Below are 171697 nucleotides of genomic sequence, written 5' to 3'. Positions count from 1 at the left end.
CCTACTGCGGCGGCATCCCCGAGCCGAAGGCGATGGCCAAGCCGCTGTGCTACAAGGTGAGCTGGAACTTCGACATGGTCCTGGTCAGCCAGAACCGCGACAGCGTGCTGATCGAGGACGGCAAGCGGGTCGAGGTGCCGGCCAGCCGTCAGCACGACAACCGCTTCATCCACCAGATCGAGGTCGCCGGGTTGGGCCAATTGGAAGCCTTCCCCAATGGCGATGCGCCGCACTATGTCGAGATGCTTGCCGCCGCCAGGGGGCTGCAGCGCTCAGGCCGCTTTTCGCTGCGCTGGCCGGGATGGTCGGCGTTCTGGGCGCCGCTGAAGGAACTGGGCTTCCTCTCGGAGGACAAGGTGCCCGGCACCGGCTCAAGCCCACGCGAATTTCTCGGCCGCCTGCTCGGCCCGCAACTGCAATATGGCGCCGACGAGAAGGACCTGTGCGTGATGCGCAATGTCTTTGCCGGCACGCTAGGCGGCCGCCGCAAGACGGTGACCTCGGACCTGATCATCGAACGCGACCTCGCTTCCGGCCTGTTCGGCATGAGCCTCGGCGTCGGCTATCCCGCAAGCATCGTCGCGCAGATGCTGGCGCGCGGCGAGATCGCCACGCCCGGCCTGCTCAACCCGTTGCTGCACGTGCCCGACGGCCGCTTCCTCAACGAACTGGCCAGGCGCGGTATACGGGTATCCGAAACGGTCGGCTGGGACTGAGGAGACCGATTTTCGAACGGTGGTTGCCGCCGGCAACGGCGCTGCCGCTCAAAAAGCACCCCCAAATGGGTGAAACAACAAAGTGGAACAACAACGACAAGGAGGAATGCCCAAATGAAGATTGCCAAGCTTTTCATCGCCGGCCTCGCGCTCGCCGGCCTCACCACCGCTGCCAGCGCCGGAACGCTCGACGACATCACCAAGCGCGGCGAACTGCGCGTCGCCGTGCAGACGCAAGGACCGCCCTTCTCGCTGGTTGGCGCGGCCGGCGAACGCACCGGCAGTTCGGTCGAACTCGCCGAACTGATGGCCAAGGAAATGGGCGTCAAGATCACCTTCCTCGATTTCGACTGGGACGGGCTGATCCCGGCGCTGTTGTCGGGCAAGGCCGATCTTCTGGTCGCCGACATGACGCCGACGCTGGCGCGCGGCATGAAGGTCGCCTTCACCAAACCATACATGTATACGGGCAGCACCGTCTTCACCAAGGCTGACAGCAAGTTCAAGACCACCGAGGACTGCAAGGCCAAGGGCACCAAGATTGCCGTGCTGCTCGGCGCCACCGGCGAGAAGGAAGCCAAGAACGCCTTCCCGGACGCCGACATCAAGAGCTACAAGGGCGGCGGCCCGCTGCTGCTCGACGCCGTCAACAACGGCCAGGCCGATTGCGGCGTCAATGACGTCTCGGCGGTCAAGGGCCAGTCGACCGCCTATCCGGCCGGCAGCTTCACCATCATGCCGGACCTGCTGTCGAAGGAGCCGCTGGCCTTCGCCACCCGCTATGACGAGCCGGACCTGCTGGTTTGGATGAACCTGTTCCTCGACCAGGTCAGCATCGACGGCCGCTTGCAGAAGAATCTCGACTACTGGGTCAATTCCGACGCTTGGAAGAAGGATCACTGACAAATAGGAAGTAGGCAGTAGGGAGCATCGAATGGCTGATGGCCATTCCTGAAACCTTCACTACTGCCTACTCACTACCGCCCATTCCCCATTCACCATGCTCGAAAACTTCAGCTTCCGCACCATCGTCGAGTATCTGCCGCTGTTCGGGCAGGGCCTCGTCACGACTGTGTGGTTGTCCCTGATTTCCTTTGCCGGGGCACTCGCCGTCGGCATCGTACTCAGCGCCATGAACCTGCAGCGCGGCTGGCTGTTCCGCGTCCCGGCCAAGGCCTATATCGACGCGGTGCGCGCCACGCCGCTGTTGGCGCAGCTCTATTTCCTCTATTTCGGCCTGCCCCGCCTCGGCTTCGTCCTGCCCGAGCTTGTCGTCGGCATCCTCGCTTTGTCGCTGAACAGCGGCGCCTATGTCGCCGAGATCATCCGCGCCGGCATCCTGTCGATCCCGCGCGGCCAGGTGGAGGCCGGCGTCGCCTCGGGAATGACCTATGTCCAGCGCATGCGGCTGGTCATCCTGCCGCAGGCGTTCAAGGTGACGATCCCGCCGCTGCTCGGCCAGGCGATCGTGCTGGTCAAGGATTCCGCCCTTTTGTCGCTGATCTCGGTCGCCGAACTGACGCGCGCCGGCCAGTTGCTCGCCTCCGACCGCTTCATGCCGGCGGAAGGCTTCATCACCATCGCGGCCTTTTATCTCCTGCTCTACTACTGCCTCAAGGGATTGGCGGCGCTGTCCGGCCGCTGGCTCGGCTTGCAGCCGGCAAGGAGCAGCACATGATCTGGCAGCAAGTGCAAAGCCTCGCCGGCAGCTACCCCCTCGCCTTGCGCGGCCTTGGCATGACCGTGGTGCTGTCGCTGATCAGCCTGGTGCTGGGCACGCTGCTCGGCTTTGGCCTCGGCATATTGCGAACCGGCGGCAACCGGCTGATCAGCGCGGCGATCGGCGCCTGGGTCGACCTCATCCGCGGCACGCCGTTCCTGGTGCAGATCTTCCTGATCTTCTTCATCCTGCCGGAACTCGGCATAGAGCTCGACGCCTTCACCGCCGGCATCATCGCGCTGACCAATCTGGCCGCCTGCTTCATCTGCGAAATCGTCGCCGCCGGCATCCGCTCGGTGCCGACCGGCCAGGTGGAGGCCGCACTTGCGTCCGGCCTGTCGCGCTCGCAGCGCATGCGCCAGGTGGTGCTGCCGCAGGCGATGCGCATCGTGCTGCCGCCGCTGGTCGGGCAATATGTGCTGCTCATCAAGGATTCCTCGGTGGTTTCGGCCATCGGGCTGACCGACCTCACACGCGTCGGCTGGCTGGTGGTGCAGCGTGTGCCGAACGGGCTGCTGGTCTTCTTCCTCGTCGGCCTCGGCTATTTCATCGTCTGCTATCCCTTGATCATGCTGGCGAGACGGCTGGAGCAGCGCATGGGCGCGGCGCATGGCGAGGTGCAGTTGTGACATCGAACCCGAAGGGTCCGGCAATATGACCAAAACCGGAATGATCGATTTTCGCGGCGTCAACAAATGGTTCGGCGCTCTCAATGTGCTCAGGGATATCACGCTCAGCGTCGAGCCGCGCGAAGTGGTCGTCGTCTGCGGCCCGAGCGGCTCGGGCAAGAGCACCTTGATCCGCTGCATCAACGGGCTGGAGACGATCCGCGACGGCGACCTGGTGGTCGACGGCCAGCGCCTCGGCGACCCCGCCACCAACATGACGCGGCTGCGCACCGAGATCGGCTTCGTCTTCCAGTCGTTCAACCTCTATCCGCACAAGACAGCGCTGGAGAACGTCACGCTCGCTCCCATCCATGTGCGCAAGATCCCGCGCGCTGAAGCCGAGCAGGCCGGGCGCGAACTGCTGGCCAAGGTCGGGCTGGCTGACAAGGTCGACGCTTATCCGGCGCAACTGTCAGGCGGCCAGCAGCAGCGCGTGGCGATCGCGCGCTGCCTCGGCATGCGCCCCAAGATCATGCTGTTCGACGAGCCGACCTCGGCGCTCGACCCCGAGATGATCTCGGAAGTGCTCGACGTGATGGTCGCGGTCGCCGAGGAAGGCATGACCATGATGGTGGTGACCCACGAAATGGGCTTCGCCCGCAAGGTCGCGCAGCGCGTCGTGTTCATGGATGCCGGCGCCATCGTCGAGAGCGGCACGCCGGACGAGTTCTTCTCGCATCCCAAGACCGACCGCAGCCGCGCTTTTCTGAGCAAGATTCTGCGGCATTAGGGCAGAGTCAAAATCAACTATCAGGCTGCGGCCGATAGCCAGAGCCGGTCGTCCGAAGGTCCATTGCACGCCAACTGCCGACGCTCGGCGCCAGACAATGAGCGTCTTGTTTTGGGGCCGAAAGCGGACTGCCCACTACTAGACTAGATGGCAGCCTCGCGAAAGCAGTCGTCGCCTGTGATCAAGCCAAAACTCGAAGACAGTTCGAGTCTCTCCCGGTGCGCCATTTGTGAACAAACTGAGCACTCCTGTCGGAGCCGCCCCGCCGCCCGTTGCCACACCTTCCAGATGCCAGCTTGGTTGAGGTCAATCGGCGACTTCTTCTTCCAGAACGCCCCCTTGCCTTAGGCCGCCGTCAGACCGACGAACTGCTCGATAACGGCCAGGCGAGAGGCCATGATGTCGATGGAACAGCTTCGAAAACGCGGCCGGGGTCTCGTAGCCGACACGGGTCGCAATCCGTGCAATCCCCTCGTCGCTTGTTTCGAGCAGAAATGCGGCCTCCGACATCCGGCGTGCGATCAGATAACGGTACATGGACTCGCCAACGAGCTTGGTGAAGCGAGCCGAAAACGCCGAACGACCAAGTCCCACGCTTTGCCCGAGTTCGCCAAGCGTCCAGGGCCGATCCGGTCGTTCGTGGATCAACTGAAGGGCCGGCCCTATGTGCGGGTCCGCCATCGCCCCCAGCCAACCGCCTTCCCCGGGGCCGAGCGACTTGATCCAGCTTCGCAACACCTCGACGAAGAGCACTTCAGTCAGACGTGAGAGCGCGACGCCTTGTCCGGGACGCTCGAACGCTGCCTCGCTCACCATGCGTTGCAGAATCGCCTCGAGCCATCCTCCGTCTTCCGCCGGCTTCAGGAGAAGCAGGGGCGGAAGCAATTCCAAAACGCTACCGCGCGAGGGTCGTGCCACAGTGAAATTACCACAGATCATCGTCGCGAGCGGCTGCTCGCCGCCTCCATGACGAACGAGGCCAAGACGACCGGCTAATCGATCGATGTCGACAACCTGTACCGGCTCCGTCTGGCTATCCGAATAGATCACATGGGGCTCGCCACGCGTGACGACAACAAAGTCGCCCTCGGTCATGTGGAGCTCTCGTCCCTGTTCGAGCGCGAGGGTAGCCGAACCACGGCTGAGATAGTGGAACAGGGCGTAGGGGCGCTTTGGCAACGCGAGATTCCAGGGATGGCCGAGCTCGAAGTGGAACAGCAAGGTTCCGCCAAGGCGAACGCGATCGAGCACTTCAGCGAGGATGTCCATCCTCCGATGTTAATACGACGGACGGTAAGACACAATATTCGGACGATTGATGCCTAACGTCCGAATACTCCATGTACTACCTCATCTCAAGTCGAGCCAACAGGTCGGGCGGCAAACCATTGCGCAAACGGCAGATGGGAGAACAGCGACTTTTGCCGACACACCTGCCTTATCCCCGGACTCGCGTCGTCCGTCATCTCAACAGGAGCAATCAATGCGATATCTTCTACTCTCAGTAGCCACCGTCCTCATGGCCGGAGCAACAGTTGCCGCCCCCGCCCAATCAGCTCAACTGCCCAAGGGGGCGGCTCACAATATCGTGCTCGTCCATGGCGCTTTCGTCGACCAGACGAGCTGGAAGCCGGTTGCCGATATCCTCACGAAGAAGGGCTACAACGTAACGCTCGTCGAAAACCCGCTCACCTCCCTCGCAGCGGACGTCGATGCCACCAAACAGGCGCTCGCGAAACAGAACGGCAAGACCGTCCTCGTTGGCCACTCCTGGGGCGGTGTGGTCATCACGCAGGCAGGTGACGATCCGAACGTCTCGGCGCTCGTCTACGTCTCTGCATTCGCGCCCGAAGTGGGAGAATCTCTGGCGAGCTTAGCCAAGAGCGGTCCGGCAACCGAAGGCGCAGCGGCGATTCATCCCGACGAAAAGGGCAACCTCTACATCGATCCCAAAGTGTTTCCTTCAGCAGTTGCGGCTGACCTTCCTCCGGAGATCGCCGAATCCTTGGCAAACCATCAGCTCCCGTTAAACCACACGGCGTTCGAGGCTCCCGTCGACAAGGCAGCTTGGCACGACAAGCCGACGTTCTATGTGATCAGCACGAAGGACAAGGTCATAGCGCCAGAGGTCCAGAAGATCTTCGCCAACAGGATGAAGGCACAGACGACTGAGGTCGCCGGCAGCCATGCCTCCCTGGTCGTCCACGCCAAGGAAGTCGCCGCGGTGATTGAAAAGGCCGCACTCGTAAAGTGACGATACCGCTCCCGGCACTTTCGTGCCGGGAGCACCGCGCGTGCTCGGCGGACTACGGAATGCCTTGGACCGCCAGCGGCTCAGACGTAGCCAAACCGCACCAGCTACTCTCACTCAATTATTTTATGCCAAGCATCCGGAGGATGACATGACTGAGTTCGACACCGCGAGCCAAGACGATGCCACGCTAGAAACGGCGCCCACCCGTTACATCGAAGGTAGCGGAATCCGCTTTGCCTATCGCCGCCTCGGCCCATCGATCGGAACGCCGCTGGTTCTCCTGCAGCATTTTTCGGGCAACATCGATGCATGGGATCCCGCCGTCGTCAATGTCCTGGCCGCCGATCGCCCGGTGATCGCTTTTGACAACGCCGGGGTCGGCCGCTCGACAGGACAAACGCCGGACAGTATCGAGGCGATGGCCCGAGACGCGGTCGCCTTTATCAACCTGCTCGGCCTCTCCCAAGTCGACCTGCTGGGCTTTTCCCTCGGCGGCTGCATCGCGCAGCAGATCGCCGCCGAGCACGGAACGCTGGTCCGCAAGCTCATCCTCGTCGGCACCGCTGCGAAGGGCGGAGAGGAACACCTATTGGCGGTTCTGCAGGACGCGTTTTCCCAAACCGAGGCGCCGGACCCCCGCCTGCCGCTGTTCTTCACGAAGTCGTCCGCCAGCCAGTCGGCCGGCCGAGCGTTTCTGAAGCGGGCGAAGGTGCGTGAGGAAGATCGGGATACCGATAACGGCGGTGCGGTGACCGATCCGCAGGCCAAGGCGCTTATTACCTGGTGCGCCACTCCTGATCCCGAGCACGCCACTCTGCGCGCCATCCACCAGCCCGCCCTTGTGGTCAGCGGCAGCCACGACACCATGCTGCCGGCGGACAACGCCTACGCAATGTTCAAGGCTCTAAGCAACGCCCAGCTCGTCCTCTATCCCGATTCCGGCCACGGCGCCCTGTTTCAGTACCACGAATTGTTTGCCAGCCACGTCCGGACTTTCCTGGAAGCTTAACCGGCGTTGCCTAATCCTGGCGCAATCGGCCGCGCCTTTATTCATGAAAGCTGTTGCGGAGAGAGAAATGACAATCGCCAAGGTCGAGGTTGAGCGTTTCAGCCTGACGTGTTCCAAATCATTCGACGCCGTTGTGGCCGCGCTCAAGTCAGCGGTCGAGCAACCTGACATGGTCGAGTTTTTCAAGGCGACGGGGGCTGCAAATTCCTTCTCGGATTTGGAGCGCGTTGTGCAAAGCAACCTCGGCCGCACAGGTCTCATGCTCTTCGCGGAATTCGACTTAGGCGCCATTCTGCGCCGCGAAACTGGAACCGAGACTCCCAAGAGCATGCGGTTTCTGGTGGGCAATCCACTCATTATGAAAGAAATGGTCAAGCACGTTCCCGATGCAGGATCTTACGCCCCAGTCACAGTCCTTCTTGATCAACGTCCCGATGGCGTGCATGTCTCCTATGACAAAATGGAGAGCTATCTGCTCTCCTATGGTAGTTTGGAGGCTCTTGCTGTCGCCCGCACTCTTGATGCGAAAATCACAACCTTGCTATGCGAATGCGCAAGCTAAACTCTTCTGATGACGCTCCAGACGGATGGAAGTGAGAGCCCCTACCGAATACGCATGATGCGGCAGCGACGGCTTTGAGGAAAGCGGTCGCCGAAGCGATTGTGGGCTCGGCATCCGCGAATACCTGATCCCGCACGAGGAGTTGATCACTCAAGGGTGATCACGGGTCATTCAGCGGTGATGCTGTCCGGCTTTCGGTGCTCATGAATCTCACTAACACCGAAGGGCAAATCAATCGCATTCGTGTGCTACCGCAATGGCCAGACCAGCATCAGCATCGGAACGGCGACCAGGATGACCAGGATCGACAGCGGCAGGCCGAGCCGCGGATAGTCGCTGAAACGGTAGCCGCCGGGGCCCATGACCAGCGTGTTGCACTGGTGGCCGATCGGAGTGAGGAAATCGCAGCCGGCACCGATCGCCACCGCCATCAGGAAAGCTTCAGGCCGATAGCCCAGCGTTGCGGCGAAGCTGGCGGCGATCGGCGCGACGACCAGAACGGTCGCCGCGTTGTTGAGGAACGGCGTCACGGCCATGGCGACGACCAGGATCAGCGCCAGCGCTCCGGCCGGCGGCAACGCGGCGCCGATTTCGGCGAGCCACATGGCGATGACGTCGGTCGCACCGCTGCGGCGCAGCGAATTCGAGACCGGGATCAGCGTGGCGAGCATGACCAGGATCGGCCCGTCGATGGCGCTGTAGATATCGCGTGCCGGAATGACGCGGAACAGCACCATGGCGACGGCGGCGGTGAAGAAGGCGATCGGCACCGGCAGCAGGTCGCCGGCAGTGGAGCCCATCGCCGCCGCCAGGATGAGGACCGGGACGATGCCGTGCCGCACGCTGCCGAGCAGGATCGGGCGCTCGGCGAGCGGCAGCGCGCCGAGTTCGCGCAGAATGTCCGGCAAACGTAGCGGATTGCCTTGCAGCACGACCACGTCGCCCATCCGCAGCGTCACTGCGCCAAGGCGTTCGCTGATGCGCTCGCCTTTGCGGCTGACGGCCAGCAGATTGACGTTGAAACGGTCGTAGAGCGCCAGCTGTTGCGCGGACCAGCCGATGAGCGGCGAATGTTCGCCCACGACGGCTTCGATGGCGGTGGACGATTCGTTGCCGCCTCCCCCGGCCGCCTCACGGCTGCCGGTGACGCTGAGCTTCGCCTGGGCGACGACGCGGTCGAGCGCCTCCGGCCGGCCTTCGACCAGCATGATGTCACCCTCGCGCAGGACTGCGTCGGGCAGCGGCATGATACGCTGAGCGCGAGCGCGCAGGATCGACGTGACCACCACCTCTCCTCGGGCATATTTCAGGAGGTCGGCCACGCTCTTGCCGTTGACCACCGAGTCGGCAACGACGCGCGCCTCGGTGACATAGCTGTGGCTGTCGAGTGCCTCGTGGATGGAACTGGACTCGCGGGTTCGCACCGGCACCAGCCAGTAGAACAGCGCCAGGAAGACGATACCAGCCGCCGCCAATGCCGCACCGACCGGAGTAAAGTCGAACATGGTGAAGGCGGTGCCCGTGATTTCCTCGCGGATGCGCGAGACGACGATGTTGGGCGAAGTGCCGATCTGCGTCATCAGCCCGCCGAGCAGCGAGCCGAACGCCATCGGCATCAGGAACACCGAGGGCGAGGTCTTGGACCTGCGGGCGAACTGGAAGGCGATCGGGATCATGATCGCCAGCGCGCCGATATTCTTGATGAAGGCCGACAGTATGGTCACGACCGCGACCAGCAAGACGAGCTGGGCCCGGACACCCGTCACGTTTGGTGCGCAGCGCTGGAGGGCGAATTCCATGATGCCGGAGCGCGCGACGCCAGCGCTGACCAGCAGCGCGCTGCCGACGATGATGACGATGTCATCGCTGAAGCCGGAAAACGCCTCGTCATATGGGACGACCCCGGTGGCGAGCGCGGCGATCAGCGCGCCGCATGCAACGAGATCATAGCGGAAGCGGCCCCAGACGAACGCCGCCATCATGAGCGCTATGATGGCAAAGGCGAGAACCTGATTGATCAGCATCGACCGGACGTTCCCTCACTGCGGCTCAGCCTGTCAACACCGCCTGAAGCGGTTGGTTGCAAGTGGAAAGCGCGAGGACGGATGACTTGCGCCGCCCCGCGCTACTTCAGTCACTGACCGGCGTCCGTGATCTCGGCGGGCTGCTGGCGGGATATCCCGGTCGAATGAGCGAAGGCTCGCGTCCTGCCCGCGTGCCCTCACAGCGTCGCCAGCCGGGAATTTGTCATGGTCTTCCCATAGGCTTGCCGCAGCATCCGCTTCTCTTCCAGCGCCACGATGACATTTGTAGAAAAGTCCGTTTTGTACATCGCGGCGAGCCGTCCCAGCCCGCCTGGTGTGAACACGTTGATCTCCAGAAGTTTGTCGCCGACGATGTCGAGCCCAACCAGAAACATGCCGTCGCCGATCAATTTGGGCCGCACCATCTCGGCAATGCCCAACATCGTGTCTGTCACCTTGACCTTGCGGGCTGTTCCGGCGGCATGGATATTGGACCGGACGTCGCCCTTGGCTGGAACCCGGCGAAAGGCTGCATAACTGCCGTCGCGCGCCAGCGGCAGGCCGTTCATCAGGAAAAGACGCACGTCACCAGCCTTGGCCTCTGGAAGGTAGGCCTGCGCGATGAGATAGCCGGCGCCGCTGGCCGCTTCGAAAATCTGGTTGAGGTTGGAATCAGTAGGCTTTGCAATATGGAAGACGTTCTTGCCACCCGACCCTTGCAGTGGTTTGACGATGCAGCCCTTCGAGTTTTTGTCGATGAAGGCGCGGATCTCGGTGATGCTGCGCGATATCAGGGTCGCCGGCCTGACCGCCTCGGGAAAGGACTGAAGATAGAGCTTGCTCTGCGCCTGCCCCAAGCCGTCCGGATCGTTGACGACAATTGCGCCGCGTTCCGCTGCGAGCCGCCCGAACATAATGCCTGCGTTGGCGGCCCATGGTCGATCGGTGGCGTCCAGCGACGGGTCGTTGCGCAGAAAGACAATGTCGATATCGCTGATCGCGAAGGTCTTTTTCTGCTTCGCGGCGTCCTTCAGGGCGGCATGCAGCCTGTCGGATGTCTTGTAGGGAGCGTCCGGCAGAACCGCGACGCTGACAGCTAGACTGTCGTCCGGCCGCAATATGAAGTCGCCAGGTTCAACATAGACAACGGAATGGCCGCGCTGGACCGCAGCCAACGCCAACGCTGTCGTCGTGTAGGCAGGCGTCTCGCTCTCAATGGAATTGACAAAGAACGCAATGCGCATCGAGGAGACTCCGCTCAGGCTTCAACCATATCGATCGGATCGATTCCCGCCATCGCTTTCTTGAGGCGCGGACGCGCCGCATCGGAAGAGAGAAACGCAGGTTCGAGGCGGGGCGCCCGCAGCAAGCCGCGCGCGTTGAGTTCCTGGATCGCTCCGAAATGCGCGGCGGATATCTTGCCGATCCAGAACGGCGTGAGGCTGCCACCGTGCCTCAGGTGATCGAGGACCTGCACAATGCCGCGCAGATAGATGGCGTCTTTTGCCAGGCCCCCGCCTCGATAGACACGCAGCACAACGTTGAAGGCGCTGCGCTCGTCGAGACCGAAATCCCTGTGGAGAATACCGAAGGTTTCCTCGAATGTCGCGCCGTTGAGCATCGCCTGACAGGCGACGACCCTGGCCGCGATCAGCCTCAGCCGCGCCGCGGTCATGCCGCCGACCAGATATTCCGCCAGGACGGCCAGTCCCTCCTGCATGCCCTCATAGCCGGCGAGCCCGTTGCGGAAAATGGCGAGCCCCTGCGCATCGCCGTTGAAGTAGGTCAGCAGGTGGACACCGATCTCGTGGCTAAGCAGCGCGGTAAGACGCTCCGGTGGCAGGTTGGTATCGCGCGAAACCAGCAGCCGGTTTCGCGAAACCAGGAGGCCGGCCGGCAGGTCGCCGCGGATCTCCACCGAAGCATCGAAGTCGGGATAGGCTGCCCGATAGCCGGCGATCATGTCTCGCGCGGCCGCGGCGACAGCGTCGGCGCCCAGGCCCTCTTGCCGGGCCGCCGCAACGCCAGGCGCCTTTTCGAGAATGGCGCGTGCGCGCGCCGCCAGCCCCGGCTCGACGCTGCCATAGAGTGCGCGTCCGAGTTCGGCGAAGCCGGGCGTTTCGCGTGCCGCGAGCATCGACAGCTGGAGATCGAGTTCCTGCCGCTTTTCGGAGAGCAGCCTGGTCAGCAGCGGATCCTCCAGATGGTCGAGCGAGACCGAATAGAGCTTCCGTTTCTGGGCGGCGACCTCAAACTCGAGCGGCCTGTAGAGCAGTGTCGGCACACGCTCGAAGGCGCCTGCCTGGAATTCCAGCCAGGCTGGTTCGGCATTGATCGGTGTGACGGCAAGCAGAAAATCGAACGTCGACGCGACCTCGTCGATCGCCCGGTCGGCGCGCACGACCGCATCGATATAGACCCGGCGCCCTAGGGAACGATGGGTCGCCGGCGGTTCCAGCCTTGATGCCTTCAGGAAGGCGCTGACGGCCTGAAGCGCGGAATCGACCATGTTGGCGACGACGAGGTCGCGCAGTTCAGGATAGACGCGGTTGGTGCCCGGCGCCCTGTAGATCGGCGCGAAACGTACCGTCAGGCACGCCGCATCACCGGGATCATCCCAGAGCCGCGCTTCGGCGCGTGTCGTGGGGTTGAGTTCGTCCACGCGGGGCGTGCGGTATTTTGCTTCGCGTGCGGACGCAGCCGCGGCGAAGCGCTTGAGAGCCTCCTTCTCCGCCGCCGTGTCGCCGCAGGCCAGCGCAATCTCGAAAGGCGGCAGGAACGGCACATCCTCGGTCAGGAACCGGTCTTCGGCCAGTTCGCCGATGTCCAGCATGAGGAATGCGCCGCAGTGATCGCGCATCCTTCGCGCCACCAGCCGCGCGACCTCGCCGGCGAGGCCAATGTCGGCCGCGATCAGATAGGAGGCGTTGGCGGAGACGGCATGGAGAGCCGCATCCTGATGCGACCCGACATGGACACACAGAAACGGCAGCGGCCGATCCATGTGCAAACGGTTGCCATTGCCGAAGTCGCGGCGGATTGGCTTGCCGTCCCGCAAAAGCGCGTCCAGGTCCGCTTCGATTTGCGCCAATGGAAGTGCGGGCTCGACGAGCTTGGGCTTCATCGCATGGCTCACAGCGCCGACTCCAGAACGGGCACCGTGGAGGCCAGCATGGCGCGCAGCTGCTCGATTGCCGCCCAGTCGGGCTCGCCGCTCCATTCGTCCATGAATATCTTCTTGAACTCAACCGCGATGGCGCAGCCGTTTTCGGGAAAATTGGCATGGACGAAACGGGTCTGTTCGCCCTTGCCCTGGAAGGACACATTCTCGCGCACGTCGATCGGCTCGCCATTGAGCTGGTGGCCGCGAAGCGCCTCGATGAAGGCGTCTACAACCGGTGCCCAGCGTTCACGGTCCATGGAGGACGTACCAATGTTGATGTCGGGCGCGGCGTCGCGAGATGTAGGCATGGCCTCCGGTCCGCCGCGCCGGTGATTATAGCTGTGGACGTCGATAAGCACGAACCTGCCATGGCGCTTCTCGATACCGGCAAGGACACGGTTCAGCTCACTATAGAAGGTCTCGTGAAAGGCGAGAGACTCCTTGACGATGTCCTCGGCCGGCTGCTCTCGCCAGACTTTCAGACCCCAGGACTGGTCCGGCGACAGGTAGACCGCGGCGTCGCGCGCGCGGTTCAGGTCCACCTGGAAGCGTGACCGATGAACGATGATCTGGGTGGGAAAATCGGCGATGAAGCGTTCGGTGAACGGGTCCTCTTCCCGACGCCGGTCGGGGTCGGAAAGACACATGAGCGATCGACAAGCCCTGCCAACCTCGGTGCCGCTGTGGATAGCTGTACCGACTATGGGCGACTCTCCGAGCTTGATCGTCCAGCCCGCCAGTGGCCCGCCCGGATCATTGTCGGAAGTCTTGTTCATGCTTCATCCAAATGCGCGGAGAGTGCGGACGGTTCCGCTTGGGTCGAATTTGGTCATTCCGCATGATTGGATTTTGACCCTAACGTCGGCCGGATCTGGCCAACGTTTTCACCCGAACGTCGCCAGAGGCTCGGCGCGGACCTCGACCCACTGGCAGCGCCGGCTGTCGTGATAGAAGGACTGGAAGGGCTGCGGGAATGAAGGAACGGCGAAGGCGCCCACCGGGATGGCGATCAGGCCGGGCTGCGTGTCGATCCGGTAATGGACGCTGGTGCCGCAATCCGGGCAGAAGCTATAGGTGACGCGGCCGCCCTCCTCGCCAATGCGTATGAACTCGGCCGATCGTCCCTCGATCGACACCTTGTCCTCGGGAAACCGGGCATTGAAGCTGAACGCGCTACCGGTGCGCCGCTTGCAGGCCAGGCAATGGCATACCGAAACCCGAACCGGCTCACCCGAACAAATTGCGGAAAGCTGACCGCAGGAACATTCGGCGCGGCGCGTGACCATGGCTGGCTCCTCCTCGAATGATCTCACTGCGTGTCGGCGTGTGCCCTGAGCTCCGCCCGTTTTTCGTCCGAGACGACGGCAAGATCCAGCACCTTCTGCAGCTCGGCCGCGTGCCGAAACGACGGCTCGGCCTGCACGCCGCTCAGCACCGCATCGACAAAGCGCTGGTAATTGGTCGGCACCGTTCCGGCATCGAGGGCCTGCCATTTGGCGTTCTCGATGTCCTCGCCCAGGCACGCTTTCAGCTCCGAGCCGTTCAGATTGTGCACGACTTCGATGCCGCCCTTGTCGCCATAGATGCGCAGCCTGAGTTCGTTGAGATGGCCGGTCGCCCAGCGGCTGGCGTGCACCATGCCGAACGCGCCGTTGGAGAAATCCAGCGCCATGGCGAAACTGTCATTGGCGTCGAGTTCGTATTCGCCGATCCGGTTGCCCGGCGCCTTGTCGAAGGTTCTCAGCCGGCAGAACACATGATCGATGTCGAGCGCCGCGCCATAGCTGGCGAAATCGAGGATGTGGATGCCGACATCGCCCAGCACGCCATTGGAGCCGTGGCCGCGCGACAGGCGCCACAGCCATTTCGGTTCGGTGCGCCAGTCGCCCCAGAATTTCGACACCAGCCAGCTCTGCAGATAGGACGCCTCGACATGCCGGACCTGGCCGATCTCGCCGGCCAGCACCATGGCGCGCGCCTTCTGCAGTGCCGCCACATTGCGATAGGTCAGGTTCACCATGTTGATGATGCCGGCCCGCTCGGCGGCATCGGCCATCTCGCTGGCCTTCTCGAAGTTTTCCGCCAGCGGCTTTTCGCACAGCACCGGCTTGCCCGCCGCGACCAGCATCATCGTGGTCGGATGGTGGATGCGATCCGGCGTCACGTTTGCAGCGGCATCGAACTCTCCCCATGCCAGCGCTTCCTCCAGTGAGGTGAACCGGTTGGGGATGCCGTGGCTGTCGGAAAACTCATCAACGCGTTTAAGGTCGACATCGACGGCGCCGACCAGTTCGACGCCATCGATCTTGCCGAACTGCCGGGCATGCTCCTGCGCCATCCAGCCGGTCCCGAGTATCAAAAGCCGCATGATTCTTATCCTTAGGATAGGGCTCTAACTTCTTTGTTTGACCATCGATTTTTCCGAATCGGGGTTCGGGATCACGGTCTAGCGAAAGCCGGCTTCGCCGGCCGCATGGAGCTTGCCGCCGCGTTCGACGATCGGCTCGAGCGCCTTTTCGACCGGCACGTTCGGCGCATCGAGGACGGCCGCATTTGCGCCTTGCGGGTTGTGCGCCCATTTCACCGCGTTGCGCAGCACCTTCTGCACTGTGGCGTCATGATAGGTCGGATAAGTCTCGTGCCCCGGCCTGAAATAGAAGACGTTGCCGGCGCCCCGGCGGTAGGTCAGCCCCGACCGGAACACTTCGCCGCCCTGGAACCAGGAGATGAAGACCGTCTCCAGCGGCTCCGGAACAGCGAACTGCTCGCCATACATTTCTTCGTTTTCGAGTTCGAAATACTCACCGATCCCGGCAGCGATTGGATGGCTGGGGCTGGTCACCCAGAGCCGCTCGCGCTCGCCGGCCTCGCGCCATTTCAGCGTGCACGGCGTGCCCATCAGCCTTTTGAATATCTTCGAGAAATGGCCGGAATGGAGGATGATCAGCCCCATGCCTTCGAAGACGCGGCGCGCCACACGCTCGACGATTTCATCGGCGACCGCGCCATGGTCCTTGTGTCCCCACCACACCAGAACATCGGTTTCGGCCAGACGGCTCGCTGGCAGGCCATGCTCCGGCTGCTCCAGCGTCGCGGTCGAGGCGGAGATCGCCATGTCGGAATTCAGCGCCTTGGCGATCGTCGCGTGCATGCCCTCGGGGTAAATGCCCGCGACCACCTCATTGGTCCGCTCATGGATATTCTCGCCCCAGACGACAGCGCGTATTGTCATGACATCCTCTTGGTGAACCGGAGCCGACCCGCCCCGGCCAGTCATAGTCTGCCCAGCCGGGAATGAAAACGGTTTCGGTGGCGGCTGCTGACAATCGGGTGGCTGTGGCGGCTTTCATTCTCGCCGCTGCGGGTCTACGCGCCGAGCTCCTTCGACGCGATCCGCGTCAGCGGCTGGTTAGCCGCGCACGACGAGGCGCTTGATCTTGCCCTTCTTGTAGGCGGCTAGGAAGCGCGCATAGTCCTTGAAGGCCACGCAGCCATGGGATTCCGCACGGCCGCCGCGCAGCAGGTAGCTGTGGGCGAGCAGGCCGTCGCGGCCATACTTGTTGTTGCCGCTGGTGGGGGTGAGACGTATCGCCTCGACGCCGTAGAAACGCGATTCGCGCAGCTTCAAGTCATAGGTGCCGGGCGGTGTCGGGCCGACATTCTTGCGGTTGGCGTAGCGCGGCTGATCGGCCATCGGGCCAATTCCCGAATGCGCCTCGAGTCGCGAACCGTCTGGCATATAGACGGTTTTCGCCGAGATATCGTAGACGGCGACGCCGCTGCCCAGGGATGGCCTGGTGAAAAGATTCTTGAAGGCTCCGCCGACGCCGCGCTCAGGATTGTCCGGCTTGGCATAGGCCAGCATATCGCCGGCCTGAGCTTTCGATCGCTTGGCCGGCTTGCCCCGGCCGCTTTGCGTGCCCTGGCCGCTTTGCGTGCCCTGGCTGGCACGCGTGTTCCGGCTGGCCGGGTTGCCTTGCACGCCTTGGCTGCCTTCCACGCCTGGCAGCGCGGCGAGTGCCGAATTGCGCGGCGACAAGGCTCTTGGAGATTGCGTCTCGACTTGCGGCGCATCGACCGTCTTGCTTGCCTTGGCCTTGGGTGCCTGGGCAGCCTTGGAAGGCTTGGCCTGCTGGGTGCTCGATGCCTTGGGCGCCTCGACCGCCAGCGCCTCGTCCGGCTGCTCGATTTTCGCCTGCGGACGGAAACTTGGCACCGGAATGCTGTCGGGCATCTCGTCCTGCGGCGGCAGCGAGGCCACTTGCATTTCGCCCTGCTGCGGCTCTTGCGCGGCGGCAGCATCATTTGCCATTGCCGCCGGCGGCAGCACATCGATCATCTGTTCAGGGATCGTCTGTTCCGGCAATGCGTTTGCCAACGCCAGCGCCAGACGTGAGGATCGTTCGATCTCGGCGACCTCAGGCCCGAAGCGCTCGGAGGCGGGACCATGCAGGTCCGGCACGCGCGCGGCGCCTGCATAGCGAGCCCCCACCGGCAGGCTGGCAAGCGCCAAGGATGGGCCGGGGACGTGAGAAGAGGCATTGGCAAAGGCGGCGGCAAGCTTTTGCGGCGACAACGCAGCTTTCGCCACCACGCTATCGAAGCGGTCGCGGACAGCAGCGGCCTCGTTCGACCGCGCCAAAGGCTTGATGCGCGCCGCCTTGCCATCGTGCGAGAAGCTGCCGGCGGCGTTCCGACAGCCGGCGTCGCATCGATTGAGCAGCGATGCCTGCCGGCTGGTCGAGAGCTGCGGCGCCCATGAATTTGAATTGGCCCATGAATTTGCAAGCGTGCTGCGCTGATCGGCGAACGCGATGGTGCGCGGTGCAAGCAGGCTCTGCGGCAGGCTGTTGGAAGCGGCGGTGAGCGATGTCCCCACCGAGTAGAGGCCGGCCATGGTCGCCACCGACCACAAAACGACCGCTGCGCCAACGGCTGGAACCGCGACCCAACGCAGGCTGGGCCTCATCGAAGTCAATCCAGATGGATTGTCACGCCGGGTTTTCGAATACACAAACGCCATACAACACTCTCAATCGGCTTGCCGGCTTGCGCCCTCGCATCCGTTACGATCACAGTTCGCCTGATGCCCCCCGGCACCCTTCGCTGCTGTTGCCGATTGATTCAAAAGATGGACAAAGTTGGTTAACCAATCCCTCCACCGGTCGCCGATTTGGCGGCGGTCACTTCGAAATATGCACCCTTCATGACTATGAAAGTGGCAAAATTGCCCTCCATATCCGGCTTTGCTGCCCGTTTTCGCCGGTCGAGTCAAGCAAACGAAATGACTAGACCTTGCTGGCGCGTGGCAGTTGGAGGCCGGTTCGGGTCAAAAACTGGCGACGGCGACAAGCCACGCTTCTAACCGTGGAGGCTTCGTTCGGCTAACCAACGGGAAGATGGGCGTGACGGCTCTCCTCAACAAACACACTTGACCTTCCAGCGACTGGAACCCTTAGCGTCTTCGCGTGACGGCTGGAGACGACAGATGCATCGACGTAGTTTTCTGAAGGCGGGCCTCGTGACGGTTCTTGCGGGCCGACCCGCCATGGCCCAGATGAAAATGGACGGCATGCCGGGCATGGGCGACCACTCGGGCCATGACATGGGCGCGCCACCGCAAAGCGCTATCGTGTTGCCCGAAGGCGAGGCGTTGCGCGACTTGCCCCGCCTCGCTAACGAAGCCGCCACGCCCGGCCAGTTCAGGGCGAGGCTGACGGCCGAGCCCGCCACGGCGCGCTTTGCCGAAGGACTCGACACGCCGATCCTCGGCTATAACGGCATGAGCCCCGGGCCGCTGATCGAAGCGGTCGAGGGCGACCGCGTCGAGATCGCCTTCGCCAACCGGATTGCGGACGAGGCCAGCACCATCCACTGGCATGGCATGCCAGTGCCGGCCGACCAGGACGGCAATCCCATGGATCCGGTCGCGACGGGCGCCGAGCGCACCTACAGCTTCGAACTGCCGGAAGGAAGCGCCGGCTCCTACTGGTATCACCCACACCCGCACGGCAAGACGGCCGAGCAGGTCTATCGCGGCCTTGCCGGCGTGTTCCTAGTCAAGCCAAGGACCGACCCCATTCCGGCCGCGTATGGCGATACCGTGCTGGTGTTCACTGACCTTCGCCTCGCCGCGGACGGCTCCATTCCAGACAACACGATGATGGATCTGATGAACGGGCGCGTCGGCGACCATGTACTGGTCAACGGACAGAGGAACCCTGTGCTGTCGGTGCCCTTTGGCACGAAGCGGCGTTTCCGGCTTTACAATGCGACCAACGCGCGCTTCTTGCGACTCTCCTTCGACGGCGCGCCGATGACGATCATCGGGACGGACGGCGGTCTGTTGGAGGCGCCAGTGGCGGCAGACGACATCCTGCTCAGCCCGGCGGAACGCCTCGAAGTGATTGTCTCCTTCGAGAAACCTGGCCCCGCGACGCTGTATACGCTCGATTACGATCGCGGCTGGATGGGCGCTGGCCGGCCTGCCGATGCCGGCCTGACGCTGCTCACCGTCCATGTGTCGCAGACGCCGGCCGAACCGGTCCCGCCGCTGCCCGACAGGCTGCGGCCGATCGCGCGGCTTGGTGCGCCCTCAATCAGCCGGCGCTTCGTTTTCACCGAAACCATGGCCATGAATGCCAGCGGCATGGAGATGGGGTTCCTGATCAACGGCGTCGCCTTCGACATGGGGCGTGTCGACATCGTTGCCAAACAAGGCGAGGTCGAGCTCTGGGAAATCGTCAACGAGGCCGACATGGATCATCCCTTCCATGTGCATGGCACCCAGTTCCAGGTGGTCGAGCACGAACGCGACGGCAAGATCTCGAAAGCGCACTACCTCGCCTGGAAAGACACCGTCAACGTCGCGCGCGGCGAGACGGTGCGGCTCCTGCTGCGGCAGGACCGGCCCGGGCCGCGCATGTATCACTGCCACATCCTGGAACATGAACAACTCGGCATGATGGGCATTGTCGACGTGCGGGAGGCATAAGCACGTCGAGGTGGTCGTCCGCTCGCCCAATTGATCACCGGCCCCAGGACGTTGCCTAACGAGGCAATGGCCAAGAGTGCCCAAGGCTCATAGGTGCCGCGCTGCAGCAGGGCCACAAGCACCCCTTCAGACTGGGCAGGCAGAATCGTCGCCGCGATCAACCCGCTGAGAAACAATCCGGCATAAGCGGCAAATCCGTCCAAGTGCTGATTATCGCAGCTCACTTGACGTCGATTTTCGCCCAATCGGCCGCACTGGCGAGATCGAACGAACCGAGTCTTTCATTTCAGATTCTCCCAAATGCGAACGGTGGTAAACCCTGGGGGCTTCAGCCGCCGGAAGGTCAAGCGCGAAATGCCTATGACCTACCCTATCAAAATTGCCCAGGCGGTGTTGACCTTCCAGTTGCTGGAAGGTCTATCCCCCCTGCAAAGGAGATTTTGATCATGAACATCGGTATCGCATCTGAAAAATCCGGCCTGCCATCCAAGACGATACGCTACTACGAGGACATCGGCCTTGTACGTCCGGCCCGGACCGACAACGGCTATCGCGACTACTCGGTCTCCGACATCCACCGCTTGCGATTTCTGCAGCGCTCGCGCAGCCTGGGGTTTTCGGTCGACGAGTGCCGCCAGTTGCTGTCGCTCTATCACGACAAGGACCGCGAGAGTGCGGACGTCAAGGCCATAGCCGAGGCCAGGCTGGTGGAGATCGACCGAAAGATAGCCGAACTCAACGGGTTGTGCTGTCTGCTGCATCATATGATCGAGCATTGCCATGGCGACGACAGGCCGGATTGCCCGATCATCGACGAACTGGCGGGAGAAAGCCTAGTCCAGTGAAATGGACTGCCGCAGCCGCCACGCTCTCGCTTGCCTGTACGTGCTCGGTGGTCGCCGCAGGCGGCCGCGACGCGATCGTCGAGGCACGCCAGGCTTCGATGAAGGAGATGGCGGCCGCCGCCAAAACCATCGCCGGAATCTTCGACGGCAAGCTGGCCTATGACGCAGCGGCGTTCAAGGCGGCGGCCGAGACCATCCGCGCCCGCTCCGGCCCTGCCCTGATCGCGGAATTTCCCAGCACGACATTGGGCGCGCCTTCAGGCGCCAGGTTGGAAATTGAACAAGCTCGTCCGGAATTCGAGGCGCTGGCAAATCACATGGGGACGCTGGCCGAGGCACTGGCCGCCAAGGCCAGGCAGGCACCGGCCGGCATCACCGGCGATATGAGGATGGGTTCCGGCCTGGCGATGGGCGGCGGCAGCTTGCTCGGCAAGCGGCCGGCGGCGGAGGCCGATCCCGCCAAACTTCCGGTCGAGCACCTCCTGCATCTTATCCTGCAGGATTGCTCAAGCTGTCATTCGAAGTTCCGGCAAAAGGTCCAGTAACGGTCCTATCGGAACGCGTGACCGGCCCGCGCGCGGCATCCGCCGTCGGAGGCGCGGGCCTTGCCGCTACGCGCTCACCCTATGCGGCCTGCAGTTTTTCCCTCGGCCACAGATTCTGGTTCATGCGGAACAGATTCAGCGGGTCGTAGCGCTGCTTGATCTCCAGAAGCCGCCGATAGTTGTCGCCATAGGCCGCTTCGACCCTGTCGACCTCGTCCTCGGGCATGAAATTCACATAGGCCGTGCCCGCGGCATAGGGCTTGGCCGCCTCATAGATACCGCGCGCCCAGTCGATGCAGGTCCTGTCCATTCCCGGTTCGCGCCAGCGGGCGTGGACATTCATGACGAAATGCGCGCTGCGCTGCGGGAACGCCGTTGCGTCCGCTTTCACCCGGCCCGCCGCGCCGCCGACATGGCCAAGGAATATTTCGCATTCAGGCCCGGGAAGCCTTGGTATCGCTGCCGTGACGACCTCGATCGCGCTATCGGAAAGCCCGGTGAAATCATGGCTCTTCCAATAGTTGCGGGCGCCTGATGTAAGCAGCGGATCGAATGCCTGCTGCCAGCCCGCGAACGGATTGGGACCGACGACATCGACAATCGGCGTGCCGATGGCGCGAAGCCTTTTCGTCGCTCTCTTTCCCTCCTGAAGATCGCCGCAATAGCACATGGCCAGAACCAGCACCTCCTTGCCGTGCCATTCAGCCGGCAGGAAGGGTAGTGGCGGCGCCTGCCGCATGACCACCCAGCAGGTCAGTTCGTCGGGCGCCAGCTCGAGCGCATCACGGTATTCCCGCAGCACCTCCTGGGCATCGGCAAAGGGATGAACGACAAGTCCCGACAGAACCTGGGGACCGACACGGTGAAGCTTGAACTCGAAAGCCGTGACGACACCGAAATTGCCGCCGCCGCCGCGCAGCGCCCAGAACAGGTCCGGATTCTCGGTCTGGCTGACGCGCAGCAGCTTGCCGTCGGCGGTCACCACATCGGCGCTGAGAAGATTGTCGATGGTCAGGCCAAATTTTCGCGTCAGCCAGCCGAAGCCGCCGCCCAGCGTCAGGCCGGATATGCCGGTGGTCGAATTGATGCCGGTCGGTATCGCCAGTCCGAAAGCCTGCGTTTCCAGGTCGACATCGGCAAGCGTTGCCCCAGGCTCCACCCATACCCGCCGCGTCGGCGGATCGACCCGCACCGATTTCATCGGCGAAAGATCGATCATCAGGCCTCCGTCGCAGACGGCGCTGCCGGCAATGTTGTGGCCGCCGCCGCGAACAGCGACGAGAAGCCGGTTTTCCCTGGCGAAGTTCACGGCGGCAATGACATCGGCGGCGCCGGCACAGCGCACGATCAGCCCTGGCCGCCGGTCGATCATGGCATTCCAGATGCTGCGTGCCTCGTCATAGGCGCCATCGCCTTCCCTCAGCACCGAGCCGCGCAATTGCGTCGAGAGCGCTTCCAGGGCCGCGGCATCGATCGTCGTCTTGCCGCGTTCGAGTGTAGTGAGGCTCATGCTGTTCATGGCTTCCTCCCGCTTTGCTTATGAGCCGTTTTCCCGCCGTCCAACTCGGAAGTGTGCGCTTATATTAGAGATCGCGCAAGTTCTAGGGCGACTTGCGGCTGCTGCGAACGATCATGGGCCGGCTCAGTATCCCGGGCCGGTACCCAACTCGCTGCGCCGCCAGGCGGCCGGCGAGATCCCCACCGAGCGCTTGAACTCCCGCCCGAAATGATAGACGTCGCAGAAGCCGCAGGCCTCGGCGATTTCGGCCAGGGGCTGGTCGCTCTGCACCAGCAGCGATTGCGCCTGCATCAGCCGCTCGCGCATCAGCCACTGATGCGGACTTGTGCGCAGGTGCTTCTGGAACAGCCGCCGGATCTGCGAAGGGCCAAGGCCGGTAACAATGGACAGGTCCGGCGCGCTCCAGGCGAATCCGGGGTCGCCGCGCATGGCGTCCACCGCTGCGGCCAGTGCGTTCGGCAGATCGTCGGTGCCCGTGCCGGCCAGTGCGCGGTCGACCAGAAGCACGAATTCGGCGATCAGTTGGTTGAGCCTGAGGTCGAGACCGGCGTCGCGCCGCCGCAGCGCCGCAAACAACCGCTCGAACCAGGGGACCGGGTTCATCGCGTCGGTGAACACGGCCCGCAAGGTCCCCTCGCCGAACAGCTTGCGGCGCAGGATTGCCGGGTCCGGCCCGTCGAGCCTGAACCAGAGCAAGCTCCACGGATCATGCTCGTCGGCGGCATGGACATGCGGCGCCTCGTTCGCCATCCACACCAGCTGGCCGGGCCGCACCTCCAGCCGCTGTCCCAGCGTCTCGACGACGCCGCGGCCGGACAGGCAATAGAGGATGTCCTGGCCGGGATAGGCCGCGCGTTCTATCCGGTAATCCGGCGCCGCGGCGACCTTGCCCGCGCGCAGCACGCTGAATGCCGTGCGCGTCCAGCCGGCGGCCGGCACATAGTGGAAACTTTCTATAACAGACGTTCTTGCCCGCATGCGCGTTTTATACAAACATCGCGTCCTGCTGTCCATTTTGTTCCCCGCCAAGCAGCGCTATGGTCGCTCTCAAGAGGCAGGCGAGGTCGGCATTCACCAGGCCGAAACCCCGCTTTTCCCAAGGCTTTCAAGGTGCTCTGCGCCAATGACGGCCTCTTTCGCGAAGACCAGGGAGGCAAGACGATGCTCGCGATGACGAAGGAAGAAACGGAGCGCTACATCAGCGACGGATACATCATTCGCCAGGGGCTGCTGACCACGGCGGAGGTGGACGACTTCCGCGACCACGCCCGCAAGCAGTTGGAGGCGGAGAGCAGGACCGGCGCGGTCATGGCCAAGGGCGACAAGGAGGGCAAGACCACGCTTCTCAAGATGTGGACCAAGGCCGAGGACGACAAATACGGTCTGCTGGCCCGCGACGAGCGCATGGTCGATCTCGCCCAGGACGCCGTCGGCAAGCCGATCTATCTCTACAGCCACAAGATGACGATGAAGCAGCCCAACGAGGGCGGTGCCTGGGAATGGCATCAGGATTTCGGCTACTGGTACAATTACGGCTGCCTCGCGCCGGAGATGATGAGCATCTATGTCGCGCTCGACAAGGCGACCCGCGAGAATGGCTGCCTGCAGGTGCTCAAGGGTTCGCACAAGCTCGGCCGCCTCAACCACATCCGCGAGAACGACCAGACCAATGTCGAGCAGGAACATCTGGAAGCCGCGCTGAAGCGCTATGAGCATATCTATGTCGAGATGGAAGCCGGCGACGCGCTGATCTTCGACGGCAATCTGCTGCATCGCTCCGACGCCAACCGCTCCGATACCTATCGCTGGGGCTATATCTGCTCCTACAACGCTATCGAGAACGCGCCGTTCAAGAAGGTGCGCGAATACGGAAACTACGACGAGTTGCGCAAGGTGCCGGCCGGTTCCTTCCGCAAGGCGTCCTGACGTCGAAAGCAAGGGGCGGGCGCCCGCACCCGCACCGGACCTTGATCCCTCACCTTCGGGGCGGAAAAAGATCAGGTCGAACAAAGAGATAGAGTCGCATCCTGAATCTGTTTGGGATGATCGGGCTCTCATGCATCGACCCGTGCGCGAGCTCAGCCCGGGTCGATGAGGGAAGAACGGGAGAAGAGTGGCGAAGCCGGTCGCGACCGGCACCTCGCCGCACGCAGGGAGGATGCTGTATGGCCGATGCGGTCAGGACCGGCGCGCGCGCGCCAGCCACGGACCGATTGACGTTGGCGCGGCTGTTGCGGGCGCGCGAGGCGGGCGTGTTCATCGCGCTACTCGCGCTGTGCCTGTTCCTGTCCTTTGCCACTGACGGGTTCCTGACGTCGCTCAACCTGCTCAATGTCGGTCGCCAGATCTCCCTGCTCGGGATCATGGCGGTCGGCATGACATTCGTGCTGATCGCCGGAGAGGTCGACCTGTCGGTCGGCTCGACCTATGCATTCTCAGGCCTCGCCACCGGCATGTTGATCATCGCCGGCTGGGCGCTGCTGCCGGCGATCGGCGCGGGCCTCGCCACCGGCGTCGCCATCGGCCTCATCAACGGCGTGCTCTCCACCTATGGCCGCCTGCCCTCGCTGATCGCGACGCTCGGCATGCTCTCCATCGTGCGCGGCGCGGCCCTTATCCTGACCAACGGCCAGCCGGTGACAGTGAATGCCCGCAACGGCGCCCTGCCCGAGGTCCTGCAGTCCTTCGGCTACATGGGTCAGGGCTATCTGTTCAGCATCGTCCCGATGCAGCTCGTCTTTTTCGTCATCATCGCAGCCCTTGCCTGGGTGGTGCTGTCCTTCTCCAATTTCGGCTTCCGCGTCTATGCCGTCGGCGGCAGCGCCAAGGCCGCCCGCGTGTCCGGCATCTCCGTCAACTCGGTCAAGATCTGGGCCTTCGTGCTGATGGGCGTGCTGGCCGCCTTCGCCGGCATTTTGAGCATGGCCTTCCTGCCGAGCGGCCAGGCCGGACGCACCGGGGTCGGGCTGGAGCTCGACGTCATCGCTGCCACCATCGTCGGCGGCGCTTCGCTGTCGGGCGGCGAAGGCACGATCCTCGGCACCATCCTCGGCGTGCTGATCATCGGCGTCATGCGCAACGGCCTGGTGCTGATGGGCGTGTCGCCCTTCGTCCAGGAACTGATGATCGGCCTGGTCATCATCATTGCGGTCGGCATCGACAAATGGAGCACGCGCCGCACGAGCTGAAAGCAGAGCAACCAACAGGTCAAATCAAGGGCCAAACAAGGGAGGACTATCCATGAAACTTAGACATGTCATTCTCGCAGCCGCACTCAGCCTGCTGCCGCTGTCGGCCCATGCCGGCGCCAAGCTTGCCGATTTCGCGCTGGCCGACCGCATCAAGGCCAAGATCGCCGCCGGCCAGCCACTCGACATCTATGTCTCCTACCATGACGTCTCCAACGAATTCGCGCCGTTCATGAAGACCGGCGTCGAGCGCGCCGCCAAGGAGGACAAGGTCAGCGCGCAGTTCATCGGCCCCGTCGGCGCCGATGCCGATGGCCAGATCAGCGAGATCGAGACGCTGATGGGCAAGATGGACGGCCTGGCCATCTCCTCGGTCTCGACCGACGCGCTGGCGCCACTGATCGACCGCGTCATCGCCGCCGGCATCCCGGTGGTGACCTTCAACACCGACAATCCCGAAAGCAAGCGCCTCGCCTTCGCCGGCCAGGACCTCGTCCAGTCCGGCCGCGAGGCCGGCAAGCTGATGGCCAAGGTGCTGGGCGGCAAGGGCAAGGTGATGATCACCACGATCGACGCCGCCGCCCAGTGGTCGCTCGATCGCGAAAAGGGCGCGCGCGAGGCGCTCAAGGCCGAGCCCGGCATCGAGGTGGTCTCGACGCTCAACACCGGCACTGACCCACAAAAGATCTATTCGGCGATCGAGAACGCCATGCTGGCCAATCCGGCGATATCAGGCGTGCTGTCGCTCGAATGCTGCTCGACGCCGGCCGCCGGCACCTGGGTCGAACGCAACAAGGCCGCCGACAAGGTCAAGGTGGTCGGATTCGACCTGCTCGACCAGACAGTGCAGCTCGTACAGGACGGCAATGTCCAGGCGACGATCGACCAGGCGCCGGAGAAGCAGGGGTTTGCCGCCGTCGACCTGATCGTGCAGTTCCTCAAGGGCCAGCCGATTGAAAATCTCGACACTGGCGTCGGCGTCTACACCAAGGAAAACATCGCCGAGGTCGCCAAGAAGTAACATGCCAGCGTAACGTGAGTTGCCGGCCCTGAGGTCGGCAGCTCTCCGTTCAGCCAGCCTCATGACCGAGCAACAGACGCCTGCCCCCATCGTCGAAATCTCCGGCCTGACCAAGCGGTTTCCCGGCGTGCTGGCGCTCGACCGTATTTCCATCGACTTCCGCCCTGGCGAAGTGCATGCCGTCGTCGGCGAGAACGGCGCCGGCAAATCGACCTTGATGAACATCCTTGCCGGCGACCTGCAGCCTAACGGTGGCGAAATCCGCATCGACGGCAGGCAAGCCACCATCGCCTCGCCGCTGGCCAGCCGGGCCGCCGGCATCACCGTGGTCTATCAGGAACTGGCGCTCTGCCCGACACTGACCATCGCCGACAACATCATGATGTCGGACATGGCGGCGCGCTCGGCCGTGTCTTTGGTACCGCGCGACACGATGCGGCGCGAGGCGCGCGCGGCCTTGTCCCGCCTCGGCATGGGCAAGCTCGACCCCGATACCAGGGTCGGCCGGCTTTCCGTCGCCGAGATGCAGCTGGTCGAGATCGCCGGCGCCATCCGCCAGCGAGCCCGCGTGCTTGTGCTAGACGAACCCAATTCGGCACTTTCCAAACGCGAGAGCGAGCGGCTGTTCGACATCGTCAGGCAATTGCGCGGCGAAGGCGTCACCGTCATCTACGTCTCGCATCATCTGAAGGAAGTGCTCGACCTTGCCAACCGCATCACAGTGATGCGCGACGGCCGCACCATCGAGACGCTGGACAATGACGGCCTGTCGGAAGACCGGCTGATCCGCGCCATGGTCGGCCGCGATCTCGACACGGCGGCGCAGTGGTCGTTGCAGCCCGACGCGCGGTCGGATGGCGCGCCGATCGTGCTATCGGTTGACAAGCTGACAGCGCCTAGCCTCGATGGCTTGAGCTTTCAAGCACGCGCCGGCGAAATCCTCGGCATTGGCGGTCTGCCGGATTCCGGCAAGGACATACTTGGCGAGGCCCTTTTCGGCCTGTGCGGCCGCAGCGGCCACATCACCATCGACGGCAAGGAATTGCGCGCCGCCGATCCGCACGCCTCGATCCGCAACGGCATGGCCCTGGTGCCGGCGGACCGGCGCGGCGCCGGCGCATTGTTGGCGATGAGCGTCGCCAACAACGTGGTCTCGGCCTCGCTGCCGCGCTTCTCGCTTGCCGGCTTCATGCGGCGCGGCGCGGTCCGCCGCGAAGCCCGCGCGCAGGTCGCCCGGCTCGACGCGCGCATTTCACATCTTGGCCAGAGACTGGCGACATTGTCCGGCGGCAACCAGCAGAAGATCATCCTCGGGCGCAGCCTCGTCACCAACCCGCGCGTGCTCATCCTGCACGAGCCGACGCGCGGCGTCGATATCGGCGCCAAGGCCGAGATCTACGCCATCCTGCGCGGCATTGCCGGCGAAGGCGTGGCAGTGGTCATGATCTCGTCGGAGATTCCGGAATTGATCATGAACGCCGAACGCGTTCTGGTGCTGCGCAACGGCCGGATCTCGGGCGAACTGACCGGCGCCGGCATCAACGAGGAAGCGATCCTGGCGCGCGCCATGGCGTCCTGAACGAAGCCCCGAACGAGGCATTGATGACCACCAGACCCCAGATCACGCCTAAGATCACAATCGTCGGCAGTTTCGCGGTCGGGCTGACCATGCGGGCGCCCAAGCTGCCGATCTTCGGCGAGACGATGCTCGGCACCGATTTCGACATGGGACCGGGCGGCAAGGGCTCCAACCAGGCCGTCGCCACGGCAAGGCTGGGTGCCGCCTCATCGCTGGTCGCCATCATCGGCACCGACAAGCTGGCCGGCATCGCCACCGACCTCTATGCCGCCGAGGGCGTGGATTCGAGCTTGGTGACGACGCGCACCGAGCGCGCCACCGGCGTCGGCTTCATCATCCTCAACGACAAGGGCGAGAATTTCATCATCCTCGACATGGGCGCCAACGAGCTGATGAATGCCGAGACCGTCGATACGGCGGACCAGCGCATTGCTGAAAGCGACGTCGTCATGACCGTGCTGGAAGTGCCGATCGCCGCTGCCGCCCGCGCCATGGAACTCGGCCGCAAGCATGGCGCCCGCACCATCCTCAATCCCGCGCCGGCACGCCAGCTTCCCGACACGATTTTCGCCTCCGTCGACTATCTGACCCCGAACGAAAGCGAACTGCGCATTCTGCTCGGCCTGCCGGCCGACGATGCGCGCTCCTCGCGCGAGCTCGCCGGCGAATTGCGCCGCCGCGGTGTCCGCAACGTCGTGGTGACGCTCGGCCGCAGCGGCGCGCTGATCCTGACCGACGAACTCGATGTGATGGTACCGGCGGTGCCGGTCAGCGTGGTCGACACGACCGGCGCCGGCGACGCGTTCAATTCGGGCTTCGCGGTGGCGCTCGCCGAAGGCCGCGACATCATCGACGCGGTCCGCTTCGGCGTCGTCTGCGGCGCAATCGCCTGCACCGAACTCGGCGTCATTCCCGGCCTGCCCCAGCGGGCCAAGGCCGACGCGCTCTACGCTGAGGCCCTGAAGACAACATGGAAGGAAACGACATGAACCGAAACCGGCTGCTCAATGCCGAACTGGCGCATGCCATCGCCTCGATGGGCCATGGCGACCTGATGATCGTCTGCGATGCGGGCTTTCCGATCCCCTCGACCGCCTGGCGCATCGACCTTGCCATCTCGCCGGACGTGCCGGACCTGGAGACTGTGCTGACGCCGATCGCGGCCAGCTTCATCGCCGAGCGCGTCGGCTATGCCGACACGCTGCCGGTGCACAATGCGCCCTTGCTGGCCAAGCTGAAGCGGCTGTTCCCCGACGCCGATTTCGAGACGACGAAGCACGAGACGATCCTCGCCGAGATGGCGGCAAAGGCCAAGGTCATCGTGCGCACCGGCGCCTTCGATCCGTGGGGCAACATCCTGCTTTATTCAGGCGTCGACGTGCCGGCCTGGTTCTCCAAGCCAGGTGTCGTGGCGCCCGACTACTACGCCAGGAAGATGAAAAGCTAAAATGCCGCGCATCTTCGATTTCGGCGGCCGCGAGGTCGAGCGCAGCCTGACTGTCGCGGACCTGCGCGCGCTCAAGGGCACCGGGCGTCATGCCGCCCAAGTGACGGCCGAGACAGCTGATGAAGCGGCGGCGGCCGAGGCTGCCGGCGTCGAGATGGTGGTCTGCCGCGCCGCCAACGTCTTGCGTGTGCGCGAGGGTTCGCGCCGCGTCTTCGTCACCGCTGCCCTCGGCTTCGCCGATGCCGTCACCGGCGACGAGATACTGCGCATTGCCTTTGGCGCCATCACATCAGGCGCCGATGCGGTGATCACCGGGCGCGGCCATGACAGTGTGCGGCTGCTCGCCAATGAACAGATACCGGTGATGGGGCATCTCGGCTTCGTGCCGCGCAAATCCACCTGGGTCGGCGGCATCAGGGCGGTCGGCAAGACCTCGGCCGAGGCGCTTGACCTATGGGACCGCTTCCGGCGGCTCGAGGATGCCGGCGCCTTCGCCGTCGAATGCGAGATCATCGCTGCCGAGGTGATGGCCGAGATCAACCGCCGCACCTCGCTCGTCACCGTCTCGCTTGGCTCGGGCACTGAGGCGGACGTCATCTTCCTGTTCACCTCGGACATTTGCGGCGAGAGCGCCCGGCTGCCGCGCCATGCGCGTGCCTGGGGCAATCTGGCCGCTTTGCACCAGTCCGTCAGGGACGCGCGGGTCGAGGCGCTGTCGGGCTTCCGCAAGGACGTCGCGAGCGGCAGCTATCCCAATGAAGCCGAAGTCGCCGGCATTACTGAGGCGGAGCTCGAGGAGTTTCGCGCGCGCCTGGACACACAGCGGTAGAGTCGACTTCGCTCGACGCCGCTCACTGCGTTTCTGCTGACCGGTAAAACTTGATAATTTCTGTCATGAAATATATCAAGGCCGAGGGATCATGCCATTACAGGGAAACGGACGTGGCCTTCGCTCCGCGCATGGAAAGTCGCATTCAGGGTTTTTCCGTCATAGGCGGCCTGAAAGGGCATGTCTGGGACGGCGTCGTCGCCGACCTCTGGGACGTCTCGTGCGCGGAGGAAGCGGGAGGCTATTATGTGTCTCCCGACCCCCGGCTCTTTGTGACGCTGAAGGTCGACGGCGACGGCGCCTTCTTCGTCGAGGGGGCGCGGGGCGAATTGCGCCGTCACGATCGGGCATTTTCCATGGCCTACATACCGGCGGGCGTGCCGATCAGGGGCCGGGTCGAGGGCCTGCGCCGCATCAAGCATCTCGATCTGCACTTCGACGAGGCGGCGTTGACGCGCCGCTTCGGCGGCAGCCTCGACCGCGAGGCGCTGCGTGTGTCGCGCTTCCAGTTTTGCGACGACCGGATCGCAGCGCTCGCCGGCCTGATCGCGACCGAATGCGACAGCGGCCTGCCGATGCACGACCTCTATGGCGAAGGCCTGCTGAACGCATTGTTCGCCGGGCTTTTTGAGATAGGACGGACGGACGGACCGCGGCGCCGCGCGCCGCTGTCCCGCCGCAAGCTGCGCCTAGTCACCGACTATATCGACGCGCATTGCCTGGGCAAGATTCGCCTCGCCGATCTCGCAGGGCTGACCGGCCTGTCCGAAACCGCCACCAGCCATGCCTTCAAGGCGGCCACCGGCGTGCCGCCGCACCGCTGGCAGATGCAGGCGCGGATCAGGAAGATCCAGGCCATGATGGCGCATGAACAGGCGTCGCTCGGTGATATCGCCGAAGCCACCGGCTTTTTCGATCAGGCGCATCTGACGCGGGTATTCAAATCCATCGTTGGGTTGACGCCGGGCGCCTGGATGGCCGCCCACCGGCGCCAATGATATTTCCCCGCAGCAGGGCGCAGCAAGGTCCGCCTTTTGGACAAAAATCGACAAACCGCGCAAATCCGTCCAATGATCCGCCTATAAGTTGAGGTAAACAGTCAGGTATATGTCTAGAGAACCTGGGGTTTGCCTTATGAACAGAATTTGCCGGATGAAGCTGCTTTTGGCAGGCGCCGCCATCGCCATGATCCCGCCCTTGACCGCGTTCGCCCAGGATGCGCAGACCGCCACCCAGCTCGAACCCGTGGTGGTCGAGGGCGATGCCGGCGACAGCGCGACCGGACCGGTCGACGGCGTCGTCGCCAAGAAGACCACGACCGGCTCCAAGACCGCGACCGCACTCAAGGAGATCCCGCAATCCGTCTCGGTGATCGGCCGTCAGGAGATTGACGATCAGGGCGCCCAGAAGGCCGACGAGGCGTTGCGCTACACCGCCGGCGTCTTCACCCAGCCCTTCGGTCCCGACAGCGACACCAACTGGATATTCATCCGTGGCTTCCAGGCGACGGCCACCGGCGTCTACATGGACGGCCTGCAACTGTTCAGCTACGGCTTCGGCGGCTTCTATGTCGATAGCTTCGGGCTGGAGCGCATCGAAGTGCTGAAAGGCCCGGCCTCGGTGCTCTATGGCGGCAGCAATCCGGGCGGCATCGTCAACTATGTCAGCAAGCGTCCCGACGGCCGGCAGCGCTATGTCGAAACCGGCGTCAACGACGCCGGCAATGTCTATCTCGGTTTCGATATTGGGGATGTCGCCAAGGACGGCGTGGTCAGCTATCGCGTCAACGGCCGCGTCGCCGGTGGCGATACCTACAGCGACCTGCAGGATGGCTGGCGCGGCTTCATCTCGCCAAGCATCACCTGGCAACCCGACGAACAGACCCGGCTGACCGTACTCGCCAATTTCAGCCACATCGATGAGAACCACAATGGCGGCAGCTTCCTGCCCTACGAAGGGACCGTCGTCGACAGGATTGTCGGCGGCGTAAATTATGGCCGCATCGACCGCGACGCCAATTTCACCGAACCGTCGATCGACCTCTACAAGCGCGAGCAGGGATCCCTCGGTTACGAGTTCGAACACACCTTCGACAATGACTGGACCGTTCGTTCCAATGCCCGCTTCACCGCCGCCGACATCAAGGAGGTCAGCGTCAACCCGAACGGCTGGTCAACGATCGGAGGGCCCACAGATCTGGCCCGCATTAATTTCGACCATGACACTCAGGCGCAAACCTTCCTCCTGGACAACCAGATCGAGGGCAAGGTGGTGACCGGCCCGATCGAACATACGATCCTCGCCGGCTTGGACTTCAAATATTACAACATCGACCAGGTGCAGTCGTCCGGTCTCTACGATCCAAACTATGACAATCCCATCGATGCCTTCGACCCTGTCTACGGCTCGCCACTGACGCCGCGCGTCAGCTATCTCAACCAGGACCTGACGCAAAAGCAGCTCGGCTTTTATGCGCAGGATCAGCTTCGCTTTGGCGACGGCTGGCTGGTGACACTGAACGGCCGCTATGATTGGGCCTGGCTCGAGGCCGACAACGGTCCGACCTTCTATAGTCCGACCTCCAGCACCCAGAGCAGGACCGGCGGCGATTTCTCCGGCCGCGCCGGTCTCGCCTATGAGTTCGACAACGGCATCACCCCCTATGCCAGCATCGCCACTTTCTTCAACCCGATCATCGGAACCGACGCGAACGGCGACCTGTTCAAGCCGGAAGAAGGCGTGCAATACGAAGTCGGCGTCAAATATGAGCCGACCTTCATCGATGGCTTGTTCACCCTGTCGCTCTTCGACCTGACGCGCCAGAATGTGGCCCTCGCCAGCGACACCGATCCTTTTGCCCAGGTCCAGGCCGACGAGCTACGCTCGCGCGGTGTGGAGATCGAAGGCAAGGTCAACGTCACCGAGGATCTCAGGGTCACTGCGGCGCTGACCGCCTACGATATCGACTTCACCAAGAGCGAAGACCCTTCGCTGATCGGCAAGACACCTTTCATCGTGCCCGAAGTCATGGCCTCGGCGTCCGTCGACTACACCTTGCGCGGCGGCTGGTATGACGGCATCTCGATCGGCACCGGCCTGCGGTATCTCGGCTCCTCATGGGCCGACAACGAGAACACGGCGAAGGTTCCAGCCGTCACGCTGGCCGATCTGAAGCTCGGCTATGAGAAGGAGAACTGGGGCGTCGACCTCAACATCACCAACCTCTTCGACAAGACCTATGTCGCAAGCTGCCAGACGCTCGTGACCTGCTCTTATGGCGAAGGTCGCTCGTTCAAGCTGAAGGCCCATACGACTTGGTAATTCTGTGCCGAATCCGCCAGCGATGATCTTTCTTCCCCGGGCGATGGTACATCTGCCCAACCGGCGGCAGGCGCTTGCGCTTGGCTTGGCGGCGGCCCTGCCGCCGATCGTCGCCAGGGCAGCGCCGCTGCGCGTCGCGGCGATCGATTGGGGCATGCTGGAAACTTTGCTGGCGCTCGGCATAGAGCCGGTTGCGGCGACCGAACTCATCCAGTTTCGCAAGATCGCGGTCGAGCCGATCGTCCCTCGATCGGTGACCGATCTCGGCCTGCGCGGCACGCCCAATTACGAGCTGCTGCGCACCGTCGCGCCGGATCTCATCGTCATCTCCAACTTCTATGAGTACCAGCGCCCCATGCTTGAGCGCATTGCGCCAGTCCTTGCGCAAGCGGTCTACGCGCCCGGCGTACCACCCTACCCGCTGGCCGAGGCAGCAGCGCTGGCGCTTGGCGAAAGGCTCGCGCGACTGGCCGAGGCAAAACGCTATGTCGACGAGACATCAGTCGAGATCACCCGATTGCGCGCCGCGCTAACAGCCGCCTCAGGGCGGCCGGTCTTTGTCATCAGCCTTGGCGACTCACGCCATTTCCGCGCCTTTGGCCGAGATTCGATGTTTGGCGACGTGCTTCAGCGTCTCGGCATGAAGAACGCCTGGATCGATGAGACGGACTACAGCGCCGCCGCTCCGGTCGGTCTGGAGGCGCTGGCGCGCGTTCCCGATGCATCGATCCTCGTCGTCTCGCCGCTGCCGGCCGATGTCGGCCGCTCGCTGCCCGCAAATGCCTTGTGGAACGCACTGCCGGCGGTCCGCGAAGGTCGTGTCGCCGTGCTGGAACCGATCAATCATTTCGGCGGCCTGCCCTCGGCGCGCCGCTTCGCACGCCTGGCTACAGTGGCACTTGCCGGGCAGGCCCATGGCTGACCGCGCCATGACCGAGCGCGCCGTGACTGGCCATGCGCTGCCGCCGATCGTGCTCTGGGGTCTTTCGGCCGGAGTGGCGGCACTCCTGTTCACCTGGCGCGTCGGCATGCAGTGGCCGACCGCGCCTGGCGACGGCGTCGATCTCGACCGTATCATCCTTTTCTACAGCACGCTGCCGCGCGCGGCAGTGGCGGTGCTGGCAGGCGCCGTTCTCGGCCTGTCCGGCCTGCTGCTGCAGCGCGTGTTGCGCAACCCGTTGGCCGAACCGTCGACGCTTGGCATTTCGGCCGGCGCGCAGCTGGCCATGACGGCGGCTTCCGTCTACGCGCCGTTCCTGATGGAGCGGTCGCAAGGGCCGGTCGCCTTTGCCGGCGGCATCGCCGCGGTGCTGCTGGTTCTGTCGCTGACCTGGCGGCGCGGGTTGGAGCCCGTCTCCGTCGTGCTTGCCGGCATGATGGTGGCGTTGACTGCCAGCTCCATCAGCGCCGCCCTGATCCTCGCCAATGGCGACTATCTGTTCTCGCTGTTCATCTGGGGCGGCGGATCGCTGGTCCAGCAGGACTGGGGGCCGGCCATCGCATTGGCGGTCAGGCTTGCGGTCGGCGCCGTCGCCGCCCTGTTGCTGCTCAGACCGCTGACGATCCTTGGCCTTGACGACGCCTCGGCGCGCAGTCTGGGCATTGCGCGCCACAGCAGCCGCTTTCTCGTCATCGCGCTTGCCGTGTGGATGGCGACCGGCGTGGTCGCGGAGGTCGGCGTCATCGGCTTCGTCGGCCTTGCGGCGCCTGCGCTCGCCACGCTTTCGGGCGCGCGAACGCTGCGGCAAAGGCTGCTCGCCGCGCCGCTGATCGGCGCCATCCTGCTGTGGCTGACGGACGGGCTGGCGCAACTGGCGGCCGGCACTGGCGGCGAACGCATTCCGACCGGCGCCGGCACCGCACTTCTGGGCGGCCCCGTTCTGCTCTGGCTGCTGCCGAGGCTGCGCATGCTCGAATGGCCGAACCTCGGCACGAACAGCCCTTCCCCACGCAAGGCTGCCCGTCCTCGGCTCATCATCCTGCTTTTGTTTCTGGCGGTGCTTTTCGCGGCAGGGGTGGCGCTCCTTCTCGGGCGCGGGCCGACGGGCTGGTCGGTCGCCGGCGGCGACATGCTTCTTGATCTCGCCGCCTGGCGCGCGCCGCGGATCGGCGTGGCGGCGGCCGCCGGCGCCATGCTGGCAGTGGCGGGCGTGGTGATCCAGCGCATCACCGGCAATCCACTGGCAAGCCCGGAGGTGCTGGGTGTCGGCACCGGCGCCGGCGCCGGCCTGACCGCGGTATTGACGCTCAGCGCGGCGGCCGCGCCCGTTTGGCAATTTGCCGGGTCCGTGCTCGGTTCGCTGGCTGTGTTGATCGCCATGCTGGCGATCGGTGCGCGGGCGAAATTCGGCGCCGAGCGGCTGCTGCTTGCCGGCGTCGCCATGAGCGCGCTGTGCAGCGCCGTCACCACAGCAGCCATCGCGATGGGAAATGCGCAGTCCTACGTCCTGCTGCGCTGGCTCAGCGGCTCGACCAGCCAGGCGACCGGCGTCGATGCCTGGCTCATGATCGCCTGTCTGGTGCTGCTGACATTGCCGCTGTTTCTCGCCGCCCGCTGGCTCGATATCCTGCCGCTCGGCGAAAATACCGCGCGCGGGCTGGGCCTGCCGGTCGCCAAAGGCCGGCTGACGCTGATCGTTCTCGCCGCGATCCTGACCGCACTTGCCGCGATGTTCGTCGGACCGCTGAGCTTTGTCGGCCTCATCGCGCCGCACCTCGCACGGCTGGTCGGCTTTGCCCGCGCCCGAGCTCACCTCGCCAGCGCGGTGCTGATCGGTGCGCTTCTGATGATCGTGTCGGACTGGCTGTCACGCATGGCGGCCTTTCCGTACGAGTTGCCCGTCGGCCTGTTCGCCTCACTGCTTGGCGGACCGTATCTCGTCCATCTGCTTGCAAAAGGAGTGCCGCGTCATGGCTGACATGCCGAGAAACCTCAAGGCGTCCGCCGAGATCGCGCTGTCATGTCCGCAAGACATCATGCAACGGCTTTGCACACACTTTGCCGATCATGGCGACGTCGCCATCGATGGCGCCTGCAGTCGCATCGACACGGCCTTCGGCTCAGCCAGCATGGAAGCCTGCCAGCGCTGCCTGAGGGTTTTCGCGGAGGGCAATGACGAAACATCGCTGGCCTATGTGAAACTCTCCATCGCCGAACATCTTTTGCATTTCGCTTCGGCGGAGAACCCCGCCATCGTCTGGCAAGGCGATGGCGCGGCCGGCCAGCCCTTGCCCTATTTCCGTGAGATGCGCGTCGTGCGGACCACCAGCGTGACGCCGCATATGCGGCGGCTGACCCTGGCCGGCAGCGATCTCGGACGCTTCGCGACGGGCGGGCTTCATGTCCGTCTGCTGCTGCCAAGGGATGGCGCGGTATCTGCCTGGCCCGTCACCGGCGAGGATGGCCGCCCGGCATGGCCGGGAGCGGAACGGCGGCCGGACGTGCGCATCTACACGATCCGCCGCATCGACGTCGACAACGGGGAGGTCGATATCGACTTTGTCCTGCATGATGGCGACGGCATGCCCGGCGCGCGCTTTGCCGCCAATGCGCGGATCGGCGACGTCGTCGGCATGACCGGGCCGGGCGGCGGCGGCATCCCCGCCGCCGACTGGTGCCTGCTCGCCGGCGACGAAACCGCCCTGCCCGCGATCGGCCGCATCGTCGAGGCGCTGCCGGCAGGCGTGCACGCCGTCATCCGCATCGAAGTCGCCGATGGCGACGAGGAGCAGACGCTGGTTTCGGAGGCCTCGCTGGACATAAAGTGGCTGCACAGGAACGGCGTGGCCCCAGGCAAATCGACCTTGCTTCAGGATGCCGTCCGCGAGGTCCATTGGCCCGAAGACGGGCGCAGCGTCTTTGCCTGGGCCGGCTGCGAGCACAGGAGCTTCCGCGCCATCCGCTCCTACCTCAGGCAAGACCGGAAGCTCAAGCGCGACGCGCATCTCGTCGTCGCCTACTGGCGCTGCGGCTACGAGGGCGACAGCGCGCGAACAGACTGACCGACCGGTTCGACGTGTCTACCGCAAGCTCGGACTGTTCGCCGATACGGTCAGGTCGAGCGCGACATGGCCCTGCGGCGCGCCGAAGCGAAGGAAGGCTTCCGACAGCGTCGCGAACACCGGTCCGGCATCGCCTCTCAGCTTGGTGCAGAAGTTCTTCGATTTGTCGAAGACGCCGGACGCCTTGAGGAAGTCGATGCAGCCGTAGATCTCGTCCATATGGTGGCCTTCGCCGAGCGGATAGAGCGAGAACTGCGCGGCGACCTCTTGCCCAAGCCTTTCCGCAGCGTCGACATGCGCCCGCGCCGCGCCGATGCGCTCCGCCAGCGGCAGCTCGTGGCTGCTGCCGGAAATCGGCGTGCAGATCGGATCGTCGGGCTCGCCGGGGCAGCCGCGCGACACCGTTGCCGACAACACGCAATGCACGCCGCTTGCCGCCGCCGAGGCGAACAGATCGCGCATCGCAGGGAAAAGCTGTTCAGGCGGACCGACGATCAGCGTCGAGATATCGTCGGTCTCGATGCGGAAATTCGCCCGGTACGGATCGAACGCCGAAAGCGCGCCGAGGATGACGCCGACGAAATCGTCGCACATCGGATAGAGGGAAATCTGTGCACCTGAAAACATGGTCGCCTCGCTCCGCTGGCATTACCCAGATCAGCTTGAGGGACCGAAGGCTTGGCGCCTTATATCTCAGCCCCGGCAATACGGAGCGCCCCTGTCGATGCGGCAGACCTAACACCGGCGTTCGACATGCGCAAGCAGCGGGCGCTCGCATGAACGCGCCGCGATGTCGCATGTACCGAGTTCACTGCGCAGCCTCCGGCCCGGCCTTGCTCGACAGCGCCAGATACATCCCGGCCATCATCAGCAGCAGCGCCAGCCAGAACAGCGCCCCCGGCTGCTCGCCGAGGAAAACCAGGCTCCACAGAATTCCCGCCGCCACCGCCAGATAGTTGAACAGCGAGAAGCGCGCCGGGCCGATGCGTTCGACAAGCGTGAAGAAAAGCCAGAAGAAAACGGTGTTGATCGCCGTGGCGATGGCGAGTGGCAGCAAGCCCGAAGCAATGCCCTCGGGCGGCAGCACCGCGCTGCCGAGCGCCAGCATCACCACGCCTGCCACGGCCGCGGCACCCAGCAGCGTTCCGGCAGCCATGGCGGCTGACGTGGCATCCGCCGGCCGCAGCCATTTGGCGCAATTGTTGGCGGCGGCGAACATCAACGGCGCCGAAAGCGCGACCAGGAACCAGAACACGCCACCGGCGCCAATGACACCGGCACCCGGCGCCAAGATCACCGCCACGCCCGCTATCCCGAGAAGCATGCCGAGCAAGGTCCGCTGGTCGAAACGCTCGATCCCGGCAAGCACGCCGATCAAGAGAGTGAGGATGGGCGAAAGACAGAGCACCAGCGTGAGCACCGAGGCATCGAGATGCTCCGCCGCCTTGACCAATATGCCGATCGGCAGGCCGACGACCAGGGCACCCATGACGACATAGGCGCGCAGATGCGCCGCCGACAGGGCGAACCGTCCACTCAGCATCACCAGCAGCGCCAGGGCAAGGCCCGCCAGCAGCGATTGCAGGAAGGCAAAGCCCATCGGCGGCCAGAGCGCTTCCGCAGCGAGGCGGTTCACCGCAAAGATGCCGCCATAGATCGCCGCGGCAAGCAGCAGCAGCGCGGCATCCGCCAGGCGGAATCGTCGCGAGGACGTTCGATCTTCATGCATGGCCGCATCATGCGCCCGACCTTGGCCAGGCGCCCTCCCTTTCCGGTCTCGGTGCAGAAGGCTTTCCAGTCAGCGCCGGCTGGCGCGAAGCTCCGCCGTCCGTGCCTCGTCGACCATCAGCAGGCCGGGCTCGGCCGCATCCATCAACGCCACGCCGTAGACTGTCTCGGCATCCTCCCGGCTCAGCCAGCCGCGATTGACGGTCGCCACGACGCGTCTCGGCTCGCGTTTCAGCGGATCGCCGTAACCGCCGCCGCCACAAGCGGTGAACTCGATCTTGGCGCCGTCCTCGATTGTCTCCTCGCTGAACGCCGGCAGCACGATCCTGTCGCCACCCCGGACCTTGATGGACTCGCTCTCCTTGCCGTCGCCGCCGCCCAGCACGCCGCGCGGCGGGAAGGAGGTGCCGTCGGCGGCGTAGACGATCGTCATGTCGTGATCGAGCGGGTAGAAGACGCCGCCGGTGGCCGGCGCGCCCTCGAACTCGCCGAAACCCTGCGAGCCCGGCAGCACGCCACGACGCTCGATGACGATCGGATACATGGATTCGTCGACCTCGACCGAGTCGAGCTGGATGAGGCCGGCATTGGCCGGGCCGCAATAGGTCAGCCAGCCATCATAGCCGTGACGGGCGCCGCCGCCCGCATAGCCGACGAAGACCTGGTTGACATAGGATTTGCCGTTCTTGAACGGGTCCTCGCCGGAGATGACGCCGACGCCGGCGGGAAGATGCGAGCCGCTCTCGGCCTGCCCGTATGGCGCGCCCATCCGCGAGAAGACGCAATTGCCGGCGATCATCAGCCGGTCGTTGACATTGGTGGTGGCGACCGAGGTGCCGACCGGATATTTCGGCTTGCCGACGACGCTTCCCTCGCGCAGCAGCACCTTGATCTGCGACTTGGCGCCCTCATTGTGCGGGATGCTTTCGTCCAGATTGTTGAAGACGCCGATGCGGCAGGAGCCGGTGGCGGTGTTCTCGGAGAGGTTCAGGCCGCCCGGCACATTGTCGATATTGTCGCGCGCATCGACGACGATCTCGCCCTTGACCGGATCGACATGGATGGTGAGCCGAACCGGTATGCCCTCGTCGGCGACGCCGGGCACCGGGTCGTGCCGCGTCTCGTAGCTATAGCTGCCGGCGGGCAGCTTCGCGATCGCCGCTTTGGCGCAGCGCGCGCCATAGTCGAACCAGTCCTCGACGAAGCCCATGATCGTGTCGCGGCCATAGCGCGTGAACAGTTCGCCGATGCGGCGCTCGCCGGTGCGGCAGGCGCCGATCTGCGCGCGCACATCGCCCAGCCACATATCGGGCACGCGGTTGCGCATGGTGCCGATGCGCAGGATGTCCTTCTTCTCCTGATAGTTCTGCGCCACCCGCACGCAGGGAAAATGCATGCCTTCCTCGAAGATGTTCTTGGCGAAGGGCAGATAGGTCGACGGCACCGGGGCGCCGGTATCGGCGTGGTGCGACAGGGCGACGACCCAGAACAGCGGCTCGCCCTCATGGAACACCGGCATCGTCATGATCAGGTCGGCGTGATGGGTGCCGCCCGTATAGGGGCAGTTGTTGAGGAAGATGTCGCCTTGCGTGATGTCGTCGAAAAGCTCGGTCAGCGGCCGCGTCGCCATGTCCATCGACATGACATGGATCGGCAGCGCATCCTCGACCGAAACCAGCTTGTGGTCGTAGGTCAGGATGGCGCAGGAGAAGTCGCGCGCGTTCTTGATCACCGCCGAGCGGCTCGCCCGCATGACGACCAGCGTCATCTCGCGTACGATCGCCTCGAAGCGGCTCTTCAGCACCGACATCAGGAAGGGATCCACCCGTCGCTCCGCGACGTCGAGCTCAGCTTTGTTGATGGCGTCCATGGCGTTACCTCACGCGGTTGCGGGGTTAGATGATGTTGACGACGAGATTGCCGTAGCGATCTATCTCGCCCTGGTGCTGGTTTTTCAGGTAGGCGGTGAAGGTCTCGGCCTCGACCAGGCAAGGGCCGGCGAGACGGGCGCCGGCGCCGAGTTCGGCCATCTCGTAGACCGGCACGGTTTCGACCCGTCCGCTTTCCTGCTGGTAGATGCCGCGCCGCGCCTTGGGTTTGATCTCGCCCGATTGGACCGCAAGTGTGTTCTTCTGCCAGAGATCCTGGCCGGAGCGCTTGCCGATGGCGCGCAGCTTCCACGCCGTGAACTCGACCACGTCATTGTCGGCGCGGATCGAATAAATGCGCTCATGCATCCTGTGGAAGGCCTCGACCAGCCCGGGCAGGTCTTCGGCCGACAGGGCACCATCCTTGCTTTCGAACGGCACCTCGATCTCGAAGGACTGGTATTCGTAGCGACCGAGGAACGAAAACTCGAACTGCCGATTTTCGGCCGCCACGCCGGCCTCGGCAAGGAAACCGTCTCCGGTCTGCCGCAGCCGCTTCAGCGCCTGGTTGACCCCGTCGACGTTGAAATTCGCATCCGATGTCAGCAGGACCGCGCTTTCCTCGCTACGGATATCGCAGATCAGCCCGCCAAAGGCGCTGAGGCCCGCCATGAAGCGTGGAACCATATAGCGCTTGAGGCCGAGAATGTCGGCCATTTCGGCGATGTGGATGGCGGTTGCGCCGCCGCCGCAGACAAAGAAGCTGTCGCGCGGATTGATGCCTTCGCGCACGGTGATTTCCTCGATCGCCGCGACCATGTTGTGGTTGCTGGTCGTATAAATGGCGTAGGCCGCCTGCTCGCGCGTGACGCCGAGCCGCTCGGCGATCTTGTCGACTGCCGCTTCGGCGAGTTCGCGCTCCAGCTTCATCTTGCCGCCGAGGAAATAGTCGGGGTCGACAATGCCGAGCACGACATTGGCGTCGGTGACCGTCGGTTCGGTGCCGCCCTTGCCATAGCAGGCCGGCCCCGGCCGCGCGCCGGCGCTTCGCGGGCCGACCCGAAGCAGGCCGCCCTCGTCGACGAAGGCGATCGAGCCGCCGCCGGCGCCGACCGAGCGCACATCGACCTTGGGGATGCCGAGCGAGTCATTGTGGATCATGCTGTCGGGCGTGACGATGATCTGGTGATCGCGCAGCGCCGAGACGTCGAAGGTCGTGCCGCCCATATCGCCGACGATGATGTCGGGCTCGTCGGACAGCGCCAACGCCGCCATCGGCGCCAGCGTCGGCCCCGACATGACGCTGTAGATCGGTTTGCGGATCATGTCGGCGAGCGGCATCATGCCGCCGACGCAGTTGGCGAGCAGCAGTTCGCCCGCGAAATCTTCCTCGTCGAGCGCCGTCTTCAGCTTCTCGATATAGGTGCGCACGATCGGGTTGATCGAGGCATCGATGGCCGCCGCGATGATGCGCTTGTACTCGCGCGGCATCGGGTTGATCTCGTGGCTGAGCGTGATCGGAATGCCGGGCAATTCCTTCTCCAAAATGGCGCGCACCGCAAGCTCATGCGCCGGATTGACCACCGACCACAGCAGGCCGACGGCAACCGCCTCGACGCCGAGATTGCGGAACTCGCTCGCGGCCTTGCGGACGTCGTCGAGCGACAGCGGCGCAAGCTCGCGGCCGCGCGCGTCGATGCGTCCGGCCACTGTCTTGGTCAGGTGGCGCGGCACATAGGGATCGGGATAGTCTAGGCGCCACTGGAAGGCGCCCTTGCGCGGCCCCTCGCGCAGCACGAGGATGTCCTGGTGGCCTTCTGTCAGCACAAGGCCGACCTTGACCGTCTTGCGCTCGACCAGCGCATTGGTCGACACCGTTGAGCCGTGCACGACGAGCTCTATCTTCTTCATGAAATCGGCGGGCAGCAGACCGTAGCCCTCGGCCGCGACATGCAGGACATTGATGAAGCCCTTTTCGAACTCGCCGGGCGTCGTCGGCGACTTGAAAATGGCGATCTCGCCCTTGCTGTTCGAGACAAGGCAGTCGGTGAAGGTGCCGCCAATGTCGATGCAAACTTGATAGGTCATGCATGTCCTCAAAAAGAAGGGTTTCAGCGCCTGGCGACGTCGCGATTGACGATCAGGCTGACGATGATAATGACGCCGAGACAGATCTGCTGGAGATAGCCGTCGATCTGGACAAGGTTCATGCCGTTGGAGAGCACGGTGATGAACAGCGCGCCGAGCAGGGCCGCGCCAACGCCGCCCTCGCCGCCCGACAGCCGCACCCCGCCGACGACAGCGGCGGCGATCGCTTCCAGCGTAAGATTGCCGCCGAGATTGGGTTCGCCCGAGCCGGTGCGGGCGGTGAGCAGCAGCGCGCCGAGCGCGGCAAGCACGGCGCACAGCGTATAGGCGAGCACGAGCACCGGCAGCGTGCGGATGCCGGCCGCCACGGCTGCCCGGGGATTGGCGCCGATGATATAGAGGCTGCGCCCGAACTTCGTCGCCTTGAGCGTCAGGAAGAGCAGCGCGAAGACCAGCCCGGCAAACCAGATCGGGATCGGAATGGACAGCAACGTCCCTTGCGCGAATTCGGCCGTTAGGCCGCGCGGCAGGCCGGTGACCGGAAAGCCGCCGCTGATCGTCGAGGCGAGAGCCATCACCATGTTGGCCATGCCGAGCGTCGTCACCAGCGGGTTGATGCCGATGCCGGCGATCAGCAGTCCGTTGGCGAGGCCGATCAGCGCGGCGATCAGGACGCCAGCGCCGACGCCGTAGAGGATCGACGCGTCGCCGCCTCCCATCGCCACCATGGCCATCGAAGCGGCGACGCTGACCAGCGAGACGGTATAGCCCAGCGACAGGTCGAAGCCGCGCGTCAGGATGACCATGGTCTGCGCCATGGCGAAGATCGAGAGATAACTCGCCTGGATGGCAATGTTGCGGAAATTGCCCAGCGATAGCACCCGCGGCTCGACAATGCCGAACAGCACCAGCGTGACGACGATGGCGATCGGCAGGCGGGCGGCAAGCAGCATGTCCTTGACGGCGGCGCCGGAGAGCGGGCCGATCGACTGGGCCTTGGTGCCTGAGGGTGTGCTCATGCCTGCCGCTTTCTGAGGAGAAGCCGGTCGATGGCGAGCGCCACGATCAGCACCGCGCCGAGCACCAGCGTCTGATACTTGCTGTCGACCTGGACCAGGTTCATCGCATTGGCGATCACGGCGAGGAAGAGCGCGGCAAGCGCCACATGCTCGGCACGGCCGACGCCGCCGCGTAGCGACACCCCGCCGATGACGGCGGCGGCAATGGTCTCCAGCGCCAGCGTGCCGCCGATGGTCGATTGGCCGGAACCGAGCCGCGATGTCATCAGGAATCCCGTCAGCGCGGCGAGCATACCGGCAAGCACATAGGCGATCGCCAGCGTCCGGCCGGTCGCCACGCCGGACAGCCGCGCCGAACGCAGATCGCTGCCGACGGCATAGATATGCCTTCCAAGCGCGGTGAAGCGCTGCATGACGATGCAGCCGATAAGCACGACAAGCGCGACATGCAGCACGATCGGCAGGCCGAGAAACTGTCCGCGCCCGACGCCGGTAATGAAGGATTGAGCGACGCCGTAGATCGGGATGCCTTGCGTGAAATAGAGCGCTATGCCCATCAGCACCGACATCATGGCGAGCGTCACCATGAAGGGCGACAGCGACAGGCTCGCCACCAGCCCGGCATTGGTCAAGCCGACAAGCGCGCCGACGCCAATGGCGGCAACCAGCGAAAGCAGGATGATTGCGATCTCCATGTCCGGAAAATAGCCGCTGCCGACGAGCATCACGGCGGCGGTGACCACGGACGAGATCGCCACCACCGCGCCGACCGACAGGTCGAAGCCGCCGGCGGTCATCACCAGCATCTGCGCCAGCGACGGGATGAGCAGGAGCGCGAAATTGCGCATGACGTTGATGAGGTTGAGCCGGTTGAGGAAGCGCGGCTCGACCAGCGCGGTCGCCACGACCGCCACGATGAGAAAGGTGATGACGATGCCGCCCTGCATGAGAAAGCGGTCGAGCAGACTCGACCGGTGCTCAGCGGGTTTGGCCGCGCTCAAAGGGGCCATCGTTGCCTGCTCCGAACTCACGCCCGCCCCCCGAAATAATGGGACAGAATCTGCGCCTCCGTCAGCTCGCTTTGGCCGAGCTCGGCGACGACCTTGCCTTCATGCATGACATAGACGCGCGAGGCGAGGTTGATGAGCTCCGGCAATTCAGAGGTCGAGACGACGACCGAGGCGCCGGCTTCCACCAGTGACTTGATGAGATTATAGACATCGACCTTGGCGCCGACATCGATGCCGACCGTCGGTTCGTCGAAGAGATAGACATCGAAGGGCCGCATCAGCCCGCGCGCCAGCATCAGCTTCTGCTGGTTGCCGCCGGAAAATGCCGAGACCTTGCGCTCGGGCGCCATTGGCCGCAGCGCAAGATCGGCGAGCGGCGCCTTGATCACCTCGCGCTCGCGCCAGAACTTCAGCACCGGCCCGGCCGACAAGGCCGGCAGGTCGAGCGAGCTCATCGTCGCGTTTTCGCGCGCCGAGCGGGCCATGGCCAGTCCTTCCGAACCGCGGTCGGCCGGGAAATAGCAGACCTTGCTGGCAAGCATGGACGCTGGCGAGGGACGCGCGACGGTCTTGTCGCCGACAGTGATGGTTCCCGCCTCGACCGTCTCCAGACCGAAGACGGCACGGCAAAGCTCGCTGCGCCCGCAGCCGACGAGACCGGCGAGGCCGACCACCTCGCCCGCCCGCGCCACGAAAGAGGCGCCGATGACGGAACGGTCCTGCGTGGTCAGGTCGCGGACTTCAAGTCTGGCCGCGCCCGGCCTGTGTTCGATGCTGGGGAAGAGCTGCTCGACCGGACGGCCGACCATCATCTCGATCAGCCCCTCGTCCGAAATCTCCGACGTCACCACGGTGCCGATCCTCTTGCCGCCGCGCAGCACCGTGACGCGGTCGGACAGGTTGCGGATCTCGCTCATGCGGTGCGAGACATAGATGATGCCGACGCCCCTGCCCTTGAGCAGCGCCACCGCATGGAAGAGCTTGTCGGCCTCGCCGTCGGTGAGCGAAGCGGTGGGCTCGTCGAGAATAAGCACCTTTGGCCGCATGCGCAGCGCCTTGGCGATCTCGACCATCTGTTTCTGTGCGCGCGACAGGAACGCCACCTTCTCGTCGAGCGGCAGGTGAAAGCCGAGCCCGTCGAGCAATTCGGTGCCCGCCTGGCGCATCTGCCGCCGCTTGAGGAAGAGGCTGCCCGACTGCTCGCGGCCGAGGAAGATGTTCTCGAGCACGGTGAGGTCGGGGACCAGGCTGAATTCCTGGAAGACGGCGGCGATGCCGATCTCCTGCGCGACCTGCGGGGTGAGGCTCGTGATCGTGCGGCCATTGATCCGGTAGACGCCCTCGGCCCAGGGGAATGTGCCGGCAATGAGATTGATCAGCGTCGACTTGCCGGCGCCGTTCTCGCCAAGCAGCGCGTGGACCTCGCCCTCGTTGAGCGAGAAGTCGACATTGTCCAGCGCGGCGATGCCGCGAAATCTCTTGGTGAATCCGGTTACTTCCAGCATCTCGTCACAAAAGCCTTGGAGCATCTCGCCCAAAGTAGCCGCGCTTGGGCCGACATGCTCAAAAACAAGGACTTAAGCGCATCGGCTGAATCATTTTGCTAGCGATGCGCTTGAAGCCGGCGGCGTCTGGCCACTTGGGAGAAGCAGCCAGACTTAGGGAAGACCTTCTGGAGGCCCGATGTTACTCGACCGAGAATTCCGGGCGCCAGCCGTCCGGCGCGAAGATCTGGGTCGTATCGATCTTATCGATATTATCCTTGGTGACGATACCGGGAGCAACCAGAAGCACCTTTTCGTGCTCCTTCTTTTCCAGGGCGCGGACCGCGAGGTCGACGCCGATGCGCCCCATGATGACCGGATATTCGGTGGCAAAGCCGAGCACCGAGCCGTCCTTGACCGCTTTCAGCATCGTCTGGTTCTCATAGGACGACATGATCGTCACATTGCTCAGGCCGGCATCCGCCACCGCGCCGATCGCCGCCTCGGCGGTCGGCGCGCCACCCCAGATGACGTTGACGTCCGGATGCGTCTGCAGCGCGTCCTCGACCAGCTTGAGCTGTGCCGGGACGCTCGCCTCGCCGAACATCTCGGCCAGCAGCTTGACGTTGCCGGTCTTGGTGCTCTCGCGGAAACCGTCCATGTAGGTTTCAGCCCAGCCGCTACCCTGCGGCCCGGGGAAGGCCACCGCCGAGCCCTGCTTGTCGCCCAGATATTTCTTCACGTATTCGCCGGTCTGGAAACCTTTCTGGAAGAAGTCGGGTGTGATGCGCGCGGTGATCGGCGTCTCCAGGATCGGGTTGGCGACAGCGATATTGACAATGCCCTTGCCCATGCCCTCGCCGATCTTGGCGGCAACGCCTGCTTCCGAGATCGCCGAGATCAGGATCGCGTCGGCGCCTGAGGCGACACAGTCGTCATACTGCGAAATCTGCTTCGGCAAGGCGGTGTAACCGCCAGCCTGCAGCACCGTCACCTTGACGCCCAGCCGCTTGGCTTCCTCGACGATGCCGTAGTCCACCGAGACCCAGTAGCTGTCCTGCAGATGCGGGAAAAGCACGCACAGCTTCCAGGGCTTCTCAGCCTTTTCGAGCGGCTTGTATTCGATTTCCTCGACCTTCTTCAGGTCGCCGTCCTTGGCGGAAGCGATCTTGAAGGGCCACCAGTCCGCGGCTTGCGCCATTCCGGCTGACAGCATCGTGGCCGACACGGCCAGGGCCAGTGTTTTCTTCAGTCCGTTCATCTGGAAATCTCCCATTTGCTTAACCGCCCCTGCGGTCGTTTCTCTGCGTCCGGCGACTGAAGCGTCGGCCGGCGCTCACCTGTCTTTTGTATTCAGTCGCGCCACTTCTTCGTTGGCTTCTTCGGGTCTTTCACACAACTTACATCTTATATCTTATGTGTCAACGCAGCGGCGGGCCTTGCCGATGGAGGTCGCGCCCGCCCCGCGAAAGTCTGGTCAGGCCGGTGATCCGACCTGCCTGGCGGCGGCCTCGAGCGATCTTTCGAATGCATCGACCATGCTGTCGACCTGCGGCTCGGTGATGATCAGCGGCGGACAGAAGGCGATTGCATCGCCCATGTTGCGCGAGATCACGCCGTTCTGCTGCAGGAACCCGTTGACCAGCCCGCCCAGCGCGCCGACGGCGCCCCAGGGCGTCTTGCTCGCCTTGTCGCCGACCAGTTCTACCGCCGCGATCAGGCCGACGCCGCGCACCTCGCCGACGAGCGGATGCGAAGCCAGTTTGCGCAGCCGTTTTTGCATATGCGCACCGACCGTGCGCGCATTGCCGACAAGGTCGCGTTCCTCGATCAGGTTCAGGTTCTCGAACGCGACCGCCGCCGCGACGGGATGGCCGCCGCCGGTGAAGCCATGCCCGAACGTGCCGATGCGATTGCTTTCATCGGCAATCGGCTCGAACACCTTCTCGTTGATCAGCAGCGCCGAGATCGGCAGGTAGGACGAAGAAATCTGCTTCGACATGACCATGATGTCGGGCCGGATGCCGAAGGTCTGCGAGCCGAACATCTCGCCGGTCCGGCCAAAGCCGCAGATCACCTCGTCGGCGACGAGCAGTATGTCGTATTTCGACAGCACCGCCTGGATCTTCGCCCAATAGCCGGCCGGCGGAACGATGACGCCGCCGGCGCCCATGATCGGTTCGCCGAAGAAGGCGGCGATGGTTTCCGGTCCCTCGGCCAGGATCAGCTTTTCCAGATCGTCGGCAAGCCGGCTCGAAAACTGCTCTTCGCTCTCGCCCGGCAACGCCTCGCGCCAATAGTGCGGCGAAGAGGTGTGCAGAACATTGGCGATCGGCAGGTCGAACGAGATATGATTGTTGGGCAGGCCGGTCAGGCTCGCCGCGGCAATGGTGACGCCATGATAGCCCCGCTTGCGGCTGATGATCTTCTTACGCTCCGGTTGGCCAAGCGCATTCGACCGGTACCAGATCATCTTGATGGCCGTATCGTTGGCTTCGGAGCCGGAATTGGTGAAATAGGCCTTGCTCATCGGCACTGGCGCCATTTGCACCAGTTTCTCGGCCAGATCGATCAGCGGCGAATGCGATTTCGAGCCGAAGTCGTGATAGAAGGGCAGCTTGGCCATCTGCCGTGTCGCCGCCTCGACCAGCCGCTTCTCCGAAAAGCCCACCGCCACGCTCCAGAGGCCAGCCATTGCCTCGATGTAGCGGTTGCCGGCCAGGTCCTCGACATAGATGCCGTCGCCCTTCTCGATGATGAGCGGCCCGGACTCCTGATGCTTGCGGGCATTGGTGTAGCCATGCATGTGGTAGTTGATGTCGCGGGCTTCGGGCGAGTTCGGTCGTGCGTCCATAAGGTCCTGTCCTGCCTGCTTCCAGGGATATTCCCGCGCTTGCCCGCCACTCGGCGCGCATTGGCGTTCCCTCTTGCATTATGCTGTTTGATGCATCATGTTTCTTATAAGATATAGTGTCAAGCCCCTTTCCTGTGGGCTGGCGAGGATGGGGCGGAGACGTAATGCAGGCTTTCAGCTTCGAGACCCTCGAACGCGAGAACCTTGGTGAAACGGTCTATTCCCGTGTCGCCGAAGCGCTGATCAAAGGGCGGTTCGCGCCTGATGCGAGGCTCACCATCCGCGACCTCGCTCAATCGCTGGGAACCAGTGTGACGCCGGTCCGGGACGCCATCCTGCGGCTGATCCAGGACGAGGCGCTGGTGCAGAAATCGGCGCGCGAGGTGCGTGTTCCCATCATCACGCTGAGGCGCTATCGCGAAATCCGCCAGATCCGGCTGAAGCTCGAAGGGCTCGCCGCGCGGGAAGCCGCGCTCAAGGCGGCCGCCAAGGATGTCGAACATCTGCGCGGCCTTATTGCGTTGAACGAACGGGCGATCGCCGATAAAAACTGGACGGAGGGACTGGCGCTCAACCAGACCTTTCACTTCGCGCTGGCCGACATCGCCGATATGGTGGTGCTGCGCGGCATACTGAACCGGCTCTGGCTGCAGATGGGCCCGCTGATTGCGGAATCATATCATGAGGGCGGCCGTGCCATGATCGAGAACCACTATGCGGTGCTTGCGGCCGTCGAGAAACAGGATGCCGACGCCGCCGAGCGGGCGATTGTCGCCGACATAACGGAAGGTGGAGAAGTGATCCTCGAACGGCTCATCAGCAGGCACGACGTCAAGGCCGGGACCGCCTGAGCATGGACCATGTCGACTGCATCGTCGCCGGCGCCGGCGTTGTTGGCCTTGCGATCGCGCGAGACATGGCGCGCCGCGGCATGGACACGCTGATCCTCGAGGCCGCGAACGCTATCGGCACCGGGACCAGTTCGCGCAACTCCGAGGTCATCCACGCCGGCATCTATTATCCCGTTGGATCGCTGAAGGCGCGCTTCTGCGTCGCCGGTCGCAACATGCTCTACCGTTATTGCGAGGAGCACGCGGTCCCGCACGCGCGCTGCGGCAAGCTCATCGTCGCCGCGAATGCCGGCCAGGAGCCGGTGCTTGCCACCATCCGGGCCAATGCATCGGCTTGCGGCGTCGATGACCTGGTGCCTCTGACCGCCGCCGAGGCGCTCACACTGGAGCCCAGGCTGCGCTGCACGGCGGCGCTGCTGTCCCCCTCCACCGGCATCATCGATAGCCATACGCTGATGCTCGCCTTGCTGGGCGACGCCGAGGAGCATGGCGCCGCACTCAGCCTCAACACAAGCATAGTGTCCGGCCGCATCGAACGTGGGCTCACCAAGGGTGGACTCATAGTGCTCGACACGATCGACAGCACAAGCGGCGAGCGCTTTGAAATCGCAACCAAATCCTTCATCAATGCAGCCGGACTCGATGCCACGGCGCTTGCCCGATCGATCGACGGGCTCGATCCGCAATTCGTCCCGGAACTTCGCTATGCCAAGGGCAATTATTTCTCGGTCGCCGGCCGGGCTCCCTTCTCGCGGCTCATCTATCCCGTGCCCGAACCCGGCGGGCTCGGCGTGCATCTGACGCTCGATCTCGACGGCGTCGCCCGCTTCGGGCCGGACGTCGAATGGACGGATACGCTCGACTACCGCGTCGACCCGGGGCGCGGCGAACGCTTCTACAGCGAGATCCGCAAATACTGGCCGGACCTTGCCGATGGCGCCCTGCAGCCGGCCTATAGCGGCATCCGGCCGAAACTTTCCGGTCCCGGCGAGGCCAACGCCGATTTCGTCGTCCAGGATGCTTCGGTCCATGGCATTGACGGCCTGGTCAATCTGTTCGGCATCGAAAGCCCCGGCCTGACCTCCAGCCTGGCGATCGCCGACCATGTCGCACAGCGCCTCGCGGCGAGCCGGACTCAAAACCGGGGCGCCAAATTTGCAGCCGGGTAGTGAGAGACATTGCCATGACCGGAACCACCCTCGCCGACATCTACCGGGACTACATCGCCTGCCTGAACAAGCAGGACTGGCCGAGGCTGGGACAGTTCGTTGATGACGACGCGATCCACAATGGCCGGCGGCTCGGCCTGTCAGGTTATCGCCAGATGCTGGAGCGAGACTTCGACGACATTCCGGACCTTTATTTCAACGTCCGGATGCTGATTGCCGATCCGCCTTACATAGCGAGCCGGATAGATTTCGACTGTTCGCCAAAGGCTAATTTCCTCGGCCTCCCATTGAACGGCAAGCGAGTCTCCTTCTCGGAGAACGTGATCTACGAATTCCGCGACGGGAAGATCGTGCAAGTTTGGTCTGTCGTGGACAAGGCGGCTATCGAAGCTCAGCTTTAGATCCCATCAGACTTAGATGCCATGAGACCGGCGGTTTCTCCGCCATCGACGCTGATCACCGCGCCGTTGATGAAGCTTGCAGCCGGCGACATCAGCCAGGCCACCGTCTCGGCCACATCTTCGGGCGTGCCGAGGCGACCGACCGGAATGCGGCTTTCCAGCGCCTGCCGGCGGCCGGGAATGGCGAGCGTCTTCGCCATCATCTGCGTGGCGATCTGGCCGGGACACAGCGTGTTGAAACGAACCTCGGACCCATATTCCAATGCCAGCGCCTGCGCGAGACCGATCAGTGCCGCTTTGGACGCCGTATAGATCGCCAGGCCTTGCTCGCCGACGAGGCCGGCGACCGAGGATATCATGACCACGGAACCACGGCCGGCGCGCAATCCCGCCAGCGTGTGGCGGGTGAACAGATAGGCCGAGGTCGTGTTGGCGGTCATCGTCCGCTCCCAGTCGGCGAGCGTGGTCTGGTCGAAGGCGAGCCTGGCGCCTGTTCCGGCATTGTTGACCAATCCGGCGATGCTGCCCTTGCCGATCTCCAGAGCCATAGCGACCGCGCGTTGGCAGTCGGGCTCACTGGTGGCGTCGCCAGCCGCGAATACCGCCTGTGGAACCGCGTCCATCACCGCTTGAGCGGCATCCCGGTCGCGCCCGGTGAAGACGACGCACGCACCATCGGCAGCGAGGCGACTGACACAAGCAGCACCGATGCCGCGCGTGCCGCCCGTCACCAGGAAGACGCGTTCCGCCGCGCTCACGGCGTGTAGTCGACCGGGCTGGAGAGCCAACCGGCATCATGCTTGGCCCAATAGAGGTCGTGGATGCGGCTGGTGATAGGTCCGGGCTTGCCATTGCCGTAGATGCGGCCGTCAAGCACCGTCACCGGCATGATGCCGCCCGCCGAACTGGTGATGAATATCTCGTCGGCATCGCGCAGTTCCCCGATGGCGAGCGGACGCAGTTCGCAGCCGACGCCGGCCTCAGTAGCCAGCTCGATGACGCTGCGGCGCGTCATGCCTTCGAACACGCCGCGGTCGGGCGTCGTGATGACATCGTCCTTCACGACAAAGACGTTGAACCCGGCGCCCTCGGTCACATGCCCTTGCCCGTCGGTGAGCACCGCAACGGTGGCGTTCTTGTCATAAGCCTCGAAGATACCCATGGTGAGGTCGAGCCAATGAAAGTTCTTGAGGCGTGGATCGACCGATTCCGGCGGGATGCGCTGTACGGAACTCACCACCATCTTCAGCCCGTCACGGCGCTGCTCGTCATTGGCGATCCACACGAAAGGCTGGGCGAAGGCATAGAAGCGGTTCTCGCAAAGCCTGGGGTCGCGGGTTCCGCGCGGCGGCACGCCGCGCGTGCAGGTCATCTGCACATAGGCGTCGCGCAGCCCGCTGCGGCGAACGCATTCGACCAGGATTGCGGCGATCTCGGTCGAGGAATAGGGCAGGCTCATGCGCAGGCCGCGCATCGAGGCCTGGAAGCGTTCGATATGGTCGTCGAGCCGGAAGAAGCGCCCCTTCCATACATGGGTGACATCATAGGTCGCGTCGGAGCGCACGAAACCGCGGTCGGTGAGCGGAATGGTAGCCTCAGTCAGCGGCACATAGGCTCCATTGACGAAGGCGATTCCATCAGCTGGATCGTGGGATATCCTGTCGTTCATACAAACCTCCGCTGAAGCAGTTCACTGGAATAGTAGACACAAATCGCGCCTTTCGCGCCTCAGAGACCGAGACTGGTTCGCGTGTCCTCGATCGCCAAAGCGAGGGCATGGACGAGTTCGTCCAACTGCTCGGGTTCGACGATGTAAGGCGGACACAGCGCCAGCACGTCGCCCATGTTGCGCAGGATGATGCCGCGCGCGCGGCAGGCGCGCTCCACCTGCGCACCCACTTTCGCCTCGGCCGGAAAGCTCTGCCTGGTCCGCCGGTCGGCGACAAGCTCGACACCGGCGATCAGGCCGACGCCACGGATCTCGCCCACCATGGGATGATCGGCAAGCGCCTCGTGCAATGCCGCATGCATATGCGAGCCGAGCGCGCGCGCACGCCCGACCACATCGATTTCGTGATAAATCCGCAGCGCCTCCGCCGCCACCGCCGAGGTCACGGGATGGCCCGAATAGGTGAAGCCATGACCGAACCCGCCATTGCGATGCCCCTCGTCGGCGATCGCCTGGTAGAGCCTGTCCGACACGACCACCGCCGCGATCGGCAGATAGCCCGACGACAGGCCCTTGGCGACCGAGAACATGTCCGGCACGAAGTCGAAGGTCTGGCTGCCGAACCAGTTGCCGGTGCGGCCGAAGCCGCAGACGACTTCGTCGGCCAAAAGCAGGATGTCGTGTCGGTCGAGCAGCTGGCGCAGCCTGGCAAAATAGTCTCGCGGCGGCACGATGACACCGCCCGCCGCCATGACAGGTTCGGCGATCATGGCGGCGATGGTGTCAGGGCCGGCCTTGAGGATCATCGCCTCCAGCTCGTGGATCAGGCGATCGGCAAAGTCGTCCTCGCTCTCGCCTTCATGTCCTTCCCGATAAAGATGCGGCTTGGTGGCATAGAGGATATCGTCGCTGTTCGTGCCAAATGAGCGATGCATATGCGGCAGGCCGCTGAGCAGCGCGCCCATCACGGTGCTGCCATGGAACGCGCCCTGACGGCTGATGATGCGTCGCTTGTGCGGCATGCCGCGCGCCGCCTGATAATACCAGGCCAGCCGGATCATGGAATCATTCGCCTCGGAACCGGAATTGGCGAAGAAGATCTTGCACGGCGCCAGCGGCGAAATCGCCGCGATCTGCTCCATCAGGTCGATGCAAGCTTCGTTCGAGCGATGGTTGAAGGTGTGATAGTTTGCCAGCCTGGCGAACTGGGCGCCGGCAGCCGCTGCAAGCCTGGCGTCGTTGAAGCCAAGCGATGCGGTCCACAGGCCCGCCATGCCTTCGATATAGCGCTTTCCGGTGTCGTCGTGGACATGCACGCCATCGCCGCTCGAAATGACGAAGGGGCCCTCCTGTTCATGCCGCCGCGGATCGGTCTGCGAATGCAGATGCAGGCTCATGTCGATGGCGCGGGCCGAATTGTGGAGCATGTCCTCAGTCCTGCGGCAGACGAATTAAGTTGCGGGTCCACTCAGTATCTTATAACTTATAAGTTGTCGAGTATCGGATTCAATCAGGAGGAGACAAGGCATGGCGTCATCAGGCGCAAACCGGTGGCCGAGCAACAGTCCGGGCGGCCGGATCTCGGACGAACAGGCGGCGCGTCTGCGCGAGCGGGCACGCTTCGTACGGCTCGAGACGATCCGCCTGATCTCGATCGCCAAGGTCGGCCATTATTCGTCGGTGTTCTCCTGCGCCGAGATCTTTTCGGTCCTCTACTACGACACGATGAAGCTCAGGCAGGGCGAACCGGCCTGGCCCGACCGCGACCGTTTCCTGATGGGCAAGGGCCATGCCGCCGTCGGCCAGTTTCCGATCCTTGCCGATCTCGGCTACTTCGACAAATCCTGGCTCGACGATTACACACGGCTCGGCAGCCCGCTCGGCGATCATCCCGACATGCGCAAGGTGCCGGGCGTCGACTTCAGTTCGGGCTCGATCGGCCATGCGCTGTCGAATGGCGTCGGCATGGCTTTGGGCGGCCGCTTCCAGAACCAGGACTTCAATGTCTTCGTCCTGCTCGGCGACGGCGAGATGCAGGAAGGACAGGTATGGGAGGCAGCGCTGAGTGCCGCCAGCCATCGTCTGAGCAAGCTCGTCGCCATCATCGACCGCAACGGCTACCAGCTCGACGGCAAGGTCGACGATGTGGTGGCGATCGAGCCGCTCGATGAGAAATGGCGCGCCTTCGGCTGGGACGTGCATGAGGTCGACGGCCACGACGTCGCAGCACTCGCCAATTTGCTACGCGCCGTAAAAGCCGACAGCGCGCGTGAAAAACCGTGCTGCATCATCGCCAGGACCGTCAAGGGTAAGGGCATCGACTACATGGAGACCGAGCCCGGCTGGCATCTTGGCTATCTCGCGCCCGAGGACGAGGCGCTTGCACGCGAAGCGATCCTGGCTGGTGCGCAATGAACCGCGCCCTCAACCCGGAGTCCTGGCAATATCGCGAGCTCAACAAACGCGCGCCCTCACTTGCCACCCTCGCCAACACGCTAATCGAGCTGGCGGAGGCCGGCCATCCGGTGGTCGCCGGCACCGCCGACTTGCAGCACTCTAACGGCCTGATCGGCTTTGCCCGGCGCTTTCCCGAGCGCTTCACCCAGTTCGGCATTTCCGAGCAGAACATGGTCTCGGCCGCGGCCGGCATGGCCACGACTGGCGTCATGCCCTATGTCGCGACCTTCGCCTCCTTCCTGGCGCTGCTCTGCTGCGAACAGATCCGCATGGATGTCGCCTATTGCGCGCAGCCGGTCCGCCTGATCGGCCACCACACCGGCATCTCGCTCGGCTTCTACGGCACCTCGCACCACGCCACTGAGGACATCGCCATCATGCGCTCGATCGCCGACCTGACCGTGGTGTCGCCCGCCGACGGACCGCAATTCGCGGCCGCGCTGCGCGCTTCGGTCAATCATCCGCAGCCGATCTATTTCCGCATCGCGCGCGGCCATGATCCGGTCCTCTACGCCGATGACGCGCCGTTCGAATTCGGCAAGGCCGTCGTCCACGGCATCGGCGCCGATCTCACCATCATCGCCTGCGGCATGCCGGTCCATCCGGCCAAAGCGGCGATGGAAGCTTTGAACAAAAAGGGCCATTCCGTCGGCCTGATCGACATGCATACGATCAAGCCGCTCGACCGCGAGGCGGTCATGGCGGCAGCGCGCAAATCGCGCATCGTGCTCACGGTCGAGGAACACAATGTGCTGGGCGGTCTCGGCGGCGCGGTCGCTGAAGTGATGGCCGAGGAAGGCGGCGGCGCACGGCTTGTGCGCCATGGCATCAAGGACGAGTTCAGCCTGATCGCACCGCCGACCCATCTCTACAGGCACTATCAACTCGACGCCGCCGGCATCGAAAGCGTTGCACAGTCTTTGCTCGCATAAACAAAAGGAAAAACGCGTCTATTGGCTGTATCTTGTCGAATCAGTGCCGATGCCTAAAACAAGGATGTCGAGGAGAACGACGCCGTGAACATTCAGCCGCTCGAACAGGGCAATCTTTCGGCGCGCGCCTATGTTGCGCTTCGCGAGGGATTGATCGCGGGCCAGTTCCGGCCCGGCCAGAGGCTGGTGATGCAGGATCTGGCCGACCGGCTCGGCACCAGCGTCACCCCTGCCCGCGAGGCTTGCCTGCGGCTGGTCAGCGAACGCGGCCTCGAACTGCGCTCGGGCCGTTTCGTCACCGTTCCCGCCCTGACGCTGGCGCGCTATATGGAAGTGCGCACCATCCGGCTCTCGCTGGAGGGCCTGGCGGCCGGCCTTGCCGCCGAGCACGCCACCCCTGAGGATGTAGACAAGCTTACCGGCATCCAAAAACTCTTCGAGAAGGCCGACCGGGCCGGCGACCCCGACCAGTCATTCCGCTACAACAGGGACTTCCATTTCACCGTCTACCGGCTTTCCCGCATGGAAATGCTGGTCGCCCACATCGAGAGCCTGTGGGTCTCGATGGGGCCGATGCTCACCGTCTTCTTCAACGAAGGCGAGCACAAATATGTCGGCGCGGCCGAGCACGAGCGGGTGATCGAGGGGCTACGGGACAAGGATTCCGCCAAGGCCCGTACTGCGATGGAGCGAGACCTGATCCTCGGTGGCGAGGATTTCCTGCGCTTCCTGCGCGCCCACAAGGAATTCGTCGCGGCTTGAGGCTGGAACGCCTGCATCGCCAGCAATTTCAACAGCTTGCAGCGCCGCTTTGAATCAGGATTTCACCTGCCGCTGGTTCAGACCGTCGTCACCTGCCCCCGTCACCCCCGAAGTCGCCCGCAGTCAATCGAGCGGCACATGACTGCCATGCCCATTATGGCAGAGCCCTGACGGCCTTTTCCGCGACGGAGGGGAACCATAGTCCGGCGCGGTGGTTGTGTGGTCACCAAGATGGTCCTCCTCGAGCAAAACGGAAGGAAAGGTCATGCGCATGTTGACGATGATCGCCGCCCTTTCGGGACTGGCCCTGGCGCAGCCGATCCACGCGCAATCCCTCGACCCGCTCCCGCAAATCGACCCCCCGGCCCAAGGAATCGTGCCTGATCAGACGCCGCCTGGCGAAATACCGCCTGACCAAGGTTTTTCCGATCAGAATTTTACCGGTGTCGCGATCATCGCTCTCGAGGATCTGCCGCCGGATCTCAAGACGCAGGCAGAGGCGGTGATTACCCAGACCAGCGCCGAGGATTTGCATGTCCTGCAAAGCTCGATCGACGCATCGCCGCAGGCGACGTCGGCGCTGGCGGCTAACGGGCTCAACTCTTCGCAGGTTGTCGCTGCCAACGTCGACGGCGACGGCACCTTGACGCTGATCATCCAGACAACGACGTGATATGCGATCCGGGTGGACTGGGCACTCGACTTGACCCGTCCGCACGGAGGCGGCCATGGGCGAAGGGCGCAAGGCAATCAGCGTCAGGATCGGCGGAAGGGTGCAAGGCGTCTCCTTTCGTGCATGGACACGCAACGAGGCCGAAAGGCTCGGCCTTGCCGGATGGGTCCGCAATGAAGACGACGGATCCGTAGCAGCCCTGATCGTCGGGGCCGAGGGCGCGGTTTCGACGATGATGAACCGGTTCTGGAGAGGGCCGCGCGGGGCGTCGGTCTCCAGCGTGACATTCCAGGACATCGATCCCGGCCGGGAGCGCGACGGATTCAGGATCATCGGCTAGCAGGGCACGCAGCAAGCTCAAGAGGCGGTGAAATCATCTCGCCGCCTCTATCGTCCAACAAATCAACCGCCGCACACAGCGCCAATGTCCGCTGCGTGTGCAACCCCCGCCTCAATACGCGAACGTTCCCCGCAACCAGGCAAGGAAGCCATGCCTCTCGGACATTGCCGCCCGAACGCGAGAGGCAGCCCATCGCGCTCTTATCGTGGCCCCGACATGGCAATGGCAGACGATGTCGTGCAACTGCCAGTCTGTCAGCTCGAAGAAGCGCCTGGCTTCACCGTAGGTGTCATCCTTCAAGCCTTGCGCGCGAAAAATCGGATCGTCGAAGGCCACAGTGATCGGCGAGCCGTCGTATCGCATCATTTCGCGTATTTCAGCGGGTTTGTATTCGGTGCCCGGGAGCGCTTCCAGGCGCCGATCGGGATTTTGCTCCAGAAGCTTCGCCCAGCGTTCGAGACGTTGGCTCCTGGTCTCCACGAGATATGTTGCTTCAGCGTGAACGTCGGCAACGGCATGCAGTTGGTCAAGTGTCTGGTGCTTCACGGCCGCCTCCTATTCAGCAGGTGAATTTGCCCCGGCCCTCAATGGAATTATGGCGCTGCGTGAGGTCGGCAAGGCCCGCATGCACGGACTTTTCGATCACACTTTTCTGAGGTTGCCATCTTGCCACGAGCGCGCCCAATCCCTGCAGGATCGTCAGTGGCTCACAGCGGAACCATAGGCAGGCGTGGTCGTTCTGCTGCATCAGCGGTAGAGCGAAAACCTGGTGTGGCGAATCCGAAAATTCGCATTCTGCCGACGTCGATGACGCGCCAAGGCAGAGAGCGCCGAGCGGAAGGAAATCACCCATGGCCATTCTTCCCACTCCCGAACCAACGCCTGCGCCGGTGCCAACACCACCGCCGCTTCCCGAACCGAAGCCGATGCGTGAACCGGATCCGGAGAGGCTTCCGGACGAAGACCCCGTCCCCAATCCCGATGAAAACGACGCGCCGAACAAGCACGGCCTTTAGCCGTTGCCATCGTGATCGTTGCCATCGGCGCATGGTAGCTCCGGCGGCGGGAAGACGATGGAGTGATGCTCATGTCCGATCTTTGGTCGACCCGACAAATCTCATCATCGTGTTGAACAGCACGCTCCACGCAGGCTCGTGTTGAAGAATCACATGATTGGCGCTTTCCAGCATCACGAACTCGGCGCCGCTAATGCCCGCAGCGAGTTTCCGGCCTTGATCCATCGGATGGACGCCATCGTCGCGCGAATGCAGGACGAGCGTCGGGCACGCTACTTGTCGTAGAAGACCGCTGACATCGAAGCGGTCGACCGCCTCCCTGAGGCGAGCGGCGTTTTCGGGCGACGTGGTCAACTTCTGCAGTTCCGCCAGCGAGTCGATCTCCTGGCGTGTGCCGTCCGGAATGAACATCGACGAAAACGCCTTGATGAAAGGGCTGCCGGGACGGCCCCAGCCGTAACGGATAAGGGTCAATATCGCTTCGCCCTCAGCGCGTTCGCTGGCTGAAGTCCTGACAAGCCGTCCTTTCTGGTAGCCGCCATGCAAGATGAGATGGCTCACCCGGTCCGGATGCCGGCAAGCATAGGCAATGGCGATCGCAGCCCCTTGCGAGGTGCCGTAGAGCGCGAACCTCTCCAGTCCGGCGGCATCGACAACGGCTTCCAGGTCCTCGACAAAGCTCTCCAGCGAGAAGTCCTCGACGTTCCAGTCGGAGAGCCCGTTGCCGCGCTGGTCGTACCGGGTGACCCGCATATGCCGGTTCAGTTCGTTGAGGAACGGCCGCCAGATCGGGCTTCGCCAGTCATAGTCGAGATGGGTGAGCCAATGTCCCGCCTTGACGAGAGCCTGTCCAGAACCGGTCGTCGCATAGGCGATGCGGGTGCCGTCGCGCGAATTGCAGAATTTCACGCGCTGGTGGTCTGCCTCGGTTTTTTCGCTGCGAGAATGGTCTGGCTTCAGCACCTCCCCGACGGTTTCCACATTGCCGACAAAACGAACGCCGCGCCGTGCCACGGTCTTGATGAATTCCTGCCTTGCGCCGTCATCGCCGATTGCGGCGCGGGCGGCGCTGAGCCGGGCGCTGATCGCCGAATCCGAGACGATACGGCCATTCCAGATCTCCGCGATCAGTTCGTCATAGGTCACGAGCTGCTCGGACTTCTTGATGAGAAGATGCAGCAAGTCGAAGACCTGGGGTTCCACCGGTCGTGGCTTGCCGTCCACGATCAGCTCGTGGCTGCTCGGGGCGAGTTCGCAATTTCCGAAACGGTAACGCATGGCCGCAACTCACGATGTGGCCGCGAACGGCTCACGCTTGGACAGGAAGATACAGGAATAAGACAAGGGTTTGGTAGGGCTTTGCTCAAGCGCCGTCCGCCCTGGTCGGGCATCTTGCCGACACAGACTATTGTTCAGGGGGGCTGCCGCGATGACAAGTCCGGATCCGATTGACGTTCGCCGCCGCGAGGACGGCTCGCTCGACATATCCTTTTATGCAAATCAGGCAAATTTGCTGAGAAGCGCCTCAATCCGCGCGACACCTCCAGCGATCACCCGCTTCCTTGCTCGCCTGGCTGCGCCGGTCCTCAGTTGCCGCCCGGGCGCCGGTTTGTGGACATCTCGTGGACTTGCAGCCTTGCTGGCTGCCACGGTGGCCCTGCCCGCAGCTGCCGACGAGACGTGCCTCTCGCCCTATATGCCGAAGATCACCGGTCACGAAGACTATGTCTATGTCTGGACACTCGGCGTCGAGGGGATGGGCGACGGCTCCGACAAGCTCGTCACCGTGGATGCGCGAGACAACTCGCCGACATCAGGCAAAGTCATCGATACCGATTCCATCGGCAGCCGCAACGAGGCGCACCATGGCGGCTTCACCGATGACCGCCGCCAGTTCTGGGCGACGGGGCTCGACAGCAACACGATCTTCGTCTTCGACGTCGCAAGCGACCCGGCCAACCCGAAGCTGGTCAAGACGATTGCCGATTTCGAGCAGAAGACCGGTGGCGTCGTCGGTCCGCACGGCGCCTATGCGCTGCCTGGACGCATGATGATCCCGGCGCTCTCCAACAAGGACGGCACCGGCCGCACTGCGCTCGTCGAGTTCTCCAACGAAGGCGAATACATCGCCACCCATTGGCTGCCGACGGCGAAGGAGGCGAAGGATATCCCTGGCGGCGAGTTTGCCGACGGCTACGGCTATGATGCGCGCGTCCTGCCGCGCAAGAACGTCATGCTGACCTCGTCCTTCGCCGGGCGCGAGAATTATATGCGTCCCTTCGGCGAGGTTGCGGGCGACGCCGAGGCGATGAAGAAGTTCGGCAATTCCATGATCATCTGGGATTTCCATGCCCGCACGCCGAAGAAGGTTTTCCAGGTGCCGGGCGTGCCGCTCGAAATACGCTGGGCCCAGGGCAAGGACCATGCCTATGCCTTCACCTCGACCGCGCTTACCTCGAAACTCTGGCTGGTCCACGAGGACGAGAAGGGCGAATGGCAGGCCAAGGCAGTGGCCGACATCGGCGATCCCGCCAAGCTGCCGATCCCCGTCGACATCAGCCTGAGCGCCGACGACAAGACGCTGTTCGCCGACACTTTCATGGACGGCATGACCAGGGTCTTCGACGTCTCCGATCCGCACCACCCCAGGCAGATCTACGAGAAGAAGATCGGCGAGCAACTCAACATGGTCTCGCAGAGCTGGGATGGCGAGCGCATCTACTATACCAGCTCGCTGCTCGCCAACTGGGACAAGGCCGGCGACGCCAACGAGCAGTTCCTGAAGGCCTATGCCTGGAACGGCAAGGAATTGACGCCGCGCTTCGAAATCGACTTCACCGGGGAAAAGCTCGGCCGGCCGCATATGATGGCCTTCGGCGCCGCCAGTCTCTACGCCAAGTGACAACAGGCCTCGGAGGACAGAGCCGATGCGCCACCTGTCGTTCACTTTCGCAATCCTTGCCGGCATCGGCTTCGGCGGCGCTGCCCTGGCCCACGGCAGCAATCATGGTGCCGAGGCCGCGCCGTCGGGTCCGGTATCGGCCTACGCTTTCGCGCTGCCGCAGCCCGGCTCCTACCACCTGCCGCCGATCCGAACAGCGGCAGGCGGCCCGGTGCTGACGGAAAAGGGCGGAAGCGCCGACTTGGCCAAGCTGCTGCGCGGCCACATCACCGTATTCTCCTTCATCTACACACGCTGCGCCGACATCTGTCCGGTCGCCACGGCGCAGCTGGCGCAATTGCGCGCGCTTGTGCGCCATTATCCCGAGCTCAACCGCCGGGTGCGCCTCGTCTCGATGAGCTTCGACCCGGACCACGACACGCCCGCTGTCATGGCCGACTATGGCACGCTCTGGCGCGATCCCGGTGACGGCGGATCGCAATGGCTCTTCGTGACCGCGCCCGGCCAGGCAGCACTTCGCCCGATCCTTGCGGCCTACGACCAGGCGGTTGCGCCGGATCCCGATCCACAGGATCCGACCGGAGGCCTCAGCCATATCCTTCGCGTCTTCCTGATCGACGAGGCAGGCCTGGTCCGCAACATCTATAGCATGGACTTCCTCGATCCCGACCTCGTGCTGACGGATATCCGCACATTGGCCACCGAAACCGAGTGAGCCTGCCGCTCAGCCGGCATTCCCGCGCAATGGCATGCAGCTTTCGCCGACGATCAGCGCCGGTTGAAAAATGATGCGGGCGACCGAATAGGCCGTATCGGCTCTCTTCAACGGACAGTCATACCCGGTTGACCGGATATATCGGCTTGCCGCCGCGCAGGACCGATGCGACATCGGCAAACACCTTGTTGCGAACCTCGGCGTAGGACTGGGTCGAGTAGTGCGCCGCGTGTGGACTGACCAGGACGGTGTCCAGCGCCAGCAGCGGATTGTCGGGCGAAGGCGGCTCCTGCTCGAATGTGTCGATGCCGGCGCCTGCCAAATGGCGACGCCGGATCAAATCCGCCAGCGCGACCTCATCGACGAGGCCGCCACGGGACACGTTGATGAGTATCGCCCCTTGCTTCATGCGCGACAGGGCATCAGCCGACATGATGTTTCTGGTTTCCGGTGTTGCGGGAACATGCAGCGAGACGATGTCGGCCCTGGCAAGCAGCTCGTCGAAACCGACCGGTTCAGCACCGCCGGCCGTTATGCGCTCCGCCGGCATATGCGGGTCGTGGGCGATGACATGAAAGCCGAAGACCCGCCCCCGCTCGGCAGTCAGGCGTCCGATCTGGCCGAAGCCGATCAGGCCGAGAACCTGCCTGTCTGGCCGCGTGATGCCGGCGCCGTCGGCCATTGCAGCCCAGCGGCCGGCGCGTACTGCGCCGTCGAACTGCTTCAGCCTGCGCGTCAGGGCCAGGATCAGGGCCATGGCATGCGTGCTGACCTCCACCAGATTGGCGTCCGGCACATAAGTTACCTGAACCCCGGCACGGGTGGCAGCTTCGACGTCGATCGAGTCGAGACCGACGCCGAACCGTCCGATCACCTTCAGGTTCTTCAGTTCCGCCAGCACGCGAGCCGTGATCGGCTCCCGCAATATCATCAAGGCATCGGCGTCACGGCATTGTTCGATCAGGGCATCCTCTGTGAGAAGCGTCTTTTCGACGAACTCGGCGTTCAAGCCGTCGAGGTAGCGCAGCTGCTCTGCCTCGACTGACAACACGCCGTCGGTCTTGATTATCTTCATGCCAATCTCTTGCAATCAGGCGCTGCGCGCGGCGGCGGCACCGGCGGCAAGGCCGGCGCCAAGAAACATCGTGTCGCTGGCCAGCATGTAGAAGCTGATGCCGTGCTTCGACCATTTGCCGACATCATCCGCCGAGGGGCGAAAGATACCGACGGCCTTGTGGGCCGCGCGCGCAGCAGCCGCGATCCTGACGATCGCTGCATCGAGCTTGTCCTGACCGGCTGGCCCCATGGCATCGATCGAGACCGACAGGTCGCCGGGGCCAATGAAGATCACGTCGACGCCGTCTACCTGGACTATGTCGTCGATGTTGGCGAGGCCCTCGGCGGTCTCGACCTGGATGGCGACCGCCAGGACATCGTTGGCCGACTTGAGGTAGTCTGGAATCCTGTACCCATAACCAGCGGCGCGACCTGGACCGACGCCGCGTGCACCGACAGGCGGGTAACGGCAAGCCATGACCGCCATGCGCGCTTGCTCGGTCGTCGAGACACGCGGCACCAGGACGCCTGACGCGCCGGCGTCGAGCGCGGCCGCGATCCACTCCGGCGTGTGGCCGGGCACACGCACCATCGCGGGAATCCGATGGACGTCGGCGGCGCGGACCAGATCCTCAAGCCGCTCGCGGCCAATCTGCGAATGCTCCCAGTCGATGCACAGGAAATCGATCCCGCTTGCAGCCGCCACTTCGACCGCCACCGGATGCGGGATGGCGCAGAAGGTGCCGATGAGGCGATCGAGCGAGACACATCTTTTCCGAAAGTCGTACATGAAAACTCCAGAGATTTTTTCAGCGTCGGCGAACTGCTCGCGTTATTTGCCAGTGGTCCGCGGCAAAGGATGCACGGCTTCCGTCGACATCGGAAAGTGCCGGCTGCCGCCTGAAAAGGGCGGGAAGGTCTTGTAGTCGGCGCGCATCTCCAGCCGCGCCGGCGATTGCAGCGCGTGCGTCAGCGCCGCGGGACTGTCGAACATGACCCGGTTGCGCTGCATATGGTCGACCCGCGGCCAGGGCAGCGAGCCGCACCAATCCAGCCGCGACAGAACCTCGATGTGGCGAATGCCGGGGAAGCATCGCATCAACTGCGGATGATGCGTCACATAGTGGTAGAGCCAGCTATTCATGTCTTCGGCTGGCCCGGGATAGTGGACAAGGTAACTGCAGGGCAGTCCAGACGTCTTGACGCCAGCGTCATCGATGGGGAACGGACGCACGCACATTGCCTGCTGGGTTGGCCTCGAACCGGCAATGCTCGACAGCATACCCGGTGCGGCAAGCGCCTGCAGATGGCCGGACGGCGCGAGCGCCGCCTCCATCTCCGCCAACTCGTCGAAATAGAGCTGGAAGCCAAAGACCGGCGGCGGACCATCCTTGTTGAACAAGTCCGTCGCCACTTCAGGCAGGTAGATGTTTGCAAGCGCAAGACCTGGCGTTGTGGCGATTACGCCCCGCACGGCGTCGACGTCTTCACCGGCGATGGACAGGTTTTCCTGGCGGTCATCGTGGAAGAAAGCGAGATAGGCAAAGCGCATCTGGACCACCTGCTGGGTTCGGCTAGATCAAATTCGGAAGGAAGAGGGCGATCTGCGGAAAGAGGACAATCAGCAGGATCAGCAGAAGCGTCAGCGCGATGTAGGGCGCCGCGGACAGTGCAACCGTTTTGAGCGACGTGCCTTTCGGTGCAACACCGATCATGATGAACAGCAGCAGACCAAACGGTGGCGTGGTGAAGCCGACCTCGTAGGCAAGCAGCAGGATCAGCCCGAACCAAACAGGATCGTAGCCGAATTGCTGGGCGATCGGCAGGAAGATCGGCAGCGTGATCAGCATCATCGAGACCTGATCCATGAACATGCCGAGCAGCAGGATGACGAGCACCATCATGAGCAGCATGGGATACGGTCCAAGGTCGTAGCCCACGATGAACTGGATAAAACCGTTCGACGCGCCGGAGAAGGCGAATATCTGCGAGAACGTCGTCGAAGCCGAGATGATCAGGAAGGTCATGCCCGTGACCTTCATCGCATCATCCAGCGACTTCCAGACAACCGACCAGCTGAACCTTCGGTAGACAAACAACAGCGCGAAGACGGCGGCACATCCGAGCCCTGCCGACTCCGTCGGCGTCGCTATTCCAAGGATGATCGTGCCGACCACCATGAACACGATGACGCTCATCGGAATGATGTTGACGGCGACCGCCCTCACCTTCTCGGCCGCACGAACGGCGGGCACCGGATAGTGCGGAGCGGCATCCGGGTCGATCTTCGTCTGTGCGAATATCAGCGCCGCGTACATGACAACGAGAAGCAGTCCAGGCAGAGCACCGGCTATGAGAAGTGCGCCAACGTCGATCTGGGCCAGCGAGCCAAGCAAGACAGCCAGCGAGGACGGCGGGATGATGACGGCAAGGCTTCCGGCGCCAAGCACCGGTCCGTAGGCCATGTGCGGCTTGTAGCCCCGCTTCAGCATCTCGGGCACCATCAGTGAGCCCATCATGCCGGTATTGGCGAGGCTCGAGCCTGAAAGCGCAGAGAAGATCGTGCCGGCGGCGAGCACGACATAGGCAAGGCGTCCCCGCAGATTGCCGATGCACAGGTCGAGCGCGTAGATGACCTTCTCGCCGAGGCCCGAGCGGAAGAACAGGCTGCCCATGACGAGGAACATCGGCAGCGGCGCAAGCGCATAGGTCGAGACGGCGTCGGAGAAGTTGGCGACCATCTGCGTCACGCCGACCGAACCGCCGAAGAACAAATACAGCCCGATCACATTGGTGACGAAGAACGCGAAGGCGACCGGCAGCCCAAGGCCCATCAACACAAGGATGGTGCCAACGAGCACGGCGAATGGAAACAGCCAGGCCACCGGTCAGAGCCCTTCCATTTCCAGAGGATCGAGCGTGTACAGCGTGTCACGACCCAGCAGATATCTGAGCCATTCCAGCGCCGAGAGGTAGAAGGCGAGCATGATAGGCAGAAAGACCAGCCATTTCGGCATGTCGAAGCTGCGCGTCTCATATTCGCCGCCCGACACGGCGCCTATCAGGGAAGCGAGTGCGACGCTGCCAAGGTAGAGGCTGACACCGATGCAGGCGAGATAGACCAGTTTTTCAAGCACCGCCCGAGCCCGCACAGGCAGCGCCTTGCGCAGGAACTCGACGAAGACATGGCCCTTGCTGTGGACCAGCCAGGGCATCGGCAGAAATGCCGCGTAGAGCAGACCATATTCCGTCGCGGACACCGCCCAGGCAAGCGGTTTCAGGCCCAGATTGCGGACGCATACGTCAGCCACCACCGCGACAATGATGAGACCAAGCACCACTTTCGCCACCGCGGCCAGCGCAAGGCTCAGCTTCCCGATCGCTGCAAACAACTTGTCCATTCCCGACGGCCCTCATGCCTGTCCTTGGGAGGGCGCGCGAGCGCCCTCCATCGGGCTATTGAAAGAATTTCTTCAACTGTTCGATGTTGCTGGGATCGCGTTTGGTCATTCTCGCCCAACTCGCCTGCGCGGCAGCTGCCAGGAATTTGTCGCGGCCGGCGCCGGTCAAGCTGACCACCTTCTGCCCACCGTCGATCATCGCCTGTGCCTGCTTTTCAGACTCGGCAAGATTGGCGTCGTAGCTCGCGCGCTCGTATTCGACGGCCGTGTCGGCAAGCAGCTTCTGCGCCTCGGGCGACAACGCGTCCCATTTCGCCTTGTTGATCGAGACCAGCACATCGGTTTTGAAGAATTGCGGGTCGATGCGGTATTTGGTGAATTTGTCCCAGCCGAAGGACGCATAGCCAAATACGGTGTAGGCGTTGGCATTGACGACGCCGCGCTCGAGCGAGGTGTAGACGTCCCCGGGGGCTTGCACGATCACGGCTGCGCCCAGGGATTCCAGGAAGTCGCGATAAAGCGGCGACGAGCGGATTTTCAGACTGCTCCAGTCGATGCTGCCTTCGTCGTTGAGCTTTGGTTCGTCGATGGTGAAGATGTTGAAGCCCGAGCCCGCGTCGACATGCGCCAGCAGATGGGCATTGGCCTTCTTCTCGAAGATTCCACTGATGAAATCCCAACCGCCATTTTCGCGGACTTCCCAAGGCGTTTTCGTCGATGCGGAAAAAACCTCGCCTTCCGGAACGAGCTCCAGGAATTGCCCTGCCGGTGTGTCGATCATGTCGATCAGGCCACTCCTGAGCGCCGCGCCCTGCTGAATAGGCGGAACGACCTCCGGCCCGCCACGCACATTGATCTGAACCACGCCTTTGCCCTTTTCGTTCACCTTTTGAACGAACTTCAGGAAACTCTGTGCGTAGCCGTTCTGCGTTGGCGTAAAATGCACGGCGTTAAGGACAACCTCTTCGGCCGTGGCGATACCCGCTACACCCGACATGAGTGCAGCCAGAACAAATGTCTTCCAAATGCGCATTGCCGTACTCCCTCTGATAGATCACTTCGCTTATGTTGGGCCCACGATCAGGCCGATCTGAAATTTCAATCGCTGCGCCGCCACGTGTACGGCAATTAGTTGGCATCATCTCCTACCGTCAGGAATCGTCCATGCGCGTAGAAGACCGGCGACCGGTCAGCGCGATCCAGCGCGACCCCCGAGACGATGCCGATCACAATCATATGCGACGCCCGCACGATGAGTTCGGCCACCCGGCATTCGAACATTGCCCGCGCGCCGACAAGCAAGGGCGCGCCGGTTTCGCCGCGCACCCATGATCCGGACGAGAACCGCGCGACGCCCCTGGCTCTGGTCATGCCACCAAAAGCACGCGCGACATTCTCCTGGTCGCCGGCAGGAAGATTGACGGAAAACGGCAAGCCTTCGCGAATGGCCGAGGCAAAGGTGCTGCTGCGATTCACGCAAGCCAGAAGCGAAGGCGGCTCGGCGCTGAACGAGCAGATAGCCGTCGCCGTGATGCCGCAAAAGCCTATCTCGTCATGCTCCGAAGCGAGGATGGCGACCGACCCCGCCACGGCTCGCATCGCTTGCTTGAAGGCGCGCGGATTGATGGCGTCGTGCCCATGCACCCATGTCGTCGGAATGGCGGCCGCCGGCATCAGTTTACGCGAAGCCCGGCCTGGCGCATCAGCGGCAGCACGCGGTCGCAGAAGAAGGGCAATTCGTAGGTGTAGTTGACGAATGTGAGGGCTGCGCCGGAATATCCCTGGTCCATGATCTCGGTGAGATCGTCGACGATCTTTTCCGGCGTGCCGATGAGCGGGAACGTTCCGGCGCCGCCGGCGAACCTTTGCCGATAATCGGTGAAGGCCTTTGCGTCATGCGAGTTAGCGAATTCCTTCTTCTTGCGCATATGCTCGTCGACCGCGCCCTGGTCCGCGCATTCCAGCGCGTAGTGCTGGTAATAGTCCTCGGCTTCCTGCTGGGTCTCCCGGCAGACGACGTGGCAGACAGTGTAGACGCCGACCTCGCGTCCGACCTCGGCGGCGCGGTTGGTGATGTCGACCACATGCGCGCGGCCATCGGCAATTTCGGAAAAAGTCGAAAACAAATAGTCGCAGTGACGCGCCGCATAGTTGCGCCCCGGCGCGCCGAAGGCGGCGTTCATGGTCACCGGGCGTGGCGCCTGCAGGCTTGGCGGACGGCTGACGACCCCCTTCAGGTCGTAGAATTCGCCGGCAAAATCGAACGCCTCCCTGGATTGGTAGGCACGCTCGATGATGTTGATCCATTCTTCCGCCTGATCGTAGGTCCGATCGCCGACCGTCTGCCCGAACATGGCGAACTCGTCCGGGTTCCAGCCGCAGACAATGTTCAAGCCGGCACGCCCGTTGGAGATGTGGTCGACCGTCGCCAGCGCTTTTGCGGCCTGCAGCGGATGAACCAGCGGCACATGCACCGTCATGAATAGACCGATGTTCTCCGTGGCGACGGCAAGACCCGCCGCCCAGGTGAAGGTCTCGAACGACCATTCGCGCACATGCGTGAGACCGCCGAAACCGCGCCAGCGCGCGATCGGCAGCAGGAACTCCAGGCCGGCGCGATCGGCGATGCCGGCGGAATTGAGGTTGTCTTCCCAGCGGGCGCGCCAGCGCTCGGGAACGGTGGTCATTGCCAGGCCGCCATCGGCGTTCATCGAGAAGACGCCGAGCTTGAACCTGTTCGGTCCTTTCAGCGGATGCTGCTTTCTGATCATGATCTTTCCTGCAGCGGGATATTCTCACCCTCATCGTTGGAATGCTGCAACGGTGGGCTCAGCCTCATGAACCGCTCCTCGGCGTTCTGAATGAAGTGGGTCATGCGGTCGTAGGCCGCGACGGCGTCGCGCTTGACGAACGCCTCGTGGATTGCGCGCATGCCGGCCACGATGACGGCCTGCGTCGGCTGGTGCGATAGCGTCTTTAACCGGACGACGAGGACGTGGTCGGCGAAGCGGGCAATCGTTTGTGAAAGGCGATCGTTCTCGACGGCGCCGAGCCAGCAGTTCCTGAATGCCGAATTGGCCTGGAAAAAGTGGTCCGCATCGCCGGCGGCGGCCGCTGCCTCTGCCTCCTGAAGCGCGGCTGTCAGCGTCTCGAGGCCAGCGGCGTCCAGTGTGCGTGCGGCATGCGCGGCGGCCCGCGGTTCGAGCAGGCGGCGGACCTCGAAAATGTTGGCGACATCCGTGGCGGTAAGCGTGGGCAATGTGAAGCCGCGTGTCGTGCCGACCAGATAACCTTCATGCACCAACTGCATCAACGCGTCGCGGACGGGCATTCTGGAGATGCCGAGCTGGGCGGCAATATCGACGTCGACGAGCTTCCGGCCGGGCGCCAGTTCGCCGCGCTGTATCGTCAGGCGGATCTGCTGATAGACCTGGGCACGCAGATTGCCCTCGCCAACCCGTTTGAACTCTATCGGTTTCGTCATCCACGCCTTCCCATGCGAAGATTTCGTATATGATTACGGCTGTGTTCTCGGGCTCATCCGTTGAAAGGCAGCCACATATCGACAGAATTTGCCCTGCCAGCCTATGCTCCAAGGCGAAGTGGAGCACATGTTTGATCGTCTGGCAATGTATTTTAAGCCTATAATGTATACTGTTTGAATGTCACTGAAACCGAGTGAGCCTGCCGCTCAGCCGGCATCCCCGCGCAACGGCATGCAGCTTTCGCCGACGATCAGCGCCGGCTGAAAAATGATGTTGCGCACGGGCTCGGCCCCCCTCTCCTCGATGCGGTCCACGAGCAGGCGCAGCGCTTCGTTGGTCATGTCGGCGATGGGGTGCTCGGTTCTCGTCAGCCGCGGCTTCAAGCCGCCGGCGCCGGCGACCGTGTCCGTTGAGGCGATCGAGACGTCCTGCGGACAACGCAGGCCAAGATCGGCGATGGCGCGCATCACGCCGATGGCCATGACGCCATTGGCGACATAGATCGCGGTCGGGCGATCGGGCGAGCCCATCATGTCGCGAGCGACCGAATAGGCCGCTTCCTCGCGAAACTCGCCGGACCTGACATGGCCGGGCTGCGGTGCGAGCCCACGCGCCGCCATCGCGTCGATCATGCCGTCGAGCCTGCCCTTGCTGGTCGACAATTGCATCGGACCGGTGACCGAGCCGATGCGGCGATGCCCGAGATCGAGCAGATAGTCGACGGCCTGCCGGCCGGCCGCGTGGTTGTCTATGGTCACCGTATCGGCGCTGTTGCCTTCGATCGAACGGCCCAGAAGCACGGTCGCGATGCCCTCGAACTCATGCGACTGGTATTGATTGGCCGCGCCCACCGGAACCAGAACCATTCCGTCGCAACCAAGGGTGCGAATCCGCGACAGGATGCGCCGCTCGGTGTCGGGCTTTTCATCGCTGTTGAAGAGAACCAGCGAATAGCCCCATGCCGCGACCGCCGCCTCCGCCGACCAGACGATGCGTGCGTAGAACGGGTTCGACAGATCGGCCACCGCGAGCGCGATCAACTGGCTGCGGTTGCGGCGCAGGTTGCGGGCGGCCTGCGACGGCTCATAGCGCAATTCGCGAATGGCGGTGACGACGCGGGCCCTCAGTTCCGGGCTGACAAAGGCAGTGTCGTTCATGACCGCCGAGACCGTCGCGGTCGACACGCCTGCCTTTCTGGCAACGTCTTTGATGGTGGCCATTTCGCCCCGATAGCTAATCGTTTCGCTAAAGTCTGGTTTAGATTAATGGCTCTGTCCAGCGGATTCATGCTTGCATTGGGCTGCATTTTGCAGGACGTTAGCGAAACGGTTTGCTGTCAATGAGGCTCTGACGGCAGATGGACGAAGGGAGGAAAACCATGAAAAAGATTGCCTACATCATCGCGCTTGGAGCGCTCTCGCTGGCGACTTCAGGTGCTGCCGCGCAAGACAAGCCGCTGCTCGGCATCGTGTCGATCAGCGCCACCGAAGCGAACAATGTCCGCTACATCCAGGGCGCCACGAAGGCCGCCGACGAGCTTGGCTGGCAGACCAATGTCGTCGATGCCGCCGGCAGCGCCGACCAGGCCAACTCGGCGATCCAGAATTTCGCGCAGCTCAAGGCGCATGCGATCATCGACATGGTGTTTCCCTATTCGTCGATCGGCGCCGGCCTGGCTGCTGCCGGCGACGCTGGAATACCTGTCGTGACCTGGGGCGGCGGGCTTGGCTCGACGGTTGCCGCCACCAATGGCTCGGGCGGCCCGATGGCAATCCCGGTCGTCGATCTGATGGTCAAGAAAATGGAGGGCAAGGGCTCGATACTTGCCCTCACCTACCGGACCGGCGAAGTCTGCCGGAACCGTGAAGTCGTCATGGACGAGATCGTCGCCAAGAACCCCGGCATCACCGTCACCAAGAACGAAGTGCGCATTCCCGGCTATTTCGAGGACGGCGCCCAATACGCCAATGCCTGGCTGGCCTCGCATCCGGCCGGCCAGGAAAACCTGGCGATCTGGGGATGTTGGGACGACCCGGCGATCGGCGCCATCGGTTCGCTGCGCGCGCAAGGCCGCGACGACGTGCTGGTCTACGGCATCAACGGCAATGCCCAGGCGCTGGAGAACATCAAGAACGGCTTCATGACCGCGACGGCCTGGCAGGACAGCTTCACCGAGGGCTACAACATGGTCAAGATGCTGAAGGACATCAAGGACGCCGGCAGCGCTTGGCAAGCCAAGGCTGCCGAAGTTCCGGCCGTGCTGGTGACCAAGGAAACCGTCGACGCCTTTCTCAAGGACCATCCGGAAGCCATAAAGTAGGACTTGGTTTGCAGACGGCGTTCACAAGGGGTGCGCCGCAGCAGGCGGCGCCGATGACAACTCCGTTCCTGGTCGCACACGATATCACCAAGGCCTTTGGCGGCGCGCAGGCACTGAAGGGCGTGTCGCTCGACATTGCGCCGGGTGAAATCCATGGTCTTGTCGGCGCCAATGGCGCCGGCAAGTCGACCTTCATCCGCATCCTCGCCGGACTGAACCATCCCGACGCCGGCCGTATCGAAATCGACGGCCAGAGCCAGCAGATCGCCACGCCGCAGCGGGCGACCGAACTCGGCATGAGCTTCATTCACCAGGAGCTTGCCTTTGTGCCGGGCATGACCGTGCTGCAGAACATCATGCTGGGCGTGCCGAAGAAATCGCGCTTCGGGCTGACCGACTGGCGGGCGATCGCGCGCGACGTAGCCCCCATCGCCAGGCGCGTCGGCATATCGGCGCCGCTCAATGCCAGCGTGAAGGGCCTCTCGACGGCCGAGATATGGCTGATCAACATCTGCCGCGCCCTGGTGCGCGAGGCGCGGCTGATCGTCATGGACGAGCCGACGGCATCGCTTGCCGCAAGCGAGGCGGAACGGCTCTTTGCGATCGTGCGCGATCTTTCCACCTCGGGAGTGGCGGTGCTCTACATCTCGCACCGGCTGGACGAGATCCTGAACCTGTGCTCGCGCGTGTCGGTGTTTCGCGACGGTCGCTCCGTGGCCGAGCTTGCCGGAAAAGGGCTCAACCGAGCCGCGCTGGTCGAGGCGATTGTCGGCGGCGCCATTCGCGACTCGCAACGGACAGCCACAACAAGGCCGCGCGGCGATGTCGTGATGGAAGCCAGCAAGCTGACGCGGGCGCCGAAGGTCCGCGGCGTCAGCCTCAAGCTTCACGCCGGCGAAGTGCTGGGCATTGGCGGCCTTGTCGGCGCCGGGCGCACGGAACTCGCCCGGCTGCTTTTCGGGGCCGACCGGCCGGACAGCGGCGAGATGAGGCTGGCGGGCCGGCCCTATCAGCCCGCCTCGCCTGCGGCGGCGGTCCGGGCCGGGCTTGGATTGATCCCCGAGGAGCGCCGGGCCGAGGCGCTGTTCCTGTCCAAGAGCATCGCCTTCAATCTCGGCATCGCCAATCTCGACAAGATTGTGCACGGCCGATACCTGCCGCTGCTGAACCGCCGCGCCCGCACCTCCATGGCCGGTGAGATGATCAGCTCGCTGTCGATAAAGGCACGCAACGCCAGCACGCCCGTTGGCCGCCTCAGCGGCGGCAATCAGCAGAAGGTTGCGATCGGCCGCTGGCTCCAGCGCAAGCCGAAGGTGTTGATCCTCGACGAACCGACGCGAGGCGTCGATATCGGCGCGCGCGCCGAGATCCACCGGCTGATCCGCCAGCAGGCGGACTCCGGAATGGCGGTTCTGGTGATCTCGTCGGAACCGGACGAACTGCCCGATCTGTGCGACCGCGTGCTGGTGATGTCGGAAGGCCGCATCGTTCGCGAACTGACCGGCTCGGCCGTGTCGCGAAAGGCGATCGTCGAGGCAAGTTATGTCGACCCGCAAGCACTGATGGAGGATCATCTGGCATGAGCGACGTTGCGATTAGCGCCCGGCGTCTGTCGCCCGGAACCAAGGCGGTGCTCGGCATCTTTGCCCGCTACGGCACAATCATCGGACTGCTGGCGATGATCGTCGCCTTCTCGATCCTGTCGCCGCATGCCTTTCCCACCGTCAACAATTTCACCAATGTGCTGAACCAGGCCTCGCTGGCCATGATCATTGCCGGCGGGCTGACGCTGGCCGTGGTCGTCGGCGAACTCGACCTGTCCATCGGCTTCGCCGCCAGCCTGCACGGCATCCTGATCACCGGGCTTGTCGTCCACGACAAGCTGCCGATCCCGCTTGCCGTGGTCATCGTCATCGCATTGGGCGCGGTGATCGGCCTCGTCAACGGCTTCATCGTCACCAAGGTCAAGGTCAATTCCGTCATCGCGACGCTGGGCGTCGGCACGATCCTGACGGGTCTCGCCTTCGCCTATTCCGCCGGCGTTCCCATTGTCGCCGGCGTGCCGGAGGCCTTCCTCCAGCTCTCGCTTGGCCGCTGGCTGTTCGGCATCCCCAACAACATCATCGTCATGATCCTCGTCCTCGGCGGGCTTTGGCTTCTGGTCGAGCGGACACCGCTCGGCCAGGAGATCCAGGCCGTCGGCGGCAACGCGGTTGCCGCCCGCCTTGCCGGAGTGAATGTCGACCGCATCAAGATCCTCGGCTTCGTCATTTCGGGAATGTGCGCGGCACTCACCGGGATATTGCTTGCCTCGCGGCTGGGCAGCGGCACGGCAAGTGCGGCCGACTCCTATCTGCTCACCGCCTTCGCCGCCGTCTTCCTTGGTTCGGCAACGCTGCGCGACGGCGAATTTCATGTGCTTGGGACGCTGGTCGGCGCCCTCATCATCGCCTTCGGCTTCAACGGCCTCAACATTTTCGGCGCCCCGACCTTCTCGCAATATGTGTTGCAGGGCGCCATTTTGATCATCGCCGTGGGCACGGCCAGTCTCGGCCGCTCGCTGGCGGAACGCTGAGGAGGAACCGATGACAAGCGATAACGAACCCTGGGAAGTCTATGTCATCGAGTTCGCCCGATCACGGCAGCAGCCCTGGGTGGATCTCGTCTCGGGCATGTATGACGACGGCAAGGTCGATCTGCCCTTCTCCTTCGTCCTGCTGCGGCGCGGCGACCGCAACGTGCTGGTCGACACCGGTTTCATCCAGGAATCGAGCGACGCCTTCTCGCTGAAATTCGGCATCCCCTACTGGGTCTCGCCGGTTCGCATGCTGGCCGAGCTTGGCATTGGACCCGGCGGCATCACCGACATTTTCGTCACCCATGCGCATTTCGACCACATGGGATCGATCGCCGAGTTCCCGAACGCCAATCTCCACATCCAGAAAAGCGAATTGCTTTCCTGGTATGAGGCGATCGCATTGCCTCCCCGTTTCGGTTATCTGACCGCCATCATCGATCCCGATACGCTGCGCGCCGCCCTCGATGCATCGGTCGAACACCGCGTCTCGCTGATCGACGGCGACAAGGACGATGTGCTGCCGGGCATCCATGTCCGGCTGGGAAGCGGTCACACGATCGGGCAGCAATTCGTCATCGTCCAGTCCGCGCGAGGCAGGCTGGTCATCTCCGGCGACTGCGTCTATTCGAGCCGGCAGATCACCGGGCACAAGCACGACGGCGTCTACGCGCCGCTGAACAATGCCGTCGGCAGCGTCTGGGAACAGCTCAAGACAATCGACCGCATCAACACCGAGATCGGCGGCGATCTTGGGCAACTGATCATCCTGCACGACATAGAGCGGTGGAAGGGCCTGCCCATCGTGGCCGAGCTCGAAGGATTTCGCATCGTCAGGGCCGGATAGGTAACCTGACGGCGGCCGAGATGGTCTCGGAGTTCGTCAGCCCTTTTTTTGACAACTGATCGGACCGGCAGCTTCCTTGCAGGGCCGAACAACGGGCAGCATAACGGTTGCCGTTGCCTTGGTGCAGGGGAGAACTTGTTCCATCGGCCACTCTCTCGTAAGCATCACACATGCTCGAAAGCGAACCGCCCAGAAGCCTTTATCGCGAAACCGCCGGCGGCAGCGTCAACTACCCGACCCTGGCCGGTGCGCAGCGTGCGAGGATCGCCATTGTCGGCGGCGGCTTCACAGGGCTCTCGACTGCCCTGCATCTGGCGGAAGCCGGCGAGGACGTCGCCGTGCTCGAGGCGCGCCAGCCGGGCTGGGGAGCCTCGGGGCGCAACGGCGGCCAGGTCAATCCCGGCCTCAAATACGATCCCGACACCATAGAGGCAATGTTCGGCCCGGATCTCGGACCGCGCATGGTCGACTTCTCCTATGGCGCGCCCGACTTCACTTTCGATCTCATCAAGCGCCTGTCGATCGCCTGCGACATCAGGCAGAACGGCACCATACGCGCCGCCGTCCGCCTGAAACCGGCGGGCGCCGTGCAGGCCACGGCCGAGCAGTGCGAGCGGCGGGGCATGCCGGTCGCCATTCTGGACGCAAAGGCAATGGCGGCGCGGACCGGCACGGACAGATATATGTCGGGCATGCTCGACGCCCGCGGCGGCGATCTCCATCCCTTGAAATATGCCCTTGGCCTTGCCGCCGCGGCGCAGAATGCCGGCGCGCGGATCTTCGGCGACAGCGAGGTCCTCTCGCTCGGCAGGGAAGCCGGACGGTGGCTCCTCAAGACCGCAAGCGGTTCTCTCAGCGCCGAGAAGGTCCTGATCGCGACCAACGGCTATACCGGCACACTCTGGCCGGGCCTGGAGCAATCCCTCGTTCCGGTGTTCAGCGCCATCGCCGCGACCGAACCGTTGCCGTCCCCGGTTGCCGCGGCAATCCTTCCCGAAAGGCAGGTCGTCTATGAGGCCGGCAACATCACGGTCTACTACCGGATCGATACGCAGAACCGCCTCCTGATGGGCGGCAGGGGGCCGATGAGGCCGATCGGGAATGCGTCCGCCATCGGCTACCTTACCGATTACGCGCGCCAGCTCTGGCCAGCGCTTGCCGGATCACGCTGGACACATGGCTGGAACGGTCGGGTCGCGATCACCAGGGATCACCTCTTGCATGTGCACGAGCCGGAAGACGGCATGCTGATCTGCCTCGGTTACAACGGCCGCGGCGTCGCCATGGCCTCGGCGATGGGCAGTGCGTTGGCGCAGCGTCTTCGCGGCGACGAGACCGCTCCCTTCCCGATGCCGATATCGCAGGTGAAGAGGATCCGGTTCCACCGGTTCTGGCCGGTGGGCGTGAAGGCGGCGATCCTGTCGGGACGGCTGAAGGACCGGTTCGGCCTTTGACGCGGTGAGCGGCGACGGCCTATATCACCAACTTGACTCCTTGTATGGACAAGCTACCATCTGTTGCCGCTCTGGCCGTGACGCGCAAGGCGCGAACCAACAAGGGGTTTGATGCAAATGGGACTGAAGACTCTGCTGACCGTCGCCGTCGTCACGGCGGGATTGATCACCTCGGCGTTCGCCGCCGACAAGAAATACACGATCGGCTACGACAATTACTTCATGGGCAACAGTTGGTCGGTCCAGCTCGCGGCCGAGTTCAAGGCCGAGGCCGAAAAGGACAAGGACCGTGTCGACGTCGTCTATGTGGAATCCGCCGGCGACACGCAAAAGCAGATCACCAACATCGAGGATCTGATCACCAAGAAGGTCGACGCCATCATCACCACGCCGACCTCGCCGACAGCACTCATTCCGACACTGAAGAAGGCGCGCGCTGCGGGTATCAAGGTCGTGCTGCTCGCCTCGACCATCAAATCGCAGGATTACGACGCGCTGGTCACGGTCGACGACATCGCCTTCGGCAAGGCCGGCGCCGAATGGCTGGTCAAGCAGATGGGCGGCAAGGGCAACATCATCGCCCTCAACGGCATCGCCGGCATTTCGGTCAGCGACGACCGCTACAAGGGCGCCAAGGAGGTGTTCGATGCCAATCCGGGCATCAAGATCCTGGGCGCCGTCGATGCTTCATGGGATTACGCGCAAGGCAAGCAGGCGGTCTCCAACCTGCTCGCCGCCAATCCGCAGATCGACGGTGTGTGGTCGCAGGGCGGCGCCATGACGCTCGGCGCCATCGACGCGTTCGAAGCGGCGCAGCGCCCGCTGGTGCCGATGACCGGTGAAGACAACAATGGCTACCTGAAGCGCTGGCAGGCGCTGAAGGACAAGGGCTTCGTGTCGATCGCTACCTCCAAGCCGACCTGGCTCGGTTCGGAAGCGCTGCGCATCACGCTCGATCTGCTGGATGGCAAGAGCGCGGCCAGGGACACCGTGCTGCCGGTGCCGACGATCACCGCCGACGACCTCGGCAAATATGTGAAAGCGGACCTGTCCGATTCGTTCTGGGCCAATACCCGCCTTACCGACGAGCAGGTCAAGGCGATCTTCGCAAACTGAAGATCGTTCCAAGGTTAGTCGATGATCGAGATCGTCTCCCCAGCACTGAAGCCAATGCCGGCCGAGTTCCCGCGGCTGGCAGTGGCACAGGTGTCGAAAGCCTTCGGCGCCAACAAGGTGCTGCGGGACGTGTCCTTCTCCGTTCGCGCCGGCGAGATCGTTTCGCTCGTCGGCGAGAATGGGGCGGGAAAATCGACCCTGATGCACATTTGCGCCGGCAGTTTTCCCGCCGACGGCGGCGCGATGGCGCTCGACGGCGCCGCTTTCCGCCCCGCCTCGCCCAAGGCCGCGCGCCGGGCGGGAGTGGCCTTGGCCCTGCAGGAGACTTCGATCCTGCCGGACCTGTCGGTCGGTGAGAACCTGTTCTTCGGCGACGAGCCGCGCAATGGTCTGGGGTTCATCCGGCAAAAACGCCTGCACGAGGCGGCGGATGCGCAATTTGCAGAGATGGGCTTTGCCCTGAAGTCCACTCGCATGGGCAGCGAACTCAGCGCCGCGGAGCGGCAGATGGTCGAGATTGCCAAGGCAATACGGCTGAAACCGCGCCTGCTGATCCTTGATGAGCCGACGGCCTCGCTCTCCTCGCACGAGACCGAACTGGTACTGGCCGCCATGGCGCGGCTCAAGGCGCAAGGCAGCGCGGTGATTTTCATTTCGCACCGGCTCGACGAAGTAATGGAAGCAGCCGACCGCGCGGTCGTGCTCAAGGATGGCGCGCTGACGCTGGACGCCGAGCGCGGCGCCTTCAGTCGCGACGACCTGATCCGCGCCATGGTTGGCCGCACGCTGGCCGATATTTTTCCCGCCCGGCCCGCCGACCTTGCGGTCGCGCCGGTGCGTTTGTCCGTGGCCAATGCCGCGGCTGCCGGGCTGAAGCCGCTCAGCTTCTCGCTGCGCGCCGGAGAGGTCGTCGGTTTCGCCGGGCTCGAGGGCCAGGGCCAGCGGCCGCTGGCGCGGGCGCTGTCGGGCATCACGCCGTTCCATGGCGGCGAGATCGCTATCGACGGCGCGCCGATCAGGCTGACCAGTGTGGCAAGAGGCATTGCCGCGGGCATCGCCTCCATTCCCGACGACCGCAAGCATGAGGGCCTCGCGCTCGACCTGCCGATCCGCATGAATGTCAGCCTTTTTGCCCTGTCGCGGCGCAGCAGCTGGGGCTGGCTCGCCCATGCGCTCGAGCGGCGCTTCGCCGAAACGGCCCGCCAGCGCTTCGCCATCCGCTCGACCGGCATCGACCAGCCGGTCCGGCAGCTCTCGGGCGGCAACCAGCAGAAAGTGGTGTTTGCCCGCTGGCTCGCCGAAACGCCGAAAGTGCTGGTGCTCTACGAACCGACCAAGGGCGTCGATGTCGGCGCCAAGACCGAAATCTACCGGCTGATCGGCGATCTCACCGCGGCGGGCGTTGCCGTGGTGCTGATCAGCGCCGACATGCTTGAGCTGATCGGCCTCAGCGACCGCATCCACGTGCTGTTCGAAGGCGCCGTGACAGGCACGCTGGCCCGGCCGGAATTTTCGGAGGAAGCAATCATGCGGCTCGCCGCCGGTCCGGAGGGCGTATTGAACCATGCAGCCTAGAGGATCGGTCTGCCCCAATCTGATGCTCGGCCTGCCGGCGCTGCTGCTGGCCGTGGCGATCGGCGCGATCGCCACCACCTGGTCGGGCGACTTCATGTCCGCCGGCAATCTCGGCAATCTCGTCAACCGCGTGCTCCCGCTCGCCATCGCAGCCCTTGGTGAGGCGGTGGTGCTGTTTGCCGGCCGCATCGATTTGTCGGTCGGCTCGGTCATCAGCCTTTCGACCGCGATCCTCGGCGTCACCTCGGCGCAACTCGGTTGGCTCAGCATCCCGCTGGTCATCCTGGCGGGACTTGCCTGCGGCGCCTTCAACGCCGCCGGCGTCATCCTGCTGCGCATCAATCCGCTGATCATGACGCTCGCGACATCGGCGGTGGTGAAAGGCATCGCCCTGCTGCTGCTTCCCTCGCCGGGCGGCGAAGTCGACTACAGTTTTTATGATGCCTTCTACGGCCAGGATCAATTCTTCGGCTGGCCGCTGCTTTTGATCGCGGTTGCATTCGCCGCCACCTTCGCGATCTTCGGCTTCACCCGCTTCGGGCGGTCGATCTATGCGCTGGGCTCCGACGGCCGTGCCGCCTTCGCCAACGGCGTCAACGTGCCTGGTATCGATCTCTCGGTGTTCCTGATTTCGGGCGGGCTCGCCGCCGTCGCCGGTCTCGCGGTGGGCATCAAGATCCTCTCCGGCGACCCGCTCATCGGCGATTCCTTCACGCTCGATGCCATCGCGGCGGCGGTGCTGGGTGGTGTGGCGTTGCAAGGCGGACGCGGCAGTGTCTTCGGCGTCCTTGCCGGGGCCATCGCGCTGGTGCTGATCGGCAATGCCTTCAACCTTCTGGAGCTCAACACCAATCTGCAGCAGATCGCCAAGGGGCTGATCTTCGTGGCGGCGCTGATGCTTTTCATGCGCGGCAGATCGCGGAGCCCGGCATGACGGCCGCAACCTATCTGGACCGCCTCCGGCCGGCCGGCGCCAGCCTGCGCGCCATGGCGTTGTTGCTGCTGCTGCTTGCCGCATTCTTCATCTCGACGCGCGGCTTCTCGTCCATCCTGCTGCTCGACAACATCCGGCAGGCAGCACCACTCGGCGTCGTTGTCGCGGGACAGGCACTGGTGCTGATGATGGGCCGGCTCGACCTTTCGGTCGGAGCAACCGCCTCGATGGCCAACATCGTCCTGTGCTCGATCTTCAACAGCGACATGGCCAATCTGGTACCGGCTGTGGCGGCGACCCTTGCCGCCGGCACGCTCGTCGGCCTCGCCAACGGCATCATGTCGACCAAGCTTCGCATCCCGGCGTTTCTGGCGACGCTCGCCAGTTCGCTGATCATCGCCGGGCTGGTAGTATTCTTCACCAATGGCTCGCCGCGCGGCGCGGTGCCGCCCGCTTTCCGGGTCATCACCGAGGGCTGGCTCTTCGGCGTCGCTCCCTACTCCGCCCTCATCTGGCTGGTGTTGCTGGTCGCGCTGCTGCTGCTCGTCCATTTCACCATGCTCGGCCGCAAGATGATCCTGTCGGGCGCCAATGTGGTCGCTGCCCGGCACAGCGGCATTCCTTCGGATGGACTGATCATATTGTCTTTCGTGCTGTGCAGTGTGCTGGCCTCGATCGGCGGCATCTTGCTGTCGGCAATCACCGGCATGGCCAGCATCGGCGTCGGCAACAACTTCACCCTGGATTCGATCGCGGCAGCGGTCATCGGCGGCGCGCTGTTCGCCGGCGGCGTCTTCCTGCCGCTCGGCGCCATGGCCGGCGCGCTGATCCTGTTCTTCGTCCAGAGCCTGCTCTATGTGCTGGCCTTGCCGCCCGCCGCCAAATTCATCGTCCAGGGTCTCATCATCATCCTGGCGCTCGCGCTTGCGAACCTCAAACAGGAGCGATCCCAATGAGCTTCATCCGCACCCTGACCGGCGACATCGATCCCGACCAGCTCGGCGTGACCTATGCGCACGATCATCTCTTCTGCATCCCGCCGCTGTGGAAGGAGAAGAAGATCGATGACTTCATGATCGACGACGTCGAGGCCTCGATCAAGGACGTCGAGCTCTTCGTCAAGGCCGGCGGCCAGGCTGTCTACGACGCCACCGCCATCGACTACGGACGCGATCCCGTGGCGCTGAAGATCATCTCCGAGCGCACCGGCATCAAGATCATCGCCACCGCCGGTTTCAACAAGGCGGTGATGTGGCCCGGACAGATGCAGGGCCAGAACATGACGTTCCAGATGTGGATCGACGCCCACAGCCGCGCCGAGATCCGCGACCACATCGCCAGCGAAATCACCGCCGGCCTCGACGGCACCGATATCCGCGGCGGCGTGGTGAAATTCGGCACCGGCTACAACACCATCAGCGATGCCGAGGACAAGGTGCTGCGCGCCACGCTTGACGCGCATAAAGAAACCAATGCCCCGATCCATTCGCACACCGAGCTTGGCACGCTGATCCTGGAGCAACTGGCCATCGTCAAGGCGGAGGGCGTCGACCCGAGCCGCCTCACCATCGCCCATGTCGACCGCAATCCCGATCCATGGGTGCACGCCAAGGCAGCCGAGACCGGTGTCTACATGTGCTTCGACGGCATTTCCCGCATCAAATACCACCCCGAGAGCGTGCTCATCGACTGCATCCTCAAGCTGGTCAAACGCGGTTACGAGAAGCAGGTGATGATCGGCGGCGACATCGCCCGCCGCACCATGTATCGCAACTATGGCGAGGGCGGGCTCGGCCTCGGCTATATCCTCGAAAGCTGGGTGCCACGTTTCGTCGAGGAGGCTGGCGAGGCCGGCTTCGACGGCAAGGCGCTCATCCACACCTTCATGGTCGAAAATCCCAAGCGGGCTTTCGCCTTCAGAACCTGAGGCCCGATTTGTACCTCGAACACGCCGAACTGGAACGCCTCAACGATGCGCAAGCGCGCGCGCTGCTTTTGAAGAAGCCCGTGCTGCTGTTGCCCATCGGCGCGGTCGAGGCGCATGGCGACCATCTGCCGGCGGGCACCGACAATTATCTGGCGCGCCGGCTGGCGGCCACCCTCGTCGAGCGCATCGCCGGCGCGACGCCGGTGATGCTGTTGCCGCTCTTGCCGTTCGGCCAGGTCTGGTCGCTTTCGGACGCGCCCGGCTCGTTTTCAATCTCCAATGAAACGGTGTCGCGCACGGTCTCGGAAATCGGCCTGTCCATGCTGGAAAAAGGACTGTCGAGCCTTGCCGTGATCAACGCGCATTACGGCAACGTGACGGCGCTGCGCGAGGCGCAGCGGCAGCTCAAGGACAAGGGCGTGACCGTCGCCATCTTCAACTATCCCGGTGCCGCCGAGCCCACCAAAACCGTCCGAGAAAGGCCGGCGGCGCATCCCTCCTACATGCATGCCTGCGAGATCGAGACCTCCTACATGCTGCACCTGGCGCCGGAACTGGTGCGGATGGACGAGGCGATCGTCAATTATCCCGATTTTCCTGCCGATTTCGGCGAGGTGGCCTATCGCTGGAGCGAATTCTCGGCAAGCCCGGTGCTCGGCGACGCCACCGCCGCCACCGGCGAAAAAGGCAGGATAATCCTCGACGCCGTCATTAACCGGATGGCTGAACTGGTCGCGGACCTCTATTCTCGGCAATCAGGATCCCGATCGATTGGGGAAACATCACCTTGAAAGCCGACGCCAGCGCGGTGCGCGATCATCGCCCGATTTACATCCAGGTGGCCGAAAGCCTGCGTGCGCGCATCCTGTCGGGCTATTACGAGGATCGCCTCGACGGCGAATTGAAGCTCGTCGAGGAATGGGAGGTGAGCCGCCGCACGATCCAGCAGGCGATCGACATCCTCGTGCGCGAGGGCCTGCTGCGGCGCCACCAGGGCACCGGCACCTTCATCAACAAAAGCGGCGTCGCCAGGCACTATCGGGCGATCACATCGATCACCGACGGCGTGCGGGCACAAGGGCTGGCGGCCGACTACCGCATTCTTGCCAGTGCGCCTGAGCCGGCCTCGCCAGCCGCCAGGGCGTTTTTCGCCCTTGCCGAGGGTGCTTCGGTCTACCGTCACACACGTTTGGTACTTGCCGATCGCAAGCCGGTCGCGGTCGCCGACACGCTGCTCAATCTGGAACGGCTTAGGGGTCTCGAACTCTCTCACCTCGCCCAAGGTCTCTACGAGGCGCTGCGCCAGGGCTTCGGCCGCACCATCGTCCATGCGGAAGACCGCTACCGGCCGGCAATCGCCGACGCGCAGACGGCCCGGCTCCTGGAGCTCGGCGAGCCGGCAGCCATCTACATCGCCGAACGCCGCGCCTTCGATCAGTCGGGCGCGCCGATCGAACTGTCGACCATTTCTCTCGTGCCGGTCGCGCTGGAGATCTCTATTTCCCAGGTCGGCGCCGATTGGCCGGGTGCGGCGCAGCCTGCCGGAGAGCCCTGGAACTACCGGGTGGGTTTCGGCAACTTCGCCAGTTGAGCTTTCCGCCTTATCTATTTGTTTTAGCACAGGACTGTCCAGTGATCGGGATCCGATGCCCTATCACCGATAAACCGGCGCAACACGATCCAGCATCGCCTCGCAAGCGACCTGATAGCGTCGATACCCCTCCTCATAGGCGGCGCGCAGCGCAGGATCGGGATCATGCCGCCGCGACAGGCTGAAGGTCTCGCGGCAGGCCTGCCTGATGTCGCCGTACCAGCCGATCGCCACCGCGGCCAGCAGCGCCGCGCCCTTGGCGCCGAACTCGCTTCCTCTGGGCACTTCCACCGGTACGCCGGTCACATCGGCGATCATCTGCGTCCAAAAGGGACTGCGCGCCGCACCGCCGACGAGGCGGATCGCCGAGATCGGCTGTTCGATGCGGTCGTAGCAATCGCGGATCGCATAGGCGAGTCCTTCATAGACAGCGCGGATCAAATCCCCTCGCCCGTGGCCGGGATTGAGGCCGACAAAGCCGGCGCGAGCGCCGGCCTCGAGGCGCGGCGCGATGATGCCGATATGGCTGAGATACGGCACATAGCACACTCCCCCGGCACCGGCCGGGCTGCCGGCCGCCTGCGAAGCCAGTTGCTCATAGGCATCGGCCCGCCCCAGCAAGTCCGGACACAGTGCGCTCAGGCTCCAGTCCAGATTTGTCGTCCCGGCGACATTGACCATCGTCTTGATCCAGAGGTCGCCGGGAATGGTGAAGAGTATGCCCATGTCGCGAGGGCTGAACACCGGAGCATCGGAAACCACCCCGTTGAGACAGGTCGTTCCAACGACCGAGCAGGCGATGCCGGGCTCCGCCGCACCGGCGCCCAGCACGCAGGCCGGCAGGTCGCCGGCGCCGATCGCGACGGGCGTTCCGGGCGCGAGCCCGGTGGCAAGGGCAGCCTCCACGCTGAGAACGCCGGCGCGCTCGCTCGAACGCCGCACCGGCGGCAGGAGGTGCGCGTGACGCTCGATGCCGAAGAGTTGGAGGAGCTCGGGATTGAAGGCACGCCGCGCGGCACTTCCCGGGGCGATTGCAGCGTCGGTCTCGTCGGTGGCGATAGTGCCGGTCAGCCTCATGCGGATGAAATCCTTGGCCGTCAGGATCACCGAAGCCCGCGCTACTGACAGCGGCTCATTTTCAGCAAGCCAGGCCAGGACCGGCAAGGTGCATCCAAGCTGCATGACTTGCCCCGAACTGTCGAAAAGCTGCGGCATCAGGGACGGATTCGCGGCGCTCAGCCGGTCGACCAGTTCCTGTGCCCTGCCGTCGTTCCACAGGATTCCCGGCCGCACGACCTGCTGGTCCGCGCTCACCAGCCAGCCGCCGATCATGACGCCCGAAATGGCGAGCGCGGCGACCGCAGTTGGCGGAACCTTGGTCGCTGCCATCAACTCGCGGCAGGCAGTGCAAGCGGCGTCGAAAAGCTCGTCCGGTTCCATCTCGTACCAGCCGGCATGCGGTGAGAGGACGGCTGTGCGCCGCGAGGTCGCCGCCAATTCGCGGCCGGCCCGGTCGAAGAGCGCGGCCTTCGTCACCGACGTTCCGACATCCAGTCCAATGATGTATTGATCGTCCATGGAAGATCGCTTGTCTCTTTGAGTGAACAAGTAGACATGCCGCTCGCCGCGAGTGCCGTCAAGCGAGTTCGCCAGGCCGAACTCCTGTCCGACAGACCTGCGCGCCGGAACTCACACGGAACTGGTCATTCCGCCATCGACATAGACAATCTGGCCGGTCACGAAACTCGACGCATTGGAAGCCAGGAAGATCGCCGCGCCGCCCAGTTCATCGACCTCGCCCCATCTGGCCAACGGCGTCCGGCCGACCAGCCAGCGCGAGAATTCGGCATCTTTCACCAGCGCCTCGTTCAGATCCGTCCGGAAATAGCCGGGCGCCAAACCATTGACCCGGATGCCATGGGGGCCAAGTTCCGCCGCAAGGCCCTTGGTCAGCATTTTCATTGCGCCCTTCGATGCGGTGTATGGCACGATCGAGGGGCGCCCGAGTTCGCTCTGCACCGAGCAGATATTGATGATGGAACCCTGTTTGCGGCCCATCATCGACCGGACGATCGGTTGGGTGAGGTAGAACGCGCTGTTGAGATTTGTCCGCATCAATTTGTCGAACATCTCGGCCGGGAAGTCGGCGAAGGGCGCCCGGTGCTGCATGCCGGCATTGTTGACGAGGATGTCGATCGGCTTGAATTCCGCTTCAAGCCTGCCGATTTCGCGCGCGACATCCTCAGCCACGGTGACGTCGAAAGTGGAACCGATCGCCTCGATTCCCGACGCTCTCAGCGATCCCACGGCTTTCTGAACCTGACCTTCATCGCGCCCATTGATGATGACGGCGGCGCCCGCCCTGCCGAGGGCTTTTGCAAGCGCCAGGCCGATGCCCCGGCTCGATCCCGAAATGAAGGCGGTTTTGCCGGCAAGGCCGAACAGGTCCGATAGGTCTGTCAAAGTGTCTTTCCCAAAAATGGCGGCCACCGTCAGGCGGTCAAAATTGCAGTTAAACCCTCATGCGTCGGCTCTTGTCGGCAGCCAGATCGAAGGCCTGCCGCGCATCGTAGGCGCTGACGACCGCCGTCAGCAATGGCGGAACGTCAACAAGGCCGCGGCCGTTTCTGTCAACTGCGCGGCGCGGCGGCGCTCTCCATCCGGGGAACAGGAAGGCTGCTTGCGAGTTCAGGTTGAGGAATCCGCGCAACATACGTGGCGCGGCCGCATGAAGGAGAGGAAAATATGGGCCTTGGAACCATTCTCATCATCATTCTGATACTTGCCCTGCTGGGCGGTTTTTCCGGCTTGGGTGGCGGGCCTTTTTACGGAACCGGCTACTACGGCGGCGGTGGTCTGGGGCTCGTGTTGCTCGTCGTCATCATTCTGGTCGTCCTCGGGCGAATCTAGCCTGCCAGCAGCGACTGGGTTACCCGCCGCTTCGCAGGGAAGCGGCGGGCTTTTGCTGAAAACCGGAGGCGTTGGTGAAGCGCAAACTCGACCTGAGGGGCGGACGGCCCGTCTGGTTCTCCTATCGCGCGCCATCGGTGCCAGCGGGAAAACTGACGCGGGATGTAAAGACCGACGTGCTGGTCGTCGGCATGGGCATCAGCGGCGCCATGGCGGCCGAGGCGCTGACGCGCGCCGGCCATTCGGTGATCTGCATTGACCGGCGCGGGCCGTTGCAGGGATCGACCTCGGCGACGACGGCCTTGGTGCAGTTCGAGATTGACCAACCCCTGACGAAACTTTCGGCGATCAAAGGAAAGGCCGATGCCGAGCAGGCATGGCGGCGCTCTCGCCTGGCAGTGCTTAACCTGAGCGGACGGATTGCCGAGCTCGGCATCGATTGCAGCCTAACCAGTTTGCCTTCGCTTTATCTTGCCGGCAATCTGCTCGATCCGACCGAATTGCAGGCCGAGGCAGAGGCCCGCCGACAGGCTGGAATCGCCGCATCCTACCTGACCAGCCTGGCCCTCGCGGACAGGTTCGGCATCCATCGCGCCGGCGCCGTTCTCAGCCACGGCAATCTTGCGCTAGACCCGCGCAAGCTCACCGCGGGTCTGCTGCTCAAATCATTGACGCGCAAGGCGCGTTTCTATGCGCCGGTCGAGGCGACCACCATCGAACATGGCCGTGGCCAGGTTACCGTTGGCACCAGCCTTGGGCCGGTCATCACGGCGCAGCATCTGGTGTTGGCGACGGGTTACGAACTGACCGATCTCATCCCGGCGACCAGGCACCGCATAGTTTCGACCTGGGCGATCGCCACGGGGCGGCAACCAAAAGCGATTTGGACGGACGCAGCTCTGATCTGGGAGGCATCGAACCCCTACCTCTATATCAGGGCAACCGCCGACGGCCGCGTCATCTGCGGCGGCGAGGACGAGGAGTTCACCGACGAGGCGCATCGCGATGGGTTGATTGCCGACAAGGCCGAACGGCTGGCGGCAAAACTGGCCAGCCTTTTTCCGAACCTCGACGTCAACCCCGAATTTGCCTGGGCCGGCTCCTTCGGCACCACGACATCGGGGCTGCCTTATATCGGCGCCCTGCCTGGTCATCCGCGCGTTCATGCCGTGATGGGCTATGGCGGCAACGGCATCACCTTCTCGCAGATTGCTTCGGAGATCGTTGCGTCGGCGATTGATGGAGGCGACGATACGGACGCAGGACTGTTTGCGTTCAGCCGCTCCTGATCAAGGAACCACTCGCCCCGCTGGCGGTTCCTGCCTATCAGAGGAGAACGGCGATGGACGACGATACCCAAGATCATGCCCGGAAAATGCGCGAAAAGACTTCGCTGGCAAGCGCTTTGGCTGCGGAGACCGGCATCACCGTTGATCAGGCAGTCGACCTGATCGCTATGATCGGTACCGACCGCAACTCATTGCTGCGCGAGGCACGAATACTAAAAACGCGATCCGGTCAGCCGCTTTCTTGAATCCGTCGCGCGAGCATCTCCTACTGCAGGTGCATCTGGTGAGGATCGAGTTGAGCGGCCTCCTCTTCGAGACTGCCGTTCCCTTGCAGTAGACCGACATCGGACAGTGACCCGGTCGTCTCCATGACGACGGTCAAGCCGTCGAATTCCATGGGTGCCCCGTAGAATTGAGCCGTCTGCATGACGAGATGCTCGATATCTTCAAGGGCGATATTTTCGGCAAGATTGCGCCGACGCACTTCCTCCGCGACTACAGCGACGTTGATGATGCCTTGCGCTTGCAGCGCGGCCAGAACCTGGGCATTCAAATCCTCGCGCAGCTGAGCCGAATATTCGTAACGCATGGAAAACCTCCTTCCAGGAGTTGTTCCCTCGTAATTCAGCATGCATCACAAGCGCGCATTTGACAAGAAAAAATTCATATATTTTCGTATAAAATCAATAAGTTAGCATAGTTTGTCGATTGCGCAACCCACGTCTGTCGCTCATCGTTTGCCTTAGACGCCAATCACTTCACATTCCCTCTTGACGTATTTTGAGACGAATACTAACTCTACTCCTATCGAGGCACTTACTAACTCGTCTTGTTTGATGTGGCTGGAGGGCTGTCATGGCAGACTTGGAGCGACCCGAACGATTGCAGATCATGCTGACGGCCGAGGAACTCGCCGCCGTTGAGAACTGGCGTTTTGAAAAGCGCATGCCAAGCAGGTCTGCGGCGGTCAGGGAGCTGTTGCGTCGCGGTCTTGCGGCGGAAGGATTTTTGATGGCAGCGCAAGGCGCCAAGTCGCAGGACTTTGGAATTCTCCCCGATTCCGAAGTGTCCCACGGAGCTGGCGGCGATTAGGCGCGATCCACTCCAACCCTGAAGGGGCAGCGGGGCAACCTTGACGCGCTGAAGGCCGGGAACTATCCCGGCGCACCGCAGTGACCATACCGGCAGGAAAGCCGGCTGTTGAGTTACGTCCAGCCTGACAGGACCGTCTCCATCTCAACCGTTTCCACCTGCTGCGCAAACCGTTGATGATAGACCGTCAACAACGCATCATGCGTGGCATCCGATGAGCTGCAGAGCGCGTCCGTGACGAGCACCACGCGGTAGCCGAAATCGATGGCCCCAAGCACGGTGGCCAGCACGCACACGTCGGTCTCGCCGCCGGTGATCACCAAAGTATCGACCTGCCATTGCAAGAGAAGGCGCCTGAGCCCGCCTTCGAACCATGGCGAATAGATGTGCTTGTCGATGACGACAGCGGGAGGACAGTGCCGGGCCAGCGAAGGCAGCAGGTCGATCATCTCGGGGTCGAGCACGTCCTGGGTCATCGATGCCCAGCGTTCATAGTAACGCTTCCACGTCCCCACACCCTGGCCTGGCCTTTGTGCGGGCAGGAAGCGGGTGAACACGGTCTGGGCGGCGCGTCGTTCGACAAGGCTCTCAATAAGCGGCAGCACACGCGTTATCCAGGGCGTCGCCCACGGCGAAGGTTCCGCGAACAAGCGTTGCATGTCGACGCAAAGGTGCACGCAGTTGTCGCCCAAAGGGCCATATGCCAGCCCCGGCGCCGACATCAGGATATCGACAATCGTTGCGTCATTTCGCAGCCGCCATGGGTCTGGCGCGGTCGGTCGGCATCAGTCTCGTTGCACATGAGTTCAACCTGCGAACGTTTGCCACCAAACGCAGAGCAAGACACCTCGTTCCCCGACGGTCTGGAGCTGAATAGTCATCGCGAATTGCTATTGCAGCGCTGGGTCGTCGAATGGAACCGGGGGGCGAATTGCTGGTTTCCGTCAGACAAGGCGAGGATTGACACCATGAGCGTACTTTACCGCGCGGCAAAGATTGCCGAACAGGCTCATGCCGGGCAGACAGACAAGACCGGAGAGCCGTATATCGAGCATTGCCGTCGTGTCGTCGATGCCGTGGATACGCTTGACGGCAAGGCTATCGCCTACCTTCACGACGTTCTTGAGAAAGGTAAGGGATGGAACCGCGATCGATTGGAGGCGGCCGGCTTTGGGCCGTCCATTGTCGCGGCGGTCGATGCCATGACCCGCCGGCCCGACGAAGATGAGTTCACTTTCGTGCGCAGAGCGGCAGCCAATCCCCTGGCGCTCCCGGTCAAGCGCGCCGATCTCGCCGACAATATCTGGCAGGCGCGACAGATCGGCGCCTCGACATCAAAATACGAGGAAGGCCTTCGGCTTCTTGACGAGGAATTCCCCAGTTGAAGGGCCTGTTCTTCCGGCCAGGTGAATGCCGCTCTTGTTAGAGCATGCGGGGCGTTCCGGCTTGCCCGAATCGGCCAGGTCAATCACCCCTCGGCCTTGAAATTCTTCGCTTCCTTCGCTGCCTTCTGGCGGTCGCCGCCGTGCTTTTCGAGCAACTCCTTTGCCTGCCTGGGCGACACGTCGGTCGTCTCGGCAAGATGGAGAGCATCCTTGTCGACGCTTTTGCTTTTCCCGGTCGTTGTGGCTTTATCAACCATGCTTTCACCTGACATTCTGGGTGGAAGAACTGCTTCTATCCGTAGCTAACCACAACGACGAATGGGCGAGCGGGTTCCGCCAGCAGCCGCGTCGCCGAAGGAATGACGCATCGCGTAAACCTTTTCGCCGGAGATGCGTTGTTCCAACGCACCCGCTGGACAGCGTGATTACGCGCACTCCGGACATGAAAGGCCTCCGAATATGTATTTCATAGCCTTGGCGACGGACTATGACGGCACGCTGGCGCATGACGGCGTCGTTTCGAAGAAGACGCTCTCGGCGCTCGAACGGCTGAAGAAGACGGGGCGCAAGCTTATCCTGGTTACCGGACGCGAATTGCCCGACCTTAAGCAGGTTTTTCCCGATCTTGGCATCTTCGACAAGGTGGTCGCAGAAAATGGCGCCTTGATCTACACCCCTGCCAGCGAGGAAGAGCGCACCATTTCGCCAGCGCCCTCGCCCGATCTCGTCGCCAAGCTGAAGAAGCGTGGCGTGAAGCCGCTTTCGGTCGGGCGCTCGATCGTCGCGACCTGGGAGCCTCACCAGGCGACGGTGCTCGATGTCATCAAGAACCTGGGACTGGAGCTGGAGATCATCTTCAACAAGGGCGCGGTGATGATCCTGCCTAGCGGCATCAACAAAGCGGCGGGGCTGGCCGCCGCACTTCAGGATCTTCGCCTCTCGCCGCGCAACGTGGTCGGCGTTGGCGATGCCGAAAACGACCATGCCTTTCTGCGGGCCTGCGGCTGCAGCGTCGCCGTCGACAACGCGCTGCCGGCGGTAAAGGACACAGCCGACCTCGTCACGCGCGGTGCCCGGGGCAAGGGCGTCGAGGAACTGATCGACAAGCTGATCAAGCATGATCGCGAGCTTGTGCGGAAGTCCCGCGATGGCATCCTGCTTGGTACTGCGGGCGGAAAGGAGACATATCTGTCGCCGACCGATACCGTTCTGATCGCCGGAAGCTCGGGCATCGGCAAATCCACCCTGGCCACCGCGCTGACGGAACGATTCATCGAAAACGCGTTCCAGTTCTGCATCTTCGACCCGGAGGGTGACTATGATGGCCTGCAAGGTGCCGTGCGGCTGGGCGATGGCGAGAGTGCGCCGACAAAGGAGCAGCTGCTCGACCTGATCGAAAAACCCGATACCAATGTTGTCGTCAACGGACTGTCCCTGAGGGTCAACGAGCGCCCCGATTTCTTTGCCGACCTGCTGCCCGGCCTGGGCAATTTCCGTTACCGCACGGCACGACCGCATTTTCTGGTCATCGATGAGGCGCACCACCTTCTGCCCAAGCGGCGCGACGACACCCGTGCGGTTCTGTCATTGGAATTGCCCGGCACGATCCTGATCACGGTGCATCCGGAAGCGATCTCGACGGACGCCTTGCGCCTGGTGACGGCCGTCATCGCGCTCGGTCCCAAGGCAAAGAGCGTCATCAAGACGTTCTGCCAGGAAACCGGAAGGGAAGCGCCAAAGCAGATGTCATCGCCAAAGGGCGAGCGCGTGCTTTTCTGGCGGCCGCAGGGGAACAAGAAACCTGCGACGATTAAAGCGATCGAGCCGCGCCAGTCGCTCAAACGGCACAGCCGCAAATATGCGGAAGGCAAGCTCGACGAGGCCGGCAGTTTCTATTTCAAGGGTCCGGAAAATACGATGAATCTGAGGGCGCACAATCTGATGATCTTCGCGCAGATGGCGGAAGGTATCGACGACAAGACCTGGGAGCACCATCTGCGCAACGGCGATTATTCCGAATGGTTCCGCCATCAGATCAGGGACAAGGAGCTGGCCCGTGAAACCGCGGCCGCGGAAAAGGACAAGACATTGTCGGCGCAGGAGAGCCGCCAGCTCGTTCTTGATGCGGTGCGCCGCCGCTACACGGCCCCCGCCACTGCCCCAACGGATTAGGCCGATATCACCGCTGGATCGAGAATAAGCTGCGGGCACCAGGAGGGACCGCCGGATGCCTGTCACAAGCGCCGGACTGTTGATCTATCGCCGCAGCGCGGGCCTGCTTCAGGTTCTGCTGGTGCACCCTGGCGGGCCATTCTGGGCAAGGAAGGACGAAGCCGCGTGGTCGATCCCGAAGGGCCTCGTCGAGGCGCACGAAGACGAGTTAGGGGCAGCCCGACGTGAGACCGAGGAGGAACTGGGCGTGCGCGTCGACGGACACTTCCAGCCTCTCGGCCGCTACAAGCAGCCGGGAGGCAAGATCGTTCTGGCATGGTGCGTGGAAGCCGATGTCGATGCAGCGGCCGCGAGGAGCAACACTTTCCTGATGGAATGGCCACCAAGGTCCGGCTCGATGCGGGAGTTCCCCGAGGTCGACAAGGTGGGATGGTTCAGCTTGCCCGAGGCCGAAACCAGGATCCTGAAAGGCCAGCGCGCCATACTGAAGGATTTTGCCGAGCGGCATGACGCGGGATGACGGCGCCCAGGGCGTAGCACCCTGCAGCCATCGCACAGTCAGTCCAGATGAGGCGGCGGCTTCCAGATATGGGTCGACATGATGTCCCTCAGCTCCGTGCGAACCGTTCGGAACAGCGGACGGAAGGTCGACGACATCGGTCGTTGCGAGGAGGTCGCGAGAATGAGCTTGCGGGTAATCGGCGGATCGAACGGCCAGACCTCGATGCGTCCTGCCTCGACCAGCAGATGGACCGAGGCATAGGGCAGGACCGTATAGCCCGTGCCCTCCTCGACCAGCAGCAATGTCGAAGGCATCGCTTCAAGCTCCATCTCGACGCGCGGGTAGACGCCGTGCTCGGCAAGGATGTTGTCGAGCAGGCGCCTGAGCCCATGCGGCCGGCTCGGCAGGATCATCGGCAGTTCGGCAAAGACGTTGAGGCCGACCGACCCCGGCGGCAGCACGCGTTCGCGCGACGCCGGTCCGATCAGAAAAAGCTCGTCATCGGCAAGCGGCTCGGTAAGGACAGACGGATGGTTCGGCGAATTGTAGAGCACGGCGGCATCGATGCGGCCGGCGATCAGCCATTCCAGTATGTGGCCGCTGAAACCTTCGATCACCTGCAGCACGACATTGGGGAATTCGTTCTTGATCTTCTTGACCAGAGGCACCGTCAGCACCGTGCCGACCGAGGGCGGCACGCCCAGCACCAGCCGGCCCTTTGGCGAGGATTTGAGGTTGGACACCGCGTTCTGCGCCAGCCGCAGCCGCTCGACGATCTCGTCGGCATGCGCCTTCAAAAGCACACCGGCCTCGGTCAGCACCACCCCGCGACCGTTCCGGTAGAAAAGCTCGACGCCGAGTTCCTCCTCCAGCCCGCGAATATGGCGCGTAACCATCGGCTGGGTCACATTCAGGTCAAGTGCTGCCTTCGAGAAGCTCCCTGCCGAGCCAACGGCAATAAAAACCTGTAGCTGCTTCGTGTCCAACTCTCACCCATCTGGCCATCCGCTGCGGCAGAGCTTCCAGGATTTTCCGTGATATCTATTCACTTCCCGAATGGATATTTAAGGCCTCGAACATTCAGGAAGACTGCGTAGACCGACGTCGTCGCCGTGATGAACAGCCGGTTGTTGCGCGGCCCGCCGAAGACCACATTCGCCACCATTTCAGGCACCTGGATCTTTCCGATCAGTTCGCCATCCCGTGTATGACACTGGACGCCGTCCCATGCGCTGATCCAGAGATTGCCCATGACGTCAATGCGGAAGCCATCCGGAATACCCGGAGAAATCTCGGCGAACACACGGGAATTTATCAGTTTTTCGCCCTCCACGTCAAACAACCTGACGTGGTGGGGCGCACTGCGGTCGGTGAGAAATCCGGAGTCCGAAATATAGAGCTGTTTTTCGTCGACCGAGAAAGCGAGCCCGTTCGGCATGGAGAAATCATCGGCGACGACCGTGATCTTTCCCGAGAGCGGCTCGACCCGGTAGACGCGGCAGCCCGGCTGCTCCTGAGGGTTCCTGCGGCCGACATAGTCCGAGATGATCCCGTAGTTCGGATCGGTGAACCAGATGCTGCCGTCCGACTTCACCACGACGTCGTTCGGCGAGTTCAGCCGCTTGCCGTCGAAGGCATCGGCCAGCACCGTGATCGAGCCGTCCCATTCGGTGCGTACCACCCGGCGTTCGCCCTGCATGCAGGTGACGAGACGCCCTTCCCGGTCGCGCGTGTTGCCGTTCGGATTGGCGATGTTGCCGCGAAACAGCGAAACAGCACCCGTCTCTTCATCCCAGCGCAACATGCGGTCATTGGGAATGTCGCTCCAGACCAGCGACCGCAGATCGGCGAAATAGACCGGCCCCTCCGCCCAGCGATTCCCCGTGTGGATGGTCTCGAGGAAGGCGACAGGATCGATCAGGTCGCCGAACCTTGCATCGATGATTTCATAGCACGACATCGACGGCCCTCATGGCTTCCTCCGCGAAGGTCCTGTCCGGTCAGCGCTGGACGAACGGCGCGGGAATGGAATTCCCGCCATCGATCCAGACGCTTTTTTCCTGGAGATATTCGTAGATGGCGGTCTGGCCGTTCTCCCGGCCGAAGCCCGACTGCTTGTAGCCGCCGAAGGGCGAGAGATAGCTGGTTGCGCGATACATGTTGACCCAGATGCTGCCGGCTTCGAGCCGTTCGGGCAGGCGGATCGCGCGGCCGAGATCCTGCGTCCACAGACCGGCCGCCAGCCCATAGATACTGTCATTGGCGATCGCCACCGCCTCGTCCTCATCCTCGAACGGAATGATCGAGAGCACCGGTCCGAAGACTTCTTCCTGCGCGATGCGCATGGACTGCTTGACGTTGCCGAAGATCGTCGGCTCGACGAACCAGCCGTCGGCGATCGACTTGTCCTCGGGCACCTTGCCCCCTAGCAATTGCGTCGCACCCTCGCCGTTGGCGATGCCGATGTAGTCGAGTACCTTCTTGCGCTGCGGCAGCGTCGTGATCGGTCCGACCTGGGTCTCGGGATCGAGCGGATCGCCGATCTTCGCGGTCCTTGCGAACTCGACCAGTTTTTCCGTCACCTGGTCGTAGACCGAGCGCTGCACGAGCGCGCGCGAGCCGGCGATGCAGGTCTGGCCGGTCGCCGCGAAGATGCCGGAAACCAGGCCGGGAATGGCCGCTTCCATCTTGGCGTCGGCAAAGACGATGTTGGCCGATTTGCCGCCGAGTTCGAGCGTCACCTTCTTCAATCCGCCCGCCGCCGCCTGATAGACGCGGCGGCCGGTCGCGTCGCCGCCGGTAAAGGCCACTTTCGCGACGTCGGGATGCGTCACGAGGCGATCGCCGATCTCGTTGCCGAAGCCGGTGATGATGTTGACGACGCCTTTCGGGAAGCCGGCTTTTTCGAAGAGCTGGCCGAAGAACAGCGCCGAGACGGAGGAGAATTCCGACGGCTTCCAGACGATCGTGTTGCCGGCGGCGAGCGCCGGCGCCAGCTTCCAGGTCGCCAGCATCAGCGGCGAATTCCACGGCGTGATCGCGGCCACGACGCCCAGCGGCTCCTGGCGCGTGTAGTTGAACACGCCTGGCTTGTCGATCGGGATGACCCGGCCTTCGATCTTGTCAGCGAGGCCGCCGAAGAAGCGGAACCATTGCGGGATGTATTTGCACTGCATCCGCATTTCATTGATCAGCTTGCCATTGTCGCGGGTTTCGAGAATGGCGAGGTTTTCGGCCTCCTCGGCGACAAGGTCGGCAAAACGCGTCATGATCTGCCCGCGCGCGCTCGCGCTCATTGTCCGCCATTCGCCGCGGAAGGCGTCGACGGCCGCCTGAACGGCCGCGTCGACGTCGGCAATCCCGGCGCGCGGAACCAGCGCCCAGGCCTTGCCGGTGAAGGGATCGAAGGATTCGAAACGATCACCCGATGCCGAGGCGACCGAGCGGCCCCCGACCAGCATCGACAGTTTTTCCGCGGCGAGCGGCGGGCGCGTCGTCATGCCTGGGCTTCCTGCATGGCCTCGCGGGCGAGCCGGAAGGCGTCGACGCCTGCCGGCACGCCGGCATAGATCGCCACCTGCAGCAGCACCTCGCGGATCTCGTCCTTGGTGACGCCGTTGCGCAGCGCGCCCTTCACATGCATTTTCAGCTCGTGCGGACGGTTGAGCGCAGCCAGCATGGCAAGGTTCAGCATGCTGCGGATCTTCTTGTCGAGCGTATCGCGGCCCCATACGGCGCCCCAGCAATATTCCGTCACCAACTCCTGCATCGGGCGGTTGAAATCATCAGCGCTGGCGAAGGATTTCTCGACGAACTCCGCGCCGAGAACCGATTTGCGGATTTCAAAACCCTTGTCGAATACGTCCTTGCCCATTGGGGTAGTCCTTTCCTGTTTGCTTGGGAGGTCAGAGGCCGGGGGTCGGCCGGTATTTGCGGCCGCGGGCGATCACATGCCCGAGCGAGCCATTGGTCAGGTAGATCTGCGTTGCCTTGGAATCGTACTGGACATTTTCCTGGCCGGGATAGCCGATCAGCTCACGCACGCGCGGGTTCATGTAGTAGGTGGCGATGGCAATGGTGGTGATCGCCGAGAAGGCTTCGCCGTCTTGCTTGTTGATCTTTTCCAGATGTGCCTCCGCGCCTGTGGACGGATCCGTGGCGATGGCGCGGGCAAAGCCCTCCTTGAGATCGATGCGGAAATCGAGGGACTTCTCGACGTCGGCGTAAGCGCAGACATCGCTGAACTTCGGCATCTTGCCATGCGCCGGGATCAGGAAATCGGCGAGCGCGAAGAAGACTTGTTCCTTCGCCATTTCAGGCCACCTTCTGGTTGCGGCGCTCGGCGATCATGCGATGCGTGTTGCGCAGCGCCACGGCCATGATCGTCGCTGTCGGATTGGTGGCACCCGAGGTCGGGAAGGTCGAAGCGTCCATGACATAGAGGTTCGGCACGTCGTGGCAGGCGCCCCACTGATCGACGACGGAGCGCTTGGGATCGCCGCCCATGACGGTGGTGCCGATCAGGTGCCAGCCGGATTCGCGCACCGGCGTCGAAACCAGCGTCTCGATGGCCCCGGCGGCACGCACCGATTCCAGGCAGCGGTCGATATTGAACTGCAGCAGCCGGTTGGAGTTCTCGTTGACCTTGTAGACGATCTGCGGCGCCGGCAGGCCATCGGAATCGACCAGGTCCTTCGACAGCACCACCTGGTTGCTCTCCTCCGGCAGGTCTTCACCGACGATGCCCCAGATCAGCGAATGACCGAAGCGGCGGGCGACATTCTCGTGCAGATTGGCGCCCCAGAAATCCTGGAAGCGGCCCTCCTCGGCGACATAGACCTTGGAGCCGGTTGCGCCGGACACGCCGACCGGTCCGCCCGACGGCATGCAGTTCCATTTCGAGCCGCGCACGAAGCCACGGCTTTCATCCGTCTCGTAGAATTCCAGCGAATAGACCTGCTGGCCAAACGGACCACGCCAGGAATCGAGCGGGTCCTCGTAGGACGCAAGCACACTGGCGAAGGGATGCATCATCAGCCGCTTGCCGACCATGCCCGAGGAGTTGGCGAGCCCGTGCGGATTCCTTGAGCCACCTGACATCAGCAGCAGCCGCGGCGTGCCGACGCCGTTGGCGCACAGGATGACGACCTTGGCGCGCTGGCGCCGCTCGCGCCCATTGGCGTCGATATAGACGACACCGGTGGCAAGCCCCTGGTCGTTGGTCTCGACCTCCTTCACCCTGGCACGGGTGATCAGCCGTGCGCCGGCCTTCAGCGCCAGTGGCCAATGCGAGCGGTCGGTCGTCGACTTCGCCCCCTCGGGGCAGCCGGTAAGACAGGTCCCCCGGCGCACGCACGGATTGAGCTCGCCGAACTTCTCCGACGGGATCGCATTGCTTCCCGGCCACCAGTGCCAGCCCATCTTCTCCATGCCGAGCGCGCCGCGCAGGCCCACGGACCCCATCGGCAACGCCGGAAAGGGATAGGCGCCGCGCGGCGGAAAGGCGGGGTCGCCGGAGAGGCCCGACACACCCACTTCGCGCTCTATCTCGAGCTGATAGGGCAAGAGGTCCTCGTAGGTGAAGGGCCAGTCCTCCGCCACGCCGTCCATCGAGCGCACCCGGAAATCGGACGGCAGGAAATGCATCCACTGCGCGCCGTAAAGCGTGGCGCTGCCGCCGACACCGGCGAACATCAGCGGATTGATGTCCGTCGTCGACGTATCGACGGGATAGTCGTTCGGGCTGTCGCGAACGTTCGGATTGGGATGCCAGAGCTTGGTGCTGACCAACTCGTGTTCCGGGCGGGCGCCGGTGTAGTCGTCATAGTCCGGCCATTCGCCCTGCTCCAGCACGACAACCGAGATGCCGGCGCGCGCCAGATGAAGTGCGGCGACCGAGCCGGACGGGCCGGCGCCGACGATCACGACATCCACCTCCTCGTCGCGTCCCGGCCGTGCATTGCGTTGCGCCAGAATTTCAACCGTCATTCTCTTCCTCCCTCGAGGTCCAACGACCACATCATCTCAGGCGAGCCGCGTCCGGTAGAAAGCCGCGGCGCCGATGATGATGATGCCTTTGATGATGAGCTGCATCTCGATCGGAAAACCGAGCAGCAGCACCAGGTTATTGATCACGACCAGCACGGCGACGCCGAGCAGCGCGGCGAAGACATTGCCGCGGCCGCCGGAAAGCGCGACCCCGCCCATCACCGCCGCGACGATCGAATCCAGTTCGTAGCCTTGCCCGACCCAATTCGACACCGTACCGACATAGCCGAGCAGGAAGAGCCCGCCTATCCCGGCACAGACCGAGCAGATGACGTAGCAGAGGATCACGACGCGGTCCGGCGCCACGCCATTGAGAAACGCGGCTTTCGGATTGCTGCCCACCATGAATATTTCCCGGCCAAGGCGCGATCGGTGCAGCACGATGCCGAAGGCAATCGCCAGAAATGCCAGGGTGATCAGATTGACCGGAATGCCAAGGACCCGTCCCGAGGCCAGAAAGCCCATGCCGGGCGGCAGCGTGCTGATCGGCGCCCCGCCAGTGTAGGCGAAGCGTGCACCCTGCAGGATGATCATCATCGCCAGCGTCGCGAGAAACGGGCTGACGTTGCGCTTGGCCACCAGCCAGCCATTGACCAGGCCGACCATGGCCGACAGGGCGATCGCGGCGATGAAGATCATCGGGATCGCCTCGTTGGTCGTGGCCTTGAAGGCCGTGGCCAGCACGGCCACCGTCGCCATCAACGAGGCCACGGAAAGATCCAGTCCGCGCACCAGGATGACAAAGGTCTGGCCGACGACGACCATGCCGAGCGGTGCGGCGATCGTCAGCACATTGACCAGGTTGGCCGGGCGCAGAAAGGTCGGTGAAGCGATGGCTGCAACGACCATAAGCGCGACCAGGAAGATCACCAGTCCATAGCGCTCGAAAACGGACGCTATGGAAATGCTTTGCGATCGCTGCATCGGGGTATCGAGAGGTGTCATCGCTATTTCCGCCTCGAGCTGTGAATGCCGACGGCGATGAGGATGATGAGACCTTGAATGACCCACTGGTAGTAGGACGAGACATTCACGAAATTCAGCAGGCTGTTTAGCATGGTAACGAGCAGCACGCCGAGGAACGTGCCAAGCACGCCGCCCCTGCCCCCCGCCAGGATAGTGCCGCCGACCACCACCGGCGTCACCGACTGCAGCGTCAGCGCGACGCCGATGCGCGGGTCGCCGACGCCGGTTCGCGCGGTCAGGAAAATCGCCGCTATGCCGGCGCACAGGCCCGACAGTGCATAGGCCAGCACAACGATGCGGTCGACGGGCAGGCCGTTAAGCCGCGCCGCTTCCCGGTCGCCGCCGGCGAAGTAGATGCTGCGGCCGGTGCGCGTCCGCTGCAGCCAAAGCCCGGCGAGCGCGAAAATCACCACGAGCACGATGGCGCTGATCGGAATGCCGCCGACCTTTGTATAGGCGATGTCAGCGAAGGCGCGCGGTACCGAGCCGCCGGGCTCCTTGCGGTACATAAGCGTACCGCCGAAGATGATCGAGGACATGCCGAGTGTGACGATCAAGGGATGGACGCGCAGCACGACGGTCAGCAGGCCGTTGATGGCGCCGACCCCGGTGGCGGCGATCAACGCCAGCGGCAAGGCGAGCCAGACCAGATCCGGGCGCCATTCGAGGAAGTTCGCCAGAAAGACGGTGAGCGCGCCGACCAGTGAACCGATCGCCAGATCGATGCCGCCCATCAGCACGACGAAAGTCTGGCCTAGGCTGACCATGCCCAGCACAATGAGCTGCTGGAGCAGATTGCCGATGTTGCGCCAGGTCAGGAACCGGTCGGACAAGAAGCCGCCGGCGACGGCGAGCAGCACCAGAAGCACTGCTACGATCAGATAGGAAAGCATCAGCCGGTTGCGGCGAATGTCCATGGCGATCGCGCTCATCCGACCGGCTCCGCATGCTGATCCATGCCCGCATTGCGGTCCTCGACCGATCGCACGGCGAGATCCATGATCGCCTCCTCGCTGAGGGCATCGCCCTTGATTTCGCCGACGACATGGCCCTGCGCCATCACGAAGACCCGGTCGGAGAGACCGACGATTTCCGGCAGTTCCGAGCTGATCATCAGCACGCCGACGCCCGAATCCGCCAGCCGGCGCACGATGCGATAGATCTCCACCTTGGCCCCGATATCGACGCCACGCGTCGGTTCGTCGAGGATGAGCAGCTTGCTGGCGATCCGCGACCAGCGGCTGAACAGCACCTTCTGCTGGTTGCCGCCCGAGAGATTGCCGATCTTCACGTCGGGCGACGGTGTCGCCACCGAAAAATCCTGGATCTGCCGCGTGGCCACCGCTCGCTCTTGCTTACGGTCGATCAGCCCGCGTTTCGTTATGGCGTCGAGATCTGGCGCCACGATGTTGGCGGAGATCGGCAGGCCGAGAAACAGGCCGTCGTCCTTGCGGCTCTCGGTCAGAAAACCGAGCCCATGGCCGATCGAACCCTTCGGAAGCTTTCTCTCGAATGGCTTGCCATCGAATTCGATCACGCCGCTGTCGACGGCGCGGGTGCCGAAGATGGCCTCGGCGACCTCAGTGCGTCCCGAGCCGACCATGCCGGCCACGCCGACGATTTCGCCTACCCGGACGTTGAGGCTGACGTCGCGGACGCGCGGGCCAGCCCTGAGATTGCGAACGCTGAGCACGTCCGGCCCGTCCGCCGGCGCGGCACGCCGCGGCGGATAGATCTGGCTGAGCCGGCGGCCGACCATCTTGGTGATCATCTCTTCGCGAGTGAGCGCGCTTACCGGGCTCGTGCCGACGAGTTGGCCGTCCTTGAGGATCGTGACCCTGTCGGCGATCTCGAAGATTTCCTCGAGCCGATGGGAGACATAGACGATGCCGACGCCTTCATTGCGCAGCCTGCGCATGTTCTCGAACAGAAGATCGACCTCGCGGCCAGCGATGACCGCCGTCGGCTCATCCAGGATGAGCAGCCGCACGTCGCCGACCAGGGCTTTCGCGATCTCGACCATCTGCTGATCGGCAAGCGGCAATTCGTCGATCTTGGCGTGGGTCGGGATATCGACGCCGAGCTGTGCGAGGATTTCAGCCGCGCGGGCGTGGCGGGCGCGGTTCGAAATGAGCCCCAGCATGCCCCGGGGCTGGGCGTCGACCAGGATGTTCTCGGCAACCGAAAGCTCGGGAAAAAGCGCCAGCTCCTGGTGGATCACATGAATGCCGGCAGCGCGCGCTGCCTTCGGCGACTGCCAGGAAACCGGCTTGCCTAGATAGGTGATGGTGCCGGAATTGGGTTTGGTCACGCCGCCCATGACACGGATCAGCGTTGATTTGCCCGCGCCGTTTTCACCCAGAAGTGCGTGGATCTCGCCTGGCTGCACGGCGAAATCGACCTTGTCCAGGGGTTTGACTCCAGGATAGTCCTTCTCGATCTGGCTGAGCTCAATAACAGACGCTGACATATCCGGCGCTCGAACTGTTCAATTCACGTCCGGTGCGCGCCAAGCCTGGCGCGCACCGGGTCGCTTGGGAGGCTTACTTCGGATAGTCGGGATTGAATGTGCTCGGATTATAGCCGGCGGGCAGCCCATTGCTTGGCGACAGGTCGCCCGGATCGTCCATGCTGACATGGTCGAGCAGATGCCTGTCGCCCTTGACCGAGACAGTATCCGCACCCGGCGACGTGACAACCTGGAAGCTCACCTCGACCTTGTCCGGGACAGAGATGCCCTTCATCACGTCGAGCGCGGTCTCGATGCCGGTGATGCCCATCGAGGTCGGATAGTCGATGCCGACCATCTTGATGTTGTGCTGGTTGGCCAGCTGATACATCCGGGCGACGTCGCCACCGGTCATCGGTGGAAATTCGCCGGCCTTGTAGCCGGCGTCGAGGAACGCCTCGATCGCGCCATAGCCCTGTAGCGCACTGTCGGCAAGCACGCCGTTGATGTTCTTGCCGTGCTTCTGGATCAGCGCCGCCATCACCGATTTGCCGGTGGCCGGGTTCCAGTCGCAATACTGCTTCTCCAGCACCTTGATATCAGGGAATTTCGAGAACACCTCCTCGTTCGCCTTGATGCGGATTTCCGCGACGCTGGAACCGGCAATGCCGGGCAGCATCACGATATTGCCCTTGCCGCCGAGCGTCTCGCACAGCCATTGAGCCTCGAGGCGGCCGAGCGCCCAGTCGGATGCGGTGACGTAGGTGATGTAATTCGACGCCGTCTTCACCTTGCGGTCGACCATGACGACGGGAATGTCCTGTTCCATGGCGCGGCCAACGACGGAATCGAGCGCGTCTTCGGTCGAGGCGGCGATAAGCAGGATGTCGACGCCCTGGCTGATCAGATCCTGGATGTCGGCGATCTGCTTGGAAGGATCGTCATTGGCGTCGGTGACCAAAAGATGAGCGATCTCGTCGCGATGCTGGCCGGCGGACCAGAGGACACCGTGCTGGAAGGCGACGCGCCAGGCATTCGAAATCGAGGCATTGGAGAAACCGATCGTATAGGGACCGTCCTTCTTCCACTTCGATGTGTCGACCATGGTGTTGGCATTGGGATTCCACATCCAGGTGCGTGGCGCGCCATAGTAACCGGGCTTGGTCTCCGGTTCGGCGGCGACGGCGGCACTGGTCTGGGCGAGTTGGATGGCTGGCGCCGCGACCATGGCGGCGGCCGCGGCCGGCACGCCCCGGATAAAACTCTTACGCGAGATTTTGTGATCTAATATGCTCTTTACTGACATTTGTTCCTCCTCCTGAACATTCAATAGAATGTTGATAGATATTCTGGCAAAAATAGAAGTATTATTCTGAATCCTCTCCCGTTCAGAACATTGCGGATTGACCACGATTGGGCTCAAATTAACAATTGATAGCCGGGAAAGGTCAACCTTCGGTCTTGTAATAGCTGCTATTACATTTTTGCCCGTTGGGAAGGATTGAAAATACGATCTAAAACGGGTGCCGGGCGCTTGAGGTGCGTTCCGTCGGAGGAGAGGCCGTGAATATTCTCGTTGTCCTGCGCATGATTCCGGATTCCGCCGGCGAGCTTCAGCTTGCCGAGGACGGGCGCGGCATCGATCGCGAGTGGCTGGATTTCCAGCTCAACGATTTCGACGATCATGCACTCGAAGAAGCGATTTTGCTCAAGGAAGGGAGCGGCGCGACAGTAACGGCGGTCGCCATTGGCGAAGGCGCCAACCGGGTGCTGCAGATGGCCGCCGCCCGGGGCGCCGACGAGGTCATAGCCCTCCAAACCGAGGACGATGCCATGATCTCCTCGCGCACCATAGCCGCCACGATCGCGGCGACGGCGCGCGCCAAATCCGCCGATCTCGTTCTCTGCGGCGTGCAGTCGACCGAGGATGTCTTCGGCCAGCTGGCACCCTATGTCGGCGCGCTGCTCGACTGGCCGCATGTCTCCGGCACCAACCGCGTTTTACCCGACGGTGCCGGATTGCGGGTAACGCAAGAGCGTGGCGCGGGCGTCGCCGTCACCTACGAGATGGCCTTGCCTGCGGTGCTCGGCGTGCAGACTGCCTCCAAGGCGCCGCGTTACGTCTCCGGCAGCAAGCTGCGCGAAGCGTCGAAAACCCCGATCGGTCGCGCCACGCTCGAGCCATCCGGCTTCGAGCGTTCGGCCGAGATACGCGAGCTTCGCCTGCCAACGCAGGGCGGCTCGGGTGAAGACCTCGGCAACGACGCCGAGAATGTCGCCGACCGACTGGTCGCCATCCTGGCAGCCAACGGTCTGGCAAGGAAGTAAGCCATGAAGATGATAGCTTGCACCGAAGGCCGCTCCGACAGGGTCGAAGCCTTCTCCCTCGAGATGATCAACGCGGCGCGTTCCATCGCAGCGGCTGGCGACGAGGTGGTCGCCTTCTTTGCCGGCCAGGCCGCCAAGGCGGCAGCTTCTTCCTTCGGAGCAGCAGATCGGCTGATCGCCGCTGACGCCGCCGGTTCCGATCTGATCCCTGCCGAAGCCTATGCGCGCCTGTTGCGCGATACGATCGCGGCCGAACAGCCCGATCTGGTGCTGGTGCCCTACTCGGCGAACGGACTGGATGTCGCTGCCGACATCGCCGCGCGCACCGGCTGGCCGCTCCTGTCTTATGTCAATGAAATCAAGCGGGATGGCGAAAGTCTGAATGTCGTAGCACAGATGTATGGCGGCAAGGTCCTTGCCGAATGCGTGGTCAAGCTCCCCGCGGTCCTGATGGTCAATCCGGGCGCCTTCGAGGAGGCCATGCCAGGCCCTGTCGACGCCGCCAAGGTGCAGCAATTCGATGCCATGCCTGCCATCGAAAGCAGCAGGGTCAAGATGGTGGCCATCGATGTGCCTGACTATGCCGATGTCGACCTGACGACCGCCGAACGGATCGTCTGCGTGGGTCGAGGCATTGGCGACGAGGCGAGCATCGACATTGCCCGCGACCTGGCGACGATCCTCGGCGCCGAGATCGCCGGCAGCCGTCCCGTGGTCGACAATGGCTGGCTGCCGAAGCTGCGCCAGGTCGGCAAATCGGGCCAGAAGGTCAAGCCCAAGCTTTATCTGGCGCTCGGTGTCTCCGGCGCGCCCGAGCATCTCGAGGGCATGTCGCACGCCGATCTGATCATCGCGGTCAACACCGATCCGAAGGCTCCCATCTTCAACGTCGCTCACTACGGCGCAACCTGTGACCTGTTCGATCTCGTCGCGAGCCTGAGCGACAGGCTGCAGGCGTCGCCGGGCCGTTGAGATGGCATCGACCTTGGTGCTCTGGGTAATACTGGCTTCGGCAATCGCAATGACAGGCTGGCGCGCACGCCACTACGTGTCCGCGCTTGCCAATGCGCCGAAGGTTGCCCGTTTCGACCAGCCGTTGCGACGCCTGGAAGGCGTGGCAACCGCCATCGGCCTGCACAGGAAGATGTTGCGCAAGCCGCTCGCCGGCGTGCTGCACGCGATCATCTTCATTTCCTTCTTCGTCCTGTTCACCGCGACGATCGAGGCTTTCGGCTCGCGTCTGTTTCCAGGGTTCTCGCTGGCGCTCGTCGGCGGGGAAACCTGGATCGCCGGCCTGCAGGATTTCTTCGCGGTGCTGATGCTGATCGGCGTCGGGCTTGCGCTCTACCAGCGTTATGTCCTGAGGCCGGCACGGTTCAAGGGATCGAGCGGCAGCGACGCGGCGATCATTTACGTGCTGATCGTGCTGATCGTAGGCTCGCTGCTGTTCGAAGCGGCGGCGCGCATTCTGGGCGGGGCGGACGGTTCGTGGCGGCCGGTCGCCTCCTGGCTTGCCGGCCTGCTGGGCCGCATCGGTGTGCCGGCGCAGGAGACACAGGAGATCTGCTACTGGCTGCATGTCGGCGCCATCCTCGCCTTTCTCGTCTATATTCCCGGCTCGAAGCACCGGCATATGTTCCTTGCCGCGCCGAACATCTATTTTCGCAATCTCGAACCGCGCGGCGCCGCGCCGGCGGTGCCGCGCGATCGTGAAAATCCCGGCGTCGACAAGCTCGCTGAGTTCGACTGGAAACAGCAGCTCGACCTTCTCTCCTGCACCGAATGCGGCCGTTGCCAGGCGGTCTGCCCGGCCTATGCCGCGGGCCTGCCGCTCAGCCCCAAGATGCTGATCACCGACATGCGCGACGCGCTGGCCGCCGGGCCGTCGGCGCTGCCGCTGGTCGGCGGCGTCATTTCGGAAGCGACGCTGTGGGCTTGCACCACCTGTCGAGCCTGCATGGAAGAGTGCCCCGTCGAGATCGAGCACCTGCCGAAGATCATCGACATGCGCCGTCACCTGGTCGACGAAGGCCGTGTCAGTCCAGGTTTGCAGGATGCGCTTTCCAACCTTACCCGGCTTGGCAACTCCATGGGCAAGCCTTCCAAGATGCGGGCTCGCTGGACCAGGGAACTCGGCTTTCCGGTCAAGGACGCACGCAGCGAACCTGTCGATGTTCTGTGGTTCGTCGGCGACTACGCCTCCTACGATCCGCGCGTTCAGGAAATCACCCGCAAGGTTGCCGAGTTGCTGAATGCGGCAGGTGTCGATTTCGGCATTCTCTTCGACGCCGAGCGCAACAGCGGCAACGACGTACGGCGCGCCGGCGAAGAGGGTCTGTTCGAGACGCTCGCGCAGTCCAACATCGATGCGATCGGGGAATGCACCTTCAACCGCATCATGACCACCGATCCACATAGCCTGAATGCGCTCAAGAACGACTATCGGCATTTCGGCGCTGCATTTGAGGTCTTGCACTATACCGCCCTGCTGGCCGAGCTCATCCAGGCGGGAAAGCTCGACCTCGCCCCGGTCGATGGCGGCAAGGTTACCTATCACGATCCCTGTTACCTCGGGCGCTACAATGGCGGCTTCGATGCGCCACGCGACCTGATCCGCGCGGCCGGCTACACGCTTCACGACATGCCACGCTGCCGCGAGAATTCCTTCTGCTGCGGCGCCGGCGGCGGCCGCATCTGGCAGAGCGACGACGGCGTTGCCGAGCGGCCGAGCGAGAACCGTATCCGCGAAGCGCTGAGCCTTGGCGACATCGACTATTTCGTCGTGGCCTGCCCGAAGGACAAGGTGATGTACACCGCGGCCATCGATGCCCTTGGCGTGGCGGACAAACTGAAGGTCCTGGATATTGCGGAACTTCTCGTGCCGCGGCCGACACGCGATACGGCACCCGAGGCTGCCGGCGTGGATATCATCTGATGAATGCAATCCGCGATATCGAGATTAACGCGATGGGAAATGTGCACCTGAGGAGTGAGCGATCATGTCGACCATGAAAATCGGCTTTGTTGGTATCGGAAAAATGGGCACGCCGATGGCGAGCCGTCTCATCCAGGCCGGCTATGATGTGACGGTCCATGACGTCGACACCAGGGCGGTCGAGGAACTGGTCAAGGCAGGCGCCAGGGCGGCAACCGGCGCGCGCGAGGTTGCCGACAGTGCCGAGATCGTCTTTGCCAGCCTGCCCAGTCCCCAGATCCTCGAAAAGGTCGTGCTCGGTGAATCCGGCATTGCCGAGGGCAAATCGGTTCGGATTTTCATCGACATATCGACGACCGGCCCGCGCACGGCCGCCAGGGTTGCCGAAGGTCTTGCACCAAAGAACATCGCCATGATCGACGCGCCGGTCAGCGGCGGTTTGAAGGGTGCCCGCAACGGCACGCTCGCGGTGATGGTATCAGGCCCGAAAGCGGCCTTCGAAACGGCAAGGCCGGTGATCGAGAACTTCGGCAAGATCTTCTTCATGGGCGAGGTTCAGGGCGCCGCCCAAACCATGAAGCTTGCCAACAACCTGCTTGCCGCCGCAGCCCTCGCCGTCTCTTCCGAAGCTGTCGTCATGGGCGTCAAGGCCGGCCTCGATCCCAAGGTCATGCTTGACGTCATCAACGCATCGAGCGGCCGCAACAGTGCGACCGAGGACAAATTTCCCAAATCCGTGCTGCCGCGCACCTTCGATTTCGGTTTCGCGACCGGCCTGTCCTTCAAGGACGTGCGGCTTTGCGTCGACGAGGCCGAGGCGATGGGCGTGCCGATGGTGGTGGGCAGCGCGGTCCGCCAGTTGCTGAGCGTGACCAACCAGCTCTACGGGCCTGACTCTGATTTCACCTGCATGGTCAAGACGGTCGAAACCTGGGCGCATGTGCAAGTCGGCTCGGCCGAGACCCCTGGCGTTGCCGAAGCGAGCTGACGATGGGCAACGCGGCACGCTATGAAATCCATGCCGTTCGCTACGGCCATTTCGAGCGCCGGTCGAACGAAAATTTCCTTGGCGGCGACACGCATGACGTTCCAATGCCGCTGGACTATTTCGTCTGGGCGATCGTCGGCGAGCAGCGCACCTTCATCGTCGACACCGGCTTCGACAAACCGACCGGCGACAAGCGTGGCCGCAGCGTCATCAGGCCGGTCGACGAAGGCCTCGCCGTCATCGGCATCGACCATACGGCCGTAAGCGACGTGATCATTTCGCACATGCATTACGACCATTGCGGCAACCATCACCTGTTTCCCAACGCGACCTTTCACCTGCAGGATGCTGAGATGGAATTCGCGACCGGCCGCTGCATGTGCCATCACGCGATGAGCCATCCGTTCGAAGTCGAGGACGTCACCACCATGGTGCGGCGCGTCTACAACAAGAAGGTCTGCTTCCACGATCCGGAATCGGAAATCGCGCCCGGCATCACGCTCCACAAGGTCGGCGGCCATTCGCGCGGGCTGCAGGTGGTCCGCGTCGAAACCGACAATGGCGCGGTGGTGATCGCCTCCGACGCCGCTCACTTCTATGCCAATATGGAACGCGAAAAGCCATTTCCCGTCTTCGACCGGCTGAGCGACGTGATCCTTGGGGTGGAGCGGATGAAGAAGCTTGCCAGCTCACCCGCCCATATCGTTCCAGGACACGATCCGCTCGTGCTCAAGCATTTCGCGCGCTCACACCAGAATGTCGAGGACATCGTCGCGCTCGCGCACCCTCTGGGTTGAATTTGCTGGCGATCAACTCTCGGCAGCCATTCCTCGACGCCTGCGGCACCACTGGTAAACCGTTCCATCATCGAATAGTCAGATCTGCACGGATTGCCCTGATATCGGCGCAGGAGGAGAAATGTCGCATTCATTGCCGCTGGTCATCAGCGCGCCGGAACCGCGCACGCTCGACCTCATTTTCACGCCGCCGCAGCTGGCGCGCTTCAGGGCGAAATACCGCATCGTCGAGACGACGCCCGAGGGCGTCGCCGCGCTGCCGGCGGATGTGCTGGCCGAAGCGCGCTACATTGTCGGCCAGCCGCCGATCGCACCCGAAACGCTGGATCGGATGAAGGCGCTTCGCTGCGTCTTCAATGTCGAGAGCAACCTGATCAACAACATGCCCTACGAGGCGCTGTTTGCGCGTGGCATCCATGTCGTCACCACCGGCTTGGTGTTCGCCGAGCCGGTGGCCGAGCTCGGCATCGCCATGGCGCTCAACCTCGCCCGCGGCATCGTCGATGCCGACCTCGCCTTTCGGCAGGGCAAGGAGCTGTGGGGCGGCGATGGCAACAGGACGGCGCGGCTGCTCTCCGGCGCGGATGTCGGCATCATCGGGTTCGGCGATCTCGGCCGCGCACTCAACCGGCTGTTGTCAGGCTTTCGCACGCGGACCAAGGTCTTCGATCCGTGGCTGCCGCCGTCGATCCTGATCGAGAACGGCGTCGAGCCGGCCTCGCTCGATACAGTCCTGTCGGAGAGCGATTTTGTCTTCGTCGTAGCTTCCGTGACCAGCGAGAACCAGGGGTTCCTTGGCGCGGAAGCCTTCGCCAGAATGCGCAGAGGAGCGGCCTTTATCCTGCTCAGCCGCGCCGGCGTGGTGGACTTCCCGGCCCTGATGGCAGCGGTAAAGAGCGGCCACATCGTCGCCGCCAGCGATGTCTTCCCGGAAGAGCCGCTGGCTCAGGACCATCCGGTTCGCGCCCTGCCCGGCTTCCTGCGCTCCGCACATCGGGCCGGCGCGCTCGACATCGCCTTCAAGCGCATGGGCGACATGGTGCTGGAGGACATGGATCTGATCGACCGCGGCCTGCCGCCGATGCGCTCCAAGCGGGCCGAACGCGAAACCGTTTCGCGGATGCGGTCGAAGCCGGTCGACAAGAACTAGCCCAGCCAATCACGGCTCGACGAAGCTGCCGCCCGCAAGATCGGGCAATGCTAGTCGAGGGAACCCAGCCGAAGCGCGTTGCGGGCGATCTGCCAGGCGGATTCGACATGGCGCCTGGCCGCCGCTTCCGCCGCCTCCGGCTTGCGTAACCGGATGGCGTCCATGATGGCGTGCATTTCGGCGATCGCCGGCTCACGGCGGTTCTCCGATGCAATCGTCATCGAACGCAGCTGGTTGATGCGAACATTCAGCCCGGTGACGATCTCCCAGGCAATGCGCTTGTCGGCTGCATCGAACAGCGCCTCGTAGAATTTGGTCGTCGCCCGCATCACTTCGACCGGCACACCCGACGCCCAGGCTTCGAGAAGCTTTTCCAGGGCACCGTCGAGCACAGCGATCTGCCCGTCGGTGGCCGAGTTCGCGCAAGCCCGCGCCGCAATGCCTTCCAGCAAGGCGCGCAACTCGTAGATTTCGTCGGTGCGGCCGAGATCGGGTTTCGCCACCGCGGGCCCATGACCCGGTATCATCTGCACGAGGCCTTCCGCCTCCAATTGCCGCAGGACTTCGCGTACGACCGAACGACTGACGCCGAGCTGATCGCAAAGCGGCCGCTCGACCAGCCTTTCGCCGGGCTGGAAATGGAAGTCCATGATCGCCTCGCGCATGCGCTCGAGCGCCAGCGTCCTCAGCGTCTTGGCAGAGCGGTCGATCCGAAGCGTATCGTCAGCCATTTTTTCTCCGCTCCCTAGAGCAATTCCAGGAAAAGTGCTTTGCGGTTTTCCGTCCTGAGTTGCGTAAAAACAAACACTTAGAGCGAGTCAGCGATTCTATCAAAAGCTGAACTGCCCTACCGCGTCACAAAACAGATTCCATAGTCGATTGACAAGGTTTATGGTTCTCCATAGCATGGTATACCATAATACGCGATAGGAATGATGAAGGCCCGTTGCGCCATTTCGACCGAGGATTTGCATGAAACCGGCCATTCGCAAGATCGTGACCTATGTTGAGAATACCTTGATCGAAGGTGGCAAGGCAGCACCCCGGCCGCTGCGCCTGATCGGCGTCGCCGCTGTGCTGACCAACCCCTGGGCTGGCCGCGGTTTCACCGACGATCTTTCTCCTGAGATCCGCGCCGTCGCTCCGGTGCTCGGCGAAACGCTCACCCGGGAGATCATCGCGATCGCTGGCTCAGGCGAGGCGATAGAAGGCTACGGCAAGGCCGCCATCTCAGGCACGTCGGGCGAGATCGAGCACGCTTCGGCGCTGATCCACACGCTGCATTTCGGCAATCATTATCGCCGCGCCGTCGGCGCCAAGACCTACCTCGCCTTCACCAATCTGCGCGGCGGACCGAATACGCCGATCATGATCCCGCTGATGGACAAGAACGACGAGGGCCGCCGTTCGCATTATCTGACCGTGCATTTCCAGATCGGCGATGCGCCCGCCCCCGACGAACTGGTGGTGGCGCTCGGCGCTTCTGTTGGTGGCCGCCCGCATCACCGCATCGGCGACCGCTATCAGGATTTGAAGGAGGTCGGAGATCTGCATGGCTGACGCCGCCGCTTCCGCATGGGTCCGCGACATGGCTCCGGATGGTACCGGCTTCATCCGGGCCGGTTCCGGCGCGCCGGTTCTCCTCATCCACGGCGTCGGCATGAGTGCTTCGATCTGGCAGTCGCAGATCGAGATGATGAAGGGTCGCCACGACCTGATCGCCATCGACATGCTTGGCCATGGCGGTTCGCCCTTGCCGCCGGAAAATGCCGAGCTTAGGGATTTCGCCGATCAGGCGATCCGCCTGCTCGACCATCTTGGCCTCGATAGCGTATCGGTGGTCGGCCATTCCATGGGCGCGCTGGTCGCTCAGGAAATTGCGCTCCTCGCGCCTTCGCGGGTCAACTCGGTCGTCTGCCTCAACGCGGTCTTCCGCCGCCCTCCGGCACTCGCCCAAGCGGTGCGCGAACGCGCTGCGGCTCTGGGTCATCACAACGATCGTTCAGCCATTGCCGCAACGATTGCCCGCTGGTTCGGCGACCCGATCCCGGCCGATCTGGCCGGTGCCGCCGCAACGGCGCGCACCGCGCTCGAGAGTGTCGACGCGCAAGGCTATGCCCGCACCTACCGTCTCTTTGCCCGCGCCGACGCCGAGCATGCCGACCGCCTTGCCGAGTTTAGCCACCCGGCGCTGTTCATGACCGGATCGGAAGACAGGAATTCGACACCCGCAATGTCGGCCGCGATGGCACGGCTTGCGCCGAACGGTCATTGCCTGGTCCTGAGCGGCGAAAAGCATATGATGACAATAGCTTCGCCCGAGAAAGTGACTCATCATATCGAGGTCTTTCTCGAAAACCCCACGGATGCCGCAAGCGCTGGGATCGCATTCGACATCCCCGAATTCCGGCGGGCTTTGGGTTCCTTCTTGACCGGTGTCACCATCGTCACGACGATCGGCGCCGAAGGTGAACCGCGCGGCTTCACCGCCAACTCCTTCACCTCGGTGTCGCTCGAACCGCCGCTGGTGCTTGTCTGCATCGCCAAGAAAGCATTAGGACACAGCGCGTTCTCGACATCGAGAGGCTTCGCGATCAACATCCTGTCCGAGAGCCAGAAGACCGAATCCGGCATCTTCGCATCCAGGGCCGTGGACAAATTTGCCGCCGTCGCCTGGCAACCGGGCCAGACCGGCAATCCCCTGATCGACGGTTCGGTTGCGGTGTTCGATTGCGGGATGGAACAACTGGTCGATGCCGGCGACCATTCGATCCTCATCGGTCGTGTCCGCGATTTCAACCACAATGGCGCGCAGCCGCTTGGTTACTGCCGGGGCGCCTATGTCACGCCTGGCCTCAGCCAGGAAGCTTTGGCGGCAGCACCTCCCGAGACCGAAGTCGGCGCCATCCTCGAAAATGAGGGCCGCGTGCTGTTCTTCGAAACCGCCGACGGGTCTCACGAATTGCCGGTCGGGCGCGGGCTGGGCGCAGCCGGTGATGCCCGCAGTCTCAAGGGACGCTTAGCCGCCAGGGCCATCGACGCGCAGCTCGGCTTCCTGTTCGCGGTGTGGGACGATGCAGCCGACCCTTCGCGCACCCATGTCTACTATCGCGGCACGGTTGACGGCGCCTACTCCGACGATCGCCGGGTCAGGCTTGTCGACATCGAGCATATCGCCGGTCTGAAGATCGTCGACCCGGCGGTGCGTTCGATGCTTGACCGCTATGCGCGCGAACGTACCGAGGATCAGTTCGGCGTCTATGTCGGCAATGAGGTCGAAGGCGAAGTCCGGCCGCTCGCCAAACCAGCGCCAGCCGCAGCTATCCATTCCGGCCACAGGTGAGACCGATGAGATTTTCGCTTTTCGTCCACATGGAGCGCTCGGATCTGGCGAAGCCGCATTCCGAACTGCTGGCGGAGTTGGAGGAACTTGTGCTCCTCGCGGAGCAGGCAGGCTTCGAGACCGCATGGATCGGCGAGCACCACGGCATGGAATTCACCATCTCGCCGAACCCGTTCATCAACATCGCCTATCTCGGCGCGAGGACGACAAGCATCCGCCTGGGCACCGGCACCATCGTGGCGCCGTTCTGGCATCCCATCAAGCTCGCCGGCGAGGCGGCGATGGCCGACGTCATCACCGGCGGCAGGCTCGATATCGGCATCGCGCGCGGCGCCTATAGCTATGAATATCAACGGCTCTTCCCAGGCCTCGAGGCCTGGGGCGCGGGCCAGCGCATGCGTGAGATGGTACCGGCCATTCGCGGCCTTTGGGATGGCGATTTCGAACTCTCGGGCGAGTTCTGGTCGTTCCCATCCACCTCCTCCTCACCCAAGCCGCGGCAAAAGCCCTATCCGCCGATCTGGGTGGCGGCGCGAGACCCCAACTCGCACGATTTCGCGGTGGCCAGCAAATGCAATGTGCAAGTGACGCCGCTTGCCTCCGGCGACGGCGAGGTGGCGAGCCTGATCGAGCGCTTCAACGCCGCCTGCCAGGCCCATCCGGAAACGCCCCGCCCGGAAATCATGCTTCTGATGCACACCTTCGTGGCTGAGGACGCAGCCGAAGCCGACCGTCTGGCGCAGGACCTGTCGCAATTCTACTGCCAGTTCGGCGCCTGGTTCCAGAACAAGAAGCCAGTACATCAGGGCATTCTGGAGCCGCTGAGCGAGGCCGAGATCGCGGCCATGCCGCAATACGCGCCGGACAAGATCAGGCAGAACCTCGTCATCGGTGAAGCCGACGAGGTGATCGCCAGGCTGAAGACCTATGAAGCGCAGGGCTACGACCAGTATTCGATCTGGATCGACAGCGGCCTGCCGCACCAGCGCAAGAAGAAATCGCTCCAGCTCTTCATCGACAAGGTGATGCCGGCTTTTTCCGAGTCGCAAGTGGAGCCGCGATGAGCACCACCGAATTCAGGAATTACATGGACGGCCAGTTCGTCGAGGCCGAAACGACCTTCGACAGCATCGATCCGTCGACCGGCACACCATGGGCCAAAATGCCCGCAGCATCTGTGGCCGACGTCGACCGGGCCGTCGAAGCCGCCCACCGGGCGCTGCGCTCCGGCCCGTGGGCGTCGATGACGGCGAGCGCCCGCGGCAAACTCTTGGTCAAGCTTGGCGATCTTGTCGTTGCCAATGCCGATCGGCTGGCCGAACTTGAAACGCGCGATACCGGCAAGATCATCCGCGAGACCCGCGCCCAGATCGCCTATGTCGGCGACTACTACCGTTATTATGGCGGGCTCGCCGACAAGCACGAAGGCTCGTTCGTTCCGATCGACAAGGCCGACATGGAGGTAACGATCCGGCCGGAGCCGATCGGCGTCGTTGCCGCGGTCGTGCCGTGGAATTCGCAGCTCTTCCTGTCGGCGGTCAAACTCGGCCCGGCGCTGGCCGCGGGCTGCACAATTGTGCTGAAGGCATCCGAGGACGGCCCGGCGCCGCTGCTGGCCTTCGCCGAGCTCGTCCACGAAGCTGGATTTCCGGCCGGCACCGTGAACATCCTGACCGGCTTCGGTCATGACTGCGGGCACCGCCTGACCAGCCATCCGCTCGTCGCCCGCGTCGCCTTCACCGGCGGCCCGGCGACCGCCCGGCAGATCGTCGTCAACACGGCGGAGAACCTCGCCTATACAACGCTCGAGCTCGGCGGCAAAAGCCCGGTCGTGGTCTTTGCCGACGCCGATCTGGACAGTGCTGCCAACGCCGTCGTTGCCGGCATTTTCGCGGCAACCGGACAGAGCTGCGTCGCCGGCTCGCGACTCTTGGTCGAGCGTTCGGTGAAGGACAAATTCCTCGACCGGCTGAAACGGAAGGCTGAAGCCATCAGGATCGGTGACCCGCAGGACCCAGCAACCGAAATGGGGCCGCTCGCGACGCTGCGCCAGCGCGAACGGATCGAAAAGATCGTCGCAGAAAGTCTCGCCAATGGCGGCAGGTTGATCATTGGTGGCGCGCGCCCCAAGGGTCACGGTGCCGGTTTCTACTACCAACCGACGATCATCGAGGCGCCTGATCAGACCTTGGCTTGCGTGCGCGAAGAGCTTTTCGGTCCGGTGCTGAGCGCGCTGGCCTTCAACACCGAAGCGCAGGCGCTGTCGCTCGCCAACGATACGAAGTTCGGCCTGGCGTCCGGCGTCTTCACCACCAACCTCGCCAAGGCGCACCGCATGGCCCGCGACATCCATGCCGGGGTGGTCTGGATCAACACCTACCGCGCCGTCTCGCCACTGGTGCCATTCGGCGGCTACGGCCAGTCCGGGCTCGGCCGCGAAGGCGGTCTCGATGCCATCCGCGACTACACGCGCTCGAAATCGGTCTGGATACGCACCTCGGACGAGCCGATCCCCGATCCCTTCGTCATGCGATAAGCGCCGCGGATGGGGAACAGCGGTCAGGGCGAAAACGACCCGGCCGTCAAATGCCGACAACGACAACAAACAGAGGAGAACGACATGAAACTGATCTTCGCCGGCATCCTCGCCGGACTTCTGACCACGACGGCCGCCAAGGCCGAGGACATGGTATTCACCAGCTGGGGCGGAACGACCCAGGAAGCCCAGACCAAATCCTGGGCCGAGCCGTTCACGGCCGCGTCCGGCGTCAAGGTGTTGCAGGACGGCCCGACCGACTACGGCAAGCTGAAGGCCATGGTCGACGCCGGTAATGTGAGCTGGGATGTGGTCGACGTCGAGATGGATTTCGCCATCAAGGCGGCCAAGGACGGCCTCCTCGAGCCGATCGACTTCAACGCCGTGCCGAAGGTCGACCTCGACCCCCGCTTCACCACTGACCATGCGGTCGGCAGCTTCTACTATTCCTTCGTGCTCGCCTGGAACAAGGGCGCCGTTTCAGGCGAACCGGCCGGCTGGGCCGATATGTTCGACCTGAAGAAATCCCCGGGCAAGCGCGCCTTCTACAAATGGTCGGCGCCCGGCGTCATCGAAATTGCGCTGCTGGCCGACGGCGTGCCGGCCGACAAGCTCTATCCGCTTGATCTCGACCGCGCCTTCAAGAAGCTCGACACCATCAAGTCTGATATCGTCTGGTGGAGCGGAGGCGCGGAGTCGCAACAGCTGATCGCCTCCGGCGAGGCGGCCTTCGGCCAGCTCTGGAACGGTCGCGTCTTTGCGCTGGAGAAGGATGGCGCCGATGTCGGCGTGACCTGGGGCCAGAACCTGACCGCCGCCGACGTTCTGGTCGTGCCGAAAGGGGCAAAAAACAAAGACGCAGCGATGAAGTTCCTAGCCGCGGCGAGCAGCCCGACCAGCCAGGCGAAGTTCGCTGAAGCCAGCGGCTATGCGCCGATCAACACCAAGGCTAAGGCCGAGATGCCTGCCGATGCGGTCAAGGCCCTGCCGGACGCCCATGTCGACGGGCAGATCAATCTCGACATGAAGTACTGGGCCGAGCACCGGGACGAGATCGCCACGCGCTGGTATGCATGGCAGGCGAAGTAACGCCCGCCATTTCATGACAAGGAGCGGGACGGCATCCCGCTCCGTAACCAAGGTGTCGCCATGTCGGTGGAAACGCAGCAAAGCGTCGCAACATTGCGGATGCCGGGAGGCCTCGGCGGCCTGCTGCCGGCGCTGATCCTGATCGGGCTTTTCTTTGTCGTTCCGGTGCTCGCTCTGCTCTTGCGCAGCGTCACCGACCCCGCCCCCGGCTTCCAGAATTATGCAGCTCTTCTGGGTGACGGCACTTATGCGCGGGTGTTCTTCAACACCTTCCTGGTCGCCGCGGTCGTCACATCAGTCACCGTGCTTGTCGCTTTTCCGGTCGCCTGGATGCTTGCCATCATGCCGCCGGCCCTCGCCTCGATCGTCTTCGGCGTCATCGTCCTGTCGATGTGGACCAATCTCTTGACCCGCACCTATGCCTGGATGGTGCTGCTGCAACGCACCGGCGTCATCAACCGGGCGCTGATGGCGACAGGTCTCATCGACCAGCCGCTGCCGCTCATCAACAATCTGACCGGCGTCACCATCGGCATGGTCTACATCATGCTGCCCTTCATGATCCTGCCGCTGGTCGGTACCTTGCGGGCGATCGATCCGATGACGCTTCGCGCAGCCGCACTTTGCGGCGCAAGCCCCTTCCAGGCATTCCGCCGCATCCTGCTGCCGCTCTCGCTGCCGGGCGTCGCCGCCGGCGGCCTGATGGTGTTCGTCATGTCGCTCGGCTATTTCGTCACCCCGGCGCTGCTCGGCGGCACATCGAACATGATGCTTGCCGAAATGATCGCGCAGATGATCCAGTCGCTGCTCAACTGGGGTCTCGGCAGCGCCGCCGCCTTCATCCTGCTCGTCGTCACCATGGCGCTCTATGCATTGCAATTGCGCCTTGTCGGAGTCAGGCGCGCGACGGGAGGCGTCTGAAATGCTGCTCGACTATGACCGCATGGGATGGCTGAAAGTTGCGCTGCTCGGCTTCACAGCTCTCGTCGCCGCCTTCCTGCTGTTGCCCGTGATCTTCATCGTCCTGCTCTCCTTCGGCTCGTCGCGCTGGCTGGCCTTTCCGCCGCCCGGCTGGACACTCAAATGGTATCAGGAGCTTTTCGCCGATCCGTCATGGCTCGAAGCAGCACTCACCAGCGCCAGGATCGCCACGATGACGGCGCTGCTTGCCGTGGTGGTCGGGCTTCTCGCCTCCTTTGCCCTGGTTCGCGGACAGTTTCGTGGTCGCGAAATCCTGCGTGGTCTGCTGCTGACGCCGATGGTGTTGCCGGTGGTGGTCTTCGCCATCGCCATCTACGCCTTCTTCCTCCGCCTTGGTCTCGGCGGCACCACCATCGGCTTCATCATCGCCCACACCGTGCTTGCCCTGCCCTTCGCCATCATCCCGATAGCCACCGCGCTCGAAGGCTTCGACAAGTCGATCGAGGACGCAGCCATCGTCTGCGGCGCCAGCCCGCTCGAGGCGAAGCTCAGGATCACCTTGCCGTCGATCCGGATCGGCATCTTCTCCGCCGCGATCTTCTCCTTCCTCGCATCGTGGGACGAGGTGGTCGTGGCGATCTTCATGGCCAGTCCCACCTTGCAGACCTTGCCCGTCAAGATCTGGGGCAGTCTCAGGGCCGACCTCAGCCCGGTTATCGCCGCGGCCTCCAGCCTGCTGGTCGGTTTGACGCTTGCCCTGATGATCGTGACGGCACTTCTGCGTCGAAGGTTCCAGACATGACCCAGCCCTTCCTTTCCATTCGCAAATTGCGCAAGGCGTTCGGCGCCTTCACGGCCGTGCACGACGTGACGCTGGACATCCCCAGGGGCGAGTTCCTGACCTTCCTCGGCCCATCTGGTTCGGGAAAGTCGACGACGCTCTATGCGATCGCCGGCTTCCAGGATCCAAGCTCCGGCAATGTCCTGCTGGAAGGCAAGTCACTGCTCGCGGTGCCGTCGCACAAGCGCAATATCGGCATGGTCTTCCAGCGCTACACGCTGTTTCCGCATCTGAGCGTCGCCGAAAACGTCGCCTTCCCGCTTCGCGTGCGCCGCCGTCCCGAAGCCGAGGTCAAGCGCAAGGTCGCCGACATGCTTGGTCTCGTGCGGCTCGAAAGCTTCGCCGAAAGGCTGCCGGGCGCGCTGTCAGGCGGCCAGCAACAGCGCGTCGCACTTGCCCGCGCGCTGGCCTACGACCCGCCCATCCTTTTGATGGACGAACCGCTCTCGGCGCTCGACAAGAAATTGCGCGAGGAGATCCAAGCCGAAATCCGCCGCATCCATCGCGAGACCGGCGTCACCATTCTCTACGTCACTCACGACCAGGAAGAGGCGCTGCATCTGTCGGACCGGATCGCCCTGTTCAGGGATGGCCGCATCGAGCAGACCGGCACCGGCGAAGACCTGTACCTGCGGCCGGCGACCGATTTTGTCGCCGGCTTCATCGGCAATTCGAATTTTTTGGCCGCCGAACATCTGGAAACCAAGGACGGCGCGTCGACCATACGTCTTGCCGACGGCTCGCTCATCTCTGGCATAAACGCGAACGGCGCCTTCAGCAGCGGGCAAAAGACCAGGCTGATGATCCGCCCGGAAGCCTTTCGTCTCGAGCGCGGCCCGACGAGCGCGGAACTCGCCGTCGAGATCGTCGATGTCGCCTTCTACGGCGAGCGCCGGCGCATCGTTGCGCGCACCGCCGCCGGACAGGAGATCGACATCAGGCCGACCTCTGCCGCCATGGCGTCGCAAGAGGCAACGCCGCGCCACAGGCGGGTCTTTTTCGATCCGGGCGCCGCATTCCTGTTTCCCGCCTAGTCGACAGCGACGGCACGCTGAAGAGTTTACAGGCGTGCGCCGCTTTGCCTGTCAAAGATGTGGACCCGGCACGGATCGATCTTCAGCCTAACCTCTTCGCCGGGGCGGACGGTCAGCCGGTCCTTGACGATGGCGTCAATGGCGTCCTCGCCAAATTTGGCGAATATCTGCGTCTCGGAACCGGTCGGCTCTAGCACTGAAACCGTTGCCGCCAAGCCGTCGGGCGCGATATCGATATGCTCGGGACGTATGCCGTAGATGACTGGCTGATCATCCTTGGCGCGGCCCGCCTCGACCGGCAGCACGGATCCGGTATCCGACACAAAGACCTGCCTGCCGTCCTTCGAACCGATCTTGCCCTTGATGAAATTCATGGCCGGCGAGCCGATGAAACCGGCGACGAAGACGTTGCCCGGATTGTCGTAGAGGTCGAGCGGTGCGCCGACCTGCTCCACCTTGCCGTCCCGCATCACCACGATCTTGTCAGCCATCGTCATCGCCTCGATCTGGTCGTGGGTGACATAGACAATCGTCGTGCCTAGCCGTTGATGCAGTTCCTTGATCTCGACCCGCATGGCAACACGCAGCTTGGCGTCGAGGTTCGACAGCGGCTCATCGAACAGGAAGACCTGCGGGTCGCGCACGATGGCGCGTCCCATCGCCACGCGCTGGCGCTGCCCGCCAGACAGCTGTTTGGGAAACCGGTCGAGCAGCTTGCCCAGATCGAGGATTTCGGCCGCCTTCTTCACCTTGGCTTCGATCTCGGCCTTCGGCCTGCCCTTGATCTTGAGCGAGAAGCCCATGTTGTCGGCGACGTTCTTGTGCGGATAGAGCGCATAGTTCTGGAACACCATCGCTATGTCGCGGTCTTTCGGCAGGACATCGTTCACCACCCGGCCGCCAATGCTGATCTCGCCGCCCGATATGGCTTCGAGACCGGCGATCATGCGCAGCAAGGTGGATTTGCCACAGCCCGACGGGCCGACGAGGATGACGAACTCGCCATCGGCGATGTCGACATTCACTCCATGGATGACCTGGACGCTTCCATAACGCTTGACGATGTTCCTGACGGTGACTTCAGCCAACTCGCATCCCCTCTATTGCGGCAAGGCAATCTGCATCTTCACTTCGCCTTTTGGCGCGGATGCGGCGATTTCAAAGGCTCGAACGCTATCTTCGAACTCGAACGTGCGCGTGATCAGCGGCTTCACGTCGATCGCGCCTGAAGACAGCATGGCAACGCAGCGCGGAAAGACATGTGCGTAGCGGAAGACGTGCTCGACGCGCGCTTCGCGCACCATCGCCTTGCCGACATCGTAGTTGATGTCATGCATCTGCACGCCGATGAACACCACCCGGCCGGCCGGACAGAGCGGATCGAAAATGCCTGCCGCGGCGCGTGGACTGCCCGAGCATTCGAACACGATCTCCGCGCCCCAGCCATCGGTTGCCGCAAGTATTTCCTTGGCCACATCCTGACGCGCGACATTGATCGGCGTGATGGCGCCGAGCTTCGCCGCGAGCTCGAGCTTGGTGTCGTCGATATCCGATACGAAGACCCGTGCGCAGCCCGCCGCCAGCGCCGACAGTGCCGTGACCAGGCCGATCGGCCCGGCGCCCATCACCAGAGCGATGTCGCCCGGCTTCACCTGCGCCTTGGTGGCGGCATGGATGCCGACGGCGAGTGGCTCGACCATGGCCGCCTCGGCAAAGGAAACATTGTCGGGAAGCTTGAAGGTGAAATTCTCCGGATGGATGACGGTCGGCCGCAGGACGCCGTGGATCGGCGGCGTCGCCCAGAAGCGGACCGCCGGATCAACATTGTACAGACCCATGCGCGTCGCGCGGCTGTTCGGGTCGGGAATGCCCGGCTCCATGCACACCCGGTCGCCGACCTTCAGCGACGTCACCTCCGCGCCTGTCTCGACGACAATGCCTGACGCCTCATGGCCAAGGATCATCGGCGCCTTGACCTGGAAGATGCCGGCGCCGCCATGCGTATAGTAGTGCACATCCGAGCCGCAGATGCCGACGGTGTGCAATTTGATGCGCACGTCACGAACGCCGAGCACCTCCTCGCGCTCGATCGGGAAATCCCGCAGCGACAGTTTCATCTTTTCTTCCAGCACCAATGACTTCATGAGCCTGCTTCCCGTCCTCTTCTCTCTCGATCGTCGTTGCGCGCTAAGCTTTTTGTTTGAGCATGATCTGTTCCGAAAACCGGTTCCCACTTTTCGGGATCATGCTCTAGCCACGCCAAACGATCAGCACACCCAACGCGATCGCCAGCACGTGACAGACCGACAATGGGATCGACTGTTCGAGAAACCTCATCCAGAACAATTCGAGCGCAACGAACAGATAGATACCGACAAAAACCCGGTCGAACCAGTTGGTTACGATCGGCAGGAAACCGGTGCGTTGCGGGCTCGCGACGATGGTGTTGGCTTCGTCATCCACCGCATCGAGATCGACCAGATGTTCCATGGGACTACTCCTTGACCGCGCCGAAGGTCAGGCCGGCCACGATGTGCCGCTGGACGACCGAGAAGATCAGCAGCGCCGGTATAAGCGTGATGATCGCAATGGACGCCATCGTGCCCCATTCGGTCCCGGTCGTCGTCACATACTCCGACAGGCCGGTGGTGATGGTGCGCGCGTTGAAGCTGGTGAGCGTCGCGGCGAGCAGGAACTCGTTCCAGGCGAACACCCAGGTCAGGATCAGGGTGACGGCAAGACCGGGCCTCGCAAGCGGAAAGATCACTTCGCGGATCACTTGCCAGGTCGTGGCACCGTCGACGGTCGCGGCCTCGTCCAATTCCTTGGGAATTGCATCGATCGTCGGCCTGAGCGTCCAGATGGCGAAGGGCAGGTTGAAGGTACAGTAGAGCAGGATCATGCCCGTGCGCGTGTCGTAAAGCTTCCACTCCCCTATGACGAAGACCTGCGTGAAGAGCAGGAAGAAGGGCAGCAAGAAGACAGCGGCCGGCGCCATGCGGTTGGTGATCGTCCAGAAGAAGATGTTCTCTTTTCCCGGCAGATCGAAACGCGACAGGGCGTAGCAGGCCATGAACGCCAGGACGGTCACCAGCACCGCATTGCCGGTCGAGATAATGATGGAGTTGAACATGTAGCGGCGCAGCGTATCGTCGCCGAGAACCTTGACATAGTTCTTCCAGTAGACGGTTTCGAGCAGCACGCTTGGCGTGGTGAACAGCTCGACGGCCGGCTTTACGGAGATCACGAACAGCCAATAGATCGGGAACAGCGTCACCAGGCTGAGCAAGGTCCATAGCAGGATGGAAAGAATGGGGCGGTTGGCGCGCATCAGGAAGCTCTCTTCTGGCCGCGGCGGGCGACAAGGGCGACATAAAGCAGCCAGCACATCACCAGAGTGAGGTACAGGACGATGACCGAAGTGGCCGAGCCGTAGCCGTAGTCGGTCTTGGGAAACACGATCTTCCAGATGTGCAGGCCGAGATAGCGTGTCGCCGCACCTGGGCCGCCGCCGGTCAGCATCCACACCTCGTCGACGGTGCGCAGCGCATCCATAAGGCGAATGAAAACCGTCGCCAGGATCGCCGGGCGGATCATCGGCAAGGTGACGTGCCAGAATATCTGCCACCGGTTGGCGCCGTCGATCTGGGCCTGCTCGAACGGCTCCTTGGGCAGCGAGACGAGCGCCGCAAGCAGCGTCAGCGTCACCAGTGGCGTCCAGTGCCAGATATCCATGATGACGGTGAGCGCAAAGGCCATGGTGGCGTCACGACCGATATTGAGGTCGTAGCCGAACCAGGATTTCAGCAGATACGGGATGATGCCGATGCTGGGCGTCATCATCAGCCGCCAGACCGATCCGACGACGATCGGCGCCACGATCAGAGGCAGCGTGTGGATCGTGCGGAACAAACCCCGGCCGGGAAACTCCCGCATGAACAGCTGGGCCAGAAAGTAGCCGAGGATGACCTCGCTCAGAACGGCGAAGAAGGCGAATTTCAGCGTGAACGCGATCGAGGTCAGGAACTCGTTGTCGAACACGAGGCGACGAAAATTGTTGGCGCCGTTGTAGACCATATAGGGATTTGCGCCGAACGGGTTCCATTGATGGAGGGCCACGTAGAGCACGTACAGAAATGGGACGATGCCGAAGATCCCCAGGATCGCAATCGTCGGGGCGAGCAGCAGCCATCCCACTCTGTTTGATCGCATGAAACCACTCCCAGGAAGGCGCTTCACGATATTCCCAAGAATTTCGGGCCTGGGAATTTCGCGAGGCGGCAAAAAGCGTATTCGGGCCGCCGCTTCAAGGCGGCCCGAGATCTGCGTTCGCCCTGCTACTTGCGGTAGCCGAGATTCGTCAGTTCCGCCTCGGCGGCCGCAGCCATCTGGTCGAGCCCATCGTCGGGCGAGACCTCGCCCAACAGGATCTTGTAGAAGATCGGCGCCGTTGCTTCGCGCACCTGCGCATGGAACGGATAGGGCGGAGCGCCGGCAAACAGCTTTCCGTCGTTCTTGAGCATGGTGTAGTAGCCGTTGAGCTTCTTATCCATCTCGATGACTTTCGGATCGTCGTAGGTTGCCGTGTTGGTGATGCGGGGTGCGGCCACCGCCCAATCGCCCTGGACCGAATCCTGGCCGATATATTGCAGGAACAGCAGCGACGCTTCCTTGTTCTTCGAGGTGATTGGAAGGCCAAAGGCGCCGCCGTCATAATAGCCGATATAGCCCTTGCCGGCCTCTGCATCCTCCATGACGCCGGGCTCCAGCGGCGGCAGCGCAACGCCGACATTGCCCACGACCTTCGATTTCTCCGCGTCGGCGGCAATCCATGCTGCGTTCTCGCCATAGACCAAGCCCTGTGCCGCGCGCCCCGCCGCGAAGGTGGTGGCAACTTCGGTCCAGGTGCTGGCCGGCGATTCCGGCGGGGCGATGTCGCGCAGATGCAGCCAGTATTTGAGTGCCGCCTTTGCCTTGTCGCTGTTCATCGTGCCGCCATTGGCGACCGACGCAGAGTAGTTTTTCGAAGCGTCGATACCCCAGTTGTAGACGCCGAAAGTGGGCGCGACGGATTCGAAGAACTCATACCATGAAGCGGGGTGGCCGGTACTCGCCTGCGCGGTGGTGCCCCACAGTTCCAGACTGTGGTCCTTGCCCCATTTGGTGAAGAATTCCGCGATCTGCGTATATTCCTCATGGGTCTTTGCCGGCACCAGGTCCTTGCCGGTTTCCTTCTTGAACGCTTCCTTGATCGCCGGATCGTTGAAGAGATCGGTCCGGTACAAATAGAGCTTGATGAAGGCTTCCATCGGAATGCCGAAAAGATCGCCGTCGGCATTCTTGAAATAATTCGCAAATGTCGTGAAATGCGTCTCATCGTAATCCGGCGCTTTCAGTGACGGATCGTCCTTGAGGGATTTCGTGATGTCGACCAGGAAGTCCCGGGCAAGGTAGGCATAGATGATATCCTGCTCGATATAGACCATGTCATAGATGCCGGTCTTGGCTTCCATGTCCTTGATCGCCTTGTCGTACATCTGGTCCCAGGACGTGGTCTCGATTTCCACCTTGATGCCCGTCGCTTTCTCGAAAGCGGGGGCGAGAACGTCCTTGATATAGTTCGAAGGCGGGGTGCTTTCGGTCACGCCGTGCAGCGTGACACCCTTGTATTTTGCACCGGCGTCCGACCAGAAATCGGCCTTTGCAGGCATTACGCTGGTCATCAGGCCGACTGCCAATGCGGCAAGACTCATTCCAAGTTCATGTTTCATTTTTCACTCCTCCAACAAAACATTGACTGTCAGTCATCCACTTCTGCGATCGCTGTGTCCGTACCCGCTAGGGCACGCAGCTCTTGGCCATCCGGACAAAGCTGAAACCCTTTTCAGGCCGATAAATGCGGTGGCTCCGTCGCGCCTCCGACCAGCCGATCATGGCGCCGCTCGCCATCCCTCCCGATAGCGCGGTTGCCACGACGCAGTACCCTCAAGACAATGAAATGGCGGCTGTGGTTCCCGTCAGATACCTCCTCCCTCGACCTGCCTTCGCAGTGTCTGCCGCAGCCTCGCTCCCGTGGGCATTCCGATGAACTTAGTGCGGCGGGCATTACCCCTGCCACGCGTGGTTTGCAGGCGACCTATACTTTTTCGCCGACCGCGCGTGCGTCGTCCGACCAGGTGCGGATTTCCCTGAACGGATCGGCGCGCGCCTCAGTCCCGATCTTGTGGGCACTGCGCCGGTAGTCCGATGGCGTGCGCCCGCAGATCTTGAAGAACTGCCTGTTGAAATTGGCGATGTTGTTGAACCCGACCTCGAAGCAGATGTCGGTAATCGGCCGATAAGTCTGCGTCAGCAGCGAGCAGGCAGCATATATGCGCGCGAGGATGACGTAACGGGCAAAGGTATGGCCTGTCTGCCGCTTGAAGAAACGTGAAAATGCCTGCGGTTCCAGGTCGCAGAGCCTGGCAACGAACGGCAGATCGATATCGTCGCTGTAGTGGTCCAGAACGTAGCGCATCGCCACGTCAAGTTCCGGCGGCAATTCCGCCTGCGCCGAGGTAGGTGCCAGCCGCGACAGCCTGCGGCGGTCGCCGGGATTGCGGGCCAGCGTGATCATCAATTGCAGAAAGAGCACAACCCGCTCGGCACCATGGGCGGCGCCGATTTGTGCGAGCAGCCGCTGCCCGGCGAGCGCGGTGGCACCGCGAAACTCTACTCCGTAGACGGCGTCGTCGTAGAGCGGCCGGATGGTTCCGAGTTCGGGACAGAAGCCGGTGACACGATCGGCCCATTCGCGGCTGAACTGGATCAGCATATCGCGATTGCGAACCAGCTTCCCGGGCTCAATATCGCTGACCCAATTGTGCGGGACGTTCGGTCCGGTCAGGACCAGGCACCCTGGAGCGAACTTGCCGATATGATCTCCCACCATCATGACGCCCGAAGTCGTTCGCGTCAGGTGCAACTCATATTCCGGGTGATAATGCCATTTGGCCTTGAAAAATGGATAGTCATGCATGTTCCAGCGGAACGACTCCGCCGGCGGACATATGATCATTTCGAAGTCCGGAACGATCTTCTGAGCGGGCTTCATTGAATGGCTCCTTCCCGATAACGCAGCGCTTCGCTCCTCTTCCATCCGCCGCCTCCCGCAGCCCGCAAGGGCCCCTACCCTCGGTGGCAGCCAACGCCTCCTTTGCCCGGAGTTCTCGAAAACCGTCGTTTACCGGCCCAATTGTCACAAGCACTGTGGATCATTCAGCGCGCCCAGGCCACCGAACATAGTACGTCACCGAACACACTGAACGATGCCACAGGGCGAAACACAAGCTGAGCTACCGCGCATTCAAGCGCGGCTCGATCGTCCTCCTCCTCTACGTCTGGTGCTTTTGCCAAACTTATATGTTGCTTAACAGGACAAATTAGGGTTTTCCATTAAGCTGTCAATCACTTTTGTTCAGACAGCACGATTCAGCCGGGCTATTTGATATTTCACATGACCTTGACATGAAGCATGTTTGGATATTTTGTTGTTCTACGCAACATAGATTGCGTCCAAGAGATAATTACGTCCAGGAGGAGGTCCGCATGCGCAGATTGGGCATTCATTCATTCGTTTGGACCGGCGGCGGCACCCAGGCCATGCTCGAAGAAGCAATGGAGAACTCGGCCGCGTGTGGTTACCGGCTGATCGAGTTCGCGTATCTCCGACCTGAAAAGTTCGACCTCGACCGCCTCGCCAGAAAGGCTCAGTCACTGGGCCTCGAAATCGCCGTCACGATGGGCCTTCCCTTGAGCGCCGATGTGTCGAGCGAGGATGCTGCGGTCGTCAAGGCCGGCGAGGAATTGCTGGCGAGTGCCGTCGCAGCGGTTCGCGATATCGGCGGCACCAAGCTTGGCGGCATTCTCTATTCCGCCCATACGAAATATTCGACCATGCCAAGCGATCGCGGCCGCAAGAACAGCGTTGCAGCCATCGCCAAGACGGCCGAAGCGGCAAAGAAGGCCAAGGTCGATCTGGTCCTCGAGGTCGTCAACAGGTTCGAGACGAACCTGTTGAACACGACGGCTCAGGGCCTCGACTTCATCAAGGCGACCGGCTCCGATCACGTCACGCTCCATCTCGACACGTTTCACATGAACATCGAGGAAGCGAATCCAGCGGCAGCCATTCGTCTGGCCGACGACAAGATCGGCTATTTTCACATCGGCGAAAGCAATCGCGGCTATCTCGGCGACGGGGTGATCGACTTCGATCGCATCTTCGATGCCTTGCTCGACATCGGCTACGAGCGCGACATCACTTTCGAATCGTTCTCCAGTGCCGTGGTCGATGAAGGGCTTTCGCTGGCATGCGCTATCTGGCGCGATACCTGGACCGAGAACATGCCGCTGGCAAAGCATGCCAAGGCCTTCATCGATCTGAAAATGGAAGAGGCGGTTCGCCGGCGAACGACGAACGCCCGGCCGTAGTCGAGGATCTGGTTGTGCGGCGGATCGCAGGTAGCCTGGAGAGACTTACGTGAACGACCCGGCGCTGACCGCCAGTTCGCATCGCCGAATCCGACAAAGCAATGAAGTCGCGGCTCTCAGGGCCCTGCATCAGTTTGGGCGTCTCAGTCGGGCCGAACTTGCACGCAAATTGCGCCTTAACCGCTCTTCCTCGGGGCATATCATCGCCAGCCTGACGGCCGACGGCCTGGTGCGCGAAGCAATTGAGGATTCGCCTGAACAACCGGGCTATGCCCGGGTCGGCCGCCCCGGCATCATGCTCGAACTCGTGCCGGATGCCATATTTTTTCTTGGGGTCGAGATCGGCGTCGAACATATCAGCACGGTCGAGATCGATCTCGGGACCAACATCGTTTCGACGAATGTGGAGCCGTTCGACGGGCCCTCGATCAGCGTAGAGGCCGCGGTCGCCCGCGCGGTGAGCCTGGCTCTCCAGTCCATTCCGGCCTCAAAGCTGGAGCGCTGCGAGGGCTTTGGCGTATCGACTCCGGCGCAGATGGACAAGCATGGCCTGGTTCGCCTGGCGCCGCTTCTCGGCTGGCGAAATGTTCACCTCGCGGATTTGGTGAGAGACGCCCTGCCGCTGCGCGTTCCGGTCCTTGCCGAAAACGACGCCAACGCGTTCGCCATCGGCGCGACCTATGGGCGTAGCGAGGTGCATTCAGGCGTGACGCTCTTTCTGGTGATGGAGAGTGGCATCGGCGGCGGCATCATCATTGACGGCAGTCTTTTTCGCGGCGCCAACGGGCTGGCGGGCGAGATCGGGCACCTGATCATCAGCGACACGCCAGGCCCGCGCCGCAATCTGGAACAACTGATCGGTCTCGAGACCATCATGGGGGAGTATCGCAAGACCTCCACCCTCGATCATCCGACATTCGGCAACTTCCTGGCCGATGTCCAGGATCGGCTGCCCAGCGCCGTCTCCATTGCCGAGCAGTGGGCAAGGGCCTTGGCGATTGGGCTTGTGCAGGCTTGCCGGATCATCGATGCCGACCGGATCGTACTGGGAGGTTCGGTCGCCGCGCTCTATCCTTTGATGACCGCCAGGGTGGCTGCACATATCCACGCCACACAGGAATCCAGTTTCCCGGTCCCATCAATCACAGTGAACGATGAAGGAACTGTCGGTTCCGCCTTCGGTGCGGCCTGCATGTTGCACCAGCGCTATTTGTCTCTGGAGAGCCAGCGTTTCGGCGGTGAAGCAGCTGAACTTGAAGAGCCGGAGGAAGACGAGGGCTGATATCGTGTGTCGTGCAAGGCCGCTTTTGGCAGCGACTTCACAATGGCTCCATCGCCGCATAGTCTCGAATAATATGTTGCATGAAACTACAAACACTCATAGTGTGCTTTTGGAGGAGCAATCGCGCATTCCTGACCGTGGCCGTCTCAGGCTGTCGTTCGCTGTCGAACAGGACCAGCGAGCGCCTGCTGCGAGACCTCCGGCAAGCGCGCGTTCCGATACCATAAGTGCCCAATAGCCGAGCCATGCAATGCCCATGGATGCGATACTAGATCAGACCAGGCTCGCAGCGGATGCACTGGGGCCAACCGTCGTCATCGGCGAGATCCTGGTGGAGATCATGGCGAAAAGCCGTGGCGACGGTTTCCTCGAACCGATCGAACTCATCGGCCCCTACCCCAGCGGCGCGCCGGCGATTTTCGTCGATCAATGCGCGAAGATCGGCGGCCAGGCGGCAATTGTCGCCTCGGTCGGCGATGATGATTTCGGCCGCATCAACATCGAACGGCTCCGGTCCGACGGCGCCGATGTATCGGCCATCTCGGTCAGCCCGGATTATCCGACCGGAAGCGCGTTTGTCCGCTATCGCGACGACGGCTCACGCGACTTTGTCTACAACATCGGAAAATCCGCGGCCGCGCTGGTGAGCCTGACGGCTGAGGTAAAGGCGCTCTTCGCGCGCGCCGGCCACCTTCACGTCATGGGCACCGCCTTTGCCATCCCGGGAGTGTGGGAGATCATGGACCATGCTATCGGTGTCATCAAGCTGCGCGGCGGCTCCGTCTCACTCGACCCGAATTTGCGCAAGGAATTACTCGGGCTCGGGCAGACGCAAGAACGCTTTGCCAGGCTGGTCGATGTCGCCGACCTTATTCTGCCCTCGGGCGACGAGTTGTTCACGGCAGCCGGAGTTGAGGGTGAAGCTGCCGCAGTCGCCGCGCTTTTTTCCCGCGGTGTGACGGAGATTGCTCTCAAACGCGGCGAACACGGATCCACATTCTTCGGCGCAGACGGCTCACGTGTCGATTGCCCGGCATTCAAGGTTACGGAAGTCGATCCGACGGGCGCGGGCGACTGCTTCGGCGGCGCTTACGTCGCTTGCCGCCGCCTCGGCATGCCTGTGTCCAAAGCTCTGGAATATGCCAATGCCGCGGGCGCCCGCAACGTCACGGTCCAAGGTCCGATGGAAGGCGCCGCCTCACGCCTGCAGCTTGACGAATTCATCACTGTCACCCCGAGAAACCGGCCATGACCGGTCTCCTCGGAAGCCTCGCGGCGGCGCGGCGCGAGGGTTCGCCGACAGGCGTCACGTCGGTCTGCTCGGCGCATCCATTGGTCATCCGGGCGGCCGCGCGCAACGCCGCCCGCTTGTCCGACACGCTGGTGATCGAGGCAACCTGCAACCAGGTCAACCAGTTTGGCGGCTACACCGGAATGCTGCCCGGCGATTTTGTTCGTCTCGTCCAGTCTATAGCGGCGGAAGAAGGGCTCCCGACGGAAAGGATCATCTTCGGTGGCGATCACCTTGGGCCAAATCCGTGGCGCGGGGAACATGCCGGCACGGCGATGGCGAAGGCGGAAGAGATGGTCACGGCTTACGTGTCCGCCGGCTTCCGAAAGATTCACCTCGATGCTTCGATGGGATGCGCCGGCGAGCCTGCCGCGCTCGACGACGCCACGACGGCGGAGCGTGCGGCGCGGCTGGCCTTGGCGGCAGAGCGCGCGGCGCGCGCCGCGGGCGGTGAGGCGCCGGTCTTCATCATCGGTACTGAGGTGCCCGCGCCCGGCGGCGCCGACCATGCGATCAGCGACATCGAGCCAACCAGCATCGCGGCGGCGAGGCATACGATCGATGTCCATCGCGACCTGTTCCTCAGCAAAGGCCTGGCCGATGCGTTCTCACGCGTCATCGCGCTGGTAGTCCAGCCAGGCGTGGAGTTCGGCAATGAGAATGTGGTCCTCTACGATCGCGCCAAGGCACGCGGATTGACGCAACTGCTCGACCAAGAGCCGGGCCTCGTCTTCGAGGCGCATTCGACCGACTACCAGGGACGGACATCCTTGCGCCATTTGGTCGAGGACGGCTTTCCAATCCTCAAAGTGGGACCGGAATTAACCTTCGTGCTGCGCGAGGCGCTCTACGGGCTGGACCTTATCGCGACCGATCTTTTGCCACACTATGGAGCCCGTCCGCTCCATCAGGCCATGGAGCGGTTGATGCTGGCCGAACCCGGCAATTGGCAGGGCCACTATCACGGCTCGGAAGCCGAACAGCGCCTGCAGCGTCACTACTCTTTCTCGGATCGCATCCGCTATTACTGGAACCAGCCGGAAGCGGAAGCAGCGGTTGCCAGCCTGACAGCGGCGCTGCGCGGCAAGACGGTGCCACTCACGCTGTTTCGACAGCATCTGCCGGCATTCGAGGCGTTTGCAGGCAAGCCGCTTGAGCCCACCTCGTTACTGATCGCCTCGATCCAGCGCAGCCTGGACGAGTACCGCTTCGCCTGCACGCGCGAGGCGCTCAGTACCGAAAGCAATTCGACGGATGGAGGATGAGGATGAGCGGACAACTCTCTGGAAAGGTCATCGCGATCACGGGGGCGGCATCGGGTATCGGCCTTGCTTGCGTGCGTGGTTGTCTCGATGCGGGTGCCCGTGTGGTCCTGATCGACTATGCGGATGACAAGCTGCGCAGCCTGGCTGCCGAGCTCGGCGAGAATGCAATTCCCTTGCGGGTGGATCTCACCAATTCGGAAAGCGTGGCAGGCATGATGCCGGGCATTCTGGACAAGGCTGGTCACCTCGATGTCTTCCATGCCAATGCCGGCGCCTATATCGGCGGCGATTTCATCGATGGCGATCCGGACGCCTTTGACCGGATGCTGGACCTGAATGTCAATGCCGTATTCCGGACAGTCCATGCGGTCCTGCCACACATGATCGAGCGGGGCACGGGAGACATTGTCGTCACCAGCTCCGTCGCCGGCCACACCGCGGTGCCATGGGAGCCGATCTACACCGCTTCCAAGCACGCGGTTCAGGCGTTCGTCCACGCGCTGAGGCGCCAGGTCGCCAAACACGGCATTCGTGTCGGCGCGATCGCCCCCGGGCCGGTGCTGACGCCCCTCGTCGCCAACTGGCCGAAGGAAAACCTCGACCGGGCGATGGCGTCCGGAAATCTGTTCGATCCAAAGGAAATCGCCGAAGTCCTGCTGTTCATGCTGACGCGGCCGCGGACGGTGACGATCCGGGACATCGTCATTCTGCCGGCCAACTTCGACATCTGAAACGCAGCATATCGGCGTCAGCGCTCCAGTCAGCGAGCGCCCGTAACATCGGCCGAGTGGCCTGCATGGCGCATCATGCGGCGGAAACTCATGGAGATATGCGCCCGCCTGATGTGCCCGATCGAGTCCCAGTCGCCGATTTCGGCGGCGGCAAGCACTTCCTCCATCTCGCGGCGGAAGGCGGTGAACTCCTCCACCAGGCCGAGTTGTGGCATCATCTTGAGGACGACGCGCGAGACCTGGAAATAGAGCCGTTCGCTGATCTCGCGCAGTGGCTGGTTTCCTGTCATTGCACTGAGTTCGTAGAAGAAATCCCTGTTGAGGCGCAGGAAGGCGCGCTGATCCGGCTCGCTCATATCGGTATCGCATTGCTCGATCAAAGCTCGGATCCGGTCGAGATCCGCGGCCGTGCGCGGGATCGGCGTGAGCTTGCCGATCAGCAGCGCCAATTCCAGTCGCAAATGGTAGACCTGCTGGAGTTCCTCGACATTGACGTCGGTGACGATCGTGCCGACGCCATGGACGGATTGGACAAGACCTTCCGATTCGAGGCGCGTGAGCACACGTCGAACCGGCGTGCGGCTGATCTCGAACTCCTGCGCGAGCTCTTCTTCCGAAAGATGGCTGCCGGGTGCGTAGTCGAGCAGGCAGATGCGGTCGCGCAATATCAGGTAGATGCGTTCGGACCGCTCCCGTGCCGAAGGCGGACGCGGGGCCACAGAAGCCACTGCGATCACCGTATCGTCCGCTTCAAGCGTCATCCAGCCTCCAGAACGGCACGGAGGAACTGCTGCGTGCGCTCATTCTTCGGCGCTCCGAACAATTCCTTCGGCGGACCCTGTTCGCAGATCTTGCCCGCATGGAAGAAGCAGACGCGATCGGAAAATTCCTTGGCAAAGCCCATCTGGTGGGTAACCATCAGCATGGTCAAGTCGTGCTCTCTGCCGAGCTTGCGAATAACCTCCAGCACTTCGCCGACAAGTTCGGGATCGAGCGCCGAGGTCACCTCGTCGAACAGCATGATCTTGGGCCGCATGGCGAGCGCGCGGGCAATGGCGACACGCTGCTGCTGGCCGCCGGAAAGCTGCGAGGGGTAGTGGCCCTTTTTCTGCCCGAGCCCCACCATCTCCAATAGATCGGCCGCGCGCGCCTCCGCATCCGCGCGCTTCATGCCGAGGACTGTGATCGGCGCCTCGATGCAGTTCGCCATCGCGGTCATGTGCGGGAAAAGATTGAAGGACTGGAACACCATGCCGATCTTGGCGCGGATCTTGCGGATGTGATTGATGTCGGCCGGCACCAGTTTGCCGTTCCGCTGCATATGCGTCAGCGGCTCGCCCTCGACCCAGATCACGCCGTCATTGATCGTCTCCAGTGTCATCAGCATGCGCAGCACCGTGGTCTTGCCCGACCCTGACGGGCCGATGACCGAGACCTTCTCGCCGCGCTTTATCTCGAGATCAAGGCCGTCGAGCACGGTCAGCGTGCCATAGCGTTTCGAGACGTTTTCGAAGCGAACCATGGGTTGTTCGGTCATCGCATGGCCCTCCGGTTGAGCACGCCTTCAAGGGAGCGGATGAGGGCTGCCGAAACCAGGCTCATCGCAAGAAAGAACAGGCCGACGAGCGTGATCGGCTCGGTGTAGCGGAACGTCTCGGAGCCGATGATCTTGGCGGTCTGCATCAATTCCAGGACCGCGATCGCCGAAAGCAGCGGCGTCTCCTTGAACAGCGCGACGAGATAGTTGCCCAGCGCCGGCACGATCGGCGGGATGGCCTGCGGGATGATGATGTCCTTGAACGTCGTCCACGACGAGAGATTGAGCGCGATCGAGGCTTCCCACTGGCCGCGATGGATATTGTCGAAGCCGGCGCGGTAAACCTCCGAGCAATAGGCGGCGTAGTGGATGCCGATGGCGAGCACGCCGGCCGTGAAGGCGTCGAGCACGATGCCGAATTTCGGCAGCACGAAATAGAGGAAGAATATCTGGATGAGCAGGGGCGTCGAGCGGATCAGCTCGACCAGCACCGAGATCGTCCAGCCTGTCCGCGGCACCGCGATGCGCACGACGGCCAGGACAAGACCGAGCAAGGCGGCGATCACGAAGCCAAGCAGCGTCGCCTCGATGGTGACGATCGCCGCACGGCCAAGCACGGGCAGGATTTCGAACGCGAATGCCCAGTCCCAGATCATGCCGCCCTCCCCCGTGCCAGGCCCAGCGACGCGCGCCTTTCAAGAAGTCGCATGCCGATCGTCAGCACCAGCGACATGGCCAGGTACATCAGCAGGACGAGGGTGAAGATCGGGATGGTCTTGAACGTGTTCTGATTCATCTGCTGCGCCTTGAAGGCCAGGTCCGAAAGCGTGATCAGCGAAACCAGCGCCGTCGATTTCAACAGCTCGATGAAGAGGTTGCCCCAAGGCGGGATCATGGCGACGAACGCCTGCGGCAGGATGATCCGCCGCAACATCTGGGCGCGGCTCATGTTGAGCGCGGTTGCCGCCTCCCATTGACCGCGCGCGACGGACTGGATCGCGCCCCGAACCACCTCCGAGCCGTAGGCCCCGACATTGAGGCCAAGGGCAAGCACGGCAACAGGAAATGCATCGAGCGTGACGCCAAATTGCGGCAGCACAAAAAACAGCCAGAACAGCTGCACCAGCGCTGAGGTGCCACGAAAGATCTCGACATAGACCGTCGCCAGCCAGCGGAGCGGCGCCGGGCCGTACATCCGCGCCAGCGCGGCGAGCACGCCCATGACGACGGCGAGCAGGCTACCCAGAAGGGCGATCTCGATCGTCAGGACCGCGCCTTGCAGCAGTCCCGGCAGGAAGAGCCTATAGGCCTCCTGCGTCGCCAGGACGCCGATGAAGGCGAGTGCCGCGACAAGCATGCCAACCAGCGTACGGATTCCCATCTACCCCTCCTTGCAAAGGGGGCGGCGCGTTTTGCGCCGCCCAACGGTAGGGGAAACTATTCGCCCGCGCAAAGCTGCGCGGTGGTCTTGTTCGGGAGGTAGTCCTTGCCAAAGCCGAGCGGTTCGACCAGCGCGATATGCTCAGGCGACCCCAGGAACGTCTTCAACTCGGCGTTGAACGCCTCCAGCAGATCGGTATCCTCCTTGCGGAAACCGAAGCCGCCATGGCCTTTCACCGACTTGCCGGCAACCTCGCCGAACGGCTTGGTCGATTCGACCCCATCGGCCTTCTTTGCCATGTCGGCGATAGACAGCGCAGTCAGCGCCGCCGCGTCGGCCCGGCCTGCCTGGACGGCGGCGACGAGGCTGGACTGATCGGGCAGCGAGACGATCTGGTCAGCGGCTACTCCAGCGTCCTTCGCGTAGCCGCCTTCGACGGCGCCAGCCATCACGGCGAGCTTCAGGTCGGGATTGTCCTTGATGCTCGAATAGTCCTTGACGCCTTTCGGATTTCCCTTGAGCACGAGCATGGCCTGGCCAATGCCATAGGACGGCTCGGAGAAATTGATCTCCGCACAGCGCTTGGGATTGATGAACATGCCGGCGGCGATGATGTCGAACCGGCCTGCCTTGAGACCGGGAATGAGCGAGCCGAATTCGGTGAGGACGCCATCCACTTGCTTGATGCCCATCTTGGCGAGCACCGCCTTGGCGACTTCCGGCGCCTCGCCGGTCAACTTGCCGTCTGGCGTGGCGAAGCCGAATGGCGCCTCGTTGGCAAAACCGACGCGAATGTAGCCGTCCTTCTTGGCCCGTTCGAGGGTGGTCTCCGCGTGAACGGGCAGCGACGTCATTGACGTCGCTGCGAGCGCGATAAAAGCAGCGGCTTTCACCACCGCGCGACGTGATGTCGTTGATTTGAACATGCTTTCCCCTTTTCTTTTTCAATGGCTGGCCAAGCGGATCGATGTTTCTCCCACATCGTCGATTGGCGCATAAGACGTATACAACTGATCTGGACTTGCTGCAAGCGGCGTTGTAACAATCCATAAATTGCTGAGTGCCAATTGCTAATTTAGCGCACCAGCTCCCTTAGTTGTGCACAATTGAGCGTCTTCGGCAGTGTTGGTATGCCACGGACATGCCTTCGAAAGAGATCCCCTGATGGACCGCAATCCGTTTTCCGAAGTCGAGCTGGCAAGACGCCTTGCGAAGCTTCGCGCAGCGCTGATTGAAAGTGACCTCGAAGCGGCGATCATCGTCTCGCCGGAGAATGTCTTTTACTTCACCGGGCTCGATCACTGGGGTTACTTCGCGCCGCATCTCCTTATCGTTCCGCTCGATCGAAAACCGATCCTGGTCACGCGTTCGATGGAGCGCGTGACCATCGAGAACCAGGTCAAGGCAGCCGCATTTCGCGGCCATTCCGATAGCGAGACCGCGGCCGATCTCGCTGCCCGCGTGCTGTCCGAACTTGGTCTCGCGGACAAGCCGATCGGCCTCGAATACTGGACATCCGGGCTGAGCCACGGTCTCGCTCTCAGGCTCAAGGCGCAAACCGTTGCCATATGGAGCGATATTTCCGGTTTGGTCGACACGATGCGGCGCGTTAAAAGTGCCGAGGAGCAGTCCCTCATGCGCCGCGCTGCCAAGGTGACGGACGCCGCCGCCGCCGCTGCGATCGAAGCGATTTCGGATGGCGCGGCCGAACAGGATGTCGCCGCGCAATGCGTGGCGGCGATGATCCGGGCCGGCGGCCACGCTCCAGGCTTCGGCCCGTTCATCCGCCCGGCTGCCCGGCTTGGCGAAGAGCACACCACCTGGGGCGACAAGAACTACAGATCCGGCGAGTCGGTGTTCCTCGAACTGTCCGGCTGCGTCTCGCGCTATCACGCGCCGCTCGGACGGCTGATCCGTATCGGCGGCATCAGCGAAGCGGACGCGGCGATGGCCGAGACGACTGCGAGCGCCGTCGACGCTGTCGTCGCTGCCCTCAAACCGGGCGTCAAGGCGCGCGATGTCTACGCGGCCTGGCAGGACGTCGTCGATAACGCGGGCCTCTCGCACTACCGGCGGCATCATTGCGGGTATCTGGTCGGCGCTGGCCAGCCGCCCTCCTGGACGGGCGGCAATTCGGTGACGGGGCTCCGTCACGATTCCGACATCGAAATCGAGGCCGGTATGAGCTTCCACATCCTGTCCTGGCTGATGGGCACGGGCCGCGGCGACGATTTCATCTCCAACACCGTGCTTCTGACTGGCAGCGGAGCGGAAGTGCTCACCCGCACGCCTACCGGCCCGATTGTCCGCTGATATGACGCGCTATTTCGCACTCTCGATTTTCCGCAACGCGCTGTCGGGCCAGAAGCACTGGCGCGCGGCCGAACCGCAGGCGCTCCAATGAACCCCGTCACGCTCAGCGATATTCAGGCCGCACGGCTGCGGATCGCCGACAAGATCGAGCGGACCGCAACGGTCCGTTCTCAGTCGCTTTCGGAGATTGCCGGGGTGCCGGTGTTCCTCAAGTTGGAGCATCGCCAGACGACCGGCAGTTTCAAGCTGCGCGGCGCGTCCAACGCAGTCGCCCTGCTCTCTCCTGCCGAAAAGTCGCGCGGCGTGGTCGCAGCATCCACTGGCAATCATGGGCGCGCGCTGGCGCATGCGGCAAAGCTCGAGGGCGTGCGCGCCGTCATCTGCATGTCGCGTCTGGTTCCCGACAACAAACTTGCCGAAATCCGCCGCCTCGGCGCCGACATACGCATTGTCGGCGACAGCCAGGAAGACGCGCAACAAGAGGTCGATCGGCTGGTCCGCGACGAGTACATGGCCATGGTTCCGCCCTTCGATGATCCTGCCGTGATTGCCGGACAAGGCACAATCGGCCTCGAGATGATCGAAGCCATACCTGCCGCCAGGACGGTGCTGGTCCAGCTTTCCGGCGGTGGGCTCGCAGCCGGCATAGCTGCCGCGGTAAAAAGCATCTCGCCGGCCACACGGATCATCGGCGTTTCGATGCAACGCGGCGCCGCCATGAAAGCCAGCATCGATGCTGGCAAGCCAATCCCGGTGACGGAGTTGCCGACGCTCGCGGACTCGCTGGGCGGCGGCATCGGCCTTTCCAATGAATACACTTTCCGCATGTGCAGCGACCTGCTCGACGAGGTGGTCCTGCTGACCGAGGCCGAGATCGCCGAGGGTATTCGGCATGCCTACGCCGTCGAGCGTGAGATTGTCGAAGGCGCCGGCGCCGTTGGTATCGCGGCGATCCTGGCCGGCAAGATCAGGCTGGAAGGCGAAACCGTCGTGCTGCTGTCGGGCCGCAACATCGGCATGGACCTGCACCGCAGCGTCATCTGCGGAACATGGACGAATGATGAGGAGACCAATCCATGAGCCGCATGACCATCTTGACCGAGGCCGAACTTAGAAAGGTCGTCAAACTTGATCTCGCGGCCGTGGGCTGCGTCGAGCACGCCTTTCGTGCCCTGGCCACCTTGCCGGTTGCGATGCCGCCGATCCTGCGCCTCGACATTCCCGAGCATCGCGGCGAAGTCGACGTGAAGACGGCCTATATCCCCGGCGTCGATGGCTTCGCCATCAAGATCAGCCCGGGCTTCTTCGACAATCCCAAGCTCGGGCTGCCCAGCCTCAACGGCATGATGGTGCTGTTGTCAGCCAGGACGGGCTTGGTCGAGGCCCTCTTGCTCGACAATGGCTACCTCACCGATGTCCGCACGGCAGCGGCCGGCGCAGTCGCCGCCAAATATTTGTCGCGGCCGGACTCGTCCGTGGCTGCCGTCTACGGCGCCGGTGTCCAGGCGCGGCTGCAACTCGAAGCGCTGCTTTTGGTGCGGCCGATCCGGCAGGCGCGCATCTGGGCGCGTGACGGCGCCAAGGCCGAGGCTACCGCGGCCGATCTGAGCCGGTCGCTCGGCATCGACGTCGGTGCCGTGTCAGATCCCCGCCAGGCGGCCGCCGAAGCCGATATCATCGTCACCACGACGCCGTCCGAGAAGCCGGTATTGATGGCGCAGTGGCTGAAGAGCGGCCAGCACGTCACCGCCATGGGATCGGATTCCGAGCACAAGAACGAGATCGATCCGGCGGTGTTCGAAAAAGCCGTCTATGTCGCCGACAGCCTCAAGCAGACGCGGCGGCTTGGCGAACTGCATCACGCCATCGCCGCCGGCGTCGTCGCCCAGGAAGAAGCGTTCCCGGAGCTTGGCGCAGTCATCGCCGGTACGTCGCCAGGACGCACATCCCCCTCCGACATAACCCTGGCCGATCTCACCGGCACCGGCGTACAGGACACCGCGATCGCCACGCTTGCCCACGATCGCGCCAATGCGGCCAAAGCCGGCACATCCTTCGAAAGCTAGAGCATGATCCCGAACTGAAGGTCAGCGTAGCAAAAAGTTGCAGACTTTTCGGACAAGATCATGCGAACAAACAATGACTTAGAACCGGGACAAATGAAAATGACCACTGCAAATCTGAGGTTTTCCCGGCAGGAATATTCCGAGCGCCTGGCCAAGACGCGCCGTGCCATGGAGGCCAAGGGCATCGACCTGCTGATCGTCAGCGATCCGTCCAACATGCACTGGCTGACCGGCTATGACGGCTGGTCCTTCTACGTCCACCAGGCGGTCATCGTGCCGCCCGATGGAGAACCTGTCTGGTACGGCCGCGGCCAGGACGCCAACGGCGCCAGGCGCACCAGCTATCTCTCCGACGACAACATCGTGCCCTATGCGGACCACTATGTGCAGTCGACCGAGCGGCATCCGATGGATTATCTCGCCCAGGTTCTCGGCGAGCGGCGCTGGGACAAGCTCGCCATCGGGGTCGAGCTGGACAATTACTGGTTTTCCGCCGCGGCTTTTTTGTCCCTGCAAAAGCATTTGCCGAACGCGCGCCTCATCGACGCGACGGCGCTGGTGAACTGGCAGCGCGCCATCAAGACCGAAACCGAAATCGGTTACATGCGCAACGCCGCCCGCATCGTCGAGGCCATGCACAAGCGCATCGTCGACAAAGTGGAGGTTGGCATGCGCAAATGCGACCTCGTCGCCGAGATCTATGATGCCGGAACACGCGGCGTCGACGGGATTGGCGGCGACTACCCGGCGCTTGTGCCGCTGCTCCCCTCGGGCGAGGATGCGTCGGCGCCGCACCTCACCTGGGACGACAAGCCCATGAAGCCGAATGAAGGCACGTTCTTCGAGATCGCCGGTTGCTACAACCGCTATCACTGCCCCTTGTCGCGCACCGTATTTCTCGGCAAGCCGACACCGGCCTTTCTCGAAGCGGAGAAGGCCACGCTGGAAGGCATGGAAGCAGGCCTCGCCGCCGCCAAACCAGGCAATGCGTGCGAGGACATCGCCAACGCGTTTTTCACCGTCCTGAAGCGATACGGCATCGTCAAGGACAGCCGCACCGGCTATTCGATCGGCCTTTCCTACCCGCCGGACTGGGGTGAGCGCACGATGAGCCTGCGGCCCGGCGACCGCACCGAACTCAAGCCGGGCATGACTTTCCATTTCATGACGGGTCTGTGGCTGGAAACGATGGGGCTGGAGATCACCGAGTCGATCCTGATCACCGAGACGGGCGTCGAATGCCTGGCCAATGTGCCTCGCCAGCTCTTCGTGAAGGATTGATGATGCCGACAGATGCCCAGCGGCCCTCGTCGATCACGCCGACCATCGACCTCGACAAGTCAGGGGTCCAGCATGGCCACCTTCGCCTGCCCTACAGCCGTGACGACTCGGCCTGGGGCTCGGTGATGATTCCAATCGCCATGATCCGGAATGGCAACGGGCCGACCGCCCTTCTCAGCGGAGGCAATCATGGCGACGAGTATGAGGGGCCGCTTGCCTTGTTCGAGCTTGCGCGTACCTTGTCCCCGAAGGATGTCAACGGCACGGTCATCATCGTGCCGGCCATGAACTACCCGGCGTTTCGCGCCGGCACGCGCACCTCGCCGATCGACAAGGGCAACATGAATCGATCCTTTCCCGGACGTCCTGACGGCGCGGTGACGGAGAAAATCGCCGATTATTTCCAGCGCCAGCTATTGCCCCGCGCGGACATCGTGCTCGACTTCCACTCCGGCGGCAAAACCCTTGATTTCATTCCCTATTGCGCCGCGCACGAGCTTCCCGACCAGGCATTGTCCGCAAAGGCCTTCGCAGCCGTCGAGGCATTCTCGGCGCCATGGTCGATGAAGATGCTCGAAATCGACTCGGTCGGCATGTACGACACTGCCGCCGAAGATCTCGGCAAGATCTTCGTCACCACCGAGCTTGGCGGCGGCGGCACGTCGACCGCGCATACGGTCGGCATTGCCCGGCGTGGTGTTCTGAATGTGCTCAAACACACAGGCATCGTCGCCGGCGCTGTCGATCAGCGGCCGACGCGCTGGCTGGACATGCCGTCAGGCGATTGCTTCTGCTTTGCCGAGGACGACGGTATGATCGAGACGATGGTTGATCTTGGGGAACCAATAACAGCCGGACAGGTCGTTGCCCGCATTCACTCCATCAGCCGGACCGGCGCGACGCCGCAGGAGATTGTGGCAAGAATGTCAGGCCTTCTCGTCGCGCGACACTTTCCCGGTCTCGTCAAGGCCGGCGATTGCGCCAGCGTCATCGCGGTTGCCGTCGAATGAAATTCGCCCGCCACGACGCGGTTCGAGACCTGCGGAGTTGTCCGCAATGACATCCGCGCGGCTCGATCCCATCGATCTCAGGATACTGGAGGCCGTTCAGCGCGACGGCCGCATTACCAAGCTTGCCCTGGCGCAAAAGGTCGGCCTGTCGCCGACGCCCTGCTGGATGCGGCTGCGCAAGCTGGAAAAGGCCGGCATCATCTCCGGCTATCACGCAAAGGTGTCGATCCGAGCACTGGCGCCGATCGCCACCGTACTGATGGAAGTGACACTTGCCAGCCACCGCCAAACCGATTTCGAGCGCTTCGAGCGCGCCATCCGCGACATTCCCGAGATCGTCGCCTGCTGGTCGGTGGGCGGCGGCGTCGACTACGTGCTGAAAGTGATGGCGCGCGATATCGACGCCTATCAGCGTCTCGTCGATGGCTTGCTCGAACGCGAAATCGGCATCGACCGCTATTTCACCTACATCGTCACCAAGACGGTCAAGGAAGAGATCGTGCTGCCGGTAGCCGAACTGCTGCCAGCGCAGCCATAGCGACATCAGAGAGATCGTCTGGCAGGGCGGCGCAATAAAGACAATCTCTCTACACCGGGACATGCAAACAGCCTCTCTGTCCGTGCCGTGCGGATAGTCTTGCCCGTAACACCTGCACCGGGAGGCTCGACCATGTCCGCGCATTTCGCCCGCTCGCACCGTCACGAAGCGCTCGACCAACTGGCCGACCGGCGGCTGTTGCGTGAGCTCGCCTATGTCGATGGGCGCTGGACGGCGAGCGAGGCCGGAAAGAGTTTCGAAGTCACCGACCCGGCGACCGGCACGACTGTCGCCTGGGTCGCCGCGCTCGACGCCGGGCAGACGACGGCGGCCATCGATGCGGCCTCCCGGACTTTTCCGGCCTGGCGCTGCCTGCTGCCGCAAGAGCGGTCGAGAATCCTGCGCCAATGGTTCGAGCTGATTATTGCCGCCAAGCAGGATTTGGCGCTGCTGATGACGCTGGAACAAGGCAAGCCGCCAAAGGAGTCGCTTGGCGAGATCGACTATGCCGCCTCCTTCGTCGAGTGGTATGCCGAGGAAGCAAAACGCCTCAATGCCGAGAGCGTCACCAGCCATCTGCCAAACGCCGAGATGATGGTGCGGCGCGAACCGCTCGGTGTCGTCGGCGTCGTCACGCCCTGGAATTTTCCGGCGGCGATGCTGACCCGCAAGACGGCGGCAGCGCTTGCCGCCGGCTGCACCATCGTCGCGCACCCCTCCTCCGAAACGCCGCTGTCGGCGCTGGCACTGGTCGAGCTCGGCGAACGCGCCGGCCTGCCGGCAGGTGTCTTCAACGTCATCACCGGCAGTGCTTCGGCGATTGTCGGGCGGATGTGCGAAGACCCGCGCGTCCGCGCCATGAGCTTCACCGGATCGACGGAAGTCGGCCGGCTGATCGCCGCGCAGTGTGCGCCAACGATGAAACGCCTGGTCATGGAGCTTGGCGGCCATGCACCGCTGATCGTCTTCGACGATGCCGATCTCGACAAGGCGGTAACGATTGCGGTCGATGCGAAATTCGCCACCTCCGGGCAAGATTGCCTTGCGGCCAACCGCATCCTTGTTCAGCGCGGTATCTACGATCGTTTCTGCGCGGCCTTTGCCAAGCGCATTTCGGCCTTGAAGACCGGCCACGGCCTTGCCACGGATGTCGATATCGGACCTCTGATGCACGAACGCGCGGTGAGGAAGGTCGAGGAACAGGTCGCCGATGCGGTGATCCACGGCGCACGCTGCCTCACCGGCGGCGGCCGCCACCAGGCCGGGCCATTGTTCTACCAGCCCACGCTGCTGGTCGACGTGCCGGACGATGCGTTGATCATGCGCGAAGAGACGTTTGGACCGGTCGCGGCGGTGGCCGCCTTTGATACGGAGGACGAGGTCGTCGCCCGCGCCAATGCCACGGAATATGGCCTTGTCGCCTATGTCGTGACCGAGAACGGCGCCCGGCAGCAGCGCTTGGGCCGCGCGCTCGACTACGGCATGGTGGCGATCAACCGCGTCAAGATCACCGGCGCGCCGATCCCCTTCGGCGGCGTCAAGCAGTCGGGCATCGGCCGCGAGGGCTCGCGCCACGGGCTGGAGGCCTTCACCGATCTCAAATACCTTTGTCTCGACGTGGCCTAAGCCGCGTTGGGTTCTTCGTTTCGTCAGGAGTCAAAAGAATGCTCGACCAGTCCAACGAACTCGCCGCCTGGGATCGCGACCACTTCTTCCATCCCTCGACCCACATGGGCACGCACGCGCGGGGTGAGAGCCCGACCCGCATCATGGCCGGCGGCGAAGGCGTCACCGTCTGGGACAACAATGGCAAGAAGAGCATCGATGCCTTTGCCGGGCTCTATTGCGTCAATGTCGGCTATGGCCGCCAGAAGATCGCCGACGCCATCGCCGCGCAGGCGAAGAACCTGGCCTACTATCACGCCTATGTCGGCCACGGCACCGAGGCCTCGATCACGCTCGCCAAGATGATCATCGATCGCGCGCCGAAAGGCATGAGCCGCGTCTATTTCGGCCTGTCGGGTTCCGACGCCAACGAGACCAACATCAAGCTGATCTGGTACTACAACAATGTTCTGGGACGGCCGGAGAAAAAGAAGATCATCTCGCGCTGGCGCGGCTATCACGGCTCCGGCGTCATGACCGGTTCGCTCACCGGGCTCGACCTGTTCCACAATGCCTTCGACCTGCCGCGTGCCCCAATCCTGCACACCGAGGCGCCCTATTATTTCCGCCGCTCCGACCGCTCGATGAGCGAGGAGCAGTTTTCCCAATATTGCGCCGACAAGCTCGAGGAGATGATTCTCGCCGAAGGGCCGGAGACCGTCGCCGCCTTCATCGGCGAGCCGATCCTTGGCACCGGCGGCATCGTGCCGCCGCCAGCCGGCTACTGGCAGAAAATCCAGGCGGTGCTGAAGAAATACGACGTGCTGCTGGTCGCCGACGAGGTGGTGACCGGCTTCGGCCGGCTGGGCACGATGTTCGGCTCCGATCACTACGATATCAAACCCGACCTCATCACCATCGCCAAAGGCCTGACCTCGGCCTACGCGCCGCTGTCGGGCGTCATCGTTTCGGACAAGGTCTGGCAAGTGCTGGTGCAAGGCTCAGACAAGCTCGGTTCGCTCGGCCATGGCTGGACCTATTCGGCGCATCCGATCTGCGTTGCCGCCGGCGTCGCCAATCTCGAACTGATCGACGAGATGGACCTGGTCAGGAACGCCGGCGAGACCGGCACCTATTTCCGCGCCGAACTGGCGAAAGCCGTCGGCGGCCACAGACATGTCGGCGACGTCCGCGGCGACGGCATGTTGGCGGCGGTCGAGTTCGTCGCCGACAAGGATGACCGCGTCTTCTTCGATGCCTCGCGGAAGATCGGACCGCAGGTGGCCACAGCACTCGCCGAGCGTGGCGTCATCGGCCGCGCCATGCCGCAGGGCGACATCCTCGGCTTCGCTCCGCCGCTCTGCCTGACGCGCGAGGAAGCCGACATCGTCGTGTCAAAAACAGCGGACGCGGTGAACAGCGTGTTCGGCCACGGCTGACATCTTCACCGATCGGACTGCCGTAGAGGCCGCCCAATAGGCCGGCCGGGATGCCCAGCGCCTTAGCCAAATGAGGGCACAAATCGAAGAAACCTCATTTGCGGGCAACTTCGGGGCAAGGCCGGGCGAGCACCATGAGGGCACCGGCGTCTGCAAGATCGGCAAGGCTCCAAAGCGTATCGGCAAGCGGAGCCACGGCGATCGTTGGGCAACCGTAATGCGCCAGCGCGACGAACTTCTCTCTGAGCGCTGAGTCCGACATAGGTCGAGCAAGGCTGCCGGTTGCGACTTCCTCCGTCACCTCGACCGAGGAGCCATCCGCATATCGGATCGAGACATGAGCGGCTTCGACTGGCGTGCCGGCATCGATCTCAACCGGGTGGACCTTGGCGCGCAAGGCCTTCACTTGCGGATCGTTCACGGCGGCATCGCTGAATTCCTCCGCACCCGCACGACCGCGCAGCAGGCTGACGGCGATCGCATGCTGGGCGCTCACTTGCGCCTCGCGCCCCGTGGTGACTTCCGGCCGATCGGCGCGGGCCTTGAGCAAGGGGGCGCCGCGCACGACGACTTCGGCAATCCGATCAGCGGAGAAATCGGGATTGGCGCGGGCACTAAGGCAGGCATCGATCACCGGGTTCAGCACCACGCCGCAGGGGTAAGGCTTGAACATGTTGCGCAGCATCTCCCAATCCCGTCCCAATCCGCCCTCGATCAGTTCGGGCCTTGGCTGGTCCGAGCAGACTTTCAGGAAACCGCGCGGCCCCTCGAGCGGCCGCGGCGGCCCTTCGACACCGCACTGCGCCATCAGGGCCGAGACAAGACCGCCGCGGGCCGCATTGCCGACGCCCGTGCTCTTGGCCATGAAGCCGAGCGTCTCGACGAGGCCGGAAGCCTGCGCGGAGGCATTGCCGAGCGCCCAGAGGATCTCGTCCTCGCTGAGATCAAGGAGCTTCGCGGCGGCCACGGCGGCACCGAAGATTCCGCATGTGGATGTGATGTGCCAGCCGCGGTCGTAGTGGCTGGGTGAGACTGCATTACCGATGCGGCAGGCGACCTCTACGCCCAAGGTAAAGGCGTGGAGGAGTTCCGCACCACTGACCGGGCGCGTTTCGGCAAGAGCCAGCACGACCGGCGCGACGGGCGCGGTGGGATGGATGATCGTCCCCGCATGGGTATCGTCGAAGTCGAAGACATTTATCGCCGCTGCGTTGAGGAAAGCGGCCGTCAATGCGTCCCGCCGCTGGGCATGGCCGATGACGGTCGCGGTCTCGCCGGCCGAAAAAGGCGCGAGGCTCTCGGTCAGCCGCAGCACCGCCTGGTCGGACGAGCCGCCGACCGCCGTTCCGAAGCCATTGAAGACAGATCTCATCGCGTGCGCGCGGACCGGCTCCGGCACGTCCTCCCAGCGGGAGCGATGCACGAAAGCCGCGAGCCGGCGCGAGAGGCCTGCGGCGGAAGGCTTTAGAACATCGCCAGTCATGCACGGGTCTCCGATCTGCAACTCAGAGGCATCAGCCCCTCGCCTTTCCGCCGGCGACCGTAACGCCGGCCCAGTCCTCTATCGGCTTGATGATTTCGGTGAGATCCGCATCTGCGCCGAGATCGCCCTTTGCCACTGTCAGAAGTTGCCGTACCGCGCCGCCGACGATCATCGGCACGCCAAGGGCGTCGCTCTCTTCGAGGCGGAGCCGGATATCCTTCGCCGACAGACCGATGGAGAAGCCGAAATCGAAACTGCGGGTCAGGACGAATTTCGGAATCTTGGTCATCGTCGCATTGGAGCTTCCGCTGCCCGAATTGATCACTTCGATCAGCACGTCGGGATCGATGCCGGCCTTGGTGCCGAGCACCAGCGCCTCGGAAGCAATGGACAGCGCCGTGACCGACATGAGGTTGTTGATAACCTTGATGATTTGCCCCATGCCCGGCTCGGCGCCGACATGGATTGGCTTGCCGAGCACTTCGAGGATTGGCCGCACCGTCTCCATGACAGACACTTCGCAGGCGACCATCATCGCCAGCGTGCCCTTCTCGGCGCCGCCGACGCCGCCGCTTACCGGGCAGTCGACCGTCGTAATGCCAGCCGCCTTCAGGCCTTCTGCGACCTGCCGCTCGGTGCGCGGGCCAGTGGTCGACAGGTCGATGACGATTTTGGCTCCCTTCCCCGATGCAAGCCCGTCGGGCCCGAGCGCGACGGCGTGCACAATCTCGGGCGTCGGCAGCGACAACAGCACCACATCGGTCTGACCCATCAGTTCCGCCGGGGTCTCGGCCCTGCCCGCTCCCTCTCCTGCCAGTTCCGAGACGGCGACGGTGTTGGTGTCGTAGACGGTGACGGTATGGCCCGCCGCAATGAGCCGTCTCACCATCGGTGTTCCCATGCGTCCTACGCCGGCAAAACCCAGCTTGAGTTTGGTCATCGTGATCTCCTGCTTGAAAGCCAGTGCAACTCAGGTCCGCGCGCGAATGCTCATGGCGCTGCTGCAATCGGATTGAGGTCCAGGCGCACGATATCCTCGACCCCCTGCAGCGCGGCCGGATAGCGCGCCAGGACAAGAGGGTCGTGGCCTGGAATGACATGTTTGGGCGAGCTGGCGAGCTTGCGCATCGTGGCGTAGCCTTCGAGCATGTCGGTGGCGCTCTCCAGCACCGGAAAGGGCCGGTTCTGCTCGAAATTGGCATAGAAGTGCGAGGCATCGGAGCCGAGCACCACCCAGCCGCGCGCCGTCTTCACCCGGATCACCTGCAACCCCTTCGAGTGGCCGCCGACGCGGTGCACCGTGAGGTTCGGCGCGATCTCGGAGATCCCGTCATGGAACGTCACCCGCCCGGCGAAGAGCTTGGCCACCATGCTGGCCACGTCCTCATAGGCGAAGGGGTGGCGCAGATAGTCGTGACACATGCAACGCCCGGTGCAATAGGCCATCTCCACGTCCTGGACATGGTAGCGGGCATTCGGGAACAGGTCGTGGTTGCCGGCATGATCGAAATGCATGTGCGACAGGATCACGTCCTCGACCTTGTCCGGATCGATCCCGATCATCTTCAGGCCTTCGCCGACCGGCCGCAGCAGCTGCCTTTGCCGCTTCTCGGCCACCTTGGCGTCGTAGCCCGTGTCGAATACGAAGGTCCGCGTCTTGCCGACGATGGCCCAGACGAAATAGTCAAGCGGCATTGGACCGTCATGCGGATCGCCGCCGATGAAATTCGCCGCCGCGTTGCGGTCATGGTGCCCGTAGCGAACCGCGTAGAGTTCGTAGATATCATCCATGCGTGCCTCCTTTCGCTGCCAAGCCGCCATCACGCCCACTCACATCGATCCGGATCCGCCTAGAGCATGTCCGAAAAGTTGCAGACTTTTCGGACAAGATCATGCGAACAAACAAACACTTAGAGCAGGATGACCGACTCAACTTCAATTCATCCTGCTCTAGCTCGCAAGCCACCCGCCCTCGACCGGGAGCATGGCTCCTGTCATATCGCGCGCAATCGGTCCGCAGAGAAAGACCAGGAGATCGGCGACGCTCTGTGGCGAGACGAAGCTGCCGCCAGGCTGCTTGCCTTCCAGAAAGAGGCGCTCTGCCGCACCGCGGTCAATACCTTGATCCGCCATCAACTCCTCCACCCGGCTCTCCGTGCCCGGTGTCAGCACCGAGCCGGGACAGAGACTGTGGCAGGTGACGTCGACGTCCAAATTCTCCAGTGCCACTGCCCTTGTGAGGCCGAGAATAGCGGATTTCGTCGTCACATAGCCGACACGGCCTGGTGTGCCGCGCATGCCGTAGACGGAGGTTATGTTGAAGATGCGCCCGAAGTTCTGCGCCCGCATCTGCGGCAGCAACAACCGGACGGCATGGAAAATGGCCGAGAGGTTCACGGCCAGCGCCATATCCCATTGATCGGGCGGGAAATCCATGATCGATGCGAAATGCCGTACGACCGCATTGTTGATAAGGATATCCACCCCGCCAAGTTCGGCGCTGGCCGCTGCGACAAGACCCTCCACCTCTGCTGGCGTGGACAGATCAGCCCTGTGATAGGCAATCTGTGAGCCTGTCCTACGGGCCAGGGCTTCGCGCTGCCGCTCGACCGCCTCGGGCGCTTCGAGCCCGTGCAGCATCACACTGCAGCCGGCCTCGGCGAGCCTGGCGGCCATCACCTGTCCCAACCCCGCGGTGGAGCCGGTGATCAGCGCACGCCGTCCCTTCAGGACTTTTGCCGAGTCGGGAAGCATCGCCTGTTCTGTTTCCTTCGACACGCTCATATCCTGCCCCGCCGCTTCGTGAGCACCGCCAAAGTCCTCGTCCCGGCCCGGACGCAGCGTCGCGCCACGTTCATTCTTTGGTACCGGTAACAGAAATGGACTATAGAGCAGCGCCGTCAGCGATGCAACCGTTGCTACCGGGTCGCCACGATCAAGTGCTTTCGCGCTGGATCAATTCGAATTTCAGATCAACGACACTGCCGCGCAGGTGCTCGGCCCCGTCCATGATTCGGCTGAGCAGGATACGCGCCGTTCGCTCGCCGATATCATAGCGTGGCAGCCTCAGCGTGGTGACGGATGGGCTGACGTGACGCAAAAGGTCCACGTCGTCGAAGCTTGCCAGGGCAATCCGGCCGGGCACCGCCCAGCCGCGCTTCTGGCACTCGAAGAGCGCGCCGACGACCAGCACGTCTCCCGCGCAAAACAGCGCGTCGACTTCCGGCACGCTCTGTACCACCCGCGCCATCACCTCTGCCCCGGCGGCGAGGCCGCGCTCCGTCTCCAGCACGATGCGGGGATCGGGATCGAGGCCAAGCTGTCTGAGCGCGGCATGATAACCTTGCAACCGGTCCTGCGAGCGGTCGTTGTGGACCGAATAGAGACTGGCGAAGGCAATCTTGCGGTATCCGAGCCGGCCGAGATGCATCGTCATTGCATAGGATGCATCGTAATTGGAGAAACTGACCACCATATCCAGCGGTTCTCTGGGTATATTGCCGTTTTCGACCACCGGTATGCCTGATTTCCGGATCTTCTCCGCGGCCTGCGGCGTATGCTCGGTGCTGTGCAGAACCAGGCCACTCACACGGTGACTGAGGAAGACCGTTATCAGTTCCTCCTCCTCGTTGGGGTCATAGCCCGACTCGGCGATCATCAACTGGAAGCCCGAGCTTTTGAGCACCTCCGACAGGCCCTTGACCGTTTGCGTGTAGATCGAGTTGTCGATGCTCGGCACGATCAGTCCAATCGTCGTGGAGCGGTTCGAGGACAGGCTGCCAGCCAGGTGGTTCGGCAAATAGCCGATCTCGCGCACCGCCCGGAGCACCCTTTCGCGCATCTCTTCGGAGACTTTGCCAGGCTCGTTCAGAGCCCGTGACACCGTCATGGTGGAGACGCCGGCGCGAGCCGCCACGTCCCGCATCCTCGCGCTCCCGCTATGCGGATTTCCGTCTCCAGACGATCTCTTCGGCATTTCCCATCACAGCTCGATGTGGCGGCGGAAATCAAATCATTGCGTGAGTGGGCAAACAAGCCTTCACGACAGAATTCCGCAATAGTATTGTTACCGATACCAAAATCCAGTATTGCCTGAAAGGCTTTGCGCATTCAGGGGTTCCGCGGAGATCGCAATGGATGGAACGGCAAACAGCGGAGAGGAACGGGCGGTGCTTCGCTACGTGGCGGCTGCTCGACCGGTACAGCAGCTGATCAGCGAGACGCTGACGCAAGTCGCTGGCTTCGCGCTGTTGCTGATGACCTCGCGTCGCCGGGCCGTGTTCGCCGAAGGCGCGCTCGCCGGGGCGCGGGAGGCAGCAACGCGAGCAGCCGAGGAGGTCCGCGCGCTCGCAGTGCCCGAAATCGCTACGCATCACCATCACCACCTGCATGGCGCCGCCGAGACGCTCCTCCACGCTTGCGTCGCGGCGCTAGAGTCTCGCCGGATCGATGCCGCTGAGCAAACCGATCTGCTCGTCCGGGCGCTGCGGGCGTCAAGCGATCATCTTCGAGCCACGGCCTGTCTGTTGCCGGGCTTCGAACTTGTCGATTTTGGCCAGGCGTGCTGCGCGGCCCATGCGCCGCGGCGCCTGTTGCAGGAAGTCACGTAAGCCACGGTATCAGGGAGGATGAAATGGCGGATTACTCGATTTGGGTGCTCGAATATGCGGCGGTGGAGAAGTTCCCCTTCAGCGTCATGATGTACGGCCCGCAGCATCAGGGCACACGCAAACTGCCCTATGCCTACGCGCTGCTTAAGGGAAAAGGTGAGACGATCCTGATCGACACCGGCTACGACCACGTTGCCTATGGCGAACAATTGGCGACCGCCTATGGGGTCTCGAACTATCACGGACCGCGCGAGGTTCTGGCCGAATGCGGCGTCAAGCCGGAAGACGTGACCAGCGTCTTCATCACCCATGCTCATTTCGACCACATGGGCGCCATGCATCTGTTTCCAAACGCGAAATTCTATGTCCAGAAGAGCGAGCTGGACAAATGGGTCTGGGCTCTGACCTTGGGCCCGGAATATCGTTTCCTGACCGGTGGCGGCGATCCGGCCGACATCGTGCGCGCCGTCGAGGCGGCGAAGGAAGGCCGCATGATCTGTATCGACGGCGACCAGCAGGATGTCTTGCCGGGCATCGACGTTCATCTGGCCGCCGATACCCATACCTATGGCAGCATGTATGTCACCATCCGCAACGACGGCGCCAGGGATGGCGAGGACAAGTGGATCTTCGCGGGCGACCTGATTTATACCTACGACAATCTGACCGGCCTCGATGCGGATGCGCCGCAGATCGTGCCGATCGGCCTTGCCGTCGGCAGCCAGCACAATTTGATCTTCTCCAGCGTTGAGATGCTGAAATCGGTGGGTGGCGAAGTGCGGCGGGTGATTCCCGTCCACGAGGATCGGCTGCGCACCACATTTCCGTCGCGGCTCACCGACAAGGGCCTGCAGGTGGTGGAGATCGCGCTCGCAAAGGGCGAGAAAAGCTGGGTCGGCTGAGAAGCTTGTGGATCGCGCCTGGGCGGCAGGGCGCACAGACGCCCTGCCCAAACAGTGCTTTGAGTATTCAGAACTGGTCAGCGCCGGCGACGAAGCCGCCGCCATCGATGACGATCGCCTGGCCGGTGATGAATGAGGCCGCGTCCGATGAGAGGAACAGCACAAGCTGGGCAATCTCGGACGGATCGCTGATGCGCCCCATGGGGATCATCGGCAGGACCGTATCCTTTGCCCCCTGCTCGCTGCCGAACATGCCGCGCAGCAGCGGCGTCATCACCGAGCCCGGCGCGATGGCGTTGACGCGGATGTTCTTGCGCGCCACTTCCAGCGCCACCGAATTGGTTAGCCCGATCACCCCCCACTTGCTCGCGCAGTAAACGGCGGTGGTGGCGAAACCCATGACGCCGAAGAGCGATGACGTGTTGACGATCGCGCCGCCGCCCTTGGCAATCATATGCGGGATCTGATGCCTCAGTCCGTTGAACATGCCGCGTAGATTGACGTCCATCAAGAGGTCGTAGTCGGCGTCGTCGAGCTCGTGCACGGGCGCTGTCTTGCCGGGCACGCCCGCATTGTTGAAAGCGACATCGATCCTGCCGAAGCGCTCGAAGGCTTTCTGGTGCAGCGCGGCCATCGCCTTGCTGTCGCGCACATCGGTCTCCATGAACTCGATCGCGACGCCCAGCGGCTTCACCTCCTCCTTGAGGCTGTTGCCGAATTCGGCGCCGATGCCGGCGACAAAAAGATTTGCCCCCGCCTGGGCGAAGGCCAGCGCCGTGGCACGGCCAATGCCGGTGGTTCCACCGATCAAGATGACGTTCTTGCCGGAAAAATCGTATTTCACTTGCATGTTTGGTTCCTCCTATGGCCCGCGGCCTCAAGACATTCGCGGCAAGGATCGCCCGCGCCGTGGCTATACATAGCCTTGACGTGATACCGCTAACAAGTGAAAATAGGGAAAGATGCGCGCAGTATAGCGGTGCTTGTCCAATTTTGGGCCAAAAACGAATTTTCTGGACAAGCAAGCCACCTATTGCCGCCCTCCCGAATGTAATTTATGATACCGGTATCAAATACGACCGATCCAGGCAGTTAGGTAAACCGTAGAGCCCAATCCGCGGGGCGCCAAACGGACTTGGAGAGGCACACCGCTTCGAGGCTTGGCCGGAGGAGTGGGTTTTTGGGTGCGAGGAGCAAGACCACTGAAATCTCGTGAAGGGAAGGCGCCGGCCCCATCGTGGGGACGGTCGACAGGGAGAGAGGATTTCCAAATGTATAAACTGCTGCTTGCCGCATTGACGGCCGGCGCCATGATGGTTGCCACCGTCGCCCAGGCAAAAACGCTTGGCGTCGTTGCACTTCTGGCCAACGATGCCCTCAACATAGCCGTCATTGGCGGCGCGACCGAAGCCGCCAAGGCTGCCGGCTGGGATGTCAAGGTGACTGATACCCAGGCGAGCGCCGACCAGGCCAATGCCGCGATGAATTCTTTTGCCGCGCAAAAGGTCGACGCGATCTTCGTGCTTGCCTTTGCCAGCAGCTCCATTGGCTCCGGTCTGGCCGCGGCGCGCGACGCGGGCATTCCCGTCGCCACCTGGGGCGGCGAGATCGTTCCCGGCATCGTCGTGACGACGAGTGGTCGCCAGGTCGGCGATGACTCGGTGAAGTTCCTGATCGACAAGGTTGGCGAAAAGGCCGACGTTCTGGCAATGACCTTCCACCCCGGAAAGCTCTGCATCGATCGCGGCATCGCCTTCGACGAGGGCGTCAAGGGCAAGTCCGACGTCAAGGTGGACTACAGCGAAGTGACGGCGCCCGGGCAGGTTCAGTTCGGCAACGCCACCGCCGCGGCCTGGCTCACCGCGCATCCCACCAGCGGCGACAAGCCGCTCGCCATCTGGGCCTGCTGGGACGAGCCGATGCAGGGAGCCGTCGCTGCAATGCGCCAGGCCGGCCGCACCGACGTCACCACAGTCTCGATCAACGGCAGCCCGCAAGCACTGCAACTGGTCAAGGAAGGCGACCTGACGGCGACCGTCTGGCAGCCGGCCTACCAGGAGGGCAAGGAGGTCTTCCAGGCCATCCTCGACTCGATCAAGGCCGGCGCCTCCTGGCAGCCGAAGGATATCCAGATCCCCGGGATCGTGGTCACCAAGGACAATGTCGACAAGTTCATGGCCGAACATCCCAATGGAATGTGAGACCGTTTTACAGCGGCTGGCGGAGCGGCGTCGCTAGATGCCGCCCGCTGCTTCGGTCGGGCCATGGATGCGCATCCGCGGCCTGACCAAATCCTTTGCGGGAGAACTCGCTCTCGACCACGCCGATCTCGACATCGAGCAAGGCAAGGTGCATGGCCTGGTCGGAGCCAACGGCGCCGGCAAGTCGACGCTGATCCGCTGCCTCGCCGGGGTAACGGTGGCTGACGAGGGCAGCGTGACGATCGCCGGCGAGGACCTGCAAAAAGGGTCGCCTCGGGCCTCGGAAAAGGCCGGGCTTGCCTTCATCCATCAGGAATTGAACCTGATCCCGCATTTCAACGCGCTGCAGAACATGCTGCTCGGCGCACCCAAGGTCACCCGTTTCGGGATAATCGACTGGCAGCGTTCCGGCGTCGCCGCCCGCGCCGCCGCCGAACGCGTCGGCATCCGCTTTCCGCTCGAGACGAAGGTTTCCGAACTGTCGGTGGCCCAGCGCTGGTTGGTCATGATCAGCAAGGCGCTCGTGGGCGAAGCCAGCATGATCGCGATGGACGAGCCGACGGCCTCGCTCTCGGGCCCGGAGAGCGAGCAGCTTTTCGCCATCATCCGCGATCTCTCCGCCCAGGGTGTGGCCATACTCTATGTCTCGCACCGGCTCGAAGAGGTGCTCCAGCTCTGCGACAGGATCACGGTGCTGCGCGACGGCCGCATCGTCGATGGCGCGGAGCGTGGAGCGCTCAACAAGAAGGGCCTGGTCAGAGCCATCATCGGCCATGACATACGCCCGCCGGACGCGCGCGCCCGCTTTGCGAGCGACCGCAACCAGCAGCCGACCTTCTCCGTCCGCGACATCGCCTGGAAGAGTGCGGTGAAGGGCGTGAGTTTCGATCTCTACAAGGGTGAGGTCCTGGCGCTCGGCGGCCTTGTCGGCGCGGGACGGACCGAACTTGCCCATCTCGTGGCCGGCGCGTCCCGGCCCAATGCCGGCCATTTCGAGCTCGACGGCAAACGGCTCGATATCGCCAACGAGGCCGAGGCGGTCCGCGCCGGCATAGCGCTGGTGCCGGAGGAGCGCCGCTCGCAAGGCGTGATGCTGCAGCAGTCGGTGGGCTTCAACATCAACATATCCACCTTGAAGAAACTGCGCGCCATTCCGGGGCTCCCCTTCGTCTCCGACAGAAAGGCCCGGCGGCAGGCGAACAGCCTGATAGCCCAGCTGGGCATCAAGACGCCCAGCGTCGACGCCAGGATCGGCGGTCTTTCAGGCGGCAACCAGCAAAAGGCGCTGATCGCCCGCTGGCTCAACGCCGGAACCAGACTGCTCATTCTCGACGAGCCGTCGCGAGGCGTCGATGTCGGCGCGCGTGAAGAGATCCATGATGCGATCCGGGCGCTCGCCCGGTCCGGCGTCGGCATCCTGGTGATCTCGTCGGATGTCGAGGAACTCACGCTGCTGGCGGATCGCGTCCTCGTCATGCGCGAAGGCCGCGTCACCGGCGAACTGACCGGCGCCGATATCACCGAGGCGCGGATCATCGAACTCAGCTACCATGATCCCAATGACGAAGAAGGAGACATCGCATGATGGCCCAGGCCGGAACCGCGGCGAAGGACGCGCCACAGCTCCGCAAATCTTCGTGGAAGCGGACAGCGCTGATCTGGCTCTCTCGCTACGGTACGATCGTCGGGCTCCTGCTGATGGTGATCTTCTTCTCGGCGAACGCGCCAGGAATCTTCCTGTCCCGCGCCAATTTCCTCAACATCCTCAGCCAGGCATCCCTGACCGCGATCATCGCCTCCGGGCTGACCTACACGCTCGTTGTCGGCGAGTTCGACCTCAGCATCGGCTATGTCGCGAGCTTCGTCGGCCTGATCGTTACCGGACTGATGGCCTACCAGGGTTTTCCCATCTGGCTCAGCATTGTCTGCGCCCTGCTTCTGGGCGCCGCGATCGGCGCCTTGAACGGCGTGCTGGTGACGAAGGTGAGGATCAACGCAGTCATCTCTACACTGGGCATCGGGACCATGCTGACGGGGATAGGCTTCACCTACAGCTCCTTCCCGATCGCCACCGGAATCCCTCGGGCCTTCACCGACATTTCGCTCGGCCGCCTGGTCTTCGGCCTGCCCAATCCGGTGATCATCATGGTGGTCGTGCTGATTGCGCTCTGGATCATCCTGAACAAGACCGACATCGGCCAGAAGATGCAGGCTGTCGGCGGCAACCTGGAGGCGGCAAGGCTCTCGGGCATCCGGGTGGACCGCATCAAGATCTTTGCCTTTGCCACCGCCGGCTTCTGCGCCGCATTGACGGGAACGCTGCTGTCCTCGCTGCTCGGCAGTGGCACGCTTGCAGCGGCCGACGGCTATCTGCTGGACGCCTTCGCCGCCGTCTTCCTGGGCTCCGCTACGCTGAAGGAAGGTGAATTCCACATAACCGGGACCCTGGTCGGCGTGCTCATCCTCGCGGTCGGCTTCAACGGGCTCAGCATCTTCGGCGCGCCCACCCATTTCCAGCCGATCTTCAAGGGCGGCATCCTCGTGCTCGCGGTCGGCATGTCCGCTCTCGCCCGGCGTTATGCCGCCTCAGTGTGATCGAGGGCCGGGCACCACCTCTTCGAGGATGTGCTCGGCTTCTTAGGGTTTCGGGTCCCAGATTCCCATTTTGCGCAAGGCGCGCACCTCCTCCCTTATGAGGGTGGTCAGCGCCCGGATGACGGTAGTGGTTGGCCGCTGCGTCGACGTCGCGAGCAGCAGTTCCCTTTCTATCGACGGGTTCTGGATACGCCAATATTTGATCCTGCCTTCCGCCACCAGATTGTGGCAACTCGAATAGGACAGAATCGTATACCCCATACCGGCCTCGACGAGGCGCAGCGTCGAAGGCATCGCCTCGACCTCGACCTCGATCCTGGGCTCGATGCCGACGGAACCGAAGATTTGATCCAGCAGCACCCGCAGCCCATGCGGTCGAGCCGGAAGGATCATGGGGATACGCGAAACAACCTCGGCATCGACCGGTCCGGGGCCGAGCTTGCTGGGGTCATTCTCAGCGCCGAGCAGAAAGAGTTCGTCGCGCAGGATCGGTTCTGACAGAAGGTTGTTCATGCGCGGCGCGTTGTAAAGCACCGCGACGTCGATCTTCCCCATCACGAGCCATTCGAGGAGATGGCCGCTGAACCCCTCGACGACGCGCATGCTCACCTGCGGGAACTGCTCGTGGAAATGCTGGACGAGCGGCGAGGTAAGGACGACGCCGACCGATGGCGGCATTCCGAGCGCAATCGTCCCACGCGGGTTCGATCGCAAGGCGCCGAGTTCAGTCGAGGCCCGCGAGACCTGCTCCAGGATTGCCGATGCGTAGTCCCGCAGAAGCTTGCCTGCCTCCGTCAGGACGATGCCGCGACCATTGCGATAAAGAAGCGCGATCCCGACGCTCTCCTCCAGCGCCTTGATTTGCCTGCTGAGCACCGGCTGGCTGACCGATAGCGCAACGGCGGCCCGCGAGAAGCTGCCGAATTCCGCCACTGCCGTGAACAGCTGGAGCTGCCGTAAGTCAAACATGAACATTGCCTCGTCGCAAAATGCGGAACAGAGAATTTCCGTTGGCATGCAACGAATGCCGGAGTTTGGGGTACATCGAAGCCGTTGACAAGCGCGCGTCAGGCCTGCGGCAAAGCTGTTATGCGCGCCGCGAGCCTTATCGCTCGGGCAGGAATTGGCCTAGTCTCAACCAGTCCAAAACTGCCTGAATTCAATAGATTTGAGAGGAAAAGTCGTTGCAGCGTCAAACGCTTGGGTTCATCGGCCTCGGCCGCATGGGCGTGCCGATGGTGCGCCGCCTGATCGAGGCCGGCCACCATTTGGTCGTTTACGACACGCGGCCCGACGCGGCGAAAGAGTTGCCGGTGGAATTCACCAAACTTGCCGCATCTCCCAAGGCGGTCGCGGATGAAGCCGACATCGTATTCTGCAGCTTGCCGACGCCACCCGTCGTCAGGGAAGTCGTGCTGGGTGCGAATGGAATAGCGGCCGGCTCGAAGGCCAGGATCATTGTCGACGTGTCCACCACCGGACCGAGCATGGCAAAGATCATCTCGGAGTCCCTGGCCAGCAAAGGCATCGGATGGGTGGACGCACCGATATCGGGTGGCATCGCAGGCGCACGCAACGGCACGCTCGCCGTTATGGTCTCCTGCCCAAAGCAGATCTACGAGGAAATCGAACCTGTTCTGGCCAATTTCGGCCGCAGGTTTTATTGCGGAGAAACGCCAGGAAGCGCTCAGGTTGCGAAGCTCGGCAACAACATGATCGCCGCCGGCGTCATCTTGCTGTCGGCGGAGGCGCTCGCCATGGGCGTCAAGGCCGGCCTGGATCCCACGGTGATGTGCGACATCATCAATGCCTCGAGCGGGCGAAACAGCGCGACGCAGGACAAGTTCCCCCGTGCCGTCTTGCCGGGGACCTTCGATTTCGGCTTCTCCACTGCGCTGTCGTACAAGGACGTGCGCATGTGCGTCGATGAAAGCGAGAATTTGGGCGTGCCCATGGTTGGCGGCTCCCTGGTGCGGCAGATGCTCGCCGCCACCAATGCCCGCTTCGGGCCGGATTCCGATTTCACCTCGATGGTCCGCATCATCGAGGAGTGGGCCGGCGTGGAGATACGCGCCTAGGCCTTGTTTTGTGGAGAGCAGCAAATGACGACGCGCTCGATGGAACTGGCAGATGCCTTGGCGAACCTTGCTTCGCCGGTTTTCAGTCCTGCCGTCGTCACCAAGGCCAAGCTCTGCCTGCTCGATTTTCTCGGCTGTGCGTTTGAGGCTTCGGCATTGGAGCCCAGCCAGCAGGCGGTCGCCGCCGTGGCGGCAGCGCCTGGCGGCCATATGATTGGCGAAAGCGCGACGGCGACACCAGCGGACGCCGCCTTCGTCAATGCCGTGAAGGGCCACGGCCTGGTCAGGGAAGACATGCATGCCGCGTCGGTGTGCCACCACGGTGTGGTCGTCTGGCCGCTGCTTCTCGCCTTGGCCGAGACGGAGCCTGTTGCCGGCATGGACCTGATCCGGTCGGCGGTGGTCGCCTATGAGGTCGGTGGACGTCTTGGCAGGATGCTGATCGACCCGGCGATGTCGTCACTTTTCCGGCCGACGGGACTGGTCGCTCCCATCGGATCGGCATGCGGCGGCGCCTGGATGCTGAAGCTCGACCGACAGCAAGTGGCAGCGGCCATTGCCTTGGCGGCGAACACCGCATCCGGGCTGAACCAGTGGCCGCACAGCGGCGGCTCCGACATGTTCTTCCATCCCGGCTTTGCCGCACGCAACGCCTGGATGGCGGTTCGGCTGGCCGAAGCCGGAGCCTTTGGCAGTCCTGACATACTTGAAGGCCGGTCGGGATATTTTGCCGCGCTGGCGCGGCGGCCGATGCCCGGCCCGATCGAACTCTTCCCCGATGGCGAGGCGGATATTCTCAACGTCTACCACAAGGCCGCACCTGCCTGTAATTTCGCCCAGACGGCCTGCCAGACGGCATTGAAGCTTGTCGAGATGATCGGCTCGGACGCCGCGCCGGTCGAGCGCATCCGCATCAGCGTGCCCGCCGCGGCCGCCGCATATCCGGGTTGCGACCGGACAGGACCATTCGACAGGGCCCTCCAGGCGAAGATGAGCATTCCCTTTGGTGTGGGGGCCGTGTTTGCGCACGGCCGGCTGTCGGAGGACATCTACAGCGATCTCGCTCATGCTGAAACGATACGCCTGATCGGCGCCAGCGAACTGGTTGCCAGCCCGGATCTGACCGCGTTGTTTCCTGGCCAGCAGGGCGCGGCGATCGATGTGGTGCTCGGCGACGGCCGCCAGCTTTCGATGGGCCTGCCCGATGTCGTGCCCGCCACCGAGGCGGAGGTGCGCGAGCGCTTCCGGTCGGCGGCCGCGATCATCCTTGGCCCTGCCGGGGCCGAGGCTGTCGAAGAATTCGTCGACAGGCTGGATACCAAGAAGGACGCCGGCCGGCTCCTGTCGCTTTGCGCGGCAAAGGGAGCAGCCAGAAGGCAAGCGACGCGAGCGCCCCGACACGGGGTCGGCAAAGCCACGCGTCCATCGTCCAGGCAAGTTTCGTAACCGATCCCGAAGCAGGAGCAAATTCATATGTCCAAGGATGTCTTCGAGCGTGGCCTGGCGATCCGCAAGGATGTGCTGGGCAAGGAATTCGTCGAAAAATCGTTCGCCGCGGCGGACGACTTCAACCGCCCCATGCAGGAACTGGTAACAGAGTATTGCTGGGGTGCGGTCTGGGGCCGCGAAGACCTGTCGCGCAAGACGCGCTCGATGCTGAACCTTGCCATGATCAGTTGCCTCAACAGGCCCCATGAGCTCAAGATGCATGTCAAGGGCGCCTTGCGCAACGGTGTCAGCCGCGACGAGATCCGCGAGATCTTCCTGCAGGTGGCCATCTATGCCGGCGTGCCCGCGGGAGTGGATTCGTTCCGCATCGCGCGCGAGGCCTTCGCCGAACTCGATGCCGTCAAGGCTTGACCCGCGTTTTTAGGGGGGCGGCCTGACATGACAGACCGGCAAAGGATCGCCTTCGTCACCGGTGCCGCGAGCGGCATCGGTCGCGCGGTTTGCATGAGCCTCCATGACAAGGGCAGCCGCATCGTCCTGGCGGATCGCCAGCAAGGTCCCCTCACCGCGCTCGCCGGCGAGCTCGGCGCCGATGTCTTTCCGCTCCCCCTGGATATCACCGACGGCGCCGCCGTCGCCAACTGCCTCGACCGGCTGCCCCCGGAATTTCGCGACATCGACATATTGGTCAACAATGCCGGCCACGACATCGGTGGGCGTACCCGCTTCGACATCGGATCGGCCGACGACTGGTCGGCGATCATCGAGACCAATTTGATCGGCCTCATGCGCGTGACGCGCGCGATCCTGCCTGGAATGATTGCACGCGGCCGTGGCGACATCGTCAACATGAGCTCCATCAGCGCGCTGCGCCTGGTGCCGGACCAGGCGCCCTACTCCGCCAGCAAGGCCGGCGTGCACATGCTGAGCGACATCATCCGCGGCGAACTGGCGGAGACACCCATCCGCGTGATCGAGATCTTGCCGGGGCTTACCCGCACCAACATCGTCAAATCCCGCCACCGCGGCGACGAGGAGGCGTCCCGAAAATACTTCGAGAAATTCGGCATGGCGCTCGACCCCGAAGACATCGCCCGATGCGTCTCATTCGCGCTGGATCAGCCGCCCCACGTCCAGATCGCGCAGATGTTCGTTCTGCCGACGAACCGGTGGTAGAAACCGGCTAGGCCTAAGCATTAACGTCGCCGCGTTTCACCGCGACTTCGGTTCTGTGACCGGCCGCTCCTGCCACGACAGGCTCAGTGCACCGCCGCGTACATGATCCCGCTTTCGGTCGCCTCGGCGATGTCCATTTCCTCGACGATCCGTCCCTGCCGCGCAACGAGAATCCGGTCTGACAGCGACATGATCTCGGGCAGGTAGGAGGAGATGACCACCACGGCCATGCCGCTGTCGGCAAGCTCGTTGATGAAGTTGTGGATCTCCACGATGGTGCCGACGTCGACGCCGCGTGTCGGTTCGTCGAGGATGACCAGCTTGGGCTTCTGGATCAGCGCCTTGGACAGAACCACCTTCTGCTGGTTGCCACCCGAGAGTTCGATGACGCGGGCATCGGCGTCGATCGCCTTGACCCCCAGCCGCTTGGTCCATTCGGTGGCAAGTTCCCGCCCCTGCCGCGGCGCGACCGGCGTCAGCGGATTGTTGCCTTTGGCGAGTTGCCCAAGCTGGATGTTGCCGGCGATCGTCATGGTTTCGAAGAACCCCTCGATCTTGCGGTCCTCTGTGACATAGACGATGCCGTCGCGCACCGCCGGTCGCGGCGTCCGGTAACGAACCGGCCTGTCTTCGAAGCGCACCGTGCCGCCATGGAAGTAATCGCGCTTCAGCACGCCGGCGACGATCTTCATCGTCTCGGTGCGTCCCGCGCCGACAAGGCCGAACATCCCCGTCACCTGTCCGGCGAACACAGAGAACGATGTGTTGCGTACCGTATTGCCCATCGACAGGTTTTCGACGCTGAGGATCTTTCTGCCCATGGGCCGCGCCAGGCGCGTCTGGCCGGAATAGAGCTCGCCGGACAGGCTGCGCCCGACCATCGCCTGCACTATCCGGTCGCGGTCGAACTTGCTGGTTTCGTCGGTCACCACCACTTTGGCGTCGCGCATCACCGTGATGCGATCCGACAGCTGCAACGCTTCTTCGAGCGCATGGCTGATAAAGATGATCGCAATACCCTCTTCCTTGAGCCGCCGGGCAAGGTTGAAGAAGTGGAATTTCTCCTCAGGCGTCAGCGTCGCCGTCGGCTCGTCGAAGATGATGAGCCGCGCATTGTGGTGAACGGCGCGCGCGATCTCGACCATCTGCTTCTTGCCGGCCCCAAGAAAGGAGACCTGCGCCGTGGGATCGACGTAGAAGTTGAGCGACAAGAGGTAGCGCTGTGCCTGGATGTTCAAGCCGCGCAGCCGGTTGAAAAGCTTCTCGTCGCCAAGATAGATGTTCTGCGCCACTGACATCGACGGCACCAGATTGGTCTCCTGGAAGACCATCGCTATGCCGCGATTCAGCGCGTCTGACGGCGAATTCAGGGTGACCGGCTGGCCGTCGAGCAGCATCTCGCCGGAGCTCGGCTGGTAGACGCCGGCGAGCACTTTCATGAGCGTCGACTTTCCCGCGCCGTTCTCGCCGAGAATGGCGTGTATCTCGCCGGGACGGATCTCGAAATCCACATTCGAGATCGCCAGAACGCCGCGGAAATCCTTGGAGACGCCGCGCAATTGAATGAGCGGTGTCATCTTGCGGCATGCCCCGCCAGTTCGTCGATCGCCACGATCTTCCCCGATCCCTTTGCACCGACCAGAAGCCGGCCATCGGCTTCGCACATTGACGTCACGCCGTGCACATCGCCATCGGCACGGCTTTGATAGTTTCGCAGCATGGACATGCTCCCGTCGCAGCGCACGACGAGGCCTGCCGACCAGGTCGGCGACCACGGCTTCAGCATATTGAGCTTCTTGCGTGCGCCGCCCTGTATGGGCTCGAGGAAGCTCCGCCCGGTGACGAGGGAGGGAGCGATCCAATATTCTGGATCGATCGTCTCGATCATGCGGCTGCGGTACTCGTCCTCCTTCAGGACGAACTCGACAAGCGGGTTGCGCGGCGCAAACATCGCCAGCCAGAAGCCTCCTTCCGCTGCCGGCGCGATGCGCCCGGGATAGGCGGGGAGCGAGCCGAGGGCGATCTGTTGGAATGAGCCGTCGAGGCCCATCGAAACGACACGGTGGCGCCAGGCCTCCGAAACGAACAGGCGGTCCTTGGATACGATTATCCCGGATGGAAATGCCAGCCCCGAGGCGATTGAAACGGCACTGCGCGCGCCGACGTCGACGCGCCAGACCGACCCCGCTTCCGTCTTCGTCATCAGATCGTGCTTCCAACGATGCGCGGGATTGCGGGCCGATCCCACCGCGATGAGCAAGGTGGAGGGGTCGGCGAAGGCCATCGCCGTGATGCACTCCACATTGAGCCCTTCCGGCCTGATCAGTTCCGTCGATGCGCCCCCCGGTCTTTCGATGCGGATCCCCTCGCCCTCGACGGCGACAGCCAGCAGGTCTCCGGCCGCCGCCATGCTGGTCACGGGCTTGCCGACGCTGTGCGTCCCGGTGATTGAAAGCGCCTCCCCGCTATTGCCGATCTCCGGCGCCAGGGTATGGATTTCCTGACCGACCGAGCAGAGTATCTGTTGCCCGCGCAGCACAAGATTATCGACGTCGGCGAGTTCCAGAAGCAGCGGTGCTGCGTCGAGCTTCGCATTCGGCCGCAGCGGGCCGTCCATCGGCGGCACCGTGCTGCCTGTGAGATCGAAGCCGCGGAAATTCGCCCAGGCGCGCTTGATGGCGCCGATCATGGGCGCGGCCCCCAATAGGCATCCTGCCCGCACCAATCGGGGTCCGCGTCCGGCAATCTATAGCGGCCTATGCGATTGTTCGAAACGCCACCCAGATAGAGCCATCCCCGATGCTCGCGCATCGAGGTGATCATCGGATGGTTGCGGCCGCCGAGATCCCAGAGATTGTCGAGGATCTCCCCCTTCTCGTTGAACTTCACCACGCAGCCGGTGTTGATGTTCGGGTAGAGCCATTGATCCGGCGCAACGCGGCGGGCCATGCGCTTGCGGAAGCCGGGCATGCGCATCGCAAGGTCGAGCGCCGGCCCGCGCATGCCGAGCAGCGCCAGCCAGTAGTTGCCGTCCGAGGCTCGGTTGATGTTGTCGGGATAGCCGGGCAGACTGGAAATGACGCGTTCGGTAGTGCCTTTCTTGGGTCCGTCGAACCAGTATCTGCTGATGGAACATGTCCAGCTCTCCGCGAACATGAAGGATTGCCCGTCGGGACACATCGTGACGCCGTTGGCGAAGACCAGCTTCGGAATCTCGGTGTGCGTCTTGCCCGTGCGCGGATCGTAGCAGATCATGCGCCCGCTCGCCCGGCTTTCCAGCGCATCGGTCGCCCAGTCCTCCTGCTCGTAGCGGATCGTCGCCTCGCTGAAATAGACGCGGCCATCGGGTGCAACGTCAACGTCATCGGCGAGCCGCAATCGCGAATCGTCCACGACCGAGGTCCAGCTTCGGTTCGTCTCGTCGGTGAGCTTGGTGACGGTCTTGTCGGGCGCAACCTGGAACAGACCCATGCCGCCGATGCAGACCAGCAGGTTGCCTGTGCGGTCGAACGCCATGCCGAGCGGATGGCCGCCAATATGCGCGAACACCTCGGAGCGCTTGTGGTCGGGACCAAAGAAGCGAACGATGTCGCCATGCCTTGTGCCGCAATACAGATTGTCGTCGCGGTCGAGGATGACGTCTTCGGGCCCCTCAATCTCGCCGAGCCCGATGATTTCGACGGAGCGCAAGCGATCGTTCAGCACATAGGGCGAACCGGGTGCGTCGACCTTCGGCGCCGGCGGCAGGGAAAGGTAGGCAGGCGAGACATAGACCTTGGCGAGAATGCGGTGGCGGTGCTTCTGCCAGCGCATATCGACGAAGACGGCGAACAGCAGGATTGCTCCCAGGATGGTCGAGGTGATCGGGCCGCTGATGCCGAGATTGATCAGACCGTTGGTGAGCATCAGCACCAGCAGGCTGCCGATGATCGCCTTCGCCACTGAACCCCGGCCGCCGCCGATCGCCGTTCCACCCAGCACGGCCGCGGTGAGCGCCTGCACTTCGAGCCCGACGCCGGTGTCGGACCCTGTGCTGCCCAGCCGGGCGGCGAACAGGAAACCGGCCAGCGCGCACATCGTGCTGGAGACGACATAGGTGAGGAACACCATGAAGCGCACGTCGATGCCGGCGTTGAAAGCCGAACGCCGCGCCCCGCCCACGGCGGTGAGCCGCCAGCCGGGGCGCATGCGCGACAGCACGAGGTGCCAGGCAAGAGCGATCACCAGCGTGATCACCAGCGAGGTCGGAACGCCGAGCACCGTGCCTTCGCCGATGAACAGCCAGAGGTCGGACATGGAGAAGCCCACCATCATCGAGGTGGACATCTTCACGAAGACGATCTCGTAGATCGAGCGGAAGATGATCAGGCTGACCAGCGTGGTCAGGAAGGCGCGCAGGCGCAAATAGCCGACCAGCACGCCGTTGATGGCGCCGCACCCCATGCCCATCACCAGGATGCCGGCGAGGACGACTGGAACCGGCAGTTCGTAGACATTCACGCCGATCAGCGAGAACAGCACCGCGAGCGAGAAGACGGAAGCGACCGAGAGGTCGATGCCGCCCGAGATCATCACCACCGTCAGGGCCAGCACCACGAGCCCGAATTCCGCGAACTGCCGGGCAAGGTCGGAAAGGCTCGACAGGGACAGAAAGTCCGGAATGATCGAGCCCAAAACCACGATCGTGAGCAGGAGGGCGGAAAACGGGATGGCATTGTCGATCCAGCGCTTCGACAAAAGCTCCCCGATCAGGTGATCGGGGAGATAACGCGAACGCAGATACGCGAGAGTGTCGCTGCTGGCCATGATGATCCTTGGTGCTCGCCAGTCGACCTACTTCAGCTGGTCCAGCTGCCAGCAGGTGCGCGGACCGATATTGTCCTTCGTCAGCAGCGTCAGCGGGGTGTAGTAGGAGGTCTTGCTCTCTCCGGCCTGGGCCGGCGCCAGCAGTGTCTGCACGATCTGCTGGTTGATCGCATTGCCCTGGAGCGGGACATCGTAGCTGATGATCAGGTCCAGCAGCCCCTTCTCGATGTTGTCGCAACCTATCTTGTTGCCGCCGCCGGAGGTGACGAGGTAGATGTCGTCGGCCTTGCCGGCCGCCTGGATCGCGGCACCGGCGCCGACGTCCTGATTATCCCAGTTGCCGACGACACCACACAGATCCGGGTGCTGCTGCAACACTGTCTCCATGATTGCGCGCGCCTTGGCGGGATCGTACTGGGCGGCCTGCTCCGACACGACCTTGATCGACGGATCCTTGGCGAAGGTCTGCTTGTAGGCATAGAGCTCGTAGAGGTCCGAGGCTGCCGTAGGCTGGCCGCGGATGATGGCGATCTTGCCGGACTTGCCGGAGCTCGCTCCACACTGCTTCACCAGCGCATCCGCCTCGATGTAGCCGACCCGCGACCAGTCGGCGCCGACATAGGCGTCGGTCGGGACCACGGATTCGAGATTGAGCTGGATCACCTTGATGCCGGCGTCCATGGCGCGCTTCAGCAACCGCGCATAGGACTGCACATCGGGATTGTGCGCGATGATGAGGTCGGGCTTTTCGGCGATCAGCGCGGTCAGAGCGCGCGTGCCCGCGTCCGTGCTCCAGTTCGGATCACGGATTTCAAGCGTATAACCGAGGTCGGCCGCCTGCTTGCGCATGATCGCGGCCCAGCCCTCCGTCAGGTCGAAGCCCATCGCCAGGGGAATGAAAACGACGCGCTTTCCCTTCAGGCCGTCATAGAAAGGGTTGCGCGACGGGTTGTCGAGGCCGTCATCGGCATGTGCGGCGCCCGCCAACCCGAGGGCCATCAGGCTTGCCGCCAGAATGTTGCGAATCTTCATGGTTTCCTCCCGTTGAATTGCAAA

Annotated in this window: 164 protein-coding genes; 89 read left to right on the top strand and 75 right to left on the bottom strand. The window is 63.2% G+C overall.

From position 1 onward, the window contains the following. The 5 genes from C9427_RS20615 to C9427_RS20595 all read left to right on the top strand — a co-directional run. The coding region (locus tag C9427_RS20615) for a saccharopine dehydrogenase family protein (protein ID WP_280954155.1) at positions 1 to 716 on the top strand (716 nt) is incomplete at its 5' end. A gap of 114 nt (positions 717 to 830) precedes the next feature. Next, complete coding sequence (locus tag C9427_RS20610) at positions 831 to 1619, top strand: ABC transporter substrate-binding protein (protein WP_107650931.1); 789 nt, start codon at positions 831 to 833, stop codon at positions 1617 to 1619. 97 nt (positions 1620 to 1716) lie between these two features. Continuing rightward, a complete protein-coding gene (locus C9427_RS20605) occupies positions 1717 to 2394 on the top strand; it encodes an amino acid ABC transporter permease (protein ID WP_006336996.1) in 678 nt (225 codons plus the stop codon). Beyond that, complete coding sequence (locus tag C9427_RS20600) at positions 2391 to 3065, top strand: amino acid ABC transporter permease (RefSeq protein ID WP_107650930.1); 675 nt, start codon at positions 2391 to 2393, stop codon at positions 3063 to 3065. The genes C9427_RS20605 and C9427_RS20600 overlap by 4 nt, the downstream gene beginning before the upstream one ends. Positions 3066 to 3090: 25 nt before the next feature. After that, on the top strand, positions 3091 to 3834 hold the full coding sequence (locus C9427_RS20595) for an amino acid ABC transporter ATP-binding protein (protein WP_107650929.1): 744 nt from the start codon (positions 3091 to 3093) through the stop codon (positions 3832 to 3834). A 306-nt stretch (positions 3835 to 4140) separates the two neighbouring features. Here C9427_RS20595 and C9427_RS20590 read toward each other — a convergent pair whose 3' ends face one another. After that, entirely contained in the window at positions 4141 to 5103 is a 963-nt protein-coding gene (locus C9427_RS20590) for an AraC family transcriptional regulator (protein WP_107650928.1), read from the bottom strand. Positions 5104 to 5317: 214 nt separating this feature from the next. On the opposite strand from C9427_RS20590, the gene C9427_RS20585 reads away from it, so the two are divergent. The 3 genes from C9427_RS20585 to C9427_RS20575 all read left to right on the top strand — a co-directional run bounded on the left by C9427_RS20585 (position 5318) and on the right by C9427_RS20575 (position 7659). Continuing rightward, on the top strand, positions 5318 to 6088 hold the full coding sequence (locus C9427_RS20585; protein ID WP_107650927.1) for an alpha/beta fold hydrolase: 771 nt from the start codon (positions 5318 to 5320) through the stop codon (positions 6086 to 6088). A 148-nt stretch (positions 6089 to 6236) separates the two neighbouring features. Beyond that, positions 6237 to 7097, top strand: coding sequence for an alpha/beta fold hydrolase (locus C9427_RS20580; protein WP_107650926.1), 861 nt, complete (start codon positions 6237 to 6239; stop codon positions 7095 to 7097). Positions 7098 to 7164: 67 nt separating this feature from the next. Continuing rightward, positions 7165 to 7659, top strand: coding sequence for a DUF302 domain-containing protein (locus C9427_RS20575; protein ID WP_107650951.1), 495 nt, complete (start codon positions 7165 to 7167; stop codon positions 7657 to 7659). A gap of 248 nt (positions 7660 to 7907) precedes the next feature. Here C9427_RS20575 and C9427_RS20570 read toward each other — a convergent pair whose 3' ends face one another. The 8 genes from C9427_RS20570 to C9427_RS20535 all read right to left on the bottom strand — a co-directional run bounded on the left by C9427_RS20570 (position 7908) and on the right by C9427_RS20535 (position 17815). Further along, positions 7908 to 9683, bottom strand: a complete 1776-nt coding sequence (locus C9427_RS20570) for an SLC13 family permease (RefSeq protein WP_107650925.1) — start codon at positions 9681 to 9683, stop codon at positions 7908 to 7910. 197 nt (positions 9684 to 9880) lie between these two features. Next, entirely contained in the window at positions 9881 to 10927 is a 1047-nt protein-coding gene (locus tag C9427_RS20565) for a glutathione synthetase (protein WP_107650924.1), read from the bottom strand. A gap of 14 nt (positions 10928 to 10941) precedes the next feature. Continuing rightward, complete coding sequence (locus C9427_RS20560) at positions 10942 to 12807, bottom strand: flavohemoglobin expression-modulating QEGLA motif protein (RefSeq protein ID WP_107650923.1); 1866 nt, start codon at positions 12805 to 12807, stop codon at positions 10942 to 10944. An 8-nt stretch (positions 12808 to 12815) separates the two neighbouring features. Next, on the bottom strand, positions 12816 to 13622 hold the full coding sequence (locus tag C9427_RS20555; RefSeq protein ID WP_107650922.1) for an N-formylglutamate amidohydrolase: 807 nt from the start codon (positions 13620 to 13622) through the stop codon (positions 12816 to 12818). A 108-nt stretch (positions 13623 to 13730) separates the two neighbouring features. After that, on the bottom strand, positions 13731 to 14132 hold the full coding sequence (locus tag C9427_RS20550) for a GFA family protein (protein WP_107650921.1): 402 nt from the start codon (positions 14130 to 14132) through the stop codon (positions 13731 to 13733). A gap of 23 nt (positions 14133 to 14155) precedes the next feature. After that, positions 14156 to 15214 (bottom strand): Gfo/Idh/MocA family protein, encoded by a 1059-nt coding sequence (locus C9427_RS20545; RefSeq protein ID WP_107650920.1) that lies wholly within the window; start codon positions 15212 to 15214, stop codon positions 14156 to 14158. Positions 15215 to 15292: 78 nt separating this feature from the next. Continuing rightward, a complete protein-coding gene (locus C9427_RS20540; protein ID WP_107650919.1) occupies positions 15293 to 16078 on the bottom strand; it encodes a ThuA domain-containing protein in 786 nt (261 codons plus the stop codon). A gap of 177 nt (positions 16079 to 16255) precedes the next feature. Then, positions 16256 to 17815 (bottom strand): tlde1 domain-containing protein, encoded by a 1560-nt coding sequence (locus C9427_RS20535; protein WP_107650918.1) that lies wholly within the window; start codon positions 17813 to 17815, stop codon positions 16256 to 16258. Positions 17816 to 18334: 519 nt separating this feature from the next. Here C9427_RS20535 and C9427_RS20530 point away from each other — a divergent pair. The 3 genes from C9427_RS20530 to C9427_RS20515 all read left to right on the top strand — a co-directional run bounded on the left by C9427_RS20530 (position 18335) and on the right by C9427_RS20515 (position 21230). Further along, the gene (locus tag C9427_RS20530; protein WP_107650917.1) at positions 18335 to 19840 is read left to right on the top strand and encodes a multicopper oxidase family protein; all 1506 of its coding nucleotides are present in this window, start codon (positions 18335 to 18337) and stop codon (positions 19838 to 19840) included. 446 nt (positions 19841 to 20286) lie between these two features. Further along, positions 20287 to 20685: a Cu(I)-responsive transcriptional regulator gene (cueR, locus tag C9427_RS20520; RefSeq protein WP_107650916.1), complete on the top strand. Its 399-nt coding sequence runs from the start codon at positions 20287 to 20289 to the stop codon at positions 20683 to 20685. Next, a complete protein-coding gene (locus C9427_RS20515) occupies positions 20682 to 21230 on the top strand; it encodes a cytochrome c (protein WP_245437115.1) in 549 nt (182 codons plus the stop codon). Before cueR ends, C9427_RS20515 begins: the two co-directional genes overlap by 4 nt. A gap of 79 nt (positions 21231 to 21309) precedes the next feature. Here the strand turns inward: C9427_RS20515 and C9427_RS20510 are convergent, their stop codons facing one another. Continuing rightward, positions 21310 to 22749 (bottom strand): FAD-binding oxidoreductase, encoded by a 1440-nt coding sequence (locus C9427_RS20510; protein ID WP_107650914.1) that lies wholly within the window; start codon positions 22747 to 22749, stop codon positions 21310 to 21312. Positions 22750 to 22872: 123 nt separating this feature from the next. Next, positions 22873 to 23727, bottom strand: a complete 855-nt coding sequence (locus tag C9427_RS20505; RefSeq protein WP_245437114.1) for a helix-turn-helix domain-containing protein — start codon at positions 23725 to 23727, stop codon at positions 22873 to 22875. A 183-nt stretch (positions 23728 to 23910) separates the two neighbouring features. Between C9427_RS20505 and C9427_RS20500 the strand changes: the two genes are divergently transcribed. The 12 genes from C9427_RS20500 (at position 23911) to C9427_RS20445 (ending at position 38136) form a co-directional block, all read left to right on the top strand. Further along, on the top strand, positions 23911 to 24675 hold the full coding sequence (locus C9427_RS20500) for a phytanoyl-CoA dioxygenase family protein (RefSeq protein WP_107650950.1): 765 nt from the start codon (positions 23911 to 23913) through the stop codon (positions 24673 to 24675). A 239-nt stretch (positions 24676 to 24914) separates the two neighbouring features. Next, positions 24915 to 25937: an ABC transporter permease gene (locus C9427_RS20495; RefSeq protein ID WP_107650912.1), complete on the top strand. Its 1023-nt coding sequence runs from the start codon at positions 24915 to 24917 to the stop codon at positions 25935 to 25937. Positions 25938 to 25989: 52 nt separating this feature from the next. Continuing rightward, a complete protein-coding gene (locus C9427_RS20490; RefSeq protein WP_107650911.1) occupies positions 25990 to 26958 on the top strand; it encodes a sugar ABC transporter substrate-binding protein in 969 nt (322 codons plus the stop codon). A 61-nt stretch (positions 26959 to 27019) separates the two neighbouring features. Continuing rightward, positions 27020 to 28537 (top strand): sugar ABC transporter ATP-binding protein, encoded by a 1518-nt coding sequence (locus tag C9427_RS20485; RefSeq protein WP_107650910.1) that lies wholly within the window; start codon positions 27020 to 27022, stop codon positions 28535 to 28537. 23 nt (positions 28538 to 28560) lie between these two features. Then, positions 28561 to 29526, top strand: coding sequence for a ribokinase (rbsK, locus tag C9427_RS20480; protein ID WP_107650909.1), 966 nt, complete (start codon positions 28561 to 28563; stop codon positions 29524 to 29526). Further along, positions 29523 to 29984 (top strand): D-ribose pyranase, encoded by a 462-nt coding sequence (gene rbsD, locus C9427_RS20475; protein ID WP_107650949.1) that lies wholly within the window; start codon positions 29523 to 29525, stop codon positions 29982 to 29984. The genes rbsK and rbsD overlap by 4 nt, the downstream gene beginning before the upstream one ends. Position 29985: 1 nt before the next feature. Next, positions 29986 to 30813 carry a 3-methyl-2-oxobutanoate hydroxymethyltransferase gene (locus C9427_RS20470; protein WP_107650908.1) on the top strand — a complete coding sequence of 276 codons (828 nt, stop codon included), beginning with the start codon at positions 29986 to 29988 and terminating at the stop codon, positions 30811 to 30813. Between the two features lie 113 nt (positions 30814 to 30926). Continuing rightward, positions 30927 to 31811 (top strand): helix-turn-helix domain-containing protein, encoded by an 885-nt coding sequence (locus tag C9427_RS20465; protein ID WP_107650948.1) that lies wholly within the window; start codon positions 30927 to 30929, stop codon positions 31809 to 31811. A gap of 154 nt (positions 31812 to 31965) precedes the next feature. Then, complete coding sequence (locus C9427_RS20460) at positions 31966 to 34134, top strand: TonB-dependent siderophore receptor (protein WP_107650907.1); 2169 nt, start codon at positions 31966 to 31968, stop codon at positions 34132 to 34134. A 22-nt stretch (positions 34135 to 34156) separates the two neighbouring features. Beyond that, positions 34157 to 35056: an iron-siderophore ABC transporter substrate-binding protein gene (locus tag C9427_RS20455; protein ID WP_245437113.1), complete on the top strand. Its 900-nt coding sequence runs from the start codon at positions 34157 to 34159 to the stop codon at positions 35054 to 35056. After that, positions 35049 to 37052, top strand: coding sequence for a Fe(3+)-hydroxamate ABC transporter permease FhuB (gene fhuB / locus C9427_RS20450; protein WP_107650906.1), 2004 nt, complete (start codon positions 35049 to 35051; stop codon positions 37050 to 37052). The genes C9427_RS20455 and fhuB overlap by 8 nt, the downstream gene beginning before the upstream one ends. Next, positions 37045 to 38136 carry a siderophore-interacting protein gene (locus C9427_RS20445; RefSeq protein ID WP_107650905.1) on the top strand — a complete coding sequence of 364 codons (1092 nt, stop codon included), beginning with the start codon at positions 37045 to 37047 and terminating at the stop codon, positions 38134 to 38136. Before fhuB ends, C9427_RS20445 begins: the two co-directional genes overlap by 8 nt. An 18-nt stretch (positions 38137 to 38154) precedes the next feature. On the opposite strand, the gene C9427_RS20440 is transcribed toward C9427_RS20445, so the two are convergent. From C9427_RS20440 to C9427_RS20400, 9 genes are all read right to left on the bottom strand, one after another. Further along, on the bottom strand, positions 38155 to 38763 hold the full coding sequence (locus tag C9427_RS20440) for a YkoF family thiamine/hydroxymethylpyrimidine-binding protein (RefSeq protein ID WP_107650946.1): 609 nt from the start codon (positions 38761 to 38763) through the stop codon (positions 38155 to 38157). A 181-nt stretch (positions 38764 to 38944) separates the two neighbouring features. Then, complete coding sequence (locus tag C9427_RS20435) at positions 38945 to 39865, bottom strand: DMT family transporter (protein ID WP_107650904.1); 921 nt, start codon at positions 39863 to 39865, stop codon at positions 38945 to 38947. Positions 39866 to 39934: 69 nt separating this feature from the next. Next, positions 39935 to 41734, bottom strand: a complete 1800-nt coding sequence (locus C9427_RS20430) for a hydantoinase B/oxoprolinase family protein (protein WP_107650903.1) — start codon at positions 41732 to 41734, stop codon at positions 39935 to 39937. A gap of 25 nt (positions 41735 to 41759) precedes the next feature. Then, positions 41760 to 43820, bottom strand: coding sequence for a hydantoinase/oxoprolinase family protein (locus C9427_RS20425; RefSeq protein ID WP_107650902.1), 2061 nt, complete (start codon positions 43818 to 43820; stop codon positions 41760 to 41762). Positions 43821 to 43843: 23 nt separating this feature from the next. Further along, on the bottom strand, positions 43844 to 44839 hold the full coding sequence (locus C9427_RS20420) for an ABC transporter permease (protein ID WP_245437112.1): 996 nt from the start codon (positions 44837 to 44839) through the stop codon (positions 43844 to 43846). Further along, on the bottom strand, positions 44836 to 45849 hold the full coding sequence (locus tag C9427_RS20415) for an ABC transporter permease (RefSeq protein ID WP_107650901.1): 1014 nt from the start codon (positions 45847 to 45849) through the stop codon (positions 44836 to 44838). Before C9427_RS20415 ends, C9427_RS20420 begins: the two co-directional genes overlap by 4 nt. Positions 45850 to 45866: 17 nt before the next feature. Then, complete coding sequence (locus C9427_RS20410; protein WP_107650944.1) at positions 45867 to 47354, bottom strand: sugar ABC transporter ATP-binding protein; 1488 nt, start codon at positions 47352 to 47354, stop codon at positions 45867 to 45869. Positions 47355 to 47535: 181 nt separating this feature from the next. Continuing rightward, positions 47536 to 48594 (bottom strand): TMAO reductase system periplasmic protein TorT, encoded by a 1059-nt coding sequence (torT, locus tag C9427_RS20405; RefSeq protein WP_107650900.1) that lies wholly within the window; start codon positions 48592 to 48594, stop codon positions 47536 to 47538. Between the two features lie 216 nt (positions 48595 to 48810). Then, positions 48811 to 50187, bottom strand: coding sequence for an aspartate aminotransferase family protein (locus C9427_RS20400; RefSeq protein WP_107650899.1), 1377 nt, complete (start codon positions 50185 to 50187; stop codon positions 48811 to 48813). Positions 50188 to 50351: 164 nt separating this feature from the next. Between C9427_RS20400 and C9427_RS20395 the strand changes: the two genes are divergently transcribed. Genes C9427_RS20395 through C9427_RS20385 form a run of 3 tightly spaced genes read left to right on the top strand, consistent with a single transcriptional unit; the run spans position 50352 to position 52608 of the window. Further along, positions 50352 to 51038 (top strand): GntR family transcriptional regulator, encoded by a 687-nt coding sequence (locus tag C9427_RS20395; RefSeq protein WP_107650898.1) that lies wholly within the window; start codon positions 50352 to 50354, stop codon positions 51036 to 51038. 2 nt (positions 51039 to 51040) lie between these two features. Further along, the gene (locus C9427_RS20390; RefSeq protein ID WP_107650897.1) at positions 51041 to 52207 is read left to right on the top strand and encodes an NAD(P)/FAD-dependent oxidoreductase; all 1167 of its coding nucleotides are present in this window, start codon (positions 51041 to 51043) and stop codon (positions 52205 to 52207) included. A gap of 14 nt (positions 52208 to 52221) precedes the next feature. Next, the gene (locus tag C9427_RS20385) at positions 52222 to 52608 is read left to right on the top strand and encodes an ester cyclase (protein ID WP_107650896.1); all 387 of its coding nucleotides are present in this window, start codon (positions 52222 to 52224) and stop codon (positions 52606 to 52608) included. Here C9427_RS20385 and C9427_RS20380 read toward each other — a convergent pair. The 3 genes from C9427_RS20380 to C9427_RS20370 are packed head-to-tail and all read right to left on the bottom strand — an operon-like array spanning position 52605 to position 55704. After that, entirely contained in the window at positions 52605 to 53366 is a 762-nt protein-coding gene (locus C9427_RS20380; protein ID WP_107650895.1) for an SDR family NAD(P)-dependent oxidoreductase, read from the bottom strand. The two genes, C9427_RS20385 and C9427_RS20380, sit on opposite strands and share 4 nt — an antisense overlap. Continuing rightward, positions 53363 to 54277: an aminotransferase class IV gene (locus C9427_RS20375; RefSeq protein WP_107650894.1), complete on the bottom strand. Its 915-nt coding sequence runs from the start codon at positions 54275 to 54277 to the stop codon at positions 53363 to 53365. The genes C9427_RS20380 and C9427_RS20375 overlap by 4 nt, the downstream gene beginning before the upstream one ends. A 59-nt stretch (positions 54278 to 54336) precedes the next feature. Continuing rightward, positions 54337 to 55704, bottom strand: a complete 1368-nt coding sequence (locus C9427_RS20370; RefSeq protein WP_107650893.1) for an aminotransferase — start codon at positions 55702 to 55704, stop codon at positions 54337 to 54339. A gap of 100 nt (positions 55705 to 55804) precedes the next feature. Here C9427_RS20370 and C9427_RS20365 point away from each other — a divergent pair, with 100 nt between their 5' ends. The 5 genes from C9427_RS20365 to C9427_RS20345 all read left to right on the top strand — a co-directional run bounded on the left by C9427_RS20365 (position 55805) and on the right by C9427_RS20345 (position 59441). Further along, on the top strand, positions 55805 to 56692 hold the full coding sequence (locus tag C9427_RS20365) for a transketolase (RefSeq protein WP_107650892.1): 888 nt from the start codon (positions 55805 to 55807) through the stop codon (positions 56690 to 56692). Beyond that, positions 56689 to 57666 carry a transketolase family protein gene (locus C9427_RS20360; protein WP_107650891.1) on the top strand — a complete coding sequence of 326 codons (978 nt, stop codon included), beginning with the start codon at positions 56689 to 56691 and terminating at the stop codon, positions 57664 to 57666. The genes C9427_RS20365 and C9427_RS20360 overlap by 4 nt, the downstream gene beginning before the upstream one ends. Positions 57667 to 57750: 84 nt before the next feature. Then, positions 57751 to 58428: a GntR family transcriptional regulator gene (locus C9427_RS20355; protein WP_107650890.1), complete on the top strand. Its 678-nt coding sequence runs from the start codon at positions 57751 to 57753 to the stop codon at positions 58426 to 58428. A gap of 271 nt (positions 58429 to 58699) precedes the next feature. After that, complete coding sequence (locus tag C9427_RS20350; RefSeq protein ID WP_245437119.1) at positions 58700 to 59101, top strand: hypothetical protein; 402 nt, start codon at positions 58700 to 58702, stop codon at positions 59099 to 59101. Between the two features lie 55 nt (positions 59102 to 59156). Next, positions 59157 to 59441, top strand: coding sequence for an acylphosphatase (locus C9427_RS20345; protein WP_107650888.1), 285 nt, complete (start codon positions 59157 to 59159; stop codon positions 59439 to 59441). A 111-nt stretch (positions 59442 to 59552) separates the two neighbouring features. Here C9427_RS20345 and C9427_RS34830 read toward each other — a convergent pair whose 3' ends face one another. Both C9427_RS34830 and C9427_RS20335 read right to left on the bottom strand, forming a co-directional pair. Then, complete coding sequence (locus C9427_RS34830) at positions 59553 to 59987, bottom strand: hypothetical protein (protein WP_107650887.1); 435 nt, start codon at positions 59985 to 59987, stop codon at positions 59553 to 59555. 13 nt (positions 59988 to 60000) lie between these two features. Next, a complete protein-coding gene (locus C9427_RS20335; RefSeq protein ID WP_107650886.1) occupies positions 60001 to 60294 on the bottom strand; it encodes a hypothetical protein in 294 nt (97 codons plus the stop codon). Between C9427_RS20335 and C9427_RS34145 the strand changes: the two genes are divergently transcribed. Then, positions 60293 to 60457, top strand: a complete 165-nt coding sequence (locus C9427_RS34145) for a hypothetical protein (protein WP_167434412.1) — start codon at positions 60293 to 60295, stop codon at positions 60455 to 60457. The genes C9427_RS20335 and C9427_RS34145 overlap by 2 nt on opposite strands. Positions 60458 to 60526: 69 nt before the next feature. Here the strand turns inward: C9427_RS34145 and C9427_RS20330 are convergent, their stop codons facing one another. After that, on the bottom strand, positions 60527 to 61735 hold the full coding sequence (locus C9427_RS20330; protein WP_107650885.1) for an alpha/beta hydrolase: 1209 nt from the start codon (positions 61733 to 61735) through the stop codon (positions 60527 to 60529). A gap of 331 nt (positions 61736 to 62066) precedes the next feature. Between C9427_RS20330 and mtoX the strand changes: the two genes are divergently transcribed. Then, on the top strand, positions 62067 to 63359 hold the full coding sequence (gene mtoX, locus C9427_RS20325; RefSeq protein ID WP_245437111.1) for a methanethiol oxidase: 1293 nt from the start codon (positions 62067 to 62069) through the stop codon (positions 63357 to 63359). A 25-nt stretch (positions 63360 to 63384) separates the two neighbouring features. Continuing rightward, entirely contained in the window at positions 63385 to 64074 is a 690-nt protein-coding gene (locus tag C9427_RS20320; RefSeq protein ID WP_107650883.1) for an SCO family protein, read from the top strand. Positions 64075 to 64192: 118 nt separating this feature from the next. On the opposite strand, the gene C9427_RS20315 is transcribed toward C9427_RS20320, so the two are convergent. From C9427_RS20315 to C9427_RS20270, 10 genes are all read right to left on the bottom strand, one after another. Then, positions 64193 to 65149, bottom strand: a complete 957-nt coding sequence (locus C9427_RS20315; protein ID WP_107650882.1) for a C-terminal binding protein — start codon at positions 65147 to 65149, stop codon at positions 64193 to 64195. Between the two features lie 15 nt (positions 65150 to 65164). Next, on the bottom strand, positions 65165 to 65920 hold the full coding sequence (locus C9427_RS20310; RefSeq protein WP_107650881.1) for an HpcH/HpaI aldolase family protein: 756 nt from the start codon (positions 65918 to 65920) through the stop codon (positions 65165 to 65167). 42 nt (positions 65921 to 65962) lie between these two features. Continuing rightward, on the bottom strand, positions 65963 to 66682 hold the full coding sequence (locus C9427_RS20305; RefSeq protein WP_245437110.1) for a hypothetical protein: 720 nt from the start codon (positions 66680 to 66682) through the stop codon (positions 65963 to 65965). A gap of 22 nt (positions 66683 to 66704) precedes the next feature. After that, positions 66705 to 68015 carry a TRAP transporter large permease gene (locus C9427_RS20300; protein WP_245437109.1) on the bottom strand — a complete coding sequence of 437 codons (1311 nt, stop codon included), beginning with the start codon at positions 68013 to 68015 and terminating at the stop codon, positions 66705 to 66707. Between the two features lie 3 nt (positions 68016 to 68018). Beyond that, positions 68019 to 68531 carry a TRAP transporter small permease gene (locus C9427_RS20295; RefSeq protein ID WP_107650880.1) on the bottom strand — a complete coding sequence of 171 codons (513 nt, stop codon included), beginning with the start codon at positions 68529 to 68531 and terminating at the stop codon, positions 68019 to 68021. A gap of 55 nt (positions 68532 to 68586) precedes the next feature. After that, complete coding sequence (gene dctP, locus C9427_RS20290) at positions 68587 to 69564, bottom strand: TRAP transporter substrate-binding protein DctP (RefSeq protein WP_107650879.1); 978 nt, start codon at positions 69562 to 69564, stop codon at positions 68587 to 68589. A gap of 95 nt (positions 69565 to 69659) precedes the next feature. Further along, entirely contained in the window at positions 69660 to 70205 is a 546-nt protein-coding gene (locus tag C9427_RS20285) for a flavin reductase family protein (protein ID WP_107650878.1), read from the bottom strand. After that, entirely contained in the window at positions 70205 to 71299 is a 1095-nt protein-coding gene (locus C9427_RS20280) for an LLM class flavin-dependent oxidoreductase (RefSeq protein ID WP_107650941.1), read from the bottom strand. The genes C9427_RS20285 and C9427_RS20280 overlap by 1 nt, the downstream gene beginning before the upstream one ends. Next, complete coding sequence (locus C9427_RS20275) at positions 71299 to 72015, bottom strand: GntR family transcriptional regulator (RefSeq protein WP_107650877.1); 717 nt, start codon at positions 72013 to 72015, stop codon at positions 71299 to 71301. The genes C9427_RS20280 and C9427_RS20275 overlap by 1 nt, the downstream gene beginning before the upstream one ends. A 207-nt stretch (positions 72016 to 72222) precedes the next feature. Next, positions 72223 to 73236, bottom strand: a complete 1014-nt coding sequence (locus C9427_RS20270) for a LacI family DNA-binding transcriptional regulator (RefSeq protein WP_107650876.1) — start codon at positions 73234 to 73236, stop codon at positions 72223 to 72225. A gap of 158 nt (positions 73237 to 73394) precedes the next feature. Here C9427_RS20270 and C9427_RS20265 point away from each other — a divergent pair, with 158 nt between their 5' ends. The 12 genes from C9427_RS20265 to C9427_RS20210 all read left to right on the top strand — a co-directional run bounded on the left by C9427_RS20265 (position 73395) and on the right by C9427_RS20210 (position 86355). Further along, positions 73395 to 74336, top strand: coding sequence for a sugar ABC transporter substrate-binding protein (locus C9427_RS20265; protein ID WP_107650940.1), 942 nt, complete (start codon positions 73395 to 73397; stop codon positions 74334 to 74336). A 53-nt stretch (positions 74337 to 74389) separates the two neighbouring features. Beyond that, positions 74390 to 75919 (top strand): sugar ABC transporter ATP-binding protein, encoded by a 1530-nt coding sequence (locus C9427_RS20260; protein WP_245437108.1) that lies wholly within the window; start codon positions 74390 to 74392, stop codon positions 75917 to 75919. Continuing rightward, a complete protein-coding gene (locus C9427_RS20255) occupies positions 75916 to 76911 on the top strand; it encodes an ABC transporter permease (RefSeq protein WP_107650874.1) in 996 nt (331 codons plus the stop codon). The genes C9427_RS20260 and C9427_RS20255 overlap by 4 nt, the downstream gene beginning before the upstream one ends. A gap of 10 nt (positions 76912 to 76921) precedes the next feature. Then, positions 76922 to 77758, top strand: coding sequence for an N-acyl homoserine lactonase family protein (locus C9427_RS20250; RefSeq protein ID WP_107650873.1), 837 nt, complete (start codon positions 76922 to 76924; stop codon positions 77756 to 77758). Positions 77759 to 77928: 170 nt separating this feature from the next. Next, positions 77929 to 79212 (top strand): NAD(P)/FAD-dependent oxidoreductase, encoded by a 1284-nt coding sequence (locus tag C9427_RS20245; RefSeq protein WP_107650872.1) that lies wholly within the window; start codon positions 77929 to 77931, stop codon positions 79210 to 79212. Positions 79213 to 79329: 117 nt separating this feature from the next. Beyond that, positions 79330 to 80328, top strand: a complete 999-nt coding sequence (locus tag C9427_RS20240) for an ABC transporter substrate-binding protein (RefSeq protein WP_167434411.1) — start codon at positions 79330 to 79332, stop codon at positions 80326 to 80328. 21 nt (positions 80329 to 80349) lie between these two features. Next, the gene (locus C9427_RS20235) at positions 80350 to 81903 is read left to right on the top strand and encodes a sugar ABC transporter ATP-binding protein (protein WP_107650870.1); all 1554 of its coding nucleotides are present in this window, start codon (positions 80350 to 80352) and stop codon (positions 81901 to 81903) included. Beyond that, positions 81893 to 82837, top strand: a complete 945-nt coding sequence (locus tag C9427_RS20230) for an ABC transporter permease (RefSeq protein WP_107650869.1) — start codon at positions 81893 to 81895, stop codon at positions 82835 to 82837. The genes C9427_RS20235 and C9427_RS20230 overlap by 11 nt, the downstream gene beginning before the upstream one ends. Then, positions 82834 to 83793: an ABC transporter permease gene (locus C9427_RS20225; RefSeq protein ID WP_107650868.1), complete on the top strand. Its 960-nt coding sequence runs from the start codon at positions 82834 to 82836 to the stop codon at positions 83791 to 83793. Before C9427_RS20230 ends, C9427_RS20225 begins: the two co-directional genes overlap by 4 nt. Continuing rightward, positions 83790 to 84764: a phosphotriesterase family protein gene (locus C9427_RS20220; RefSeq protein WP_107650867.1), complete on the top strand. Its 975-nt coding sequence runs from the start codon at positions 83790 to 83792 to the stop codon at positions 84762 to 84764. Before C9427_RS20225 ends, C9427_RS20220 begins: the two co-directional genes overlap by 4 nt. 8 nt (positions 84765 to 84772) lie before the next feature. Continuing rightward, positions 84773 to 85555, top strand: a complete 783-nt coding sequence (locus C9427_RS20215; RefSeq protein ID WP_208636388.1) for a creatininase family protein — start codon at positions 84773 to 84775, stop codon at positions 85553 to 85555. Then, positions 85552 to 86355: a GntR family transcriptional regulator gene (locus tag C9427_RS20210; RefSeq protein WP_107650866.1), complete on the top strand. Its 804-nt coding sequence runs from the start codon at positions 85552 to 85554 to the stop codon at positions 86353 to 86355. Before C9427_RS20215 ends, C9427_RS20210 begins: the two co-directional genes overlap by 4 nt. A 63-nt stretch (positions 86356 to 86418) precedes the next feature. Here C9427_RS20210 and C9427_RS20205 read toward each other — a convergent pair whose 3' ends face one another. After that, positions 86419 to 87933, bottom strand: a complete 1515-nt coding sequence (locus C9427_RS20205) for an FGGY-family carbohydrate kinase (protein WP_107650865.1) — start codon at positions 87931 to 87933, stop codon at positions 86419 to 86421. A gap of 111 nt (positions 87934 to 88044) precedes the next feature. Then, on the bottom strand, positions 88045 to 88818 hold the full coding sequence (locus tag C9427_RS20200) for a glucose 1-dehydrogenase (RefSeq protein ID WP_107650864.1): 774 nt from the start codon (positions 88816 to 88818) through the stop codon (positions 88045 to 88047). A gap of 282 nt (positions 88819 to 89100) precedes the next feature. Here C9427_RS20200 and C9427_RS20190 point away from each other — a divergent pair, with 282 nt between their 5' ends. From C9427_RS20190 to C9427_RS20180, 3 genes are all read left to right on the top strand, one after another. Continuing rightward, the gene (locus tag C9427_RS20190; RefSeq protein WP_006337089.1) at positions 89101 to 89265 is read left to right on the top strand and encodes a DUF3309 family protein; all 165 of its coding nucleotides are present in this window, start codon (positions 89101 to 89103) and stop codon (positions 89263 to 89265) included. A 74-nt stretch (positions 89266 to 89339) separates the two neighbouring features. Then, entirely contained in the window at positions 89340 to 90554 is a 1215-nt protein-coding gene (locus C9427_RS20185) for an NAD(P)/FAD-dependent oxidoreductase (RefSeq protein WP_107650938.1), read from the top strand. Positions 90555 to 90607: 53 nt separating this feature from the next. Next, a complete protein-coding gene (locus C9427_RS20180) occupies positions 90608 to 90799 on the top strand; it encodes a hypothetical protein (protein WP_107650862.1) in 192 nt (63 codons plus the stop codon). A gap of 20 nt (positions 90800 to 90819) precedes the next feature. Here the strand turns inward: C9427_RS20180 and C9427_RS20175 are convergent, their stop codons facing one another. Beyond that, positions 90820 to 91143, bottom strand: a complete 324-nt coding sequence (locus C9427_RS20175; RefSeq protein WP_107650861.1) for a hypothetical protein — start codon at positions 91141 to 91143, stop codon at positions 90820 to 90822. Positions 91144 to 91409: 266 nt separating this feature from the next. On the opposite strand from C9427_RS20175, the gene C9427_RS20170 reads away from it, so the two are divergent. Continuing rightward, positions 91410 to 91646 (top strand): hypothetical protein, encoded by a 237-nt coding sequence (locus C9427_RS20170; RefSeq protein WP_107650860.1) that lies wholly within the window; start codon positions 91410 to 91412, stop codon positions 91644 to 91646. A 113-nt stretch (positions 91647 to 91759) separates the two neighbouring features. Here C9427_RS20170 and C9427_RS20165 read toward each other — a convergent pair whose 3' ends face one another. Further along, positions 91760 to 92368: a cysteine hydrolase family protein gene (locus C9427_RS20165; RefSeq protein WP_107650859.1), complete on the bottom strand. Its 609-nt coding sequence runs from the start codon at positions 92366 to 92368 to the stop codon at positions 91760 to 91762. Between the two features lie 246 nt (positions 92369 to 92614). On the opposite strand from C9427_RS20165, the gene C9427_RS20160 reads away from it, so the two are divergent. After that, positions 92615 to 93031 carry an HD domain-containing protein gene (locus C9427_RS20160; RefSeq protein ID WP_107650858.1) on the top strand — a complete coding sequence of 139 codons (417 nt, stop codon included), beginning with the start codon at positions 92615 to 92617 and terminating at the stop codon, positions 93029 to 93031. An 83-nt stretch (positions 93032 to 93114) separates the two neighbouring features. Here the strand turns inward: C9427_RS20160 and C9427_RS34140 are convergent, their stop codons facing one another. Further along, positions 93115 to 93288, bottom strand: coding sequence for a hypothetical protein (locus tag C9427_RS34140; RefSeq protein WP_167434410.1), 174 nt, complete (start codon positions 93286 to 93288; stop codon positions 93115 to 93117). Positions 93289 to 93490: 202 nt separating this feature from the next. Between C9427_RS34140 and C9427_RS20155 the strand changes: the two genes are divergently transcribed. Both C9427_RS20155 and C9427_RS20150 read left to right on the top strand, forming a co-directional pair. Beyond that, entirely contained in the window at positions 93491 to 95203 is a 1713-nt protein-coding gene (locus C9427_RS20155) for an HAD family hydrolase (protein WP_107650857.1), read from the top strand. A gap of 55 nt (positions 95204 to 95258) precedes the next feature. Further along, a complete protein-coding gene (locus C9427_RS20150; RefSeq protein WP_107650856.1) occupies positions 95259 to 95723 on the top strand; it encodes an NUDIX hydrolase in 465 nt (154 codons plus the stop codon). Positions 95724 to 95761: 38 nt separating this feature from the next. On the opposite strand, the gene C9427_RS20145 is transcribed toward C9427_RS20150, so the two are convergent. The 10 genes from C9427_RS20145 to C9427_RS20100 form a co-directional block, all read right to left on the bottom strand. After that, entirely contained in the window at positions 95762 to 96691 is a 930-nt protein-coding gene (locus tag C9427_RS20145; protein ID WP_107650855.1) for a LysR family transcriptional regulator, read from the bottom strand. Positions 96692 to 96750: 59 nt separating this feature from the next. Then, entirely contained in the window at positions 96751 to 97665 is a 915-nt protein-coding gene (locus C9427_RS20140; protein ID WP_107650854.1) for an SMP-30/gluconolactonase/LRE family protein, read from the bottom strand. A gap of 40 nt (positions 97666 to 97705) precedes the next feature. Next, positions 97706 to 99205: an aldehyde dehydrogenase gene (locus C9427_RS20135; RefSeq protein WP_107650853.1), complete on the bottom strand. Its 1500-nt coding sequence runs from the start codon at positions 99203 to 99205 to the stop codon at positions 97706 to 97708. Continuing rightward, a complete protein-coding gene (pcaC, locus tag C9427_RS20130; protein WP_097571522.1) occupies positions 99202 to 99579 on the bottom strand; it encodes a 4-carboxymuconolactone decarboxylase in 378 nt (125 codons plus the stop codon). Before pcaC ends, C9427_RS20135 begins: the two co-directional genes overlap by 4 nt. A gap of 31 nt (positions 99580 to 99610) precedes the next feature. Beyond that, on the bottom strand, positions 99611 to 100018 hold the full coding sequence (locus C9427_RS20125) for a hypothetical protein (protein ID WP_107650852.1): 408 nt from the start codon (positions 100016 to 100018) through the stop codon (positions 99611 to 99613). A gap of 1 nt (position 100019) precedes the next feature. Further along, positions 100020 to 101693: a GMC family oxidoreductase gene (locus C9427_RS20120; RefSeq protein ID WP_107650851.1), complete on the bottom strand. Its 1674-nt coding sequence runs from the start codon at positions 101691 to 101693 to the stop codon at positions 100020 to 100022. A gap of 36 nt (positions 101694 to 101729) precedes the next feature. After that, positions 101730 to 102698 carry an ABC transporter permease gene (locus C9427_RS20115; RefSeq protein ID WP_107650850.1) on the bottom strand — a complete coding sequence of 323 codons (969 nt, stop codon included), beginning with the start codon at positions 102696 to 102698 and terminating at the stop codon, positions 101730 to 101732. Between the two features lie 2 nt (positions 102699 to 102700). Then, positions 102701 to 103651 (bottom strand): ABC transporter permease, encoded by a 951-nt coding sequence (locus C9427_RS20110; protein WP_107650849.1) that lies wholly within the window; start codon positions 103649 to 103651, stop codon positions 102701 to 102703. Then, positions 103648 to 105189 carry a sugar ABC transporter ATP-binding protein gene (locus C9427_RS20105; RefSeq protein WP_107650848.1) on the bottom strand — a complete coding sequence of 514 codons (1542 nt, stop codon included), beginning with the start codon at positions 105187 to 105189 and terminating at the stop codon, positions 103648 to 103650. The genes C9427_RS20110 and C9427_RS20105 overlap by 4 nt, the downstream gene beginning before the upstream one ends. 73 nt (positions 105190 to 105262) lie before the next feature. Beyond that, a complete protein-coding gene (locus tag C9427_RS20100; protein ID WP_097571516.1) occupies positions 105263 to 106474 on the bottom strand; it encodes a substrate-binding domain-containing protein in 1212 nt (403 codons plus the stop codon). A 257-nt stretch (positions 106475 to 106731) separates the two neighbouring features. On the opposite strand from C9427_RS20100, the gene C9427_RS20095 reads away from it, so the two are divergent. The 6 genes from C9427_RS20095 to C9427_RS20070 all read left to right on the top strand — a co-directional run bounded on the left by C9427_RS20095 (position 106732) and on the right by C9427_RS20070 (position 113366). Further along, positions 106732 to 107496, top strand: a complete 765-nt coding sequence (locus C9427_RS20095) for an electron transfer flavoprotein subunit beta/FixA family protein (RefSeq protein ID WP_146172564.1) — start codon at positions 106732 to 106734, stop codon at positions 107494 to 107496. Positions 107497 to 107499: 3 nt separating this feature from the next. Then, positions 107500 to 108468 carry an electron transfer flavoprotein subunit alpha/FixB family protein gene (locus tag C9427_RS20090; protein WP_107650846.1) on the top strand — a complete coding sequence of 323 codons (969 nt, stop codon included), beginning with the start codon at positions 107500 to 107502 and terminating at the stop codon, positions 108466 to 108468. A 49-nt stretch (positions 108469 to 108517) separates the two neighbouring features. Continuing rightward, complete coding sequence (locus C9427_RS20085; RefSeq protein WP_208636387.1) at positions 108518 to 110431, top strand: heterodisulfide reductase-related iron-sulfur binding cluster; 1914 nt, start codon at positions 108518 to 108520, stop codon at positions 110429 to 110431. 64 nt (positions 110432 to 110495) lie between these two features. Further along, positions 110496 to 111419: an NAD(P)-dependent oxidoreductase gene (locus C9427_RS20080; RefSeq protein WP_107650844.1), complete on the top strand. Its 924-nt coding sequence runs from the start codon at positions 110496 to 110498 to the stop codon at positions 111417 to 111419. Between the two features lie 2 nt (positions 111420 to 111421). Further along, positions 111422 to 112216 carry an N-acyl homoserine lactonase family protein gene (locus C9427_RS20075; protein ID WP_107650843.1) on the top strand — a complete coding sequence of 265 codons (795 nt, stop codon included), beginning with the start codon at positions 111422 to 111424 and terminating at the stop codon, positions 112214 to 112216. 121 nt (positions 112217 to 112337) lie between these two features. Beyond that, on the top strand, positions 112338 to 113366 hold the full coding sequence (locus C9427_RS20070) for a hydroxyacid dehydrogenase (RefSeq protein ID WP_107650842.1): 1029 nt from the start codon (positions 112338 to 112340) through the stop codon (positions 113364 to 113366). 50 nt (positions 113367 to 113416) lie between these two features. On the opposite strand, the gene C9427_RS20065 is transcribed toward C9427_RS20070, so the two are convergent. Further along, positions 113417 to 114097 carry a GntR family transcriptional regulator gene (locus C9427_RS20065; RefSeq protein ID WP_107650841.1) on the bottom strand — a complete coding sequence of 227 codons (681 nt, stop codon included), beginning with the start codon at positions 114095 to 114097 and terminating at the stop codon, positions 113417 to 113419. 241 nt (positions 114098 to 114338) lie between these two features. On the opposite strand from C9427_RS20065, the gene C9427_RS20060 reads away from it, so the two are divergent. The 8 genes from C9427_RS20060 (at position 114339) to C9427_RS20025 (ending at position 123130) form a co-directional block, all read left to right on the top strand. Continuing rightward, a complete protein-coding gene (locus tag C9427_RS20060; RefSeq protein WP_107650840.1) occupies positions 114339 to 114926 on the top strand; it encodes an amino acid synthesis family protein in 588 nt (195 codons plus the stop codon). After that, positions 114919 to 116709, top strand: coding sequence for an alpha/beta fold hydrolase (locus C9427_RS35250; RefSeq protein ID WP_107650839.1), 1791 nt, complete (start codon positions 114919 to 114921; stop codon positions 116707 to 116709). The genes C9427_RS20060 and C9427_RS35250 overlap by 8 nt, the downstream gene beginning before the upstream one ends. 5 nt (positions 116710 to 116714) lie before the next feature. After that, the gene (locus tag C9427_RS20050) at positions 116715 to 117773 is read left to right on the top strand and encodes an LLM class flavin-dependent oxidoreductase (RefSeq protein WP_107650838.1); all 1059 of its coding nucleotides are present in this window, start codon (positions 116715 to 116717) and stop codon (positions 117771 to 117773) included. Continuing rightward, complete coding sequence (locus tag C9427_RS20045; protein ID WP_107650837.1) at positions 117770 to 119245, top strand: aldehyde dehydrogenase; 1476 nt, start codon at positions 117770 to 117772, stop codon at positions 119243 to 119245. The genes C9427_RS20050 and C9427_RS20045 overlap by 4 nt, the downstream gene beginning before the upstream one ends. An 84-nt stretch (positions 119246 to 119329) precedes the next feature. Further along, the gene (locus tag C9427_RS20040) at positions 119330 to 120334 is read left to right on the top strand and encodes an ABC transporter substrate-binding protein (protein ID WP_107650836.1); all 1005 of its coding nucleotides are present in this window, start codon (positions 119330 to 119332) and stop codon (positions 120332 to 120334) included. A 60-nt stretch (positions 120335 to 120394) separates the two neighbouring features. Further along, complete coding sequence (locus tag C9427_RS20035; RefSeq protein WP_107650835.1) at positions 120395 to 121255, top strand: ABC transporter permease; 861 nt, start codon at positions 120395 to 120397, stop codon at positions 121253 to 121255. A gap of 1 nt (position 121256) precedes the next feature. Continuing rightward, on the top strand, positions 121257 to 122057 hold the full coding sequence (locus C9427_RS20030) for an ABC transporter permease (RefSeq protein WP_107650834.1): 801 nt from the start codon (positions 121257 to 121259) through the stop codon (positions 122055 to 122057). After that, positions 122054 to 123130: an ABC transporter ATP-binding protein gene (locus C9427_RS20025; protein WP_107650833.1), complete on the top strand. Its 1077-nt coding sequence runs from the start codon at positions 122054 to 122056 to the stop codon at positions 123128 to 123130. The genes C9427_RS20030 and C9427_RS20025 overlap by 4 nt, the downstream gene beginning before the upstream one ends. Before the next feature lie 26 nt (positions 123131 to 123156). Here C9427_RS20025 and C9427_RS20020 read toward each other — a convergent pair whose 3' ends face one another. From C9427_RS20020 to C9427_RS19990, 7 genes are all read right to left on the bottom strand, one after another. Beyond that, positions 123157 to 124218 carry an ABC transporter ATP-binding protein gene (locus tag C9427_RS20020; RefSeq protein WP_107650832.1) on the bottom strand — a complete coding sequence of 354 codons (1062 nt, stop codon included), beginning with the start codon at positions 124216 to 124218 and terminating at the stop codon, positions 123157 to 123159. A gap of 12 nt (positions 124219 to 124230) precedes the next feature. Continuing rightward, the gene (locus tag C9427_RS20015) at positions 124231 to 125274 is read right to left on the bottom strand and encodes an NAD(P)-dependent alcohol dehydrogenase (RefSeq protein WP_107650831.1); all 1044 of its coding nucleotides are present in this window, start codon (positions 125272 to 125274) and stop codon (positions 124231 to 124233) included. 106 nt (positions 125275 to 125380) lie between these two features. Beyond that, positions 125381 to 125620: a DUF2160 family membrane protein gene (locus C9427_RS20010; RefSeq protein WP_107650830.1), complete on the bottom strand. Its 240-nt coding sequence runs from the start codon at positions 125618 to 125620 to the stop codon at positions 125381 to 125383. A 4-nt stretch (positions 125621 to 125624) separates the two neighbouring features. Next, the gene (locus C9427_RS20005; protein WP_097571505.1) at positions 125625 to 126461 is read right to left on the bottom strand and encodes a carbohydrate ABC transporter permease; all 837 of its coding nucleotides are present in this window, start codon (positions 126459 to 126461) and stop codon (positions 125625 to 125627) included. Further along, entirely contained in the window at positions 126461 to 127342 is an 882-nt protein-coding gene (locus C9427_RS20000) for a carbohydrate ABC transporter permease (protein WP_107650829.1), read from the bottom strand. Before C9427_RS20000 ends, C9427_RS20005 begins: the two co-directional genes overlap by 1 nt. A 125-nt stretch (positions 127343 to 127467) precedes the next feature. Then, on the bottom strand, positions 127468 to 128883 hold the full coding sequence (locus tag C9427_RS19995; RefSeq protein ID WP_245437116.1) for an extracellular solute-binding protein: 1416 nt from the start codon (positions 128881 to 128883) through the stop codon (positions 127468 to 127470). 383 nt (positions 128884 to 129266) lie between these two features. Further along, positions 129267 to 130223, bottom strand: a complete 957-nt coding sequence (locus C9427_RS19990) for a helix-turn-helix domain-containing protein (protein WP_107650827.1) — start codon at positions 130221 to 130223, stop codon at positions 129267 to 129269. Positions 130224 to 130717: 494 nt separating this feature from the next. On the opposite strand from C9427_RS19990, the gene C9427_RS19985 reads away from it, so the two are divergent. From C9427_RS19985 to C9427_RS19965, 5 genes are all read left to right on the top strand, one after another. Beyond that, positions 130718 to 131602 carry a sugar phosphate isomerase/epimerase family protein gene (locus C9427_RS19985; protein ID WP_107650826.1) on the top strand — a complete coding sequence of 295 codons (885 nt, stop codon included), beginning with the start codon at positions 130718 to 130720 and terminating at the stop codon, positions 131600 to 131602. Between the two features lie 49 nt (positions 131603 to 131651). After that, positions 131652 to 132884 carry an ROK family transcriptional regulator gene (locus C9427_RS19980; protein ID WP_107650825.1) on the top strand — a complete coding sequence of 411 codons (1233 nt, stop codon included), beginning with the start codon at positions 131652 to 131654 and terminating at the stop codon, positions 132882 to 132884. A 250-nt stretch (positions 132885 to 133134) separates the two neighbouring features. Then, positions 133135 to 134136, top strand: coding sequence for a tagatose kinase (locus C9427_RS19975; protein ID WP_107650824.1), 1002 nt, complete (start codon positions 133135 to 133137; stop codon positions 134134 to 134136). Next, entirely contained in the window at positions 134133 to 135440 is a 1308-nt protein-coding gene (locus tag C9427_RS19970) for a D-tagatose-bisphosphate aldolase, class II, non-catalytic subunit (protein ID WP_107650823.1), read from the top strand. The genes C9427_RS19975 and C9427_RS19970 overlap by 4 nt, the downstream gene beginning before the upstream one ends. Before the next feature lie 2 nt (positions 135441 to 135442). After that, complete coding sequence (locus tag C9427_RS19965; RefSeq protein WP_107650822.1) at positions 135443 to 136171, top strand: SDR family oxidoreductase; 729 nt, start codon at positions 135443 to 135445, stop codon at positions 136169 to 136171. Between the two features lie 29 nt (positions 136172 to 136200). On the opposite strand, the gene C9427_RS19960 is transcribed toward C9427_RS19965, so the two are convergent. Genes C9427_RS19960 through ehuB form a run of 5 tightly spaced genes read right to left on the bottom strand, consistent with a single transcriptional unit; the run spans position 136201 to position 140015 of the window. Continuing rightward, entirely contained in the window at positions 136201 to 136932 is a 732-nt protein-coding gene (locus C9427_RS19960) for a GntR family transcriptional regulator (protein WP_107650821.1), read from the bottom strand. Next, on the bottom strand, positions 136929 to 137708 hold the full coding sequence (gene ehuA / locus C9427_RS19955) for an ectoine/hydroxyectoine ABC transporter ATP-binding protein EhuA (protein WP_107650820.1): 780 nt from the start codon (positions 137706 to 137708) through the stop codon (positions 136929 to 136931). Before ehuA ends, C9427_RS19960 begins: the two co-directional genes overlap by 4 nt. Further along, complete coding sequence (gene ehuD, locus C9427_RS19950) at positions 137705 to 138364, bottom strand: ectoine/hydroxyectoine ABC transporter permease subunit EhuD (RefSeq protein ID WP_107650819.1); 660 nt, start codon at positions 138362 to 138364, stop codon at positions 137705 to 137707. The genes ehuA and ehuD overlap by 4 nt, the downstream gene beginning before the upstream one ends. Next, positions 138361 to 139089, bottom strand: a complete 729-nt coding sequence (gene ehuC, locus C9427_RS19945; protein ID WP_107650818.1) for an ectoine/hydroxyectoine ABC transporter permease subunit EhuC — start codon at positions 139087 to 139089, stop codon at positions 138361 to 138363. Before ehuC ends, ehuD begins: the two co-directional genes overlap by 4 nt. Positions 139090 to 139145: 56 nt before the next feature. Next, positions 139146 to 140015, bottom strand: coding sequence for an ectoine/hydroxyectoine ABC transporter substrate-binding protein EhuB (gene ehuB, locus C9427_RS19940; RefSeq protein ID WP_107650817.1), 870 nt, complete (start codon positions 140013 to 140015; stop codon positions 139146 to 139148). Between the two features lie 238 nt (positions 140016 to 140253). Here ehuB and C9427_RS19935 point away from each other — a divergent pair, with 238 nt between their 5' ends. The 8 genes from C9427_RS19935 to C9427_RS19900 all read left to right on the top strand — a co-directional run bounded on the left by C9427_RS19935 (position 140254) and on the right by C9427_RS19900 (position 149341). After that, the gene (locus C9427_RS19935; RefSeq protein WP_107650816.1) at positions 140254 to 141402 is read left to right on the top strand and encodes a M24 family metallopeptidase; all 1149 of its coding nucleotides are present in this window, start codon (positions 140254 to 140256) and stop codon (positions 141400 to 141402) included. Positions 141403 to 141489: 87 nt separating this feature from the next. Next, complete coding sequence (gene eutB, locus C9427_RS19930) at positions 141490 to 142482, top strand: hydroxyectoine utilization dehydratase EutB (protein ID WP_107650815.1); 993 nt, start codon at positions 141490 to 141492, stop codon at positions 142480 to 142482. Further along, entirely contained in the window at positions 142479 to 143468 is a 990-nt protein-coding gene (gene eutC, locus C9427_RS19925; RefSeq protein ID WP_107650814.1) for an ectoine utilization protein EutC, read from the top strand. Before eutB ends, eutC begins: the two co-directional genes overlap by 4 nt. A 99-nt stretch (positions 143469 to 143567) precedes the next feature. Continuing rightward, positions 143568 to 144749, top strand: a complete 1182-nt coding sequence (gene doeA, locus C9427_RS19920; RefSeq protein WP_107650936.1) for an ectoine hydrolase DoeA — start codon at positions 143568 to 143570, stop codon at positions 144747 to 144749. A 2-nt stretch (positions 144750 to 144751) separates the two neighbouring features. Further along, positions 144752 to 145759: a N(2)-acetyl-L-2,4-diaminobutanoate deacetylase DoeB gene (doeB, locus tag C9427_RS19915; RefSeq protein ID WP_107650937.1), complete on the top strand. Its 1008-nt coding sequence runs from the start codon at positions 144752 to 144754 to the stop codon at positions 145757 to 145759. Positions 145760 to 145805: 46 nt separating this feature from the next. Continuing rightward, positions 145806 to 146297 carry an Lrp/AsnC family transcriptional regulator gene (locus C9427_RS19910; protein WP_107650813.1) on the top strand — a complete coding sequence of 164 codons (492 nt, stop codon included), beginning with the start codon at positions 145806 to 145808 and terminating at the stop codon, positions 146295 to 146297. 132 nt (positions 146298 to 146429) lie between these two features. Beyond that, entirely contained in the window at positions 146430 to 147923 is a 1494-nt protein-coding gene (locus C9427_RS19905; RefSeq protein WP_107650812.1) for an NAD-dependent succinate-semialdehyde dehydrogenase, read from the top strand. Between the two features lie 38 nt (positions 147924 to 147961). After that, the gene (locus C9427_RS19900; RefSeq protein ID WP_107650811.1) at positions 147962 to 149341 is read left to right on the top strand and encodes an aspartate aminotransferase family protein; all 1380 of its coding nucleotides are present in this window, start codon (positions 147962 to 147964) and stop codon (positions 149339 to 149341) included. Positions 149342 to 149435: 94 nt separating this feature from the next. Here C9427_RS19900 and C9427_RS19895 read toward each other — a convergent pair whose 3' ends face one another. From C9427_RS19895 to C9427_RS19875, 5 genes are all read right to left on the bottom strand, one after another. Continuing rightward, on the bottom strand, positions 149436 to 150824 hold the full coding sequence (locus tag C9427_RS19895; RefSeq protein WP_107650810.1) for an MmgE/PrpD family protein: 1389 nt from the start codon (positions 150822 to 150824) through the stop codon (positions 149436 to 149438). Between the two features lie 31 nt (positions 150825 to 150855). After that, complete coding sequence (locus tag C9427_RS19890) at positions 150856 to 151764, bottom strand: NAD(P)-dependent oxidoreductase (RefSeq protein WP_107650809.1); 909 nt, start codon at positions 151762 to 151764, stop codon at positions 150856 to 150858. A 50-nt stretch (positions 151765 to 151814) separates the two neighbouring features. Then, entirely contained in the window at positions 151815 to 152615 is an 801-nt protein-coding gene (locus tag C9427_RS19885) for an N-acyl homoserine lactonase family protein (protein ID WP_107650935.1), read from the bottom strand. 159 nt (positions 152616 to 152774) lie between these two features. After that, positions 152775 to 153602, bottom strand: coding sequence for an SDR family NAD(P)-dependent oxidoreductase (locus tag C9427_RS19880; RefSeq protein ID WP_208636386.1), 828 nt, complete (start codon positions 153600 to 153602; stop codon positions 152775 to 152777). Between the two features lie 157 nt (positions 153603 to 153759). Next, a complete protein-coding gene (locus C9427_RS19875) occupies positions 153760 to 154749 on the bottom strand; it encodes a LacI family DNA-binding transcriptional regulator (RefSeq protein ID WP_208636385.1) in 990 nt (329 codons plus the stop codon). Between the two features lie 208 nt (positions 154750 to 154957). Here C9427_RS19875 and C9427_RS19870 point away from each other — a divergent pair, with 208 nt between their 5' ends. Continuing rightward, positions 154958 to 155434: a hypothetical protein gene (locus C9427_RS19870; protein ID WP_107650807.1), complete on the top strand. Its 477-nt coding sequence runs from the start codon at positions 154958 to 154960 to the stop codon at positions 155432 to 155434. 23 nt (positions 155435 to 155457) lie between these two features. Next, positions 155458 to 156336 (top strand): N-acyl homoserine lactonase family protein, encoded by an 879-nt coding sequence (locus C9427_RS19865; RefSeq protein ID WP_107650806.1) that lies wholly within the window; start codon positions 155458 to 155460, stop codon positions 156334 to 156336. A gap of 67 nt (positions 156337 to 156403) precedes the next feature. Here the strand turns inward: C9427_RS19865 and C9427_RS19860 are convergent, their stop codons facing one another. Then, a complete protein-coding gene (locus tag C9427_RS19860; RefSeq protein WP_107650805.1) occupies positions 156404 to 157186 on the bottom strand; it encodes an SDR family NAD(P)-dependent oxidoreductase in 783 nt (260 codons plus the stop codon). A gap of 421 nt (positions 157187 to 157607) precedes the next feature. Here C9427_RS19860 and C9427_RS19855 point away from each other — a divergent pair, with 421 nt between their 5' ends. Genes C9427_RS19855 through C9427_RS19845 form a run of 3 tightly spaced genes read left to right on the top strand, consistent with a single transcriptional unit; the run spans position 157608 to position 161132 of the window. After that, positions 157608 to 158537 (top strand): sugar ABC transporter substrate-binding protein, encoded by a 930-nt coding sequence (locus C9427_RS19855; RefSeq protein WP_107650804.1) that lies wholly within the window; start codon positions 157608 to 157610, stop codon positions 158535 to 158537. Between the two features lie 37 nt (positions 158538 to 158574). After that, the gene (locus C9427_RS19850; protein ID WP_107650803.1) at positions 158575 to 160122 is read left to right on the top strand and encodes a sugar ABC transporter ATP-binding protein; all 1548 of its coding nucleotides are present in this window, start codon (positions 158575 to 158577) and stop codon (positions 160120 to 160122) included. Beyond that, positions 160119 to 161132 (top strand): ABC transporter permease, encoded by a 1014-nt coding sequence (locus C9427_RS19845; protein WP_245437107.1) that lies wholly within the window; start codon positions 160119 to 160121, stop codon positions 161130 to 161132. The genes C9427_RS19850 and C9427_RS19845 overlap by 4 nt, the downstream gene beginning before the upstream one ends. 42 nt (positions 161133 to 161174) lie before the next feature. Here the strand turns inward: C9427_RS19845 and C9427_RS19840 are convergent, their stop codons facing one another. After that, on the bottom strand, positions 161175 to 162101 hold the full coding sequence (locus C9427_RS19840; protein ID WP_107650932.1) for a LysR family transcriptional regulator: 927 nt from the start codon (positions 162099 to 162101) through the stop codon (positions 161175 to 161177). A gap of 215 nt (positions 162102 to 162316) precedes the next feature. Here C9427_RS19840 and C9427_RS19835 point away from each other — a divergent pair, with 215 nt between their 5' ends. The 4 genes from C9427_RS19835 to C9427_RS19820 are packed head-to-tail and all read left to right on the top strand — an operon-like array spanning position 162317 to position 165835. Further along, entirely contained in the window at positions 162317 to 163210 is an 894-nt protein-coding gene (locus C9427_RS19835) for an NAD(P)-dependent oxidoreductase (protein WP_107650802.1), read from the top strand. Positions 163211 to 163234: 24 nt separating this feature from the next. Further along, complete coding sequence (locus C9427_RS19830; RefSeq protein WP_107650801.1) at positions 163235 to 164656, top strand: MmgE/PrpD family protein; 1422 nt, start codon at positions 163235 to 163237, stop codon at positions 164654 to 164656. A gap of 27 nt (positions 164657 to 164683) precedes the next feature. Next, positions 164684 to 165070 (top strand): carboxymuconolactone decarboxylase family protein, encoded by a 387-nt coding sequence (locus tag C9427_RS19825; RefSeq protein WP_107650800.1) that lies wholly within the window; start codon positions 164684 to 164686, stop codon positions 165068 to 165070. A gap of 27 nt (positions 165071 to 165097) precedes the next feature. Continuing rightward, entirely contained in the window at positions 165098 to 165835 is a 738-nt protein-coding gene (locus C9427_RS19820; protein ID WP_107650799.1) for an SDR family oxidoreductase, read from the top strand. Positions 165836 to 165918: 83 nt separating this feature from the next. On the opposite strand, the gene C9427_RS19815 is transcribed toward C9427_RS19820, so the two are convergent. The 4 genes from C9427_RS19815 to C9427_RS19800 are packed head-to-tail and all read right to left on the bottom strand — an operon-like array spanning position 165919 to position 171673. Then, complete coding sequence (locus tag C9427_RS19815) at positions 165919 to 167412, bottom strand: sugar ABC transporter ATP-binding protein (protein ID WP_107650798.1); 1494 nt, start codon at positions 167410 to 167412, stop codon at positions 165919 to 165921. Continuing rightward, positions 167409 to 168524: an SMP-30/gluconolactonase/LRE family protein gene (locus tag C9427_RS19810; RefSeq protein ID WP_107650797.1), complete on the bottom strand. Its 1116-nt coding sequence runs from the start codon at positions 168522 to 168524 to the stop codon at positions 167409 to 167411. The genes C9427_RS19815 and C9427_RS19810 overlap by 4 nt, the downstream gene beginning before the upstream one ends. Beyond that, positions 168521 to 170641, bottom strand: coding sequence for an ABC transporter permease (locus C9427_RS19805; protein WP_107650796.1), 2121 nt, complete (start codon positions 170639 to 170641; stop codon positions 168521 to 168523). Before C9427_RS19805 ends, C9427_RS19810 begins: the two co-directional genes overlap by 4 nt. A 27-nt stretch (positions 170642 to 170668) precedes the next feature. Beyond that, positions 170669 to 171673 (bottom strand): sugar ABC transporter substrate-binding protein, encoded by a 1005-nt coding sequence (locus C9427_RS19800; RefSeq protein ID WP_146172563.1) that lies wholly within the window; start codon positions 171671 to 171673, stop codon positions 170669 to 170671. Positions 171674 to 171697: the final 24 nt, after the last annotated feature.

The organism is Mesorhizobium helmanticense (assembly GCF_003034915.1).
GTDB lineage: Bacteria > Pseudomonadota > Alphaproteobacteria > Rhizobiales > Rhizobiaceae > Mesorhizobium > Mesorhizobium helmanticense.
This window is presented reverse-complemented; position numbering and strand designations above follow the sequence as displayed.

Coding starts and splice junctions, on each gene's coding strand:
- C9427_RS19975 (WP_107650824.1), top strand. CDS start 133,135: ATGCCCATGGATGCGATACTAGATCAGACCAGGCTCGCAGCGGATGCA.
- C9427_RS20330 (WP_107650885.1), bottom strand. CDS start 61,735: ATGCGTTACCGTTTCGGAAATTGCGAACTCGCCCCGAGCAGCCACGAG.
- C9427_RS20105 (WP_107650848.1), bottom strand. CDS start 105,189: ATGTCAGCGTCTGTTATTGAGCTCAGCCAGATCGAGAAGGACTATCCT.
- C9427_RS19855 (WP_107650804.1), top strand. CDS start 157,608: ATGTATAAACTGCTGCTTGCCGCATTGACGGCCGGCGCCATGATGGTT.
- C9427_RS20085 (WP_208636387.1), top strand. CDS start 108,518: ATGACAGGCTGGCGCGCACGCCACTACGTGTCCGCGCTTGCCAATGCG.
- C9427_RS20540 (WP_107650919.1), bottom strand. CDS start 16,078: ATGACAATACGCGCTGTCGTCTGGGGCGAGAATATCCATGAGCGGACC.
- C9427_RS20370 (WP_107650893.1), bottom strand. CDS start 55,704: ATGCTCCACAATTCGGCCCGCGCCATCGACATGAGCCTGCATCTGCAT.
- C9427_RS20235 (WP_107650870.1), top strand. CDS start 80,350: ATGATCGAGATCGTCTCCCCAGCACTGAAGCCAATGCCGGCCGAGTTC.
- C9427_RS20595 (WP_107650929.1), top strand. CDS start 3,091: ATGACCAAAACCGGAATGATCGATTTTCGCGGCGTCAACAAATGGTTC.
- C9427_RS20315 (WP_107650882.1), bottom strand. CDS start 65,149: ATGAAGATAATCAAGACCGACGGCGTGTTGTCAGTCGAGGCAGAGCAG.
- eutB (WP_107650815.1), top strand. CDS start 141,490: ATGAACCCCGTCACGCTCAGCGATATTCAGGCCGCACGGCTGCGGATC.
- C9427_RS35250 (WP_107650839.1), top strand. CDS start 114,919: ATGGCTGACGCCGCCGCTTCCGCATGGGTCCGCGACATGGCTCCGGAT.
- C9427_RS20120 (WP_107650851.1), bottom strand. CDS start 101,693: ATGACGGTTGAAATTCTGGCGCAACGCAATGCACGGCCGGGACGCGAC.
- C9427_RS20565 (WP_107650924.1), bottom strand. CDS start 10,927: ATGCGCATTGCGTTCTTTGTCAATTCCATTGAGAGCGAGACGCCTGCC.
- C9427_RS20140 (WP_107650854.1), bottom strand. CDS start 97,665: ATGTCGTGCTATGAAATCATCGATGCAAGGTTCGGCGACCTGATCGAT.
- C9427_RS20060 (WP_107650840.1), top strand. CDS start 114,339: ATGAAACCGGCCATTCGCAAGATCGTGACCTATGTTGAGAATACCTTG.
- C9427_RS20495 (WP_107650912.1), top strand. CDS start 24,915: ATGGCCGATGCGGTCAGGACCGGCGCGCGCGCGCCAGCCACGGACCGA.
- C9427_RS19830 (WP_107650801.1), top strand. CDS start 163,235: ATGACGACGCGCTCGATGGAACTGGCAGATGCCTTGGCGAACCTTGCT.
- C9427_RS19860 (WP_107650805.1), bottom strand. CDS start 157,186: ATGCAAGTGAAATACGATTTTTCCGGCAAGAACGTCATCTTGATCGGT.
- ehuB (WP_107650817.1), bottom strand. CDS start 140,015: ATGTTCAAATCAACGACATCACGTCGCGCGGTGGTGAAAGCCGCTGCT.
- C9427_RS20250 (WP_107650873.1), top strand. CDS start 76,922: ATGACAAGCGATAACGAACCCTGGGAAGTCTATGTCATCGAGTTCGCC.
- C9427_RS19840 (WP_107650932.1), bottom strand. CDS start 162,101: ATGTTTGACTTACGGCAGCTCCAGCTGTTCACGGCAGTGGCGGAATTC.
- pcaC (WP_097571522.1), bottom strand. CDS start 99,579: ATGGGCAAGGACGTATTCGACAAGGGTTTTGAAATCCGCAAATCGGTT.
- C9427_RS20560 (WP_107650923.1), bottom strand. CDS start 12,807: ATGAAGCCCAAGCTCGTCGAGCCCGCACTTCCATTGGCGCAAATCGAA.
- cueR (WP_107650916.1), top strand. CDS start 20,287: ATGAACATCGGTATCGCATCTGAAAAATCCGGCCTGCCATCCAAGACG.
- C9427_RS20500 (WP_107650950.1), top strand. CDS start 23,911: ATGCTCGCGATGACGAAGGAAGAAACGGAGCGCTACATCAGCGACGGA.
- C9427_RS20115 (WP_107650850.1), bottom strand. CDS start 102,698: ATGACACCTCTCGATACCCCGATGCAGCGATCGCAAAGCATTTCCATA.
- C9427_RS20025 (WP_107650833.1), top strand. CDS start 122,054: ATGACCCAGCCCTTCCTTTCCATTCGCAAATTGCGCAAGGCGTTCGGC.
- C9427_RS20260 (WP_245437108.1), top strand. CDS start 74,390: ATGACAACTCCGTTCCTGGTCGCACACGATATCACCAAGGCCTTTGGC.
- C9427_RS20270 (WP_107650876.1), bottom strand. CDS start 73,236: ATGGCCACCATCAAAGACGTTGCCAGAAAGGCAGGCGTGTCGACCGCG.
- C9427_RS19805 (WP_107650796.1), bottom strand. CDS start 170,641: ATGGCCAGCAGCGACACTCTCGCGTATCTGCGTTCGCGTTATCTCCCC.
- C9427_RS20385 (WP_107650896.1), top strand. CDS start 52,222: ATGACCGGAACCACCCTCGCCGACATCTACCGGGACTACATCGCCTGC.
- C9427_RS19995 (WP_245437116.1), bottom strand. CDS start 128,883: ATGAGTCTTGCCGCATTGGCAGTCGGCCTGATGACCAGCGTAATGCCT.
- C9427_RS19885 (WP_107650935.1), bottom strand. CDS start 152,615: ATGGATGATATCTACGAACTCTACGCGGTTCGCTACGGGCACCATGAC.
- C9427_RS20070 (WP_107650842.1), top strand. CDS start 112,338: ATGTCGCATTCATTGCCGCTGGTCATCAGCGCGCCGGAACCGCGCACG.
- C9427_RS20535 (WP_107650918.1), bottom strand. CDS start 17,815: ATGAGGCCCAGCCTGCGTTGGGTCGCGGTTCCAGCCGTTGGCGCAGCG.
- rbsK (WP_107650909.1), top strand. CDS start 28,561: ATGACCACCAGACCCCAGATCACGCCTAAGATCACAATCGTCGGCAGT.
- dctP (WP_107650879.1), bottom strand. CDS start 69,564: ATGCGCATTTGGAAGACATTTGTTCTGGCTGCACTCATGTCGGGTGTA.
- C9427_RS20375 (WP_107650894.1), bottom strand. CDS start 54,277: ATGAACGACAGGATATCCCACGATCCAGCTGATGGAATCGCCTTCGTC.
- C9427_RS20580 (WP_107650926.1), top strand. CDS start 6,237: ATGACTGAGTTCGACACCGCGAGCCAAGACGATGCCACGCTAGAAACG.
- C9427_RS20045 (WP_107650837.1), top strand. CDS start 117,770: ATGAGCACCACCGAATTCAGGAATTACATGGACGGCCAGTTCGTCGAG.
- C9427_RS20040 (WP_107650836.1), top strand. CDS start 119,330: ATGAAACTGATCTTCGCCGGCATCCTCGCCGGACTTCTGACCACGACG.
- C9427_RS20275 (WP_107650877.1), bottom strand. CDS start 72,015: ATGACGAAACCGATAGAGTTCAAACGGGTTGGCGAGGGCAATCTGCGT.
- C9427_RS20080 (WP_107650844.1), top strand. CDS start 110,496: ATGTCGACCATGAAAATCGGCTTTGTTGGTATCGGAAAAATGGGCACG.
- C9427_RS20000 (WP_107650829.1), bottom strand. CDS start 127,342: ATGCGATCAAACAGAGTGGGATGGCTGCTGCTCGCCCCGACGATTGCG.
- C9427_RS20150 (WP_107650856.1), top strand. CDS start 95,259: ATGCCTGTCACAAGCGCCGGACTGTTGATCTATCGCCGCAGCGCGGGC.
- C9427_RS20225 (WP_107650868.1), top strand. CDS start 82,834: ATGACGGCCGCAACCTATCTGGACCGCCTCCGGCCGGCCGGCGCCAGC.
- C9427_RS20510 (WP_107650914.1), bottom strand. CDS start 22,749: ATGAACAGCATGAGCCTCACTACACTCGAACGCGGCAAGACGACGATC.
- C9427_RS20220 (WP_107650867.1), top strand. CDS start 83,790: ATGAGCTTCATCCGCACCCTGACCGGCGACATCGATCCCGACCAGCTC.
- C9427_RS19850 (WP_107650803.1), top strand. CDS start 158,575: ATGCCGCCCGCTGCTTCGGTCGGGCCATGGATGCGCATCCGCGGCCTG.
- C9427_RS20090 (WP_107650846.1), top strand. CDS start 107,500: ATGAAGATGATAGCTTGCACCGAAGGCCGCTCCGACAGGGTCGAAGCC.
- C9427_RS20605 (WP_006336996.1), top strand. CDS start 1,717: ATGCTCGAAAACTTCAGCTTCCGCACCATCGTCGAGTATCTGCCGCTG.
- C9427_RS20345 (WP_107650888.1), top strand. CDS start 59,157: ATGGGCGAAGGGCGCAAGGCAATCAGCGTCAGGATCGGCGGAAGGGTG.
- C9427_RS20585 (WP_107650927.1), top strand. CDS start 5,318: ATGCGATATCTTCTACTCTCAGTAGCCACCGTCCTCATGGCCGGAGCA.
- C9427_RS20305 (WP_245437110.1), bottom strand. CDS start 66,682: ATGCGCTTTGCCTATCTCGCTTTCTTCCACGATGACCGCCAGGAAAAC.
- C9427_RS20435 (WP_107650904.1), bottom strand. CDS start 39,865: ATGCATGAAGATCGAACGTCCTCGCGACGATTCCGCCTGGCGGATGCC.
- C9427_RS20570 (WP_107650925.1), bottom strand. CDS start 9,683: ATGCTGATCAATCAGGTTCTCGCCTTTGCCATCATAGCGCTCATGATG.
- C9427_RS20170 (WP_107650860.1), top strand. CDS start 91,410: ATGGCAGACTTGGAGCGACCCGAACGATTGCAGATCATGCTGACGGCC.
- C9427_RS19810 (WP_107650797.1), bottom strand. CDS start 168,524: ATGATCGGCGCCATCAAGCGCGCCTGGGCGAATTTCCGCGGCTTCGAT.
- C9427_RS19825 (WP_107650800.1), top strand. CDS start 164,684: ATGTCCAAGGATGTCTTCGAGCGTGGCCTGGCGATCCGCAAGGATGTG.
- C9427_RS19965 (WP_107650822.1), top strand. CDS start 135,443: ATGAGCGGACAACTCTCTGGAAAGGTCATCGCGATCACGGGGGCGGCA.
- C9427_RS19815 (WP_107650798.1), bottom strand. CDS start 167,412: ATGACACCGCTCATTCAATTGCGCGGCGTCTCCAAGGATTTCCGCGGC.
- C9427_RS19970 (WP_107650823.1), top strand. CDS start 134,133: ATGACCGGTCTCCTCGGAAGCCTCGCGGCGGCGCGGCGCGAGGGTTCG.
- C9427_RS20335 (WP_107650886.1), bottom strand. CDS start 60,294: ATGGGTGATTTCCTTCCGCTCGGCGCTCTCTGCCTTGGCGCGTCATCG.
- C9427_RS20075 (WP_107650843.1), top strand. CDS start 111,422: ATGGGCAACGCGGCACGCTATGAAATCCATGCCGTTCGCTACGGCCAT.
- C9427_RS20485 (WP_107650910.1), top strand. CDS start 27,020: ATGACCGAGCAACAGACGCCTGCCCCCATCGTCGAAATCTCCGGCCTG.
- C9427_RS20545 (WP_107650920.1), bottom strand. CDS start 15,214: ATGCGGCTTTTGATACTCGGGACCGGCTGGATGGCGCAGGAGCATGCC.
- C9427_RS20320 (WP_107650883.1), top strand. CDS start 63,385: ATGCGCCACCTGTCGTTCACTTTCGCAATCCTTGCCGGCATCGGCTTC.
- C9427_RS20365 (WP_107650892.1), top strand. CDS start 55,805: ATGGCGTCATCAGGCGCAAACCGGTGGCCGAGCAACAGTCCGGGCGGC.
- C9427_RS20125 (WP_107650852.1), bottom strand. CDS start 100,018: ATGGCGAAGGAACAAGTCTTCTTCGCGCTCGCCGATTTCCTGATCCCG.
- C9427_RS20230 (WP_107650869.1), top strand. CDS start 81,893: ATGCAGCCTAGAGGATCGGTCTGCCCCAATCTGATGCTCGGCCTGCCG.
- doeA (WP_107650936.1), top strand. CDS start 143,568: ATGACCACTGCAAATCTGAGGTTTTCCCGGCAGGAATATTCCGAGCGC.
- C9427_RS20010 (WP_107650830.1), bottom strand. CDS start 125,620: ATGGAACATCTGGTCGATCTCGATGCGGTGGATGACGAAGCCAACACC.
- C9427_RS20015 (WP_107650831.1), bottom strand. CDS start 125,274: ATGAAGTCATTGGTGCTGGAAGAAAAGATGAAACTGTCGCTGCGGGAT.
- ehuD (WP_107650819.1), bottom strand. CDS start 138,364: ATGATCTGGGACTGGGCATTCGCGTTCGAAATCCTGCCCGTGCTTGGC.
- C9427_RS19985 (WP_107650826.1), top strand. CDS start 130,718: ATGCGCAGATTGGGCATTCATTCATTCGTTTGGACCGGCGGCGGCACC.
- C9427_RS19875 (WP_208636385.1), bottom strand. CDS start 154,749: ATGCGGGACGTGGCGGCTCGCGCCGGCGTCTCCACCATGACGGTGTCA.
- C9427_RS20205 (WP_107650865.1), bottom strand. CDS start 87,933: ATGGACGATCAATACATCATTGGACTGGATGTCGGAACGTCGGTGACG.
- C9427_RS20400 (WP_107650899.1), bottom strand. CDS start 50,187: ATGGACGCACGACCGAACTCGCCCGAAGCCCGCGACATCAACTACCAC.
- C9427_RS19935 (WP_107650816.1), top strand. CDS start 140,254: ATGGACCGCAATCCGTTTTCCGAAGTCGAGCTGGCAAGACGCCTTGCG.
- C9427_RS19990 (WP_107650827.1), bottom strand. CDS start 130,223: ATGAAGCCCGCTCAGAAGATCGTTCCGGACTTCGAAATGATCATATGT.
- C9427_RS20155 (WP_107650857.1), top strand. CDS start 93,491: ATGTATTTCATAGCCTTGGCGACGGACTATGACGGCACGCTGGCGCAT.
- C9427_RS20160 (WP_107650858.1), top strand. CDS start 92,615: ATGAGCGTACTTTACCGCGCGGCAAAGATTGCCGAACAGGCTCATGCC.
- C9427_RS20245 (WP_107650872.1), top strand. CDS start 77,929: ATGCTCGAAAGCGAACCGCCCAGAAGCCTTTATCGCGAAACCGCCGGC.
- C9427_RS20180 (WP_107650862.1), top strand. CDS start 90,608: ATGGACGACGATACCCAAGATCATGCCCGGAAAATGCGCGAAAAGACT.
- rbsD (WP_107650949.1), top strand. CDS start 29,523: ATGAACCGAAACCGGCTGCTCAATGCCGAACTGGCGCATGCCATCGCC.
- C9427_RS20265 (WP_107650940.1), top strand. CDS start 73,395: ATGAAAAAGATTGCCTACATCATCGCGCTTGGAGCGCTCTCGCTGGCG.
- C9427_RS19870 (WP_107650807.1), top strand. CDS start 154,958: ATGGATGGAACGGCAAACAGCGGAGAGGAACGGGCGGTGCTTCGCTAC.
- C9427_RS20065 (WP_107650841.1), bottom strand. CDS start 114,097: ATGGCTGACGATACGCTTCGGATCGACCGCTCTGCCAAGACGCTGAGG.
- C9427_RS20430 (WP_107650903.1), bottom strand. CDS start 41,734: ATGGACGCCATCAACAAAGCTGAGCTCGACGTCGCGGAGCGACGGGTG.
- C9427_RS20165 (WP_107650859.1), bottom strand. CDS start 92,368: ATGTCGGCGCCGGGGCTGGCATATGGCCCTTTGGGCGACAACTGCGTG.
- C9427_RS20390 (WP_107650897.1), top strand. CDS start 51,041: ATGGACCATGTCGACTGCATCGTCGCCGGCGCCGGCGTTGTTGGCCTT.
- C9427_RS19910 (WP_107650813.1), top strand. CDS start 145,806: ATGACATCCGCGCGGCTCGATCCCATCGATCTCAGGATACTGGAGGCC.
- C9427_RS20395 (WP_107650898.1), top strand. CDS start 50,352: ATGCAGGCTTTCAGCTTCGAGACCCTCGAACGCGAGAACCTTGGTGAA.
- C9427_RS20050 (WP_107650838.1), top strand. CDS start 116,715: ATGAGATTTTCGCTTTTCGTCCACATGGAGCGCTCGGATCTGGCGAAG.
- C9427_RS20445 (WP_107650905.1), top strand. CDS start 37,045: ATGGCTGACATGCCGAGAAACCTCAAGGCGTCCGCCGAGATCGCGCTG.
- C9427_RS19845 (WP_245437107.1), top strand. CDS start 160,119: ATGATGGCCCAGGCCGGAACCGCGGCGAAGGACGCGCCACAGCTCCGC.
- C9427_RS19890 (WP_107650809.1), bottom strand. CDS start 151,764: ATGACCAAACTCAAGCTGGGTTTTGCCGGCGTAGGACGCATGGGAACA.
- C9427_RS19900 (WP_107650811.1), top strand. CDS start 147,962: ATGCTCGACCAGTCCAACGAACTCGCCGCCTGGGATCGCGACCACTTC.
- C9427_RS20530 (WP_107650917.1), top strand. CDS start 18,335: ATGCATCGACGTAGTTTTCTGAAGGCGGGCCTCGTGACGGTTCTTGCG.
- C9427_RS20310 (WP_107650881.1), bottom strand. CDS start 65,920: ATGTACGACTTTCGGAAAAGATGTGTCTCGCTCGATCGCCTCATCGGC.
- C9427_RS19865 (WP_107650806.1), top strand. CDS start 155,458: ATGGCGGATTACTCGATTTGGGTGCTCGAATATGCGGCGGTGGAGAAG.
- C9427_RS20190 (WP_006337089.1), top strand. CDS start 89,101: ATGGGCCTTGGAACCATTCTCATCATCATTCTGATACTTGCCCTGCTG.
- C9427_RS20410 (WP_107650944.1), bottom strand. CDS start 47,354: ATGCTGGAAGTAACCGGATTCACCAAGAGATTTCGCGGCATCGCCGCG.
- C9427_RS20550 (WP_107650921.1), bottom strand. CDS start 14,132: ATGGTCACGCGCCGCGCCGAATGTTCCTGCGGTCAGCTTTCCGCAATT.
- C9427_RS20610 (WP_107650931.1), top strand. CDS start 831: ATGAAGATTGCCAAGCTTTTCATCGCCGGCCTCGCGCTCGCCGGCCTC.
- doeB (WP_107650937.1), top strand. CDS start 144,752: ATGCCGACAGATGCCCAGCGGCCCTCGTCGATCACGCCGACCATCGAC.
- C9427_RS20285 (WP_107650878.1), bottom strand. CDS start 70,205: ATGCCGGCGGCCGCCATTCCGACGACATGGGTGCATGGGCACGACGCC.
- C9427_RS20590 (WP_107650928.1), bottom strand. CDS start 5,103: ATGGACATCCTCGCTGAAGTGCTCGATCGCGTTCGCCTTGGCGGAACC.
- C9427_RS20175 (WP_107650861.1), bottom strand. CDS start 91,143: ATGCGTTACGAATATTCGGCTCAGCTGCGCGAGGATTTGAATGCCCAG.
- C9427_RS20490 (WP_107650911.1), top strand. CDS start 25,990: ATGAAACTTAGACATGTCATTCTCGCAGCCGCACTCAGCCTGCTGCCG.
- ehuC (WP_107650818.1), bottom strand. CDS start 139,089: ATGGGAATCCGTACGCTGGTTGGCATGCTTGTCGCGGCACTCGCCTTC.
- C9427_RS34140 (WP_167434410.1), bottom strand. CDS start 93,288: ATGGTTGATAAAGCCACAACGACCGGGAAAAGCAAAAGCGTCGACAAG.
- eutC (WP_107650814.1), top strand. CDS start 142,479: ATGAGCCGCATGACCATCTTGACCGAGGCCGAACTTAGAAAGGTCGTC.
- C9427_RS20030 (WP_107650834.1), top strand. CDS start 121,257: ATGCTGCTCGACTATGACCGCATGGGATGGCTGAAAGTTGCGCTGCTC.
- C9427_RS20295 (WP_107650880.1), bottom strand. CDS start 68,531: ATGGACAAGTTGTTTGCAGCGATCGGGAAGCTGAGCCTTGCGCTGGCC.
- fhuB (WP_107650906.1), top strand. CDS start 35,049: ATGGCTGACCGCGCCATGACCGAGCGCGCCGTGACTGGCCATGCGCTG.
- C9427_RS20005 (WP_097571505.1), bottom strand. CDS start 126,461: ATGCGCGCCAACCGCCCCATTCTTTCCATCCTGCTATGGACCTTGCTC.
- C9427_RS20035 (WP_107650835.1), top strand. CDS start 120,395: ATGTCGGTGGAAACGCAGCAAAGCGTCGCAACATTGCGGATGCCGGGA.
- C9427_RS20470 (WP_107650908.1), top strand. CDS start 29,986: ATGCCGCGCATCTTCGATTTCGGCGGCCGCGAGGTCGAGCGCAGCCTG.
- C9427_RS34145 (WP_167434412.1), top strand. CDS start 60,293: ATGGCCATTCTTCCCACTCCCGAACCAACGCCTGCGCCGGTGCCAACA.
- C9427_RS19905 (WP_107650812.1), top strand. CDS start 146,430: ATGTCCGCGCATTTCGCCCGCTCGCACCGTCACGAAGCGCTCGACCAA.
- C9427_RS20100 (WP_097571516.1), bottom strand. CDS start 106,474: ATGTCAGTAAAGAGCATATTAGATCACAAAATCTCGCGTAAGAGTTTT.
- C9427_RS20420 (WP_245437112.1), bottom strand. CDS start 44,839: ATGAGCACACCCTCAGGCACCAAGGCCCAGTCGATCGGCCCGCTCTCC.
- torT (WP_107650900.1), bottom strand. CDS start 48,594: ATGAACGGACTGAAGAAAACACTGGCCCTGGCCGTGTCGGCCACGATG.
- C9427_RS20350 (WP_245437119.1), top strand. CDS start 58,700: ATGTTGACGATGATCGCCGCCCTTTCGGGACTGGCCCTGGCGCAGCCG.
- C9427_RS20460 (WP_107650907.1), top strand. CDS start 31,966: ATGAAGCTGCTTTTGGCAGGCGCCGCCATCGCCATGATCCCGCCCTTG.
- C9427_RS20240 (WP_167434411.1), top strand. CDS start 79,330: ATGGGACTGAAGACTCTGCTGACCGTCGCCGTCGTCACGGCGGGATTG.
- C9427_RS19960 (WP_107650821.1), bottom strand. CDS start 136,932: ATGACGCTTGAAGCGGACGATACGGTGATCGCAGTGGCTTCTGTGGCC.
- C9427_RS20135 (WP_107650853.1), bottom strand. CDS start 99,205: ATGACGACGCGCCCGCCGCTCGCCGCGGAAAAACTGTCGATGCTGGTC.
- C9427_RS20440 (WP_107650946.1), bottom strand. CDS start 38,763: ATGTTTTCAGGTGCACAGATTTCCCTCTATCCGATGTGCGACGATTTC.
- C9427_RS20555 (WP_107650922.1), bottom strand. CDS start 13,622: ATGAACAAGACTTCCGACAATGATCCGGGCGGGCCACTGGCGGGCTGG.
- C9427_RS20110 (WP_107650849.1), bottom strand. CDS start 103,651: ATGAGCGCGATCGCCATGGACATTCGCCGCAACCGGCTGATGCTTTCC.
- C9427_RS20425 (WP_107650902.1), bottom strand. CDS start 43,820: ATGACCTATCAAGTTTGCATCGACATTGGCGGCACCTTCACCGACTGC.
- C9427_RS20360 (WP_107650891.1), top strand. CDS start 56,689: ATGAACCGCGCCCTCAACCCGGAGTCCTGGCAATATCGCGAGCTCAAC.
- C9427_RS19895 (WP_107650810.1), bottom strand. CDS start 150,824: ATGACTGGCGATGTTCTAAAGCCTTCCGCCGCAGGCCTCTCGCGCCGG.
- C9427_RS19820 (WP_107650799.1), top strand. CDS start 165,098: ATGACAGACCGGCAAAGGATCGCCTTCGTCACCGGTGCCGCGAGCGGC.
- C9427_RS19800 (WP_146172563.1), bottom strand. CDS start 171,673: ATGAAGATTCGCAACATTCTGGCGGCAAGCCTGATGGCCCTCGGGTTG.
- C9427_RS20505 (WP_245437114.1), bottom strand. CDS start 23,727: ATGCGGGCAAGAACGTCTGTTATAGAAAGTTTCCACTATGTGCCGGCC.
- C9427_RS20455 (WP_245437113.1), top strand. CDS start 34,157: ATGATCTTTCTTCCCCGGGCGATGGTACATCTGCCCAACCGGCGGCAG.
- ehuA (WP_107650820.1), bottom strand. CDS start 137,708: ATGACCGAACAACCCATGGTTCGCTTCGAAAACGTCTCGAAACGCTAT.
- C9427_RS20575 (WP_107650951.1), top strand. CDS start 7,165: ATGACAATCGCCAAGGTCGAGGTTGAGCGTTTCAGCCTGACGTGTTCC.
- C9427_RS20415 (WP_107650901.1), bottom strand. CDS start 45,849: ATGGCCCCTTTGAGCGCGGCCAAACCCGCTGAGCACCGGTCGAGTCTG.
- C9427_RS20600 (WP_107650930.1), top strand. CDS start 2,391: ATGATCTGGCAGCAAGTGCAAAGCCTCGCCGGCAGCTACCCCCTCGCC.
- C9427_RS20255 (WP_107650874.1), top strand. CDS start 75,916: ATGAGCGACGTTGCGATTAGCGCCCGGCGTCTGTCGCCCGGAACCAAG.